Here is a 164,793-nt window from a genome sequence, read left to right as displayed (position 1 = left end):
GAGCGGTCGAAACAGGCGCTTGAGCTTGCGCATTCAGGTCTCCCTCTGGAATCGAGAGACACCCAAAGAATCCAGTTCCAACCGCTTGGCAACACCCTGCCAGCACCATATGCGATTCCCCTACCCTCCAGGGGAGGGTAAGAAAGAGCGCCTCAAATCTTCGCCGCCGCCTTCGGCCAGTATCGGTCGCGCAGGTGCCGCTTCACCAACTTGCCGGTCGGCGTGCGCGGCAGCTCGGCTTCGAAATCGATCGACCGTGGGCACTTGACGGAAGAGAGGCGGCTCTTACAGAACGCGATCAGCTCAGCCTCCAGCGTCTTGTCGGCGCGGCTCATGTCGTGCGGCTGCACCACCGCCTTGACCTCTTCGCCCATCTCCTCGTTCGGCACGCCGAAGACGGCGACGTCGGCGACGTCGGGATGAGTGATGAGCACATCCTCGGTCTCCTGCGGATAGATGTTCACCCCGCCGGAGATGATCATGTAGGACTTGCGGTCGGTGAGATAGAGAAAGCCGTCCTTGTCGAGATAGCCGACATCGCCGAGCGTCGACCAGCCCTTGGCATTGTAGGCCTTCTTCGTCTTCTCGGGGTCGTTGTGATAGGTGAAGGCCGGCGCGTCGGCGAAATAGACGGTGCCGATCTCGCCGACCGGCAGCTCCTCGTCGTTCTCGTCCAAAATCTTGATCTTGCCCACCACGGCGCGGCCGACGCTGCCGCGATGCTCCAGCCATTGCCGCGATGTGCAGACCGTGACGCCGTTGCCTTCCGATCCCGCGTAATACTCGATCAGGATCGGTCCCCACCATTCGATCATCTTCGCCTTGACCTCGATGGGGCAGGGCGCGGCGGCGTGGATCGCACCCTTCAGGGTGGAGACGTCGTACCTGGTGCGCACCTCGTCCGGCAGCTTCAGCATGCGCACGAACATGGTCGGCACCAGCTGCGATTGCGTGACCTTGTATTTCTCGACCAGCCTCAGGAACTCTTCGGCGTCAAAGTGCTCCATGATGATGGAGGTGCCGCCGAGCACGACCGCCATCATGTTGAAGCGCAGGGGCGCCGCGTGATAGAGCGGCGCTGGCGAGAGATACGTGCTCTCGGCGTTCATGCCGCACATGTCGGCGCAGAGCACGCGCAGGAACGCGTTCGGCACGTCGATCCTGTTACCTTCGAAGGCCTTCTTGATTCCCTTCGGACGTCCGGTGGTGCCCGACGAATACAGCATGTCGTAACCGGCGACCTCGTCCGCGATCGGCGTCATCGGCTGCGCGGCGGCTTCCTTGTCGTAGGAGCGGAAGCCCGGCAGCGGCTCGTCCATCATGTAGAAGATCGGTTCGTTAGGAGCGCCTTTGATCAGTCCCTTGATCTGGTCGGCGCATTTCGGCGTGGTGATCACGACCTTGGCGCCGCAATCGGCGATGATGTAGTCGATCTCGTCCTGCTTCAGATAGCGGCTGATCGCGGTGTAATAGAGCCCGCTCCGCTGTGCCGCCCAGCACAGCTCCATGAAGGCGAGGCGGTTCTCCATCAACAGCGCGATGTGGTCGCCGGCCTTCAGCCCGAGCGAGCGGAACAGCTGCGCGCCCTGGTTCGAGAGCTCGTCGAGCTCGCGATAGGTGATCGCCTTGCCGGTGCCGGCCATCTGATAGGCGATCTTGTCGGGCGTGGTGCGGGCGTGGATGGAGGGGTGGGTCATGGCGTTTCCTCAAAACGCGAATGGCGAGTAGCGAATGGCGAATAGGAAGAAGGCCAAACTGCTCTTCACCTACTCACCATTCGCTACTCGCCATTCACTACTCGCTTTATTTTTCTTACAGCCGCTCCACGATCGTCACGTTGGCCATGCCGCCGCCTTCGCACATGGTTTGCAGACCGTAGCGCTTGCCACGCTGGTGCAGGGCATGGATCAGCGTCGTCATCAGCTTGGTGCCGGAACCGCCGAGCGGATGGCCGAGCGCGATGGCGCCGCCGTTGACGTTGAGCCGCTCGGGGTCTGCACCGGTGGTTTTGAGCCAGGCGGTCGGTACCGAAGCGAAGGCCTCGTTGACCTCGAACAGGTCGATGTCGCCGATCTTCATGCCGGCCTTCTCCAGCGCGCGCTTCGTGGCGTGCAGCGGCGCATCCAGCATGATGACGGGATCGCCGCCCATCATGGTCATGTGGTGGATGCGCGCGAGCGGCTTGACGCCGAGCTGCTTCAGGCCCTTCTCATTCACCACCATCACGCCGGAGGCTCCGTCGCAGATCTGGCTGGCGCTGGCTGCGGTGAGCTTGCCGTTCTCGGCGATCAGCTTGACGCCCTTGATACCTTCGATCGTGGCGTCGAAGCGGATGCCTTCGTCGATGTGATGGATGTCCTTGCTGCCGTCGGCGCGGGTGATCTCGAGCGGCACGATCTCCTTCTTGAAATGACCGGCTTGCGTCGCCGCGATCGCGCGCTGATGGCTGCCATATGAGTATTCGTCGAGCTCATCCTTGGAGAGGCCGTACTTCTCGGCCATCATCTCCGCGCCGGTGAACTGGCTGAACACGATGTTCGGATACTTCTTCTCGATGCCCGGGCTCTTGTAATTGCCAAAGCCGTTCTTGGCGGGCAGCTGAGACGACAGGCCCATCGGCACGCGCGTCATCGATTCCACGCCGGCCGCGATCACCACGTCCATCGTGCCGGACATCACGGCCTGCGCGGCGAAGTGCAGCGCCTGCTGCGACGAGCCGCACTGGCGGTCGATCGAGGTGCCCGGCACGCTCTCCGGCAGCTTTGACGCCATCACCGCGTTGCGCGCGACGTTGTTGGACTGCTCGCCGACCTGCATCACGCAGCCCATGATCACGTCCTCGACCTGGGCCGGATCGACCTTGGTCCGATCGACCAGCTCGTCCAGCACCTTCGCGGCGAGATCGGCCGGATGCCAGCCGGCGAGGCGGCCCCCCTTGCGCCCGCCCGCGGTACGCGCAGCGGCGACGATGTAAGCCTCGGCCATTTCGGTCTCTCCCATGTTTGTTCTGAATTGGATTGTCGGGGCGGATTTAAGGGTTGAGATATCGTTTAGTCAATCGATCAATTAACTCTTGTGGTGAGCCGCTGCTTGGGCTTATCTGCGCCCGCTCTTGCCTTGAGAACAGGGATCTCCGTGGCTACCAGCGTACCGAACAGGCTCCCCGGCGGGAAAAATTCCACGGCAGAGAAATTGCTGGTGGCCGCCAGCGAGCTGATGATCGAGCGCTCGTCGATCGAGATCTCGCTCTCCGACATTGCGCAGAAGTCGGGTGCCAACGCCGCGCTGGTCAAATATCACTTCGGCAACAAGGACGGCCTCTTGCTGGCGCTGCTCGCGCGGGATGCCGCGACCGAGATGTCCAATCTCGAATATCTGCTGGCGCAGCCGATCACGTCGACGGCGAAGCTGAAGCTGCATATCGCCGGCATCATCCGCGCCTATCACCGGTTCCCCTACATGAACCGGCTGATCCACTATCTCTTGCACGAGACCAGCGCGAACTCTGCCGACGAAGTCTCGAAATTCTTCGTTGCGCCGCTCTTGGACTTCCACCGCCGCCTGCTGGCCGAAGGCGTCAGCCGCGGCGAATTCCGCCCGACCGATCCGGTGCTGTTCTACACCAGCCTGATCGGTGCCTGCGATCACCTGTTCTTCGGCCGGCACGCGATGTCCCGCGCGACCGGCGTCGGCCCGGTCACCGACGAGGTCTGCCGGCAATACATCAAGCACATGGAAACGCTGATCTGCGGCGGCATCCTCACGCAAGCCGAGGAAGCTGCCGCGGCCGGATAGTCCGGCCAAACGTTCACAAGTCTAGAGAAGAAACGCCCAAGGAAAGGTAGCTCAAGATGCAGTTGAAAGACGTAGCTGTTCTCATCACTGGCGGTGGCTCGGGCCTTGGTGCCGCGACCGCCCGCGCCATGGCGGCCAAGGGCGCCAAGATCGGCGTGATCGACCAGAGCAAGGAAAACGCCGAGAAGGTCGCCACTGAGGTGAAGGGCGTCGCGCTGCATGCCGACGTCACCAGCGAGGAGCAGATCAAGGCTGCGATCGCCAAGGCCGAAGCTGCGCACGGCGTCGCCCGCGTGCTGATGAACTGCGCCGGCATCGGCGGCTCCCAGCGCATCGTCGGCCGCGACGGCGTCTACCCGCTCGAAAAGTTCGCGCGCATCATCAACGTCAATCTGATCGGCACCTTCAACTGCCTCCGGCTGTTTGCCGAGCGCCTCGTCACTATCGAGCCGGTCGGCGAGGAGCGCGGCGTCATCATCAACACCGCCTCGGTTGCCGCTTACGAAGGCCAGATCGGCCAGATCGCCTATTCGGCCTCGAAGGGCGGCGTCGTCGGCCTCACGCTTCCGGCCGCGCGCGATCTCGCCAGCCAGAAGATCCGCGTCAACACCATCGCGCCGGGCCTGTTCTTCACGCCGCTTTTGATGGGCCTCAACGAAGAAGCCCGCAAGAGCTTGGGCGCCCAGGTGCCGCATCCGTCGCGTCTCGGCGATGCCGCCGAATACGGCATGCTGGCGGTGCACATCGTCGAGAATCCGATGCTGAACGGCGAAACCATCCGCCTCGACGGTGCCATCCGCATGGCGCCGAGGTAACTCGCTTACCCTCCCCTGGAGGGACCCCTCCAGGGGAGGGTGGGAGACGGTCTGCGTGTGGCAAGAAAGTGCGAGGCCTCATGTCCCAACCGCTGCTGATCGAACATGACGACGGCGTCGACCGGGTGACGCTCAATCGTCCTGACAGCTTGAACGCGCTCGATCCTGCGCTGATCGATGCGCTCAACGCCTACTTCCAGGGTCTGCAGCGCAATCGCGATACGCGCGTCGTCGTGCTGAAGGGTGCCGGCAAGAACTTTTGTGCAGGCCTCGATCTAAAGGCCGCGATGGCGCGTCGTGCCGGGCAGCTTGAGCCGCCCGGCGTCACGGAGTCGCTGGATTCGCAACGCCGCATCGCCGATATCGTGATGCTGATGCGGCGCTGTCCGCAGCCGATCCTTGCGCTGGTCCAAGGTGCGGCGGCAGGCGGCGGGTTTGCGCTGGCGCTGGCGTCCGACATCCGCATTGCCGCGAAGTCGGCCCGGATGAACTGCGCCTTCATCAAGCTCGGCCTCGGCGGTTGCGACATCGGCACCAGCTATTTTTTGCCGCGTCTGGTCGGCGTGTCCGTGGCATCGGAACTGATCCTGACCGGACGCTTCATCGGCGCCGAGCGTGCGCTCGCCGTCGGGCTGGTGTCGGAGATCGTGGACGAGGACCAGCTCGATGCGGCGGCTGAACCCTATGTCGAGGCGATGGTGTCGGCTTCGCCCGTCGGGCTGCGGCTGTCCAAGGAATGTCTCAACATGAGCGTCGATTCCGGATCGCTGGAAGCTGCGATCGCGATGGAGGATCGCAACCAGGTCCTGTGCAGCCGCTCGGAAGAGTTTTCGGAAGGCATCAGGGCCTTCCTTGAGAAGCGAAAGCCTGTCTATATCAAGCGCTGAACGACGAAGATCCGCAAAGGACAATAATTCCGGGAGACGCAAAATGAGTGGAAGCGCGGCGGCGGTGATGACGAAGCCTGCCTTTCGCAAGGTCCAGTGGCTCAAGCGCGACATCGCCGTCGAGCGCCGCGGCGACGGCACGGTGGTGCTGAAGTCGCGCATTCCGCTGCAGCCTTACGAAAAGCACATCCCCGCCTCGCTGGCGAAATGGGCGAAGGAAGCACCCGAGCGCATTTGGCTGGCACAGCGCGGCGGCCCCAACCGCGAATGGCGCAAGGTGTCTTATGGCGAAGCCAAGCGCACCGTGGACGCGCTGACGCAAGGACTGCTGAACCTCAAGCTCGCGGGACGTCCGGTCGCGATTCTCTCCGGCAATTCGATCGAGCACGCGCTGATGACGCAGGCCGCGATGCAGGCGCGCATCCCGGCAGCGCCGGTGTCGCCGGCCTACTCGCTGATGAGCCACGATCACGTCAAGCTGAAATACCTGTTCGACTTGATCAAGCCGGCCGTGGTGATGGTGCAGGACGGCCCGATCTTCGAGAAGGCACTAAAGGCGCTCGACCTCACCGGCGTCACCGTCATTCACGTCGCGCGGCCCAGTGACGGCATCAAGAGCGTCAGCTTTGCCGAGCTCGCGGCAACGCCTGTAACTGCGGATGTCGAGGCGTCGATCGCAAAAATCACGCCGCAGACTGTCGGCAAGCTGCTGTTCACATCGGGCTCGACCGGCATGCCCAAGGCCGTCATCAACACCCAGGAGATGATGTGTGCCAATGCGGCGATGATGATGCAGGTGCGGCCGCGCGATCCCAGCGGTCCGATCTCGACCATGCTGGACTGGATGCCCTGGAATCACACCATGGGCGGCAACGCGGCGTTTCATCCAATCCTGGTCGACGGCGGCACGCTCTATATCGACGACGGAAGGCCGACGCCGGGCCAGTTCGAGGAGACGCTGCGAAACTTGCGCGAGATCTCGCCGACCTACTACGCCAACGTGCCCGCCGGCTATGCCGCACTTGCGGCGGCGATGGAGAAGGACGACGCGCTGTGCCGCTCCTTTTTCAAGAACCTCTCGATCATGGCCTATGGCGGCGCGCGGCTGCCTGACGATCTCTACGAGCGTATGCAGGCCCTGGCAGTGAAGACCACCGGTGAGCGCATCGTGTTCTACACCGGCTGGGGCTCGACCGAGACTGCGCCGACCTCGACCGGCACTTATTGGGACACCGAGCGCGTCGGTCTGATCGGCCTGCCGTTCCCCGGGGTCGAATTGAAGATGGTGCCGTGCGACTCGAAATACGAATTGCGCCTGCGCGGCGTCAACGTCACGCCCGGCTATTTCGGCCAGCCCGAGCTGACGAAGAAGATGTTCGACGAGGAAGGCTTTTATTGCATAGGGGATGCCGGCATTTTCGTCGACGATTCCGATCCGGTGCAAGGCATCATCTTCGCCGGCCGTGTCGTGGAGGACTTCAAGCTCACCACCGGCACTTTCGTGCATGTCGGCTCGCTCCGCACAGATGCGATCGCGGCCACGACTCCCGTGGTGCATGACGCACTAGTCACGGGGCAGGATCACCCGTTTATCGGCCTCTTGGCCTGGCCGAACCTTCATGCCTGCCGACAGCTCGTGGGCAATACCGATCTCAGCTTCGAGGATGCGGTAAGGCATCCGGAGGTGATCGCCTGTTTCAGACGCGGGCTGGAAGCGCACAACCGGGAGTGCGAGGGCGCCAGCAGCCGCATCATCGCGCGCGCCATGCTGATGGTCGAGCCGCCCTCGATCGACGGCAACGAGCTCACCGACAAGGGCTACATCAACCAGCGCGCCGGCCTCGAACGCCGCGCCGCGCTGGTGGAACGGCTCTATGCCGAGAGGCCGGATGAAGACGTGATCGTGCTGCGATGAGTGCGAGTGAATTCGTCATTCCGGGGCGCCGCGTAGCGGCGAACCCGGAATCTCGAGATGAGTGAGTGACCTCCAGATTCCGGGTTCGCGACTGCGTCGCGCCCCGGAATGACAGCAAGAAAAAGGTAAGCCGCCATGAACTTCGATTTTTCCGACGACCAGAAGCAGCTCCGCGACCAGGCGCGCAAATTCCTCGCGGAAAAATGCTCGCCCAAAGCGGTGCGCGTCGTGCTTGATGGCAAGGCGCCTTACGACAAGGAGCTGTGGAAGGGCCTTGCCGAGATGGGCTTTCTTGGCGTTGCGATCCCGGAAGAATTCGGCGGTGCCGGCGCCGGCCATCTCGAGCTCTGCGTGATCGCGGAGGAGATGGGCCGTGCCAACGCGCCGGTGCCGTTCTCCTCGACCGTCTACCTCGCTGCCGAGGCGCTGTTGATCGCCGGCAGCGACGTGCAGAAGAAGAAATGGCTGCCTGCCATCGCCGCGGGCGAGGCGATCGGCACGCTGGCACTGTTCGAGGGCAAGGGCAATCCGTCGCCGAAGAACATCAAGCTCATGGCTGCGAATGGCACGCTCAATGGTGTCAAGAAGCCGGTCGCCGACGGCGCCATCGCCGATTTTGCGGTCGTTGCCGCGCGCACCGGGTCGAGCGGGCGCGAGAGCGATATCTCGCTGTTCCTGGTCGATCTCAAGGCCGGTGGCGTCGAGGTGAAAAACCTCACCAATCTCGATCCGACCCGCAGCCAGGCCGAAATTACCTTCACGAACTGCAAGGCCGAGCTGCTCGGCGCGGCGGGCGAGGGCTGGAGTATCCTCACTCAGGTGCTCGACCGCGCCGCGGTGCTGTGTGCGTTCGAGCAAGTCGGCGGCGCCGACCGCGCACTTGAGATGGGCCGCGACTACGCGCTCGACCGCATTGCCTTCGGCCGGCAGATCGGCTCGTTCCAGGCCGTGAAGCACATGCTCGCGGACATGTACGTCTCGGCGACGCTGGCGCGCTCCAACAGCTATTACGGCGCCTGGGCGCTCTCGACCAATGCGGCCGAACTGCCGGAAGCCGCCGCCGCCGCGCGCATCAGCGCGACGCAGGCGTTCCAGCACTGCGCCAAGAACAACATCCAGGTTCACGGCGGTATGGGTTTCACCTGGGAGTTCGACTGCCACATGTACTACCGCCGCGCCAATGCGATGGCGCTGGGGCTCGGCAGCCTGTCCTATTGGGAGGATCAGCTGATCGACCGCATGCGAAAGAAGAATGCGGCTTGAGGATGTCGTCATTCCGGGGCGCGGCAAAGCGGCGGAACTATGATGTGCAATTGCACATCTGAGAATCCGGAGATGAGTGAATAACGTCGGGATTCCGGGTTCGCGCTGCGCGCGACCCGGAATGACGGAGAGAAAACACCATGAACTTCGACGACACCCCACAGGAAGCCGAGTTCCGCGCGACCGCGCGCGCCTGGATCAGCGCGAACGCGCCGAAGCAGTACGAGGAAGAGCTGCGCCAATCCTCTCTTGGTCGCACGCAGCTGAAGAACGCGAACATCCTCGAGGTCGCAAAGGCCTGGCAGAAGAAGAAAGCCGACGCCGGCTGGGCCTGCCTGCACTGGCCGAAGGAATATGGTGGCCGCGGCGCCTCGCCAATCGAGCGCGTGATCTGGCAGCAGGAGGAGGGGCCGTTCGGCCAGCTCTCCCGCATGTTCATCATCGGCCACGGCATGTGTGGGCCGACCATGATGGCGTTTGCGCGCGAGGAGCATAAGCGCACCTATCTGCCGCCGCTGGCCTCCGGCGAGAACGTCTGGTGTCAGCTGTTCTCCGAGCCGGCCGGCGGCTCTGACGTCGCGGGTCTGCGCACGCGCGCCGAGAAGGATGGTGACGAGTGGGTCATCAACGGCCAGAAGATCTGGACCTCGGGCGCGCATTATTCGGACTACGGCATCTTGCTCACCCGCACCGATCCGACCGTGCCCAAGCACAAGGGCCTCACCATGTTCTTCCTGGACATGAAGAGCCCGGGCGTCGAGGTCAGGCCGATCAAGCAGGCAAGCGGCGCCTCCGATTTCAACGAGGTCTATTTCACCAATGTGCGCATCCCCGACCACCAGCGCCTCGGCGAGGTCGGTGACGGCTGGAACGTCTCGCTGACCACGCTGATGAACGAGCGCAGCGCGATCGGCGCGGCCGTCTCGACCGGTTTCCCCGAGCTCTTCGAATATTGCTCCAGCCTGATGCTTGACGACGGGCCTGCGATCGAGGATCGCGCGGTGCGCTCGAAGCTCGCGAACTGGGCGGTGAAGGCGAGCGGGCTGAAATACACCAGCATGCGTGCGATCTCGGCGCTGTCGAGGGGCGAGCGGCCGGGGCCGGAAAATTCCATCGGCAAGCTGGTTGCGGGCTCGATGATCCAGGATGTCGCGACCTACGCGCTGGACCTGCAAGGTGCGGCGGGCGTCGTCAGCGGTCCCGAGGACGCCGAAGTCGCGGGCCGCTTCCAAGCCATGCTGCTGCGTGCGCCGGGCACCCGCGTCGAAGGCGGCACCGACGAGATCATGCGCAACATCATCGCCGAGCGGGTGCTGGGCCTGCCCGGTGATATCCGTGTCGACAAGGACGTGCCGTTCAACAAGATCCCGACCAAGGGAAGGAATTAGCCGTCATTCCGGGGCGGCTCGAAGAGCCGAACCCGGAATCTCGATGTGTGTGAGTAACTTCCGGATTCTTCGCGCGTTGCGCGCCCGGAATGACAATAAAAGGGAAGTGCCATGAATTTCGACGATACCCCGCAGGAAGCCGCATTCCGCGAGACCGCGCGCAAATGGATCGACGCCAATGCGCCGAAGGAATTGCAGGCCGAGCTGTCGAAATCCTCGCTCGGCCGCATTCGTCTTGCCAACCACGACATCGTCGATGTCGGCAAGGCCTGGCAGAAGAAGAAGTTCGAGGGCAATTGGGCCTGCCTGCACTGGCCTAGGGAATATGGCGGCCGCGGCGCGACGCCGATCGAAAAGGTGATCTGGCAGCAGGAGGAGGGCGTCTACGGCAAGCTGACGCAGCCGTTCCAGATCGGCGAAGGCATGTGCGGCCCGACCGTGATGGCCTTCGGCAGCGAGGACGCCAAGCGCCGCTATCTGCCGAAGCTCGCATCGGGCGAGGAGATCTGGTGCCAGCTGTTCTCCGAACCGGCGGCCGGTTCGGACGTCGCGGGCCTGCGCACGCGCGCGGAGAAGAAGGGCGACAATTGGGTCGTCAACGGCCAGAAGATCTGGACCTCGGGCGCGCATTACTCCGACTACGGCCTCCTGATCGCGCGCACCGACCCGAACGTGCCCAAGCACAAGGGCCTCACCATGTTCTTCCTGAACATGAAGAGCCCCGGCGTCGAGGTCCGGCCGATCAAGCAGGCCAACGGCATGCAGGAGTTCAACGAGGTTTATTTCACCGACGTCGTGATCCCCGACAGCCAGCGGTTAGGGGCCGTCGGCGACGGCTGGAGCGTGTCGCTGACCACGCTGATGAACGAGCGCATGTCGATCGGCGCGCGGCTTGCGACCGGCGTCCCTGAGATGTTCGAGTTCTGCTCCAATCTTATGCTGGAGGACGGGGTCGCCATCGACGATCGCGCCGTGCGCTCGAAGCTCGCGAGCTGGGCCGCGAAGTCGAGCGGGCTGAAATACACCAGCTACCGCACGATCTCGGCGCTTTCGAAGGGCGAGCGGCCGGGCCCGGAGAACTCGATCGGCAAGCTGGTCTCGGGCATGATGCTCCAGGACATCGCGACCTACGCCATGGACCTGCAGGGCGCGGCGGGCGTGCTCACCGGCAGCGACGAGGAGACGGTACAAGGCCAGTTCCAGCAGATGCTGCTGTCCTCGCCCTCGATGCGCATCGCCGGCGGCACCGACGAGATCCTGCGCAATATCATCGCCGAACGCGTGCTGGGCTTGCCGGGCGACATCCGCGTTGACAAGGACGTGCCGTATAACAAGATCCCGACAAAGGGACGGTGAATATCCTCGGGTCCCGGACGCGGCGCAACGCGCCGCGAGCCGGGACCCAGAATCCCACAATGGGCCCCGGCTCTGCGCCGCATCTGGGGCACGAAAGCGAGACCAGCCATGGATGCTAAAGTGCCCAATACGCGCTACTCCACCGAAGACCGCATCGGCGTGCTCGAAGAGCTCCTCAACGAACGCTACTCCGTCCGCGCGTTTCTTCCCAGAGAGGTCGACCGGGCGACCATCGAGCATGTGCTGACCACCGCGCAGCGCACCGCATCCTGGTGCAACAGCCAGCCATGGCAGGTCATCATCGCCGGCGGCGAGGCCAAGGAACGTTTCCGCAAGGCGATCTACGCCGAGGCCTCAAAGGGCCTCGGCGACGATTACGATTTCACTCCGCCGCGCGAATATGTAGGGGTTTATCTCGATCGCCGCCGCGAGAGCGGCTTCCAGCTCTATAATACGCTTGGAATCGCCCGCGGCGACCGGGCCGCCTACGCCAAGCAGGCGCTGGAGAACTACAATTTCTTCGGCGCGCCGCATGTCGCCATCATCCACACCAACGAGCCACTCGGCATCTACGGCGCGATCGATTGCGGCGCTTATGTCTCCAACTTCATGCTGGCGGCGCAGGCGCTCGGGCTAGGGACGATTCCGCAGGCAGCGCTGGCGCGGCATTCCGGCCTGATCCGTCGCCACTTCAACCTGCCCGAGGACCGCCGGATCGTCTGCGGCATCTCGTTCGGCTATGCCGACCACGCCCACAAGGTCAACGGCTACCGCACCTCGCGCGCGAGCGTGCCTGATACGGTGACGTTCGTTGAGGAGTGATGACGTGCACGAAGGCGGCCGCGCGAACTGCCGCCTTCACGCGTGGGTGTGGCTTCGATGACTGACTGCCGCTATCCGCCGCTGCCGCCGATCACGGCCCGCACGGTCTCGTCGGGTCCGAAATCCTCTGCGCCGTCGACGTAGAGCAGTGCGGCGAGTTTTGAGCGGGCGCGGTTCACGCGGCTCTTGATCGTGCCGACCGCGCAGCCGCAGATCGAGGCCGCGTCCTCATAGGAGAAGCCCGACGCGCCGACCAGGATCAACGCCTCACGCTGGTCCTGCGGAAGCTTGTCCAAAGCCGTGCGAAACTCCTCGAATTCGAGATGCGCGTTCTGCGAAGGCTGTGTCTTCAACGTTTTGGCGTAGTTGCCTTCGGCATCCTCGACCTCGCGCCGTCGCTTGCGATAGTCGGAGCGAAACAGGTTGCGCAGAATCGTGAACAGCCACGCCGGCAGGTTGGAGCCGGGCTGGAACGAGTCGATGTTGGCGAGCGCCCGCAGCAGCGTCTCCTGGACCAGATCGTCGGCCCGGTCCGCGTTGCCGCTGAGCGAGATGGCGAAGGCGCGCAGGCTGGGCACGGCCGCCAAGATGTCGTTACGCAGGGAGTCCGTGAGAGGCATTACTCCCTCCCATTGTTGTTGTCGTTGGATCCGCCCTCATTTTCCACGTGGGGTGTCGCCCCCGGCGCATCAAGCTTCTTGATCAGTTCTGCGAACCGGTCCGGAACCCCCTGTCGCACGACGTCGTCGTACATGGCGCGCAACTGATGCCCAATCCGGGATTGAATCTCCGGAGTGAGGCCTCCCTTGCCGGGGGTCGTGCTTCTGCTGGCTTGAGACTTGAGATCTTTCATGACCTGTTCCACGTTTCCCCGAGTTAAGTGACTGTAAAATCGAGATGTTTTCTCAACCGGGAGCCGTTCCCTGGATAGGCACAATTCCAGCTGTGCGAAAAAGTTCCCAGCCCGACGGAACTTTTCTTGAGCTGACGCGTAATCAGCCCAGCAGGGGGAACCCGGGCCCCCCGCGTGACGCCCTGACCTCAGGATTGGATCTCAAGGTTGGCCCGAAGACGAATGGAGTGGGGATGTCCCGTTCACAGCTTGTCGCTGAACACTTGCCGTTGTTGCGCCGGTACGCGCGCGCCCTGACGGGCAGCCAGGCGTCCGGCGACGCTTATGTCGCAGCCATGTTGGAAGCCATGCTGGGAGATCCGTCGGTGCTCGACGAGAGCCACGGACCGCGGGCGGGCCTGTTCCGGCTGTTCACCCAGATCTGGAATTCGGTTTCGGTGAACGACGATGCCGAGGTGACGACCCTGCCGATGCCGCCCGAGCGGCGGCTGTCGAACATCACGCCGCTGCCGCGGCAGGCCTTCCTGCTGCTGTCGCTGGAGGGATTTTCGGAAGAGGAGGTCGCCTTCATCCTCAGCACCGACGTTGCCGAGACGCGGCGGCTTGCGGATGCCGCAGGGCGCGAGATGGCGGCCGAGATCGCCACCGACGTGCTGATCATCGAGGACGAGACTTTCATTGCAATGGACCTCGAGAGCCTTGTGAAGAATCTCGGTCACAATGTCGTCGGCGTCGCGCGCACCCATGCCGACGCGGTGGCGCTCGCCAAGAACAAGCGACCCGGTCTGATCCTCGCCGACATTCAGCTCGCCGATGGCTCGTCGGGCCTGGACGCGGTCAACGAGCTGCTGCGCACCTTCGAGGTGCCGGTGGTGTTCATCACCGCCTACCCCGAGCGCTTCCTCACCGGCGAGCGTCCCGAGCCGGCGTTCCTGATCTCAAAGCCGTTCCAGCCCGCGATGGTATCGGCGGTCGCGAGCCAGGCGCTGTTCTTCCAGCGCAACTCGCGCAACCGCACGCCGAAGGCGCCGGCGGCTTAAGAAGGCCTGTATCGAACACGGGACGGCGCGTCGCAAGGCGCGCCGTTCTTATTATATGGCGGCTTATATGGCGGCGGAGCGTCGTCCTGCTCTGCCTCAGCAGCCGCGGCAGATGCTGCGAAGCATCGAGTTTAGCTTTGTATCATCCGGTCCAGGGGATTTCGCATTCAGCTTGGGCTGGCCCTCGATCCAGGTTTGAAGCAATTTCTCTCCTTCCGGTGACGGCGCCAGGTTTGGCTGCGTCCCGTCGAAAGCTATGAGGACGGTTATTCTCTGTAAATCGTCCTTCGCCTCGGTGGGCGGTTTCGGGAATGGCGCGGATCGCTCGACCATGGCCAGCGTCGCGGCGTCCAGCGGTGCGAAGCCCGTGCTTTCCACCAAAGCGCTTGAGATCAATTTGCCCGAGCGATCGACCACGAATGTCACGCCGGCATCGGCCCTTTGGCCGATCGCCTGCGGAGGAAATACCCTGTTGCGCCAGACGTGCTCGGTGACCGCTTTGCGCCACGCGGCCATAGCCTCGGACTCTGCGAGGCCGGAAGCCGGCGTGCTCAGCATCACCCCGTTCGTCGGCACCTGGAATTTCCGGCCGTTGAAGACAATCGGCACCGTAAAGGAGAACGTCTCGTCCTTCAGCTCCGAAGGCGGCTCGGGGAACGGTTGGGCGCGGGCGACGATCTCCAGCGCCACATCGTCGAGCAGTCGCGAGCCGGTGCTCGCCGCCAGTGCCCGCGAGACCAATTTGCCCGACCGGTCGATGACGAAGCCAACCTTGGCCTCACCGGTTTGCCCCAGTGCCTGGGCTGGAAATAACCTGCTCTTGGCGATGTGTGCTGACAGCCTCGCCTTCCAGGCCTGGGCATTCTCACTCTGCGTATACGTCTGCGCATCGGAAGGGAAAGCCGCAAGCAATCCGAGAAATGCGGCCAGCAAGGGGGATTTCATCTGCATCGTCGCGGATACTAATCGCCGTCCGGTTGATTGCAAGGCGTGTCGCACGCATCGCGCTCACTCCGTTGTGGGCAGCTGGAACGACCGCGATGCCCTGCCGCTTGACGGCGACCAAATTGCCCCTTTGATACGTCGGGCCGATGACATCCATTGCAGGCTCAAGCCGCCGGGAGAGACACGACCATGGATCAGCAACTCCTCGATCGCCTTGCCATTCGCGACCTCGTCGAGAACTGGGTGGTGTGGCGCGATGCTGGTGATTGGGAGCGGTTTGCCACCGTCTGGCACCAAGAGGGCTGGATGTCCGCCACCTGGTTTCAGGGACCGGCGCGGGATTTCATACGCGTCAGCCAGGAGGGGTTTGCCAAGGGCGTGCGCATCCTGCATTTCCTCGGTGGCACGAGCATCGATCTCGCCGGCGAGCGGGCCATCGCCCAGACCAAGATGACGATCTCGCAGCGCGCTCTGGTGCACGACGTGCTCTGCGACGTCGTCTGCACCGGGCGGTTCTACGATTTCCTGGAGAAGCGGCAGGACCAATCAGGTATTAGCAAATGGGGCATCGTCCGCCGCCAGCCGATCTATGAGAAGGACCGGATTGATCCGGTCGATCCTGCCGCGACGCTTCGCCTCGATCAGCAGGCGCTCGCTGCGCTGCCCGAAGGCTATCGCCACCTCGCCTATGCGCAGGAGCTGATCGGCTACAAGGTCAAGCGTGACATGCCGGGCCTGATCGGGCCTGAGGTCGAGAAGCTCTATGGCGAGGGGCGGGACTGGCTGACGGGGAAGGCCTAATAACTCGCACCAAGTGAGCTCCAGACAAAAGTAAGGCGCGACTGGCATCACCACAGTCGCGCCCTACGTCGCCGGCTTATGGGGCAGGGGGGAATAGCCGGCTGCTGAGACGACTCCCGACTGGCAGAGTCGTTCCACGGCTTGCGAAATATTTTGTCGGCCCTGCGGCATTTTTCGCACACGGTTAAGTGATCGTAACGGCCGAGAACCCCCGATCCTCTGCCGGCGTTGTTCCCGCGATCGCCATGGGGCGAGGGACCGTCAGCCATGTCACAGATTCAAAAGGTATTTTTGAGCGCCATCGCGATCGCCGCCTCGCTTGGCGCCGTGCAATTAGCCTCCGGCCACGATCTGGCTGACCGCTGGCAAGCGGTCGCCGCCAAGGCTGACAAGCCGGGCCACAACGTCAATCGCGCCGCGAAGGCGGACCGGCTCGGGGAGGTCCAGCCGGCAGCAGTTTCCACCCGCACGGTGTCGATGCGGTTGAACGACCTTCCCGATACGTCGGTGCTGCTGCGGGTCCCGGCGGTGATCGAGAGCGGCAACGCCAAGCCGCCCGTGCTGCTCCAGAACCAGAAGAAGCCTCGCACCAAGCCGACGATCGCCTGTGAGCCGATGGTCAGCTCCCTGACCGAGGTCGCAAGGCTGCTCCAGCCCGGCCGTTGCGTGACCTGATCCGCGCCCCCTTGTGATGGTGGCTGCGCCGGGGGGATGCTTCACATCCTCTTGATCCGCCGTTGCCTCGCGCTATATCCGGGTTCCTCCCTTTGTTTTGACCGGGTAAGCGCATGACGACGTCAGATACGGCTGTGCATACGCAGCCTTTCCAGGCCGAAGTTTCCGAACTGCTGCACCTGATGGTGCACTCCGTTTATTCGGAAACCGACATCTTCCTCCGCGAACTCATCTCCAATGCCTCCGATGCCTGCGACAAGCTGCGCTACGAGGCCATCGCAAGTCCCGCCCTGCTGGGTGAAGGCGACACGCTCAAGATCCGCATCATTCCGAACAAGACGGCCAAGACGCTCACGATCGCCGACAATGGCATCGGCATGGAGCGGCAGGAGCTGATCGACCACCTCGGCACCATCGCCCGTTCCGGCACCAAGGCGTTCGTGTCCAAGCTGAAAGAGGCCAAGGACGGGCTCGGCCTGATCGGCCAGTTCGGCGTTGGCTTCTATTCCGCCTTCATGGTCGCCGAGAAGATCGTCGTGATCAGCCGCCGCGCCGGGGAGAGCGACGTCTGGACGTGGACCTCCTCCGGCGGCTCCGGCTTCGAAATCGCCCGTGCCAGCGACGAGGAGGCGGCGCGCGTGACGCGCGGCACCGAGATCGTCCTGCATCTGAAGGACGATGCGAAAAGGTATCTCGAGACCTACGAGATCCAGCGCATCGTCACGGCCTATTCGGACAACATCCTGTTTCCGATCGAGCTCGTGCCGGAAGAAGGTGAGCCGCGCCAGATCAATTCGGCGAGCGCGCTGTGGCAGCGCGCGAAATCCGCGCTGACGGCAGACGATTACAAGAAGGCCTATCAGCAGATCGCCTCCGCCTTCGACGATCCCGCCATGACGCTGCATTACCGCGCGGAAGGGCGCTACTCCTACGCCGTGCTGCTGTTCGCGCCCTCGACCAAGCCGTTCGACCTGTTCGAGCCGAACCGCAAGGGGCGAGTGAAGCTCTACGTCCGGCGTGTCTTCATCACCGATGATGCCGATCTGTTGCCGGGCTACTTGCGCTTCATCCGCGGCGTGGTCGACAGCGAAGATCTCCCGCTCAATATTTCGCGCGAGATGCTCCAGAACAATCCGCAGCTCGCGCAGATCCGCAAAGCGGTGGCGACCCGCGTCGTATCCGAGCTCGAAAGCCTTGCCGAGAAGGATCCGGACAATTTTACCAAGATATGGGACGCCTTCGGCGCGGTATTGAAGGAAGGCATCTACGAGGATTTCGAGCGGCGCGAAAAGCTGCTCGCGCTGTCGCGCTTCACCACCACGTCGGGCGAGAAGCGGTCGCTGAAGCAGGTCGTCGCCGACTTCAAGCCGAACCAGACCGAGATCTATTATCTGGTCGGCGACAGCATCGAGCGGCTGAAATCCAACCCGCGGCTGGAAGCTGCGACCGCGCGCGGCATCGAGGTGCTGCTGCTGTCCGATCCTGTCGATGCCTTCTGGACCTCGATGCCATCGGAGTTCGAAGGCAAGCCGCTGAAGTCGCTGAGCCAGGGCGATCTCAATCTCGACCTGATCCCGCGTATCGACGACAAGGACGAGCCGAGGAAGGACGAGCCCGCCGCGGACGAAGCGGCCACCATCGCGGTCATCAAGGCCTCGCTCGGCGAGCGCGTCAGCGACGTCAAGGCCTCGACGCGGCTTACCAGCTCGGCCTCCTGCCTCGTCGCCGATAGCCAGGGCCCCAGCCGCGAGCTCGAGCGCATCCTGTCGCAGCAGAACCGCGGCATGAAGACCAAGCCGATCCTCGAAATCAATCTGCGCCATCCGCTGGTCACCGCGGTCACCAAGGCGCAAGCTGGCTCGAAGGTCGTCGACGATCTCAGCCTGCTCCTGCTCGAACAGGCGCAGATCCTGGACGGCGAATTGCCGGAAGACCCGGCGGCGTTCGCGGCAAGGCTGAACCGGCTGGTGTTACAGGGGCTCGGCGCGTAGCGCCGCAGCCCCAGCGTACTCACCTTGCCGTCATCTGTCCCTAGGAACAGTCGCCTCCGGCCTGCCGTTATGCCATAGCAGGCCGTCGGCATCAGCCGACACCGTCGATGTCGAGGATGTCTCCATGCGCTTGCCGATTTTGACCCTCATCGCGATTGCCACGCTGTTCGTTGCCGCCGATGCCAGCGCCCAGACCTACGATCCGCGCTACCCGGTATGTATGCACGTCTATACGCCCGGGGGCTTCACCGGTGGCGGTGGTGACTATTTCGACTGTTCCTTCACGTCGCTGCCGCAATGTCGCGCCACGGCATCGGGCCGCGCGGCCAGCTGCGATCTCAATCCTTATTACGCCTTCGATGAACCGCCGCCGCCGCGCCGGCGTCACAAGAAAGTGCATTAGCGATTCCGATGCGGCATAGCAGACTACCTTCCATGCGTTTCTCGTTCGGCCTGATCATGATTGCCGGCGCGCTGCTTCCGGCCGCGCCATCCCAGGCGCAGACCTTTGATCCGCGTTATCCCGTCTGCATGCACGTCTATTCCGGCGCGAACGGCGGTGGTGGGGAGTGGTACGACTGCTCCTTCACCTCGCTGCCGCAGTGTCGCGCCACGGCCGCCGGCCGTTCGGCGATCTGCGATCTCAATCCGTACTATCCGGTCCACGCGCCGCCGCGATCTCGCTTGCGGCGTAGCGGCGAGTGGCCCAACGGGTAATCGGCGCGCCTTGCGAGCAGACCCTCGCAAGGTCAATCCTTCCTGATTCCCGACAGCTCGACCACCTTGCGCCAGCGATCGGTTTCCGTCGCCAGCATGTTGCCGAACTCATGGGCATTGCCGTGCAGCGGGATCGCGCCGAGCTCGGCGACACGGGCCTTGATACCGGAATCAGACAGCGCGGCGTCGATCTCGCGATTGAGCAGATCGACGATCTCGCGCGGCGTGTCGCGCGGGGCGCCGACGCCGTAGAACGATGACGTCTCGTAGCCGGGCAGCGCGTCGGCGATCGACGGCACGTCGGGCAAGATTTCCGAGCGCTCGCGCGTGGTGATGCCGAGGGCGCGCAGCTTGCCGGCGCGCACCAGCTCGAAGGACGAGGAGACATTGTCGAACATGCCCTGGATCTGCCCGCTCATCATATCGGTCAGGCCCGGCGCCGAGCCGCGATAGGGGACGTGGGTGAACTGCACGCCGGCCAGCGACTTGAACAATTCGCCGGAGAGGTGCAGCGAGGTGCCGATGCCCGAGGAGGCGATCGATATCTTGCCGGGATTGGCCTTGGCGTAGGCGATGAAGTCGGCGACGGTCTTCACCGGCAGGTCGTTGTTGACGACCAGCACCAGCGGTATCCGCGCAACGCCGGCGACCGGTGCGATGCCCTTGGCGAAATCATAGGGCAACGCCGGATCGAACGAGGCGTTGATCGCGTTCGCGGTCGAGGTCAGCAGCAGCGTGTAGCCGTCGGGTGCGGAAGAGATGACCGCCTGCGTCCCGATATTGCTGCCGGCGCCGGGCTTGTTCTCGACGACGAAGGTCTGGCCGAGCCGGTCGGACAGCCGCTGGCAGAGCAGCCGAGACAGCAGGTCGGTCGCGCCACCGGGCGCATAGGGCACCACCCATTTCACACTGCGCGCGGGATAGGACGGATTGTCGAGAGCAAAGGCACGCGGCGCGGCGAGCGCGGCTGCGGTGCAGGCGGCGGTTTGAAGGAAATGTCGTCTGGTGATCATCTGTCTTGCCTCAACAAGAAACTGAAGCCACGCGCTCTTCTTCCTTCGCTCCTTGCGGGAGAAGGTGGCGCGAAGCGCCGGATGAGGGTTGTCGCCAATGGCGAGATGGCCCGTGAGGAGAGAGACCCTCACCCGTCGCGCTGCGCGCGCCACTCTCTTCCAGGGGAGAGGGTAAGAGTGCCCGCTCGGCATCGCTGCTATCGCAAGAATTGTGCAGCCGCGCACGCCGATCCGATCGACTTGGTAAAGGATGGCTAGAGTTAATCGCACACTAACGGAGTTTTACCTTGTCCCTTAACACCTGGGCAGGGCGGGCGGGCTAAGTTGCCGGAAACCAGCAGACGGTCCGCAAGAGTGAACAACATGACCACCGGCGTCATCGAGCAGCCGAAAGCGGCGCGCACGTCCTCGGCTTCTAAGATCTGGCTGAAGGCGATCGAGCTGACAGCCCGGATCGAGACGCTGCCAGGCCGGCTGTTCGCCGATGTCGTCGAGGATTGGGCGGTCCGCCAGCCTGATCGCATCGCGCTGGTCACCGATGACGCGGCGCTCGACTATGAAGGCTTGTCGAAGCGCATCAACCGCTATGCGCGCTGGGCGCGCTCTGTCGGCGTGGCCAAGGGCGATACCGTTGCGCTGATCATGGCGAACGGCATCGACTATGTTGCCGCCTGGCTCGGCATCAGCCGGATCGGCGGTGTGGTTGCGCTGATCAACACGAAGCTTGTCGGCCAATCGCTCGCGCATTGCCTCAATCTCGCAAAGCCGGCGCACATCGTCGTCGCGCACGATCTCGTGGTGGTGCTGGAGAGCGCAACGCCGTATATGAGGACGCAGCCCAAGGTTTGGACCCACGGCAATGCTCGTGGTGAACGCGCGATCGATGCCGCGCTTGCTGTCCTCGACGATGGCCCGCTCTCGCCGGAGGAACACGGCAAGGTCAGCATCAACGACCGTGCGCTGCTGATCTACACCTCAGGTACCACCGGTCTGCCGAAAGCGGCCAGCATCAGCCATCGCCGCATCCTCAATTGGGGCTTCTGGTTCGCCGGCCTCACGGGCGCGACGCCGCAGGATCGGCTCTACGATTGTCTGCCGCTATTCCATTCGGTCGGCGGCATCGTCGCGCCATGCAGCATGCTGGCCGCCGGCGGCTCGGTGGTGATTGCGGAAAAATTCTCGGCTTCGAACTTCTGGCCTGACGTCGTACGGCATGACTGCACGCTGTTCCAGTATATCGGCGAGCTCTGCCGCTACCTGCTGAAGGCGGCGCCGTCGGAATACGAGAATCAGCACCGCCTGCGGCTCGTCTGCGGCAACGGCCTGCGCGGCGACATCTGGGAGGATTTCCAGGCGCGCTTTTCCATTCCGCGCGTCCTCGAATTCTACGCGGCGACGGAAGGCAATTTCTCGCTGTTCAACGTCGAGGGACAGCCTGGCGCGATCGGGCGCGTCCCGCCGCTGCTCGCGCACCGCTTCCCGGCCAGTCTCGTCAAGCTCGATCCCGACAGCGGCGCGCCTCTACGCAATGACGAGGGCTTCTGCATCGCCTGCGCTCGCGGCGAGCCCGGCGAGGCCATCGGCCGCATCGGAACCGCGGACGAGGGCGGCGGCCGCTTCGAGGGCTACACTGATGCCGGTGAGACCGAGAAGAAGATTCTGCGCGACGTCTTCGCCAAGGGCGATGCCTGGTTCCGCACTGGCGATCTGATGCGGATCGATGACAAGGGCTTTTTCCATTTCGTCGATCGCATCGGCGACACCTTCCGCTGGAAGGGCGAAAATGTCGCGACCTCGGAAGTCAACGATGCCGTGCGCGACTTCGCCGGCGTGATCGACGCCACCACCTATGGCGTCAGCATTCCCGGAGCGGATGGCCGTGCCGGCATGAGCGCGCTCGTCGTGAACGACGGCTTTGACATTTCCGCACTGCCCGTCCATCTCGCGCAGCGGCTGCCGGCCTATGCCCGTCCCGTCTTCATCCGTATCTCCAGCGAAATCGATGCGACCGAGACCTTCAAGCAGAAGAAGGGCGAGCTCGCGCGGGAGGGATTCGACCCCGGCGCGATAAGCGATCCGCTATTCATGCTCGATCCGAAGTCGGGGGCCTACGTCACGCTCGATTCAGAGGGATTTACGAAGATTATTGAGGGGGTGGTTCGGGTATAGCGCGCGGAAATCCGCAGATAGGTCCAATTTTATCTGAATTGTCCAAGAAGCCATTTACTTGTGTCGGGTAAACAGACGGCCATGGGAGGCGGTCATCAAGAGCCGCCGCAACACGAACGATAACGAAAAGCGAGCCAGCCATGTCGGTAAGGTCTAAGGTCATTGAAGCGATCCAGCAGATCGCCAAGGAGCAGAACGTCACGCTTCCGGAGCTGTCGGACGATCTGTCGCTGCACGAGACGGGCTTCGATTCGCTCGCCTTCGCGATTCTCGTGGCGCGGCTCGAGGACGAGATCGGCGTCGACCCCTTCACCATTTCCGAGGACGCCGCGTTTCCCGCCACGGTGGGCGATTTCGTGCGAGCCTACGCAAATGTCCCCGCGTGAGATCTTTGCGCTCCGCGACCATCTCGGCGCGGAGCTGAAAGGCCGCACGATCTCCGATGCGCACGATGTCGTGTCGCTGACCGACATCCTGTCGCACACGGTCCTGGGCGGCCGGCTGCGCGAGCTGTCGGGCCGTGCCGTGCTGCTCAAGCTGTCAGACCAGCTCCGGTCGGGCCTTGCCATGATCGAGCTCGACGGCATCGCCCGCCGCATGCTGCTGTGCCCGCCGGATCTCAATCCGGCGCATCTCGATGCCTTGATCGCGGATGCCGGGATCGATGCGGTCGTCACCGATGAGCCCGACCGCTGGGCGGACACCTGCGTGCCGCTGGTCGTCGTCGCGCGATTGCCGCTTCAAGTCATCGCGCCGGCCAAGTCCGAGCGCGCGACCGAATGGCTGATGCTCACCTCGGGCACCTCAGGCGTGCCAAAGATCGTCGGCCATACGCTGGAAGCCTTGACCGGGGCGATCGTCGCTGAAGGCCCTGCACGTGGTCAGGCGCCGGTCTGGGCGACGTTTTACGACATTCGCCGCTATGGCGGCCTGCAGATATTCCTCCGCGCCGTTCTTTCCGGCGGCTCGATGGTGCTGTCCGATCCGCATGAATCGCTCGCCGATCACGTCGCGCGGCTGAAGGCGCGCGGCGTCTCGCACATCTCCGGTACGCCCTCGCATTGGCGCAAGCTCTTGATGAGCGGTTCGGCGGCGCAATTCGCCCCGGCTTACGTCCGTCTCTCGGGCGAAATCGCAGACCAGGCGGTGCTGGACGGTTTGAAGGCGGCGTTCCCCAATGCCTCCGTCGGCCATGCCTATGCCTCAACCGAGGCCGGCGTCGGCTTCGCCGTGAATGACGGGCTGGAAGGCTTTCCGGCCGATTATCTCGGCAACCGCAACGGCGTCGAGATGAAGGTCACCGACGCCTCGCTGCGAATCCGCTCGGCGCGCACCGCGCATGCCTATGTTGGCCGCAATGCGGCGGCGCTCACCGATGCCGACGGCTTCGTCGACAGCGGCGACATCGTCGAGCTGCGCGGCGACCGCTATTATTTCGTCGGCCGTCGCGGCGGCATCATCAATATCGGCGGGCTGAAGGTCCACCCCGAGGAGATCGAGGCGGTAATCAACCGCCATCCCGACGTGCGGATGTCGCGGGCCAAATCCCGCCGCAGCCCGATCACCGGCGGCATCGTCGTCGCCGACGTAATCCTCACTGAGGGCACCGATCAGGCACGCGCGAAGGAGATCCGCGACCAGATCCTGGAGCATTGCCGCGCCCAGCTCGCGTCCCACAAGGTGCCGGCGGTGATCCGCTTCGTCGAGGCACTCGACGTCACCCCGGCCGGAAAACTGGCGCGCACCGATGTATAATGTTCTCGTCACCGGTGGCAGCCGCGGCATTGGGCTAGCGATTGCGAGGCGCCTCGTTGGTGCAGGCTTCAACGTGATCGCGGCCGCACGGCGCGAGAGCGACGAGCTCAAGGCGGCCATCGCCGGGTCCGAGGAGCGTCTGCACTTCCGCGCCTGCGATCTTGCCGTGATCGATGCGATCCCGGCCTTTGCAAAGCTGGTGCGCGACGAATTCGGCCCGATCTACGGCCTCGTCAACAATGCCGGCCTCGGCACCGAAGGCCTGCTCGCCACCATGCGCAATTCCGAGATTGCGGCGCTGGTGCAACTCAACGTGCTGTCGCCGATCATCCTCACCAAATATGTCGCGCGGCAGATGATGGCCGATGGCGCCGGCCGCATCGTCAACATCTCCTCGATCATCGCGACCACGGGCTACAACGGGCTCTCGGTCTACGGCGCGACCAAGGCGGCCGCCACCGGCTTCACCCGCTCGCTCGCGCGCGAGGTCGGCAAGCTCGGCATCACCGTGAATGCGATCGCTCCGGGCTTCATCGACACGGAGCTCACCCACAATCTCTCCGACGAGGGCCGCAAGCGCATCGCCGGCCGCAGCGCGCTGCGCCGCCTCCCGGAGACGGACGACGTCGCGCGCATGGTGGAATATCTGCTGGGCGAAGGCGGCCGCAATGTCACCGGGACGGTGTTCACCGTCGACGCGGGGAACACGGCGTAAGCGGAACTCTGCCGTCATGATCGCATTTGATCCGGCAATGACATTCAGCCGGATTTGGTCGTAAGATGCCCCGCAATCGATTGGGTTACGTCAATCGATCTGCCCTAATCGACAGGGAGCAGTCCATGGCCACGCCAAACATGACGGCTTCAAATCAGGGCCACACGGAGCAATCCCGTGCGAACCCCGACGATGTCCACTGCACGCCGATGTCGCATCAGAATTCCGGTGGCCATGGACATGAAATGTACCCACAGCAATTCGTCCGCCTGATCGGCTGCCATGATGCGTCTCTCGACGCCTTGCGCAAGCGTCAAGACGAGAAGCTGCACTAACCCGCTCACGTCCGCCGCTTGGGCAAGTCCTTCGGCAGGTCAATTCGTTCGTGCGAAAATTCCGGCGGTCCTTCGGTAAGGCGGCGGAGGCGGCGCTCGCGTTCGTGCGCCGGCAATGCGGGACGACACGATTCGATCTCGTGCGTTGCGATCTCTTCGATCCTGGTGGCGTCCGATGCGATCGGATGTGCCGACGTGAGGACCGGGGGCGCGATCCTCAGGCCTGGCTCGATCAGCTTGCAGATCGCATCCGAGCGGGTCAGGTGGTGCGCTTCGGTGAGTCCTTGTTGCCGAAATCGGACACCTCGATCATCCCGTGCGAGCCGACCAACGATAGCCGCTCTCCTCCGCCGGCCGTTTGATGCCGATCAATGATCCCGCCGCGGCATTGCAGCGCGGCCGCATCTTGTTGTCCGGGGCCGTTTCGGCCAATGATTGAGACGGGGCGCCCAGCGAACCCGGATCGATCATCCCACGTATTTATTTTACATCCCAACCATCCGGCATTCCCGATGACCTCAGGCGAATCCTTCTATGGCGGCATTCCCGTCTTCCGGGGCTTCACCAGCCTGATGGATCCTGCGCTCTATTCGCCGCTGCCGGACGACTGGAGCATCGGTGTTGCCGACATCGTCGATTCGACCAAGGCGATCGCGGCGCAACGGTACAAGGCGGTGAATATGGCCGGCGCGGCGGTGATCGCGGCGGTGACCAACGCGCTGGGAGGGCGCGAATTCCCCTTCGTGTTCGGCGGCGACGGCGCGAGCTTCGCGGTCGCGCCGGACGATATCGAACTTGCTCGCGAGGCACTGGCTGCGACCGCGACCTGGGTGCGGGAAGATCTCGATCTGACCATGCGCGTCGCACTGGTGCCGGTCGGCGTCATTCGCGCTCAAGGCCTTGACGTGCGCGTCGCCCGGTTCGGGCCGTCGGCAAACCTGTCCTATGCGATGTTCTCAGGCGGCGGGCTTGCCTGGGCCGATGCCGCGATGAAGCGCGGCGAGTTTGCGGTCACGGAGGCGCCCGCCGGCACGCAACCGGACCTCTCCGGACTATCGTGCCGGTTCGAGGTGATGCCGGCTGCGCGCGGCCTGATCCTGTCGGTGCTGGTGATGCCGGTGCGCGGCGTCGATCCGCACGCCTTCCGCAAGGTGATCGAGGACATCATCCATCTCGTCGAGCGTAGTCCGGAGGGCGGCCGCCCGGTGCCTCCGCAGGGGCCGCCGCTGAAATGGCCGCCGCAGGGGCTCGAGCTCGAAGCCCGCACCAAACGCGGCGGTCCGCTGCTCGCGCGCAGAGCCAGTGTGCTGGCCTATACGCTGTTCGCCTATCTGATCATGCGCTTCGACATCAAGATCGGCGGTTTCGTGCCGAGCCTCTACAAACGCCAGGTCGTCGAGAACTCGGACTTCCGCAAATATGACGACGGTCTGCGCATGATTCTCGACTGCACTCCGCAGCTCGAGCGCGCGCTGAGCGATCGCCTCGCGGCCGCCGCGCGCGACGGCATCGTGCGCTACGGCATCCATCAGCAGGATGCCGCGATGATGACCTGCTTCACGCCCTCGGCGCTGCGCAGCGACCATGTGCACTTCATCGACGGCGCGCAGGGCGGCTATGCCTCGGCGGCGACCGCGTTGAAGGCGATGACGGCAGCAAATTAGCGCCCCGCGCGGGTCCAGGTTTCACCGCCGCAGAGCGCGCCGACGCAGCCTTCGACCCGCAGCGAATCCGCGCCAGTCAGGCTGATACTGCTCGCATAGGTGCTGCCGTCATCGGCATTGTAGATCTGGCCCGCCCATTTGTTCGGTCCTGCGGGCTCCATGCCGCTGAACAACGGCAAGCCGATCATCGGACGCTTGGCGAGTCCGGGATTGGGATTCTTGCTGTCGGTGGCCGGCTGGCCGGTTGAGGTGTCATAGGGCTCGCGCAGCCACACGATATGGCCGCAGATGCCGCTGCCGCATTTGCTGATCTTGACGCGGGCATCACCCGCCTGGGTCAGCCAGGTCCCGTCGGCGCTCTGCGCGTGGGCAGCAGTCGTGCAGAACAGCGCGGCGAGGAGGACGATGAATGCAGCGAATCTGGCGTCATGGAAAGGCCCCGGAATGGAGCGCCTCCATAGCAGCCCGGCAGGATAGTGCAACGCTGGATGGAATCACTTTCCTGCGTCTATATACCCGCATTGATCTACCTGCGATCATTTGCCCCAGCGCACGAAGGCGACCGAGGCTGCGGTCGACAGCCCGAACACGACCATGGCGCCGCCGACTAGCGCGAACAGGGTCCAGGCCGGCGCCTGCGCCGTCATCAGGCCGGCGCCGCCGATCGCGACGATGAGAAGCCGGGCGGTGGACGCGAGCACGGGGCCGCCGACGCGTGCGGCGCCTTGCGAGGAGAAGTACAGCGACACGCCCATGCCGAAGAACACGAACGCCGGACCTGCCCAGTGGAAATAGCTGTGCGCGGCGGCGGTGACGCCGGGATCCCGCGTGAACAGCGCGACCCACAGCGACGGAGCAAGTGCGACGGCGAGGCCGATCAGGCCGACCGTGAGTCCGGAGGCCGCGGCGGCCGTCCAGGCCACATGCCGCGCGCGCGTCATATGTCCGGCGCCGATCGCCATACCGACCATCGGCACCGAGGCGATGCCGAAGGCGAAGGTGATCGGGATCAGCAAGAACTCCAGCCGCGATCCGATGCCGTAGCCTGCCAGCATCTCGGTGCCGAAGGTCGCGAGGATCTTCGTGAAGATCAGAATGGTGAGCACGGTCTGGAGCGGCGACAGGCAGGCCACCGCGCCGACCTTGAGAATGTCCAGGAACATCGCGCGTTCGAAATGGAAGGCGCGAAAATCGAGCTGCAATCGGCTGCGGCCGGACAAGAGATACCAGAGGAAGAAGATCGCGGCGCAGCTGAACGCGATCAGCTGGCCGCTCGCCACGCCCGGCATGCCGAATTGCGGCACGCCGAACAGGCCGAGCCCCAGCGTACCGCCAAGCGCGATCTGGAGCACGCTCGCCCCGATCAGCGTCATCGAGGGCAGGCGCATGTCCCCGGTGCCGCGGATCACCGAGGCCAGTGTATTGACGAGCCAGATCGCGACCGCGCCGGAGAACAACACCTGCGAATAGCCGCAGGCTTCCTCCAGCACGCGCTCGCGGCCGCCGAGCAGTGCGAAGAAGGAGCGGCCGAAGACGAGCATCATCACCGTGAAGAACAGCCCGCCACAGAGGCCGATGATGGCGGCATGCAGCGCCAGCGTCGCGGCGCGGTCGTGATTCCCCCCACCGAGCGCGCGGCTGATCGCCGACGATACGCCGCCGCCCATCGCGCCCGCACTCATCATCTGCGTCAGCATCGCAAACGGAAACACCAGCGCGATCGCGGCGAGCGGAATGGTGCCGAGCCGGCCGATATAGGAGGTCTCAGCAACGGCAACGAGCGTGCTGCCGACCATCGCGATCATGTTGGGGATCGCGAGCCGCAGCAGCGTCGGCAGGATCGGCGCGGTCAGAAGGCCGGCAATGGGTGAGACGACCGGCGCAACCGGCGGGACGGCATCTGCGGGGGCGTCGATCGTCATGTTCACCGCGCGGAAAATTAAATGATGATCAACATATTATAAGAGAATGAGGCGCCGGCGCAGCCCTGGCTCACGCAGGGCTCACCACGGCAGGCCGCATAGGTCGATGGTGCCCAGCGTCGGCGCGGACGATGTGGAAGACGTAAGGAGCCATGTAGGTGAACCGGATCCGCCCCTCCGGCTGCTCGCAATAGACCTCGCCGTTGAAGGGCAGCCAGCTCCGGGCCGCGTAGAAGGCGGCGTTGTGCGGCTCGCAGAACAGCAGGGCGAAACGGACCGCCTCGTTGGCGCGGATCGTATGTACCGCTGCCTCGAGAGCCGTGGTTGCATAGCCGCGGCCGCGCTGGTCTTCCCGCGTACAGACGCCGCCGATGCCGCCGATGTGAACCTTCTGTCCGTTCCAGGTGACGGTGCGGAAGTAGATGCCGACATGGCAGACGAGACCATCCTCGGGCGTCTCGATCAGCACGCGAAGGTCGGCATTGGCCCATTTGACGTGGCTCCAGGCCGGCTTCTCCGCTGCGTCCTGACCCCAGACCGCGCTGAGCAGCGGCTTTGCGATCGGCCACGACGCGTCGCCGTTCAAAATGTCGATCTCGATGCTCATGTCGTCCTTCACAGCTCTGCTTCGCGGCGCGTTTGTTCTGTCTTAAGCGCTTCAAAGGCAATGATATTTTTATGGCGAACCGCAGGTTTGATCGACAGCGGCCCGTTGCGACGAATTTGTGCATTCCGGGAAGGCCACCCCATCACGCCTTTTCGCAAATTCTGAGGTATTTAATGGCCGCGGAACCTTCTATAAGAGGTGACCGTTATAACTCGTTCCCCACCAGTTGCGGACAAGAACCCATGACCTTTACGCTGCCCCCACTCCCTTACGCCTATGACGCCCTCGGCCAGTACATGTCGAAGGAGACGCTGGAATATCACCACGACAAGCATCATCAGGCCTACGTCACCAACGGCAACAACGCGCTCAAGGGGACCGAATGGGAAGGCAAGTCCCTTGAAGAGATCGTCAAGGGCTCGTTCGGCAAGAATCCCGCAGTGTTCAACAATGCCGGCCAGCACTACAACCACATCCACTTCTGGAGCTGGATGAAACCCAATGGCGGCGGCACCAAGCTGCCGGGCAAGCTCGAGAAGAAGATCAACGAGGACCTCGGCGGCTTCGAGAAGTTCAAGGCCGACTTCCAGGCGGCCGGCGTCGGCCAGTTCGGCTCCGGCTGGTGCTGGCTCCAGGTCAAGAACGGCAAGCTCGAGATCTCCAAGACCCCGAACGGCGAGAATCCGCTGGTGCACGGCGCCACGCCGATCCTCGGTTGCGACGTCTGGGAGCACTCCTACTACATCGACTATCGCAACCGCCGGCCCGACTATCTCAAGGCATTCGTCGAGAACCTCGTGAACTGGGAATACGTGGAGTCCCTGTTCGAGAAGGCGTGAGTTCTCACCTCGTCATTCCGGGGCGATGCGCAGCATCGAACTATGCTGCGCAGTTGCGCACCTGAGAATCTCGAGATTCCGGGTTCGACTTCGCTGCCCCGGAATGGCAGAACAGAAGAAGGATAGAAAAAGGCGGTCGCTTACGCGGTCGCCTTTTTGCTGTGCGGAATTGCCCTGCGCGGCGCGCGCATGGGTCTGTCGTCACACCGTTTGCATCGGAGGCACGCCGCCCTTAATCAGGACGGGCATCACCCTCGAGCCGCTCCACACCCGTTGTCAGAACTTCCCCCGAAAGAACCGGCGCCTGCCGAGGACGCAGACTCCGAGCCGCGGCCAGGGCGTGTGCGCAAGCCGATCGGCTGGTCCACCATCATCATCGCGATCCTGGTGGCGGTGAGCGCGGTGCTGGTCTGGCGGCGTGACGGCGCCGACGGCGTTCTCGACATTCTCACTCACGATCTCTCGTTGTTCGGCGGCATCCTGCCGCGCGTGCTGGCAGGCTGCCTGCTTGGCGCCTTCATCTCCGAGATCCTGCCGCACGAAAAGGTCTCGCGCTCGCTCGGGCCGAAATCCGGTCTGATGGGCCTTCTGATCGGCACCGCCTTCGGCGCAATCCTGCCGGGAGGGCCCTTCACCGCCTATCCCGTCGCAAGCGCGCTGCTGGCGGTCGGCGCCGATTTCGGCGCCACCATTGCCATGGTCGTGAGCTGGACCCTGATCGGCTACGGCAGGGCGGTCGCCTGGGAAATCCCGATCATGGGCACCGATTTCACGCTGTGGCGGATCGTGATCTCGTTGCCGCTGCCGGTGCTCGCCGGCGCGCTCGGCCGCTTCGTCTATGTCAGGCTCTACCCGAAGCCGCTCGCGAAGGACGACGAGAATTGAGCGCCGCGCTGCTGATCGACATCTTGCTGTGGGGCTCGGTGCTCGGCGTCGGGCTGATCGCCTTCCGCCGCGGCCCTCCGGTGTTCAAGGCCTCGCTACGCGAAGGCTCGATGGACTTCATCAACATCGTGCCGCGGATCGCGCTGGGTGTGATCGGCTCCGGCTACATCGCCGCGATCATCCCGCAGGAGTTGATCACCGGCTGGCTCGGTCCGGACAGCAGCTGGCTCGGGGTCGCGACTGCCGTGCTGGCTGGCGCGGCCACGCCCGGCGGTCCCGTGATCGGCTTCTCCATCGGCACCGTGGCGCTGAAGTCGGGTGGCGGGGTGCCCCAGGTGGTCGCCTATGTCGTCGCCTGGGCGCTGTTCGCCTTCCAGCGGGTGATCTTGTGGGAAATACCGTTCATGCCGGCCCGCTTCGTCTGGTTCCGCTGCGCCGTCTCGGTGCCGTTCCCGTTCGTGGCGGCCGCCATCGCGATGTTGATCGGGAAGCCGTGAGGCGGGGAGCGAATCTCGAGATTCTCAGGTGCGCAACTGCGCACCATAATTCGGTGCTGCGCATCGCCCCGGAATGACGTTACCCGCCGTGGACAGGCGTAATGTTATAATATAACGTTCCGGGATGGTTCCCGCCGTGTCCCACGCCCACCAGCACGACCATGCTCATGGCCACTCCCATGACCACGCGCATTCGCATGGGCACGACCACACCCACGCCCATGTTCACGATGCGGCCTCGCCGCATCCGGCCCAGGCGGCGCCTTGGTCGATCCTGCGCATGACCATGGCGGGCCGTCTCGCGGCCGCGCTCGCCGTCTGCGCCGTGCTCTGGGGCATCGTCTTCCTGGCGATGAGGTGACCATGGCGGCGCTCCACTTTCACAACGTCACGCTCGGCTATGACCGGCATCCGGCCGTGCATCATCTCGGCGGCAAGATCGCTCTGGGGTCGCTGGTCGCCGTGATCGGCCCGAACGGTGCCGGCAAGTCGACGCTGCTGCGCGGCATCGTCGGCATCCTCAGGCCGCTCGACGGCAGCATCCATCTCGGCGGGCTCGACAGCAAAGATATCGCCTATCTGCCGCAAAGCGCGGAGATCGACCGCAGCTTTCCGATCTCGGTATTCGATTTCGTCAGCACCGGGCTGTGGCGCGCGGCCGGCCTGTTTGGCGGCATCGGCAAGGCCGCGCGCGACAAGATACTCCGGGCGATCGGGTCCGTTGGCCTCAACGGATTCGAGAACCGCCCGATCGGCACGCTCTCGGGCGGTCAGATGCAGCGCGTGCTGTTCGCGCGCGTGTTGCTCCAGGATGCGAGCCTGATCGTGCTCGATGAGCCCTTCAACGCCATCGACAGCAAGACCACGGCCGATCTGCTCGCCCTGGTCAAGCACTGGCACGCTGAGGGCCGCACGGTGCTCGCTGCGCTGCACGACCTGGAAATGGTGCGCAACCATTTCAGCGAGACGCTGGTGCTGGCACGGGGCCCAGTCGCGTGGGGCCCGACGGCAGAGGTGCTGACGCCGGAGAACCTGCTGGTCGCGATGCGGATGTGCGAAGCCTTTGACGACAGCGCCGCGGCCTGCGGCGAAGATGGGCGCTTCCAGGCGGCATGATCGCAGATGCTCTATGACGCGCTGATCGGTCCGTTCACCGAATTCGAGTTCATGCGGCGGGCGCTCGCCGCCGTGATCGCGCTGGCGCTGGCGGGCGCACCGATCGGCGTGTTCCTGATGCTGCGCCGGATGAGCCTCGTCGGCGATGCCATGGCGCATGCAATCCTGCCCGGCGCGGCCGTCGGATTCCTGCTGTCGGGCCTCAATCTGTTCGCGATGACGGCCGGCGGCCTGATTGCCGGCTTTGCCGTCGCGATCCTCGCCGGCGTGGTGGCGCGATCGACCGGGCTGAAGGAGGACGCGTCGCTGGCAACCTTCTATCTGGCCTCGCTCGCGCTGGGTGTCACCATCGTCTCGATCAAGGGCACCAATATCGACCTCTTGCACGTGCTGTTCGGCAACATCCTCGCAATGGATGATCAGACGCTGCTGGTGGTGGCCTTCAACGCCACGATCACGCTGCTGGTGCTGGCCGTGATCTACCGTCCGCTGGTGATCGAGAGCGTCGATCCCCTGTTCCTGCGCACCGTCAGCCGCGCCGGGGGGCCTGCGCATCTCGTCTTTCTCGCGCTCGTCGTCATCAATCTCGTCAATGGCTTTCAGGCGCTCGGCACGCTGCTTGCGGTCGGTCTCATGATATTGCCCGCCGGCATCGCGCGGTTCTGGTCCCGCGATCTCACCGCAATGATCTGCATCGCCGTCGTCGCTGCCGCGGTCTCGGGCTATGCGGGCCTCGTGCTGTCGTTCCAGACCCGTGTGCCGTCAGGCCCCGCGATCATCCTCGTGGCGACCGTGCTCTACGTGGTCTCCGTCCTGTTCGGGCGCGTCGGCGGTATCTTGCGGCAGCTGTTTCCCGGCCGGCATTTGGAAGCGTGACGATGCGACTGATCCTGTTCTGTGCGCTGTTGTCGATCGCCTCGCCGCTGCATGCCGCGGAGCGGCTCAATGTCGTTGCGAGCTTCTCGATTCTCGGTGATTTCGTCCGCAACGTCGGTGGTGACCGCATCAATCTGACGACGCTGGTCGGCGCCGACAGCGATGTCCACGTCTACACGCCTGCACCAAGCGATGCCAAGCGAGTCGCGGATGCAAAGCTCGTCATCGTCAACGGGCTTGGGCTGGAAGGTTGGCTGCCGCGCCTCGTTCAATCCGCGGGCAGCAAGGCTCAGGTAGTCACGGCAAGCGCCGGCATCGCGCCGCTTAAATTAGGCTCGGCCGCAGATCCCCACGCCTGGCAATCCATCCCCAACGCCAAGATCTACGTCGCCGACATCGCCAATGCGCTGGCCGCGGCTGCTCCGGATGACGCGGAATTCTTCCGCGCCCAGGCCAAGACCTATTTGGAAAGGCTCGAGGTCCTCGACCGTGAGGTCCGCGAGGCCGTGGCAAAAATCTCACCCGAACGACGCAAGGTGATCTCCACCCACGATGCGTTCGGCTATTTTTCCGCCGAATACGGTATCCAGTTCATCGCCCCCCTCGGCGTCTCAACGGAGACCGAACCGAGCGCGCGCGACATTGCGGCCATCGTTGGCCAGATCAAGGCCGCGAGGATCCCGGCCGTGTTCCTGGAAAATATCAGCGATGACCGCTTGATCCGGCGGATCGCGGCCGAGACCGGGGCAAAGGTCGGCGGGACCCTGATTTCGGACGGTTTGACCGGCGAAAAGGGGCCTGCACCCACTTACATTGACATGGTCAGGCACAATATAAAGGCCCTGACCAGCGCGCTTGACCACTAGGGCAGGGGCCACCCCGCCTCGCGTCGCGCGAAAAGCCTTGAAGTCCGGAGTTGTTATGTCTGAAGCGACGTCCCAAAAGATTCCCGTGACCGTCCTGACCGGCTATCTCGGTGCCGGCAAGACCACGCTCCTGAACCGCATCCTGTCCGAGAACCACGGCAAGAAATACGCCGTCATCGTCAACGAATTCGGCGAGATCGGCATCGACAACGACCTCATCATCGGCGCCGATGAGGAAGTGTTCGAGATGAACAATGGTTGCATCTGCTGCACCGTGCGCGGCGACCTCGTCCGCATCATGGACGGCCTGATGAAACGCAAGGGCAAGTTCGACGCCATCATCGTCGAGACCACCGGTCTTGCCGATCCGGCGCCCGTCGCCCAGACCTTCTTCGTCGACGAGGATGTGCAGAAGAACGCGCGGCTCGATGCGGTGGTCACGGTGGCCGACGCCAAGTGGCTGTCAGACCGGTTGAAGGACGCGCCAGAGGCCAAGAACCAGATCGCCTTTGCCGACGTGATCGTGCTGAACAAGACCGACCTCGTCAACAAGGGCGAGCTCGCCGAGGTCGAGGCCCGCATCCGCGGCATCAACCCCTATGCGAAACTCCACCGCACCGAGCGCTGCTCGGTGGCGCTGGCCGACGTGCTCGACCGCGGCGCCTTCGATCTCGACCGCATCCTCGACATCGAGCCGGATTTCCTGGAGGCCGACGATCACGACCATGATCATCACCATCATGACGGCCACGACCATCATCACCACCATGATCACGGTCACGGCCTGAAGCACTATCACGACGAGGACATGCAGTCGCTCTCGCTCAAGACCGACAAGCCGCTCGATCCCAACGTGTTCATGCCCTGGCTGCAGAACCTGGTGCAGGTCGAGGGCGGCAAGATCCTGCGCTCCAAGGGTATCCTCGCCTTCCACGACGATGACGACCGCTACGTCTTCCAGGGCGTCCACATGATGCTGGAGGGCAACCACCAGCGGAAGTGGAAGGAGGGCGAGCCGCGCGAGAGCCGCCTCGTCTTCATCGGCCGCGAATTGCCTGAGGAGGCGATCCGCAAGGGTTTCGAGAGCTGCATCGTCTCGTGATGAAAGAGTTCGCGCCACTCCCGGATTCCACCTCGATCGTCTCCGTCACCGACCGCGTCAAGCCTGTTGCGCTCGGCATGGCCGTGACCTCGGCGCATTTCCTTGGTCCTCGTGCCGCCTTCGTCGGCGGCGAGGAGAACGTCGCGTTCGTCGACGCCAAGGGTGAGATCACCAGGGTCGCAGTGCACAGCGGCGGCATTCTCTCGACTGCCTCCGACGGCAAGCGCCTCGTAATGGGCGGTGACGACGGCAAGGTCGTGTCGCTCGATGCCGAGGGCGAGGTGATGCTGCTCGCCACCGATCCCAAGCGGCGCTGGATCGACGCGGTGGCGCTGCACGCCGATGGCGCCTTCGCCTGGTCGGCCGGCAAGACGGCCACGGTCAAGAGCGGCAAGGCCGAGGAGAAGTCGATCGAAGTGCCATCGACCGTCGGCGGACTTGCCTTCGCGCCGAAGGGCCTGCGGCTCGCGATCGCGCATTACAACGGCGTGACGCTGTGGTTTCCGAACATGGCGGGATCGGCCGAATTCCTGCCCTGGGCCGGCTCGCATCACGGCGTCACCTTCAGCCCCGACAACAAGTTTCTCGTCACGGCGATGCACGAACCGGCGCTGCACGGCTGGCGGCTCGCCGATAGCAGGCACATGCGCATGACCGGCTATCCCGGTCGTGTCCGCTCGATGTCCTGGAGCGTGGGTGGCAAGGGGCTCGCGACTTCGGGCGCCGACACCGTCATCATATGGCCGTTCGGCAGCAAGGACGGTCCGATGGGCAAGGAGCCGGCGATGCTCGCCCCGCTACAGGCGCGCGTGTCCGTGGTCGCCTGCCATCCGAAGAACGACATCCTCGCCGCCGGCTACAGCGACGGCACCGTGCTGATGGTGCGGCTGGAGGATGGCGCGGAAATCCTGGTGCGCCGCAACGGCACGCCGCCGGTCGCCGCGCTTGCCTGGAACGCCAAAGGCACGCTGCTGGCTTTTGCCGATGAAAATGGGGACGGCGGCCTGCTGGAGCTTTAATCTGTCATGGTTCCCGCCATATAGGGAACCATGCGGTTTCTGACCACCTTCCAGCTTGCCGATTTTGCCGACACGCTGATCAGCCTGACCACGGCTTTCGTGCTGGGCACGCTGATCGGTGCCGAGCGCCAATACCGCCAGCGCACGGCGGGCCTGCGCACCAACGTGCTCGTTGCAGTCGGTGCCGCTGCGTTCGTCGATCTCGCCATGCATCTGGATGACGCCGATGGCGCGGTGCGCGTGATTTCCTATGTCGTCTCCGGCATCGGCTTTCTCGGCGCCGGTGTCATCATGAAGCAGGGCATGGACGTGCGCGGGCTCAACACCGCGGCGACACTGTGGGCCTCGGCCGCGGTCGGCTCCTGCGCCGGCGCCGACATGGTCGCGCAGGCCGCCGCTCTGACGGTGTTCGTCATCGCCGGCAACACCATGCTGCGCCCGCTGGTCAATGCCATCAACCGCATCCCGCTGAACGAGAAGGCGCTGGAGGCAACCTACTATTTCAAGCTCGCGGTTGCGACCGACGCTCTTCCGGATATGCGCGACCGGCTCGTCGAGAAGCTCGAGGCGGCGAAATATTCGGTGGCCGATATCGATGTGGTCGAAATCGGCGACGACATTCTGGAGATCGCGGCAAAGCTGGTCGCGAGCGCGGTCGACCCGAACGAGCTGAATGCGGTGGCCACCGATCTGCAGCATCTGCCGGGCGTGCGGCATGCGACCTGGGAGGTCAGCACGACGGAGTGAGGGGCGGCGGGTTGGGTTCCCCCTTGTTCGGTCCCGGAACCGGCGCGCCCCAGTTTCGTTGATCCCGTGGACAAAGGCGGTGATCGATATGCCCGGCCACGATGACAAGCGCAGACTGAAGCTCGATCTGGCAATCGCCGCTGCGCTGTTCGCAGCAGGCGTCGTGGTGTCGGTGATATCGCTCGCGCAAATCCGGGCCGAAAGCCGGACGGAACTGGCACAGGCGACGCCACCGCTCCAGGGCACCCCGTCCGACGATCAAGGCAAGACACCTGCGGAGTCCAAGCCCGGCGGCGACCGGCCAACCACGCCGGCGCCCGAACCGGCGCGGCCGGGCTCCGAGACGCAGGGCGCGGCGGGTGCCGCCAAGCCGGTGCTGCCGCCGGCTCCCGCGGAGAAGGTCGCGCCGCCGATTGAGAAGAAGTAGCGTCCCTCTCCACACTCGGTGTCATTGCCCGCGAAGGCGGGCAATCCAGTATTCCAGAGGCTGCAGTGCTGGAGCCGAGAAGCCACTGGAGCCCAGGTCAAGCCAGGGCATGACAGGAGTGTGTGAGGCGGAACGCCTCGCCCGCCTTACCGCACCAGAATATTCCGGAACTGCCAGGGATCGCTCGTATCGATATCTTCCGGAAACAGTCCCGGACGATCGGTCAGCGGCGTCCAGTCGGTGTAGAAACCCTTCACCGGGCCGAGATAGGGCAGCTGGATTTCCAAGAGGCGATCGAAGTCCATCTCGTCGGCTTCGACGATGCCTTCGTTCGGGTTCTCCAGCGCCCACACCATGCCGCCGAGCACGGCAGAGGTCACCTGCAGGCCGGTGGCGTTCTGATAGGGCGCGAGCTGGCGGGTCTCTTCGATGGAGAGCTGCGAGCCGTACCAATAGGCATTCTTGTCATGGCCGAACAGCAGCACGCCGAGCTCGTCGATGCCGTCGACGATCTCGTTCTCGTCGAGGATGTGATGCTTCTCCTGCATCTTTCCGGCGCGGCCGAACATTTCATGTAGCGACAGCACCGCATCGTCAGCCGGATGGTAGGCATAGTGGCAGGTCGGCCGATAGATCACCTTGCCCGACGCGTCGCGCACCGTGAAGTAATCGGCGATCGAGATCGACTCGTTGTGCGTGACGAGGAAGCCATATTGCGCGCCGCGGGTCGGGCACCAGGTGCGCACGCGCGTGTTGGCCCCGGGCTGCATCAGATAGATGGCGGCGCCGCAGCCGGCTTCGTGGGTGTGTGCATTCTCGGGCATCCATTTCTCATGGGTGCCCCAGCCGAGTTCGGATGGCTGCATGCCCTCGGACAGGAAACCTTCGACCGACCAGGTGTTGACGAAGACATCGGGCTCCTTCGGCTTCTTGGAGCGCTGGGTGTCTCGTTCGGCGATATGAATGCCCTTGATGCCGGCCTGCCGCATCAGATCCGCCCATTCGGCCTTGGTCTTCGGCCTGGGCGCATTGAGCTTCAGATCGGCGGCGACATTGAGCAGCGCCTGCTTGACGAAAAAGGAGACCATGCCGGGATTGGCGCCACAGCACGAGACCGCCGTCGTCGAGCCGGCGGGGCGGGCTTTCTTGGCGGCGAGCGTCACTTCGCGCAGGGCGTAGTTGGAGCGCGCTTCCGGGCCCTTCGAGGGATCGAAATAGAAGCCGAGCCAGGGCTCGTTGACGGTGTCGATGTAGAGAGCGCCGAGCTCGTTGCAGAGCTCCATGATGTCGGTCGAGCCGGTATCGACCGAGAGATTGACGCAAAAGCCCTGGCCGCCGCCCTCGGTGAGCAGCGGGGTCAGCACCTCGCGATAATTGTCCTTGGTCAGGCCCTTCTGGATGAAGCGGACGTTGTGCTTCTCGCAAAGCGCCTTGCGGCCCTCGTCCTTGGGGTCGAGCACGGTGATGCGCGACTTGTCGTAGTCGAGGTGCCGCTCGATCAACGGCAGCGTGCCTTTGCCAATGGAGCCGAAGCCGACCATGACGATGGGGCCGGTGATCTTCGCGTAGATCTGCGAGGCGGGGCTCATGGGATGGTTTCTCCAGAAAGTGCTGGCGGATAAACAGTGAGGGGTGGATCAGGCGCTGCGGCGCTTGTCAGATGCTGCGGCGCTTGGCGGTGACTTCGATCTCGATCTTCATCTCGGGCTTGGCGAGGGCCGAGACGACCAGCAGCGTCGCGGCCGGCCGGATGTCACCGAGAACCTCGCCGCAGACGGCAAAGTGGGCATCGATGTAGCTGGCGTCGGTGACGTAGTAGGTCGCACGGACGATATCGGCCATCTCGAATCCACCCTCCTTCAGGGCGGCTTCGATGGTCTTGAAGCAGTTGCGTGACTGGCTCGTGACATCGGCCGGCATCGTCATCGTCGTGTAGTCATATCCGGTGGTCCCCGCGACGAAGGCGAACTCGCCGTCGATCACGGCGCGGCTATAGCCGACGGTCTTCTCGAGGGGAGAGCCGGTTGAGATCAGGCGACGGGACATGGTCATGGGCCTCGACTGAAGGGTGTTTTGCGGGGTTAAAGGGCGTTTCTCGCACCTGCGCAACCCCCAAGGAAAGAGCTTAGCGCAGGCGCAGCGGGGCGTTGCCGCTCGATGCGGCTCTCGGTCCTCGCTATCGGAGCGATCCGTTAGGCCGCGTGCGCCTGGAGGGCGCGAACCGACCTCCGTTTGGGCAAGGCCGCACCGGTCGGGACGATCATCCCTTCGACACCGTCAAGCGCACCTTCGGCGAACTCGATCGCCAGCAGACGATCGCGCTCGAAGGGGCCGGGCAGCGACAGTTCGCCGGTCTTCTCGGCCGAGAAGCCGAAACGGGCGTAATAGGGGGCATCGCCGAGCAGGATCACGGCGGCATGCCCGCGCGCCCGGGCGGCGGCCAGCGCTTGATGCATCAGCGCGGCGCCGATCCCGAGCTCGCGGCAGGCTGGGTCGACCGCCAGCGGTCCGAGGACCAGAGCGGGCCTGCCTCCGGCGCTGACGTGCCAGAGCCTCACGGTTCCCACGAGTTTTCCCTCGCGCACGGCCGCCAGCGCGAGGCCGGCGGCAGGCGCGCGTCCGTCGCGCAGGCGCTGGCAGGTGCGGCCGTGGCGGTTCTCGCCAAAGCAGGCATCGAGCAGCGCTTCACGCATCGCGACGTCTCCAGCACGCTCGCCGCGGATCGCGAACGGAGCGGCTTTCGAGGTGAGGGCGATCTGTGGCTTCCGAGGAGCAGTCATGGCACGTCGTCCCCGCTCGAATCCGTGCGCCGGCGGCACGCGGATTCGAGCGTCATCAGAATGGCAATGTCGGGGAGGAGCCGGCGGACCGGCTCCCGGGTTCGTCAGGCCTCAGACCAAGAGGCGGATCAGATGTGATACGTCTTCAGCGGCGGGATGCCGTTGAACGCCACCGACGAGTAGGTCGACGTATAGGCCCCGGTCCCTTCGATCAGCACCTTGTCGCCGATCTCCAGCGTGACGGGGAGCGGATACGGGTTCTTCTCGTACAGCACGTCGGCGCTGTCGCAGGTCGGACCTGCGAGCACGCACGGCGTCATGTCCGCGCCGTCGTGACGGGTGCGGATGGCGTAGCGGATCGACTCGTCCATCGTCTCGGCGAGACCGCCGAACTTGCCGATGTCCAGGTACACCCAGCGCACCTCGTCCTCGTCGCTCTTCTTCGAGATGAGCACGACCTCGGATTCGATGATGCCGGCGTTGCCCACCATGCCGCGGCCCGGCTCGATGATGGTCTCCGGGATCTGGTTGCCGAAGTGCTTGCGCAGCGCGCGGAAGATCGAGCGGCCGTAGGTCACGACCGGCGGCACGTCCTTCAGGTACTTGGTCGGGAAGCCGCCGCCCATGTTGACCATGGACAGGTTGATGCCGCGCTCGGCGCAGTCGCGGAACACCTGCGAGGCCATCGCCAGCGCGCGGTCCCACGCCTTCACCTTACGCTGCTGCGAGCCGACATGGAAGGAGATGCCGCACGGCTCCAGGCCCAGGCGCTTGGCGAGGTCGAGCACCTCGACCGCCATCTCCGGGTCGCAGCCGAACTTGCGCGACAGCGGCCACTCGGCGCCGGCGCAGTCATAGAGGATGCGGCAGAACACCTTCGCAGCCGGCGCGGCACGGGCGACCTTCTCGACCTCGGCGGCGCAGTCGACCGCGAAGAGCCGGATGCCGAGCGCGAAGGCGCGCGCGATGTCGCGTTCCTTCTTGATCGTGTTGCCGAAGGAGATGCGGTCGGGCGTCGCACCCGCGGCCAGCGCCATCTCGATCTCGGCGACGGTGGCGGTGTCGAAGCAGGAGCCCATGGAGGCGAGCAGGGCCAGCACTTCCGGCGCCGGGTTCGCCTTGACGGCATAGAACACGCGGCTGTCGGGCAGCGCCTTGGCGAAGCTCTGGTAGTTGTCGCGCACGACCTCGAGGTCGACGACGAGGCACGGCTCGGTGTCGAGGCCTTCTTTGCGGCGGTTGCGCAGGAATTCCTGGATACGTTCGGTCATGGCACTCTCCAACGGTCCCAGCGACGGGAGCCGTATCAACGTGACGTCTGATGAGAGTGCTTCGGCCACACCGCGCGATGGAGGCGCGCTGAGGACAAAAAACTCAAACCAGACTGTGCTGCCGTGGATTGGTTGGGAGAGATTCCCGCCCGCTCACCTGGCAATGAAGGACAAGCCTTTTCAGTAGCCCGCGCCGGCGTTGGACTGCCGGTAGAGACCAAAAAAGCCCGATCCGTCGTTGCTTTAAGTCGCGTCCCCCGTTGAGAGCGGGGTGCGCCGGTTCGCCTCCGGCTGCCAGTCACGGTTGCAAAGAGCGAAGTCACCTTCGACATGGCATCTCTTTGAGAGAGATGCTGGGCGCTCCGGGTTTGCTTCGTCCTATGACCGTCGGTCTTGCGACATCAGGTCTTCGACTTCTGCACTTCCGAAGAGCCCCTCGGCTTCTTCACCCCTTGGCGGCTGTCCGGCCTCTTGTCCGGATACCTACCGACTGACACACGACCACAGGCACGTGCGAAATTGGGCAAGAGCGCACATAAGCGTTTTGACTCTGCTTCGCAAGAATTTTTTTAGGCTGAGAACAGAATTGCCTAACATCTGCTTGCGCAGTGTTGCGCGAGCGACGCGGAAGATGAACAGGCGTTAAGTTTTTTGCGGCGCGCGTGTGCTGCTCACGCGCGAGAAGCGTCAGCCGCGCTTCGTGAAGGGCTCGACGCGTTGAGCGCCGCGGATGAACGCGGTCATCACGAGCACGCCGAGTGTGAACAGCACGGCCTGGAGGATGTGCGCGCCTTGGTCGCCGAGCCCGAGCAGGATCGCGAGCGCCCAGCCGCCGGCGAAGGCTGCGCCGAACACCTCAGCGCCGATCAGGATGGCGGCGCTGATGACGGTGATGACGCTGGGCCAGACGATCTGGCGGGAAGAGGAAGAAGGCGCGTTCATGGGGCTCAGGGGTCCTGACTTCGAGGGCCGCAATCTCCCCGAAAAGGCGGCCGGGAGCAAGGGCAAATGGCCCAAAAAAGCCCCATCGCGTGCTATAGCTGGCTGCAACAATCGAGCCACGAAACCGGACTTGTGATGTCAGAATCTCGCCAAATTACGGAAGCCGAGACCAACCCGCTGCTGAAGGCCTGGGTGACGCCGTTTGCGACCCCACCCTTCGACGAGATCAAGCCGGAGCACTTCCTGCCGGCGTTCGAGCAGGCCTTTGCGGACCATGCCGCCGAGATCGCGGCGATCACCAATGATCCGGCCGCGCCCGACTTCGCCAACACCATCACGGCGCTGGAGCGTTCGGGCAAGCTGTTGAACAAGGTTGCGGCGGTCTTCTATGACCTCGTCTCGGCGCATTCGAACCCGGCCATTCTGGAGATCGACAAGGAGGTCTCCTTGCGGATGGCGCGGCACTGGAATCCCATCATGATGAACGCGGTTCTGTTCGGCCGCATCGCCCAGCTGCACGAGAAGCGCGCCAATCTTGGGCTCACGCCCGAGCAGCTCCGCCTGCTGGAGCGCACCTATACCCGCTTCCACCGTTCCGGCGCCGGTCTCTCCGAGGAGGCCAAGGCACGGATGGCCGAGATCAACGAGCGGCTCGCCCAGCTCGGCACCGGCTTCAGCCACCATCTGCTCGGCGACGAGCAGGACTGGATCATGGAGCTCGGGGAGGCCGACCGCCAGGGCCTGCCGGAGAGCTTTGTCGCCGGCGCCAAGGCTGCGGCAGAAGAGCGCGGCATGGAAGGCAAGGCCATCGTCACGTTGTCGCGCTCCTCGGTCGAACAATTCCTGAAGAGCTCTGCCCGGCGTGACCTCCGCGAGAAGGTCTATAAAGCCTTCGTCGCCCGCGGCGACAACGGCAATGCCAACGACAACAATGGAACCATTGTCGAGATCCTGAAGCTGCGCGAAGAGAGCGCCAAGCTCCTGGGCTACCCGACGTTCGCCGCCTACCGGCTCGAAGACTCCATGGCCAAGACGCCGGAGGCGGTGCGGGGCCTCTTGGAGCGGGTCTGGAAGCCGGCGAGGGCGCGCGCGCTCGCCGACCGCGACGAGATGCAGGCGCTGATCACGGCCGAGGGCGGCAATTTCAAGCTCGCACCCTGGGACTGGCGCTTCTACGCCGAGAAGCTGCGCCTTCAGCGCGCCAATTTCGACGACGCCGCGATCAAGCCCTATCTTTCGCTCGACAATATGATCGCCGCCGCGTTCGACTGCGCCACGCGCCTGTTCGGGATCACCTTCGAGGAGCGCAACGACGTGCCGGTCTGGCACCCCGACGTCCGGGTCTGGGAGGTGAAGGGGCCGGACGGCAAGCACAAGGCGCTGTTCTATGGCGACTACTTCGCCCGGCCGTCGAAGCGCTCCGGCGCCTGGATGACCTCGCTGCGCGACCAGCAGAAGCTCGACGGCGACGTCGCACCGCTCGTTCTCAACATCTGCAATTTCGCCAAAGGTGCCGGCGGCGAGCCTTCGCTGCTGTCCCCCGACGATGCCCGCACCCTGTTCCACGAGTTCGGCCACGGGCTGCACGGCATGCTCTCCAACGTGACCTATCCGTCGCTGTCGGGCACGTCAGTGTTCACCGACTTCGTCGAGCTGCCGTCGCAGCTCTACGAGCACTGGCAGGAGCGGCCCGAGGTGCTGCAGAAGTTCGCTCGCCACTACCAGACCGGCGAACCACTGCCGGACGAGCTGCTCCAACGCTTCCTCGCCGCCCGAAAGTTCAACCAGGGCTTTGCCACGGTGGAGTTCGTCTCCTCCGCGCTGATCGATCTCGAATTCCACACCCAGCCGGCTGCCGCCGCGCAGGATGTCCGTGCCTTCGAGAGGCGCGAGCTGGAGAAGATCGGCATGCCCGAGGAGATCGCGCTGCGTCACCGGCCCACGCAGTTCGGTCACATCTTCACCGGCGACCACTATGCCGCCGGTTATTACAGCTACATGTGGTCGGAGGTGATGGACGCCGATGCCTTCGGCGCGTTCGAGGAGGCCGGCGACATTTTCGATCCGGCCGTGGCCAAGCGCCTGCACGACGACATCTATTCCTCGGGCGGCTCAGTCGATCCGGAAGCTGCCTATGAGGCCTTCCGCGGCCGGCCGCCGGAGCCCGAGGCGCTGCTGCGCCGCCGCGGCCTGCTCGAAACGGCAAAGGCCGCCTGATGGGCATGCGCGCTCTGTTCGGATGGCTGCTCGCCGTTGGCCTCACGCTCGCCTCGGGCGCGGCGCAGGCGCATCCGCATGTCTGGATCACCGCGACCAGCGAGCTGCTCTACGCGGCGGACGGTTCGGTCACCGGTGTGCGCCACGCCTGGACATTCGACGACATGTTCTCGGCCTATGCGGTGCAGGGGCTCGAGAGCAAGACCAAGGGCGCCTATACGCGCGAGGAGCTCGGGCCGCTGGCGCAGACCAATGTCGAGTCGCTGAAGGAATATGCCTATTTCACCTTCGCTAAGGCCGACGGCAAGAAGGAGCGGTTCCAGGAGCCGATCGACTATTTCCTCGACTACAAGGATGCGGTGCTGACCCTGCACTTCACGCTGCCGCTGAAGAATCCGGTCAAGCCGAGGCAGCTCGTGCTCGAAGTGTTCGACCGCTCCTTCTTCATCGACTTCCAGATGGCCAAGGACAACCCGGTCAAGCTGGTCGGCGCGCCCGGGGGCTGCCAGATGAAGCTCGACCGTCCGAGCGACGGCTCGGCCACCGCCCAGAAGCTCAACGAACAGACTTTCCTGAATGGCGAGAACAGCAATTTCGGCATGATGTTCGCCAACAAGATCACGGTGGATTGCCCTTGAAGCAGCACCTCTCCCCGCTTGCGCGCGGGCTGATCGCCTGCGCCACAGTTGTGCTGGTCGCGATCGTGGCCGATGCCGCGCTTCATGATCTGCTCGCACAAAATCCGTTCGGCGCGCCGCGGCCGACCCAGGCGGCCGAACCCGAGGCCAGTGGCATCGTCGGCTGGCTGCTGGCAAAGCAGTCGGAATTCTATCGGCAAATGTCGTCGACCATCCGCGCCGCGAAGTCCGACGGCTCGGCGGTGTGGACGCTGCTGTTCATCTCGTTCGCCTACGGCATCTTCCACGCCGCCGGCCCCGGCCATGGCAAGGCGGTGATCGCCTCCTATCTCGTCGCCAACCGCGAGACCGCCCGGCGCGGCATCGCGCTGTCGTTTGCCTCGGCGCTAATGCAGTCGCTGGTCGCGATCCTCATCGTCGGCATCTCGGCCTGGGTGCTGAATGCGACGGCGAAAACCATGTGCAGGGCGGAGGGCGCGGTCGAGATCGCGAGCTACGCCCTGATTGCAGCGTTCGGCCTGCGCCTGGTCTGGGTCAAGGGCGGCGCCTTCATCCGCGCACTCCAGACGACCCAGCCGGTGCCGGCGATTGCGGGCGTGCCGCACGTTCATCATCATCATGAAATTCATGATCATCACGACCATGATCATCATCACCACGATCATCACGGTCACGACCATGCGCACGCCCATCACCACCACGGGCACGACCACGTCCATGATGAGCATTGCGGCCATTCCCACGGCCCCACACCGAGCGAGCTCGCGGGGCCCGGCGGCTGGCGGCGCGGCTTTGCAGCGATTCTGACCGTCGGCATCCGCCCCTGCTCGGGCGCGATCCTGGTACTGGTGTTCGCGCTGGCCCAGGGCCTGTTCTGGGCCGGCATCGCCGCGACCTTCCTGATGGGATTGGGCACCGCGATCACCGTTGCGGCCATCGCGGTCGTCGCCGTCTCCGCCAAGGACATCGCCGCCCGCTTCAGCGCAGGCCGCGACGGCGGCGGCGCGCTGTTCATGCGCGGCATCGAATTCGGTGCCGCGGGCGTGGTGCTGCTGTTCGGCGTCGGCCTCTTGTTCGGCTATATCGCGGCCGAACGGACGACGTGTTTCTGATCCCAAGCTCTCGTGTCCCGGACGCAGCGCAGCGTCCCCTTCGACGACGCGCTGCAGAGCCGGGGCCCATCTCTCCGTGTGGTAGTGTCTGGCGTTCTGGGGCCCGGATCTGCGGAGCAGCGCAAGAGCGCTGCACCGCGTCCGGGACACGGCAGCGAGAAACTCACACCGGCAGAAACCGCTTCAAGGCCGGCATGAAGAAGATCCCGAGATTGATCGCAAAGCCGATGCTCCAGAGGATCGAGCGCAGCGTCGGGCGGTTGCCGAGATAGGTCAGCACATAGGCGATCCGCACGATCAGGAACAGCGCGGCGAGCTCGTCGATCAGCCGCTGCGGCGAGTCCCTGTATTCGGCGAGCAGCACCGCGAAGGCGAAGAATGGGAAGGTTTCGATGCCGTTCTGGTGAGCGCCCAGCGCGCGCTGCGCGATGGGGTCCTCATAGAAGGCAGGATCGCGCGGCCGGGAATTGTCGAAGCTGCGAAACCTGATCCATTTGATCGAGCCGATCGTGGACAGATACAGCAACAGCGCTCCCAATACGCACCATTCCGCGAGCGTCATCTTCCCTTCCCCGCTTGGGTGCGACCCTAGCGAAACCGCCCTCGTCTTGACAAGTTCGGACCAACGCGCGACCCAACCAGCCATGAACAGCGTCGTCCCCCTTGAGACTGTGAAACCGGCCGGCCGATCCGTCCTGCCGCGCGTTGGCGTGCTCCTGATCAATCTCGGAACGCCTGACACCGCCGATGCGCCGGGCGTGCGGGTCTATCTCAAGGAGTTCCTCAGTGACGTCCGCGTCATCGAGAACCAGGGCCTGATCTGGAAGCTGGTGCTGAACGGCATCATTCTGCGCAGCCGTCCCCGCACCAAGGCGCTCGACTACGGCAAGATCTGGAACAATGAGCAGAACGAGTCGCCGCTGAAGACCATCACGCGGTCGCAAGCCGGCAAGCTCGCCGCCGGACTGTCGGACTACGCCCATGTCGTGGTGGACTGGGCGATGCGCTACGGCAATCCCTCGATCAAGTCGGGCATCGATACGCTGATCGCGAAAGGCTGCGAGCGCATTCTCGCCGTCCCGCTCTATCCGCAATACTCCGCCTCGACCTCGGCAACCGTCTGCGACGAAGTGTTCCGCGTGCTCGCCCGTCTGCGCAACCAGCCGACGCTGCGGGTGACGCCGCCCTATTATGAGGATGCGGCCTATATCGAGGCGCTCGCGACCTCGATCGAGACGCATCTGGCGAGTCTGCCGTTCGCGCCGGAGCTGATCGTGGCGTCCTTCCACGGCATGCCGAAATCCTATGTCGACAAGGGCGATCCCTATCAGACCCACTGCATCGCCACGACCGAGGCACTGCGCCGCCGGCTCGGCATGGACGAGACGAAGCTGCTGCTGACCTTCCAGTCGCGCTTCGGCAATGACGAGTGGCTCCAGCCCTATACCGACAAGACCATGGAGCGGCTCGCCAGCGAAGGCGTGCGCCGCATCGCGGTGGTGACGCCGGGCTTCTCCGCCGACTGCCTGGAGACGCTGGAGGAGATCGCGCAGGAGAATGCCGAGATCTTCAAGCACAATGGCGGCGAGCAGTTTTCCGCGATCCCGTGCCTCAACGACAGCGAACCAGGCATGGACGTGATCCGCACTCTGGTGCTGCGCGAGCTTCAGGGCTGGATCTGACGTTAACCTTTGGCGCTAGGTCTGCTCCGGCATCCTTTCAAGAGCTTCCTCCCAAATACATAATCGTTGCCATTCCCTCTCGGTACGCCTTGTGCGGCATTGCGCCCATGCCGACGTTACTCGCGACCGCTGAACCGGTAGGGTATCGATCCCGACCAATGACAGCGCCGGAAAGGGCTTTTTCCCGATTTTTCCCGGCTTGGAGGAGATATGAGCGGCTTCGACATTTTCGCGATTGTTCTGGTGTTGCTCGTCATCGTCACGCTGGTGGCCGGCGTGAAGACGGTCCCGCAGGGCTATGACTGGACCATCGAGCGGTTCGGCAAATACACCCAGACGCTCAGCCCCGGGCTCAATCTGATCGTGCCCTATTTCGATCGCGTCGGACGCAAGATCAACATGATGGAGCAGGTGATCGACATCCCCGAGCAGGAGGTGATCACCAAGGACAACGCGACCGTCACGGTGGACGGCGTTGCTTTTTATCAGGTGTTCGATGCGGCGAAGGCGAGCTACGAGGTCGCCAACCTGAACCAGGCCATCACGGTTCTCACCATGACCAACATCCGCTCGGTGATGGGCTCCATGGATCTCGACCAGGTGCTGTCGCACCGCGACGAGATCAACGAGCGCCTCTTGCGCGTGGTCGACGCTGCGGTCTCGCCCTGGGGCGTCAAGGTCAATCGCATCGAGATCAAGGACATCGTGCCGCCCGCCGACCTCGTCGAAGCCATGGGCCGGCAGATGAAGGCCGAGCGCGTCAAGCGCGCCGACATCCTCGCCGCCGAAGGCCAGCGCCAGTCCGAGATCCTGCGCGCCGAGGGCGCCAAGCAGGGTCAGATCCTCCAGGCGGAGGGCCGGCGCGAAGCCGCCTTCCGCGACGCCGAGGCGCGCGAGCGTCTGGCCGAGGCCGAGGCGAAAGCGACCCAGGCGGTATCGGAGGCCATTTCCAAGGGCGACGTCGCCGCGTTGAACTATTTCATCGCCGATAAATATATCAAGGCTTTCGGCCAGTTCGCGGATGCGCCGAACCAGAAGATCATCATGTTGCCGGTGGAAGCCGTGAGCATGCTTGGCTCGCTCGCCGGCATCGGCGAGATCGCCAAGGCAACGTTCGGCGAAAGTGCCGCATCCGCAGCCGCTGCGGCGCGCCGAAGCGGATCGGTCCCGTCGTCGGGCCCGACGCCGCCCGCGGTGCCGCCGCAGTAAACGGGGCTATTTTACAGAGGTCGTGTCATGACCGACATATTCGCATCGCTGGGCAACTGGAACTGGCTGATCTTCGGCTTCATCCTGATGGCGCTGGAAGTGCTGGCGCCCGGCATCTTCCTGTTCTGGCTCGGGCTTGCGGCATTGCTGGTGGGCCTGATCTCGTTCGCTGTTGCCATGTCCTGGCAGATCCAGCTCGTCATGTTCGCGATCTTCGCCGCCGCAGCTGTGCCGGTGTGGCGCCGCCTCGCCAAGCCGAAGCCGGACGCGAGCACGAGCTCATTTCTCAACAAGCGCGCCGAGGCCTTGCTCGGCCGTGAGTTCACGCTGGAGAAGCCGATCATCGACGGTTCAGGCACAATGCGCATCGGCGACACGGTATGGCGTGTTGCGGGCCCTGATACACCGGCGGGGACGCGGGTGAAGGTGGTGCAGGTGGACGGTGCGAACCTCACGGTCGCCGCGGCGTGATTCTTTCCCTCTCCCACAACGGGAGAAGGAAGAAAGGAGCATGCGGCACGCCTTCAGATTCTACCTCTTCCACCTCTCCGCAAACCTATGCAGCGGCATGAACGTCTCGCACAGCTCGCGCCCCAGCGTCGTCAGTCCGTAACCTCCGCCGTCGCCCAACTCCACGAATCCTGCCTCGCGCAGTTCGGTCAGCCTCGCTTGCAGCACCGTGGGCGAGGCTTCATCACAGGCGGTGCGCAGGGCGCGCGAGGTGAGGGGCTCTCCGCGCAGCTCCCAGAGAATCCGCAGGCTCCAGCGTCGGCCGAGCAGGTCGAGCAGCACCATGATCGGCCGGCCCGTGCGCGAGCCGCGGACGCTGCGTGTCGTCGTGCCAGCCTGTTTAGCCATCGTCACCTATTGCGCTGTGCTACAGATAATGTAGCGTATCGCTACGATAATTGTAGCAACGGAGACCGCCCATGTCCGGGGCCTCGCCGCGCATCGCACCGCTCACTCCGCCTTATCCCCCGGAGATCCAGGCGCAGTTCGACCGCATCATGCGCGGCGCGCCGCCGCTGGTGCTGTTCCGGGTGATGGCGGGGCACGGCCGCGCCTGGGACAAGTTCCGCGCCGGCGGCCTGCTCGACCCCGGGCCGCTGTCGCTCCGCGACCGCGAGATCGTCATCGACCGCACCTGCGCGCTGAACAGATGCGAATATGAATGGGGCGTGCACGTCGCGATCTTTGCCGGGCCGGCAAAGCTCACCCAGGACGAAGTGCGGGCGACGGTGCAGGGCGATGCAGCATCAACATGCTGGTCGCCGGCCGAGCAGGCGCTGATCGCAGCCGTCGACGCGTTGCATCATCGCGCGACATTCACGGACGAGGAGTTCGCAGCGCTGTCGGCGCATTACGACGAGGCGCAAATCCTGGAGATCATGCTGCTGTGCGGCTACTACCGCACGGTGTCCTACCTGGCGAACGGGCTGCGGCTGCCGCTGGAGGAGAACGCGGAGCGGTTTCCGGCGTAGGTCTCTCCACCGTCATTTGCGAGGAGCCCTTGCGACGAACCAATCCAGGCTGTCTCCGCAGAGGCAGCCTGGATTGCTTCGCTGCGCTCGCAATGACGAGTGGAGAGAGCGTGCCTTACGCCACGCCCGCGCGCAGCAGATCGTGCAGGTGCACGATCCCGACCACCTTGCCCGCATCGGTCACCAGCAGTGTCGTGATCTTGCGGGTGTTCAGCACCTCGATCATCTCGCTCGCGAGCATCGAGGGCGGTACGGTCTTGGGCTGCTTCGTCATGATCTCATCGACGGTCACCGTCAAAAGGTCGGGCCGCATGTGACGGCGCAGGTCGCCGTCGGTGATGATGCCGACGGCCTCGCCTGCATCGTTGACGATGCAGACGCAGCCAAGCCCTTTGGCCGACATCTCGACCACGGCCTCCGACATCTTTGTGCCTTCGGGCTTGACCGGAATCTCCGCGCCGGTGCGCATGTAGTCGCGGACGAATTTCAGCATCGCGCCCAGCTTGCCGCCGGGATGGAAATGCGCGAACTCCAGCGCAGTGAACCCGCGCCCTTCCAGCAGCGCGATCGCGAGCGCGTCGCCGATCGCGGCCTGCATCAGGGTCGAGGTGGTCGGTGCCAGATTGTGCGGGCAGGCCTCGCGCGCCTTCGGCAGCTCGATCACGAGGTCGGCGGCCTGTCCCAGCGAGGACGAAGCGTTCGACGTCACCGCGATCATGGGGATCGCAAAGCGCGCCGAATAGTTCACGAGGTTCTTCATCTCCGGCTGCTCGCCGGACCAGGACAGCGCCATGATGACGTCGTCGGTGGTGATCATGCCGAGGTCGCCATGGCCGGCTTCGGCGGCGTGCACGAAGAAGGCGGGCGTGCCGGTCGAGGCCAGCGTCGCCGCGATCTTGCGCCCCATATGGCCGGATTTGCCGAGCCCGGTGACGATGACGCGGCCCTTGGCCTGCCGGATCAGCTCGACGGCCTTGGCGAAGGTCGCACCCAGCGGGCCGCGCAGGGCAGCGGCGAGCGCGTTGATGCCGCCGCTCTCCGTCTCCAGGGTGCGGAGCGCGGATTCGACGCTTGTCGGAATGGGGCCGGATGATGCGGTCATCAGCGGTTTCGAGCTCGGCATGGTCTGGTCCAGGGAGGAGGGGCGTTCGCCCGTTGGCGCCTGCTTAGCACGCCCCGGCCAGCGAGGCGACGAGCGCCCGGACACCCTCAACGGGTCATTAACCATAATTGTTTTAACTCCATTAACGATGGTTCCCGCCAGCCGGCAGGGCGATCGTGAAAGTATTTGATTTCGTTGAGGTTATTCCATCGTGGGGTCGTCTCCAGGCAGGGGCCGGAGCAAACGCGCGCATTTCCTGCGCGCGGCTTTGCCATGTCTGGCGCTGACGGCTCTCGGAAGCGGCCCTGCGGCCGCCCAGGGCCTCACGCCCGACCTGTTCAATCCCAACCGCGGTGGCTTTGTCTCGACCGACACGCTGCCGACGCGCCGCACGGCGGGCGTGCCGCAGGCGCCGTCGGATGCATTGCCGGCGCTGCCCGATCCCAACGCAGATCTGCGCAAGCGTCAGCAGACGCCGGCGACCTCGCGCGTCGGTCAGGTCCCGACCTACGGCCTGCCTGCCGCCAACGGGGCGAGCAGCTCGGGCTACGATTCGCTTAACCGCAAACGGCAGCAGCCAAAGCTCTATCCGGGCCAGCCGAAGCCGAAGCGTCCCGCCGGCCCCGGTTCACCGCCGCCGCCCACAACGCCAGTCACGACGCTGGGCGCGCCGCGCATCGCGCCGCCGCCGTCCGAGACCGCGCACAAGACGCCGGTAGCTCCGGCGATGGCGGGCAGTGTGCCCGGCCAGCCGCTGCGCCGCCGCCTCAAGCTCGATGAGGATCCGTTCGGTGCGGTCGGCGATTATGCCGGCAGCTTCCTGATCAAGGGCGGCCTCGAGCTCTCCACCGGCTATGACACCAACCCGGCGCGCCTGAACAAGCCGGTCGGCTCGCCCGTCTATGTCGTCGCGCCCGACCTTCTCGTGATGTCCGACTGGGAGCGCCACGCGCTGGTCGCCGATCTGCGCGGCTCGTTCTCGGGCTACACCAACAACATGCCGGCGACGATCAACGGCTTCGCGTCGCCCTCGCCGGTCGAGATCGACCGCCCCGACTTCACCGGCCACATCGACGGCCGCATCGACGTCGACCGCGATCTCAAGCTGACATCGCAGCTTCGCCTGCGGCTCGCCACCGACAATCCCGGCAGCCCGAACGTGCAGGCCGGCCTGCAGAAATATCCTGTCTATGCCGCCTATGGGACGACCGTCGGCTTCGACCAGACCTTCAATCGCTTCCAGGTCGCCGCGGGCGCCACGGTCGATCGCACCGCCTACACGGATTCGAGACTCACCGATGGCTCTGTGTTCAGCAACGGTGATCGCGACTTCAACCAATACGGCGGCGTCGGACGCTTCTCCTACGATCTGAAGCCGGGTTTGAAGCCCTTCGTCGAGATCCAGGGCGACACCCGCGTCCACGATCAGGCCGCCGACCGCAACGGCTACTTCCGCGATTCGAACGGCGGCTATGCCAAGGTCGGCTCGTCCTTCGAGTTCTCGCGCATCCTCACCGGCGAGATCTCGGTCGGCTATTCCGCGCGCAGCTACACCGATCCGCGCCTCAGCCAGCTCTCCGGCTTCCTCACCACGGGCTCCTTGATCTGGAACGCCAGCGGCCTCACCACGGTGAAATTCTTCACCGACACGCAGATCGCGGAGACCACGGTCGCCGGCTCCTCCGGCGTGCTGGTGCGCACTTACTCTGCCGAAGTGGACCACGACTTCCGCCGCTGGCTCACCGCGGTCGGCAAGTTCACCTACGGCACGCTCGACTACCAGGGCCAGAACCGCAACGACAAGACGTACTCGCTCGAAGGCAACCTGATCTACAAGCTCAACCGCAACGTCTGGGTCAAGGGCACGCTGCGGCACGACATCCTGGATTCGAACCAGGCGGGCTCGAGCTCGCAGGGGACGGTGGTGATGTTGGGCGTGAGGCTGCAGAACTAGAGGGGCGGCGAGGCGCTTGAGCGAATGCGGAATAGTTGGCTCCGCGCCCGCCACCCACTCCGCTGTCATGCCTCGGCTTGCCGTCTTCGCTGAAGCTTCGCCGGCCGAGCGCGTGTAGGCCCGGCGTAGCTTGGCGGAGCCGGGACCGGGGCATCCAGTACGCCGCGGCTTATCGATTCAATTACAACTGTCTCTGGAATACTGAATCGCCCGGTCAAGCCGGGCGATGACACCGTTTGTTGAAATGGCAGCGGAGCGAGCCTCACTCAGCGCGGCAAATCCGTCTTCCCCATCAGGAACGTATCGATCGACCGGGCGCACAGCCGCCCTTCACGGATCGCCCACACCACCAGCGATTGCCCGCGGCGCATGTCGCCGGCGGAGAACACGTTGGGGCGCGAGGTCTGGTAGTCCAGCGTGTTGGCCTTGACGTTGCCGCGCGGGTCGAACTCGACCGCGAGCAGCTTGAGCAGGCCCTCGTGCACGGGATGGACGAAGCCCATGGCGAGCAGGACGAGCTCGGCGTCGATCTCGAACTCGGTGTCGGCAATCGGCTTGAACTTGTCGTCGACGCGCACGCAGTGCAGCTTCCTGACCTTGCCGTTCTCGCCCGAGAACTTCTGGGTCAGCACGGCGTATTCGCGGATCGCGCCTTCGGCCTGGCTGGAGGAGGTGCGCATCTTCAGCGGCCAGTTCGGCCAGGTCAGGCCCTTGTTCTCGCGCTCGGGGGGAGCGGGCATGATCTCGAGCTGGGTCACCGACAGCGCGCCCTGACGCAGCGAGGTGCCGATGCAGTCCGAGCCGGTGTCGCCGCCGCCGATGACGACGACGTGCTTGCCGCCGGCCAGGATCTCCTGGACTCCGCCGAGCGGCTCCCCGGAGACGCGGCGGTTCTGCTGCGGCAGGAAGTCCATGGCGTAGTGGATGCCTTCGAGATCGCGGCCGGGGATCGACAGGTCGCGCGGGGCTTCCGCGCCGCCGGTCAGCGCGACCGCGTCGTACTGGTTGAGCAGCTCGCGCGGATCGACATTGCCGGCTGCGCCGACATGGCTGTTGTAGTGGAAGGTGACGCCTTCGGCTTCCATCTGCGCCACACGGCGGTCGATGATGCGCTTCTCCATCTTGAAGTCGGGGATGCCGTAACGCAGCAGGCCGCCGGCCTTGGCGTACTTCTCATAGACATGCACGTCGTGGCCGGCGCGCGCGAGCTGCTGCGCGCAGGCCATGCCCGCCGGACCCGAGCCGATCACCGCGACCTTCTTGCCGGTCTTGACCGCTGCCACTTCCGGCTTCAGCCAGCCATTGTCCCAGGCGCGGTCGACGATCGCGCATTCGATGGTCTTGATGGTGACGGGGTTGTCGTCGATGTTGAGCGTGCAGGACGCTTCGCACGGCGCCGGACAGATGCGGCCCGTGAACTCAGGGAAGTTGTTGGTCGAATGCAGGTTGCGCGAGGCCTCTTCCCAGTTGCCCTGGTAGACGAGGTCGTTCCAGTCGGGGATCTGGTTGTTGACTGGGCAGCCGGGCGTGCCGGGCGCAACCGAGCCGGTCCCGTGGCAATAGGGAATGCCGCAGTTCATGCAGCGCGCCGCCTGCTCGCGCACCTCCTTCTCGGAGAGCGGAACGACGAATTCCTTGAAATGCTTCAAGCGCTCGGCGACCGGGGTGTACTTGCGATCGTGCCGTTCGATTTCCAGAAAACCCGTGATCTTGCCCATTAAACCCGAAGTCCCTGCCGCTAAGTTTTCTTTTCCGTCGTTCCGGGATGCGCGCGCTGCGCGCACACCCGGAACCTGGAGGTTATCTTTGCGAGATTCCGGGTTCGCGCTTTGCGCCCCGGAATGACGCCAGTTGAGAGTTACGCCCCGATCGCGATTTTCGGCTCGGCGTCCGCATTGGCGGCCAGTTCGCGCAGCGCGCGCCGGTACTCGACCGGCATCACCTTGCGGAACTTGGGCAGCCATTCCTTCCAATTGGCGAGGATCTCGGCGGCACGCTTGGAGCCGGTTGCCTTGGCATGGCGCGTGATCAGCACGTGCAGCCGCTCGACGTCGGAGGCGAGCAGGTTCTTGAACACGTCGACCCGGCCGTGCGCTTCGAGATCGCCGGAGGCGTGATAGGTGTCGGCGTTGATCATCTCCTCCGACAGCACCGGTTCGAGCTCGACCATGCTGAGGTTGCACAGCTTGTCGAAGTCGCCGGCCTCGTCCAGCACATAGGCGATGCCGCCGGACATGCCGGCCGCGAAGTTGCGCCCGGTCTTGCCGAGCACGACCACGATGCCGCCGGTCATGTATTCGCAGCAATGATCGCCCGCGCCCTCGACGACAGCGACCGCGCCCGAGTTACGAACGGCAAAGCGTTCGCCGGCGATGCCGCGGAAGTAGCATTCGCCATCGATCGCCCCGTACATCACGGTGTTGCCGACGATGATGCTCTCTTCCGGCACGATCGCCGAGTTCCGCGGCGGCTTCACGATGATCTTGCCGCCCGAGAGGCCCTTGCCGACATAGTCGTTGCCTTCACCCTCGAGCTCGAAGGTGACGCCATGGGCGAGCCACGCACCGAAGGCCTGGCCCGCGGTACCCTTCAGGCTGACATGGATCGTGTCATGCGGCAGGCCGGCATGGCCGTAGATCTTGGCGACCGCGCCCGACAGCATCGCACCGGCGGAGCGGTTGGTGCTGTTGATCGTGGCCTCGATCTTCACCGGCGCGCCGCGGTCGAGCGCAGGCGTCGCCTGCTCGATCAGCGTGCGGTCGAGCACCGCCTCCAGATGATGGTTCTGGCGCTCGGAGTGATAGATCTTCTGGCCCTTCTCTTCCTTCTGCTTGACGAACAGTTTTGAGAAATCGAGGCCCTTGGCCTTCCAGTGCGCGACCAGCTTGGTCTGATCGAGCAGCTGAACCTGGCCGATCATCTCGTTGAAGGTGCGGAAGCCGAGCGAGGCCATGATCTCGCGGACTTCCTCGGCGACGAAGAAGAAGTAGTTGATCACGTGCTCGGGCTGGCCGGTGAAGCGCTTGCGCAGCACCGGATCCTGCGTCGCGACGCCGACGGGGCAGGTGTTGAGATGGCACTTGCGCATCATGATGCAGCCGGCCGCGATCAGCGGCGCAGTGGCGAAGCCGAATTCGTCGGCCCCGAGCAGCGCGCCGATCACGACGTCACGGCCGGTGCGGAAGCCGCCGTCGACCTGGACCACGATACGGCTGCGCAGCCGCTCGCGCACCAGGGTCTGGTGGGTTTCGGCAAGGCCGATCTCCCACGGCGAACCGGCATGCTTGATCGAGGTCAGCGGCGAGGCGCCAGTGCCGCCCTCGAAGCCCGCGATGGTGACGTGGTCGGCGCGCGCCTTGGCGACGCCCGCGGCGACCGTGCCGACGCCGATCTCGGAAACGAGCTTGACCGAGACGTCGCCCGTCGGGTTGACGTTCTTGAGGTCGTAGATGAGCTGCGCCAGGTCCTCGATCGAGTAGATGTCGTGGTGCGGCGGCGGCGAGATCAGGCCGACGCCCGGCGTCGAGTGCCGGACCCTGGCGATGGTCGCGTCGACCTTGTGGCCGGGCAGCTGGCCGCCTTCGCCGGGCTTGGCGCCCTGCGCCATCTTGATCTGCATCATGTCGGAGTTGACGAGATACTCCGTGGTGACGCCGAAGCGGCCCGAGGCGACCTGCTTGATCGCCGAGCGCATGGAATCGCCGTTCGGCATCGGCTTGAAGCGGTCGGCCTCCTCGCCGCCTTCGCCGGTGTTCGACTTGCCGCCGATCCGGTTCATGGCGATCGCGAGCGTGGTGTGCGCCTCGCGCGAGATCGAACCGAAGCTCATCGCGCCGGTGGCGAAACGCTTGACGATGTCCTTGGCCGGCTCGACCTGGTCGAGCGGGATCGGCTTGCGCTTCTCTTCCTCGGCGTTCTTGATCCGGAACAGGCCGCGCAGCGTCAAAAGACGCTCCGACTGCTCGTTGAGGATTTTTGCGAAGGCGCGATACCGCTCCTGCGAATTGCCGCGCGCGGCGTGCTGGAGCAGGGACACCGACTCGGCGGTCCATGCATGGTCCTCGCCGCGGCTCCGATAGGCATATTCGCCGCCGACATCGAGCGCGCTCTTGTAGACCTGTGCGTCGCCGAACGCGTCGGCATGGCGGCGCACGGCTTCTTCCGCGATCTCGGCAAGGCCGACGCCTTCGACGCGGGTGTGCGTGCCGGCGAAGAACTTGGCGACGAAATCGGCCTTCAGACCGACGGCGTCAAAAATCTGCGCGCCGCAATAGGACTGGTAAGTCGAGATGCCCATCTTGGACATCACCTTGAGCAGGCCCTTGCCGATCGACTTGATGTAGCGCTTGACGATCTCGTAGTCGTCGAGCGAGCCGGGCAGGCGGTCCTTCATCGCGATGATGGTTTCGAACGCGAGATATGGATTGATCGCTTCGGCGCCGTAGCCGGCGAGGCATGCGAAGTGATGCACTTCGCGCGGCTCGCCGGATTCGACGACGAGACCGACCGAGGTGCGCAGTCCGACGCGGATCAGATGATGATGCACGGCGGCGCAGGCCAGCAGCGCCGGGATCGGCACGCGGTCGGTGCCGACCATGCGGTCCGACAGGATGATGATGTTGACGCCCTCGCGCACCGCGCTTTCCGCGCGCGCGCAGAGCTCGTCCAGCACCTGGTCCATGCCGGCTGCGCCGAGACCGGCGTGGAAGGTCGTGTCCAGCGTGCGCGACTTGAAATGCGTGTCGGCGACCTCCGAGATCGAGCGGATCTTTTCCAGGTCCGCGTCGGTCAGGATCGGCTGCCGCGCTTCGAGGCGCTTGGTCGTGGCCATGCCCTGCAGGTCGAACAGGTTCGGCCGCGGTCCGATGATGGAGACGAGGCTCATCACCAGCTCCTCGCGGATCGGGTCGATCGGCGGATTGGTGACCTGCGCGAAGTTCTGCTTGAAATAGGTGAACAGCGGCTTGGCCTTGTCCGACAGCGCCGAGATCGGCGTGTCGTTGCCCATCGAGCCCGCGGCTTCCTCGCCGGTGGCGGCCATCGGCGTCATCAGGATGGCGATGTCTTCCTGGCTGTAGCCGAACGCCTGCTGACGATCGAGCAGCGACAGGTTGGAGCGCACGCCGGTGGTCGGTACCTTCGGCAGGTCTTCGAGCACGATCTGGGTCCGCTCCAGCCACTCCTTGTAGGGATGGCTGGCGGCTAGCGTGGCCTTGATCTCGTCGTCGGGGATCAGGCGGCCCTGCTCGAGATCGACCAGCAGCATCTTGCCGGGCTGCAGGCGCCACTTGGTGATGATCTGGTCCTCGGGGATCGTCAGCACGCCCATCTCGGACGCCATCACGATGCGGTCGTCCTTGGTCACGAGATAGCGCGCCGGCCGCAACCCGTTGCGGTCGAGCGTGGCGCCGATCTGGCGGCCGTCGGTGAAGGCGATCGCGGCGGGGCCGTCCCACGGCTCCATCAGCGCGGCATGATATTCGTAGAAGGCGCGGCGCTTCTCATCCATCAAGGGATTACCGGCCCACGCCTCCGGAATCATCATCATGACGGCGTGCGGCAGCGAGTAGCCGCCCTGCACCAGGAACTCGAGCGCGTTGTCGAAGCAGGCGGTGTCCGACTGGCCTTCATAGGAGATCGGCCACAGCCGGTTGATGTCCTTGCCGTACAGCTCGGAGCTCACGGAGGCCTGGCGTGCCGCCATCCAGTTGGTGTTGCCGCGCAGCGTGTTGATCTCGCCATTATGCGCGATCATGCGGTAGGGATGCGCCAGCGACCACGCCGGGAAGGTATTGGTCGAGAAGCGCTGATGCACCAGCGCGAGCGCGCTCTCGAAGTCCTTCTCGTGCAGATCGGGGTAGTACTTGCCGAGCTGGTCGGCGAGGAACATGCCCTTGTAGATCACGGTGCGGCAGGACATCGAGCAAGGGTAGTACCCGGCGAGGCCGCGGTCGCGGCGCTGGTAGATCGCCTGCGAGATCGACTTGCGCAGGATGTAGAGCCGACGCTCGAACTCGTCCTCCGTCTTGGCCGTGCCGTTGCGGCCGATGAACACCTGCATGCAGGCGGGCTCGGTCGGCTTCACGGTGACGCCGAGCGAGGAATTGTCGGTCGGCACGTCGCGCCAGCCGAGCAGGGTCAGGCCCTCTTCCTTGATCTGGTCCGCGATGATGCTCTTGATGACGTTGCGCCAGGCGGTGTCGCGCGGCATGAACAGCGCACCGATGGCGTATTCGCCGGGCGCCGGCAGCGTAAAGCCGAGCTCCTTGGCCTTGCGGCTGAAGAAGGCGTGCGGGATCTGCACCAGGATGCCCGCGCCGTCACCGGCGCGGGGGTCGGCGCCGACCGCACCACGGTGCTCGAGGTTGCAGAGGATGCTCAGCGCATCCGAGACGATCTCGTGCGACTTCTTGCCCTTGATGTTGGCGATGAAGCCGACGCCGCAGGAATCCTTCTCGAGGGCGGGATCGTAGAGACCCTCGGCTTTTGGGCGCGAATTGTGCTCCTGAATCGGGTCGGTCGTTTTCGAGGCGACCGTCGCCGACAGCTCTTCTGCCACGATGTTTGCGCGCTCGAATTGCGACCCGTTCATTGTTCTGTCCTCTCCATGCGGCAAGCTGCCTCACCGCCATCTTCGGCGCACCTTGGGCGTTCCGCGGCACCCGCCTCTGGGTCACCGCTCGTCCGCTGCGAGCCGCATTTTCTTAAATTCAGGCCTAGGCGCTCCTCGTCCCCGAGAACGGCTTTGCCTGGTAGCTTGCCGACGCTCGAGAGCACCGGTTTTCGCTGCAATCCCTGTGCCGGAACCGCCAGCAAAATTGAGACAGTCTTCCTGTCCTAACCATCACCTTGCCAAATTTTTGTCTAGCACACAAGCGTGCGGAAGTCGCGATTCCCGATATGTCAATCAATCGCTTTCCGAAAGTTGCGCAGCCCCGGTTTTGGAGCAAACACGCCCTGATCCGGCCCTGTGGACGCCGGAATCCCGAATGAAGCTTCGGATCAGCCCTTCGGAAGGCGCGCCCCGCCGCAAGAAGCGAAAGAGGGCGGCTACCGGAGGGTCTGACAGGAGCGTCTCGATCATGAAGTTTTTCACAGGATGTGTGGCGGCCGCCGCGCTGGTGCTGGCTGCAAGTGCGGGACACGCCCAGGTTCCCGCGAGCGGTACGGTTGGAGGGGCGGTGATCGCGGTGTCGGATTTCGATGGACCCTTGGCATCGCCGGAGGCCACCCCGCCGCCGCGTTACGGTTACGGCTACGATTACGAGGAACGCGGTCCGGCGCCGGTATTGTTGCCGTCAACGGCGTCAACGGAGGTTTACGCGGTGCTGCGTGAAAACGGCTTCTCGCCGCTCGGCATTCCGCGCCTGCACGGCAGCGTCTATACCATCGCGGTGATCGACCGCCGCGGCGACGACGGCCGGCTGGTGATCGACGCCCGCGACGGCCGGATCATCCGCTTCATGCCGGCTTCCGATGCTTACGGCATGGCGCCGCCCTATGAGGAGCGGGCGGTCGGCTCTTACGGCCCGCAAACCGCGCTGCCGCCGCCGACCATGATCCGCAGCGGCCCGCCGCGCCCGCCGGCCTCGATCCCGCATGTTGCCAAGCGCGCCGTGCCGCTGCCCAAGGCGGCTGCGCCGCGTAGCGAGGCGCCGGTCGCGGCGGCGAAGCCGGTCGAGCCCACGGCACAGCAGGCGCGGGCGCCGGAGGCTCAGCCCGCTCAGGCGCAATCTGCCCAGCAGACCGCGGCCGTACAGGCAAAGGCCGCCGAGGCCGCAGCGCCGACAGTCGCTCAGGCCAAGCCGGGTCCGACGATCCTGCCGACACAGGAGATGCCGGCTGCGCAAGGGCTGGATTAGCGAGGTGGTGCGTTGGGGTAATGGGTCCTGGCTCCCGTGCGCAATGGCGCACCAGGCCAGGACGACATTGGAGCAAAACAAAAGGCGCCCGAATAACTCAGGCGCCTTTTGCATTCACGCAATCACCTTAGCTCCGCGGATACCCCGCCGCGTCCAGGATCAAGTTCGCCACCTCCTTCGGATGTGACACCAGCGAGAGATGGCCGGCGTCGAGCTCGATCGTAGTGGCGTTCATGCGCTTGGCGAGGAAGCGCTCGAAATCGGGGTTGATGGTGTAATCGTTCTTCGACACCGCGTACCAGCTCGGCTTGGCGTGCCATGCGGCTTCCGTGGTGCGGCCGGCAAAGATCGAGGCGGCCGTCGGCCACTGCACGGCGTAGAGCTCCTTCGCCTGCTCCGGCTTCACGCCGTTGGCAAAGTATTTCAGGAACGCGTCTTCCGAAAGTTTTGTGTAGCCGTCGCGCTCGACGATGCCGGCGCGCGCCGGTCCCGTCGGAAACTGTTTTGACAGCGCGACGAAATCCTCGTTCGCGTCGGGCGCGCGTGCGGCGACCTAGACGAGGCCGGTGACCTTCGGGTCGGTGCCGACCTGGCTGATCACGGTGCCGCCCCAGGAATGCGCGACCAGCACGGTCGGGCCGTCCTGCTCGGCCAGCGCCCGCTTGGTCGCCTCGACGGAATCGGCAAGCGAGGACAGCGGATTCTGCACGGCCGTCACATGCAGGCCTGCAGCCTGCAGGATCGGGATCACCTCCGACCAGCTCGAGCCGTCGGCCCAGGCGCCGTGCACCAGCACCACGTTCTTCGCCTTCACCGTCTGCGGTGTCTGGGCATGAGCAAGGTTGAGGGGAACCGCCAAGAGGCTCGCGGCGACGAAAAGGCTGCGCCAGAGTGACATGATGTTTCTCCGTCTTGTTTGGGGTCGATGCCCAAACGACGGAGCGGAAGTTCACCGTTCTGTGATGCAGTGCAAAAAACGCCCCGGGGCACCGGGGCGTTTTCGCAACCTGGAAGTCGTTTGGATTGGTCGCCTGGCTTAGGCGGCTTGCGCGGCCGAGTTCTCGATCACCTGCGGCTTCGCGCCGGCGTTGATCGCGATCTGGCGCGGCTTCTTGGCCTCGGGAATCTCGCGGACGAGGTCGACGTGAAGCAGCCCGTTCTCGAGCGAGGCGTCCTTTACCTGCACGAAGTCGGCAAGCTGGAAGGCGCGCTCGAACGCACGCGCGGCGATGCCGCGGTAGAGCACTTCGGATTTCGAGTTCTCGCCTGCGACTTTCTCGCCCTTGATCGTCAGCGTGTTTTCCTTCGCGACGATGGAGAGCTCATCCTTGGCAAAGCCCGAGACCGCAACGGTGATGCGGTAGGCGTTCTCGCCGGTACGCTCGATGTTGTAAGGGGGGTAGCCGGGGCTGCCGTCCGAGCTGGCCTGGTCGAGCAGGTTGAAGAGACGGTCGAAGCCGACGGTGGAACGATAAAACGGGGTGAGATCGTAGGTACGCATGGTCAAGTCCTCCATTGAGCGACTGTTTAGGTGACCCGCCCGCCATCGGGCCGGGCTTTCGTCTGTGTGCAGCCTGATGTTCCGGTTCCGAAACACTGGTAGCGGCCTGCACGAAGGTGATATGGGTGGAACGAGACGGCGTTCAAGAGGGCGGGATAGGCGCCTTTTCGGCGCTCCCGCCCCTTGATTTCTAGCACTTCCAATCATGACGCTGGTCTCGATCCCGTCCAATCCCGTCCCCGAAAACGTCGTCAGCGGCACCATCAAGACACCCGATGGCGCCGAGCTGCGCTTTGCGCGGTGGGCGCCGCCGGCGAACCGCAAGGGCACCGTCTGCGTCTTCACCGGGCGCAGCGAGCAGATCGAGAAATATTTCGAGACGGTGCGTGACTTGCGCGATCGCGGCTTTGCGGTGGCGATGATCGACTGGCGCGGGCAGGGCCACTCGTCGCGCCGTCTGCGCGATCCGCGCAAGGGCTATGTGCGCGACTTCTCCGATTTCGAGATCGACGTCGAGACCTTCGTGCAGCAGGTGGTGCTGCCGGATTGCCCGCCGCCCTTCTTCGCGCTGGCCCACTCCATGGGCGGCACTGTGCTGCTGCGGGTGGCGCATGCCGGCAAGCGCTGGTTCGACCGCATGGTGCTGTCGGCGCCGATGATCGACCTGCCCGGGCGCACCACCTCGTTTCCGGTGCGTGCGCTGCTCAAGACGATGCGCCTGCTCGGGCAGGGGGGCCGTTACGTTCCCGGCGGCAGCGACCGCCTCACCGGGCTCGATCCCTTCATCAACAATCCCCTGACCAGCGACCCGGTGCGCTATGCGCGCAATGCCGCGATCCTGGAGGAAGACCCGACGCTCGGACTGGCGTCACCGACGGTCGCCTGGGCCGATACCGCCTTCCGCGCGATGCACATTTTCAAGCGCGTGAACTACCCTTCTCAGATCCGCCAACCGATCCTGATGCTGGCGGCGTCCAACGACACCGTGGTCTCGACCGCCGCGATCGAGGAGTTCGCCTATCACTTGCGCGCCGGCTCTCATCTCGTGATCGCCGGCTCCAAGCACGAGATCCTCCAGGAGCAAGACCGCTACCGCTCCCAGTTCTGGGCCGCCTTCGACGCCTTCGTGCCGGGCACGCCGCTGTTCAAGTGAGGATCTTCGTCATGCCGGGCTTGTCCCGGGCATCCACGTTCCTGGTGCCGCAGCAAAGATCGTGGATCGCCGGGACAAGCCCGGCCATGACGACGAGGTCATTCACAGCGTCTTCAGATACTCGATCAGGTCGTAGCGCTCCTGCTCCTTGAGCACGCGGCCGATGGTGCCGTCCTTTCCGGGGCCCGGTGTGCCGTCGAACGAGTGGCCGGCATTGCTGTTGCCGAACAACTCGGTGCCATCAGACGCCCGCGTCGAGAAACGCGACTGCCCGGTCTTGCAGCTCTCACCGTCAGAGACCGCGAAGCCGACCTGCTTCGGATCATAGTCGCGATCACCGCCCATGCAGAACGATTTGGGACGCTCGGCCGCAGGGCTCAGCATCCAGTAGAGCGAGGGCACCGATCCGTTGTGCAGATAAGGCGCGGTGGCCCAGACGCCGTTGAGCGGGCGCGCACGATACCAGGGCCGCGGCTCCTTCTTGTCGGGCGGTTGCGGACCGGGATTGGGGCAGTTCTTGCGCTCACCCCACCAGGCCTGCTGAACCTTCGGGTCGATCTTCGCATCGTCCATCGCCTTGCGGGCGACGATGTCGACGAGCACCATCAGCCCAAGCGAGTACGGCATGTCGGTCGAAGAAACATCCGGCAGATTACAGTTCCACCAGGCATTGAGCTTCTGCGAGGGATCGAGCTTGAGAAAGCCCGGTACCTGAATCGTCCGCGTCTCCAGCACGCTGGCCTGAGCGGGATCGGTCCCCATGCCTTTGACGCTTTTCTGGACCTCGTTCAGGAATTTGTCGGCGCCGATGGTCTCCCAGCGCGACGAGGACCAGATGCTTTGATCCGGAAACTCGGCGTCGAACACGGGATCGTTGACCGGCCCGAGATGGCATTCGGCACAGAGTTGCGCGTACAGCTTGCGGCCGTTCTTGACGCGCTCACCATCGATCTTCCAGGCGTCATCACCGAAGATGTCCGACGGCCATTTCGGCGATGTCAGCCCGGAGAGCTGCTTTTTCGGATAGGGCGGCGACCCCTTCAACAGATCCTCGATCCAGTTCAGATTCTTGACATCCATCGACGAGCGGAACAGCCTGTCCTTGGGCGTAGTGTCGGACAGATTGAGCAGCGCGGTCACGCCCAGCGCTTCGCCGGCATTGCGGATCAGCGGTTGCTCGATGGACGCGTCATATTGCGCGTATTTGAGCCAGGGTACGGTCCAGATCGGCGGGAAACTGACCGGCGCGTCCTTGGCGTGCAGATTCTTCTCGAAGCCGCTGAGGCCGCTGAGCGCCATGTCCTGGGCGAACACCTGATTACCGATGCGGTTGAGCGCGTCGAGACGGCCGTATCCTTCCTCCGTGTCCTGCTGTGGCTCTTGCCGCTTCGTCTTCTCGTTGAACCTCGTCTTGCCCTCGATGGTTTTCGCGTAGGTCTTCTCCCAGTCGATCAGGAACGTGCTGATCGCACGCAGCTTCTGCTTCAGCGCATCGCGGTCCGCATCGCTGGCCGAGGCGCCGAGCACGCGATCGGCGAAGCGCGTGAACCGACCCGGGACGTAGAGCGTGTAGGCGATCGACAGGCCGGTCGTGACCTCGAGCTTCCTGAGGTCGGTCATTGCCGGGCCGCCGTCGAAGCGGATATCGATGCCCTTGTAGTGGATCTGGCCGGTGTGGCAGGCGGCGCAGGTCAGGCCGATCCGGTCCTCGCCGATCTGGCCGGTCGCAGGATCGGGGACGCCCGTCATCCGCGCGAAGCCGACGGGCAGGCCGTCGACGTTTTCGGCTTGGCGACCCCAGTTCACCGGCGGATCCCAGAGCCGCGCCGGCACCGGCTTGGTCTTGTCATAGACGTTGGCATAGCCGAACCGGCGCAGCGTGGCATCGTCGGTGTCGATCGTCTGCGGGCTCGGGATGAAGCCGAAGCGCTGCAGATGGTCGCTGTCGTGCAGCATCCCGGGCTTTGCGAAGAAATGAAGCCGCGGCTGCTCGAGCGCCATGAACCAGCGGTAGGGCACCGGGAAGGTCGCGGTGCCCTGGCTGGCGTGATGAAACCAGTGCCGGTCCTCCAGCGCCCAGTTCTGCTCGAGCCAGTATGCGGCCCGGGGCTCGACGTGCTCTGGCAATGGCGGCGCCACCAGGTCGCCGAAGATGCCTGGCAGCATCGGCTGGAATTGATCCGGAAAGCGCAGCGCCACGACACCAAAGACGAGAAGAGCGGCAACGAGTCCGCCGGCAGCGCGCAAGATCAGCGAGGGCGGGGTGACCGGCTGGCTGACGACTCGCTGGGTGATCCTATCAGGGAATTTGCGCTCGTTGAACAATGTCCTCACCTCGGCCACGCTGAGATAGCGGTCATCACCCTGGCCCTTGCCCATGATCTTGAGCAGGATCGGCCATTCGAACTTCATCAGGATCGGGTAGTACCAGCGCGCTTGCTTGCCGGCGCGCTTGAGATTGTCCTTCATGAAGGTCTGGATTTGCGAAGCGTTGAGGCCGGTCTCGGTGCCGCCGCCATCGGGATCGGTATAGGTGCCGCCGAAGCTGGCGAGACGCGCAATCTCGTCCTCGTTGACGCGCCCGTCGACGCCGAGGATGCGCGAGCCGGCACCGAGCTTATCGAGCGGACCGCCGCGCAGCATATCGAGCTGCGCGCCCCAGAAGATGCTCTGCAGGATGTGACAGGCGCCGTTGGCGATCAGCGCGACGCCGCGCACCTGGATGCGGGCCGAAACCTTCTTCAGCCCCGCCTCGCCGCTTGCATTGGCGATGGTCTGTGACAGCGTCCGGAGCGGGACGGTGCCGCCATCGACGAAGCCTTCGCCGACGAGGCCGCGCAGGAACGGACAGGGATTGTTCGGGGAGACCTGGATCGAGGGGTCGAAGGGCGGCTTCGAAGCGCGGTCATGCATGGCCCAAATCCTGAAAACGGCGAATCGCAAAAAAAGACGCGCCGATCAAGCGCGGAAAGTTCTAACAAACCGACAGCAAGCTATTCTACTTCAGCGTGCAATGAAGTGTGGCTGATTTCACTGTCGTGTCAACACCGCGGGCGCGCGCAGCTTGCCGCGAAGTGCGGGATCGCGACCCGCCCGTCAGGATTCGGCGGCGCGTTTGAGCTGGCCCTGGACCAGGGTCAGCTTGCCGAGCGGCACGCCCGCCTTCAGCAGCCCCTCGCGGTAATGGGCGATGTCCTCGGGCCGCTTCCAGTGGAAATTGCGCAGGTGACGATCGACGTTCAGGGTTGGGTAGTTGCCCATGAGCACGGAGGTAGCCTCGGCCGCCTCGCTGCTCCGGCCCAGTTGCGCCAGCGCCGCGGCGCGGATCGCCAGCGCCTGCATGTGGTTCGGGTTGATGTAGAGCTGCTCGCGGGCCCATGACAGCGTCGCATCATATTGGCGCAGAAGGTAATGACTGAAGGCGTTCAGCGCGGCCCATTGGTAGCGCGGATCGCTGTTGTCGCGCTGCGAGGCCATCGAGAACAGCTCGATCGCTTCGCGGTGCTCGCCGATGATGAAATGGCAGATGCCGAGCACCCCGCGCGCGCCGTTGTCGTAGGGGTTGAGGGCGACCGCGCGCTTGGCGGCGTCCATCGCGGCCTCATAATGGCCTTCCATGCCGTGGGCCCAGGACAGGATCGAGAACGCGAACGAGGACCGCGGGTCGAGCCGGACGCTGGTTTCGGCGAGATGCATCGCCTCGGCCCACATCTCCCGCGTGCCCTTGACCCAGCCGAACTGGATGCTCTGGATCTGGATCGTGGCGAGATAGGCATGCGCGATCGACAGCTTGGGATCGAGCCGGATGGCCTCCCGGAACAGGTCGATGGCGGCGGCGAGATCTTCCTTGGTCTGCCGGTAGTAATGGGACAGTCCCTTGAGGAAGCGATCCCAGGCGCTCACGTCGGTCGAGAGCCGCGCAGGCGCCGAGGCTTCGGCACGAACGATCTCGGTGGCGATGGCGGCGGACAGGTTGGTCGTGATCTCGTCCTGCATCGCGAAGAGGTCGCCGATGTCGCGGTCGTAGCGGCCGGTCCAGAGCTGCTCGCCGGTTTCCGGTGCGATCAGCTCGGCGGTGACGCGGATCTTGGCGCCGGCGCGCCGCACCGAGCCCTGGATCAGATAGGAGGCGTCGATCTCGCGCGCGATCAGGCGCGTGCTCACATTCTTGCCCTTGAAGGCGAAGGTCGAGTTGCGGCTCAGCACGCGATAGAAGGATTGCAGCGACAGCGCGTGGATCAGATCCTCGGTGAGACCGTCGGAGAAATATTCATCCTGAGCGTCGCTGAGATTGGTGAAGGGAAGCACGCCGACGATCGCGGTGCGGTACTGCTGCGAAAGGGCGGATGCTTCCCGCAGCTCGGGCGCGAGCGCCGGCGCGCCCTCGGGCATCCAGGTAAAGACCCCGACCGCATCCTTGATGTTCTTGAAGCGGTGGTCGCCGGCGTCAGTCAACGGCACGGCGAGATGCTTGCTCGCCTCCCGATAGGCCTTGGCCGAGATCGCGAAGCCGCCGGGGCTCGCCACGGATTCGAGGCGGACGGCAATATTGACATCGTCGCCGAAGACCTCGTCCTCGTCGGCGATGACGTCGCCCATATGGATGCCGAGCCGGAATTGCATGGCGCGGTCGGCAGGGAGATGGTGGTTGCGCTCCGCCATCAGCGTCTGCATCGCGATCGCAGCTTCAGTCGCGCCGACGATGGAGGCGAACTCCAGCAGGAAGCCATCGCCGGTGTTCTTCACGACGCGGCCGCCGTGATTGAGGATGATGGGGTGAATCGCGGCGCGATGGGCCTTGAAGGCGGCATGGGTGCCGGCCTCGTCGCTGCCCATCATGCGCGAATAGCCGGCGACATCGGCGCAGACGATGGCAGCCAGACGTCTTTCCATATCCGCAAAGCTCCAGGGGATAGGGGACCGGCCACGACGTGGCAGTCGCCTCGAATCCCGCATTTCAAGAACCCTGCCCTTATAAAGCAGATGTGGCCGAGCGGAAGTATGATCCGCATTGCAAATTCGAGGTAAATCCTAGGCAATCCCGGCGATGGACGGGGACGGGAGAACCGACTAAGCGGAACCTGGACGGGGCGGCGGGAGGCAGCTTGCATGCTGGGTATTCACGAAATCGGGCTTTTCGTACTGTCTGGCGTGCTGCTCAACATCACGCCGGGGCCGGATTCGGTCTATGTGATCGGCCGCAGCATGCAGATGGGCTGGCGGGGCGGCGCCGCTGCCGCCTTCGGCATCAGTTGCGGCTGCTTTGTCCATGTCGCGGGCGCGGCGATCGGGCTTTCGGCCCTGCTGATGGCATCGTCCACCGCGTTCTCGATCCTGAAGCTGGTCGGCGCGGCCTATCTCGTCGTGACCGGGCTTCAGATGCTGTGGTCGCGCCCGATACTGGCCCCAAGCGTCGACGAGCCGGTGCGGAGTTCATTGCGGCGGGTCTTCCTCCAGGGCGTCTTCACCAACGCGCTCAACCCCAAGGTCGCGCTGTTCTTCCTGGCCTTCCTGCCGCAATTCGTCGCAGCCGATGCGCCACACAAGCCGCTCGCCTTCCTGACGCTCGGCCTGATCTTCATCTTTACGGGCACGTTGTGGTGCCTCGTGCTCGCCGCGTTCGCGGCCAAGGCCGCCAACCGGCTGCGTCAGTCCGAGGGCGCGATCGCCTGGATCAACCGCGCGCTCGGCGGTCTCTTCATCTATCTCGGCATCCGCGTTGCCATGCTGGAGACGCGGTAACTTCCTTCAAGCGAACTCCCTCGCCAGCGCGCTGCCGGCGAGATACAGGCCGAGCAGGATCATCGCGATCAGGAACCAGCGCCGAAACGCTTCGGCCGGCATCCGTGCACGCACTGACTGGCCGATATACATGCCGGCGAAGGCCATCGCCATGGCGATGGCTCCAGGCACGGCATTGGCGGGGGTCAGCAATCCGCCGGCGGTCAGGTTGAACGCGAGCGCGAGCGTCGCGGTGGTGAAGAACACGCCTAGTGCCTGCACCAATTCGTCCTTCTCCATGCCGATCGCCTGCATGAATGGCATCGAGGGGATGACCTGCACGCCGGTCGAGGCCGAGATCACCCCGGTGACGAGGCCGACTACGCCGCCCACCCATTTCTCGTTCTGCGGCGCGACGCGGAAGTGGAATTTGCTCAGCCCGATGATGGCGTAAACAACGAGCAGGATGCCGAGCACGATCGTGCCGTAGCGCGCATGGGGGCCGGTCAGCGCGCCGGCATTGAGCCAGCAGCCGACCACGGTGCCGATCATCAGCGGCCACAGCCGCCGCAGGATGTCGCGCAAATACGGGCCGACGAAGGTCTGCCAGATGTTGGTGATGATGGCCGGCACGATCACGATGGCGATGGCGCGGCTCGGGGCCATGCTCACGGCGAGCAGGCCCATGGACACCGTCGGCAGGCCGAGTCCGACCACGCCCTTGACGAATCCGGCGAGCAGGAAGACGGCGGCGATGAGGATGAGCAGCGGGTCGGTCATATCTGCACATTGACCGAAGCCGCGATCAGGCACAATCTGGAGGTTACGGAGAGAGCCTTCGTCTTAGACGAAGGCTTTGGAGAACCGCCATGCGCTTCGACCTCGTCGACCTCCAGCTCTTCATCGCGGTCGCCGACCAGCGCAGCATCACCCGCGGCGCGGAGCGCTCGCACCTGGCGCTGGCCTCGGCCAGCGCGCGCATCAAGGGGCTCGAGGACGCGCTCGGCGTCGCGCTGCTCAAGCGCGGGCGCCGCGGCGTGGAGTTGACCGCGGCCGGTGAGAGCCTGCTCGATCATGCGCGGCTGGTCATCCACCAGATCGACGCCATGCGCGGCGATCTCGCCAGCTATGCGAGCGGCGTGCGCGCCAGCGTGCATTTCCTCGCCAACACGTCGGGCCTGTCGGAGCATCTGCCGAAGGCGCTCGCCGGTTTCCTGCGAGAGCATCGCGATGTCGCCATCGACATCGAGGAGCGCGAGAGCACCGATATCGCGGCGGCGATCACCGCCGGTGCCGCCGATCTCGGCTTTGCCGCCGAGCACGCGCTGCCGGAGCATATCGAACGCTTCCCCTTCAGCGAGGATCGCCTGACGCTGGTGACCTCGCGCCGTGGCCCGTTCGCCGGCCGCCGCCAGATCGATTTCCAGGAGGCGGGGGCTTGCGAGTTCGTCGGGCTCACCAGCGCCACCGCGCTGCAGATGCACATTTCGAAGCACGCCGCGCGGCTCGGCATGCGCCCGCATTTCCGCGCGCGCCTGCGCGATTTCGACGCGATCTGCCAGATGGTCGCCGCCGATGTCGGCGTAGCCCTCGTGCCTGAAGCTGCCGCACGCCGCTGCGCCAAGACCATGCCGCTCGCCATGGTCCGCCTGCGTGACAATTGGGCCAACCGTCGCCTCGTGATCTGCGCGCGAAACTTCAAGGCGCTGGCAAGGCCGGCCAAGATGCTGGTGGAGCATTTGCGGGCGGAGGCGATGTGAGCTCTTCGCTTACCCCCTCCAGGCCCCTCCAGGGGAGGGTAAGCACGACTACTTCGCCGTCTCCACGCCCGCGTCCTTGATCACTTTCGCCCACTTGCTGGTCTCGTCGGCGATGAAGCCGCGAAAATGCTCCGGCTCGTCGCCGATCAGCGTCGCGCCCTGTGCGGCAAGCTTCTCCTTCACCGCGGGATCCGCCATGGCCTTGGTCGCGAGAGCATGCAGCGCCGCGACGATCTCCCTCGGCGTGCCCTTGGGCGCCACCATGCCATACCAGTTCTCGACGCGCAGATCGGGCAAACCGGCTTCCGAAAGAGTCGGTACGTCAGGCGCGGTCGGTGCGCGTTCGGCGGAGCCGACCGCGATCGGCTTCAGCGCGCCGGCCTTGACCTGTGGCAGCAGCACCGGCAGGTCGAGGAAGGTCATCTGCACCTGCTGGCCCAGGAGATCGTTCACGGCCGGAGCGGCGCCGCGATAGGGCACGTGCACGACGTCGATCTTTGCCGTCAGCTTGAACAATTCGCCGGCGAGGTGCGGCAGGCTGCCGGGGCCGGAGGAGGCGAAGTTGAGCTTGCCCGGCTGCGCCTTGGCGAGCGCGATCAATTCGCCGATGTCCTTTGCGGGCACGTTGGTGGCCACCACAAGCATTTCCGGCACGGTCGCAACCAGCGTCACCGGTGTGAGATCCGCCTGCGTGTCATAGGCGACCTTCTCGATGCTCGGGCTGATTGCGAGCGCGCCGGCTGAGGAGATCGCGATGGTGTAGCCGTCAGGCGGGGCCTTCGAAACCGCATCGGTGCCGAGCACGCCGCCCTGGCCGCCGCGATTGTCGATCAGCACCGGCTGTCCTGAGAGTTCCGACATGCGCCGCCCGATCACCCGGGCGATGATGTCGTTGGGGCCGCCGGCCGGGAAGGGCACGATCAGCTTGATCGGCTTGGCCGGAAAATTCTGTGCCGATGCCAATGACGGCGGCAGCAGGAACAATCCCAAGAACAATAAGAGCCATTCAACGAGCAGCCTGCGTGAGACGGTCATGCAAGCCTCCGCGCGCTTGTTATTGGTTCAAAAGCCTCAAGGCTTCTTCGTGAACCCGCGCGTCGCCGGCCGCGATGATGCGGCCGCCGGCCTGGGCCGGCTTGCCTTCCCAGGTGGTGACGACGCCGCCGGCGCCGGTCACGATCGGAATCAGCGCTGCGATGTCATAGGACTTCAGCTCGGTCTCGACCACGAGGTCGACGTGCCCGGCCGCGAGCATGCAATAGGAGTAGCAATCGCCGCCATAGCGCGACAGCCGCGCGCCGCGCTCGATGCGGCCGAAGATGGCGCGGTCGCTCTCGTTCATGAGCAGCGGGCTGGTGGTGTAGGTCGTGGCTTCCGACAGCGAAGCGCAGCGGCGGACCTGGAGCCGGCGCTCGCCGGAGGGCCCTTTGTAATGGGCCGAGCCATTGTCGCCGGAAAAGCGCTCGCCGATGAAGGGCTGGTGCATCATGCCGAATACCGGCGTGCCCTTGTGCAAGAGCGCGATCAGCGTGCCCCAGATCGGAAAACCGCCGATGAAGGATTTGGTGCCGTCGATGGGGTCGAGCACCCAGACGTAGTCGGCGTCCTCGCGCTCGTTGCCGAATTCCTCGCCGACGATGCCGTGCTGGGGAAAGTTGGCCTTGATCAGCCGCCGCATCACGGCCTCGGCGGCGCGGTCGGCCTCCGTCACCGGGTCGAAATCCTTGGTCTTGCTCTTGTCGTCGATCGACAGCGAGGTGCGGAAGAACGGCAGGATGGTTTCGCCGGAGACGGTGGCGAGCCGTCCGATGAAGGCGGAGAAGTCGATCACCGTCACAGGCCGAATCCTCGAAGCGAAGGTTGGATGAACGCGCCTCCTGCCTAGCTCAATTCGCCTGCCGCGTGCAGCGCTGTCTTGATTTTGCTCCCTGGTATTTTGGATGCCGAGCACGCTGCCTCATCCCAGTCATCTCCTGGCCAAATATCGATCACAGAGTTGAAAACTTAGTTCCGCACTTGCCTTGTTTGTATGCAAATGACTATCAACCCATTGAATTTCCTTATCAAAGAAACTGAATCTGGGTTTCTCTGGAAGCAACTGAGCCATGTGAGAATTGCATGGGAAACCGCTCAAAAGCCCTTGCACTTTGTGCGGCGCGGTCGCATATTGTTGCGGTGCGGTAGCGCTTGGCGTTACCGCTGCCCTCCTTGGGCGTTTCCTCCCTAGACTTGGGCCGCTTCTTCATCAGAAGCGGCCCTTTTTTCTTGGCGCCTCTGCTTTCATTTCAAGGCGCGCAAGCTTGCAAAGCGAAGACGCCATCGCGCCACTCGCAGACAACATCATTGGACGGAGAAGAGCCGGGTCCTATTCCGCCGCGGCCTGGAACGGGCCGAGATCGGCGAACGGAATCGTGGTTGCCAGTACGTCGGCGAGAACGCCGAAGTCGGAGGCCACTTGTGCAAAGCGCGCGCTCCGCTCGCGCCGCCGCTCGTCCATGTAGATCGCGCGATTGAGCTCGAGCTGTACGGCGTGCAGGCCGCTTGCGGGATTGCCGTAATGTTCGGTGATGAAACCGCCGGCATAGGGCTTGTTGCGGCCGATCGAATAGCCGAGCCCTGACAAGGTCTCCTCGACGCGATCGGGAAGCAGCGGCGTACAGCTCGTGCCGTAGCGATCGCCGATCACGATGTCGGGCCGGCGCGGCTCGTCCCTGCTGACGCCGACCGAAGGCATCGAGTGGCAGTCGACCAGCACCACGGTGCCGAACATCTGGTGCACCTTGTTGATGAGCCGGCGCAGCGCACGATGATAGGGCTTGTAGAGCATCTCGATCCGCCCCAGCGCGTCGTCGACCAGGATGCGGTCGCGATAGATCTCCTGGCCATCGCCGACCACGCGCGGAATGGTGCCGAGGCCGCCCGCGACCCGCATCGACCGGGTGTTGGCGAAGCTCGGCAGCCGTCCGGCGAACATGCGGGGATCGAGCTCATAGGGCTCGCGGTTGACGTCGACATAGGAGCGCGGAAAGTTGACCCGCACCGTCGGAAAGCCGCGCTCGCTCAAATGGCCGATCAGCTCGTCCATGAACGAGTCTTCCGAGCGCCGCAGCGTCGGCAGGTCGATCCGTGACGCCGCCAGGAATTCGTCCGGATAGGTCGAGCCGGAATGGGGCGAGTTGAAGATGATAGGCGCGCGCCATTCGGCGGGCTCGAAGATCTCGAAGGCTGGCCACATGTCGCCGTCAAACCGGGTCATCTTCTCAGGCTTCGTCCCTTCGCGCCGGGATCTGGCAGGGACCAGATCGCATCGATTCGGCCGGTCGAGCGGCTCTTATGTGTCGTCATTGTCCGGAATCGCAACCATTCTGCCAAGCGAAAAGATGCGAAGAGCGCTGGAACACGTCTTAACCGTGCAGCTATCGCGGCGGGGATCAGTCGATTCGGCTCGATTGATTCGGAGCCCATTCCGGTTCACAAAGAGCCGGCAGCGCAGCCGGCCCAAGGTAAAGATTTTCACCCCAAATTTACCCTCTGTCGGGCTTAGTGACCTCTGCTGATATCCTCTGGGGATTCGACGTTTCCTGCCATGCCAAAGATCCTGCTCGCCGAAGACGACAACGACATGCGCCGTTTCCTGGTCAAGGCGCTGGAAAACGCCGGTTTTCAGGTCTCGTCCCACGACAACGGCATGGCCGCCTATCAGCGGTTGCGGGAAGAGCCGTTCGAGATGCTGCTCACCGACATCGTGATGCCGGAGATGGACGGGATCGAGCTCGCCCGCCGCGCCTCGGAACTCGACCCCGACATCAAGATCATGTTCATCACCGGCTTCGCGGCGGTCGCCCTGAACTCGGATTCGGACGCCCCCAAGAACGCCAAGGTGCTGTCCAAGCCCGTGCACCTGCGCGAATTGGTCAGTGAAGTGAACAAGATGCTGGCGGCCTAAATCGGCCCCCTTCCGTCCTTGCGCCGGGTCCCCTGAGCCGTTATAGGGACCCCACCGATGAAATGACCTCTAGGGCACGTAGCTCAGCGGGAGAGCACTACCTTGACATGGTAGGGGTCACAGGTTCGATCCCTGTCGTGCCCACCACCCTAACCCATTGATCTCCTTATAACTCAGTAGTTTAGGCCTTGTGGCTGTGCTACAAAGTGGGAGACAATTCGGTTGCGCACTGTGAATAGATACCTGAGCAAACGTGGACGAACTTGGTACCTGATCAAGCGAATCCCTGCTGATGTTCGTGAGCTTCACCAAGGTGAGGACACGATCCGCGAAAGCCTCAAGACAACGGACTTGATTGCCGCCCGCCGCATCCGTGACGCTCGCCTCAAAGAATTGGAGGCCGAGTGGAATGCCTATCGTGCCCTGCCTCGCGGCAAGCACCTAAATCCCCGCGAGCTTCACGCAGCCTTGCAGTTGAGAAAGGACTTGCTCGGTTCTGAACGACAAGCGGTCTTAGAGATCGTGGAGGAGTGCACGAACGATATCTATAACTCGGATGTTCCCGAACAGCTTCATGGTCTCGCGTCGAGCGAGAAGGCGGCAGAGTTCAACGGTATTGCCAGCGGCAAGAGATTTCCCACCGAGTTGGCTGTCGAAGAATTCCTCGCCGGTGCCAAGCTCAAGCCCACAACCCGCAAGCTGTACGCTGGGTTACTCAAGCTCGTCATCAATAAGTTTCCTACATTGGAGGAAATCAACGAGGTATCCATTATCTCTTTGGTCCGTGAATACCAGCGGGATCACACCGCCAAATCTGTTCGCAACCTACTCACTGCCACGCGTAATCTGTTGCACTATCACGGCCACAATCACGTTCGCGAGGCGATAAGGAGCCTCCGTATCGACGCGCACAAGCCTCTTCTTGAAAAGGGTATATGGACCCCAAAGGAGTTGGTCCGCCTCACTGTGGCTAACACCGCTCCCCAATGGCTACGGGATTGCATCATCGTGGCAGCTTACTCAGGCCTCCGCGCTCAAGAAATCCGTGGCCTCATTTACGACGCAGGTGAGAACCAGCTTGTAGTTCCGCTGCAAAATGCCAAAACTACAAATGCCATCCGCCGCATTGCCTGTCATCCGAAGGCGAAGGAAGCGGCTATCCGTCTCGCATCGGCAAACGACAAGCTCACCGTTCACAAGCTGTCCACAGCGTTCAGGTCGCTGGTAGAGAAGTTGAACCTCCCGCGCATTGTGGAGATTGACGGTGTTCCGACGAAGCGCGACTTCCACGCTCTCCGTCACACATTCGCGTCCAAACTGACCGCGCTCGGTGCGGAGGAGAGTGCCATCAAGCGTATTCTCGGTCACAGTACAAAGGGAAACGTTACACGCGGCTACAGTCAAAAGGTCGGGGCTGAGTTGGACCGGCCTTTGATCGAGCGTGTGAGCTACGAGGTTTCGGATGCCGCAGCAGCCACCCCGGAAGCCAAGGCGGCTTAGAGCGCCTGCCTCAGGCCAGCAACCGCCAGCCTCAGGCCAGCAACCGCCAGCCTGAGGCCCGCACCATCTCAGATCATTCCTCGTCCAGTCTGTTCACGATGGTGGTGTCATTCGCCGCTGGTGTCTGGCTTTGGATGCAGCGCCAGCTTTTCAGCTTCGTATTGCAGGACAAGGTTCTCCAGCGCTACTCCGGTGAACTGATCTGTTATCCTGCTTGCGATAGCCCGGCAGTGCTCGATCTTCTCGTCCAGCTTCGCGCATCGTTCGCACATCGTTGGTCTTCCAGAACGGAAGGTAACGATCCAGCATTAACGCGGTTCCACCATGGCCGGGTCATCAGGCCCGCGCATACTGCCGGGCCAGCGCCAGCACATGCTTCCAGGTCACGTTCTTGGTCTTGCCGGTCATGCGCTTAATGCCGTGATCAATCACGACACTCTTGATGGCCGCGCTGTTGTCGGCAAGGCGGGACAGTTCATCGTAGTCAGCCTGTCCAAGCTCACGGATGGCCGCTGCCTGTCCGACAGAAACGACTTGCTGCACCGAGCCAACGGCGGCGTCTTTGCTGATGCCTCGATGCTGCAAGCCGGTCCAGATCACGTCATCCTGCGCAAGCTCGCCCGTCAGGATGTCCCTCCCGAGTTCAATGGCGGCTTCCTGATCAAGTCCAGTGTGCATCGCGACCGCCGCGACCACGTTGTCCATCGCCACGATCTCCGCGTCAGTGCCTCTACCGTCATCGACCTTCCGGTCATCGACGGTCTCAGCAGCCTCGCTCTCAGCGCCGGGAGCCTTTGGCGTCACGGCCTCGCTGGCCGCGCTGTCCACGCTGACCTTGACGCCCGCCGCCCTGGCTTGCACCACGGTCATCGGAATGCCAGCCACTTCGATGATGTCGGTCGGTTGAAGATCGGCCTCCGACAGGACAGAGCGCCTTGCGCCGGTCTGCCCGTCAAGCACCGTTGGCCCGGTGCTGGCGAAGTCCTCTGAGGAAATGACGGAGCCAGCGTGGTCATTGATACGCTCCGAACTGATTGAGGTTGTGGTCTCCCCGTTGGCATTGGCCGGGGTGGTTGAAATAGTACAGCTATATAGGCTCATGATTGTTGTTCTCTCTCGTTACTGTTTGTTGGTTGCCCATTGATCTTCGTCGTCATCATCATCGAAGGTGGGTGGAGGCCGGTTGCCAATCCTCTCCATAAAGGCCCGGTTCCGGTCTTCCTGATCCTTCGGTGACAGGTCGTCAGAAGCGCTCGCCAAGCTGGCCGACGCCTCGATGAACTTGATCACCGCCGCCGCCGTTGATGCCGTGATCTCCCTGTCACCCTTCATGATCAGGGCCAATTCGTTCTGGATCACGGTGTCGAGCTTGCGCCACGCCTCCAACGCAGAGCGCTTGATGTCGCTTTTGCCGATGGGGGTGATGGGGGCGCTCTGATCAGGCTGTTGCGGCTGTTTCTTGGTCTTGGGTGCCGCTGCCATCAGTCGCCGTCCTGATTGATCAGACCCTGCTGGCGCGGCTTGAAGCCATGGACGATTCTGTCACCGTTCAGCGCATCATCGTCATGTCCGCCCGCCTTGCGGCTGCGGTGCAGGGTGTCCCTGAACTTCTGCGCCTCTGCCTTGGCCTTGCCAGTGAGGATGTTAGGGTCGTTAAAGGTTTCCAACTTGGCAGGGCGTTGGATCGTAGGAACGCCAGCGGCTGCTTTCGAGGGGCGGGCCATTACGCTGCCACCTTAGGGCAAAGGCTGGCACCGTTGGCGCTGGTGTCGTTGTTGTCGTTCATTTCGGTTGTTCTTCCATTGATTGATAGTCTCGCAGGGTGTCTGCAATGATGTCGTCTGTGATCCAGTTGCCGGGCAGCGCCTCCCTCAGGGCGAGGAAGACACGCTTGCCCACAGCCACACGCACGTAGGGCGTTGGCCTCCAGCGATCAGTGACGGAGATTTCAGCGGAGACCTTTTGCAACGGTCCCTCGCTGGCCGGGTAGCAAGATCGGGCCAGCCATTGAGTGGTGGTCCTGATCTTGGTTTCCTGAATGTGCGAACACCACACTGCCGTGCGGCCAACGGTGGTGTGCAGTAGTCGGGGCAGGTTGGCCTTCTGGCCCTCGTAGAAACAACGCGCCCATAGTTCGAGCGTCATGGCTTCGATCAGTAGCCGGTAGGCCAGCCGCTCGAAGTCGAGCCTCTTGTTGAGCCAAGCCCATACGATCTGGCTCTTGCCTTTGGTGGTGAGGGAGTGGGCCTCTCGCCTGATCTGAGCAGGCTTGAGGGCGTTGCTGATCGGCTCGCGCAGCTTTCTGTTGATCGCTGCCTGTAGGAGCGTCAGCAACCGGCCAGCGTCATTGCTCTGACTTGCTACGTCTAGATAGCGAGCGACGGCTCGCCGTGCTGCCTTCCGCTGCTTCCCACGCGGGATCGGGTGCCACGCGTGACCAGCTTCTTTCTGTCGCCAGCGATGTTTCGTACAGAGAGAGCCAAGGTTCTCAGGGCTGACCAGTGTCGAGCAACCGGGGACGGTGCAGGCACGGTTGTGGTCGAGCCGGGCTTTATCCTGTCGCAGCCGTTCGACCGCGCGGACATGACCGGACGGTGAGAGCCGCCGATCTCGTTTTTGCAGAGTGTGCATTCCTGCTCTTGTAAGTTATTGCAATCATTAGTGAATTTCCCTCGAAAAGAGCGTGTGTAAAGCTAGGGTGTAAAGATTTTACAGAGACATCCGTAACCCATTACAAACAAAGGAGAATTCCTGTCAGAATTCGTCCTCGATCCGCTGACAAGGGCCAGCCTCCTCCAGCACCTTCACAGCCCTCGCCAACCCGGCAAGAACCTCCCCGCGATGCCAAACGTCCGTTAGCGTTCTCGCGATGCTCTCGACCTGTGCAAGGTGTTGTAGGGCATCGTCTCGCCGCCGCTGGCTCTGCTCCTCATCGGTGAGCTTGTCCTTGCCCGGTGCCGCGATCTCCCCACCCATCTGTTTCCAGAGCTTGGGGAAGTCTTGCCGCATCCAATTCACAATGGTGGTGTGAGACCGGAGGCCATGCAGGTCCGCTGCGATATCGCGTGAGGACTTCAGCCGTTGCTTGCCGCGCTTGTCACGATGCCAACACCGGCCAGCGCGGACATACGCCCGGAATACCTCCCGGTGTTCCTTGGCTCGCAGCGGTTCGCCGTGGGTGAGGTTGGACTGCGCTGAAATCCAGCGGGCTTCTGCATCCGTGGCCTCGACCACTTCTGCCATCAACCACGTTCGCCCGGCTCGCATTGCCGCCGCAACGCGATGGAAACCGACGATCAGTTCCGGCACCGCGCCCCGGCCATCGGCTCTTGGGATCATACGAACGATGATGGGTGGGAAGGTGTCAGGCACGTCGGCCAAGTCTGCCGCTCGCATCGCGTCAGCATAACGGGCCACGGTCGCAGGGATTGTGGTCTTCTCTCTGATCTGGTTGGCCTGTGGCTGGATCAGTTCAGCCAACTGGACACGGGTCAGGCCCGGTCTGGTCTCATTCCTATCTGTGTAAGTGTTTGCGTTTATTGGTGAATTTGTCATTCCATTTCTCGTATTCTCCCTATCTGTTTGCAAAACCGCCTACAAAACGGACGCTCACAGGTTGAAAAGCGCCCCGGTTCCACGCCTTCGGTTTCCCGGCGCGGATTGAACGGTTGGGGCAACTTGTTGTTCGTGAAAGGGAGGAGGCTCTCAGGCCCGCAGAGCGAGTCACCAGTGAGCCATTCTAAAAAACGGCAGAGATGCTACCCTGTCGTGGAGCGACCCTCAGCGACCGCCGCAGAGCCGTACAGAGGCAACAACCCAAACGATCAATCGACCTTCTTGGGAGACCAGAACACGGGTTTCTTCCGCGACTTCCGACCGCCCTTCGGCTTGGCCTTTGCCTTCTCGTTCTTGCCGTGGGCCAACCACTGCGAACCTTTGACCGGCCTGCTCGGATCAGAGTTCCGATCCACGTGGTATGGCCCGAATAGCTCCCGCTCGGAAGCAAGCAATTCCTCCTCTGTGGCCCGATCTCTGGCGGCTTTCTCTTCTGGTGTGAGCTTGGGCGGCACCGGCAGCGGCGGCATCTCCCAATCATAGATCGGGTCATCCCAATCCTCGTCGTGGTATCCAACGATCCGTTGCTCTGACCAGCGCCAGCCGGGTTCAGCCTCCTCCAGTGCGGCAAGGATGATTTCCAGCCCGCCATCCCATTCGGATAACTCTCCGTCCAGAGCGGCCTCGCGGCTCTCCCGAATGGCGTGGTTCGTTGTCACCACGTCGTCAGCGGCGAAGTTCAGTTCCAGCGCCGCTTCGATGTCGTCATCCTCCAGCTTGTCTAACTCGGCAAGCTCGTCACGGCTCGGCATGTACAGGGCTGTTGGCGGTCTTTTCAGTTTCATTGCCCGCTCAGCCCGCCTTGACCATACCAGCCTGTGCCAGCCTCTTCGCCACCCTCGCCATCGTAGTGCGGCTGCATCCGATCAATTCCATTATTTCATTCCATGAGTGGCCCGCCGCCAGCAGACGCAAGATACGATCATTGCGCTCCGTATCCTCAGGGCGTCCCCTGTACTTGCCTTCGGCCTTGGCCTTGGCCTGTCCTTGAGCCTGACGACGGCGGCGATCCTCGTAGTCCTTGCGGGCGACAGCGGCCAGCATGTCGAGGAGCATGTTGTTGATGGCATCGAACAGACGCCCGGTGAACTCATCACCGTTGCCAGTGGTCATCATCCAAGACGTGGGCAAGTCCAAGGCAACGACACGCACCTTGCGAGCGCTCAGTTCGGCCTTGAGCCGTTCCCAATCCGCTGCGGTGAGACGTGAGAGCCGGTCAACCTGCTCGACCAAGAGAACGTCACCAGGCGAGGCATCAGCCAGCAGCCGGAACAACTCCGGGCGCGACAGTGAGGCACCGCTTTCGTTCTCGACATACCAGCAAGCAATCGACAGTCCGCGCTCAGCGGCGAACGCCTTGAGTTGATCCTTGGCTCGGCTGGCGTCCTGCTCATCAGTGGAAGCGCGAAGGTAAGCCCGAACAAACATCCCTGAACCCCATCAGTCCGATTTGAATGGTCTGATTGGTATCAGTCCGTTTTGAATTGTCAATCCGATTTATCAGACCGCCTGTCGAGTAGTCCGATTAGAGGATACCCGAATGGTACCGGGACGGGCCGGTGATTCCGCGACGTTCGTGGCGCAGCGAATCAATCTATATGAGGGAGAAGGAAAGCGATAACGCGGCCAATGTGATTCGGGCGCTCATCTGAGGGAGGGATGTTACCCACCGGGGGAGCGCTGTTATCCCCAATATACCGCCACTAACGCGCATTTTTCTGAAAAAAACCGAACGGCCAGAACGGAAAGGCGTATGATCGAACGGATCTCGCGGGGCAACTATCACGGTCTTGTGAATAGTGTTTCCGGTTAGGATTGATGTCCTGTAACTCGATTACATTAGTATAATCAGTTAGTTAGACTCAGTATATCTGTACAAGTTACAGTCTGTACGTACATCTTGTGAACTCGGATGATGGGAGTTATTATTGTGACATCGATTAAGGGTGACAGGCCGTGAACAGCAATTCCCAGACCGATCTTCTGGCTTTCCTCGATTTCCTCGCTTCGAAGGGACTGATGACCGTTGGAACGGTCAATGGCCGCAAGGCTGCCATCCGGACGCTATTCAGCGTTCTGGACGAGGCTGAGCTTACCGATGTGACCAGCCTCAATCTTGATGAGGTTTCGATGCGCTTCCTCAACAAGCGCGGCGCTGAGTTCAAGCCGGAGAGTGTTCGTGTCTATAAGTCTCGCGTGGCTGGCTCGATTGATGATTTTCGGAAGTACCGCGCTGATCCGTTGAACTTCAAAATCGCTAACGCGTCGAAGCCGGTGACGCGCACAAGCAAGCCAGCAGCTTCCCAAGCCAAGGAAGTTGCAGGCAGCGTCGATCAGTCCACGCCACAGACAACAGGCGTGTTTCTCAGTCCTTCGGAAATTGTCTTTCCGATCCCGATTCGTCCCGACGTGGTGGTGAAGGTTGTGGGCCTGCCCAGCGATCTCACGAAAACGGAGGCCGCTCGCATTGGCAACGTGATCAATGCGCTCGCCCTCTTGGGCGATCCGTAACTCCCCTTCCAGAAGGGAGGCCACCCTCCCCTTCCAGAAGGGAGGGTGTGGCTGCGCAGTTCTTGCAAGGGCTTACAGCAGCAGGTCTACCCGCTGCCGGTTCGGTTTCCACCCCGTTCCGGCAGCGGCCTATTACGTATAGCTTTCCAACAAAGTGTGCAACACGGTGTGTAACGAGATTTGACGGCGGCTTCTCGCGCGATATAAACATCGCATTGGATCAACGGGTTATCAGGGCGCGGTATCGCAGTGATCATTTTCGATCCCTGTCGTGCCCACCATCCTTCGCTCGCGAAGCGAGAGAAGGATGCCACGCCGAAGCCCAAAGGGCACAGGCGGGCTGCCGCCGCGAGCTTCGGCTCGGCAAGCCACCCAAATCTCGACGTAAGCGTGTCCGGCGTCGCTCGCAGAGCGAAGACGGACTGGTGCCGCCAGCTTGGTTTCCTGGAACGCCCCGAGCCCCCCGGCATTGTACCGCCATGCCGAAGCCCTCCACAAAATCCTTCAAGCGCGGCGATCACGTCAGCTGGAATTCCGAGGCCGGCCGGGTACGCGGCCATATCCTGCGCGTCCACACTGGGGACGTCGACTACAAGGGCCACACTCACCATGCGAGCCCGGACGATCCGCAATACGAGATCAAGAGCGACACGACCGACCACGTCGCCCTGCACAAGGGCCGGGCATTGCGGTTGCTGCGAAGCTGAGCGGCACAGCGGGAGTCGACGAGCTGCCCATGGCCCATCCCTTCTTCACCATCGGCCATGCCAGACGCTCGATCGAGGAATTCGTCGAATTGTTGCAGGGCACCTCGGTCAGCTTCGTCGCCGACGTTCGCACCGTGCCCCGCTCGCGGACCAACCCGCAGTATAATCGCGAGACGCTGCCGCAATCGTTGGCGGCTGTTTCGATCGGCTATGAGCACATCGCCGCTCTCGGCGGCCTGCGCAGCCGCACGCGCGAGGTGCCGCGCGAGACCAATGCGTTCTGGCAGAACGGCAGCTTTCACAATTACGCTGACCACGCCATGAGCGCGGCCTTTCGCGACGGCCTCGCTCATTTGCGCGAGCTCGGGCGTACCCGGCGCTGCGCCATCATGTGCGCGGAAACATTGTGGTGGCGATGCCACCGGCGGATCATCACGGACTACTTGCTCGCAGCCGGCGAGACCGTGTTTCACATTCTGGGACCCGGGCAGGTCGAACAGGCTGAAATGAATCCGGCGGCGCGGCTCGTGCCTGACGGCCGCCTGGCCTACCCGGCTGAGAATTAGCCAATCCTCGCCAGCGCGCTCATGCGAGGCAGCATCGTGTTCAATTCGTCTTGTACCCGTTGCCGCGCAGCACGTCCTTCAGGCCCGTCGGATAGAGGCTCGGTCCGCCATCCAGGTCGAGATCGGCAAGGTCGAACCAGCGGGCGACGATCTCTTCTCCGTTGTCCTCGCGGAAGTCGATGCGGTCCTGGCCGGCGAAGGCGCCCTCTGGAAACGCGACCTCCGCGACGAACATCACCTCGTGGCCGGTCGATCCCTCATGCACAAAAATGTTCTCCAGCAGCAAGGGCTCGCTGGCGATGGTGACGTCGATGCCGAGTTCTTCGTTGAATTCCCGCACGAGCGCCGCGTGCCAGCTCTCGCCGAACTCGATCTCGCCGCCGAGCGGGCGCACGCCCTTGATCCGGCCCGCATCGTCGCGCACCTCGGCTGCCAGCAGCCGCCCGTCGCGCCAGTGCAGGCCGATTGCGACGACGCGGATGCGGGGATGTGGCCGCCATGTGCTCATGGGGAAGCGTTATCGCGCGCACCGCCGCTGCGCAATACGCGCAGGCGAGCCTCGTCGGGCTCCCGTCGAGCTGAGCATGATTGCCGCCGTTCGGTCGTAGACCCGACGATCGGTGATCGACGCGCCGACAGGCGGCCTCATGTAACGAGATATTTGGCGACCGCCGCCTCATCCCATGCGATCCCGTTGCCGGGCTCTTCGCTCGGCAGTGCAAAGCCGTCCTTGATCTGCAGCCGCGTTGCCAGCACCGCATCGGCCCAGTCGACATATTCCAGCCAATGTGCGGTCGGCGTCACGCAGAGCAAATGCGCGCTCACCTCCGAGAACAGATGCGTCGACATCTCGATGCCGGCGGCATGCGCCAGCGCGGCGGCGCGAAGCCAGCCGGTGACGCCACCGATGCGCTGCACGTCCGGCATCACGTAATCGCAGGCTTCCGCCGCGAGCGCGGACTGCATCGAAAACGCGCTGTCAAAATTCTCACCGATCTGCAGCGGCGTATGCAGCGCGTCCGCGACGCGGGCGCAGCCGGCATAGTCGTCGTGGCGGATCGGCTCCTCGATCCAGGTGAGGCCCTCGTCGTCGAGCATCTCACCGCGGCGGATGGCCTCGGTCACCGTCAGCGCCTGGTTGTAGTCGCACATCAGCGTCACGTGGTCGCCGACGGCCTTGCGTACCGCGCGCACCACGGCGAGGTCCTCCCGCGCATCATGCCGGCCGACGCGGATTTTGGCGGCCTGAAATCCTTCAGCGAGCAGCTTGTGGGCTTCCTCGACCGCGGCGCCGGCCGGCATGATGCCGAGGCCTTTCGAATTGTAGGCCCTCACCGGCTTCGGCGTGCCGCCAAGCAGGCGCACCAGCGGCAGGGCGTTGCTGCGCGCCAGCGCGTCCCAGGCGGCCATGTCGATGCCGGATTGGGCCAGCCGTTGCAGACCGGCGAGGCCCAGCAGGGTGAAGCGCTGGGTCAGCTTGCGTTCGATCTCGAACGGCAGCAGCTCGTCGCCGGCGAGCAAGTCCGACATTTCGGTGACCATCGCCGTCAGCGGCTTCAAGGCCGAGGGCGTGATCGAGAACAGATAGGCATGGCCGGTCTCGCCCTGATCGGTCTCGCAGTCGATCAGCACCAGCGGCGCCTTGGCGACTGCGCCGGTCGAGGTCTGGAGCGGCAGATTCATCGGCACGATCACGGGCCGCGCGTGGAAGCGTTTGATGCGGATGGTCTCGGTCATGGAGTCTCCCGGCGGAGCAGATGCAGGTTGCGACCGATCTTAAACATCCGTGAGGAAACGAAAAGGCGCCTGGCCCGGCCACCACCAAATGGGGGTTGCGCGGGTTTGTGATTCACCGCGCCGCGCCTTCCGTGAACGCCGTCTCGATCACCTCACCAAAGGGCTGCCACGAGCGTCCGTCGAACTGGACCAGCCGCATCTGCCTGATCGGCAGATAGCGGTCCGGCGAGGTGTTCATCCTGATGTTGGGCAAGGCGACCGAGGGCTGGTAGTCCCTGAGCGAAGCCGCCTGACGCATGATATTGTCGCGCGAGAAATCATCGCCGCATTGCGTCAGCACCTGCGTCAGCGCCTCGGCCGCGGCGTAGCCATAGAGTGCGGCGCTGTTGTTGGTGCTTTCGACCTGATGGTATTTGTCCATGAAGGCGAACCAGTCCTTCATGGCGGAATCGTTTTTCCAGGCGGGATCGCTCGGGTCCTTCAGAAAGGCCGCCGAGATCACGCCGGCGGAGTTCTCGAGGCCCGCGGGCGCCATCGCATTGGCGATCGAGGCGGAGGCATCGTTGACGATGAAGACCGGATGCCAGTTGAGCGACGCCGCCAGCTTGATCACCTTGGACGCCGTCGACGGCACGCCGAGAAAGACGAAGATGTCGGCGCCGGCGCGTTTGAGAATCGAGACGTGCCCGTCGAGATGCTCATCGCCAATGTCGAAGGCGATGTCGACGAGGACGTGACGGTTGAGATCGCCAAGGCCTTCCTGGATGCCCTTGTAGAGCATGCGCCCGAACTGGTCGTTCTGCCAGAGCACCACGATCTTCTTTTGGGGGTAGTAGGCCTGGATGTAGTTGGCATAGATCCGCCCCTCCGACCTGAACGACGGCTGCCAGCCCATGGTCCAGGGAAACGCGCTTGGCTGGCTCAGCTCCTCATCGCCGGAGGCGACGAACAGCTGCGGGATCTTCTTCTCGTTCAGATACCGGCGAGTCGCGAGGTTTCCGGGCGTGCCGAACGAGCCGAACATCAGATGGACGTCCTCGCTCTCGACCAGACTGCGCGTCAGCTCCAGCGCGCTTCCCGGATCGGAATTGTCGTCGCGGGTGATGAAGCGGATCTTGCGGCCGTTGATCCCGCCACGCGCGTTGACCATGTCGAAATAGGCGGCCTCAGCCTGGCCGATCGCGCCGAACTCCGACAGCGGTCCCGAATAAGGCATGACATTGCCGATTCGGATTTCCTTGTCGGTTGCGGGTTGCTCGGTGTGTTGCAGCGACATCGCCCCAAGCGAGGCCGAAGCAACGATCAGAACGAACAGCAGTCTGCCGGTGACGCGCATGCTCGACACCTTGTCGTTGGCCCCCAACAAGGTCGGCTCAATCCGCAGCAAGGCGGGTTGGTGTAGGTCGAGCGTTTGGCGATCGTATGGCTGGGCGAGTCCGCTTCAACCCGGCGCAGGGCCGAACGAAATGGCAGGCGTGTTGACACGCCTGCTACGGCAAACCCCGCGCCTCGAGCTGGTGCACCAGCAGCAGCGTCGGCTCCGCAAGACTATCGCCCGAGCCATCGAGGCCAAACGCGGCCGCGATGCCGTCGCGGCTGCGCAGCAATGCGCTGCGCGGGCAATGGCCCGCGCCGCACAGCGTCTTCTTCAGGGTCTCGCCTTGCGCGACGAGGCCGGCGGAATCGTCCGCGGCCCAGGCCAGCACGATCGGCACGTCGACATTGAGGATGCCGGGGAAGACCGATCGCTTGTCGTATTGGGTGGCATCTGGGCCGAGATAGGCCTTCTCGCTGTCGCTCGCGTCCTTGCCGACGCGGTAGATCCCGGACACCAGCACGACGCCGGCGACGTCGGCGCCGTCGGTCTGCAGCTCGGGATGCGCCAGCAGGGTGGCGACATGGAAGGCGCCGGCGCCGTAGCCGACCGCGACGATTTCGCGAGCATCGCCGTTGAAGAGATCGATATTGCCGTGGACCCAGGACAGCGCCGCCGCCACATCGGACGCGCCGGCCGGCCAGGTCGCCGAGGGCGCCAGGCGATAGTTGACGCGGACCCCGATCATGTCGTTGCGCGCCGCAAAGCACATGGCTTGGTCCTGGATCTGGCGCGACAGCTCCGGCGCGGCGCGGTCGCCGGTGAAGGTATCCCCCGCCACGAACAGCAGCACCGGCCGCGGTGTGTCCGCCTTGGTGGCGCTGGTCGCGACATCCAGCGCATTGGCCTCGGTCTCGCCATAGCGCAGACCGCGCGAGAAGGTGACCTGCTCGCATAGCCGCGCGGTGCCGCCGGCGGTGGTGTCGGAATCGGTCAGGCCCACTTGCACGAGACCGGAGGGCGGCGGCAGCCGGCCCGGCACAGGTCCGTGCGCGGAGGCCGTGGTCATGGTCAGAAGCAGGAAAAATGTCAGACAATTCTTCATGATGATGCCGGCCTTGCGGGGCTCATATTGGCTCGCTGATCTGGCCTGTCTTTTCAATTCGCCTCATTAGTCGGCTGGGCTTGAGGCGAATTCGCGGCACCTTCGGCCAGCACGGACCAGGCGCTTGGCATGTCGCCGCATTTGGAAGGCAGCTTCGCGGGGCCCGGGAGGATTGCGCGGAGCAGCCGTTTTGTCTCGATTCATCAGGCCGTTGTCCGGCGTCGCCCGGTCTCGAGCCGGCAACGGCTTTCTACTGTGCATGGGGTTGTTTTCGCAGTTTTTGTTTTGGACCGCCTGCTTATCGCGGCTTCATCGTCCGGAAAGTGATGGAGTAGCGACGCGCCTCGACCGGCGGGATGCTGTGCTCCCATTGCGACCGCGCCTCACCGTCCATCATGTAGAGCGAACGCGGCAGGGCTTCGAGCGCGTGGCGCTCCCACTTGTCGCCGTTGCGGCGGCGGAAGCGGAATTTGCAACGAGCGCCCAGCGATAGGCCGAGGACCTTGTCGAAATGCGGCTTGTCGCGATGCCAGCCGATGCCGACGCCAACTTCATATTCGGTGCACAGCACCTGCCGGACGCTGCCCTCTGTGAGCCCCGCCCATGCCTCGACCTGGCGCGCGACCGGCCGCACCCAGTCCGGGATCGGCTCGGCCTCGATGAGCCGCTGCAGCGCGTAGTCGTAGCGATAGCCGAACGATGCCACGCGGCGGTTGCCCTCGAAGGCGCCGAACTGGAAGCGCCGGAGCGGCAATGCTGCGATGCGGCCAATCAGATCCTGCTCGGCGGCGGCACCGATAAAATTGTTCGTATAGCGAAGACCGGTTGGGCCTGCCTGCGCATCGGCGAACAAACCAAGCTGCGTCATTTCTCGCATTTCCGTGATGGAACCTAAAGACGGCTGGTGCGACTTACATAAGACGCGGGAAGAAACGTGCGAGGCTGTCATGGCAGAGAAGCATACCGCCGATCCGGTTGAGATCATGCGCGCGACCGGTCATCCTGAGCTGGAATACGCCGCCGGCTGGACCATCGCCGGTCTCGTCACCATCGGCGCCATTGTTGCCGCCTGGGTGTTCGCGATCTAGGCCAGAGGGAGTTGGAGCTCGAAGGCCGCGCCCCCGTCGGTCGGCTTCAGCCTGATCGAGCCGCCATGGCTCGCCATCACCGCACGCGCGATCGCCAGCCCCATCCCGGTGCTGCCCTGGTCCCGGCGGGTGGTGAAGAACGCGTCAAAGATCCGGTCGCGGTTCGGGGCCGAGATCGGTTCGCCGTCATTGCTCACGGTCAGCCGCAAGGTCGTACGCTCGTCCGCCGCCTCGAGCCTGATCGTCTGCGCCTTGTGCCGCATCGCATTGTCGGCGAGATGCGACAGCACGATCAGCGCCTTCTCGATCACGTTGTCGCAGGAAAGTGCCGCGAGCTTGGCGCGGATGTTGCGGATGCGGCTGTCGATGGTGCGGTCGGAGACCTGGATGTTGAGCTGATAGGCCGCCCGCATCAGCTGCTCGCGGTTGAACACCGAGGTCGGACGCGTCAGGAACGCGCGCAAAATGCCGAGCTCGATCGCCGTCAGTTTGAGCGGTGCGCCAGCGAAGGACGCCACGTGCTGGTCGGGATCGATCAGGAGACTGCCTTGCGTTAGTGTCTGCAAGGCCGTGGCGGAAGCGATCAACGCCGGAGTCGATCTGCTGCTGGTCGCCTACGACGGCGCGCAGTTCTACCGCGTCTTCGCCTGCGCTCGGCAACTATCCGAATGACGTCTTGACCGGCTGCGATCTCCATCACGCATTGTGCTTCGACCGCGGGTGCGATATGGCTCTCGCGCTTTCCAGAGGCGGAGACGAGCTTTGTCGAAACAATCCCTGCGCGAGGAGGCCGAACGCCTGATCCGCGAATCGATGGAAAAGAAGACCATCGTCGTCAAGCAGGGCACCACCCGCATCGAGGCCGTCTGCGGCAAGTGCGGCGCGCCGAACCGGGTGCAGGCGGAGAAGGGGCAGACCCGCGTCAAGTTCGCCTGCAAGAATTGCGGGCACAAGCAGGAGACGCTGTAGGGCGTTTGCGCGAAACTTGCGGGCGCGAACACTCCGACCCTCATCCTGATGAGCCCGCTGAAAGCGGGCGTCTCGAAGGATAGAGGCCCCAGCCGGGCCTGCATGGTTCGAGACGCGCGCAAGGGCGCGCTCCTCACCATGAGGGTCTGATTGCTATTCCGCCTCCACGAACTTCTTGAACGCATCCGCGTAATCCGGGTGCCAGCGCGACAATGGCGGGCGGTTCTCGATGATGTCGCCGGCGGCCCAGAGCATACGCTTCTCATCGAGAGCGCGCGGCACGTCGTTGTCCGGACAAAGAATGTAGAAATCGCCGGCCTCCAGCCGCGCCAGCATGAAATCGACCGTCTGCTCCGGCGTCCAGGCGCCGGCCGGTTTCTCGGTGCGTCCCTTGGCGGTGAGGCCGGTGAAGACGAAGCCCGGGATCAACAGATGAGCCGTGATGTGGCAGTCCTTGCTGTTGCGCAGCTCGTGTTGGAGCGCCTCGGTGAACGCTTTCACGCCGGCCTTCGAGACATTGTAGGCGGGATCGCCCGGTGGCGTGGTGATGCCCTGCTTGGAGCCGGTATTGATGATGAGGCCACACCTGCCGCGTGCGATCATGTTCGGCGCGAAGATCCGCGAGCCGTTGATGATGCCCCACATGTTGACGCCGATGATGCGCTGCCAATGATCGGGTTCGCCGAACAGCGTGCTGCCCGGCTGGATTCCGGCATTGTTCATGAGGATGTCGGTCCCGCCAAACCGCTCGCGTACTGCGCGCTCCAGTTCCGTCACGCTTTCGATCTCGCTGACATCGACGGCGAGAGTCATCACGTTCGTGGCAGCCGTGACGGATGACAGTCTTGTTGCAGCTTCTGCCAACCGTGTCTCGTCGACATCGGCGATACACACCTTCATTCCAGCGCGCGCAAAGGCGATGGCAGCGGCAAATCCGATGCCGGATGCGCCACCCGTGATCACGGCAACATTGTCTTTGGTGATGGCGGGATGTGGCATGGATGGTCTCCGTGGAACGCTCTCGTCGAGCTATAACATGACAGCAGTGCGACCCTGCACAAGTCGGCATGGGAGGTCTTCGGTCCGTGCTGCCTTTACGCCTATCTGCCACGGCTGTATCCTCGATCGAACGATCCCGCCCAGATCGAGCCAATCAATAACCTGACAGGGAGTGCAGCCATGGCTGTGTCGCAGGCTATTCCGATCACGCGCCATCCGTTCGCAAATGGGTCCTACAAGCAGATGCTGATCGACGGCAGGTGGGTCGACGCCGCCTCAGGCAAGCGCTTCGAGACCCGCAATCCCGCAACCGGCGAGCTGCTTGCAACGGTCGCCGAAGGCGACAAGGAAGACATCGATCGTGCCGTTGCCGCCGCTCGCCGCGCGTTCGAAGGTCCGTGGAGCAACGTCAAGCCGTTCGAGCGGCAGAACCTGCTCTTGAGGCTCGCCGACCTCGTCGAGAAGAACTTCGACGAATTGTCGCAGCTCGACACGCTCGACATGGGCGCGCCTCTCAGCCGCACCCGCGCCTATCGCCTGCGCGCCATCGGCATGCTGCGCTATTACGCCGGCCAGACCACGGCAATCCACGGCGAGACCATCGAGAACTCGCTGCCCGGCGAGATCTTCTCCTACACTCTGAAGGAGCCGGTCGGTGTCGTCGGCGCCATCATCCCGTGGAACGGCCCGCTGACCGCGACGATCTGGAAGATCGGCCCGGCGATCGCGACCGGCTGCACCGTGGTGCTCAAGCCCGCCGAAGAGGCGCCGCTGACCTCGCTGCGCATCGCCGAGCTCGCGATGGAAGCGGGCATTCCGCCGGGCGTTGTCAACGTCGTTCCCGGCTGCGGCGAGACCGCGGGCGCGGCGCTGGCCTCGCATCATGATGTCGACAAGGTCGCCTTCACGGGCTCGCATGTGACAGGCCAGTCGATCATCCGCGCCTCGGCCGGCAACTTGAAGCGCGTCTCGCTCGAGCTCGGCGGCAAGTCGCCGGACATCGTGTTCGCGGATGCCGATCTCGACGCGGCGGTGCCGGGCGCGGCGATGGCGGTATTCGCCAATTCGGGTCAGATCTGCAGCGCCGGCACGCGCCTGTTCGTCGAGCAATCGATCTATGACGAATTCGTCGGTCGCGTCGCCGAGTTCGGCAAGAAGCTGCAGGTCGGCAACGGCCTCGATCCCAACGTGCAGATCGGTCCGCTCGTCTCCGAGCAGCAGCTCGAGCGCGTCACCGGCTATCTCGACATCGGTCAGAAGGAAGGCGCCAAGGCGCTCGCCGGCGGGGGGCGCGTCACCGAGGGCGCATTGTCGAAGGGCTTCTTCGTCTCACCGACGGTGTTCGCGGGCGTTGAGGACGACATGCGCATCGCGCAGGAGGAGATTTTTGGTCCGGTCATCTCCGCGATCGCGTTCAAGGACATGGACGAGCTGGTCAAGCGCGCCAACAACACCACCTTCGGCCTCGGCTCCGGTCTGTGGACGCGCGACGTCAGCAAGGCCCATGCAGTGGCGAAGCGCCTGCGTGCTGGCTCGGTGTGGGTGAACTGCTACCAGGCGATGGATCCAGCCGTGCCGTTCGGAGGCTACAAGATGAGTGGCTACGGCCGCGAGTCCGGCAAGCAGCATGTCGAGGAATATCTCAACGTGAAGGCTGTCTGGATCAAGACGGCGTAAGATCCATATCCCTCCCGTGTTCCGCGGAAGGGAATATCTGCCTTCGCGGGGCAGCACCTTTTCCGGTCGCTGCCCCTCGCTATATGATCCGTGTCCTTTCCTAGTCGTTCGGGGCCCACATGAAATTCGAAGCGTTGTTTCAACCGTTGCAGGTTGGTCCGTACAAACTTGCACACCGCGTGGCGATGGCACCGCTCACCCGGATGCGCGCCGAGCGCGACAGCTTTTCCCCGCGTCCGCTCAATGCTGAATATTACCGCCAGCGCGCGACGAAAGGCGGCCTGATCATTGCCGAAGCCTCGCCGGTGCTCTCGCATGGCCGCGGCAACCCGGCGACACCCGGCATCTATTCGCAGGCGCAAGTGGCGGGCTGGCGCAAGGTGGTCGATGCCGTGCATGCCAAGGGCGGCATCATCTTCCTCCAGCTCTGGCATGTCGGCCGCGTCTCTCACTCTTCTTTCCACGGCGGTGCGCTGCCGGTTTCGGCCTCGGCCATCCCGATCAAGGCCGAAGGCATGAAGGCGATGACGGCCGACGGCAAGATCGCCGACTACGAGACGCCGCGCGCGCTGGAGACCGAGGAGGTCAAGGACATCATCGAGGCGTTCCGGCAGGGTGCCAAGAACGCGCTTGCCGCGGGCTTCGACGGCGTCGAGATCCACGGTGCCAACGGCTATCTGCTCGAGCAGTTCCTGCAGTCGCGCAGCAACCAGCGCACCGATCAATATGGCGGCTCGATCGAGAACCGCGCGCGCCTTCTGCTCGAAGTCACGCAGGCCGCGATCGACGTCTGGGGCGCGAACCGCGTCGCCGTCCGGCTGTCGCCACATGGCATCGCCAATGATTCCGGCGAGCCCGATCCGATGCCGCTTTACACCCATGTCGTGAAGGCGCTCGACAAGCTCGGCCTGGCCTACCTGCACTTCATCGAGCCGCGCTCGAGCGGCGCCGGCCGCGCCGACGTGCACTGGGAGAATGTGCCGTCGGCGATGGTGCTGTTCCGCCCACTCTACAGTGGCGTGCTGATGACCGCCGGCGGCTTTACCGGCGAGACCGCAAACGCGGCGATCGCCGAGGGACACGCCGATATCATTGCCTTCGGCCGCATCTTCATCTCCAATCCGGATCTGCCGCGGCGGCTGGAGCACGACTATCCGATCACGCCGTACAACCGCGCGACGTTCTATGGCGGCGAGGAGAAGGGGTATACGGATTATCCGGTGTATGACGAGCTGACGCCCACCTGACGCTGCCGTAGCCTGGATGGAGCGCAGCGCAATCCGGGATCGTCCCCGCGTCAAGATCCCCGGATTGCGCTTCGCTCCATCCGGGGTACGGGACTTTTGTGTTGCTCCGACCACCACCACAAATTCCGTCATTGCGAGCGCAGCGAAGCAAATCCAGCATCTCTCCGTTGAGGCAGCCTGGATTGTTTCGCTGCGCTCGCAATGACGACGGGGAGACTTCCATGGCCAAAGCCGCAGCCGCCGCAGGAATAGCCACCGGCCAATGCCTCTGCGGCAAGGTCACCTTCGAGATCGACGTTCCCGCGCGCTGGGCATGGCATGATCACTCCGCCGCCAGTCGCCGCGCCCACGGCGCAGCTTACGCGACCTATATCGGTAGCTGGAAGAAGCGCTTTCGCATCACGTCCGGCAAGACCGTGCTCACCCGCTACGAGGACAAGGTAACCAAGACCGCGCGCAGCTTCTGCTCACATTGCGGGACGCCGATCATGTACGAACGTCCGCGCGGACCGCACATGGTCAACATTCCCCGTGCCCTGTTCAACGAACGCACCGGCCGCCAACCGCTCTATCACATCGCGATCGAGGAGCTGCAGGAATGGGCCTATACTGGCGAGCCGCTGGTGCCGCTGAAGGGCTTTCCGGGCGTGGTCTGGCAGCGCTCGAAAAAGAAGAAGCGCGCGGGCGGCGAGGATCCGTTCGAGCTGGGCCGCGAGGAGATATAGTGCGAGCCGCACCTCCGCTCTCGTGCCCAGGACGCGGCGCAGCGCCTCCCCTGCGATGCGAAGCATGGTCCGGTGCGGCGGTGGCTGCTGAGCCGGTGCCCATGCCTCAGCGAACTCGGCGCGAATATCTGTGTCCCGGCCCTGCGCCGCAACGTTGCACGTTGCGTCGCGTCCGGGACACGAGAGTGGGGCTTCCACGCAACGCAGCCATGAGCGCGCTTCCTTGCGCGCATCCCAAAACTTCGGCCATCATGCCTCCGTCCTTGCGGCAACGTCCGCTCCTGGAGGAAACATGAAGAACAAGATCACCGGCCGCTCCGCCTTTCTCGCGCTGCTCAAGGACGAGGGCGTCTCGCATCTGTTCGGCAATCCCGGCACCACGGAGCTGCCGATCATGCATGCGCTGAAGGACCATCCCGATCTCACCTATGTGATGGCGATGCAGGAGAGCCTGGTGGTGGCGATCGCCGACGGCTACAGCCGCGCCTCCGGCAAGCTCGTCGCCTGCAACGTTCACGTCGCGCCCGGCCTCGGCAACGCCATGGGCTCGCTCTACAACGCCCAGTTCACGGGCACGCCGATGATTTTGACTGCAGGCCAGCAGGAGCAGGGCCACGGCCTGATGGAGCCGGTGCTCTATGGTCCTCTGGTGCGTATGGCCGAGCCGCTGGTGAAATGGGCGGTCGAGGTGACGCGGCTGGAGGATCTGCCGCGCATCGTGCGCCGTGCCGCTAAGGTGGCGATGACGCCGCCGACCGGGCCGGTGTTCATTTCGCTGCCCGGCGACATCCTCAACAGCGAAGCCGGCATCGATCTCGGCCGCTCCACCCGCATCGACGCGCGTGCAAGGCCGTCGGATGAAGCGTTGAAGACCTTTGCCGCACGGCTGCTGAAAGCCGAACGGCCTGTGATCGTCACCATGGACGAGGTGGTCAAGAGCGATGCTCTGAACGAGGCGGCTGAGTTGGCCGAGCTGCTCGGCGCGGCCGCCTACCAATCCTCGACGCCCTATGGCTCGCACTTTCTCTCGGAGAGTCCGAGCTTCATCGGCACGTTGGCGCGCGTGCAGAAGGCCGCACGCGATACGCTTGCGCCGTACGATCTCCTGATCGCGCTGGGCGGCGATCCCCTGCGGATGTCGGTTTACAGCGAAGTGGACGCGCTGCCGGATGGCCTTGGCATCGTGCAGGTCGGTCTCGTCGATTGGGAGATCGCCAAGAACTACGGTGCCGAGATCGCGCTGAAGGCGGATTTGAAGGAAACGCTGCGCGCGCTGATTCCCGTGCTGAAGGAGATGGGCGGCGCGACACTCGCGGGCCGCGCGAAGCAACGTCTCGCCGAACTCGCGCCGAAGAACTGGACCGCACGCCGCGCCGCGCTCGTCGAGCAGATCGGCAGGAGCGCCGCCCGCACGCCAATCGATCCGGATTTTCTGGTGCTGCAGATGGTCGAGGCGATGCCTGATAATGCCATTCTCGTCGATGAAGGGCTCACCTCCAGCCGCCAGATCACGGCGCTGCGGCCGCATCGCGATCGCTATGGCTACCACGGACTTGCCTCCGGCGGCATCGGCTGGGGCCTGCCGGCGTCAGTCGGCGCCAGCATCGCCAATCCGGATCGCCCCGTGGTGTGCTTCTCGGGCGATGGCAGCGCGATGTATTCGATCCAGTCGCTGTGGACGGCCGCGCATCACAAGCTGCCGCTCAACATCGTCATCGTCAACAATGGTGGCTATCGCATCATCAAGCAGCGGCTGCTCGCCTTCCATGGCGATGACAATTACGTCGGCATGGACTTCGTCGATCCGCCCGTGGATTTTGCCGGCATCGCGAAGGCGCTCGGCTGCGAGGCGATCAAGATCAGCGACCCCCGCGAGCTGAGGGCGACGCTGGCGTCGGCGTTCGGCCGGCCGGGGACGAAGCTGATCGAGGTGATGGTGGACGGGAAGGTGTAGGGCGGCCTGGCGCCACGTTCTCAGCGCCCGACTTGATGTTCAGCCCGGGGGCACGTGGTGGCTATCTTTTCCTCCCCACCCGATACCCTGCGGCCGGATGCGGCCCGTCGAGCCTCGCGCGCCCCTCACCGAACAGCTTCTCCCGCAGCGTACCCTTGGCATAATCGCTCTTGTACCGCCCGCGCCGGGTCAGCTCCGGCACCAGCATATCGGCGATGTCCTCGAAATCGCCGGGTGAGATCGCGAACGCGACGTTGAGACCGTCAACGTCGGTCTTCTCGAACCAGTCCTCGATTTTATCAGCGACCATCTCGGGCGTGCCGACCACGACCGGACCGGCGCCGCCGATGCCGACATGCTCGATCACATCGCGCACCGTCCAGATGCGATCAGGATCAGCGCGGGTGACGTTGTCCATCGCGCTGCGGCCGGCGTCGTTCTGGACATGGCGCACCTGCTGGTCGAGGTCGTAGCCGGAGAAGTCGACGCCGGTCCATCCCGACATCAGCGCCAGCGCTCCCTCGGGGCTGATGTGACGGCGGCAGTCGGCGTATTTCTCCCTGGCTTCGGCTTCCGTCCGTCCAAGGATGATCGTCATCATCGAGAACATCAGGATCTCCGCCGGGTTGCGGCCGAGCGCAGCGGCCTCTTGCCGGATCGCTGAGACGCGCGGCGCGATCACCTTGGCCGACGGTCCCGACATGAAGACGCACTCGGCATGGCGTGCGGCGAACTGGCGGCCGCGCGGCGAGGTGCCGGCCTGGTACAGCACGGGCGTGCGCTGCGGCGATGGCTCGCTGAGGTGAATGGTGTTGTTGATGCGGTAGTTCGCGCCCTCGTGATTGACGCGATGAACTTTTGCGGGATCGGTAAAGATGCCGCGCGTCCGGTCGCGCAGCACGGCATCGTCCTCCCAGCTTCCTTCCCAGAGCTTGTACACCACCTCCATATATTCGTCGGCGATGTCGTAGCGGTCGTCATGTCCGGTCTGCTTGTCCTTGCCGGCACCGCGCGCGGCGCTGTCGAGATAGCCGGTGACGACGTTCCAGCCGATGCGTCCCTCGGTGAGATGATCCAGCGTCGACATCCGCCGCGCGAACGGGTAGGGCGGCTCGAACGACAGATTGCTGGTGACGCCGAAACCGAGATTTTGCGTCACCGCGGCCATCGCCGAGAGCAGCAGCAGCGGCTCGTTCGACGGCGTCTGTGCTGCATTGCGCAAGGCTGCGTCAGGGCTGTTGCCATAGACATCGTAGACCCCGAGCACGTCCGCCAGGAACAGCCCGTCGAAACGGCCGCGCTCCAGCGTCTTGGCGAGATCGATCCAGTAGGGCAGGCGGTTATACTCGGCGGTGCGGTCGCGCGGATGGGTCCAAAGGCCCGGTGACTGGTGTGCGACGCAATTCATCGCAAAGGCGTTGAGCCTGATCTCTTTGGCCATGCTGGTCCCCTCGGCGCCCTGTACTGAGCGCTCTTCGAATGATAGATTTGTGCGCCCCAACTTGGCGAAGTTCTTGCATATGTTTGGGGATTGGCAAGGTCAAAATCAGCGGTGCGCCGCGCTTGGCGAGCCAATCTCAAGCGAGCAAGAACGAAATCCCAAGAACCGCCCAAGAACCGCCCAAGAACGATCCAACGCCCCGCCACTTTCGACGGCCTATGTACCTCGCTACGTTCGCCGGCATCGAAACCTTGAAAACGAAAGCAATGACCAGAGCCGACGCCATCGCCCGCGCCCGCGACGATTTCAAATCCGGTGCGTTCCTCGCTGAACTCGACCGCCGCGTCGCGTATCGGACCGAAAGCCAGAATCCGTCGCGCGGCCCCGAGCTGCGAGCCTATCTGGAGCAGGAGATGCAGCCGGCCTTCGCCGCGCTCGACTTCACCAGCCGCATCGTCGAATCCCCAAGCGGCAAGGCGCCGTTCCTGTTCGCCGAGCATCACGAGAGTGCGTCCGCGCCGACCGTGCTGGTCTACGGCCATGGCGATGTCGTCGACGGCATGGAAGGCGAGTGGCGCGAGGGGCGCGATCCCTGGCGCACGACAATTGCGGGTACGCGCCTCTATGGCCGCGGCACCGCCGACAACAAGGGCCAGCACAGCATCAACATGGCCGCGCTCCGTGCGGTGCGCGACGCGCGCGGCGGCAAGCTCGGGTTCAACGCCAAGTTCATCATCGAGATGGGCGAGGAGATCGGCTCGCCCGATCTCGGCAAGGTCTGCGATCTCAATCGCGATGCGCTCAAGGCCGACCTGTTCATGGCCTCCGACGGCCCACGCCTGTCGGCCGATCGGCCGACGCTGTTTCTAGGCTGCCGCGGCGGCATCCGCATTCATCTCGACGTGAATTTGCGCGATGGCGGGCATCATTCCGGCAATTGGGGCGGCGTGCTCGCCAACCCCGCGACCATCCTGGTCAACGCGATCTCGACCCTGGTCGACGGTCATGGCCGCCTCCAGCTCGAGGCCCTGAAGCCGCCGCGGCTCACCAACCAAATCCGCAGCTATCTCGCCGACGTTGAGGTGGTGCCGACAGCGGACGAGCCGGCGCTGGCCGAGAACTGGGGCGAGGAGGGGTTGTCGGCGGCCGAACGGCTCTACGCCTGGAATACGCTCGAGGTGCTGGCGATGTCGTCGGGCAATATCGAGAAGCCGGCGAACGCCATTCCCGGCCGCGCCAGTGCCGTGCTGCAACTGCGTTTCGTCGTCGGCACCAAAATTGACGGGCTGATCGAGGCGATCCGCGCGCATCTGGTCCAGAAGGGGTTTCCAATGGTCGAGGTGCGCGCGGCGCAGAGTTTTGCTGCATCGCGCACCGATTTCGACAGCCCGTGGATAAAATGGGCGGCGGATTCGGTGCAGGAGACCACCGGCAAGGCGCCGGCCGTGCTGCCGAACTTTGGCGGCTCGCTGCCCAATGACGTGTTCTCCGAGGTCCTGGGCCTGCCGACGATCTGGGTCCCGCACTCCTATCCCGGCTGCTCCCAGCATGCGCCCAATGAGCACATCCTGCTGCCGTTGACCGAAGAGGCCTTGACGGTGATGGCCGGGCTGTTCTGGGATCTCGGCGAGTTGCCGGCGCCGTTAACCTGAGCCGATAATCCAGCCGAAAGTTACATTCTAATCCGGCTCGATTTGTGCTTGCATCCGGGCCGCATCATCCGAAAGGGGAAGAAAAACGTGAAACATTTCCGTCACATCGGGCTCGCGCTCGCCGCAACCTTCGTCGTCAGCCAGGCCGGGGCGCAGGAGCTGACCGGCACGCTGAAGAACATCAAGGACACCGGCGCGATCACGCTCGGCTTCCGCGATTCCTCGATCCCGTTCTCCTATCTGGACGACAACCAGAAGCCCGTCGGGTTCGCGATGGACATCTGCTACAAGATCGTCGAGGCCGTGAAGAAGGAGCTCAAGCTCGACAAGCTCGAGGTCAAGCTCAACCCGGTGACCTCGGCGACGCGCATCCCGCTGATGGCCAACGGCACCATCGACCTCGAATGCGGCTCGACCACCAACAATGCCGAGCGCCAGAAGCAGGTCGCCTTCACCAATACCCACTTCCTGACCGCCAGCCGCTACGTCTTCAAGAAGTCGAGCGGCTTGAAGTCGATCGACGACCTCAAGGGCAAGACCGTGGTCTCGACCGCCGGCACCACCAACATCAAGCAGCTCACCGAAGCCAACGTCGCGAAGGGACTCGGCGCAAACATCATCCCGGCCAAGGATCACGCCGAGGCCTTCCTGATGGTCGAGACCGACCGTGCGGTCGCCTTCGTGATGGACGACATCCTGCTCGCGAGCCTCGTCGCCGGCTCGAAGAACCCGGACGACTACGCCGTCTCCAAGGACGCGTTCTCCAAGCCCGAGCCCTACGGCATCATGCTGCGCAAGGACGATCCCGCCTTCAAGAAGGTGGTGGATGCTGCGACCGCCGCGCTCTACACCTCGGGCGAGGCTCAGAAGATCTACGACAAGTGGTTCACCCAGAAGATCCCGCCGAAGGGCCTGAACCTCAACACCCCGATCTCGGCCGAGCTGAAGAACGAGTTCGCCAAGCCGACGGACTCGCCGAACCCGGACGACTACAAGTAAGATAAAGCCTCGATCTTTCGATCGGGATCATGTCCGGCCACTCTTGACACCAGGGTGGCCGGACATTTGCATAGGCGCTCAGGACATCCATGGCTGGCGCGTTCGCGCGGGGGACACGTGAACTACAACTGGAACTGGGGAATCTTTTTCCAGCCGAACCCGATGGGGACCGGCACCTATCTCGACATGCTGTTGTCGGGTTTGGCGCTGACTCTCAAGACGGCGGCGCTGGCCTGGATCATCGCGTTGATCACCGGCTCGATCGTCGGCGTCATGCGCACGCTGCCGTCGAAGGGCGCCAACTGGTTCGGCTTCCTTTATGTCGAGTTCTTCCGCAACATGCCGCTGCTCGTGCAGCTGTTCCTGTGGTTCTTCGTGCTGCCGGAACTGCTGCCAAAAGGTGCGGGCACTTGGCTGAAGCAGCTGCCGAACGCGCCGTTCTGGACGGCTGCGATCGGCGTCGGTTTCTTCATGTCGGCACGCGTGGCCGTGCAGTTGCAGGCGGGCATCTCCTCGCTGCCGCGTGGGCAGAGGATGGCGGCGACCGCGCTCGGCCTCACCACGGTGCAGGGCTATCGCTACGTGCTGCTGCCGATGGCCTTCCGCATTATCTTGCCGCCGTTGACCTCCGAGTTCCTCAACACCATCAAGAACACCGCGGTCGCAATCACCATCGGCCTGCTCGAGCTGACCGGACAGGCGCGCTCGATGCAGGAATTCTCGTTCCAGGTGTTCGAGGCCTTCACCGCCGCGACCATCCTCTATCTCCTCGTCAACGCCGTCGTCGTGACCGCGATGCGCTTCCTCGAGCGCTGGGTCGCGATCCCCGGCTACATCACGGGGAAATAGCGCCATGCTCGGCAACTTCGATTTCGACGTCATCCGCCGCGCGCTGCCCTACCTGTTTTATGAGGGCATGACGTTCACGCTGACGCTGACGGGGCTCGCAGCTCTCGGCGGCCTGATCTTCGGCACGGCGCTTGCCCTGATGCGCCTCTCCGGCCTCAAGCTGCTCGGCCGGATCGCCGGCATCTATGTCGACTTCATGCGCTCGCTTCCGCTGGTGCTGGTCATCTTCTGGTTCTACTTCCTGGTGCCCTATATCGGGCAATGGCTGACCGGCGCCTCGCGCCCGATCAGCGTCGGTGCGTTCGCCTCCTCGCTCATCACCTTCATCATGTTCGAGGCGGCGTACTTCTCCGAGATCATGCGCGCCGGCATCCAGTCGATCTCGCGCGGCCAGCCGGCCGCGGCGAGTGCGCTGGGCCTGACCTACGCCCAGACCATGCGCTACGTCGTGCTGCCGCAGGCCTTCCGCAACATGCTGCCGGTGCTGATCACGCAGACCATCGTGCTGTTCCAGGACACCTCGCTGGTCTACGTGCTGTCGATCACCGACTTCCTCGGCGCGGCGAGCAAGGTCGCCCAGCGCGACGGGCGCCTCGTCGAAATGTACCTGTTCGCAGCAGTCGTCTACTTTACCATTTCCTGTATCGCGTCCTTTGGCGTCCGCCGTCTCCAGGCGCGCATCGCCATCATTCGCTAGGTGGATCGTGAACTCCAGATTCCGAAATGAGGTGCCCTTCACTTCTCCCACAGGGAGAGGTCGGATCGCGCGAGCGATCCGCGTGAGGGGTTTCGCCCCGACGATGGACCTGTACCCCTCACCCGGCGCTTCGCGCCGACCTCTCCCCGTGGGAGAGGTGAATCGAGACTGCTGAGGCGCTTGAGAAACACATGATCGAAATCAGCCACGTCAACAAATGGTACAGCCCGAGTTTCCAGGTGCTGACCGACTGCACCACCAGCGTCACCAAGGGCGAGGTGGTCGTGGTCTGCGGTCCCTCCGGCTCGGGCAAGTCGACCCTGATCAAATGCGTCAATGCGCTGGAGCCGTTCCAGAGCGGCGACATCCTGGTCGATGGCACCAAGGTCAATGATCCCAAGACCAATCTGCCGAAACTGCGCTCGCGCGTCGGAATGGTGTTTCAGCATTTCGAGCTGTTTCCGCACCTCAAGATCATCGACAATCTCTGCCTCGCCCAGGAGAAGGTGCTTGGCCGTGGCCACGACAAGTCGGTCACCAAGGGCATGCAACTGCTGGAGCGCGTCGGGCTTAAAGAGCAGGCGCAGAAGTTTCCCGCGCAACTCTCCGGCGGCCAGCAGCAGCGTGTTGCGATTGCCCGCGCGCTCGCGATGGATCCGATCGTGATGCTGTTCGACGAGCCGACCTCGGCGCTCGACCCCGAAATGGTCAGCGAAGTGCTCGACGTCATGGTCGATCTTGCCCGCGAAGGCATGACCATGATGGTCGTGACCCATGAGATGGGCTTCGCCCGCAAGGTCGCCAACCGCGTCATCTTCATGGACCGCGGTGAAATCGTCGAGGACGCTCCGAAGGAAGACTTCTTCGGCAAGCCCCGCAGTGACCGCGCGCAGAAGTTCTTGTCGAAGATTCTGTCGCATTAGACGTTGCCAGTCCGGGGCGCGACGCAGTCGCGAGCCCGGAATCCATTTGGCGGCCGTACGCGATGTGAGATGGATTCCGGGCTCATTCGCTTTGCGAATGCCCCGGAATGACGGATCGAGGGTTTATCGGGCCCGGCAAATCTCCTATACCGATGGCCAAATTCCCTTTCCCGCCAGGAGACTTGCCTTGGACCCGCTCGCCTATGTCAACGGCTCATTCGTCCCGCTCTCGGAAGCCAAAATCTCGATCCTTGATCGCGGCTTCCTGTTCGCCGACGGCATCTACGAGGTCTCGGCGGTGCTGGACGGCAAGCTGGTCGACAATGCCTCGCATCTCGCGCGGCTGGAGCGGTCTGTCGGCGAGATCAAGCTGAAGCTGCCCGAGACGGTCGAGCGCATCACCGAGCTGCAGAAGGAGCTGATCGCGCGCAACAAGCTCGAAAGCGGCCTCGTCTACCTCCAGGTCACGCGTGGCGCCGACAAGGGCCGCGACTTCCCGTTCCCCAAGGGCGACGTCAAGTCGAGCCTGGTGATGTTCACCTCGGAGAAGGACATCATCAACGCTCCGGTGGCAAAGACCGGCATCAATGTGATCACGGTGCCCGACATCCGTTGGGAGCGCCGCGACATCAAGAGCGTCGCGCTGCTAGCGCAGGTGCTGGCGAAGCAGGCTGCGGCCGAAGCAGGCGCCGGCGAAGCCTGGATGCTGCAAGACGGCTATGTCACCGAAGGCGGCTCGTCCTCGGCGTTCATTCTCACCAAGGACGATGTCATCGTCACCCGCAAGAACTCCAACGCGATCCTGCCGGGCTGCACCCGCAAAGCCGTGATCGCGCTTGCCGAGGAGCGCCAGCTCCGTGTCGAAGAGCGGTCCTTCACCGTCGCCGAGGCGCTTGCCGCCAAGGAAGCCTTCATCACCAGCGCATCCTCCTTCGTGCAGCCGGTGGTCGCGATCGACGGCAAGAAGATCGGTAATGGCGAGCCCGGCCCGATGGCAACGCGGCTGCGCGAGATCTACGTGGAGTTCGCCAAGGCGACGGCGGTCTGAGCCGCACTCCGCTATCGGTGGGCAAAGCGAGGCGTGCCCACGTCTTCTGTTGGATTCATGGAGAGATGGTGGGCACGGCGCAAGTGCGCCTTTGCCCACCGTACGAAACCTGCGCTGAGGCGCACGCCCCTACGCCACCGACGCCTTCACCTTTACCGGATGTACCGCGCGGAACGCGATCGCGATCCTGTTCCAGGCGTTGATCGCCCCGATCAGCATGGTCAGGTTCACTGTCTCCGCGTCGGAGAATTGCGCGCGAACCTGTTCGTAGACGTCGTCCGGCGCGTGCGTCTCTGAGATCAGCGTCACCGCCTCCGTCCAGGCCAGCGCGGCGCGCTCGCGGTCGGAATAGAGCGGGGATTCGCGCCAGGCATTCAGCAGGTAGATGCGCTGCTCCGTCTCGCCGCGCTTGCGGGCGTCCTCAGTATGCATGTTGATGCAGAAGGCGCAGCCGTTGATCTGCGATGCCCGGATCTTGACCAGCTCGATCAGCGATTTCTCCAGGCCTGTCGACTGGATCTGCTCTTCCAGCGCCATCAGCGCCTTCATCGTGTCGGGTGCGGCCTGGTAGAAGTTCATACGGGGCTTCATGGTCGTTCTCCTTGCTTGCTGGGGTGAAATCAGTGGGCACAACCGGCCGCGGTGTGGCCGGGCCTCTTCAGGAAGAGGACGGCGAGCAGCGCCACGATCAGCGCCATGCCGAGCAGATAGAAGGTGTCGCTGAAGGCGAGGACATAGGCCTGCTTCTGCACGATACGGCCGACCGCGACATAGGCGCGATGCGCAGCGTCCGCATGGTCGAGGACACCGTGGTTGATGAAATACTGGGTGAGTTGCTCCAGCCGCGTGCGCGTCGCCTGCCCGAATACCGAGACCGACTGCATCAGCACGTTGGAGTGATACTGCTCGCGCTTGGTCAGCACGGTCTGGAGCAGCGCGATGCCGACCGCGCCGCCGAGATTGCGCATCATGTTGAACAGGCCGGAAGCCGAACCGGCATTCTCGGCCTCGATGCCGGCGGTCGCCACGGCCGACAGCGGCGCCATGACCAGGGCCTGTCCGACCGCGCGAACGACATTGGGCCACAGCAGCTGGTCGGCGGCGTAGTCGTTGCTCATGTAGATGTTCATGAAATTGGATGCCGCAAACAGCGCGAAGCCGATGCCGATGATGATCCGCGCATCGAAGCGCTGCATCAGACGCGGCACCAGCGGGATCAGCACCAACTGCGGCAGTCCGGTCCAGGCCAGCACCATGCCGATCTGCTCGGCATTGTAGCCCTGGATGCGCGACAGATATTGCGGCAGGATGAACACAGAGCTGTAGAGCGCGATGCCGAGCAGGAAGTTCGCGAGCATGCCGAAGCCGAAATTGCGTCGCACCAGCAGGCGCAGGTTCAACAGTGGCTTCTTCACCGTGAGCTCGATGATGAGGAAGGCGGTCAGCGCCACGGCGGCGATGATCGACAGCTTGACGATGAAGGGCGAGCCGAACCAGTCGTCCTTGTTGCCCTCCTCCAGCACGGTCTGGAGCGCGGAAAGGCCGATCGCCATGGTGATGATGCCGGCCCAGTCGCCCTCGCGCAGGAGGGACAGCTTCATCGGCTTGGCCTCGAGCGCGTACCAGAGCATGCCAACCATGATCGCGCCGGGCACCAAATTGACGTAGAAGATGTACTTCCAGCCGAAATTCTCGGTGAGATAGCCGCCGATGGTCGGCCCGATCGCCGGTGCGAACGTCGCCGACAGTGCGAACAGCGCGAGGCCGACCGGCTGCTTGCCGCGCGGTAACAGCATGATGATCAGCGTGAAAGCCATCGGGATCAGCACGCCGCCGGTGAAGCCCTGGATCGCACGCAGCACGATCATCTGAGACAGATCCTGCGCCAGCGCGCAGGCTGCGGACAGAGCCAGGAACAGGATCGCATTGGTGAGCAGATAGATTCGGATCGAGAACACCTGCGCGAGCCAGCCCGACAGCGGGATCACCACGATCTCGGCGATCAGATACGAGGTCGAGATCCAGCCGCCGTCGTCGATGCCGGCGCCGATCGCGCCCTGGATGTCGGCGAGCGAGGCGTTGACGATCTGGATGTTCAGCACCGCCATGAAGGCGCCGAGCGTCGCGCCGATCACAGCGATCCAGGTTTTCGCGGGCACCGCCCGAGCGGCGGGGGTGGGAATGGTGGCGGCGGATGCGACGTTGAGGGCGGGTTGGAGCGTGCTCATGGAAGCCTCGTCTCGGGTACGGAGACAGGATGCGATAGGCGGACGATTTCGATAATCGAGGAAGTCCTGGAAGGATCATCCGGCAGGATTTGACAATCCTGCCGGAGCCTTCCGGCGTCAGCTCCCGTCGGGGCGGGAGTCGTTGTTGGCGAGACGTTTGGCCGTCTCGCGATCGGCCAGCACCGTCGCCTTGGTGTCGATGGTCGGCACCGCGGACATGCCGGGGCGCAGCAGGCCGGTGAGACTGTGGTCGTCGAGCACGATCTTCACCGGAACGCGCTGCACGATCTTGGTGAAGTTGCCGGTCGCGTTGTCGGGCGGCAGCAGCGCGAATTCGAGCCCGCTCGCCGGCGACAAGCTATCGACACGGCCGTGCAGGGTCCGACTGCGGAAACTGTCGACGTGCAGCTCGACCGGCTGGCCGGGCCGCACATGCGTGAGCTGGGTCTCCTTGAAGTTGGCAACGACATAGACCGCATCGAGCGGCACCACCGCCATCAATTGCGTGCCGGCTTGCACGTATTGGCCGACGCGCAAGCTGCGGGCGCCGATCGTGCCGTCCACCGGCGCGGTAATCTCGGTATAGGACAGGTTCAACGCCGCCTGCTGCGCGACCGCACGGGCACGCTCGAGCTGGGCCGCGGCCTGGGCGCGCTGCGTGGTGAGCACGTCGATCTTGCGCTGTGCAGCCAGAAGGCCGGATTTGGCGTGCTGCAATTGCGCATTGCTGGCGCGTAGCGCCGCATCGGTCTGCTGCGCACGCTGGATCGTGCCGGAGCCCGACTTCATCAGGTCGTCGTAGCGGGCGCGCTCCTCCTGCGCGAATTTCAGATTGGCATCCGCAGCAGCGACATCAGCCGTGCTTTGCTCGATGATCGGCTGTTGCAGTTCGAGCTGGGCATCGATGTTGCGTACGGATGCTTCGGCAGCCGCGACATCGGCGCGGGCTTGGTCGAGTGCCGCCTTGAAATCGCGGTCGTCGATCTTGGCCAGCAGCTGGCCTGCCTTGACCTTCTCGTTGTCGCCGACCAGCACCTTTGCGATGTACCCGGAGACCTTCGGCGCGATGATCGTGGAGTCCGCCTTCACGTAGGCGTCGTCGGTGGTCTCGAGGTAGCGGCCGCTGGTCCAGTAATCGTGTCCGTAGTAGGCCACGGCTGTCGTCCCCGCGAGGAGCGCGAGCACCAAGGCCGCGCGCCGGACCATGTTCCGGGCCGGGATAGCTGGCGGCACCTTGGAGCAATCGCGAGTGATTTCAGTCGCTTGCTGGAAGATCTCGGTGCGGGGCATCTCGGACATTGCGGTCTCCTGTCGGCTCGCTGAGACTATCGGTCTTGCCGGCCCGGATGATAATTGGCAAAATTCTGAAAGGATTATCCGTTGCAAGTGGATAATCGGAGCCATCGGCTTGGTTCGCAATGTCTAGCGGGTCAGGCTCGCGACTGCGCCAGAGTGATTGCTGCCTCTGTCGCGCGATTGCTGCTGATGCGTACATCCTGGTGCAGGGAAGCATGGATCGATTGACCAGCCTCGAAGTATTCAGCCGGGTGGTCGAGACCGGTGGCTTCTCCGCAGCAGCCCGCAAGCTCAACATGTCGACCACCATGGTGAGCAATCACATTCAGGCATTGGAAGACCGGCTCGGGGTGAGGCTGCTTCACCGCACCACGCGCAAGGTCAATCTGACCGAGATCGGCAAGGCCTATTACGACCGCTGCGTCCAGATCCTCGCCGACATCGAACAGGCCGACGACATCGCGAGCGAATTGCAGTCGGTGCCTCGCGGCACGCTGCGCATTCACGTCGCCACCCATATGGTGCCGTTCGTCGCCCCGGTCGTGGCGAAACTGCTGTCGACCTATCCGGAGCTCAAGATCGATCTGCGCATGGGCGAGGCCGATGTCGATCTCATCGAGGAAGGCTACGACGTTGCGCTGCGCATGATCCCGCCGCCCGATTCGAGCCTGATCGTGCGGAGCCTAGCCACCTGGCGTCACGTGCTGTGCTGCTCCCACGATTACATCGAAAAGCACGGCCGGGTGCAGAAGCTCGACGAGCTCACCGGGCATAATTGTGGTCGGCATTTGAACTATCCGTTCGGCGACGAATGGCGTTTCCTTGATCGCAAAGGCACACCAGCCGCCGTGCGTATCTCGGGCAGCTTCGTCACCAATAGCGGCGAAGCACTGCGCAAGGTCGCCCTGGAGGGTGCGGCCGTCTGCCTGATGGCAGGGTTTCTCATTCAGGACGATCTCGAAGCCGGCCGTCTCGTCCGCCTCTTGCCGGAATATCGAACGGTCGAGCTCTCCATGAATGCGGTCTATCCGCATCGTCATCATCTGTCGGCGAAAGTCAGGACCTTCATCGACCTGCTCGTGCACCACAGCGCCGAGCAGCAGAAGCTGATCAACCCGTATTCATGAGCGACGCTGCGCTCAGGCCGCTCGCGCCGCTCTCGGCCGCGCGAGCAGGGATTCGACCTCGGTCTTGACCGACACGATCGCAGCCTCTTTCACGGGCCCATAGCCGCGAATGTCCATGGGGGCCTTCGCTACGGCAACGAGATCCGGAAGACGCGCCGTGTCGAGCTCGCCCAGCATCCGCTCGATCAGGCCCTCATACCAGGCGATCAGTTCGCGCTCAGCGCGCCGTTCTGCGGTATAGCCGAACGGATCGAACGGCGTGCCGCGCAACCCTTTCAAGCGCGCGAGCATGGCCAGAGGCATCTGGATCCATTGGCCGAAGACACGTTTGCGCGGACGTCCACGTGCATCGCGCCGCGACGGCAGGAACGGCGGGGCGAGGTGATACTGGATTGTGAAGCCGTCCTCGAATTCGCCCTTCAACTCGTCGAGGAAGCCGATTCGCATGTGCAGTCGCGCCACCTCGTACTCGTCCTTGTAGGCCATCAGCTTGAACAGCGCGCGAGCGACCGCCTCGGTCAGCGCCTCGCTGTTCAGGTTCGCTTCGGCATTACGCACTTTTGCGACGATCGTCTGGTAGCGCGTCGCATAGGCCGCATTCTGGTAGGCCGTGAGGAACTCAGCACGCCGGGCGATGAGCTGCTCGAGCGTCTCGGCTTCGGGCGCACCGTTTGCTTTCGGCACAAAGTCCGGATCGGCCGCGGCGATCCGACCCCAGGCCAAGGCCTGCTTGTTACGCTCGACGGCGACGCCGTTGAGCTCGATCGCACGAAGCAACGCCTGCAGCGAGACCGGAACCAGACCGCGTTGCCAGGCAAAGCCCAGCATGATGATGTTGGAATAGACAGCATCGCCGAGCAGGCGCTCGGCCAGCGCATTGGCATTGATCGTGTCGAGATTGTCATTGCCGACGACCTGACGGATTGCGCGCAGGCGAGCTGGCGAAGCGAGATCGGCATCGCGGAAGCGGACAACGTCGCCGGTCGGCATTTCCGCCGTGTTGACCGCGGCGCGCGTGCCGCGACGATAGGTGCCGGACGCCTTCGGCGAAGAGCTGACGACGAGGTCGCAGCCGATCAGCGCATCGGCCGCACCCTGGTCGATGCGCACCTGGTGCAGCGCGTCGGGACTTGACGCAATGCGGATGTAACTCAGTACGGGCCCGAATTTTTGCGCAAAACCGGTAAAGTCCAGCACCGAGACGCCGCGACGCTCGAGATGCGCGGCCATGCCGATCAGCGCGCCGACCGTGATCACGCCGGTGCCACCGACGCCGGTGACAAGCAAGTCATAGGGGCGGTCGAGTGTTGCGGGCGCGGGTAGGGGTAGCGTGGCTGCGCGGCCGGCTACGTCGATCTGGCTCGCGCTCTTCTTCCGACGCGTCGCCCCCTCGATGGTAACAAAGCTGGGGCAGAAGCCGTTCAGGCAAGAAAAATCCTTGTTGCAGGCCGACAGGTTGATCTGGCGTTTGCGGCCGAACGGCGTCTCCTTCGGCTCGACGCTGAGACAGTTGGATTCGACCGAGCAGTCGCCGCAGCCCTCGCAGACGAGATCGTTGATGTAGGCGAAGCGCTTGGGATCGACCATCTGTCCGCGCTTGCGCCGGCGCCGCTTCTCGGTAGCGCAGGTCTGCTGATAGATCAGCACCGAGACGCCGGGGATCTCGCGCAGTTCGCGCTGCACGGCGTCCATGTCCTCGCGGGGGTGAATGGTCACGCCGCTGGGCAGGTCCGCCGGGCTGAACTGCGCGGGATCGTCCGACACCAATGCGATGCGTGCCACGCCTTCGGCGCGGACGCTGTGTGCGATGGCATGCACGCTGACGGGGCCGTCGACCGGCTGGCCGCCGGTCATCGCGACGGCATCGTTGAACAGGATCTTGTAGGTGATGTTGGCGCCAGCCGCGATCGCCTGCCGGATCGCCATCGAGCCGGAGTGATAATAGGTGCCTTCGCCGAGGTTCTGGAAGATGTGCTTGTGGCCGGTGAATCGCGACGATGCTGCCCAGTTCACGCCCTCGCCGCCCATCTGGATCAGCGAGGAGGTCTCGCGGTCCATCCAGCTCGCCATGAAATGGCAGCCGATGCCGGCGAGTGCCTTCGATCCCTGAGGCACTTTTGTCGAAGTGTTGTGCGGGCAACCGGAGCAGAAATACGGCGTGCGTGTTGCGCCGCTGACGTTGATCGTGCGCGCCGCTTCCGGCATTAAGGCGGCTGCGCGGGCCGCGAGATTGAGGCCGGGAAACATCGGATCGAGCCGGCGCGCCAGCACGGAAGCGAGGGCCCGCGGCGACAATTCGCCAATCCAGGAAATCAGCCTTGCGCCGGTTTCGTCATGCTTGCCCACCATGCGCTCCGGCTTGCTGCCGGGATAGTCGTAAAAGTATTCCTTGAATTGGCTCTCGATGATGCCGCGCTTCTCCTCGACCACGAGGATCTCGCGCTTGCCTTTCACGAAGTCCATGGCGTCATGCAGCGCCAGCGGCCAAACCATGCCGACCTTGTAGACGTCGATGCCGATGCTGCGGCAGGCAGCTTCATCCAGGCCCATCAACCGCAGCGCCTCCATCAAGTCGAGATGCGCCTTGCCTGTGGTCACGATGCCGTATGTCGCGTCCGGAATGTCGTAGATGTGGCGATCGATCGGGTTGGCCTTGGCGAAGGCATAGACCGCGTGCTTCTTCGCCTCCAGCCGTTCCTCGATCTGCGGACCCGGCAAGTCGGGCCAGCGATAGTGCAGGCCGCCCGGCGGTGGCGTGAAGTCGGGCATTCGGAAGGCGCGCGGCGGGCGCAGCGCGACGGATGCGCCTGATTCCACGATCTCCGAAATCGCCTTGAAGCCGACCCACATGCCGGAGAAGCGGCTCAGTGCATAGCCATACTCGCCGAAAGCCAAATATTCGCCGACATCGGCCGGGTGCAGCGTCGGCATGAACCAGCTCATGAAGGCGACGTCTGACTGGTGCGGCATCGAGGAGGAGACGCAGCCATGATCGTCACCGGCGACCACCAGCACGCCGCCATGCGGCGAGGAGCCATAGGCGTTGCCGTGCTTGAGCGCATCGCCGGAGCGATCGACGCCGGGGCCCTTGCCGTACCAGAGCCCGAACACGCCATCGACCTCGCGGTCCCCTTGCGTCTCGACCTGCTGCGAGCCAAGCACCGCGGTCGCCGCGAGGTCTTCGTTGACGGCCGGCAGGAATTCGATGCGATCCCGTTTCAGCCGTTCCTGAATGCGCCACAGCTCGAGATCGATGCCGCCGAGTGGTGAGCCGCGATAGCCCGAGATTAAGCCCGCGGTGTTGAGACCGCTCGCCCGGTCGCGACGCGCCTGATCGAGTGCGATGCGGACGATGGCCTGCGTGCCCGTGAGGAAGACGCGGCCCTCCTCGCGATCGTAGCGATCAGCGAGTTCGTAAGTATCGAGTGACGGAATGGCGTCCATGGCGGACCTCGCGGGGCATCCTGCCCAACGATGGAAGGTTATGCCTTGGTCGTTGGTAGGTCCTACCTATTTATCCGGTACCAAGGCCGCATTCGGTAGAATTTTGCATTGTGATGGCGAATTTGGTAGGTTTGATCGAATTGGAGAGGCGTTCATGATCGAAGAGCAGGACACGCGCATTCTCGCCCACCTCCAGAAGGATGGCCGTGCGACCAACCAGCAGCTCGCGGATGAAGTCGGCATGTCCACCTCGGCCTGCTGGCGGCGGGTGCGGGCGCTCGAAGAGAGCGGCGTCATCCAGGGCTATGCGGCGCTGGTCGCGCGCGAGCAGGCGGGCTTTGCGATGTCCGCCATCCTTCACGTCTCGCTGGAGCGGCACGATGCGAAGTTCGTGGACGAGTTCGTTACGCGGGTGACGAAGCGCCGCGAGGTGCTGGAATGCTTCGCGACCACGGGCGATGCCGACTATCACTTGCGCGTCGTCGTGCAGGATATGGCGGCCTACAACCGCTTCCTCGACGAGTTCATGTTCCGTATTCCCGGCATCCGCTACGTCCGCAGCAATGTGGTGCTGAAGGAGATCAAGACGAGTGTGGCGCTGCCGTTTTGAGGCAAGGTCAGGGATCCGCGGCTCACGCCGTCTGGCGGAACCAGCATCGGTGCTGATGTGCTCACCATACCTGGAACGTCGTGGTTGCGGACGCATGTCAGGCTCGCGGCCGGCATGTGACCGATCGCGATCCTCTCTGAGCTCACGAACTTTTTGCCTCTCCTCCGGCCCTGAGCAGAATCATGAAGGCCAGGACGTGGCTGACGAGCAGCAGTGGTACGTAGAGGGTCGGAATATAAATGCCCGCGCCGAACAGGCCGGGATCCGGGATCTTCGTCGCGCCCATGTAGTACGCGTTCAGGAGGTCGAGCGTCCCCCAAACGTTGAAGATCCAGACCACAGGGATAGCGATAGACCATCGCCATGAGAGAGCCGCCATCGACAGAAGCGCGAGGACGGCGGCGATAAGATCGCCCCATCCCACCTCGGCGGCAAAGCGCGAACTCAACTCCGCAGAGACGAATCCGGTCACCATGAAGTTCATTCCCAAGAACCTGAACGCATGGAAAGCTGCGATGAGTCTCAGGGCGTCATAGCGCGGCATCACGCGGATCGCCGGCCAAACGTAGATGGCGGCGACCACCGAGCTGGTCAGGAAAGCGCCGGCGACGCTGAGAACGAATGGAAGATTGAAGTTCGGCGGCACGTTCTGAGTCCCTATGTTTGACCCTGCTGTCGAGCCCGGACGATGCCTATCGATCCGGCTCGACGTGGCGACGCTCAGGGTTTGGCCATGAGCAGGCGGAGCGGCATGAGCGGACCGACCGCGATGTACTCGTGGTCGATGAGATTCTGCTTGGCCAGCGGCAGGCCTTCCATGATCGCGTGCCCTTCGGCGACATCCTTGACGCTCAGCAGGAAGACGGCTCCGCGCCCATCGGACCGCGAATACCATTCGCGAACCATCCCGTTGAGATAGAGCTGGGTGGTTTGCCTGATTTCATCGGGCATCACCGCCATGACCTGTTCGCGTGTGATGCCGGGCCTGACAGTCACAATGACCATCACGCCGGTTGTCGGTGACGTGGTTTGCGCTTGGGCAAGGGATGGCTCTGCCATGGAGGTAACACCTGTCAGTGTGAGGGTGAGTGCCAGGACGATGTTGCGGATTGCCTTCATCGGTTTCATCTCTCCGATCGCGGCCATGGCCGCGATGTCGCAAATGTCGGACGCACCCAGCGGCGCATTTGCGATCCTGATGTAAGGCCGTCTTTGCGAGAGCGACTATTCGCGATAATATTGATAGGCCATGAAGCAGAACTTCACAGTCAGGCAGGGTGCGCTCGACGGTGTGGAGGCGTTCCTGAGCGTCGCCCAGCACCGCAGTTTCCGCCGGGCGGCTGCCGAGCTCGGGGTGACGCCGTCGGCGATCAGCCAGGCGGTGCGCGCACTCGAAGCCCGCGTCGGCGCCGTGCTGTTCCTGCGCACGACTCGCAGCGTCAGTCTGACCGAGGCCGGCGAGCGGTTCTTTGCGCGCGCGAGGCCCGCCTTCGAGGAGCTCGTCGCGGCAAGCGGGGCCGCGCGCGACCTTGGACAGCGGCCGGCTGGGCTCCTGCGCCTCACTGTCCCGCGGTCGGTCGTGCCGATTCTGCTGGAGCCCCTGGTCGCCTCGTTCTGTCAGGCATTTCCGGAGATCGAGGTGGAGCTCGCTGCAAGCGAAGAGCTGGTCGACCTCGCCGCCGGTGGTTTCGATGCCGGCATCAGGATGGGGCAGTTCATCTCCCCGGACATGGTTGCGGTCCGCCTGACGAAACCGTTGCCTTTCCTGATCGTGGGCAGCCCGGGCTACCTTGAACGCCGCGGCCGGCCGCGGCGGCCGGACGATCTGCGCGAGCACGCATGCCTGAGATTGCGGCGATCAAACGGTGCTCTCGCGCCGTGGTCGCTCAACGACGGCGGTCGTTCGATCGAGATTGCGGTTGCAGGTCCCTTCATCGCCAATGACTTCCCGACGATGCTAGGTGCCGCCGTCGAAGGCGTCGGCCTTGCGCAAGTGCCAGGGCCGCTGGCGACCGACGCCGTCAGAACGGGAAAACTCGTCGCCGTGCTGGAGAAGTTCGCGCCGATGACGCCGGGGGTGTTTCTCTACTATCCCAGCCATCGACAGATCATGCCGAAGCTCAGAGCCTTCATCGATCACGTGAAGGGCCGATCCCGGGCCGCGCGCTGAGCGCTGCGCTATTGCCCCTCCCGCACGAACCTGTTCCGCAGCGTGCCGATGCCGGTGATCTCGATCTCGACGACATCGCCGTGCTTGATGTCAGGCGAGGCGCCGTCCGTGCCCATCCAGATCACATCACCGGGCCATAGCGTGAAATACTTCGTCAGTTCGACCAGGAACGGCACCACGCCGAAGATCATGTCGCCGGTCAAGAAGCGATTGGTCTCCGTGCCGTTGACCCGGACGATCGTCTCCATCTTGTCGAGATCGGCTTCGGTCTCGATCCACGGGCCCATCGGCTTGAACGTATCGGCGTTCTTCGAGCGCCACAGGCTGCGGTCGGCCTTCTGCCAGCTGCGTTCGCTGACGTCGTTGCCGATGGTGTAGCCGAACACGCAATCCATCGCGTTCGCTTCGGTGAGATGCTTCACCTTCTTGCCGATGACCACGACGAGCTCGCCCTCGTAGTGGATCTTGTCCGTTGCAAAGGAAGGGATCACGACGTCTTCGTCGTGGGCGATCAGCGCGTTCTGCGCGCGGTAGCCGATCTCGGGCCGGTCGGGGACCGCCGGAATCTCGCCGCGCTTGTCGGCGGCCTCCTTCAGGTGCTTCAGATAGTTCAGGCCGACGCAATAGAAGGTGCGCGGGATCAACGGCAGCTCGATCTTGACGTCGCCAAGCGGATACGTGCGCGAGGTGCGTTGCCATTCACAGAGCGGATCGCCGTCGATCGCGACGACTTCGTCGTTCTCGACGAGACCCCAGGAGGTCACGCCCGAGGCGGTGAATTTCAACCAACGCATGATGCGTCCTCGTTGTTATTCCGCGGCATCGCGCGGTTGCATCTTCCAGGCACCGGCGGCCGGCCGTTTCAGTCCGAGATTTTCGCGCAACGTCTTGCCGCGATAGTCTTTCTGGAACAGGCCGCGCCGCTGCAATTCCGGTACCACGTGTTGCACGAAATCGGCGTAGGAGCCGGGCACGTAAGTCGCCGCAACGACAAAGCCGTCGCAGCCGCGCTCCACGAACATCTCTTCAAGTCTGTCGGCGATCTCCCTGGGACCGCCGACCATCGCGTCCTGCACCTGGCCGCGGCCGGAGAAAGTGACGAAGTCGCGTGCGCTCGGGTTGCTCTTGCCTGACGTCTTCAGTACGCCGTCGCGGATGCCCAGGATGCCTTGCATGCTCTTCAGCTCTTCCGTGGTCAACGGCTCGTCGATATCCTTGGAGGCGAAGTCATAATTGAGCGCTTCGGCGAGCAGCGAGAGCGCGTCGATTTCGAGCGGCAGTTTGTTGATCAACGCCATCTTGTCCTCGGCCTCCGCCTTGGTCGCGGCGCAGACCGGCGTCGTCAGGTTGCAGAGGAACATCTGGTCGGGACCGCGGCCGGCTTTTGCGGCCTCGTTGCGCACGGAAGCATAGCCTTCCTTGGCGGCAGCGAGGTTGCGCGCGGCGGTGAAGATCACCTCGCCCCAGCGGCCGGCAAAGCGCTGACCGCGGCCGGATGCACCGGCCTGGATGATGACGGGATGGCCTTGTTGCGAGCGCGGCACGGTGAACGGACCTCGAGACTTGAAGGCCGGCCCCTGGTGGTCGAGCCGCTTCACCTTGGTCGGGTCGGCAAAGCGGCCGCTGGTCTTGTCCATGATGAGCGCGCCGTCTTCCCAGGTGTCCCAGTGGCCGAGCACGACCTCCATGAACTCATCGGCGCGGTCGTAGCGGGAATCGTGTTCGGGATGGGAGTCGCGGCCCATGTTAAGCGCTTCGCCGTCGTTCAACGAGGTGACGACGTTCCAGCCGGCGCGGCCGCCGGACATCAGGTCGAGCGTTGCGAAGCGGCGGGCGACGTCGAACGGTTCGTAATAGGTGGTCGAGCAGGTCGCGCCAAGGCCGAGCTTCTCGGTGACGACGCCCATCGTGGTCAGCACGATCAGCGGATCCATCTTCACGCAGCGGATGCCGTATTCGACGGTGTGGGCGTGGTCGTTTCCATAGCGGTCCGGCATCGCCAGGCGGTCGTCGAAGAAGGCCATGTGGAACTTGCCGGCTTCGAGGATTCTGGCGATCTCCTGATAATAGTCTGCCGACATCGAATCGGCGCGCGAGTCCGGATGCCGCCAGGAGCTCGGCAAGTTCGTGCAGTTCTGTGCCTGAAGGAAGCCGACCAGTACCATCTGCCGATTCATGCCGCTGTTCTCCTGATGCCGTCAGGCCAGATCGAGCACCGTGTCGAGCCTGTACTCACGGGCCAGCGTGCGCAGCTTCTCCCACGTGGCATCCTCGATCTCGATGCCGTCGCGCAGGCGCTGCTGCTCGCGCAAACCCTCGATCTCGCCGGGATAGCAGACGCCCGCGCTGCCCTCGGACGGCGGCGTCGATTTCAGATAGCGCGCGAATTCCGCGACCTCGCGCTTGAACTCCTGCAGCGGGCGGAACGCAGCGACATTGAAGACCGCCATGAAGCAGCCGTCATTATGACGCCCCGTGGGCTCGACGCCAAAACCGAGACCGGTGAGCAGGCCGCAAAGCACCTCGACCATGGCGGCGAGGCCGCTGCCCTTGTAGCCTTCGCGGCCGCCGAGCGGCAGCAGCGCGCCGCCCTTGCGATATTGGGTGGGGTCGGTGGTGTGACGCCCCTCGGCATCGATGATCCATCCCGTCGGGATCTCCTCGCCACGCGCGACCGCGAGCTGGATCTTGCCGGCCGCCACCGCCGAAGTCGCCATGTCCAGACAGAAGGGTGCATCGAGATCGGACGGTACCGCGATCGAGATCGGGTTGGTGCCGAGCCGCGCCTCCTTGCCGCCGAACGGAGCGACGTGTTTCGGCGAGCGGCCGGAGTCCGCCGTTGCAATCCCGATCATGCCTTCGCGCATCGCCATCAAGGGATAGGCGGCGAGGCGGCCGACATGGCTCTGCCGGAACACGGTGCAGGCGGCAACGTTCGCGGTCTTCGCCTTCTCGATCGTCAGCGCCATGGCCTTTGCGTTGACGTGAAAGCCAAAGCCCCAATGACCGTCGATCACGGTCGTGGTCGGCGATTCCTGGACGATCGTCCACTTGGCGCCGGGAACGATATGACCGGCCTTGATGCGGTCGATGTAGGTGGGAACGGCGATCACGCCGTGGGAATCATGGCCGGCGAGATTGGCGTTGACGCATCCGATTGCGACAGCATCGGCCTCCTCCTCGGACGCCCCGGCGGCGCGCAGCAGGAAGGCGCTGACGCGCGTGAGGCGATCGGCCTTGACGATCGGCATGGCGTTCCCTCGGCTTGGTGCCCATCACAGGCTGCTTGTTGGGTGCCATCGTCTCAAAGCGCAGCAGCGATATCAATCTCGCATAAACCAACACAGGGCTGCAAATTCGTAAAGAGGACGCGCCTTTGGTCGAAGGGACGTCCCGCGCAGCGGCATTTCCGGCAATTTTGTGCTGCTCGTTCGCTGCTCGTTCACTTTGATCGACGGTTTGCAGTGCGCAATAACGACCACTTAGGCGATCGCCGTTCATAAAGGCACCGGGAGAAATAGGCAGAATTGCCGCGGGAGCTGAGATCGTGCCGACCACACTCGCGCGCACCTTTGCGGCGCTGAGCGCAATCAATGAAGCGATCCTCTACGCGAGATCGTCGGACGAGCTGTACCAGAAGGTCTGCGACGCCGGATTCTCGAGCGGGGACTTTCTGGCCGTTGCCGTCTTCCTGGTCGAGCCGGACGGCCGGCGCCTGCGATTCGCCGCCGGCTGCGGCGATGACATTCCGCGGCTGCGCTCGATTCTGATCACGACGGACGCCGGTACGCCTGAAGGATCTGGCGTCGGCGGCGAGGCATTCCGCGATCAGAAGCTGTGTGTCAGCAACGACTATCTGAACGATCCGCGCTCGCTGGCGTGGCGAGAGGGCGCCGCCAAGGCGCACATCGGTGCGGCGGCGGCGTTGCCGCTGCTCTGCAACGGCAAGAGCGTCGGCGTATTGTACGTGACGCGCAGAGAGGCCAACTCGTTGAACGAGCAGATGGTGTCGCTGTTCGAGCGCATGTCTGCGAACATTTCCTACGCGCTGGACAATTTCGCCCGCGAGACCGCGCGGCAGACCAGCGAACGGGCGACACGGCGGCTCAACCGCATGTTCGGCGCCATCAGCGCCACCAACGAGGCGATCCTGCGCGCCAAGACCGAGCAGGAACTGTACCAGCTCGTCTGCGATGCCTCCGTCCACAGCGGCAAGTCGCTGGCGACCATCGTGCTGCTCCGCGAGCCGGATTCGCACTGGATGAAGCCTGTCGCCGCCACTGGGCAGAATCTCGAGCTCGTCACCCAGGCGCGCTATTCGGTCGACCCGGAGAATCCGTGCGGCAAGGGCATCTCCGGCGAGGTGTTCCGGACGCAAAAGGCGATCGTCGAGGATGATCTCGCCAGCCGCACCAAGGGCTCGCCTTGGGAGCAGGCCAACATCGACACGGGCGTTGCCGCCTGCGTGGTCGCTCCGCTGATCAAGCGCGGCGAAAGCGTCGGCGTGCTCCTGTTCTTCATCAGCCGTTCCTGGGCCAAGGACGAGGAGATCGTCGCGCTGCTGCTGCGCATGGCGGAGAACGTCTCGTTCGCGATCGAAAATTTCCGCCGCGAGGCCGAGAAGGCCAGGATCGCGGCGGAAGAGGAACGTCTGGCGCGCATGTATGCGGCGCTCAGCGCCACCAACGAGGCGATCCTGCGCGCACGGTCACGCTCGGAGCTGTTCGACCTCGTCTGCGAGGCGACGGCCAAAGGCGCCAAGTTCACCTCGGCCAGCATTGCGTTGCTCGACCAGCGCGGCGAGCTGCTGCGCGTGGTCGCCAGCTACGGACCGAATGCCGACCAAGTTCGCAACTTCAAGTTTTCGATCTCCGATGAGGTGGCGGAAGGACACGGCCTGACCGGCACCGCGTTCCGCACGCGCCGGCCTGCCGTCAGTAACGACGTGCTCGCCGACGACCGCATTGCGCCCTGGCTGGCCAGCGCCCGCCGCAGCGGCATCGCGTCCTCCGCGGCGCTGCCGCTGTTCAACGGCGACCGGCTCGAGGGCGTTTTCCTGTTCAACTCCCCGGAGCGCGGCACCTTCACGCCCGAACTCGTCGAGCTGCTGTGCAAGCTCCAGGCCAACGTCTCCTTTGCGCTGGAAAGCTTCGATCGGGCCGAGGAGAAAGCACTAGCGGACAAGCAGCGCAATCGCCTCAGCGGAATGTTCGAGGCGCTAAGCGCAACCAATGAAGCCATCATGCGCGCCAAGACCCGCGAGGAATTGTTCGAGGCTGCATGCCAGGCGGCCGTCCTCGGCGATGTGTTCGCCTCGGCGACGATCGGCATCATCGACAAGGAAAAGGAGCTCGTTCGTGTCGTCGCGGTGAAGGGACGCCTGCAGGAGCAGATGGTCGGACGGAGCTGCAATATTTCCGCCGGCCATCCCGAGGGCCAGGGCATCATCGGCACCTCGCTCCTGACCCGCCGGCCCAGCGTCATGAACGACTATCTGCACGAGCCGCGTTCGGCCTACTGGCGGACGAAGGCGATCGAGGACGGAACGCGGGCGGCGGCCAGCTTCCCGCTTCTGAAAGCAGGCCAGGAGCCGGTCGGCATCCTGCTTTTTCTCGCGCCCGAAGAGAACACGTTCACGTCCGATCTGGTCGAATTGCTCGGGCGCCTCGCCGAGAACGTCTCCTTCGCGCTCGATAATTTCGATCGCGCCGAGGAGAAGGTCCGCACCGAGGCGCAAAAGGAGCGCTTGACGCGCATGTTCGCGGCACTGAGCGCCACCAACGAGGCAATCATGCGGGCGAAGTCGCGCGCCGAACTGTTCGACCTCGTCTGTCTTGCCGCATCGAACGGCGCCAAGTTCACCTCGACCACCATCGCGCTCGCGAAGGCCGACAGCGATCAGATCGAGATCGTCGCCAGCGCCGGACCGTCGTCCGGCACCACGCGTAATGTCCGCCTCTCGGTCGACCCCGAGCGCCCCGAGGGCCGGGGGATGGCCGGCACGGCGTTCCGAACCCGGCAGCCTTGCATCAGCAATGACTATCTCAACGACCGGCGCGTGAGCGCCTTCCATGCCATCGTTCGCGGCGACGGCGCGCGGTCCGGGGCGGCGTTGCCGCTGATCGTGCACGATCAACCTGTCGGCGTCATGATCTACATGTCGACCGAAAAGGACACCTTCACGCCCGAATTCGTCGAGTTGTTGCAACGTCTGGCCGACAACGTCTCCTTCGCCATGGAGAATTTCGATCGCGCCGACGAGAAGAGCAAGGCCGACGAGCGGATCGAATACCTCGCCTCGCATGACAGCTTGACCGACCTGCCGAACCGCGAGACTTTCAACGGGCTGCTGCGCGCGGCGATCGACACGGCGCAGCGCCGCGATCACCGTTTTGCGGTACTCTTCATCGATCTCGACCGCTTCAAGGTCATCAACGATTCACTGGGGCACGAGGCCGGCGACCTGCTCCTGCTCGAAGTGGCCAATCGTTTGCGCGGCGCATTGCGAGCGAGCGACGTGGTCGCGCGCCTCGGCGGCGACGAGTTCGTGGTGATCCTCGACCAGTGCGGCGAGATCGAGGACGTCCAGCGGATCGCGACCGAGCTGCTCGCGGCGCTTGCCGAGCCCATGGAGCTGGCCGGCCACGAGTGCCATACCACGGCTTCGATCGGCATCGCGATGTATCCGGCCAACGGCTCCGACGCGCAGACGCTGACAAAGAACGCCGACATGGCGATGTACCTCGCCAAGGAGGACGGCAAGAACGGCTATCGCTTCTTCTCCAAGGAGGTGAAGACGCAGTCGATCGAGCGGCTGTCGCTCGAGAGCGCGCTGCGCCGAGCGCTGGAGCGCGAGCAGTTCTCGCTGAACTATCAGCCCAAGGTGGATATGGAGACCGGTCAGATCACGGGCGTCGAAGCGCTGCTGCGCTGGACGCATCCCGATCTCGGCAGCGTCTCGCCGGCACAGTTCATTCCACTTGCGGAGGAAACCGGGTTGATCGTGCCGATCGGCCGCTGGGTGCTGAATGAGGCCTGCGCGCAGGCCATGGCCTGGCAGCGCCGCGGCCTGCTGCCGCTATCGATGGCGGTCAACCTGTCGCCGCGGCAGTTCGCAGACGAACATCTGTTGCAGGACATCGACGAGGCGCTCGCGGCCTCCGGCATGTCTCCGGTGCTGCTCCAGCTCGAGGTCACCGAGAGCATGATGATGCGCAATGTCGGCCGCGCGCTCAAGGTGCTCGACTCCATCCAGAGCCGCGGCATCCGTCTCGCCATTGACGATTTCGGCACCGGCTATTCGTCGATGTCGCTGATGAAGCACTTCCCGATCGACACCATCAAGATCGACCGCTCCTTCGTGCGCGACCTGCCCCAGGACTCGGAAGACCAGGCGATCGCACAGGCGATCATCAGCATGGGCAAGGCACTCGGCATGACTGTCGTCGCCGAAGGAGTCGAGAATGCCGAACAGGAGGCGTTCCTGCGGACCCATGGCTGCGACGAGATGCAGGGCTTCCTCATCTCCAAGCCGCTGGCGGCGCGGCAGATGATCGAGTTGCTGCGGCCGATTGCGCTGCCTGTCGCGCCGCCGCTCCAGCCGGAACCGGCCGACGAAGGCACAGCGTCACGGCTGAAACGCGCCGTCGTCTGAGGGCTGCGGGTGCAGCTCGCGGACCTCGTGTTCTCGCCCTTCGGCCTTGCTCGGAAAGTCCTGAGGCCCCGTCAGTGACGTCTGCTCGATGAACAGCGCGAGAATGCTGCGCGCGCCTTCGGCGAAACTCGTCCCTTCGCTCACATTCAACGCGCAGCAACAGGTTTTGCTCATCGGCTCCTGGTCGTCGACCATGGCCATGGCGGGGCCCCACCACCAGGCAGGTGCAGGCGAGCGCTCGCCCTCTGGCACGACATGCCAGCCGACGAACTCCTCCATTACGCGCTCGAATTCCAGGCGCGCAGCCTGATGCATGTGGTCGATGCTCCCAGAATCCGTGCCCGACGACACGCCGATGTGATCGTCACTTCGCTCGGAAAATCGGCTCGCGCATATGGGCCGAACCATGCAAGTCGACATCGTCGTCGGCAATGCGGAAATACGCAGCTGTCGGCGATGCGCCTGAGCAGCTGCGCATATGCATACTAGCCGCTCAAGGGCACGGCAGGCAAGCTATCGGAGTTACGGGTGCCTAACGCGACCTGAACGGATGCGCCTTCTGGTGCCAGGCCCAGGCCGTGCGGATGACCGTCGGCAGGTCGGAGTGACGCGGCACGAAGTTCAGCACCTTTCTCGCAGCAGAGGGGTCCGCGACCAGATAGGTGGGATCGCCGGCGCGGCGCGGCTTGATGGTATGCGGTACCTCGCGTCCGGTCTCCTGCCTGATGGCGTCGAGGATCTCGCGCACGGAAAAGCCGGAGCCTGTGCCGAGGTTGAAGCTGCCGCCGGCATGCCCTTGTTCCAGAAGCCTCAAGGCCGCGACATGGGCGGCCGCGAGGTCGGTGACGTGGATGTAGTCGCGGATCGCGGTGCCGTCGGGCGTGTCGTAGTCGTCGCCGAACACCGCGAAGTCGACATGCCCCTGAAGCGCCATCATCGCGCGCGGAATGAGGTGAGTTTCGTTGTCGCGCAGCTCGCCGATGCCACCAGCGGGGTCCGCGCCGCTGGCGTTGAAATAGCGCAGGCAGAACGCACCGAAGCCATAGGCCGTGCGGTAATCGGCGAGCATGCGCTCGATCATCAACTTCGATGCGCCGTAGGGATTGATCGGCGCACAGGGAAAGTCTTCCGGCAGCGCCTTGGAATCGGCGTTGCCATAGACGGCGCCGGTCGAGGAGAACACGATGCGATGGCAGCCCGCGTTGCGCATCGCCTGCAACAGCGACAGCGTGCCCTGGACGTTGTTGATGTAGTATTTCTGCGGGTCGGCCATGGACTCCCCGACGAGGCTCGCCGCCGCGAAATGCATGACCGCCGTGATCTTGTGCTCGGCGAAGGCGCGCGCCAGCGATGCGCCATCGAGCAGATCGCCCGTCACCAGGGGGCCGGCGACGAAGCTGCGATGACCTGTCGAGAGATTGTCATAAACGACGGGCTGATAGCCGGCGGCGGTCAGTGCGCGGCAGGCATGCGAGCCAATATAGCCCGCGCCCCCGGTGACGAGGACGGTCGGTCGGTCGGTCATGTCGTCTTCTGCTCTTCTCTTAGCGGAGGGGGCGGTTGCGGCTGAAGAGAAGATAAAGCGCGCGGGGGTTGGTGGTCAAATAGCGCCAGAACAGACGGCGTGGCTCCAGCAAGGTGCGCCAGGCCCATTCGAGGCCGATTTTTTGCATCCATTGCGGCGCGCGGGAACGGCTCCCCGACAAAAAGTTGAACAGGCCGCCGGACGTCTTGATAACGCCAACATTGGTCAGATGCGGCGTGAATTCCTTCACGAATGCCTGCTCGTTGGGCACGCCGAGCGCGACCCACAGATAGTCCGGCGCCAGCGCGTTGATCTCCTCGATTTTGGCACGTAGCGCCTCGCCGCGCAGATAGCCATGGCTGCGCCCGACGATCTTGAGGCGTGGATACATCTTCAGGACGTTTGCGACCGCAGCGGCGTTCTCGGCCTCGCTTGCCCCAAACATGTAGAAAGTGCGGCCGACTGCTTCCGCCTTGCGCGCGACGACGTGGAACAGGTCCGTGGTCGCAACGCGCTCCGGCAGCGGGAACCAGGATTGCAGCTTCGAGGCCGCGACCAGCGGCTGACCATCGGCGTTGATCAGGTCGGCGGCGCGGAACAGGCGCTCGGTCTGCGGCTCGGTCGAGCAGCGCGCCAGCACCTCGCCATTGGCCGAGGTCAGGAACAGCGGGCGGCCGATGCGATTGTCAGGATCGGTCGCCTCGATCATGAAATCGGCGGTGGCTTCCAGATCGAGCGCGGCCATGCGAAGCCCGCCGACGGTGATCCGCGGCACGTCGGCAGTCGCCGCCCGTCCCTCGAGGTTGACGCGACGCTCAAGCATATTGTTTGCCTCGCTGGCGCGTTTGGATTGCAGGGGTGAGCTCGTCGAGCACGACGCCGACGAGCTTGCGCTCGGCGGGGCCGAGCGCAGTCAGGATCTCTTCCAGGCTGTCGTTGACGTCGAGGCAGGTCGGCAGCACGGCCACCAGCGAATCGATGTCGTCGAGCAGCTTGCGGCCGCCGGCCGCGAGCGGCATCGCCGGGCCGTCGAGGATCACGAGGTCATAGCCGCTCGCGGCGCGCGCCTGCGCAATGGCCTTGCGGATGGCGTCGGCAGCCTTCCCGGCGTCGCCCTCCGCGGCCGGCAGCACCGAGATGCCGTTGACCGTCTTGATCTCGCGTGCGTCCTTGCTGCCGATCGAGAGCCAGCCGAGCCGGCTCGGCTCGCTCTTGCCGGGACGGATCACCTTGTTCGAGAGCACGCGGGCCTGATGGTCGGCATCGATCATCAGCACGCGGGCGCCGTCGCGTGCAGCCGCCAGTGCGAAATTCAGCGCGGTTACGCTACGCCCGCTCGTCTTGCCGGCCCCGACGAGCGCGACGACCGGCATCGCCCTGCCGCCGGAGCGCCGCGCCACTGCGGCGCGCATGTCGCGCCAGGCGTTGAGCAGCGTCGTCAGGGGAAAACCGGGACGGAGCGTCGGCCAGCCCAGCCGTGTGAGATCGACGCCTCCGCCGGTAGCGAGGATGGCGCCGAGCGTGTGGATGACGTCGGCCTCCTGGAAGCGTGCGATCAGCGGCTTTTCGATCAGGGGCTTTTCGACCATCGCGGGCTGGAGCGGGGGAGCGGCAAGCTCCAGCGGAATCCGTTCAACATCCGGAGAGGCCGGCTGAGGCGGCGAAGCCTCCGAAGGGCGCGCGCGCTGCGGAACCCGTGTTGTATCCGGCGCCGATGTGCGCTGTGGGCGGGCTGACGTGGGCGCCGTTGCGATCGCGCCGGCGAACAGCAACTCAGCCGCGACGAACCAGCCCGATGCAGCGATGGCGCCGAACACGAAGCCGATCATGGCGAACAGGCTCATAGCTGGCGGGAACGAGCGCCGCTGCGGCACTGTCGCTTCACCTATGACACGGGCCGCCGAAGTGTTCAGACTCTCCTGCTCCTCGGTCTCGCGGGAGCGCTTGAGAAAGGATTGATAGACGTCGCGGCTGGCATCGGCTTCGCGTTCGAGCTCGCGCAGGCGCACGGCGGCCTGGCTGAGCTGGACGCTCTGTCGCTTCTGCGCTTCCAGCGCCCGGTTGAGCGAAGCCTCGAAATCGCGGGCGCGCGTCAAATCGTTCTTGGCGGACTGCGCGAAGCGGTCGATCTCTTCGTTGATGGTGCGCTTGAGGTCCTCGACCTGCTTCTCGGTCTGACGCAGTGCCGGATGGCGCGGCCCGAGCTCGCCGGCTTGCTCCGCATATTTCTTGCGGGCATCGGCATATTGCGCGCGCAGATTCGCGATCGTCGGCGATTGCAGCGCCTCCGGAATAGCGCCGGCATCGGCAGCGGTACGGCGACTCGCCTCGATCTGGTCGAGCCGCGCCTGCGCATCCATCGTGGCCGCCCGGGCCGCGGAAAGCCGCTGGTTGCTGGCGGAAAGCTGTTGGTCGCTGATCAGCGCATCCTGGGTGCCGACGAAATTATTCTGGGCCTTGTAGGTGGCGAGCGCGGTCTCGGCGTTGCGCAGCCGATCGCGCAGCTCCTTCAGGCGGCTGGATAGATCGTTGGTGGCGCGCCGCGCGGCCGAAGCCTGCGAGTTGCGGGATTCGGCGAGGTAAGCATTGGTCAGCGTGTTGGCCAGCATCGCGGCTTTCGCGGGGTCTGTCGACCAGACCTCGACGTCGACGATGAAGCTCTTCTCAGTCTTGCGGATCGCGATGTGCCTGCTCAGTGCCTCGAGCGCCGCGAGCTGCACTTCCTTCGTCTCCGCGGCCGAAGGCGCGCGGGGGTGCAGGCCGATCAGGCCGAGCAGCGACGACATCAGGCTCGTGCCATCGCCGCCACCGAATTCCGGATCCTTGTCGAGGCCGGCCTGCTGGATCACCTGGAGCAATACGCTGTTGGACGTGATGAGGCGCGCCTGGCTCTCCACCACCATGGACATGCCGGAGACGTCCTGCGCGCGCGGCGTGAGTTCGCGGTCCACGAGCTGAAGCTCGCGCGGATCGACGTAGAGCTGAGCGGTGGCGGTGTAGCGGGGCGTCACGCTCTTGCCGATGCTGACTGCAAGCGTCGCGCCGAGCAGGGCGGCCGCGGTGATCGCTACCTTTCGCCGCCAGAGCAGATTGGCAAGCTCCAGCACGTTGAAGCCGGCCCGAGGCTTCCGTTGCGAGGCCTCCGGTCCGGCCCGGTCGATCGGCTGGTTATAGTCAAGCATGATCCCCAGCTTTCATTCCAGCTGCTGCCGCGGGCTGAGGGGTTACTCTTCGCTTTACGCCACGCACCCGGGATATAGGTGCCCAATCCACGCAACAGGGAAAATTAACCATACTCATTGAGGGACTATTCACCGAAATGGCAAACAAAGCGTTTAAGCGCATCCCACTCTTTGCTGCGTCGCCGTGACGCCCGGATCCTCTGGAGATTAACGGTTCGTTAACGAGCGCAGCGGGCCTGCCAAGCGCCGTTCGTTCCGCGAACAGCTGCACGCGCATGGCTGTCAGCGCTTCCGCAGGATGACGTGATAGTCGCCGCGGCGGACGTCGGTGCCGCGCGGGAGCACGGCGTTCAGCACCGCGGCGCCGGCATCGACCAGGGCCGCAAACAGCGGCTTGCGCCGTCGCATCTCGGGATAGCGCGGACTTTCGACTTCACGACGATAGATCGTCTCGAGGCCATTGGCGGCTGCGAATGCTTCGAGCCTGGGCAGCGTCACCAGCGGATGGAAGAAGGTCGGGAACGGCGGCTCGCCGGGCAGGCCGGCGTCCTTGATGCCGCGGATGTGCCGGTAGAACCAGACGTGAAACCAGTGCGGCGAATATTTGGTGACGATTCCGGAGAGCGAGCGCGGATTGGGCGCGCCGATCAGGATCATGCCGCCGCGCTTGAGCGCGTCACGGAAGTTCAGGAGCGCAGCGTCGACGTTCGGCAGATGCTCGATCACATTGTAGCAGATCACCAGATCGAAGGTCCCGCGGCCGAAGCGGTAGGTCTGGACGTCGCCGAGGATCGCCTCGTCGGCGTAGATGTTTTTGCGGACCTGGTCCTCGTCGATGTCGACGACGGTGACTTTGCTGCGGCTCAGCAATTCTGGCGGCAGGACGCTGCACGAGCCGCCGCCGGCTTCATAAATGGCGAGCCGGCCCTGCGGCAGCTCGCGGCACAGCACCTCATGAACGGCGAGCAGGCTGTCGCGAGCTTCGCCGTGGACGAGATCATGAAGCGCCTCGGTACCTGTCGCGGCCTCGGGGATTTGGATCGCCGTGGCTGTCGCGAAATTGATCGTGGCTGGCTTGTTCATGGTTTCTGACCGCGCTTGTTCTATTCAAATTTACAGGAAAAAACGCGCTTGCCCGAAGAGCAAATCCGATGCCGCACGGTCTCACCGGTCGCAGTGCTTACGGTCGGGTTAATGCGCATGCGCATTAACTACAGCATTGTCCATATTGCGGCCTCGTCGGCGCATGGACCGCCAGTTGCAGTATCACGCCCGGCAGATGTGGCGGCGATGTGCCGCTCGGCAGCCGTCTGTTTTGGGACGCATCTGTCCCGCGGCGATGTGTCGTCGTGGGATGCGTGATCGAAGCAGGGCTTTTTCAATATATCTCGGACATCTAGATCGTCATGACATTGATCCCGACAGACCTGTCCACCATGCGCATCGCGGATGCCGTGCGCGATCCCAACCGGGAGATCGCGGTGAGCTCTGCGGTCATCGACCTGTCCGTCGGCATCGTCGTCTGCATTCCCTGCTTTCGCCGCCCGCAGCACCTTCGGCTGACGCTGGAATCTCTGGCGAACCAGCGCACCTCGCGTTGCTTTGCCGTCGTCATGGTCGAGAACGATGCCGCGCGGCGCGAAAGCGCGCCGGTTGCCGCAGAGTTTCTGGCCGCCGGCAGGCTCCAGGGCGTTTGCCTGATCGAGAAACGGCAGGGGAACTGCCAGGCGATCAATGCTGCGTTCGAGACGGCGCAGGAGCTGTTTCCCGCCGCGACCCGTTTCCTGATGATCGACGACGACGAGATCGCTTCGCCCGACTGGCTCGAGCTGATGGTCCGCACTGCGGAGGCGACCGGAGCCGACGTGGTCGGCGGTCCGGTGCTGCCGGTCTTCGACGACGACAGCAAGCCCTGGCTTTCGCGTCATCCCGCTTTCCGTTCCGCCTACGACTACAGCGGTGCGGTGCCGCTGATTTACGGCTGCGGCAATTGTCTGATCACACGCGCCGCCTTCGAAAGGTTCGATCGTCCCGCGTTCGACCTGCGCTTCAATTTTCTCGGCGGCGGTGATTGTGATTTCTTCGTGCGGTGCCGTGACGCCGGTATGCTGTTCCACTGGACGGCGGAGGCCGTCATCACCGAGACCGTGCCGCGCAGCCGCACCAGCATCGGCTGGATCGCAAAGCGCGGCCTGCGCATCGGTGCGATCAATTATCGCGTGCAGTACAAGGCCGCGCAAAGCGCGGCGGCGCGGGCGCGGGTGTTTGCGCAGATGCTTGGACGGCTGCCGCTGTCGCTGGCTCGTGCCGCAGCCTTGTTGACCTCGTCGAAAGCCGTCGTCGCGATGCATCCCGTGATGGTTGCGCTTGGCGCCGCCTTGGCGGCCTTCGGGCTCGAGCCGAAGCCCTATGAGGCCTCGAAGATCGCGTCTTGATGCGGCGGCGACGGACTAGATGCCGAAACGGGCGAGGGCGACCCGGATTGCGGAGCGTGGCAGCGATTTGAGCGACCGCCGGCCGATCATCGCGAGATAGGCGAAGGCTTGGCGATGTCTGCCGAAGCGAATCGCTTGCATCGCCGAATAGGTGACGAGATGAATCTCGGCAGCCCGGCGCAACCCACGCGCCGCGCCCTCGGGGAGTCTCGCCAGGATCAACCCGTCATCGAAGATACGTGCGACCGCCGGCAAGAAATCCTGCGGGGTTCGCGCCGCCGCGTTCATCGTATTGGCCGTGTGCAGGCGATAATCCAGCAGAAGCTTTGGCGCGAATTCGAACTCGCCGATCGCGGCAAGCCGGCACCAGCAATGCCAGTCTTCGCAATATCTGAGAGAGACGTCGAAACCGCCGATGGCGCGGAAAGCCTCCGCACGGGTGAGCACGACGCCACCGTTGACGATGAAGTTCCCGGCCGTGAGCCGCACCAGCACGTCGCCGGATGGTTTGCGGCGTCCCTTCAGCAGGTCGCGCCGGCCGATCTGCCGCCCCTCGCTGTCGATCGTGTTGTAGTCGCCGTAGACGAGAACCGCGCGCGGAGCACCGCGCGCTGCCGAAAGCAGCGCCGCCACCGCGCCGGGGCGCAGGCGGTCGTCGGCATCGAGGAAGAGCAGCCACTCACCGTTCGCATGCCGGGCCCCGAGATTGCGCGCCGCCGAGACGCCTGCGGAATCGTTGTGGATGAAGCGCAGCCGCGAGTCACGCACGTCCCGGACGATCGCAATGGTTTCGTCGGTCGAGCCGTCGTCCACGACGATCACCTCGGTCACCTCGCGTTGCGCCAGTGCGCTGGCGAGGGTTTCGCCGACATAGGCTGCAGCGTTCTTGGCGGGAATCACGACGGACACCGAATTGGCGGCGCCGATCTGAAGCGGGAGGCGCGCTGGCGCTGCCGCGCGGGAGGCGGCCGGCAGTTCGAGAACGTCTTCGGCGGTGATCAAGCTACGGCTCGCCTGTAATGATCTGTTAACCGGGACCTGTCTGCCGCACTGGCAACGCTGGCGATCGCAAGCCCGGCATCCCGCGGATGATACCCGCATTGTGGTCAACCCATTGCCGGGAAGGCCTGTGCGCCGCCTGGTTTCGTAGAATAGCGTTAAGCCACTGGCATTAAGCCTGTGGCAAATTTGGAAGAGTGCGACAGGCGTCCCCATGCGACAATGCGCTTGGCTGCCGCGGATGGATCCAGTGCCCGCAAAGACGTTCGAACACGACCCCGATGCGATGATCCTGAACCTCTTTTATGAGGACAAGGACGATCGTTGGTTTCCCGGCGACCGGCACCTGCGGCGCATGGCTCGCCGGTTGCTGCTCGGCGAACCGCGCATGAGCGGCCAGCTCCGCGTGTTTCTCAATCTCTGTGCCGGACTCGACCGGCTCGGCATCCGCTACCGCGTCAACGACTACGGTCATATCGCCGAGCATCCCGACGAGCTCGCCTGCATCATCGGCCGGACCTTCCTGCTCGACAAGTTCGCGTGGAAGAATCCGATCCTGCTCGGCGTTGCCGCCCACAATCATCCGCTCGACGACCCCGATCTGTTCAAGCGTCTGCCGGTGAAGAAGGTCGTGGTGCCCGGCCCCTGGTACGTCGATATGTACCGGCCGCATTGGCCCGATACGGAGGCCTGGCCCGTCGGCATCGACACGGACCTCTGGGCGCCGTCGAAGCAATCGCAAAAGGCCGTCGATGTGCTGATCTACGACAAGGTCCACTGGGACCGCGAGCGCTATGCGCAGGAGATGATCGAGCCCATCCGCGCCCGGCTGCTCAAGGACGGTCGCTCGCTCACCGAGCTGCGCTATGGCAGCTACAAGGAAGCGGACTATCAGGGCGCGCTGGCGCGTTCGCGGGCGATGATCTTTCTGTGCCAGAGCGAGAGCCAGGGCATCGCCTATCAGCAGGCCTTGTCCAGCGGCGTGCCGGTGTTTGCCTGGGATCCGGGCGGGCCTTGGCGCGACCCCGATTACTATCCGCACCGGGTGAGGTTCGCGCCGGTGTCGTCGGTGCCGTATTGGGACGAACGCTGCGGTGCCAAGTTCACCGACATCGCGGGGTTCGAGGCGGGTTGGGAAAGGTTCTGGGCCGGGTGCGCCGCGGGCGACTTCGATCCGCGCGGTTACATCCTGGACAATCTCACGCTGGAGCAACGGGCGCTGCAATACTACGAGATCGCGCTGAGCATCATGCGCGAGCCCGCGGCGTCGCAGACCTCCGCCGGGCCCGCTGATAGACGCTCGGAAGAGTCGAACCATGACCGGAAGCTGCACCGGCGTCACGAAATGTCTTGAGTCATGGACCGCAGCGCCGCAGACATGACCAACATCGAGGCCCGATCGTTGGGCCATGTCCTGCGCGACCGCCTTGCGGGGCTCAATGCCGTACAGGCGGCGCGCTGCCTCGTCGCGGTCGGAGCGCTGCTGCTGGTCCTGGTGACGCTCGATCCATTCCCGGACCTGCGCAATCCCGACGTCACCACCATCGTCGGCGGACGAATGGCGCTGACCTATATCTCCTGGGGCCTCCTGGCTGCGGTCGCGGTGCTGTGTGTCGCCGCCTCGGATGCACCCGCGCTGAAGAGCCTGCTGACGCCGCTTCATCTTTGTCTTCTGGGCTGGCTGGTGATCAATATCGTCTTCTCCGAGAGTCGCGGCGTTTCGATCCAGCGATTCGTGCTTGCGGCCAGCGTGACGTCGCTCGCCGTCGTGTTGCCGTTGCTGCCGCCGACCCAGCGCAGCTTCAACCTTTGCCTGGGGGCCGCCGCGCTCGTGCTGCTCGCGCCTTGTTATCTCGGCGTCTTCCTCGCGCCGCAATATTCAATCCACACGGCCCTCGACGTCACCGAGCCGCACCTTGCCGGCGACTGGCGCGGCAGCTTTGGCCACAAGAACATCGCCTCGGCCGTGATGACCATCCTGGTCTATGTCGGCATCTACCTGTCCGCCGTGGGCTCGTTCGTGATGGGACCCGCGATCGCCGTGCTGGCCGGCACATTCCTGATCTTCACCGGCGGCAAGACGTCGTCGGTGCTGTGCCTTGCGATCTACGCTCTCGCCTCGCTAGTCTATGTCACGCCAGGCCTGTGGCTGAAGCGAATCATCTGCTTCGTGCCGCTGGTTGCGATGAACCTGTTGACGGTCGGCAGTGTCCTCAGCCCGGCGCTCGGGGCGATGACGCGGCTGCTTCCGCTCGATCCCACCTTCACCGGACGGTCCGCGATATGGGAGTTCGCGCTTGCGGCCGTGGCCGAGAAGCCGATCATCGGTCACGGCTATGCAGCGTTCTGGGACGACGTAAGTGCGCGGCAGACCACCCAAGGCGCCGAATGGGCGACGTCCGCGGCGCACAGCCACAACAGCTATCTCGATCTCGCGGTCACCATCGGCTTGCCGGGATTGATGCTCGTGATCCTCGTGTTCGTGCTCGCCCCGCTCGCCAATTTCCAGACGGCCCAGGCTCACAGCCGCAGTGGCGCATTGGCCAAGCTGTTCCTGACGGTGTGGCTGTTCGGCCTGTACTACGGCGCCACCGAGACCTTCCTGCTCGAACGGCAGAATCCAATCTGGTTCATGTTCGCCCTAGCCGTGGCCGGCCTGCACTTCCTGGCGAGGTTCCAATGCGTCGAGCAGATCGAATAACGCTGAGCAACGACGTTGCTTGTAGTCTGCAACGAAACATAGTCCATCTGGAAACATTCAGTAATCGTATGCCCTGCGGATGACGTTTCTCAGCGTCGAGCAATATGACGGCCAGGTGTCCAGCACGTCGGGAATCGCAGTCGATTTCCTCCGTGACTGGCAGCACGCGGCCTCGCGCCTGAACGCCGGGTACCGCACCGCGTTCCAGCATGTTGACTGGCTCGGCGCCTGGTACGAGGCGTTTCACGACGTCGCTCCGCTGATCGCCGTGATCTCCGATTTCGCCACGGGCAGGGATATCGCGGTTGTGCCGATGATCAGCCATGTCAGGCGCGGCATCCGGATTGTCGAATTCGCGGATCTCGGCGTCTCCGACAACAACGCGCCGATCCTGGCGCTCGATGCCGCGTTGGACGCGGGGGCGACGGATGCGATCACCAGGGCGCTGATCGGCGCGTTGCGCGCGCTGCCCGACCGTTTCGATCTGCTCCGCCTGAAGAAGATGCCGGCCGAGGTCGGCGGCAAGCCGAATCCGCTGGTGTCGCTCGGCCGGATCGGCTCCTCCTCGCTCAATGGCAATCTCGTGTTGATGGGCGATGACTATGACGACTATCAGGCCTCGATCAAGCGGCTGCAGATGCGGCGCTGCTGGCGGGTCCTCAGCCGTCATCCAGGTGCGCGGTTCGAGGTCGCCGCGGATGTCGCGCGTGCGCATGAGCTGCTGGATGTGATGGATGTCCAGCAACAGGCGCGCATGCAAAAGCTCGGCTCGCCGTTCGTTCTCAACGACGAGACTCATGCGAGATTCTATCGCGAGGTCGTCCGCCAAGGCCTTGCGAAAGGCTATGCCGTGGTCTCGGCGCTGGTGTGCGACGCAGGCGTCGTCGGCACCGCGCTCGGCGTCAAGCATGGCGCGACCTATTTCCTGCTGCGTATCAGTCACGCCGGCGATGCATGGTCGAGCTGTTCGCCGGGTCTTCTCGTCACCGAGCGCACCATGGCGGCGCTGCATGCGCAAGGCGTGCGCCGGTTCGATCTCAGCATCGGCAATCAAGCCTACAAGCGCCGCTTCGGCGCCGAGCGGGTGCCGCTGACCGATGCGAGCGTCGCGTTGTCCTGGCGCGGTCTGCCCTACGCCTGGCGCGATCATGCCGCGCAGGGCTTGCGCCGCTATCCTAAGCTTGCCTCCCTCGCGGCGAAGGCGATGGGCAAGCAGCGATAGAACGTGCCGCAGCGTGCGGCGTTTTCATCGTCCAAGCAGACCTCACGAGCCAGTGCAACTGGCGCAGCGAAACCGGCCGCGCGAGGCGCGGAATAGGCTGCGGCAATACCAGCGCCGCGCCAGCGCCTGTGCAGGCTTGCGGATCATCTGCGCGATCAACAAGAGTTCGAAGGCCATTCGTATCGTTCTTTGTCGAAAATCCCGATAGGAGATGGGGCGGCATTCCCGAATGAGAATGCCGCCCCCGTCGCATCAGCCATGCAGCTCAGCCATGAAGTTTCTTGGCGGTCTCCGCGATCTGGCGGCCCTGGTAGCGCGCGCCGGCGAGCTCGTTGGCGCTGGGCTGGCGGCTGCCGTCGCCGCCGGTGATCGTGGTGGCGCCGTAGGGCGCACCGCCCGTGATCTCGTCGAGCTTCATCTGGCCGGCAAAGCCGTAGTTCATGCCGACCACCACCATGCCGAAATGCAGGAGGTTGGTGATGATCGAGAACAACGTGGTCTCCTGGCCGCCATGCTGGGTCGCGCTGGAGGTGAAGGCGCCGCCGACCTTGCCGTGCAATGCGCCCTTGGCCCAGAGCCCGCCGGCCTGGTCGAGGAAGTTCGCCATCTGCGAGGACATGCGGCCGAAGCGCGTGCCGGTGCCCACGATGATCGCGTCGTAATTAGCGAGGTCCTCGATCTTGGCGACCGGCGCGGCTTGATCGAGCTTGTAATGCGAGGCTTTCGCGACTTCGGCCGGCACCAGCTCGGGCACGCGCTTGATGTCGACGGTGGCGCCCGCCTCGCGTGCGCCTTCGGCGACGGCCTTGGCCATCGCCTCGATGTGGCCATAGGCGGAATAATAGAGGACGAGAACTTTGGTCATGATGGTCTCCGTTCGGTGATGAGTGAGTCCTTTTCAGTGTCGTTGCCGGGCTTGACCCGGCAACCCATCGCTCTTTGAAAAGGTCCTTGCGAAGGCGATGGATGCCCGGCTCAAGGCCGGGCATGACGAGTTCGTGTGTGCGCTAAGCCGCGTCGACGAGCACGAGCTCGGAGTCTTCCAGCGCCGTGATCTTCAGCCTCGCCTCATCGCGGATCGCGGCGCCGTCGCGGGCATTGACGCGGATGCGATTGATCTCGACGGAACCAGCCGCCGGCACGAGGTAGAGATGCCGCGATTTCTGCGGCTCGTACTCCGCGCTCTCGCCCGCCTTCAGCGTGGTGGCGAGCACCCGCGCGTCGGCGCGGATCGGCAATGCGTCCGTATCATCCTCGAAGCCGCTCGCGATGGTGACGAGCTTGCCGGAGCGGTCCGCCTTCGGGAACGGCTTCGAGCCCCAGGTCGGCTGTCCGCCGCGCTCGGTCGGCTCGATCCAAATCTGGAAGATCCGCGTCCTGGTCGGCTCCAGATTGTACTCGGAATGGCGGATGCCGCTGCCGGCGCTCATCACCTGCACGTCGCCGGCTTCAGTCCGGCCCTCGTTGCCGAGGCTGTCCTGATGGGTGATCGCACCTTCACGAACATAGGTGATGATCTCCATGTTGGCGTGGGGATGGGCGGGAAAGCCGGTGTTCGGCGCGATCTCGTCGTCGTTCCACACCCGCAAGGCGCCGTGGCCCATATTGTTCGGATCATAGTGGCTGGCGAAGGAGAAATGATGCTTGGCCTTGAGCCAGCCGTGATCGGCGCCGCCGAGCTTTGCGAAAGGTCTGAGTTCGATCATCTGTGCAATTCCTTGGCTTGAAAGGGTGGCGGTTCGGATCAGGCACCGAACCCGCCGTCGACATTGAGCACCGTGCCGGTGACGAAGGAGGCTTCCGGACTTGCGAGGAACACGACGCCGGCGGCGACTTCCTCGGGGCGGCCGAAGCGCTGCAGCGCGTGCTGCTTGCGCTGGGCCTCGGCGAACTCGCCGCCGTCCTTCGGATTCATGTCGGTGTCGATCGAGCCGGGCTGCACCACGTTCACCGTGATCCCGCGCGCGCCGAGGTCGCGCGCCGCGCCCTTGGTGTAACCGACCACGGCCGCTTTGGTGGCGACGTAGTCGGCAAGACCCGGGAACGAGGCGCGGTCGGCGAGCATCGAGCCGACAGTGACGATCCGGCCGCCTTCACCCATCAATTGCGAGGCGGCGCGGATCGCCGCGATCACACCGTGCACGTTGATGGCGTCCTGACGGGCAAGCGCGTCCACGTCGGCCTTGGGATCGTCGATCGCCCCGCCGGCGGCGACGCCGGCATTGTTGACGAGGATGTCGAGATGGCCGAATTCCCTGGCGACATCGTTGACGAGCTGTGTCACGTCCTTCGCGGAGGCCTGGTCGGCCTTGAAGGCACGCGCCTTGACGCCCTTCGCCTTCAATTCAGCAACGACGGCCTCCGCCTTGTCGGGCGAGGCGACATAGCTGATGGCGACATCCGCGCCTGCATCGGCGAGCGCGCGGGCGGAGGCTGCGCCGATGCCGCGCGAGCCGCCGGTGACGAGGGCAACCTTGCCGGAGAGCTTCTTGGTCATTGGATTTCTCCATGTCCTGAATTTCTGATGGGCCTTGGATAAGCCTTCGTCTGTGGTATAGAAATAGAAACTGTTGAAACTCATTGTTTCCTTGATTGCCCTACATGGACCGGCACCGATGGCAAAGCTCCCAGACTTCGAAGCGCTCGCGATCTTCGCAAAAGTCGTGGAATTACGGTCATTTGCGGGGGCCGCTAGCGAGCTCCTCATGTCCAAGGCCACGGTATCCAAGGCGGTCACGCGGCTGGAAGAGCGGCTCGGCGCGCGGCTGTTTAACCGCACCTCGCGCCGGCTCGCGCTGACCGATGCCGGCCACAAGCTGGCCGAACGCGCGACGCGCCTTTTGGCCGACGGCGAGGCCGCCGAGAACGAAGCGCTGGCGCAGTCGATGGCGCCGCGCGGCCTGGTGCGGCTCGCCGTTCCCATGACGTTCGGCATCAAGGCCGTGGCGCCGCTGCTGCCCGAATTTTTCGAGACCTATCCGGAGGTGTCGGTCGATCTGCATTTGAGCGATGCGACCGTCGACCTGATCGGCGAGGGTTTCGACATGGCGGTGCGGATCGCGCGGCTACCGGACTCATCGCTGATCGCACGGCGGCTCTTCACCATGCCGCGCTACACGGTCGCCGCGCCTTCATATCTGAAGCGTTACGGCAGGCCGACGCATCCAATGCATCTCGCCCAGCACAAATGCTTCAGCTACGCCTATCTCTCCACGCCCAACGTCTGGCACTACACCAACTCGGCCGGCGAGCAGGCGAGCGTGCGCCCGGGCGGCCAGCTGCGCGTCAACAACGGCGAAGCCGTGATGCCGGCGCTGATCGCGGGCCTCGGCATCGCCGAGCTGCCCGAGTTCATCGTCGGCGAGGCGATCTCGTCCGGCGAGGTCGAAGTCATCCTGAAGGACTGGAAGCAGGCCGAAGGCGCCGTGCATCTGGTGACGCCGCCCGGCGGCCCGCGCCCCGCGCGCGTGGAAGCGCTCGGCGATTTTCTCGCAGCGAAGCTGCCGGGCACGTGCAAGCGACGGACGCGCGGCAGGGCTAGGGCGTCGTAGGACGACCGGCCTCAACGCCCCGTCGCGCAGGCCGCGGCCGATAGCACGCGCCTGATCGCGGCGGTGAAGAGGATCGATAAGGTGGATAGGTTCCAACTGCGTTTTTCACATTTTGTTGTTGGTCCAGAACAAGCTCGCGTCTCGTTGATTGAAGACAATTCGAGAGACGTGAGAAGGATCTGGACATGCGAACAGAGCGGATCGCGCTAGGTGTGGCGCTCGCGGTGGGCGGCGTCTTGGCGCAGAGCGCTGCGTCCGCCCAGGAATATCGCGGGACCATGGAGCAGCAGATGGCCTGCACGCCCGATGTGTGGCGGCTGTGCAGCGATCAGATTCCGGACGTGAACCGTATCGTGGCCTGCTTGCAACAGAACACGCCGCAGCTCTCGAGCGGGTGCCGCGCGGTGTTCCAGTCGAACAATCAGGGTCAGCCGCGGCAGCCAGTCCCGCGCAACCGCATCGTGCCTCCGCCGCGCTACAACACCGCGCCGCCCGCGTACCCGCGTTACGACGAGGACGACTAGAACTGGCTATAGCGCGCGAAAGCTATAGCGCGAACCAAATGAGGCTCGATCGCTGCGACGGCGGAGGTGCGCTCCCTCTCCCGCTTGCGGTCGCTTGCGGGAGAGGGTGCTTCCGCGATGGGACCGGCCGAGAGGAGAAAGCCTCACCCGCGCCGGAGCCTGTCGTCCGGGGCGACTCGATGGGCGCGATCTCTCCCGCGGAGATGGATCCAACCTGAAGCTATTCCGCCTCAGCTTCGATGCTCACAGACGTCGATCCATTCAGCCCCGGTCAGCTCGGCCATCCGCTCGGGAGCAATGCGCACCGCGCTGTGGGTCGAGCCCGCGGCTGGCACGACGATGTCGAATGCCTTCAGTGACACGTCGCAATAGACCGGCAGCGGTGACTTCAGCCCGAACGGGCAGACGCCGCCAACCTCGTGCCCGGTGATGTCGGCGACTTCCTCCAGGCCCAGCATCTTCGGCTTGCCGCCGAACTGCGCCTTCACCTTCTTGTTGTCCATGCGTGAGGTGCCGGCGGCGACGATCAGGATCACGCGCTCGCCGATCCGCAACGACAGCGTCTTGGCGATCCGTCCCGGCTCGACGCCATAGGCTTCGGCCGCCAGCGCCACGGTCGCGGAGCTGATCGGGGATTCGATGACGGAGATGTCGGGGGCTTTCTCGGCGAAGAAGGCGCGAACGGATTCCAGGCTCATTCCGGGTGGCTCATTGCAATCTCACAGGCGGTCGGCGACCCGTTAAGCGATTTTCGGCAGCTCGGAGAGTGCGCGGATACGATGATCCGGCGCGAAGCCGAGCTCGTCCATCTGGGTGCGGATCGCTCTAAACAGGGTGAGCGGTGCCACGAGTTCGTTCTCGACGCAAGCCAGCGCCATCGCTTCCGGCGTCACCCGCTCGATCCAGGCAACCTTCAATCCGAACGATTTCGCCCCGGCGGCGTCCCAGGGATTGGAGGAGACGAACAGAACCTCATCAGGCGCGGTGCCGAGCACCTCGCCGATCAGCTCATAGGCCTGCGGGCTCGGCTTGAAGACCTTCTTCGCGTCGATGCTGATGGTGGCATCGAGCAAGGCATCGAGCCCGGAATTGCGCACGAGCGCATCGAGCATGTCCGGGTCGCCGTTGGAGAGGATGGCGAGCTTGCGCGGTTTCAGGGCCGCAAGCGTTTCCGCCGCGTCAGGATAGAGATCGAGATGCAGATACTTCTCGATCACGCGCTCGAACGTCTCGTTCTCGTAGGCCAGCCCGAGCACGCGCAGCGTATAGGCGAGGGAATCGCGGGTGACGACGGCAAAGTCCTGGTAGCGCTGCATCAGCGAGCGCAGCCAGGTGTATTCGAGCTGCTTGATGCGCCAGACCTGCGTGATGATCTCGCCGTAGCCGGGAAACGCATCCTCGGTGACGTCAGCGACCGACTGGATGTCGTAGAGCGTTCCGTAGGCGTCGAAGACGACGGCGTTGATGCTCATTGGCTGTCCTTCCGGGCCGTTGAGGTTCGCAACAACTCCGCTTGGGGAGTAAGCATCATCGTCAGCTTACCAGAGCAAAGCGGAAGTCTGCCACTGCAAGCGCGACCGGCGGCTTGCGACGACGAGCGGACGCTGCCGAAGCGTGAACACGTGAGGCGTTCAATTCGGGAGAGGCGCACTAAAATCTAGTGAGGACCAGATACGCTGCGGTTGCACAAAGCAAGAACGACGACATATGCGCCACGTGTGCGGCCGTAAAACCAAAGTATCGGAGAAGCGATTTGCCCTACTAGGAGCCGCGGGTATCCCAACAAAATACGAGACAGAGAACATCACTACGGGCAGACCTGGACGAACAGCATCGCAAGCTAGCCGGTCGGCTGATGTCCTCGCCGCGTCCAGCCCTCCCGCTCGGCGAACACCCGGCTGACCTCCGCCATGTGCTCCGTGCCCCACGTGCAGAGCGGCACCAGCGCCTCGGCCAGGCTGAGGCCTAACGTGGTGAGGCTATAGTCCACCCGCGGCGGCACCTCCTTGTAGTCCGTCCGCTTCACCAGTCCATCGGCCTCCAGCTCCTTGAGCTGCTGGATCAGCATCTTGTCGCTGACATCGCGCACGGATCGTCGAAGCTCGCCGTAGCGGGTCGGCCCGCCCTGGGCGAGGAAGTACAGGATCAGCGGCTTCCACTTGCCAGAGACGACCCGCAAGGTCGCGTCTAAGCCGCACGTGAAGCCGGGCAGATTTGGCGTGCAGTTCTGGACAGGAAGTGGAGGCCGCGCAGGCAGAGAGGTCGGGTCTGACATTTTTGGGCACTTACCAAAAGGTGCATACTTGTCGTTAGGTGGGTACGCCGCCAGCTCAGTGCAACCTCAATGAAGGAGCACATCATGAGCAGACTACAAGGCAAGACGGCGGTGGTGACCGGCGGCGGAAGCGGCATCGGACTCGGAGCCGCCAAGCGGTTCGTCGACGAAGGCGCGTTCGTCTACCTCTTCGGGCGGCGGCAGGAGCCGCTCGATGCCGCCGTTGCGCAGCTAGGACCCTCGGCGCGCGCAGTCAGGGGCTCGGTGACGGATCTGTCCGACCTCGATCGGCTGTATGCCGCCGTCAGGGACGAACGAGGCAGCGTCGACGTTCTCTTCGCCAATGCCGGGACCGGAGCCTTTGCACCGCTCGGCCAGATCACGCCCGAGCATTACGATCAGATCTTCGACGTCAATGTGAGGGGGTTGGTGTTCGCCGTGCAGAAAGCCCTGCCGCTGATGCGCAAGGGATCGTCGATCATCCTGACCGGATCGAGCACGGGCGTGATGGGGACGCCGCAGTTCAGCATCTATAGCGCGACCAAGGCGGCGATCCGCAATCTGGCGCGCAGCTGGGCGCTCGACCTGCGCGGCACGGGCATCCGCGTCAACGTGCTGTCACCGGGGCCAACTAAAACGGAGCTGGCGTTGGAGGTTGTGGGCGAGGAAGCGTTCGATGCGCTTGGCAGCTCCACGCCGATCGGGCGTGTGGGCGATCCCTCTGAGACAGGGGCCGTGGCCGCGTTCCTGGCGTCCTCGGATAGCAGCTACATGACCGGCGGCGAGATCTTCGTCGATGGAGGCCTGGCGCAAGTCTGAGACTTTGAGCGCGAGGGCTTCGGTCATCCGAAGCCCTCGATGCGCGGCGATGATGGGGACGCGCCTAGATCCCCAGCAGCTTGCGCGCGTTCGCCTTCAACACCTTCGGCCGGATTTCGTCGCGGATGTCGATCTTGGCAAAATCCGACAGCCAGCGGTCCGGCGTGATCACCGGCCAGTCCGAGCCGAACAGCATCTTGTCCTGCAGGATCGAGTTGATGTAGCGCACCAGGATCGGCGGGAAATACTTTGGCGACCAGCCCGAGAGGTCGATGTAGACGTTCGGCTTGTGAGTCGCGACCGACAGCGCCTCTTCCTGCCAGGGGAAGGACGGGTGGGCGAGGATGATCTTGAGGTCGGGGAAATCGGCCGCGACGTCGTCCATGTACATCGGGTTGGAATATTTCAGCCGCATGCCCATGCCGCCCGGCATGCCCGAGCCGACGCCGGTCTGGCCGGTGTGGAACAGCGCGATCGCACCGCCATTGTTGATCTCTTCATAGAGCGGATAGGCCATGCGGTCGTTGGCGTAGAAGCCCTGCATGGTCGGGTGGAATTTGAAGCCGCGGACGCCGTATTCCTCGATCAGCTTGCGCGCCTCGCGCGCCCCGAGCTTGCCCTTGTGCGGATCGATCGAGACGAAGGGGATGAGGACGTCGAGATGTTCGGAGGCGACCTCCAGCATCTCGTAATTGTTGTAGCGGCGGAAGCCGGTCTCGCGCTCGGCATCGACAGGGAAGATCACGGCCGCGATGTTCTTGGAGCGGTAATAGGCCGCGGTCTCGGGCACGGTCGGCGGATGCTTGTTCGGCGACTTGAAGTATTCCGCCATCTGCGCCTGGAAATCGTCATAGCCGTCGTCGGGATGGCAGCCGCAGGGCTCCTCGGCATGGGTGTGGATGTCGATGGCGACGACATCGTCGATATTGGGCAGCTTCAGCTTCGGCATTGGTTTCCTCCCGACGGGTTGCCAAATTGATTATATGATATAACGAATTTGGCAAGGTGTCGTCGAAGCCCCTTGAGATCATGGCGATAAAATTGGACCGATCCGGCCGCTTCTACTGTGCATGGGGTTGTTTTCACCATTTTGCTGGGCCGGAACCGGGCGGTTAACATTGACATCACCGCCTGCCATGCCTTAAGAACCGCCCCGTCCCGGGCGGTCGGTCCGCCGGCGGGAAAGATCTCATTTTGCCACATTCGCGCGTGCCGAAACGGTAGTGCCGAACACGGCCTTTCGAACGTTCAGGATTCTGCCATGAAGGTCCGTAACTCGCTGAAATCGCTGCGCGGTCGCCATCGCGCCAACCGCCTGGTCCGCCGCAAGGGCCGGGTCTATGTGATCAACAAGGTGCAGCGCCGCTTCAAGGCGCGCCAGGGCTGATATCGCCCTGCCGGGCGCTCGCGTGCCCGCAAGACCACGGCCTCACACGAGTTTGACGCCGCCTTTGCTTTGCAAGGGCGGCTTTGAGCGTTTAGACTTTCGCCATGGCAGTCAGATTCCCTTTCGCGTGCTCCCTGTGTCTGGCCCTTGTGCTGGGAACTGCCGGCCTCGCTCCGGCCTCGGCGCAGCAGGTTGAGCCGCCGGCCAAGCAGAAGAAGCTGCCTGAAGCGCCTGCAAAGCTGCCCAAGGTCGATCGCAGCAAGAATCTCGATTTCCTGTTCGGCGCGCTGAAGGCGGCCCCCGATGAGGCCAGCGCCAAGCATGTCGAGGCGCGGATCTGGGCGATCTGGCTCCAGACCCCGAGCGACACGGCAGCGCTCCTGATGTCCCGCGCCAAGACCGCAGTCGACGCGAAGAAGATCGACGTCGCGATCAAGCTCCTGGATTCGGTCATCAAGCTCAGGCCTGATTACATCGAGGCCTGGAACCGCCGTGCGACGCTCTATTACATGCAGAACGATTATGGCCGCTCCCTCGCGGACATCCAGCAAGTGCTGATCCGGGAGCCGCGCCATTTCGGCGCGCTCGCCGGCCTCGGCATGATCATGCAGGAGGTCGGCGACGATAAGCGCGCGCTCGATGCCTACCGCAAGGCGCTCGCCGTCAATCCGCACCTCGAGAAGATTCCAGATCAGGTCAAGGCGCTGACCGAGAAGGTCGAAGGCCGCGACATCTAGCTATAACTCGATCATTTCTTGAGCGATCGCCGCCGGCGTGGATTAACCACGATCGCAGGCGTTGCACCGCGAGGACTATTGCGAGGCCCGTTACAGGCCTACCTGCATGGCAGGAGCGAAAGCCATGAAGGGTTTGGTGGTCGCAGCTGTATTGCTGCTCGCGTCGGGGACGGTGAGCTTCGCCGACGAACTGTTCTGGGTGGTCGGCAACCGCGCCACCGGCAAATGCACCATCGTGACCAGCAATCCGGTCATCATCGGCGACATCTGGTTCGGCGACGGTCCCTACAAGTCCAAGACCGATGCCAAGCTTGCCCGTTCGACGATCCGCGCTTGCCCCGCAGTCACGCCCGACGAAGAAAAGGAAGAGGACGGGACGGACTAACCTGCGCTCAATGCAGGACGTTGCTGCCGCGCTCGACGAGGCTGCGGTCGGCGGCTGCGGCGTAAGCCTTTGCAAGCTCGGTCTCGAGGTGCTCGTTGATCAGGAGCAGCGCCCGCACGGCACCGCGCAGATCGCCGTTGCAGCTCGCGACGATTTCGTCGATCGCAGTGTCGTTTGATCTGAAGTTCATTGGAATTCTCCGGTTCAAATCAGGACAAATCCTGCCGGTCTTTCCCGCATCGCCCGAAGTTGCGAGGAGGATCGGCGCCCACCCGCGCCTAGATGGCCGAACCGACCATGGCGATTATATGGAAGCAGCGATGACGCCTGCATGAAGCTGTTCCGGGGCTTGCGTACGCTCTCGGATCGTTGTTGATTTTATTGAGTTTTTTGGTTCGGCAATTGTACACATATCCACAGCCCGGCAGTTTCGGTGGAGGCGCGGCAAGCCGGCGGCGAAACTGCCACCCGTCAGACCCGTAACTGCCCTGTGCCCAGGATCACCCGGATTCTCCCCATGATCGTGATGTCAGTCGTGACGGCGCTGGTTCTGCTGGCGCTGGTCACCCAGGCGGGGATAGTCGCCGTGCAACGCGCCCATCCACCGCAGGGCCGGATGATCGAGGTCGACGGCGCGACGCTCCATGTCGTCGATATCGGCCCGCGCGATCCGGGTCTTCCGATCGTGATGCTGCACGGCGCAAGCTCCAACCTCGAAGCGATGCGCCGGCCGCTCGGTGACATCCTCGCCCGGGATCATCGCGTGATTCTGATCGACCGCCCCGGCCATGGCTGGAGCACGCGCGCGCGGCGGCAGGATTCGACGCCGCAGATCCAGGCGCGGATGATCGATGAGGCGCTTCACAAGCTCGGGATCGATCGCGCGGTTTTCGTGGTGCATTCCTGGAGCGGCGCGCTCGGGGCGCGGATCGCGCTCGATCACCCGCACCGCGTTGCCGGTCTCGTGATGCTCGCGCCGGTCACGCATCCCTGGCGCGGTGGTGTCGGGCGCTACAACGAGATCATCGCAACGCCCGTGATCGGTCCGCTGCTCGCCTACACCATCACGCTGCCGCTCGGCTACGTCCTCGCTGAATCCGGCGCGCGCAACGTCTTTCTGCCGCAAATCATGCCGGATGGCTTCGTCAAGGATTCCGCGACGCCGCTCTTGCTGCGTCCCCGCGAGTTCATCGCCAATGCCTATGATCTGGTGACTCTGAAACAGTCCGTCGCCGCGCAAGTTGCGCGCTATGGCGACATTTCCGTGCCGGTGACGATCATCGCCGGCGAGCCCGACAAGACGGTGAAAACCAGCATCCACGCGCGCCCATTCGCCGCGGCGGTGCCGAATGCGAGGTTGATCGTGCTGCCCGACCTCGGGCACATGGTGCAGATTGCCGTACCAGATCTCGTGAAGTCAGAGATCGAGACGATGATCGGCAAGATCGTTCCGGCGCAGGCGGCCGCCGATTAAAGCGTTTTCGAGCGAAACTCCAGCGGCCGCCGTTCGCGCGCTTACTGCTTGATCTTCCCGTCCTTGTCGAACTGCGACACATAGGCCCAGAGATTGTTGATCTCGGTCTCGTTCTTGATGCCGGCGAACGCCATCTTGGTGCCGGGGATCTTGGCCTTGGGGTCCTTGATGTATTCCTTGAACGTGGCCTCGTCCCAGGTGATGCCGGAATTCTTGTTCGCATCCGAATAATTGTAGTCCGGAGCCGTGCCCGACTTGCGGCCGTTGAGGCCGTTGAGCTCGGGGCCGACCTTGTTCTTGGCGCCTTCGCCGATCGCGTGGCAGGCCAGGCACTTGTTGAACGATGTCTTGCCGGCCGCGACATCCTGCGCCATCGCGGCGGGTGCGGTGGCAATCACGGTGAGGATCGTCAGTGCGCCAAAAGTCAGTTTTGTCATCGGGTGCTCTTCGTCTCTTCCCTGGTGGGTCTGGTCAGTCTCTTGTCTGATCGACAATCGCCGGCCCGCCGCTTTTGGCAGGCCTGCTCGGCTTGGACAAGCCGCCAAACCATGACAGGTTTCACGGTTTCCTGCTTGTCCCAGAGCGAACTCGCTTCAGATCCTCGCTCCGACTTTCGGATGGCCTACCCAAACAAGCGCGGACGTGGTTGATTTGCCGCGACAAATTGGGATCATGCGGCGCGAGCCGGAAGGATATGTCAATGGCCATCATGATGCCTGCGAGCGACCAGACGGTGCTGGCGCGCCGCGCGGAGATCATTGCTGCGCTGCGCGCAATCGTGCCGGGCGAGGGCGTGATCGACAGTGCCGCCGAGATGCGGGCCTACGAATCCGACGGGCTGACCGCCTACCGGCAGCCGCCGATGGTCGTGGTGCTGCCGGATACGACCGAGCAGGTCTCGCTCATCCTGAAATATTGTGCCGCGCAGGGTATCAAGGTGGTGCCGCGCGGCTCCGGCACCTCTTTGTCCGGCGGCGCGTTGCCGCTCGAAGACGGCGTGCTGCTCGGGCTCGGCAAGTTCAAGCGCATCCGCGAGATCGATTTCGACAACCGCGTCGTCGTCACCGAGCCCGGCGTCACCAACCTCGCGATCAGCCAGGCGGTTGCGCATGCCGGCTTCTACTACGCGCCCGATCCGTCCTCGCAGATCGCCTGCTCGATCGGCGGCAATGTCGCCGAGAATTCCGGCGGGGTGCATTGCCTGAAATACGGCATGACCACCAACAACGTGCTCGGTTGTGAGATCGTGCTGATGAGCGGCGAGATCCTGCGCATCGGCGGCAAGTCGGCGGAGAACCCAGGCTATGACCTCATGGGCGTCATCACCGGCTCGGAAGGCCTGCTCGGCGTCATCACCGAGATCACGGTGCGGATTCTGCAAAAGCCTGAGACCGCTCGCGCGCTGATGGTCGGCTTCGCCCAAGTCGAGGCGGCCGGCGAGTGCGTGGCGCGCATCATCGGCGCCGGCATCATCCCCGGCGGCATGGAGATGATGGACAAGCCCGCGATCCACGCCGCAGAGGCCTTCGTCCACGCCGGCTATCCCCTCGACGTCGAAGCGCTCCTCATCATCGAGCTCGACGGGCCCAAGATCGAGGTCGACGAGCTGATCACGCGCGTCGAGGCCATCGCCAATGCCTGCGGCTCGACCACCTGCCAGATCTCGACCTCGGAGGCCGAGCGCAATCTGTTCTGGGCCGGTCGCAAGGCCGCCTTTCCGGCCGTGGGCCGCATCTCGCCCGACTATCTCTGCATGGACGGGACGATTCCCCGCGGCGCGCTGCCGAAGGCGCTCGCCCGTATCCGCGAGCTCTCGGAAAAATACCAGCTTGGCTGCGCCAACGTGTTCCACGCCGGCGACGGCAATCTGCATCCGCTGATCCTCTATGATGCCAACAAGCCCGGCGAGATCGAGCGCGCCGAAGCGTTCGGAGCCGACATCCTGCGTGCCTGCGTCGAGTTTGGCGGTGTGCTCACCGGTGAGCACGGCGTCGGTATCGAGAAGCGCGATCTGATGGGCGACATGTTCAGCGAGATCGATCTCAACCAGCAGCAGCGGTTGAAATGCGCCTTCGACGCCCAGGGACTGCTCAATCCCGGGAAAGTATTTCCGACCCTGCACCGCTGCGCCGAGCTCGGCCGCATGCATGTCCATGCGGGCAAGCTGGCATTTCCGGATATTCCCCGATTCTGAGCGAGCCGATCATGCGGCGGGCGTAAACGGGCGGGCCGCCAACGTTCGCAACCAACCTCGCCGCATTCTGATCGTCCAAGGTCAAAAGGAGCCGCCCGGGAGACCCCGGCGGCTCCTGCTTGTATCGATTCCGGGTTGGTCGTCAGTAACCGCGCTTCGTGCCGTTCATGGAGCCTCATATCAGCTCGTATTGCGTACGCTCACGCTTGGCCAGCAAGGCCAGCGCCTGCCCTGCGATATGGCTCTTGAAATGCGGGCTGTCCTGATGCGCCCTGAAGGCGGCTTCATCGTGGAATAATTCGTAGAACAGGAATTGAGCCCCGTTGTCCTTGGCGCGGCCGATAAGGAACAGTTTTACGCCCGGCTCGCTTTGCGCCTGCGGGAGGAAGTCGCGCAGGATCTCGGCAACACGATTGGCCTCTTCGGGCTTCGCTTCCCACTGCGCCACGACCAAAAGACCGCCGCCGCTGACCGCCTGGTAGAAGGTTTGCTGGTTCGTCGCCTGCTCGTTCATGACGAAAACTCCATTGGAGAGAGGATCATTCGATCAGTAGCGAAGTTTGCATGGCAATGGTTCGATAGTGATCGAAGTGCGACATCGCGCGGAAGCGGCGCGATGCGGCACGGTCCAGATCTTGAAAGTAACGAGACCGCGAAGCGGTCGAACCACGAAGGCGGTTGCAGCTCGGCCTTCATCCTTCGGGACGCTTGCGCCGCAAGCTCCTCCGCGCTCCGGCCGCGATGCTCCGAGGCGGTGCCCTTCATGCGTCGAATTGATTTTCCGCGCGAATTTCGCTACCGCCTCTTCCCGTGGATACGCTCAGGGTCAGAGACGCCAAAGACGTCGAAGAGGTGGTGCGCGCGGCGATTGCCAATGAGCAGCCGCTCGAGATCATCGGTCATGGCAGCAAGCGCAGCATTGGCCACGCCATGGCGACCAACGCCGTGCTCGACGTCTCCGCGCTCAATGCCGTCACCTCCTACGAGCCGAACGAGCTGATCGTCACGCTCCAGGCCGGGGCGCCGCTTGCCGACGTGCTGTCGCTGATCGATGCCAAGAACCAGCAATTCGCCTTCGAGCCGATGAACACGGCGCCGCTGCTCGGCACGCCGGTGTCAGGCACCATCGGCGGCATGATCGCGGCCGGGCTCGCCGGTCCAAGGCGGATCAGGGCGGGCGGGGCGCGTGATCATCTGCTCGGGGCGCATGCCGTCTCCGGCTTCGGCGACAGCTTCAAGACCGGCGGCAAGGTGGTGAAGAACGTCACCGGCTACGATCTCTGCAAGCTCCTCGCGGGGTCGTGGGGCACGCTGTCGGTGATGACCGAGGTCACGCTCAAGGTGATGCCGAAGCCGGAGGCGGAGCGGACGCTGTTGCTGCGCGGGTTAGAGGATGCCGCCGCCAACAAGGCCATGACTGCGGCCCTTGGCTCACCCTTCGACGTCTCCGGTGCCGCGCATCTGCCGAAATCGGCACTCCGGGCCGAGACCGAGGGGCTGGGCGACATCGTGGGCCAGGGCGAGGCGCTGACCGTGCTGCGGCTCGAGGGCATCACCGCATCTGCCGCGCACCGCGCCGGCTCGCTGCGCGAATTGCTGGCGCCGTTTGGAATCGCGACGCTGATCGAGGATGCGGCATCTGCCGCGCTGTGGGGCGCGATCCGCGATGTGCTGCCCTTCGCGGCCGGCGGTGCGCTCGGCGCCTGGCCGGTGTGGCGGATCGTCTGTCCGCCGGCCTCGGGCGCGGCACTCGGGATCGAATTGGCGCGCCAGACGGGCGGCGATTTGATCTACGATTGGGGCGGCGGCCTGATCTGGGCGGCATTGCCGCCGAAGCCGGACGCGCATGCACCGGTCGTCCGTGCGCGCGCGAATGCGGTTGGGGGACATGCCACGCTGATCCGGGCCGCCGAGCAGGTCAGGCGCGATGTCGATGTGTTCCACCCACAGGCGCCGGGCATTGCCGCGCTGAGCGAGCGGGTGCGCGCCAGCTTCGATCCGAAGACCATTCTCAACCGGGGGCGGCTCACGCGGAGCGCTGGCTGAATGAAGACCGAATTCTCACTCGCGCAGCTCGCCGACCCCGACATCGCGGAAGCCGACAAGATCCTGCGCGCCTGCGTCCATTGCGGCTTCTGCACCGCAACCTGTCCGACCTATGTGCTGCTCGGCGACGAGCTCGACAGCCCGCGTGGCCGCATCTACCTGATCAAGGAGATGCTGGAGAAGGATCAGGCCCCGACCGCCGAGGTGGTCAAGCATATCGACCGTTGCCTGTCGTGCCTTGCCTGCATGACGACCTGCCCCTCCGGCGTGAACTACATGCATCTCGTCGACCAGGCCCGGGTCCGGATCGAGCAGCGCTATCGGCGGCCGCTGGCCGAGCGGCTGTTGCGCAAGATGCTGGCCTTGGTCCTGCCGGACCCGCAGCGCTTCCGCATCAGCATGTGGCTGGCGCGGCTGGCCCGTCCGCTCAGCGTCTTGCTGCCGACGCCCCGGCCTTCAGCGACGGCCGGATTGATCCCACGTATCAAGGCGATGCTGGCGCTGGCTCCGAACCGGCTGCCGCCCGCGGGGCCTGCCGCGGGCAGCGTATTCGCCCCGCTCGGCAAGAAGCGCGGACGTGTGGCGCTGCTGCAGGGCTGCGCCCAGCAGGTGCTGGCGCCGCGCATCAACCAGGCCGCCATCAGCCTCCTCACCCGCCATGGCATCGAGGTCGTCCTGGTCCGGGACGAGCAGTGCTGCGGGGCGCTGACCCATCACCTCGGCAATGATGAGGATGCGCTGGCGCGAGCGCGCGCCAACGTCGCGGCGTGGAGCGCGGAGGCAGCCGGCGAGGGGCTGGACGCCATCCTGGTGACGGCCTCCGGCTGCGGCACCGTCATCAAGGACTATGGCTATCTCCTGCGCGAGGACACCGCGTTCGCGGCTGATGCGGCGAAGGTGTCGGCGCTCGCCAAGGACATCACCGAATACGTCGCCGGCCTCGGACTCGCGACGACTGCGAGACAGGACAACATCGTCGTCGCCTATCACTCCGCGTGTTCGCTGCAGCACGGGCAGAAAATCACAGACCTTCCGAAAGAATTGCTTTCCAAGAATGGATTCGTGGTGAAAGATGTACCCGAGAGCCATTTGTGTTGCGGCTCGGCGGGGACCTACAACATTCTCCAGCCCGAGCTTGCGGGTCGGTTGCGCGATCGCAAGGTCGCCAACATCGCGAGCGTCAAGCCGGACATGATTGCCGCGGGCAATATCGGCTGCATGGTGCAGATTGCCAGTGGCACGTCAGTTCCGGTCGTACACACGATTGAGCTTCTCGATTGGGCTACGGGCGGATCGCGGCCGGCACTGAACACGCAAGCTTGAGCTTCAAAGGCTGAGCTTTCGTCCGGAGGTGACGGCGCAACGGGGCCCGATCGACCATTGTTCGGCGGCAACAGGAGGACCACGATGGCGAAAGCGAAGAAGAAAAGCAAGAAGGCCAAAAAGGCCAAAAAGGCTGTAGCGGCGAAGAAGGCCGCGAAGAAGACAGCCAAGAAGTCTGCCAAAAAGACTGCGAAGAAAGCTGCAAAGAAATCTGCCAAGAAGGCAGCCCCGAAGAAGGCCGCCAAGAAGGCTGCGGCAAAGTCGGCCAAGAAAGCCGCTCCCAAGAAGGCCGCGAGGAAAGCGGCACCGAAGAAGGCGAAGGCAGCGCCTGCTCCGAAGCCGTCAGCACCGGCAGAGGCTCCGGCTCCCGAGCCCGCCGCCGAGACAAGCTGGGCGATGCCTTCGTCTTCTGCGGAATCGGCGTCGGCCGAGGGACAGAGGTAGGGCCTCGGGCTCTCGTCGCCCCTTGGAAATCTGCAACAGAAGGGCCGCGGCGCTATGTGCTGCGGTCCTTTTGCATCGTCGCTGGCAGCGTTTGGTCGCACCGCTCCCGGCGCCAGGTTGATTCGTGGCCTGGGTATCACGCTGTCCGAGAATCCCCGGACTTTCCCGGGTCTTCTGTGCACCTCGGACTGCAAATCATGTGATCTAGAAGCCACACATGCTGACAACCTTTCGTGGAATCGTCAAAACGCCTAAAAAGTCGGCAGATGCCCGCGCTTTTTGCTTCACGGTTCCTGTCCCCCAATCCAAATTGCCGCAGCGATGAAATTTGCAATCAGGTCGAGCGCCCCGGGGGCTTCCGGGATCCGACTGGGGTCTAAGAACTGGCGATGGGGATCGAAATGAAAAAAGTGACTTTGTTGGCCACGGCGCTGGCAATGGTAACGGGTTCGGCTTTCGCGGCAGACTTGCCCGTGAAGGCGCTGAAAGCCCCGCCGCCGCCTGCCTTCGATCCCTGGGATATCGCCTTCGGCGCCGGCATCATGAGCGATTACATCTTCCGCGGCGTTACGCAGTCCAACCATAATCCGTCGGTCACGGCCTATTTCGAGCCGCGCTACAACGTCAACAAAGACCTGCAGCTCTACATCGGTGCGTCCGCGGAGAGCATCTCGTTCCCGAACCGCGCCGCGGCCGAAGTCGACATCTACGGCGGTATCCGCCCGACCTTCGGCATGTTCGCCTTCGACTTCGGTGTGTGGGGCTATCTCTATCCTGGCGGAAGCTGCTTCGGCTCGCAGGGCACCCTCGCCCAGGGCAATTGCGGCACCGACATCGATTACTCTCAGGGCGCTATCGGCCTTCCGATCAACGGCAATTTCGCCAAGAAGGACGCGAGCTTCTTCGAGGCCTATGCCAAGCTGAACATCAACATCAACGACCAGTGGACGGTCGGCTTTAACGAGTACTACTCGCCAAACTTCCTCAACCTTGGTGCCTGGGGCAACTACGCTTCGATCACCGCCAAGTGGACCGCGCCGAGCACGATCTTCGGTGCCAGCGGCGTCGGCATGTACGTGTCGGGTGAGTTCGGCCGGCAGTGGCTCGGCACCTCCGACATCTTCTACGGCATCGCGGGCGATCCGGTGTACGCGAACGGCATCAAGGAGCCGAGCTACAACACCTGGAACGTCGGCGTCGGCTTCACCTACAAGGTGTTCACGCTCGATCTGCGCTACTACGACACCGACCTGAAGAAGGGCGATTGCAACGCCTTCACCAGCGACTACACCGCGAAGTTCGACGGCAGCTTCACCCCGATCAACCCGGGCGGCTTCGGCTCCAACTGGTGCAGCGCGGCCGGCGTCGCCAAGCTCTCATTCGACCTGACGGCGATGAGCAATCTGAAGTAAGTCTTCTGACCGAGACGACTTGAGGAGGGCGGCAGAGCGATCTGCCGCCCTTTTGCTTTTGGGGCTGGTGAGAGGGATGCTCGACCGCTGCGCGAGAGCGCGACGTGTGGGGCTGAAGATCGACGCTGACGCCTCGCACTCCGGATTGCGTTTGCAGTGTGGATTTGTGGATGTGAACCGCGTCTCGTTCTCCTGGCCCGGACGCAGCGCTGCTTCAGCGGTGCTGCAGAGCCGGGGCCCATCCTTCTGGAGTGCGACTGGAGTACGACATCTGGGTGCCGGCGCTGCGCCGCAACGCTGAAGGGCCTTGCGGCCTGTCCGGGACACGAGAGGAGGCAGCTGGACCTTCGGTGGCGCTGACCGAGGGGCGCCACGTCCCTTTGCGCCTCAGGGCGCGACGGTCGGCTCCGCCTCGACCGGTTCACGGCCCCTGCCGACAACGTGGATCGCACCGTCCTTCACCAAGGCCACCTTCCGCGTGTGGAAGGCGTCGAGCGTCGAGCGGTGGCCGATCGAGACGATGGTGGCCTGCGGCAGCTTCTCCGCCAGGAGCCGGTACAGCCGGGCCTCCGACGGCTCATCCAGCGAGGCAGTCGCCTCGTCCAGGAACAGATAGTCCGGCGCATGCAGCAGTGCGCGCGCAAGCCCCAGGCGCTGCTGCTCGCCGAGCGACAGCATCCGGTTCCAGTGACCGTCCTCGTCGAGCCGTCCGGCGAGGTCAGGCAGCCCGACCGCGATCAGCGCGTCGTGCACTTGCGCCGCGCTGAACGCGCCGGGCGCTGCCGGATAGACAACGGCATCGCGCAGCACGCCGACCGGAAAATAGGGCCGTTGCGGTAGCATCATCAGTTTTGCCTTCGCCGGAATGACAACCGTGCCGGTACCGAACGGCCAAATGCCGGCGATGGCCCGGAACAGCGTGGACTTGCCGGAGCCCGACGGTCCGGTCACCAACACGCGCTCCGGGGACTGAATCGTGAAGGCCTTGGCGGCCACCAGCGGCGTGCCGTTGGGCAGGTTAACGCAGAGCTGCTCGAGGTCGATATGACGGCCGCCGGCGACCTCCAGGGCGATGGCAGGCTCACGTGCCGGCAAATTCGCCGCCGATTCGACCGACATCTCGAAGCCATCGAGGCGCGCAACGATCGAGCGCCACTCCGCCAGCGACCGGTAGGCCGTGACGAAGAACGACAATGCGCCCTGGACGCTGGAGAAGGCGGATGCGGTCTGCATCATGTCGCCGAGCTGGATCTTCTTGGCGAAGAAGGCCGGCGCCACCAGCACGTAGGGAAAGATCACTGCGGCCTGCTGGTAGCTGGCCGTGAACGCGGTGAGGCGTTTGGTCCGGCTCATGATGCCGTACCAGTTGGCGATCACGAAACCGAAGCGATCGAGCAGGCGGGCGCGTTCGGCGCCTTCTCCCCTGAGCAGCGCGATCTGCTCGGAATTCTCGCGGACGCGGACCAGGTTGAAGCGGAAGTCGGCTTCGTAACGTTGCTGCTCGAAATTGAGGTTGACCAGCGGTGCGCCGATCCAGTGCGTCAGCGCGGTGCCGAAGATCGCGTAGATCAATGCGCCCCAGCACAGATAGCCTGGGATCATGAGATCGGTGCCGAACAGGCGCAGCGGCGCGGCGTTGGAAAGGCCCCAAAGGATGATCACGAAGGAGAACAGCGTCACGATCGACGAGAGCAGGCCGAGCCCGATGGTCAGGGTCTGCTCGACGAAGTTCTTGACGTCCTCGGTGATGCGCTGGTCCGGGTTGTCGGCCGCATCGCCCTTGAGCTGCATGCGGTAATGCGTGGCGCCCCCGAGCCATTCACCGAGATAATGCCGAGTGAGCCATTGCCGCCAGCGAATCTGGAGCCACTGGTTCAGGTAAAGCTTGTAGACGGCCAGCGCGATATAGGTGAACGCGAGCGCGATGAAGATCCAGATCTCCCGCACGAAGTTGTCCCAGTCGCTGGTCTGGAGCGCGCTGTAGAACCGGTTCTGCCATTGGTTCACCAGCACGTCGATCGCGACCAGCGCCAGCTCCATCGCGACCACGGCGGCGAGCAGGCCGCGGCCGGCCCATTTGTCCTCGGATCGGAAATAGGGGGCTGCGATTCGCCAGACGATCGCGAGCGTGGCGCTGATGTTCTTCACAGAGCGGGGTCTCCTCGGGGGTATGCGCAACTGCCTGTAGCAACGGCAGAAACAAGCGCGCTTAGACTAAAGTCGCAAGTTGTGCAATTTGCGTTGTCCCGGCCGGCGACCCTAGCATGGACGTTGACGGCGCGGGGCGGGGGCATTCGGACTTCGCGAGCTTGTGAGCGGACGGGAACCGCTTCATTCGCGAGGAATTCGCGTCCAACTCGGGGGTTATCGCTTCCAGCGTCAAGCAGGACCGGCTCTCCACGCGGGCCGCCTGCCGCAAACAGGCGTGGGGGAGGAAGCCATGTGGAATCAAATCTACAATCCGCTGAACAATGCGGCACTGTCGACCGTCGCGGCAGCCGTTCCGGTCGTCTCGCTCCTGGTCATGATCGCGAGCGGGCGCGTGAAAGCGCACATCGCGGCCGTGATCGCCGTGATCATCACCAACCTGATCGCGATCTTGATCTTCACCATGCCGGCGGGCATGTCGATCCGCGCCTCGGCGCTCGGCATCGTCACCGGCTTCTTTCCCATCGGCTGGATCGTCCTCAACGTCATCTTCCTCTACCAGGTCACGGTGAGCACCGGGCGCTTTGAATTGCTCAAGCGCGCCATCGGCGGTGTCACCGAGGACCGGCGCCTACAGCTCTTGCTGGTCGCGTTCTCGTTCGGCGCCTTCTTTGAAGGCGCCTCGGGCTTCGGCACGCCGGTCGCGATCACTGGCGCGGTGCTGATCGGGCTGGGCTTCTCGCCGCTCGCAGCCTCCGGCCTGTCGCTGATCGCCAACACGGCGCCGGTCGCCTATGGCGCGCTGGGCACGCCAATCCAGGGACTTGCTTCCGTCACCGGGCTCGATCCCTACATCCTGGGCGCGATGGTCGGCCGGCAATTGCCGTTCTTCTCGCTGATCGTGCCGTTCTGGGTGGTCTGGGCGTTCGCGGGCTGGCGGGGCATGAAGGATGTCTGGCCGGCGATTCTCGTCACCGGCGTGTCATTCGCGATTCCCCAGTATGTGATTTCGAACTACGTCAATCCCTGGATCGTCGACATCGGGGCGTCGCTGATCTCGATGGGCGCGCTCATCCTGTTCCTGAAAGTGTGGCAGCCGCGGCAGCTCTGGTTGTCGCCGGAGCTGCGCGGCCACGACGAATCGGCCGCGCAGATGGAAAAGACAACGCCGTTGGACAAGACGCCGCTGACCCAGTCCGAGCTGTGGAGCGCGCTTTTGCCCTGGATCATCGTCTGTATCGTGATGCTGATCTGGGGCAACGGCGCATTCAAGACCTGGGCGAACTCGGTCTTCACCTGGAACTACCCCGTTCCCGATCTGCACCAGATGATCAACAAGATGCCGCCTGTGGCCGCCAAGCCGACGCCGGAGGGCGCGGTGTTCGCGTTCACCTATCTCTCGTTCACCGGCACCGGCATGCTGATCGCGGCGATCATCTCCGGCTTGCTGATGGGGGTTGGGCCGGGACGCCTGCTGGTCGAGTACGGCCGCACGATCCGGCTGTGCGCGATCTCGCTGATCACCATTTCGGCGATGCTCGCGATCGGCACGCTCACCCGCCTCTCGGGTGTCGACGCGACGCTCGGTCTCGCCTTCGCGGCGACCGGTGTGCTCTATCCCTTCTTCGGCACGCTGCTCGGTTGGTTGGGCGTGGCGCTGACGGGATCCGATACCGCCTCGAACATCCTGTTCGGCAATTTGCAGAAGATCACCTCCGAGCAGATCGGCCTGTCGCCGGTGCTGATGGCGGCGGCGAACTCCTCCGGCGGCGTGATGGGCAAGATGATCGACGCGCAGTCGATCGTGGTCGCCTCCACCGCGACGCGGTGGTACGGCCACGAGGGCTCGATTCTGCGCTTCGTGTTCTGGCACTCGATCGTGCTGGCCTGCTTGGTCGGCGTGCTCGTGACGCTGCAGGCCTATGTCTGGCCGTTCACGGCGCTGGTCCTGAAGTAGCCGTCAGCGTCGCGCTTCGACAAATCCCCGCGAGGTTCATCCCCGCGGGGATGTTTGCGTCGGCCGCGAACCTTCTCAACGGCACGGCTGTCCTATAGAAGGTGCCGCAAATCAGGTCGCTCGAGAGGTCTCATGGTTTCGCTTCTGCGATTGGTGTGCGCTGTGGTTGCAATGCTCGCGATGTCCACGCTCGCGCGTGCCGAGGAGGGGTTTCCCTTCGGCACCGAGATGACGCTGGAGGCGTTGCCGCAGGCAGGCTCGAAACGGATTCCGAACATCGAGATCGGCGACAATGGGGAGGTCGTGCTGGAGCTCTGGTGCAAGGGCGGCAAGGGCCAGTTCTCGGTTGCCGGCAACACCGTGATCTTCGTCCCCACCCAGATCCAGGACCGTTCCTGTCCGCCTGCAAAGGCGCAGGCCGATGACGAGCTCGTCGCCGCACTCGGCAGCGTCGAGACCTGGAAGCGCCAGGGTGACGTCCTCATGCTCACAGGTCCCAAGCCGCTGCGCTTTCGCGTCAACGGGAATTAAAGCATGATCCGGAAAAGTGTGCAGCGGTTTTCCGAAAAGATCATGCTCAAACAATAACCTGAAGCGCGATGGTGATTCATCCTGATCCCATCGCGGTTTAGGTCTCGCTCGCGGCACTCTCATGTCCCGGACAAGGCGCATCGCCTAAAGCATGATCCGGAAAAGTGCGAAGCGGTTTTCCGGAAAGATCATGCGTAAACAACAAGCTAAAGCGCGATGACGATTCATCCAAATCTCATCGCGCTTTAGGCGATGCGACGCAGGGCCGGGACCCAGGAATTCATCCCCGACTTCGCGTGCAGCCTCTTGGGGGGGCGGCTCTGAAGCGCTGTCGCGCTGCGTCCGGGGCACGGTAGCTCGGCCTACTTCCACACCGACTTGTCGGCATCCCAGCGCTGGCCCTTCAGCTCCTGGGCAAGCGCCTCGATCGAGCCGTTGTCGTCGGGCAGATCGCCTTCTTCGTCCGGGCTCGCGTCCTCGGACAAATTGAGCTTGGCACCGCTGCTCTCGTCGGCGGTGGTGGTTGCGGGGCTGCCGATCCAGAGCATGAGCTTGTCGGTGGCGCCCGGCTTGTCGGGCGATACGAGCCCTGCGACCTCGATCGTGTCGGTGAGCTCGAGCGCCGGAAAATCCTGGTTCGGCCGCTTGAACACCAGCTTAAGCTTGCCGGTGGCCGGATTGAAGTTTTGCGACACCGGCTTTGCCGCGAGTGTCCTGCTCAGCACGTTCGCCACCGCGGTCGCAAGCTTGCCCTTGTTGATCTTGTCGCCCTCGCGCCAGTCGGCCGCGGGGAAGCGGATGGTGCGGTCCATCTCGGTCATGCCCGCAGTCCAGCCAGCGGCCGTGACGCCGGGCATCGCCTTGAATTTCGACAGCAGCGCGCCCGCGCGCTCGGGATCGACCGACATGTTGATGGTCTGCTCGCCCGCGCGCAGCGCATCGCAGCCGACATTGAGGCTCGCCAGCGTCACCTCGACCTCCTGGCCCTTCAGGCTCTTCAGGAAGTCGGTCGCAGCGTCGAGCTTGACCTTGACTGCGATCGCTTCCGGCGAGACGTCGGTGAAATCCTTCGGCTGCGGCGTGATGCCGTCGTCGGAGGTCTGACTGTCCAGGAATTCTCTTTCGCTGAGATCGGAATTGTCGGGCGAGGTGACCTCGGTCACCGCCTGACCGATCGCGATCTGGCCGCGGAATTCGAACGTGTCGCCGGACTGTTTGCGCGTCAGCTTGACGCTGACCGGCGACTTCTCGCCGAGGCTCTGCGTCGTTCCCGTCAGCGTCTGGCCGGCGACCTGGAGATTGACGACGAACCGGTCCTTGCGCTCGGAGTTTTTCGCGACCGGGTAACAGACGTCGAGCACCGCCGCGGTGACCGTCTTGCCCTGCCGTGTCTCCTTCAGGATCACGTCGGCATTGCCGTCCATCAGCCCGTCGATCGAGGTGAAATAGCGCGTCTCGGTTCCGCCCGGCACTGTCGACTTCGGCGACAGCTTCATCTGGGCGGAGGCCGGATGCGGCGAAACGGTGAGCAGGGCCGCCAAAACGGCTGTCGAACAAACCAGAAGCGCACGCATTGATGAGATCCTCGGGCAACGGGCATGATCCGGAAAAGTGTGAAGCGGTTTTCCGAGAGGATCATGCCCAAACGATCAGAATCGGCGCGCCACCGTAGTGGGTTTTGGCCGCTGGTTGAATCGGAAAGCGAGGAGGCAGGGTCGGCAAAAAAGAAGGCCGCCTGGAGGCGGCCTTCGCAACACTTTCATTGGGATGGAGGCTTAGAAGCCGCCCATGCCGCCGCCGGGGGGCATGGCGGGCGGAGCTTCCTTCTTCGGCAGCTCGGCGACCATGGCTTCGGTGGTGACCAGCAGGCCGGCCACGGAGGAGGCGTCCTGCAGCGCGGTGCGCACCACCTTGGCCGGATCGATGATGCCCTTCTCGACCATGTCGACATAGTCCTCGTTCTGGGCGTCGAAGCCGAAGGTCTCGGACTTGTTCTCCAGGATCTTGCCGACGACGATCGAGCCTTCCACGCCCGCGTTCTCGGAGATCTGGCGGATCGGGGCCTCCAGTGCCTTCAGCACGATGTTGATGCCGGCCTGGACGTCGTCATTGGCGTTGGTGAGACGGCCGACCGCCTTCTTGGCGCGGAGCAGCGCGACGCCGCCGCCTGGGACGATGCCTTCCTGCACCGCGGCGCGGGTGGCGTTGAGCGCGTCCTCGACGCGGTCCTTCTTCTCCTTGACCTCGATCTCGGTGGCGCCGCCGACGCGGATCACCGCGACGCCGCCGGCGAGCTTGGCGAGGCGCTCCTGGAGCTTCTCGCGGTCGTAGTCCGAGGTGGTCTCCTCGATCTGAGCCTTGATCTGGCCGACGCGGGCCTCGATCTCCGGCTTCTTGCCGGCGCCCTTGACGATCGTGGTGTTCTCCTTGTCGATCACCACCTTGCCCGCGCGTCCCAGCATCTTCACCGTGACGTTCTCGAGCTTGATGCCGAGCTCCTCGGAGATGAGCTGGCCGCCGGTGAGGATCGCGATGTCCTCCAGCATGGCCTTGCGGCGGTCACCGAAACCCGGCGCCTTGACGGCGGCGACCTTGAGGCCGCCACGGAGCCGGTTGACGACCAGGGTGGCCAGCGCCTCGCCCTCGACGTCCTCGGCGATGATGACGAGCGGCTTGCCCGACTGCACCACGGCTTCGAGCACCGGCAGCATGGCCTGCAGGCCCGAGAGCTTCTTCTCGTGCAGGAGGATGTAGGCGTCCTCGAGCTCGGCGGTCATCTTCTCGGCATTGGTGACGAAGTAGGGGCTGAGATAGCCGCGGTCGAACTTCATGCCCTCGACGATGTCGACCTCGGTGTCGAGCGACTTGTTCTCCTCGACGGTGATGACGCCCTCGTTGCCGACCTTCTGCATCGCCTGGGCGATCATCTTGCCGATGGCGGCATCGCCGTTGGCCGAGATGGTGCCGACCTGGGCGACCTCGGAGGAGGCGGCGACCGGTTTGGCGCGCTTTTCGATATCCTTGACGACCGCGGCAACCGCGGTGTCGATGCCGCGCTTGAGGTCCATCGGGTTCATGCCGGCGGCAACCGCCTTGGCGCCTTCGCGCACGATGGCCTGGGCCAGCACGGTCGCGGTGGTGGTGCCGTCGCCGGCGAGGTCGTTGGTCTTGGAGGCGACCTCACGCACCATCTGGGCGCCCATGTTCTCGAACTTGTCCTCGAGCTCGATCTCCTTGGCGACGGTGACGCCGTCCTTGGTGATGCGGGGCGCGCCGAAGCTCTTCTCGATGACGACGTTGCGGCCCTTCGGACCGAGCGTCACCTTGACGGCGTTGGCGAGAACGTCGACGCCGCGCAGCATGCGTTCGCGCGCGTCTCCGGAAAACTTGACGTCTTTGGCAGCCATGGTCTGCAGTCCCTCTTGTTTCGTGATGTGTCTTGTTTCGTGCGTGCGGCGCTGTCTTCGTCATTGCCGGGCTTGACCCGCCTGCGCGGCCGAAGCCGCTTCGGCGTGGCGTAGGCCCGGCAATCCATCATCTTGTGAGGAAGGATGGATGCCCGGGTCGAGCCCGGGCATGACAGCGGAGCATTCAGTGGCCGTTCAGGCGGGTGGCCTTAGGCCAGCACGCCCATGATGTCCGACTCCTTCATGATCAGGAGCTCTTCATTGTCGATCTTGACCTCGGTGCCCGACCACTTGCCGAACAGCACGCGGTCGCCGACCTTGAGGTCGATCGGAATCAGCTTGCCGGTCTCGTCGCGGCCGCCGGGGCCGACGGCGACGACCTCGCCCTGCGACGGCTTTTCCTTGGCGGTGTCGGGAATGATGATGCCGCCCTTGGTCTTTTCCTCGGCGTCGATACGTTTGACCACGACACGGTCATGCAGCGGACGAAATTTGGATTTAGCCATGACGTTTCCCTTTGGAGGCTCGCTTCGGAAGTAGTGGAAGTCGGTGGGGCGGCGCTTCCGTCCACCCTCTCCTCGAGGATCGAACGGCGCGCTTAGCAATCGGGCTTTCCGAGTGCTAATAGTGGGCCCGGAAATATGGCTTGGCTGCGATCCTGTCAAGCAAAGGTGGTTAAGCGGTTGTTGAGGCGGATATAGGATGGTGGCATTGGAAACTCGTTCGGAGCGCCGGCGTATAGAAGGACGTCATTGCTCCGGCAGCGATTTTGCGCTTGGCTGCGGGAGGGGTGCGGCCATGGTCTTGTTCGGGGGAATGCCATGATCTGTTCGGCTCACACGCGCACGGTTGCCAATCTGGCGGCCGCCTCTTGTCTGGCGCTGTTGCTGGGCGCCTGCGGCGGCGGCATGAGCCTGCCATCCTTCTCGTCGTCCTCGCCGCCGCCCGAAGCCGAGCCCGGCACAGCTCCGGAAATGCCGGCCACCATCCGCGCCGACGAGATCGTCGGTCGCTGGGGTCTCGCCTCGTTCCAGAACCCGGCCGACCGCGCTCGCACCGAGGCTGCGGCGAGAGCCCAGTGCAAGAATCCCTACGTGATCGGCGCCGGTTCATCCGGCGGCGTGATCATGCATCTGGCCGACCAGGCGACGCCGCAGGAACTGCGGCTGAAGGGCTCGCCGAGCGGCAAGAACTACATCGGACCGGCCGGTCCGACCCCCGGCGAGCAGGACCGCGAGATCGTCTCCTTCGACGGCCGCGTCCTGATCACCCGCTTCATCGACAAGGACGCCGCCACGCGCTACGGCAACATGGTCTACGTCCGCTGCGCGCCAAGGGCGTGATAGGGCTCCGGCCCAACCACTCGTCATTGCGAGCGTAGCGAAGCAATCGAGAGTCTTTCCAGGGTGACAGTCTGGATTGCTTCGCTTCGCTCGCAATGACGGCAAACAAAAACGCCGGCCCTGGGCCGGCGTTTTGCTTTGTCCGTATGCGCGTCCGCTCAATCAAACAGCGCGTCGATGTCGTCTTGCGAGGCGTGGCCGACGTCGCCGGCGAGCTTCGGACCATTGAGGAGCTTCTCGTCGTCGCTGCGGTTGTCGACCTGCGCCGGCACATGGGCCTTGATCGCGTCGACGCCACCCCAGATGTCCATCATCGCATTGATGTGCTGCTCGATGAACTTCATCGTGGTCATGACCTTGCTGATGCGCTGGCCGGTCAGGTCCTGGAAGTTGCAGGCCTCGAAGATCGAGATGACGCGCTCCTGGATATCGTCGGCGAGGCGCTTCTGCTGATCGGCCGAGTCCACCTTGGACATTGCGCTGGCGGCCTGGTCGATCGATTCCGCGGCTTCGAGGATTTGCTGGGTCGCCTGCTCGGTGCCGCCGACCACCGCGCCGAGCTCGCCATTGACCTTGGCCATTTCGCCGCCGTCGAAGCTCTTGCCGTGCAGCGTCGCGATCTCGCGCTTGGTACGATCGATGGCGTCGTGGATGAGGTCGAGCTCGACCTTCAGCTTCTCGCACTGCTCGATCTGCGCCCGGTAGGTCTCGAGCATGGTGCGGGCTTCGGCAAGCTCGTGCGCCGTGGAAGCATCGATCGCCGCCATGGCA

The 164,793-nt window shown here is 64.0% G+C and carries 154 protein-coding genes, 1 tRNA gene and 5 pseudogenes (1 of these 160 only partly in view); 84 read left to right on the top strand and 76 right to left on the bottom strand.

Going from position 1 to position 164,793, the window contains the following annotated elements; genetic code table 11:
- Positions 1–152 precede the first annotated feature (152 nt).
- The gene (locus EAV90_RS04255; RefSeq protein ID WP_122400815.1) at positions 153–1,697 is read right to left on the bottom strand and encodes an acyl-CoA synthetase; all 1,545 of its coding nucleotides are present in this window, start codon (positions 1,695–1,697) and stop codon (positions 153–155) included.
- Positions 1,698–1,812: 115 nt separating this feature from the next.
- Positions 1,813–2,985: an acetyl-CoA C-acetyltransferase gene (locus EAV90_RS04250; protein WP_122406369.1), complete on the bottom strand. Its 1,173-nt coding sequence runs from the start codon at positions 2,983–2,985 to the stop codon at positions 1,813–1,815.
- 207 nt (positions 2,986–3,192) lie between these two features.
- On the opposite strand from EAV90_RS04250, the gene EAV90_RS04245 reads away from it, so the two are divergent.
- The 8 genes from EAV90_RS04245 (at position 3,193) to EAV90_RS04210 (ending at position 12,241) form a co-directional block, all read left to right on the top strand.
- A complete protein-coding gene (locus EAV90_RS04245) occupies positions 3,193–3,795 on the top strand; it encodes a TetR family transcriptional regulator (protein WP_122400816.1) in 603 nt (200 codons plus the stop codon).
- Positions 3,796–3,851: 56 nt separating this feature from the next.
- Positions 3,852–4,610, top strand: a complete 759-nt coding sequence (locus EAV90_RS04240; RefSeq protein WP_122400817.1) for an SDR family NAD(P)-dependent oxidoreductase — start codon at positions 3,852–3,854, stop codon at positions 4,608–4,610.
- Between the two features lie 80 nt (positions 4,611–4,690).
- Positions 4,691–5,497: an enoyl-CoA hydratase/isomerase family protein gene (locus tag EAV90_RS04235; RefSeq protein WP_122400818.1), complete on the top strand. Its 807-nt coding sequence runs from the start codon at positions 4,691–4,693 to the stop codon at positions 5,495–5,497.
- 43 nt (positions 5,498–5,540) lie between these two features.
- On the top strand, positions 5,541–7,412 hold the full coding sequence (locus EAV90_RS04230) for an AMP-binding protein (RefSeq protein WP_129142666.1): 1,872 nt from the start codon (positions 5,541–5,543) through the stop codon (positions 7,410–7,412).
- 135 nt (positions 7,413–7,547) lie between these two features.
- Complete coding sequence (locus EAV90_RS04225) at positions 7,548–8,675, top strand: acyl-CoA dehydrogenase family protein (protein ID WP_122400820.1); 1,128 nt, start codon at positions 7,548–7,550, stop codon at positions 8,673–8,675.
- A 140-nt stretch (positions 8,676–8,815) separates the two neighbouring features.
- Positions 8,816–10,063 carry an acyl-CoA dehydrogenase gene (locus EAV90_RS04220; RefSeq protein WP_122400821.1) on the top strand — a complete coding sequence of 416 codons (1,248 nt, stop codon included), beginning with the start codon at positions 8,816–8,818 and terminating at the stop codon, positions 10,061–10,063.
- Positions 10,064–10,174: 111 nt separating this feature from the next.
- Complete coding sequence (locus EAV90_RS04215) at positions 10,175–11,419, top strand: acyl-CoA dehydrogenase (RefSeq protein ID WP_122400822.1); 1,245 nt, start codon at positions 10,175–10,177, stop codon at positions 11,417–11,419.
- A gap of 108 nt (positions 11,420–11,527) precedes the next feature.
- A complete protein-coding gene (locus tag EAV90_RS04210) occupies positions 11,528–12,241 on the top strand; it encodes a nitroreductase (RefSeq protein ID WP_122400823.1) in 714 nt (237 codons plus the stop codon).
- A gap of 71 nt (positions 12,242–12,312) precedes the next feature.
- On the opposite strand, the gene EAV90_RS04205 is transcribed toward EAV90_RS04210, so the two are convergent.
- Positions 12,313–12,861 (bottom strand): sigma-70 family RNA polymerase sigma factor, encoded by a 549-nt coding sequence (locus EAV90_RS04205; protein WP_018316216.1) that lies wholly within the window; start codon positions 12,859–12,861, stop codon positions 12,313–12,315.
- Entirely contained in the window at positions 12,861–13,094 is a 234-nt protein-coding gene (locus EAV90_RS04200; protein ID WP_162500100.1) for a NepR family anti-sigma factor, read from the bottom strand. The genes EAV90_RS04205 and EAV90_RS04200 overlap by 1 nt, the downstream gene beginning before the upstream one ends.
- A gap of 233 nt (positions 13,095–13,327) precedes the next feature.
- On the opposite strand from EAV90_RS04200, the gene EAV90_RS04195 reads away from it, so the two are divergent.
- Positions 13,328–14,134, top strand: coding sequence for a response regulator (locus tag EAV90_RS04195; protein WP_122400825.1), 807 nt, complete (start codon positions 13,328–13,330; stop codon positions 14,132–14,134).
- A gap of 96 nt (positions 14,135–14,230) precedes the next feature.
- Here EAV90_RS04195 and EAV90_RS04190 read toward each other — a convergent pair whose 3' ends face one another.
- A complete protein-coding gene (locus EAV90_RS04190) occupies positions 14,231–15,079 on the bottom strand; it encodes an energy transducer TonB family protein (protein ID WP_245509447.1) in 849 nt (282 codons plus the stop codon).
- Between the two features lie 189 nt (positions 15,080–15,268).
- Between EAV90_RS04190 and EAV90_RS04185 the strand changes: the two genes are divergently transcribed.
- From EAV90_RS04185 to EAV90_RS04165, 5 genes are all read left to right on the top strand, one after another.
- On the top strand, positions 15,269–15,880 hold the full coding sequence (locus EAV90_RS04185) for a nuclear transport factor 2 family protein (protein ID WP_122400827.1): 612 nt from the start codon (positions 15,269–15,271) through the stop codon (positions 15,878–15,880).
- Between the two features lie 267 nt (positions 15,881–16,147).
- Complete coding sequence (locus EAV90_RS04180) at positions 16,148–16,555, top strand: hypothetical protein (RefSeq protein WP_122400828.1); 408 nt, start codon at positions 16,148–16,150, stop codon at positions 16,553–16,555.
- A gap of 113 nt (positions 16,556–16,668) precedes the next feature.
- Positions 16,669–18,546 (top strand): molecular chaperone HtpG, encoded by a 1,878-nt coding sequence (gene htpG / locus EAV90_RS04175; RefSeq protein WP_129142665.1) that lies wholly within the window; start codon positions 16,669–16,671, stop codon positions 18,544–18,546.
- 124 nt (positions 18,547–18,670) lie between these two features.
- On the top strand, positions 18,671–18,949 hold the full coding sequence (locus EAV90_RS04170; RefSeq protein ID WP_122400830.1) for a DUF3551 domain-containing protein: 279 nt from the start codon (positions 18,671–18,673) through the stop codon (positions 18,947–18,949).
- Between the two features lie 32 nt (positions 18,950–18,981).
- Positions 18,982–19,263: a DUF3551 domain-containing protein gene (locus EAV90_RS04165; RefSeq protein ID WP_122400831.1), complete on the top strand. Its 282-nt coding sequence runs from the start codon at positions 18,982–18,984 to the stop codon at positions 19,261–19,263.
- A gap of 32 nt (positions 19,264–19,295) precedes the next feature.
- Here the strand turns inward: EAV90_RS04165 and EAV90_RS04160 are convergent, their stop codons facing one another.
- Positions 19,296–20,276: a Bug family tripartite tricarboxylate transporter substrate binding protein gene (locus EAV90_RS04160; protein ID WP_129142664.1), complete on the bottom strand. Its 981-nt coding sequence runs from the start codon at positions 20,274–20,276 to the stop codon at positions 19,296–19,298.
- A gap of 354 nt (positions 20,277–20,630) precedes the next feature.
- Here EAV90_RS04160 and EAV90_RS04155 point away from each other — a divergent pair, with 354 nt between their 5' ends.
- The 5 genes from EAV90_RS04155 to EAV90_RS04135 all read left to right on the top strand — a co-directional run bounded on the left by EAV90_RS04155 (position 20,631) and on the right by EAV90_RS04135 (position 25,250).
- Positions 20,631–22,445, top strand: a complete 1,815-nt coding sequence (locus tag EAV90_RS04155) for a long-chain-acyl-CoA synthetase (RefSeq protein ID WP_122400833.1) — start codon at positions 20,631–20,633, stop codon at positions 22,443–22,445.
- A gap of 140 nt (positions 22,446–22,585) precedes the next feature.
- The gene (locus tag EAV90_RS04150) at positions 22,586–22,831 is read left to right on the top strand and encodes an acyl carrier protein (protein ID WP_122400834.1); all 246 of its coding nucleotides are present in this window, start codon (positions 22,586–22,588) and stop codon (positions 22,829–22,831) included.
- Positions 22,818–24,200, top strand: coding sequence for a class I adenylate-forming enzyme family protein (locus EAV90_RS04145; protein WP_162500101.1), 1,383 nt, complete (start codon positions 22,818–22,820; stop codon positions 24,198–24,200). Before EAV90_RS04150 ends, EAV90_RS04145 begins: the two co-directional genes overlap by 14 nt.
- Complete coding sequence (locus EAV90_RS04140; RefSeq protein WP_122400835.1) at positions 24,193–24,915, top strand: SDR family NAD(P)-dependent oxidoreductase; 723 nt, start codon at positions 24,193–24,195, stop codon at positions 24,913–24,915. The genes EAV90_RS04145 and EAV90_RS04140 overlap by 8 nt, the downstream gene beginning before the upstream one ends.
- 125 nt (positions 24,916–25,040) lie before the next feature.
- Positions 25,041–25,250, top strand: a complete 210-nt coding sequence (locus EAV90_RS04135; protein ID WP_122406371.1) for a hypothetical protein — start codon at positions 25,041–25,043, stop codon at positions 25,248–25,250.
- 5 nt (positions 25,251–25,255) lie between these two features.
- Here the strand turns inward: EAV90_RS04135 and EAV90_RS41605 are convergent.
- A pseudogene (locus EAV90_RS41605) lies at positions 25,256–25,525 on the bottom strand (hypothetical protein); the annotation flags it as partial.
- A 237-nt stretch (positions 25,526–25,762) separates the two neighbouring features.
- On the opposite strand from EAV90_RS41605, the gene EAV90_RS04120 reads away from it, so the two are divergent.
- Positions 25,763–26,914, top strand: a complete 1,152-nt coding sequence (locus tag EAV90_RS04120) for a DUF3095 domain-containing protein (protein ID WP_122400836.1) — start codon at positions 25,763–25,765, stop codon at positions 26,912–26,914.
- Here the strand turns inward: EAV90_RS04120 and EAV90_RS04115 are convergent.
- From EAV90_RS04115 to EAV90_RS04105, 3 genes and pseudogenes are all read right to left on the bottom strand, one after another.
- Positions 26,911–27,321: a DUF2147 domain-containing protein gene (locus EAV90_RS04115; protein WP_245509449.1), complete on the bottom strand. Its 411-nt coding sequence runs from the start codon at positions 27,319–27,321 to the stop codon at positions 26,911–26,913. The genes EAV90_RS04120 and EAV90_RS04115 overlap by 4 nt on opposite strands.
- A 129-nt stretch (positions 27,322–27,450) precedes the next feature.
- Complete coding sequence (locus EAV90_RS04110; RefSeq protein ID WP_162500102.1) at positions 27,451–28,836, bottom strand: MATE family efflux transporter; 1,386 nt, start codon at positions 28,834–28,836, stop codon at positions 27,451–27,453.
- Between the two features lie 81 nt (positions 28,837–28,917).
- Positions 28,918–29,443: pseudogene (locus EAV90_RS04105) on the bottom strand (GNAT family N-acetyltransferase).
- Between the two features lie 242 nt (positions 29,444–29,685).
- Here EAV90_RS04105 and EAV90_RS04100 point away from each other — a divergent pair.
- The 11 genes from EAV90_RS04100 to EAV90_RS39275 all read left to right on the top strand — a co-directional run bounded on the left by EAV90_RS04100 (position 29,686) and on the right by EAV90_RS39275 (position 37,817).
- The gene (locus tag EAV90_RS04100; protein ID WP_061024641.1) at positions 29,686–30,282 is read left to right on the top strand and encodes a superoxide dismutase; all 597 of its coding nucleotides are present in this window, start codon (positions 29,686–29,688) and stop codon (positions 30,280–30,282) included.
- A 273-nt stretch (positions 30,283–30,555) separates the two neighbouring features.
- On the top strand, positions 30,556–31,167 hold the full coding sequence (locus tag EAV90_RS04095; RefSeq protein WP_162500103.1) for a permease: 612 nt from the start codon (positions 30,556–30,558) through the stop codon (positions 31,165–31,167).
- On the top strand, positions 31,164–31,664 hold the full coding sequence (locus EAV90_RS04090; RefSeq protein ID WP_122400840.1) for a hypothetical protein: 501 nt from the start codon (positions 31,164–31,166) through the stop codon (positions 31,662–31,664). The genes EAV90_RS04095 and EAV90_RS04090 overlap by 4 nt, the downstream gene beginning before the upstream one ends.
- A gap of 124 nt (positions 31,665–31,788) precedes the next feature.
- A complete protein-coding gene (locus EAV90_RS04085; protein WP_122400841.1) occupies positions 31,789–32,025 on the top strand; it encodes a hypothetical protein in 237 nt (78 codons plus the stop codon).
- Between the two features lie 2 nt (positions 32,026–32,027).
- A complete protein-coding gene (locus tag EAV90_RS04080; protein WP_162500104.1) occupies positions 32,028–32,780 on the top strand; it encodes a metal ABC transporter ATP-binding protein in 753 nt (250 codons plus the stop codon).
- 6 nt (positions 32,781–32,786) lie between these two features.
- Positions 32,787–33,656, top strand: a complete 870-nt coding sequence (locus EAV90_RS04075) for a metal ABC transporter permease (protein ID WP_122400843.1) — start codon at positions 32,787–32,789, stop codon at positions 33,654–33,656.
- A 2-nt stretch (positions 33,657–33,658) separates the two neighbouring features.
- The gene (locus EAV90_RS04070) at positions 33,659–34,522 is read left to right on the top strand and encodes a metal ABC transporter solute-binding protein, Zn/Mn family (RefSeq protein WP_122400844.1); all 864 of its coding nucleotides are present in this window, start codon (positions 33,659–33,661) and stop codon (positions 34,520–34,522) included.
- Between the two features lie 55 nt (positions 34,523–34,577).
- On the top strand, positions 34,578–35,624 hold the full coding sequence (locus EAV90_RS04065) for a CobW family GTP-binding protein (protein ID WP_122400845.1): 1,047 nt from the start codon (positions 34,578–34,580) through the stop codon (positions 35,622–35,624).
- The gene (locus tag EAV90_RS04060) at positions 35,624–36,643 is read left to right on the top strand and encodes a WD40 repeat domain-containing protein (protein ID WP_162500105.1); all 1,020 of its coding nucleotides are present in this window, start codon (positions 35,624–35,626) and stop codon (positions 36,641–36,643) included. Before EAV90_RS04065 ends, EAV90_RS04060 begins: the two co-directional genes overlap by 1 nt.
- Before the next feature lie 30 nt (positions 36,644–36,673).
- Positions 36,674–37,390, top strand: coding sequence for an MgtC/SapB family protein (locus tag EAV90_RS04055; RefSeq protein ID WP_122400847.1), 717 nt, complete (start codon positions 36,674–36,676; stop codon positions 37,388–37,390).
- Positions 37,391–37,478: 88 nt separating this feature from the next.
- Positions 37,479–37,817, top strand: a complete 339-nt coding sequence (locus tag EAV90_RS39275; protein WP_162500540.1) for a hypothetical protein — start codon at positions 37,479–37,481, stop codon at positions 37,815–37,817.
- Positions 37,818–37,963: 146 nt separating this feature from the next.
- Here EAV90_RS39275 and EAV90_RS04045 read toward each other — a convergent pair whose 3' ends face one another.
- From EAV90_RS04045 to EAV90_RS04020, 5 genes are all read right to left on the bottom strand, one after another.
- Entirely contained in the window at positions 37,964–39,406 is a 1,443-nt protein-coding gene (locus EAV90_RS04045; RefSeq protein WP_122400848.1) for a homospermidine synthase, read from the bottom strand.
- 67 nt (positions 39,407–39,473) lie between these two features.
- Positions 39,474–39,863, bottom strand: a complete 390-nt coding sequence (locus EAV90_RS04040; protein WP_122406373.1) for a RidA family protein — start codon at positions 39,861–39,863, stop codon at positions 39,474–39,476.
- A 146-nt stretch (positions 39,864–40,009) separates the two neighbouring features.
- Positions 40,010–40,597 carry a GNAT family N-acetyltransferase gene (locus EAV90_RS04035; protein WP_122400849.1) on the bottom strand — a complete coding sequence of 196 codons (588 nt, stop codon included), beginning with the start codon at positions 40,595–40,597 and terminating at the stop codon, positions 40,010–40,012.
- A gap of 128 nt (positions 40,598–40,725) precedes the next feature.
- On the bottom strand, positions 40,726–41,868 hold the full coding sequence (locus EAV90_RS04030; protein ID WP_122400850.1) for a type III PLP-dependent enzyme: 1,143 nt from the start codon (positions 41,866–41,868) through the stop codon (positions 40,726–40,728).
- Positions 41,869–42,555: 687 nt separating this feature from the next.
- Positions 42,556–42,810 (bottom strand): hypothetical protein, encoded by a 255-nt coding sequence (locus tag EAV90_RS04020; RefSeq protein WP_122400851.1) that lies wholly within the window; start codon positions 42,808–42,810, stop codon positions 42,556–42,558.
- A gap of 135 nt (positions 42,811–42,945) precedes the next feature.
- Between EAV90_RS04020 and EAV90_RS04015 the strand changes: the two genes are divergently transcribed.
- From EAV90_RS04015 to EAV90_RS04005, 3 genes are read left to right on the top strand one after another with little or no spacing between them, the layout of a single operon-like run.
- Positions 42,946–45,027 carry a M3 family metallopeptidase gene (locus EAV90_RS04015; protein WP_122400852.1) on the top strand — a complete coding sequence of 694 codons (2,082 nt, stop codon included), beginning with the start codon at positions 42,946–42,948 and terminating at the stop codon, positions 45,025–45,027.
- Positions 45,027–45,665, top strand: coding sequence for a DUF1007 family protein (locus EAV90_RS04010; RefSeq protein ID WP_122400853.1), 639 nt, complete (start codon positions 45,027–45,029; stop codon positions 45,663–45,665). Before EAV90_RS04015 ends, EAV90_RS04010 begins: the two co-directional genes overlap by 1 nt.
- On the top strand, positions 45,662–46,777 hold the full coding sequence (locus EAV90_RS04005) for a nickel/cobalt transporter (RefSeq protein WP_174221547.1): 1,116 nt from the start codon (positions 45,662–45,664) through the stop codon (positions 46,775–46,777). Before EAV90_RS04010 ends, EAV90_RS04005 begins: the two co-directional genes overlap by 4 nt.
- 163 nt (positions 46,778–46,940) lie before the next feature.
- Here the strand turns inward: EAV90_RS04005 and EAV90_RS04000 are convergent, their stop codons facing one another.
- Positions 46,941–47,339, bottom strand: a complete 399-nt coding sequence (locus EAV90_RS04000; protein ID WP_122400855.1) for an MAPEG family protein — start codon at positions 47,337–47,339, stop codon at positions 46,941–46,943.
- Positions 47,340–47,421: 82 nt separating this feature from the next.
- Here EAV90_RS04000 and hemH point away from each other — a divergent pair, with 82 nt between their 5' ends.
- The 3 genes from hemH (at position 47,422) to EAV90_RS03985 (ending at position 50,139) form a co-directional block, all read left to right on the top strand.
- Positions 47,422–48,459: a ferrochelatase gene (hemH, locus tag EAV90_RS03995; RefSeq protein ID WP_122400856.1), complete on the top strand. Its 1,038-nt coding sequence runs from the start codon at positions 47,422–47,424 to the stop codon at positions 48,457–48,459.
- Between the two features lie 210 nt (positions 48,460–48,669).
- A complete protein-coding gene (locus tag EAV90_RS03990; protein ID WP_122400857.1) occupies positions 48,670–49,668 on the top strand; it encodes an SPFH domain-containing protein in 999 nt (332 codons plus the stop codon).
- A 27-nt stretch (positions 49,669–49,695) separates the two neighbouring features.
- Positions 49,696–50,139 (top strand): NfeD family protein, encoded by a 444-nt coding sequence (locus EAV90_RS03985; RefSeq protein ID WP_122400858.1) that lies wholly within the window; start codon positions 49,696–49,698, stop codon positions 50,137–50,139.
- Positions 50,140–50,199: 60 nt separating this feature from the next.
- Here EAV90_RS03985 and EAV90_RS03980 read toward each other — a convergent pair whose 3' ends face one another.
- Complete coding sequence (locus EAV90_RS03980) at positions 50,200–50,526, bottom strand: winged helix-turn-helix transcriptional regulator (protein WP_122400859.1); 327 nt, start codon at positions 50,524–50,526, stop codon at positions 50,200–50,202.
- Between the two features lie 71 nt (positions 50,527–50,597).
- On the opposite strand from EAV90_RS03980, the gene EAV90_RS03975 reads away from it, so the two are divergent.
- Positions 50,598–51,149, top strand: a complete 552-nt coding sequence (locus EAV90_RS03975; protein ID WP_122400860.1) for a carboxymuconolactone decarboxylase family protein — start codon at positions 50,598–50,600, stop codon at positions 51,147–51,149.
- A 115-nt stretch (positions 51,150–51,264) separates the two neighbouring features.
- Here EAV90_RS03975 and EAV90_RS03970 read toward each other — a convergent pair whose 3' ends face one another.
- Positions 51,265–52,272, bottom strand: a complete 1,008-nt coding sequence (locus EAV90_RS03970; RefSeq protein WP_164936767.1) for a KpsF/GutQ family sugar-phosphate isomerase — start codon at positions 52,270–52,272, stop codon at positions 51,265–51,267.
- A gap of 190 nt (positions 52,273–52,462) precedes the next feature.
- Between EAV90_RS03970 and EAV90_RS03965 the strand changes: the two genes are divergently transcribed.
- Positions 52,463–54,205 (top strand): outer membrane beta-barrel protein, encoded by a 1,743-nt coding sequence (locus EAV90_RS03965; protein ID WP_129142662.1) that lies wholly within the window; start codon positions 52,463–52,465, stop codon positions 54,203–54,205.
- A gap of 266 nt (positions 54,206–54,471) precedes the next feature.
- Here EAV90_RS03965 and EAV90_RS03960 read toward each other — a convergent pair whose 3' ends face one another.
- A complete protein-coding gene (locus EAV90_RS03960; protein ID WP_122400863.1) occupies positions 54,472–55,923 on the bottom strand; it encodes a glutamate synthase subunit beta in 1,452 nt (483 codons plus the stop codon).
- A 140-nt stretch (positions 55,924–56,063) separates the two neighbouring features.
- Positions 56,064–60,797, bottom strand: coding sequence for a glutamate synthase large subunit (gene gltB / locus EAV90_RS03955; RefSeq protein WP_122400864.1), 4,734 nt, complete (start codon positions 60,795–60,797; stop codon positions 56,064–56,066).
- A 490-nt stretch (positions 60,798–61,287) separates the two neighbouring features.
- Here gltB and EAV90_RS39270 point away from each other — a divergent pair, with 490 nt between their 5' ends.
- A complete protein-coding gene (locus tag EAV90_RS39270) occupies positions 61,288–62,067 on the top strand; it encodes a flagellar biosynthesis protein FlhF (RefSeq protein WP_164936766.1) in 780 nt (259 codons plus the stop codon).
- Positions 62,068–62,194: 127 nt separating this feature from the next.
- On the opposite strand, the pseudogene EAV90_RS03945 reads toward EAV90_RS39270, so the two are convergent.
- Both EAV90_RS03945 and EAV90_RS03940 read right to left on the bottom strand, forming a co-directional pair.
- Positions 62,195–62,965: pseudogene (locus EAV90_RS03945) on the bottom strand (alpha/beta fold hydrolase).
- A gap of 138 nt (positions 62,966–63,103) precedes the next feature.
- A complete protein-coding gene (locus EAV90_RS03940) occupies positions 63,104–63,568 on the bottom strand; it encodes an Hsp20 family protein (protein WP_164936765.1) in 465 nt (154 codons plus the stop codon).
- A 205-nt stretch (positions 63,569–63,773) separates the two neighbouring features.
- Here EAV90_RS03940 and EAV90_RS03935 point away from each other — a divergent pair, with 205 nt between their 5' ends.
- Complete coding sequence (locus tag EAV90_RS03935) at positions 63,774–64,721, top strand: alpha/beta fold hydrolase (protein WP_122400868.1); 948 nt, start codon at positions 63,774–63,776, stop codon at positions 64,719–64,721.
- Between the two features lie 102 nt (positions 64,722–64,823).
- On the opposite strand, the gene EAV90_RS03930 is transcribed toward EAV90_RS03935, so the two are convergent.
- Positions 64,824–67,634 carry a di-heme-cytochrome C peroxidase gene (locus EAV90_RS03930; protein ID WP_129142659.1) on the bottom strand — a complete coding sequence of 937 codons (2,811 nt, stop codon included), beginning with the start codon at positions 67,632–67,634 and terminating at the stop codon, positions 64,824–64,826.
- Positions 67,635–67,817: 183 nt separating this feature from the next.
- A complete protein-coding gene (locus EAV90_RS03925; protein ID WP_162500109.1) occupies positions 67,818–69,614 on the bottom strand; it encodes an adenylate/guanylate cyclase domain-containing protein in 1,797 nt (598 codons plus the stop codon).
- Between the two features lie 216 nt (positions 69,615–69,830).
- On the opposite strand from EAV90_RS03925, the gene EAV90_RS03920 reads away from it, so the two are divergent.
- Positions 69,831–70,463, top strand: coding sequence for a LysE family translocator (locus tag EAV90_RS03920; protein WP_129142658.1), 633 nt, complete (start codon positions 69,831–69,833; stop codon positions 70,461–70,463).
- A 6-nt stretch (positions 70,464–70,469) separates the two neighbouring features.
- Here the strand turns inward: EAV90_RS03920 and EAV90_RS03915 are convergent, their stop codons facing one another.
- Entirely contained in the window at positions 70,470–71,222 is a 753-nt protein-coding gene (locus EAV90_RS03915; protein WP_129142657.1) for a sulfite exporter TauE/SafE family protein, read from the bottom strand.
- An 89-nt stretch (positions 71,223–71,311) separates the two neighbouring features.
- Between EAV90_RS03915 and EAV90_RS03910 the strand changes: the two genes are divergently transcribed.
- Positions 71,312–72,202, top strand: coding sequence for a LysR substrate-binding domain-containing protein (locus EAV90_RS03910; protein WP_122400873.1), 891 nt, complete (start codon positions 71,312–71,314; stop codon positions 72,200–72,202).
- Positions 72,203–72,250: 48 nt separating this feature from the next.
- Here the strand turns inward: EAV90_RS03910 and EAV90_RS03905 are convergent, their stop codons facing one another.
- The 3 genes from EAV90_RS03905 to EAV90_RS03895 form a co-directional block, all read right to left on the bottom strand.
- The gene (locus EAV90_RS03905) at positions 72,251–73,237 is read right to left on the bottom strand and encodes a Bug family tripartite tricarboxylate transporter substrate binding protein (protein ID WP_129142656.1); all 987 of its coding nucleotides are present in this window, start codon (positions 73,235–73,237) and stop codon (positions 72,251–72,253) included.
- A 19-nt stretch (positions 73,238–73,256) separates the two neighbouring features.
- Positions 73,257–74,039: a histidinol-phosphatase gene (hisN, locus tag EAV90_RS03900; protein ID WP_122400875.1), complete on the bottom strand. Its 783-nt coding sequence runs from the start codon at positions 74,037–74,039 to the stop codon at positions 73,257–73,259.
- Positions 74,040–74,567: 528 nt separating this feature from the next.
- Positions 74,568–75,458 carry an N-formylglutamate amidohydrolase gene (locus EAV90_RS03895; RefSeq protein WP_129142655.1) on the bottom strand — a complete coding sequence of 297 codons (891 nt, stop codon included), beginning with the start codon at positions 75,456–75,458 and terminating at the stop codon, positions 74,568–74,570.
- A gap of 330 nt (positions 75,459–75,788) precedes the next feature.
- Between EAV90_RS03895 and cpdR the strand changes: the two genes are divergently transcribed.
- The 3 genes from cpdR (at position 75,789) to EAV90_RS03875 (ending at position 77,648) form a co-directional block, all read left to right on the top strand.
- Entirely contained in the window at positions 75,789–76,148 is a 360-nt protein-coding gene (gene cpdR / locus EAV90_RS03885) for a cell cycle two-component system response regulator CpdR (RefSeq protein WP_007597092.1), read from the top strand.
- 72 nt (positions 76,149–76,220) lie between these two features.
- Positions 76,221–76,295 (top strand) — tRNA-Val (locus EAV90_RS03880).
- Between the two features lie 84 nt (positions 76,296–76,379).
- The gene (locus tag EAV90_RS03875; protein ID WP_245509448.1) at positions 76,380–77,648 is read left to right on the top strand and encodes a DUF6538 domain-containing protein; all 1,269 of its coding nucleotides are present in this window, start codon (positions 76,380–76,382) and stop codon (positions 77,646–77,648) included.
- 107 nt (positions 77,649–77,755) lie between these two features.
- On the opposite strand, the gene EAV90_RS39265 is transcribed toward EAV90_RS03875, so the two are convergent.
- The 8 genes from EAV90_RS39265 to EAV90_RS03840 all read right to left on the bottom strand — a co-directional run bounded on the left by EAV90_RS39265 (position 77,756) and on the right by EAV90_RS03840 (position 82,691).
- Positions 77,756–77,920, bottom strand: coding sequence for a hypothetical protein (locus EAV90_RS39265; RefSeq protein ID WP_164936763.1), 165 nt, complete (start codon positions 77,918–77,920; stop codon positions 77,756–77,758).
- Between the two features lie 64 nt (positions 77,921–77,984).
- Positions 77,985–78,749, bottom strand: coding sequence for a hypothetical protein (locus EAV90_RS03870; protein ID WP_129142653.1), 765 nt, complete (start codon positions 78,747–78,749; stop codon positions 77,985–77,987).
- A gap of 18 nt (positions 78,750–78,767) precedes the next feature.
- Positions 78,768–79,130 carry a hypothetical protein gene (locus EAV90_RS03865; protein ID WP_129142652.1) on the bottom strand — a complete coding sequence of 121 codons (363 nt, stop codon included), beginning with the start codon at positions 79,128–79,130 and terminating at the stop codon, positions 78,768–78,770.
- Complete coding sequence (locus tag EAV90_RS03860) at positions 79,130–79,372, bottom strand: hypothetical protein (protein ID WP_129142651.1); 243 nt, start codon at positions 79,370–79,372, stop codon at positions 79,130–79,132. Before EAV90_RS03860 ends, EAV90_RS03865 begins: the two co-directional genes overlap by 1 nt.
- A 58-nt stretch (positions 79,373–79,430) precedes the next feature.
- Positions 79,431–79,982 carry a hypothetical protein gene (locus tag EAV90_RS03855; protein WP_129142650.1) on the bottom strand — a complete coding sequence of 184 codons (552 nt, stop codon included), beginning with the start codon at positions 79,980–79,982 and terminating at the stop codon, positions 79,431–79,433.
- Positions 79,983–80,402: 420 nt separating this feature from the next.
- Positions 80,403–81,128 (bottom strand): ParB N-terminal domain-containing protein, encoded by a 726-nt coding sequence (locus EAV90_RS03850; RefSeq protein ID WP_129142649.1) that lies wholly within the window; start codon positions 81,126–81,128, stop codon positions 80,403–80,405.
- Between the two features lie 344 nt (positions 81,129–81,472).
- Complete coding sequence (locus tag EAV90_RS03845; protein ID WP_129142648.1) at positions 81,473–82,048, bottom strand: hypothetical protein; 576 nt, start codon at positions 82,046–82,048, stop codon at positions 81,473–81,475.
- A 7-nt stretch (positions 82,049–82,055) separates the two neighbouring features.
- Entirely contained in the window at positions 82,056–82,691 is a 636-nt protein-coding gene (locus EAV90_RS03840) for a recombinase family protein (RefSeq protein WP_129142647.1), read from the bottom strand.
- Positions 82,692–83,219: 528 nt separating this feature from the next.
- On the opposite strand from EAV90_RS03840, the gene EAV90_RS03835 reads away from it, so the two are divergent.
- The 3 genes from EAV90_RS03835 (at position 83,220) to EAV90_RS03825 (ending at position 85,047) form a co-directional block, all read left to right on the top strand.
- Positions 83,220–83,774 (top strand): hypothetical protein, encoded by a 555-nt coding sequence (locus tag EAV90_RS03835; RefSeq protein ID WP_129142646.1) that lies wholly within the window; start codon positions 83,220–83,222, stop codon positions 83,772–83,774.
- Between the two features lie 479 nt (positions 83,775–84,253).
- Entirely contained in the window at positions 84,254–84,481 is a 228-nt protein-coding gene (locus tag EAV90_RS03830) for a hypervirulence associated TUDOR domain-containing protein (RefSeq protein ID WP_122400878.1), read from the top strand.
- Positions 84,482–84,510: 29 nt separating this feature from the next.
- Positions 84,511–85,047, top strand: a complete 537-nt coding sequence (locus EAV90_RS03825; protein WP_129142645.1) for a DUF488 domain-containing protein — start codon at positions 84,511–84,513, stop codon at positions 85,045–85,047.
- A gap of 40 nt (positions 85,048–85,087) precedes the next feature.
- On the opposite strand, the gene EAV90_RS03820 is transcribed toward EAV90_RS03825, so the two are convergent.
- The 5 genes from EAV90_RS03820 to EAV90_RS03800 form a co-directional block, all read right to left on the bottom strand.
- Positions 85,088–85,555 carry an NUDIX hydrolase gene (locus EAV90_RS03820; protein ID WP_129142644.1) on the bottom strand — a complete coding sequence of 156 codons (468 nt, stop codon included), beginning with the start codon at positions 85,553–85,555 and terminating at the stop codon, positions 85,088–85,090.
- A 137-nt stretch (positions 85,556–85,692) separates the two neighbouring features.
- A complete protein-coding gene (locus EAV90_RS03815) occupies positions 85,693–86,784 on the bottom strand; it encodes an enolase C-terminal domain-like protein (protein WP_122400881.1) in 1,092 nt (363 codons plus the stop codon).
- Between the two features lie 112 nt (positions 86,785–86,896).
- Positions 86,897–88,120 carry an ABC transporter substrate-binding protein gene (locus EAV90_RS03810; RefSeq protein ID WP_164936770.1) on the bottom strand — a complete coding sequence of 408 codons (1,224 nt, stop codon included), beginning with the start codon at positions 88,118–88,120 and terminating at the stop codon, positions 86,897–86,899.
- Positions 88,121–88,274: 154 nt separating this feature from the next.
- Positions 88,275–89,204 carry an alpha/beta hydrolase gene (locus EAV90_RS03805; RefSeq protein WP_129142643.1) on the bottom strand — a complete coding sequence of 310 codons (930 nt, stop codon included), beginning with the start codon at positions 89,202–89,204 and terminating at the stop codon, positions 88,275–88,277.
- 298 nt (positions 89,205–89,502) lie between these two features.
- Positions 89,503–90,072, bottom strand: a complete 570-nt coding sequence (locus tag EAV90_RS03800; protein WP_122400883.1) for an alpha-ketoglutarate-dependent dioxygenase AlkB — start codon at positions 90,070–90,072, stop codon at positions 89,503–89,505.
- 79 nt (positions 90,073–90,151) lie between these two features.
- Between EAV90_RS03800 and EAV90_RS39260 the strand changes: the two genes are divergently transcribed.
- The gene (locus tag EAV90_RS39260; protein WP_164936762.1) at positions 90,152–90,292 is read left to right on the top strand and encodes a hypothetical protein; all 141 of its coding nucleotides are present in this window, start codon (positions 90,152–90,154) and stop codon (positions 90,290–90,292) included.
- On the opposite strand, the pseudogene EAV90_RS41600 reads toward EAV90_RS39260, so the two are convergent.
- Together EAV90_RS41600 and EAV90_RS41595 are read right to left on the bottom strand one after the other, a co-directional pair.
- Positions 90,289–90,597, bottom strand: a pseudogene (locus EAV90_RS41600) (sensor histidine kinase); the annotation flags it as partial. The gene EAV90_RS39260 and the pseudogene EAV90_RS41600 overlap by 4 nt on opposite strands.
- Positions 90,595–90,849: pseudogene (locus EAV90_RS41595) on the bottom strand (winged helix-turn-helix domain-containing protein); the annotation flags it as partial. The pseudogenes EAV90_RS41595 and EAV90_RS41600, both read right to left, overlap by 3 nt.
- Positions 90,850–91,054: 205 nt before the next feature.
- Between EAV90_RS41595 and EAV90_RS03785 the strand changes: the two are divergent.
- Positions 91,055–91,261 (top strand): hypothetical protein, encoded by a 207-nt coding sequence (locus EAV90_RS03785; RefSeq protein WP_025033895.1) that lies wholly within the window; start codon positions 91,055–91,057, stop codon positions 91,259–91,261.
- 153 nt (positions 91,262–91,414) lie between these two features.
- Here the strand turns inward: EAV90_RS03785 and EAV90_RS03780 are convergent, their stop codons facing one another.
- On the bottom strand, positions 91,415–92,260 hold the full coding sequence (locus tag EAV90_RS03780) for an SDR family NAD(P)-dependent oxidoreductase (RefSeq protein ID WP_129142641.1): 846 nt from the start codon (positions 92,258–92,260) through the stop codon (positions 91,415–91,417).
- Positions 92,261–92,440: 180 nt separating this feature from the next.
- Here EAV90_RS03780 and EAV90_RS03775 point away from each other — a divergent pair, with 180 nt between their 5' ends.
- The 4 genes from EAV90_RS03775 (at position 92,441) to EAV90_RS03760 (ending at position 97,863) form a co-directional block, all read left to right on the top strand.
- Complete coding sequence (locus EAV90_RS03775) at positions 92,441–93,937, top strand: aldehyde dehydrogenase family protein (protein ID WP_129142640.1); 1,497 nt, start codon at positions 92,441–92,443, stop codon at positions 93,935–93,937.
- Positions 93,938–94,056: 119 nt separating this feature from the next.
- Entirely contained in the window at positions 94,057–95,184 is a 1,128-nt protein-coding gene (locus tag EAV90_RS03770) for an alkene reductase (protein WP_129142639.1), read from the top strand.
- Between the two features lie 221 nt (positions 95,185–95,405).
- Positions 95,406–95,909, top strand: coding sequence for a GFA family protein (locus EAV90_RS03765; RefSeq protein ID WP_122400887.1), 504 nt, complete (start codon positions 95,406–95,408; stop codon positions 95,907–95,909).
- A 292-nt stretch (positions 95,910–96,201) separates the two neighbouring features.
- A complete protein-coding gene (locus tag EAV90_RS03760; protein WP_129142638.1) occupies positions 96,202–97,863 on the top strand; it encodes a thiamine pyrophosphate-binding protein in 1,662 nt (553 codons plus the stop codon).
- A gap of 61 nt (positions 97,864–97,924) precedes the next feature.
- Here the strand turns inward: EAV90_RS03760 and EAV90_RS03755 are convergent, their stop codons facing one another.
- Positions 97,925–99,304 (bottom strand): LLM class flavin-dependent oxidoreductase, encoded by a 1,380-nt coding sequence (locus tag EAV90_RS03755; protein WP_129142637.1) that lies wholly within the window; start codon positions 99,302–99,304, stop codon positions 97,925–97,927.
- A 266-nt stretch (positions 99,305–99,570) separates the two neighbouring features.
- On the opposite strand from EAV90_RS03755, the gene EAV90_RS03750 reads away from it, so the two are divergent.
- From EAV90_RS03750 to EAV90_RS03725, 6 genes are all read left to right on the top strand, one after another.
- Positions 99,571–100,956, top strand: coding sequence for a M20 family metallopeptidase (locus EAV90_RS03750; protein WP_129142636.1), 1,386 nt, complete (start codon positions 99,571–99,573; stop codon positions 100,954–100,956).
- Between the two features lie 87 nt (positions 100,957–101,043).
- Positions 101,044–101,955 (top strand): amino acid ABC transporter substrate-binding protein, encoded by a 912-nt coding sequence (locus EAV90_RS03745; protein WP_129142635.1) that lies wholly within the window; start codon positions 101,044–101,046, stop codon positions 101,953–101,955.
- Positions 101,956–102,072: 117 nt separating this feature from the next.
- Complete coding sequence (locus EAV90_RS03740) at positions 102,073–102,804, top strand: amino acid ABC transporter permease (RefSeq protein WP_122400891.1); 732 nt, start codon at positions 102,073–102,075, stop codon at positions 102,802–102,804.
- A 4-nt stretch (positions 102,805–102,808) separates the two neighbouring features.
- On the top strand, positions 102,809–103,501 hold the full coding sequence (locus EAV90_RS03735; protein WP_122400892.1) for an amino acid ABC transporter permease: 693 nt from the start codon (positions 102,809–102,811) through the stop codon (positions 103,499–103,501).
- Positions 103,502–103,692: 191 nt separating this feature from the next.
- Positions 103,693–104,424: an amino acid ABC transporter ATP-binding protein gene (locus tag EAV90_RS03730; RefSeq protein WP_122400893.1), complete on the top strand. Its 732-nt coding sequence runs from the start codon at positions 103,693–103,695 to the stop codon at positions 104,422–104,424.
- 187 nt (positions 104,425–104,611) lie between these two features.
- Positions 104,612–105,472: a D-amino-acid transaminase gene (locus tag EAV90_RS03725; protein WP_122400894.1), complete on the top strand. Its 861-nt coding sequence runs from the start codon at positions 104,612–104,614 to the stop codon at positions 105,470–105,472.
- 129 nt (positions 105,473–105,601) lie between these two features.
- Here the strand turns inward: EAV90_RS03725 and EAV90_RS03720 are convergent, their stop codons facing one another.
- The 3 genes from EAV90_RS03720 to EAV90_RS03710 form a co-directional block, all read right to left on the bottom strand.
- Entirely contained in the window at positions 105,602–106,063 is a 462-nt protein-coding gene (locus EAV90_RS03720) for a carboxymuconolactone decarboxylase family protein (protein ID WP_122400895.1), read from the bottom strand.
- A 29-nt stretch (positions 106,064–106,092) separates the two neighbouring features.
- A complete protein-coding gene (locus EAV90_RS03715; RefSeq protein ID WP_129142634.1) occupies positions 106,093–107,700 on the bottom strand; it encodes an MDR family MFS transporter in 1,608 nt (535 codons plus the stop codon).
- Positions 107,701–107,817: 117 nt separating this feature from the next.
- Positions 107,818–108,999 carry an HlyD family secretion protein gene (locus tag EAV90_RS03710; protein WP_129142633.1) on the bottom strand — a complete coding sequence of 394 codons (1,182 nt, stop codon included), beginning with the start codon at positions 108,997–108,999 and terminating at the stop codon, positions 107,818–107,820.
- Positions 109,000–109,211: 212 nt separating this feature from the next.
- On the opposite strand from EAV90_RS03710, the gene EAV90_RS03705 reads away from it, so the two are divergent.
- Entirely contained in the window at positions 109,212–110,123 is a 912-nt protein-coding gene (locus EAV90_RS03705; protein WP_129142632.1) for a LysR family transcriptional regulator, read from the top strand.
- Positions 110,124–110,135: 12 nt separating this feature from the next.
- Here EAV90_RS03705 and EAV90_RS03700 read toward each other — a convergent pair whose 3' ends face one another.
- Positions 110,136–113,567, bottom strand: a complete 3,432-nt coding sequence (locus EAV90_RS03700) for an indolepyruvate ferredoxin oxidoreductase family protein (RefSeq protein ID WP_129142631.1) — start codon at positions 113,565–113,567, stop codon at positions 110,136–110,138.
- A 154-nt stretch (positions 113,568–113,721) separates the two neighbouring features.
- On the opposite strand from EAV90_RS03700, the gene EAV90_RS03695 reads away from it, so the two are divergent.
- Entirely contained in the window at positions 113,722–114,177 is a 456-nt protein-coding gene (locus tag EAV90_RS03695) for an Lrp/AsnC family transcriptional regulator (protein WP_122400900.1), read from the top strand.
- A 142-nt stretch (positions 114,178–114,319) separates the two neighbouring features.
- Here the strand turns inward: EAV90_RS03695 and EAV90_RS03690 are convergent, their stop codons facing one another.
- Entirely contained in the window at positions 114,320–114,823 is a 504-nt protein-coding gene (locus EAV90_RS03690; RefSeq protein WP_122400901.1) for a hypothetical protein, read from the bottom strand.
- Between the two features lie 74 nt (positions 114,824–114,897).
- A complete protein-coding gene (locus tag EAV90_RS03685) occupies positions 114,898–115,323 on the bottom strand; it encodes a hypothetical protein (protein WP_129142630.1) in 426 nt (141 codons plus the stop codon).
- 103 nt (positions 115,324–115,426) lie between these two features.
- On the opposite strand from EAV90_RS03685, the gene EAV90_RS03680 reads away from it, so the two are divergent.
- On the top strand, positions 115,427–116,347 hold the full coding sequence (locus EAV90_RS03680) for a LysR substrate-binding domain-containing protein (RefSeq protein ID WP_129142629.1): 921 nt from the start codon (positions 115,427–115,429) through the stop codon (positions 116,345–116,347).
- A gap of 8 nt (positions 116,348–116,355) precedes the next feature.
- On the opposite strand, the gene EAV90_RS03675 is transcribed toward EAV90_RS03680, so the two are convergent.
- From EAV90_RS03675 to EAV90_RS03665, 3 genes are read right to left on the bottom strand one after another with little or no spacing between them, the layout of a single operon-like run.
- Complete coding sequence (locus tag EAV90_RS03675; protein ID WP_129142628.1) at positions 116,356–117,141, bottom strand: fumarylacetoacetate hydrolase family protein; 786 nt, start codon at positions 117,139–117,141, stop codon at positions 116,356–116,358.
- Positions 117,142–117,156: 15 nt separating this feature from the next.
- A complete protein-coding gene (locus tag EAV90_RS03670; protein ID WP_129142627.1) occupies positions 117,157–118,524 on the bottom strand; it encodes an LLM class flavin-dependent oxidoreductase in 1,368 nt (455 codons plus the stop codon).
- A 21-nt stretch (positions 118,525–118,545) separates the two neighbouring features.
- On the bottom strand, positions 118,546–119,598 hold the full coding sequence (locus tag EAV90_RS03665) for an Ldh family oxidoreductase (RefSeq protein ID WP_129142626.1): 1,053 nt from the start codon (positions 119,596–119,598) through the stop codon (positions 118,546–118,548).
- Between the two features lie 296 nt (positions 119,599–119,894).
- Between EAV90_RS03665 and EAV90_RS03660 the strand changes: the two genes are divergently transcribed.
- A complete protein-coding gene (locus EAV90_RS03660; protein WP_129142625.1) occupies positions 119,895–124,001 on the top strand; it encodes a bifunctional diguanylate cyclase/phosphodiesterase in 4,107 nt (1,368 codons plus the stop codon).
- On the opposite strand, the gene EAV90_RS03655 is transcribed toward EAV90_RS03660, so the two are convergent.
- The 5 genes from EAV90_RS03655 to EAV90_RS03635 form a co-directional block, all read right to left on the bottom strand.
- Positions 123,975–124,316 carry a hypothetical protein gene (locus EAV90_RS03655; RefSeq protein ID WP_122406376.1) on the bottom strand — a complete coding sequence of 114 codons (342 nt, stop codon included), beginning with the start codon at positions 124,314–124,316 and terminating at the stop codon, positions 123,975–123,977. The two genes, EAV90_RS03660 and EAV90_RS03655, sit on opposite strands and share 27 nt — an antisense overlap.
- A 217-nt stretch (positions 124,317–124,533) precedes the next feature.
- On the bottom strand, positions 124,534–125,526 hold the full coding sequence (gene galE, locus EAV90_RS03650) for a UDP-glucose 4-epimerase GalE (RefSeq protein WP_129142624.1): 993 nt from the start codon (positions 125,524–125,526) through the stop codon (positions 124,534–124,536).
- 19 nt (positions 125,527–125,545) lie between these two features.
- Positions 125,546–126,349 carry a WecB/TagA/CpsF family glycosyltransferase gene (locus EAV90_RS03645; RefSeq protein ID WP_122400909.1) on the bottom strand — a complete coding sequence of 268 codons (804 nt, stop codon included), beginning with the start codon at positions 126,347–126,349 and terminating at the stop codon, positions 125,546–125,548.
- On the bottom strand, positions 126,342–128,708 hold the full coding sequence (locus EAV90_RS03640) for an exopolysaccharide transport family protein (protein ID WP_129142623.1): 2,367 nt from the start codon (positions 128,706–128,708) through the stop codon (positions 126,342–126,344). The genes EAV90_RS03645 and EAV90_RS03640 overlap by 8 nt, the downstream gene beginning before the upstream one ends.
- A 282-nt stretch (positions 128,709–128,990) precedes the next feature.
- Positions 128,991–129,791, bottom strand: a complete 801-nt coding sequence (locus tag EAV90_RS03635; protein ID WP_129142622.1) for a class I SAM-dependent methyltransferase — start codon at positions 129,789–129,791, stop codon at positions 128,991–128,993.
- Positions 129,792–130,114: 323 nt separating this feature from the next.
- Between EAV90_RS03635 and EAV90_RS03630 the strand changes: the two genes are divergently transcribed.
- Positions 130,115–131,143 (top strand): glycosyltransferase family 2 protein, encoded by a 1,029-nt coding sequence (locus EAV90_RS03630; protein ID WP_129142621.1) that lies wholly within the window; start codon positions 130,115–130,117, stop codon positions 131,141–131,143.
- 15 nt (positions 131,144–131,158) lie between these two features.
- Here the strand turns inward: EAV90_RS03630 and EAV90_RS03625 are convergent, their stop codons facing one another.
- Complete coding sequence (locus tag EAV90_RS03625; RefSeq protein ID WP_164936769.1) at positions 131,159–132,145, bottom strand: glycosyltransferase; 987 nt, start codon at positions 132,143–132,145, stop codon at positions 131,159–131,161.
- 247 nt (positions 132,146–132,392) lie between these two features.
- On the opposite strand from EAV90_RS03625, the gene EAV90_RS03620 reads away from it, so the two are divergent.
- From EAV90_RS03620 to EAV90_RS39255, 3 genes are all read left to right on the top strand, one after another.
- Positions 132,393–133,496 (top strand): glycosyltransferase, encoded by a 1,104-nt coding sequence (locus EAV90_RS03620; protein WP_129142620.1) that lies wholly within the window; start codon positions 132,393–132,395, stop codon positions 133,494–133,496.
- Positions 133,497–133,499: 3 nt separating this feature from the next.
- Positions 133,500–134,843, top strand: a complete 1,344-nt coding sequence (locus EAV90_RS03615) for an O-antigen ligase family protein (RefSeq protein ID WP_129142619.1) — start codon at positions 133,500–133,502, stop codon at positions 134,841–134,843.
- 79 nt (positions 134,844–134,922) lie between these two features.
- Positions 134,923–136,065, top strand: a complete 1,143-nt coding sequence (locus tag EAV90_RS39255; RefSeq protein ID WP_164936761.1) for a GNAT family N-acetyltransferase — start codon at positions 134,923–134,925, stop codon at positions 136,063–136,065.
- A gap of 42 nt (positions 136,066–136,107) precedes the next feature.
- On the opposite strand, the gene EAV90_RS41145 is transcribed toward EAV90_RS39255, so the two are convergent.
- From EAV90_RS41145 to EAV90_RS03595, 4 genes are all read right to left on the bottom strand, one after another.
- On the bottom strand, positions 136,108–136,242 hold the full coding sequence (locus EAV90_RS41145; protein ID WP_283809935.1) for a hypothetical protein: 135 nt from the start codon (positions 136,240–136,242) through the stop codon (positions 136,108–136,110).
- An 88-nt stretch (positions 136,243–136,330) separates the two neighbouring features.
- The gene (wrbA, locus tag EAV90_RS03605; RefSeq protein WP_122400915.1) at positions 136,331–136,930 is read right to left on the bottom strand and encodes an NAD(P)H:quinone oxidoreductase; all 600 of its coding nucleotides are present in this window, start codon (positions 136,928–136,930) and stop codon (positions 136,331–136,333) included.
- 142 nt (positions 136,931–137,072) lie between these two features.
- Positions 137,073–137,771 (bottom strand): pirin family protein, encoded by a 699-nt coding sequence (locus EAV90_RS03600; protein ID WP_129142618.1) that lies wholly within the window; start codon positions 137,769–137,771, stop codon positions 137,073–137,075.
- Between the two features lie 38 nt (positions 137,772–137,809).
- Positions 137,810–138,562, bottom strand: coding sequence for an SDR family NAD(P)-dependent oxidoreductase (locus tag EAV90_RS03595; protein WP_129142617.1), 753 nt, complete (start codon positions 138,560–138,562; stop codon positions 137,810–137,812).
- Between the two features lie 118 nt (positions 138,563–138,680).
- Between EAV90_RS03595 and EAV90_RS03590 the strand changes: the two genes are divergently transcribed.
- Both EAV90_RS03590 and EAV90_RS03585 read left to right on the top strand, forming a co-directional pair.
- Positions 138,681–139,616 carry a LysR family transcriptional regulator gene (locus EAV90_RS03590; RefSeq protein ID WP_129142616.1) on the top strand — a complete coding sequence of 312 codons (936 nt, stop codon included), beginning with the start codon at positions 138,681–138,683 and terminating at the stop codon, positions 139,614–139,616.
- Between the two features lie 185 nt (positions 139,617–139,801).
- Complete coding sequence (locus tag EAV90_RS03585) at positions 139,802–140,140, top strand: hypothetical protein (RefSeq protein WP_122400919.1); 339 nt, start codon at positions 139,802–139,804, stop codon at positions 140,138–140,140.
- A 230-nt stretch (positions 140,141–140,370) separates the two neighbouring features.
- Here EAV90_RS03585 and EAV90_RS03580 read toward each other — a convergent pair whose 3' ends face one another.
- From EAV90_RS03580 to EAV90_RS03570, 3 genes are all read right to left on the bottom strand, one after another.
- Positions 140,371–140,838: a YbaK/EbsC family protein gene (locus EAV90_RS03580; protein WP_122400920.1), complete on the bottom strand. Its 468-nt coding sequence runs from the start codon at positions 140,836–140,838 to the stop codon at positions 140,371–140,373.
- Positions 140,839–140,880: 42 nt separating this feature from the next.
- Positions 140,881–141,612, bottom strand: coding sequence for a haloacid dehalogenase type II (locus tag EAV90_RS03575; protein ID WP_122400921.1), 732 nt, complete (start codon positions 141,610–141,612; stop codon positions 140,881–140,883).
- Positions 141,613–141,980: 368 nt separating this feature from the next.
- Positions 141,981–142,319: a winged helix-turn-helix transcriptional regulator gene (locus EAV90_RS03570; RefSeq protein WP_376707267.1), complete on the bottom strand. Its 339-nt coding sequence runs from the start codon at positions 142,317–142,319 to the stop codon at positions 141,981–141,983.
- Between the two features lie 180 nt (positions 142,320–142,499).
- Here EAV90_RS03570 and EAV90_RS03565 point away from each other — a divergent pair, with 180 nt between their 5' ends.
- Positions 142,500–143,234: an SDR family NAD(P)-dependent oxidoreductase gene (locus tag EAV90_RS03565; protein WP_164936760.1), complete on the top strand. Its 735-nt coding sequence runs from the start codon at positions 142,500–142,502 to the stop codon at positions 143,232–143,234.
- Positions 143,235–143,298: 64 nt separating this feature from the next.
- Here EAV90_RS03565 and EAV90_RS03560 read toward each other — a convergent pair whose 3' ends face one another.
- Positions 143,299–144,183: an amidohydrolase family protein gene (locus EAV90_RS03560; protein WP_028180449.1), complete on the bottom strand. Its 885-nt coding sequence runs from the start codon at positions 144,181–144,183 to the stop codon at positions 143,299–143,301.
- A gap of 312 nt (positions 144,184–144,495) precedes the next feature.
- Between EAV90_RS03560 and ykgO the strand changes: the two genes are divergently transcribed.
- From ykgO to EAV90_RS03545, 3 genes are all read left to right on the top strand, one after another.
- The gene (gene ykgO / locus EAV90_RS03555; RefSeq protein ID WP_006611362.1) at positions 144,496–144,621 is read left to right on the top strand and encodes a type B 50S ribosomal protein L36; all 126 of its coding nucleotides are present in this window, start codon (positions 144,496–144,498) and stop codon (positions 144,619–144,621) included.
- A 104-nt stretch (positions 144,622–144,725) separates the two neighbouring features.
- Entirely contained in the window at positions 144,726–145,358 is a 633-nt protein-coding gene (locus tag EAV90_RS03550; protein ID WP_122400923.1) for a tetratricopeptide repeat protein, read from the top strand.
- Positions 145,359–145,482: 124 nt separating this feature from the next.
- Positions 145,483–145,743, top strand: coding sequence for a hypothetical protein (locus tag EAV90_RS03545; protein ID WP_129142614.1), 261 nt, complete (start codon positions 145,483–145,485; stop codon positions 145,741–145,743).
- A 7-nt stretch (positions 145,744–145,750) separates the two neighbouring features.
- Here EAV90_RS03545 and EAV90_RS03540 read toward each other — a convergent pair whose 3' ends face one another.
- A complete protein-coding gene (locus EAV90_RS03540) occupies positions 145,751–145,933 on the bottom strand; it encodes a hypothetical protein (protein ID WP_122400925.1) in 183 nt (60 codons plus the stop codon).
- Between the two features lie 327 nt (positions 145,934–146,260).
- Between EAV90_RS03540 and EAV90_RS03535 the strand changes: the two genes are divergently transcribed.
- Positions 146,261–147,217, top strand: a complete 957-nt coding sequence (locus EAV90_RS03535) for an alpha/beta fold hydrolase (protein WP_162500112.1) — start codon at positions 146,261–146,263, stop codon at positions 147,215–147,217.
- A 41-nt stretch (positions 147,218–147,258) separates the two neighbouring features.
- Here the strand turns inward: EAV90_RS03535 and cycA are convergent, their stop codons facing one another.
- Complete coding sequence (gene cycA / locus EAV90_RS03530) at positions 147,259–147,654, bottom strand: cytochrome c-550 CycA (protein WP_122400927.1); 396 nt, start codon at positions 147,652–147,654, stop codon at positions 147,259–147,261.
- 263 nt (positions 147,655–147,917) lie between these two features.
- On the opposite strand from cycA, the gene EAV90_RS03525 reads away from it, so the two are divergent.
- Positions 147,918–149,411: an FAD-linked oxidase C-terminal domain-containing protein gene (locus EAV90_RS03525; RefSeq protein ID WP_129142613.1), complete on the top strand. Its 1,494-nt coding sequence runs from the start codon at positions 147,918–147,920 to the stop codon at positions 149,409–149,411.
- A 175-nt stretch (positions 149,412–149,586) separates the two neighbouring features.
- Here EAV90_RS03525 and EAV90_RS03520 read toward each other — a convergent pair whose 3' ends face one another.
- A complete protein-coding gene (locus EAV90_RS03520; protein ID WP_129142612.1) occupies positions 149,587–149,925 on the bottom strand; it encodes a putative quinol monooxygenase in 339 nt (112 codons plus the stop codon).
- Positions 149,926–150,221: 296 nt separating this feature from the next.
- Between EAV90_RS03520 and EAV90_RS03515 the strand changes: the two genes are divergently transcribed.
- The 4 genes from EAV90_RS03515 (at position 150,222) to EAV90_RS03500 (ending at position 154,636) form a co-directional block, all read left to right on the top strand.
- The gene (locus EAV90_RS03515; protein ID WP_129142611.1) at positions 150,222–151,457 is read left to right on the top strand and encodes an FAD-binding protein; all 1,236 of its coding nucleotides are present in this window, start codon (positions 150,222–150,224) and stop codon (positions 151,455–151,457) included.
- A complete protein-coding gene (gene glcF / locus EAV90_RS03510) occupies positions 151,458–152,780 on the top strand; it encodes a glycolate oxidase subunit GlcF (protein WP_129142610.1) in 1,323 nt (440 codons plus the stop codon).
- Between the two features lie 84 nt (positions 152,781–152,864).
- Positions 152,865–153,224: a histone gene (locus tag EAV90_RS03505; RefSeq protein WP_129142609.1), complete on the top strand. Its 360-nt coding sequence runs from the start codon at positions 152,865–152,867 to the stop codon at positions 153,222–153,224.
- Positions 153,225–153,625: 401 nt separating this feature from the next.
- Positions 153,626–154,636 (top strand): TorF family putative porin, encoded by a 1,011-nt coding sequence (locus EAV90_RS03500; RefSeq protein ID WP_122406381.1) that lies wholly within the window; start codon positions 153,626–153,628, stop codon positions 154,634–154,636.
- A gap of 387 nt (positions 154,637–155,023) precedes the next feature.
- Here EAV90_RS03500 and EAV90_RS03495 read toward each other — a convergent pair whose 3' ends face one another.
- Complete coding sequence (locus EAV90_RS03495; RefSeq protein ID WP_129142608.1) at positions 155,024–156,784, bottom strand: ABC transporter ATP-binding protein/permease; 1,761 nt, start codon at positions 156,782–156,784, stop codon at positions 155,024–155,026.
- A 292-nt stretch (positions 156,785–157,076) separates the two neighbouring features.
- Between EAV90_RS03495 and EAV90_RS03490 the strand changes: the two genes are divergently transcribed.
- Together EAV90_RS03490 and EAV90_RS03485 are read left to right on the top strand one after the other, a co-directional pair.
- On the top strand, positions 157,077–158,741 hold the full coding sequence (locus EAV90_RS03490) for an L-lactate permease (protein WP_129142607.1): 1,665 nt from the start codon (positions 157,077–157,079) through the stop codon (positions 158,739–158,741).
- A gap of 132 nt (positions 158,742–158,873) precedes the next feature.
- Complete coding sequence (locus tag EAV90_RS03485; RefSeq protein WP_129142606.1) at positions 158,874–159,272, top strand: META domain-containing protein; 399 nt, start codon at positions 158,874–158,876, stop codon at positions 159,270–159,272.
- Positions 159,273–159,634: 362 nt separating this feature from the next.
- Here the strand turns inward: EAV90_RS03485 and EAV90_RS03480 are convergent, their stop codons facing one another.
- The 3 genes from EAV90_RS03480 to EAV90_RS03470 form a co-directional block, all read right to left on the bottom strand.
- Complete coding sequence (locus EAV90_RS03480; protein ID WP_129142605.1) at positions 159,635–160,846, bottom strand: hypothetical protein; 1,212 nt, start codon at positions 160,844–160,846, stop codon at positions 159,635–159,637.
- Positions 160,847–161,047: 201 nt separating this feature from the next.
- Entirely contained in the window at positions 161,048–162,679 is a 1,632-nt protein-coding gene (gene groL, locus EAV90_RS03475) for a chaperonin GroEL (RefSeq protein ID WP_122400936.1), read from the bottom strand.
- Positions 162,680–162,888: 209 nt separating this feature from the next.
- Positions 162,889–163,185, bottom strand: a complete 297-nt coding sequence (locus EAV90_RS03470; protein ID WP_025033779.1) for a co-chaperone GroES — start codon at positions 163,183–163,185, stop codon at positions 162,889–162,891.
- A gap of 315 nt (positions 163,186–163,500) precedes the next feature.
- Here EAV90_RS03470 and EAV90_RS03465 point away from each other — a divergent pair, with 315 nt between their 5' ends.
- Entirely contained in the window at positions 163,501–164,022 is a 522-nt protein-coding gene (locus EAV90_RS03465) for a hypothetical protein (protein ID WP_162500113.1), read from the top strand.
- Positions 164,023–164,180: 158 nt separating this feature from the next.
- On the opposite strand, the gene EAV90_RS03460 is transcribed toward EAV90_RS03465, so the two are convergent.
- A protein-coding gene (locus EAV90_RS03460; protein ID WP_164936759.1) for a protein phosphatase CheZ crosses the window boundary here: on the bottom strand, positions 164,181–164,793 show its 3' portion. It continues 173 nt past the right edge of the window; 613 of the gene's 786 nt are visible here — the last part of the coding sequence; its start codon lies beyond the right edge, outside the window; its stop codon occupies positions 164,181–164,183.

Origin of the sequence: Bradyrhizobium vignae (assembly GCF_004114425.1) — a bacterium.
In the GTDB taxonomy this organism is placed as follows: Bacteria; Pseudomonadota; Alphaproteobacteria; order Rhizobiales; family Xanthobacteraceae; genus Bradyrhizobium; species Bradyrhizobium vignae.
The sequence above is the reverse complement of the archived record's forward strand: the minus strand, read 5'-3'. Positions and strand labels throughout refer to the sequence as shown.

Bases quoted from the DNA above. Each gene is read 5' to 3' on its own strand.
- EAV90_RS03685 (WP_129142630.1), bottom strand. From the start codon at position 115,323: ATGGCCGCGATCGGAGAGATGAAACCGATGAAGGCAATCCGCAACATC.
- hemH (WP_122400856.1), top strand. From the start codon at position 47,422: ATGAACAGCGTCGTCCCCCTTGAGACTGTGAAACCGGCCGGCCGATCC.
- EAV90_RS04000 (WP_122400855.1), bottom strand. From the start codon at position 47,339: ATGACGCTCGCGGAATGGTGCGTATTGGGAGCGCTGTTGCTGTATCTG.
- galE (WP_129142624.1), bottom strand. From the start codon at position 125,526: ATGACCGACCGACCGACCGTCCTCGTCACCGGGGGCGCGGGCTATATT.
- EAV90_RS03915 (WP_129142657.1), bottom strand. From the start codon at position 71,222: ATGACCGACCCGCTGCTCATCCTCATCGCCGCCGTCTTCCTGCTCGCC.
- EAV90_RS03990 (WP_122400857.1), top strand. From the start codon at position 48,670: ATGAGCGGCTTCGACATTTTCGCGATTGTTCTGGTGTTGCTCGTCATC.
- EAV90_RS03670 (WP_129142627.1), bottom strand. From the start codon at position 118,524: ATGAATCGGCAGATGGTACTGGTCGGCTTCCTTCAGGCACAGAACTGC.
- EAV90_RS03895 (WP_129142655.1), bottom strand. From the start codon at position 75,458: ATGACCCGGTTTGACGGCGACATGTGGCCAGCCTTCGAGATCTTCGAG.
- EAV90_RS04055 (WP_122400847.1), top strand. From the start codon at position 36,674: ATGCGGTTTCTGACCACCTTCCAGCTTGCCGATTTTGCCGACACGCTG.
- EAV90_RS04205 (WP_018316216.1), bottom strand. From the start codon at position 12,861: ATGCCTCTCACGGACTCCCTGCGTAACGACATCTTGGCGGCCGTGCCC.
- EAV90_RS03720 (WP_122400895.1), bottom strand. From the start codon at position 106,063: ATGAAGCCCCGTATGAACTTCTACCAGGCCGCACCCGACACGATGAAG.
- EAV90_RS04215 (WP_122400822.1), top strand. From the start codon at position 10,175: ATGAATTTCGACGATACCCCGCAGGAAGCCGCATTCCGCGAGACCGCG.
- EAV90_RS03655 (WP_122406376.1), bottom strand. From the start codon at position 124,316: ATGCATCAGGCTGCGCGCCTGGAATTCGAGCGCGTAATGGAGGAGTTC.
- EAV90_RS39255 (WP_164936761.1), top strand. From the start codon at position 134,923: ATGACGTTTCTCAGCGTCGAGCAATATGACGGCCAGGTGTCCAGCACG.
- EAV90_RS03480 (WP_129142605.1), bottom strand. From the start codon at position 160,846: ATGCGTGCGCTTCTGGTTTGTTCGACAGCCGTTTTGGCGGCCCTGCTC.
- EAV90_RS39260 (WP_164936762.1), top strand. From the start codon at position 90,152: ATGGCAGAGAAGCATACCGCCGATCCGGTTGAGATCATGCGCGCGACC.
- EAV90_RS03630 (WP_129142621.1), top strand. From the start codon at position 130,115: ATGACATTGATCCCGACAGACCTGTCCACCATGCGCATCGCGGATGCC.
- cpdR (WP_007597092.1), top strand. From the start codon at position 75,789: ATGCCAAAGATCCTGCTCGCCGAAGACGACAACGACATGCGCCGTTTC.
- EAV90_RS03935 (WP_122400868.1), top strand. From the start codon at position 63,774: ATGACGCTGGTCTCGATCCCGTCCAATCCCGTCCCCGAAAACGTCGTC.
- EAV90_RS04035 (WP_122400849.1), bottom strand. From the start codon at position 40,597: ATGACTGCTCCTCGGAAGCCACAGATCGCCCTCACCTCGAAAGCCGCT.
- EAV90_RS04065 (WP_122400845.1), top strand. From the start codon at position 34,578: ATGTCTGAAGCGACGTCCCAAAAGATTCCCGTGACCGTCCTGACCGGC.
- EAV90_RS03490 (WP_129142607.1), top strand. From the start codon at position 157,077: ATGTGGAATCAAATCTACAATCCGCTGAACAATGCGGCACTGTCGACC.
- EAV90_RS04255 (WP_122400815.1), bottom strand. From the start codon at position 1,697: ATGACCCACCCCTCCATCCACGCCCGCACCACGCCCGACAAGATCGCC.
- EAV90_RS04240 (WP_122400817.1), top strand. From the start codon at position 3,852: ATGCAGTTGAAAGACGTAGCTGTTCTCATCACTGGCGGTGGCTCGGGC.
- EAV90_RS03780 (WP_129142641.1), bottom strand. From the start codon at position 92,260: ATGCCACATCCCGCCATCACCAAAGACAATGTTGCCGTGATCACGGGT.
- EAV90_RS04190 (WP_245509447.1), bottom strand. From the start codon at position 15,079: ATGAAATCCCCCTTGCTGGCCGCATTTCTCGGATTGCTTGCGGCTTTC.
- EAV90_RS39265 (WP_164936763.1), bottom strand. From the start codon at position 77,920: ATGTGCGAACGATGCGCGAAGCTGGACGAGAAGATCGAGCACTGCCGG.
- EAV90_RS39275 (WP_162500540.1), top strand. From the start codon at position 37,479: ATGCCCGGCCACGATGACAAGCGCAGACTGAAGCTCGATCTGGCAATC.
- EAV90_RS03545 (WP_129142614.1), top strand. From the start codon at position 145,483: ATGAAGGGTTTGGTGGTCGCAGCTGTATTGCTGCTCGCGTCGGGGACG.
- EAV90_RS04220 (WP_122400821.1), top strand. From the start codon at position 8,816: ATGAACTTCGACGACACCCCACAGGAAGCCGAGTTCCGCGCGACCGCG.
- EAV90_RS04020 (WP_122400851.1), bottom strand. From the start codon at position 42,810: ATGAACGCGCCTTCTTCCTCTTCCCGCCAGATCGTCTGGCCCAGCGTC.
- EAV90_RS03735 (WP_122400892.1), top strand. From the start codon at position 102,809: ATGCTCGGCAACTTCGATTTCGACGTCATCCGCCGCGCGCTGCCCTAC.
- EAV90_RS03910 (WP_122400873.1), top strand. From the start codon at position 71,312: ATGCGCTTCGACCTCGTCGACCTCCAGCTCTTCATCGCGGTCGCCGAC.
- EAV90_RS03680 (WP_129142629.1), top strand. From the start codon at position 115,427: ATGAAGCAGAACTTCACAGTCAGGCAGGGTGCGCTCGACGGTGTGGAG.
- EAV90_RS04165 (WP_122400831.1), top strand. From the start codon at position 18,982: ATGCGTTTCTCGTTCGGCCTGATCATGATTGCCGGCGCGCTGCTTCCG.
- EAV90_RS03615 (WP_129142619.1), top strand. From the start codon at position 133,500: ATGGACCGCAGCGCCGCAGACATGACCAACATCGAGGCCCGATCGTTG.
- EAV90_RS03540 (WP_122400925.1), bottom strand. From the start codon at position 145,933: ATGAACTTCAGATCAAACGACACTGCGATCGACGAAATCGTCGCGAGC.
- EAV90_RS03840 (WP_129142647.1), bottom strand. From the start codon at position 82,691: ATGTTTGTTCGGGCTTACCTTCGCGCTTCCACTGATGAGCAGGACGCC.
- EAV90_RS03575 (WP_122400921.1), bottom strand. From the start codon at position 141,612: ATGAGCATCAACGCCGTCGTCTTCGACGCCTACGGAACGCTCTACGAC.
- EAV90_RS04080 (WP_162500104.1), top strand. From the start codon at position 32,028: ATGGCGGCGCTCCACTTTCACAACGTCACGCTCGGCTATGACCGGCAT.
- EAV90_RS03715 (WP_129142634.1), bottom strand. From the start codon at position 107,700: ATGAGCACGCTCCAACCCGCCCTCAACGTCGCATCCGCCGCCACCATT.
- EAV90_RS03595 (WP_129142617.1), bottom strand. From the start codon at position 138,562: ATGACCAAGAAGCTCTCCGGCAAGGTTGCCCTCGTCACCGGCGGCTCG.
- EAV90_RS03465 (WP_162500113.1), top strand. From the start codon at position 163,501: ATGATCTGTTCGGCTCACACGCGCACGGTTGCCAATCTGGCGGCCGCC.
- wrbA (WP_122400915.1), bottom strand. From the start codon at position 136,930: ATGACCAAAGTTCTCGTCCTCTATTATTCCGCCTATGGCCACATCGAG.
- EAV90_RS03645 (WP_122400909.1), bottom strand. From the start codon at position 126,349: ATGCTTGAGCGTCGCGTCAACCTCGAGGGACGGGCGGCGACTGCCGAC.
- EAV90_RS03705 (WP_129142632.1), top strand. From the start codon at position 109,212: ATGGATCGATTGACCAGCCTCGAAGTATTCAGCCGGGTGGTCGAGACC.
- EAV90_RS04085 (WP_122400841.1), top strand. From the start codon at position 31,789: ATGGTTCCCGCCGTGTCCCACGCCCACCAGCACGACCATGCTCATGGC.
- EAV90_RS03755 (WP_129142637.1), bottom strand. From the start codon at position 99,304: ATGGCCAAAGAGATCAGGCTCAACGCCTTTGCGATGAATTGCGTCGCA.
- EAV90_RS04230 (WP_129142666.1), top strand. From the start codon at position 5,541: ATGAGTGGAAGCGCGGCGGCGGTGATGACGAAGCCTGCCTTTCGCAAG.
- EAV90_RS04145 (WP_162500101.1), top strand. From the start codon at position 22,818: ATGTCCCCGCGTGAGATCTTTGCGCTCCGCGACCATCTCGGCGCGGAG.
- htpG (WP_129142665.1), top strand. From the start codon at position 16,669: ATGACGACGTCAGATACGGCTGTGCATACGCAGCCTTTCCAGGCCGAA.
- EAV90_RS03925 (WP_162500109.1), bottom strand. From the start codon at position 69,614: ATGGAAAGACGTCTGGCTGCCATCGTCTGCGCCGATGTCGCCGGCTAT.
- EAV90_RS04170 (WP_122400830.1), top strand. From the start codon at position 18,671: ATGCGCTTGCCGATTTTGACCCTCATCGCGATTGCCACGCTGTTCGTT.
- EAV90_RS03930 (WP_129142659.1), bottom strand. From the start codon at position 67,634: ATGCATGACCGCGCTTCGAAGCCGCCCTTCGACCCCTCGATCCAGGTC.
- EAV90_RS04185 (WP_122400827.1), top strand. From the start codon at position 15,269: ATGGATCAGCAACTCCTCGATCGCCTTGCCATTCGCGACCTCGTCGAG.
- EAV90_RS04140 (WP_122400835.1), top strand. From the start codon at position 24,193: ATGTATAATGTTCTCGTCACCGGTGGCAGCCGCGGCATTGGGCTAGCG.
- EAV90_RS03600 (WP_129142618.1), bottom strand. From the start codon at position 137,771: ATGATCGAACTCAGACCTTTCGCAAAGCTCGGCGGCGCCGATCACGGC.
- EAV90_RS03730 (WP_122400893.1), top strand. From the start codon at position 103,693: ATGATCGAAATCAGCCACGTCAACAAATGGTACAGCCCGAGTTTCCAG.
- EAV90_RS03830 (WP_122400878.1), top strand. From the start codon at position 84,254: ATGCCGAAGCCCTCCACAAAATCCTTCAAGCGCGGCGATCACGTCAGC.
- EAV90_RS04195 (WP_122400825.1), top strand. From the start codon at position 13,328: ATGTCCCGTTCACAGCTTGTCGCTGAACACTTGCCGTTGTTGCGCCGG.
- EAV90_RS04110 (WP_162500102.1), bottom strand. From the start codon at position 28,836: ATGACGATCGACGCCCCCGCAGATGCCGTCCCGCCGGTTGCGCCGGTC.
- EAV90_RS03805 (WP_129142643.1), bottom strand. From the start codon at position 89,204: ATGAAGAATTGTCTGACATTTTTCCTGCTTCTGACCATGACCACGGCC.
- EAV90_RS04250 (WP_122406369.1), bottom strand. From the start codon at position 2,985: ATGGCCGAGGCTTACATCGTCGCCGCTGCGCGTACCGCGGGCGGGCGC.
- EAV90_RS03970 (WP_164936767.1), bottom strand. From the start codon at position 52,272: ATGCCGAGCTCGAAACCGCTGATGACCGCATCATCCGGCCCCATTCCG.
- EAV90_RS03520 (WP_129142612.1), bottom strand. From the start codon at position 149,925: ATGAACGAGCAGGCGACGAACCAGCAAACCTTCTACCAGGCGGTCAGC.
- EAV90_RS03975 (WP_122400860.1), top strand. From the start codon at position 50,598: ATGTCCGGGGCCTCGCCGCGCATCGCACCGCTCACTCCGCCTTATCCC.
- EAV90_RS03695 (WP_122400900.1), top strand. From the start codon at position 113,722: ATGATCGAAGAGCAGGACACGCGCATTCTCGCCCACCTCCAGAAGGAT.
- EAV90_RS03960 (WP_122400863.1), bottom strand. From the start codon at position 55,923: ATGGGCAAGATCACGGGTTTTCTGGAAATCGAACGGCACGATCGCAAG.
- EAV90_RS03940 (WP_164936765.1), bottom strand. From the start codon at position 63,568: ATGCGTACCTACGATCTCACCCCGTTTTATCGTTCCACCGTCGGCTTC.
- EAV90_RS04040 (WP_122406373.1), bottom strand. From the start codon at position 39,863: ATGTCCCGTCGCCTGATCTCAACCGGCTCTCCCCTCGAGAAGACCGTC.
- EAV90_RS03560 (WP_028180449.1), bottom strand. From the start codon at position 144,183: ATGCCGAAGCTGAAGCTGCCCAATATCGACGATGTCGTCGCCATCGAC.
- EAV90_RS04070 (WP_122400844.1), top strand. From the start codon at position 33,659: ATGCGACTGATCCTGTTCTGTGCGCTGTTGTCGATCGCCTCGCCGCTG.
- EAV90_RS03905 (WP_129142656.1), bottom strand. From the start codon at position 73,237: ATGACCGTCTCACGCAGGCTGCTCGTTGAATGGCTCTTATTGTTCTTG.
- EAV90_RS03640 (WP_129142623.1), bottom strand. From the start codon at position 128,708: ATGCTTGACTATAACCAGCCGATCGACCGGGCCGGACCGGAGGCCTCG.
- EAV90_RS03800 (WP_122400883.1), bottom strand. From the start codon at position 90,072: ATGACGCAGCTTGGTTTGTTCGCCGATGCGCAGGCAGGCCCAACCGGT.
- EAV90_RS03565 (WP_164936760.1), top strand. From the start codon at position 142,500: ATGAGCAGACTACAAGGCAAGACGGCGGTGGTGACCGGCGGCGGAAGC.
- EAV90_RS04180 (WP_122400828.1), top strand. From the start codon at position 16,148: ATGTCACAGATTCAAAAGGTATTTTTGAGCGCCATCGCGATCGCCGCC.
- groL (WP_122400936.1), bottom strand. From the start codon at position 162,679: ATGGCTGCCAAAGACGTCAAGTTTTCCGGAGACGCGCGCGAACGCATG.
- EAV90_RS04075 (WP_122400843.1), top strand. From the start codon at position 32,787: ATGCTCTATGACGCGCTGATCGGTCCGTTCACCGAATTCGAGTTCATG.
- EAV90_RS03710 (WP_129142633.1), bottom strand. From the start codon at position 108,999: ATGTCCGAGATGCCCCGCACCGAGATCTTCCAGCAAGCGACTGAAATC.
- EAV90_RS04015 (WP_122400852.1), top strand. From the start codon at position 42,946: ATGTCAGAATCTCGCCAAATTACGGAAGCCGAGACCAACCCGCTGCTG.
- EAV90_RS03535 (WP_162500112.1), top strand. From the start codon at position 146,261: ATGATCGTGATGTCAGTCGTGACGGCGCTGGTTCTGCTGGCGCTGGTC.
- EAV90_RS04030 (WP_122400850.1), bottom strand. From the start codon at position 41,868: ATGACCGAACGTATCCAGGAATTCCTGCGCAACCGCCGCAAAGAAGGC.
- EAV90_RS04135 (WP_122406371.1), top strand. From the start codon at position 25,041: ATGGCCACGCCAAACATGACGGCTTCAAATCAGGGCCACACGGAGCAA.
- EAV90_RS04120 (WP_122400836.1), top strand. From the start codon at position 25,763: ATGACCTCAGGCGAATCCTTCTATGGCGGCATTCCCGTCTTCCGGGGC.
- EAV90_RS03665 (WP_129142626.1), bottom strand. From the start codon at position 119,598: ATGCCGATCGTCAAGGCCGATCGCCTCACGCGCGTCAGCGCCTTCCTG.
- EAV90_RS04100 (WP_061024641.1), top strand. From the start codon at position 29,686: ATGACCTTTACGCTGCCCCCACTCCCTTACGCCTATGACGCCCTCGGC.
- EAV90_RS04060 (WP_162500105.1), top strand. From the start codon at position 35,624: ATGAAAGAGTTCGCGCCACTCCCGGATTCCACCTCGATCGTCTCCGTC.
- EAV90_RS04160 (WP_129142664.1), bottom strand. From the start codon at position 20,276: ATGATCACCAGACGACATTTCCTTCAAACCGCCGCCTGCACCGCAGCC.
- EAV90_RS03505 (WP_129142609.1), top strand. From the start codon at position 152,865: ATGGCGAAAGCGAAGAAGAAAAGCAAGAAGGCCAAAAAGGCCAAAAAG.
- EAV90_RS03860 (WP_129142651.1), bottom strand. From the start codon at position 79,372: ATGGCCCGCCCCTCGAAAGCAGCCGCTGGCGTTCCTACGATCCAACGC.
- EAV90_RS03825 (WP_129142645.1), top strand. From the start codon at position 84,511: ATGGCCCATCCCTTCTTCACCATCGGCCATGCCAGACGCTCGATCGAG.
- EAV90_RS03580 (WP_122400920.1), bottom strand. From the start codon at position 140,838: ATGAGCCTGGAATCCGTTCGCGCCTTCTTCGCCGAGAAAGCCCCCGAC.
- cycA (WP_122400927.1), bottom strand. From the start codon at position 147,654: ATGACAAAACTGACTTTTGGCGCACTGACGATCCTCACCGTGATTGCC.
- EAV90_RS03845 (WP_129142648.1), bottom strand. From the start codon at position 82,048: ATGAAACTGAAAAGACCGCCAACAGCCCTGTACATGCCGAGCCGTGAC.
- EAV90_RS03985 (WP_122400858.1), top strand. From the start codon at position 49,696: ATGACCGACATATTCGCATCGCTGGGCAACTGGAACTGGCTGATCTTC.
- EAV90_RS04210 (WP_122400823.1), top strand. From the start codon at position 11,528: ATGGATGCTAAAGTGCCCAATACGCGCTACTCCACCGAAGACCGCATC.
- EAV90_RS03870 (WP_129142653.1), bottom strand. From the start codon at position 78,749: ATGAGCCTATATAGCTGTACTATTTCAACCACCCCGGCCAATGCCAAC.
- ykgO (WP_006611362.1), top strand. From the start codon at position 144,496: ATGAAGGTCCGTAACTCGCTGAAATCGCTGCGCGGTCGCCATCGCGCC.
- EAV90_RS03485 (WP_129142606.1), top strand. From the start codon at position 158,874: ATGGTTTCGCTTCTGCGATTGGTGTGCGCTGTGGTTGCAATGCTCGCG.
- EAV90_RS04235 (WP_122400818.1), top strand. From the start codon at position 4,691: ATGTCCCAACCGCTGCTGATCGAACATGACGACGGCGTCGACCGGGTG.
- glcF (WP_129142610.1), top strand. From the start codon at position 151,458: ATGAAGACCGAATTCTCACTCGCGCAGCTCGCCGACCCCGACATCGCG.
- EAV90_RS03810 (WP_164936770.1), bottom strand. From the start codon at position 88,120: ATGCGCGTCACCGGCAGACTGCTGTTCGTTCTGATCGTTGCTTCGGCC.
- EAV90_RS39270 (WP_164936766.1), top strand. From the start codon at position 61,288: ATGAAGTTTTTCACAGGATGTGTGGCGGCCGCCGCGCTGGTGCTGGCT.
- EAV90_RS03865 (WP_129142652.1), bottom strand. From the start codon at position 79,130: ATGGCAGCGGCACCCAAGACCAAGAAACAGCCGCAACAGCCTGATCAG.
- EAV90_RS03500 (WP_122406381.1), top strand. From the start codon at position 153,626: ATGAAAAAAGTGACTTTGTTGGCCACGGCGCTGGCAATGGTAACGGGT.
- EAV90_RS03470 (WP_025033779.1), bottom strand. From the start codon at position 163,185: ATGGCTAAATCCAAATTTCGTCCGCTGCATGACCGTGTCGTGGTCAAA.
- EAV90_RS04225 (WP_122400820.1), top strand. From the start codon at position 7,548: ATGAACTTCGATTTTTCCGACGACCAGAAGCAGCTCCGCGACCAGGCG.
- EAV90_RS03770 (WP_129142639.1), top strand. From the start codon at position 94,057: ATGAAATTCGAAGCGTTGTTTCAACCGTTGCAGGTTGGTCCGTACAAA.
- EAV90_RS03525 (WP_129142613.1), top strand. From the start codon at position 147,918: ATGGCCATCATGATGCCTGCGAGCGACCAGACGGTGCTGGCGCGCCGC.
- EAV90_RS41145 (WP_283809935.1), bottom strand. From the start codon at position 136,242: ATGGCCTTCGAACTCTTGTTGATCGCGCAGATGATCCGCAAGCCTGCA.
- EAV90_RS03765 (WP_122400887.1), top strand. From the start codon at position 95,406: ATGGCCAAAGCCGCAGCCGCCGCAGGAATAGCCACCGGCCAATGCCTC.
- EAV90_RS04010 (WP_122400853.1), top strand. From the start codon at position 45,027: ATGGGCATGCGCGCTCTGTTCGGATGGCTGCTCGCCGTTGGCCTCACG.
- EAV90_RS03635 (WP_129142622.1), bottom strand. From the start codon at position 129,791: ATGAACAAGCCAGCCACGATCAATTTCGCGACAGCCACGGCGATCCAA.
- EAV90_RS03760 (WP_129142638.1), top strand. From the start codon at position 96,202: ATGAAGAACAAGATCACCGGCCGCTCCGCCTTTCTCGCGCTGCTCAAG.
- EAV90_RS03815 (WP_122400881.1), bottom strand. From the start codon at position 86,784: ATGACCGAGACCATCCGCATCAAACGCTTCCACGCGCGGCCCGTGATC.
- EAV90_RS03550 (WP_122400923.1), top strand. From the start codon at position 144,726: ATGGCAGTCAGATTCCCTTTCGCGTGCTCCCTGTGTCTGGCCCTTGTG.
- EAV90_RS04200 (WP_162500100.1), bottom strand. From the start codon at position 13,094: ATGAAAGATCTCAAGTCTCAAGCCAGCAGAAGCACGACCCCCGGCAAG.
- EAV90_RS04150 (WP_122400834.1), top strand. From the start codon at position 22,586: ATGTCGGTAAGGTCTAAGGTCATTGAAGCGATCCAGCAGATCGCCAAG.
- EAV90_RS03585 (WP_122400919.1), top strand. From the start codon at position 139,802: ATGCGAACAGAGCGGATCGCGCTAGGTGTGGCGCTCGCGGTGGGCGGC.
- EAV90_RS03980 (WP_122400859.1), bottom strand. From the start codon at position 50,526: ATGGCTAAACAGGCTGGCACGACGACACGCAGCGTCCGCGGCTCGCGC.
- EAV90_RS03775 (WP_129142640.1), top strand. From the start codon at position 92,441: ATGGCTGTGTCGCAGGCTATTCCGATCACGCGCCATCCGTTCGCAAAT.
- EAV90_RS03590 (WP_129142616.1), top strand. From the start codon at position 138,681: ATGGCAAAGCTCCCAGACTTCGAAGCGCTCGCGATCTTCGCAAAAGTC.
- EAV90_RS03700 (WP_129142631.1), bottom strand. From the start codon at position 113,567: ATGGACGCCATTCCGTCACTCGATACTTACGAACTCGCTGATCGCTAC.
- EAV90_RS03675 (WP_129142628.1), bottom strand. From the start codon at position 117,141: ATGCGTTGGTTGAAATTCACCGCCTCGGGCGTGACCTCCTGGGGTCTC.
- EAV90_RS03820 (WP_129142644.1), bottom strand. From the start codon at position 85,555: ATGAGCACATGGCGGCCACATCCCCGCATCCGCGTCGTCGCAATCGGC.
- EAV90_RS03750 (WP_129142636.1), top strand. From the start codon at position 99,571: ATGACCAGAGCCGACGCCATCGCCCGCGCCCGCGACGATTTCAAATCC.
- EAV90_RS03920 (WP_129142658.1), top strand. From the start codon at position 69,831: ATGCTGGGTATTCACGAAATCGGGCTTTTCGTACTGTCTGGCGTGCTG.
- EAV90_RS04045 (WP_122400848.1), bottom strand. From the start codon at position 39,406: ATGAGCCCCGCCTCGCAGATCTACGCGAAGATCACCGGCCCCATCGTC.
- gltB (WP_122400864.1), bottom strand. From the start codon at position 60,797: ATGAACGGGTCGCAATTCGAGCGCGCAAACATCGTGGCAGAAGAGCTG.